Annotated in this window: 208 protein-coding genes, 1 tRNA gene, 3 rRNA genes and 1 pseudogene (2 of these 213 cut by a window edge); 56 read left to right on the forward strand and 157 right to left on the reverse strand. The window is 70.6% G+C overall.

The window, feature by feature from the left end:
• From QNO26_RS09945 to QNO26_RS09990, 10 genes are all read right to left on the reverse strand, one after another.
• Positions 1-517, reverse strand: the 5' portion of a protein-coding gene (locus QNO26_RS09945) for a prepilin peptidase (RefSeq protein WP_257533951.1). 332 nt of this gene lie to the left of the window's left edge; 517 of the gene's 849 nt are visible here — the first part of the coding sequence; it begins with the start codon at positions 515-517; the stop codon falls past the left edge of the window.
• Positions 514-2,310, reverse strand: a complete 1,797-nt coding sequence (locus QNO26_RS09950) for a hypothetical protein (protein ID WP_257533953.1) — start codon at positions 2,308-2,310, stop codon at positions 514-516. Before QNO26_RS09950 ends, QNO26_RS09945 begins: the two co-directional genes overlap by 4 nt.
• 5 nt (positions 2,311-2,315) lie before the next feature.
• Positions 2,316-3,029 (reverse strand): PilW family protein, encoded by a 714-nt coding sequence (locus tag QNO26_RS09955; RefSeq protein WP_257533955.1) that lies wholly within the window; start codon positions 3,027-3,029, stop codon positions 2,316-2,318.
• Positions 3,026-4,342, reverse strand: coding sequence for a carboxypeptidase regulatory-like domain-containing protein (locus QNO26_RS09960; protein WP_257638731.1), 1,317 nt, complete (start codon positions 4,340-4,342; stop codon positions 3,026-3,028). The genes QNO26_RS09955 and QNO26_RS09960 overlap by 4 nt, the downstream gene beginning before the upstream one ends.
• 91 nt (positions 4,343-4,433) lie before the next feature.
• On the reverse strand, positions 4,434-4,907 hold the full coding sequence (locus QNO26_RS09965; protein ID WP_285181574.1) for a type IV pilin protein: 474 nt from the start codon (positions 4,905-4,907) through the stop codon (positions 4,434-4,436).
• A 134-nt stretch (positions 4,908-5,041) separates the two neighbouring features.
• Positions 5,042-6,277 (reverse strand): type II secretion system F family protein, encoded by a 1,236-nt coding sequence (locus tag QNO26_RS09970; RefSeq protein WP_257533958.1) that lies wholly within the window; start codon positions 6,275-6,277, stop codon positions 5,042-5,044.
• A gap of 2 nt (positions 6,278-6,279) precedes the next feature.
• Positions 6,280-7,884, reverse strand: coding sequence for a type IV pilus twitching motility protein PilT (locus tag QNO26_RS09975; RefSeq protein WP_257638732.1), 1,605 nt, complete (start codon positions 7,882-7,884; stop codon positions 6,280-6,282).
• Between the two features lie 42 nt (positions 7,885-7,926).
• A complete protein-coding gene (locus QNO26_RS09980; RefSeq protein WP_257638733.1) occupies positions 7,927-10,029 on the reverse strand; it encodes a GspE/PulE family protein in 2,103 nt (700 codons plus the stop codon).
• A 638-nt stretch (positions 10,030-10,667) separates the two neighbouring features.
• The gene (locus tag QNO26_RS09985; RefSeq protein WP_257638734.1) at positions 10,668-11,663 is read right to left on the reverse strand and encodes an aldo/keto reductase; all 996 of its coding nucleotides are present in this window, start codon (positions 11,661-11,663) and stop codon (positions 10,668-10,670) included.
• 78 nt (positions 11,664-11,741) lie between these two features.
• Entirely contained in the window at positions 11,742-12,158 is a 417-nt protein-coding gene (locus QNO26_RS09990) for a ribosomal maturation YjgA family protein (protein ID WP_257638735.1), read from the reverse strand.
• Between the two features lie 64 nt (positions 12,159-12,222).
• On the opposite strand from QNO26_RS09990, the gene QNO26_RS09995 reads away from it, so the two are divergent.
• Positions 12,223-13,017: an alpha/beta fold hydrolase gene (locus QNO26_RS09995; protein ID WP_257533966.1), complete on the forward strand. Its 795-nt coding sequence runs from the start codon at positions 12,223-12,225 to the stop codon at positions 13,015-13,017.
• A gap of 46 nt (positions 13,018-13,063) precedes the next feature.
• On the opposite strand, the gene QNO26_RS10000 is transcribed toward QNO26_RS09995, so the two are convergent.
• Positions 13,064-13,747 carry a M23 family metallopeptidase gene (locus tag QNO26_RS10000; protein ID WP_257638736.1) on the reverse strand — a complete coding sequence of 228 codons (684 nt, stop codon included), beginning with the start codon at positions 13,745-13,747 and terminating at the stop codon, positions 13,064-13,066.
• 151 nt (positions 13,748-13,898) lie between these two features.
• Between QNO26_RS10000 and rox the strand changes: the two genes are divergently transcribed.
• Positions 13,899-15,326 (forward strand): rifampin monooxygenase, encoded by a 1,428-nt coding sequence (gene rox / locus QNO26_RS10005; RefSeq protein WP_257638737.1) that lies wholly within the window; start codon positions 13,899-13,901, stop codon positions 15,324-15,326.
• Between the two features lie 170 nt (positions 15,327-15,496).
• Here rox and QNO26_RS10010 read toward each other — a convergent pair whose 3' ends face one another.
• The gene (locus tag QNO26_RS10010; RefSeq protein ID WP_257638738.1) at positions 15,497-16,306 is read right to left on the reverse strand and encodes an alpha/beta fold hydrolase; all 810 of its coding nucleotides are present in this window, start codon (positions 16,304-16,306) and stop codon (positions 15,497-15,499) included.
• A 125-nt stretch (positions 16,307-16,431) separates the two neighbouring features.
• On the opposite strand from QNO26_RS10010, the gene QNO26_RS10015 reads away from it, so the two are divergent.
• On the forward strand, positions 16,432-18,084 hold the full coding sequence (locus QNO26_RS10015) for an ABC1 kinase family protein (RefSeq protein ID WP_257638739.1): 1,653 nt from the start codon (positions 16,432-16,434) through the stop codon (positions 18,082-18,084).
• A gap of 78 nt (positions 18,085-18,162) precedes the next feature.
• Here QNO26_RS10015 and QNO26_RS10020 read toward each other — a convergent pair whose 3' ends face one another.
• From QNO26_RS10020 to QNO26_RS10030, 3 genes are all read right to left on the reverse strand, one after another.
• Positions 18,163-18,459, reverse strand: coding sequence for a DUF1905 domain-containing protein (locus QNO26_RS10020; RefSeq protein ID WP_257533974.1), 297 nt, complete (start codon positions 18,457-18,459; stop codon positions 18,163-18,165).
• Positions 18,460-18,559: 100 nt separating this feature from the next.
• A complete protein-coding gene (locus QNO26_RS10025; RefSeq protein ID WP_257638740.1) occupies positions 18,560-19,138 on the reverse strand; it encodes an isochorismatase family protein in 579 nt (192 codons plus the stop codon).
• Between the two features lie 252 nt (positions 19,139-19,390).
• Positions 19,391-20,140, reverse strand: coding sequence for a CPBP family intramembrane glutamic endopeptidase (locus tag QNO26_RS10030; RefSeq protein ID WP_257638741.1), 750 nt, complete (start codon positions 20,138-20,140; stop codon positions 19,391-19,393).
• 169 nt (positions 20,141-20,309) lie between these two features.
• Here QNO26_RS10030 and QNO26_RS10035 point away from each other — a divergent pair, with 169 nt between their 5' ends.
• Positions 20,310-21,176 carry an alpha/beta fold hydrolase gene (locus QNO26_RS10035; RefSeq protein WP_257533977.1) on the forward strand — a complete coding sequence of 289 codons (867 nt, stop codon included), beginning with the start codon at positions 20,310-20,312 and terminating at the stop codon, positions 21,174-21,176.
• Here QNO26_RS10035 and QNO26_RS10040 read toward each other — a convergent pair.
• Positions 21,149-21,286, reverse strand: coding sequence for a hypothetical protein (locus QNO26_RS10040; protein ID WP_257533978.1), 138 nt, complete (start codon positions 21,284-21,286; stop codon positions 21,149-21,151). The genes QNO26_RS10035 and QNO26_RS10040 overlap by 28 nt on opposite strands.
• A gap of 33 nt (positions 21,287-21,319) precedes the next feature.
• Here QNO26_RS10040 and QNO26_RS10045 point away from each other — a divergent pair, with 33 nt between their 5' ends.
• From QNO26_RS10045 to QNO26_RS10055, 3 genes are read left to right on the forward strand one after another with little or no spacing between them, the layout of a single operon-like run.
• Entirely contained in the window at positions 21,320-22,351 is a 1,032-nt protein-coding gene (locus QNO26_RS10045) for a tripartite tricarboxylate transporter substrate binding protein (RefSeq protein ID WP_257533980.1), read from the forward strand.
• Positions 22,348-22,953, forward strand: coding sequence for a tripartite tricarboxylate transporter TctB family protein (locus QNO26_RS10050; protein ID WP_257533982.1), 606 nt, complete (start codon positions 22,348-22,350; stop codon positions 22,951-22,953). The genes QNO26_RS10045 and QNO26_RS10050 overlap by 4 nt, the downstream gene beginning before the upstream one ends.
• 1 nt (position 22,954) lies before the next feature.
• A complete protein-coding gene (locus tag QNO26_RS10055) occupies positions 22,955-24,484 on the forward strand; it encodes a tripartite tricarboxylate transporter permease (protein ID WP_257638742.1) in 1,530 nt (509 codons plus the stop codon).
• Between the two features lie 76 nt (positions 24,485-24,560).
• Here QNO26_RS10055 and QNO26_RS10060 read toward each other — a convergent pair whose 3' ends face one another.
• Positions 24,561-25,337: a sulfite exporter TauE/SafE family protein gene (locus QNO26_RS10060; protein ID WP_257533985.1), complete on the reverse strand. Its 777-nt coding sequence runs from the start codon at positions 25,335-25,337 to the stop codon at positions 24,561-24,563.
• A 581-nt stretch (positions 25,338-25,918) separates the two neighbouring features.
• Here QNO26_RS10060 and QNO26_RS10065 point away from each other — a divergent pair.
• Positions 25,919-26,401 carry an FBP domain-containing protein gene (locus QNO26_RS10065; RefSeq protein ID WP_257533986.1) on the forward strand — a complete coding sequence of 161 codons (483 nt, stop codon included), beginning with the start codon at positions 25,919-25,921 and terminating at the stop codon, positions 26,399-26,401.
• Positions 26,402-26,436: 35 nt separating this feature from the next.
• Here QNO26_RS10065 and QNO26_RS10070 read toward each other — a convergent pair whose 3' ends face one another.
• Positions 26,437-27,279 (reverse strand): alpha/beta fold hydrolase, encoded by an 843-nt coding sequence (locus QNO26_RS10070; RefSeq protein WP_257638743.1) that lies wholly within the window; start codon positions 27,277-27,279, stop codon positions 26,437-26,439.
• Positions 27,280-27,510: 231 nt separating this feature from the next.
• Between QNO26_RS10070 and QNO26_RS10075 the strand changes: the two genes are divergently transcribed.
• A complete protein-coding gene (locus QNO26_RS10075; protein WP_257638744.1) occupies positions 27,511-28,371 on the forward strand; it encodes an alpha/beta fold hydrolase in 861 nt (286 codons plus the stop codon).
• Positions 28,372-28,924: 553 nt separating this feature from the next.
• Here the strand turns inward: QNO26_RS10075 and poxB are convergent.
• The 5 genes and pseudogenes from poxB to QNO26_RS10095 all read right to left on the reverse strand — a co-directional run bounded on the left by poxB (position 28,925) and on the right by QNO26_RS10095 (position 32,923).
• Positions 28,925-30,649, reverse strand: coding sequence for a ubiquinone-dependent pyruvate dehydrogenase (gene poxB, locus QNO26_RS10080; protein WP_257638745.1), 1,725 nt, complete (start codon positions 30,647-30,649; stop codon positions 28,925-28,927).
• A 103-nt stretch (positions 30,650-30,752) separates the two neighbouring features.
• Positions 30,753-31,244, reverse strand: coding sequence for a CE1 family esterase (locus QNO26_RS10085; protein ID WP_257533991.1), 492 nt, complete (start codon positions 31,242-31,244; stop codon positions 30,753-30,755).
• Between the two features lies 1 nt (position 31,245).
• Positions 31,246-31,677: a DUF2252 family protein gene (locus tag QNO26_RS14475; RefSeq protein ID WP_350310500.1), complete on the reverse strand. Its 432-nt coding sequence runs from the start codon at positions 31,675-31,677 to the stop codon at positions 31,246-31,248.
• Positions 31,654-32,351 (reverse strand): annotated as a pseudogene (locus QNO26_RS14480) (DUF2252 family protein); the annotation flags it as partial. The pseudogene QNO26_RS14480 and the gene QNO26_RS14475, both read right to left, overlap by 24 nt.
• The gene (locus tag QNO26_RS10095; RefSeq protein ID WP_257533993.1) at positions 32,348-32,923 is read right to left on the reverse strand and encodes an SDR family NAD(P)-dependent oxidoreductase; all 576 of its coding nucleotides are present in this window, start codon (positions 32,921-32,923) and stop codon (positions 32,348-32,350) included. The gene QNO26_RS10095 and the pseudogene QNO26_RS14480, both read right to left, overlap by 4 nt.
• Before the next feature lie 152 nt (positions 32,924-33,075).
• Between QNO26_RS10095 and QNO26_RS10100 the strand changes: the two genes are divergently transcribed.
• Together QNO26_RS10100 and QNO26_RS14485 are read left to right on the forward strand one after the other, a co-directional pair.
• Positions 33,076-33,471 carry a VOC family protein gene (locus QNO26_RS10100; RefSeq protein ID WP_257533994.1) on the forward strand — a complete coding sequence of 132 codons (396 nt, stop codon included), beginning with the start codon at positions 33,076-33,078 and terminating at the stop codon, positions 33,469-33,471.
• Positions 33,468-33,770, forward strand: a complete 303-nt coding sequence (locus tag QNO26_RS14485) for a helix-turn-helix domain-containing protein (RefSeq protein WP_350310492.1) — start codon at positions 33,468-33,470, stop codon at positions 33,768-33,770. Before QNO26_RS10100 ends, QNO26_RS14485 begins: the two co-directional genes overlap by 4 nt.
• Before the next feature lie 78 nt (positions 33,771-33,848).
• On the opposite strand, the gene QNO26_RS10105 is transcribed toward QNO26_RS14485, so the two are convergent.
• Entirely contained in the window at positions 33,849-36,470 is a 2,622-nt protein-coding gene (locus tag QNO26_RS10105) for an Ig-like domain repeat protein (protein ID WP_257533995.1), read from the reverse strand.
• A 258-nt stretch (positions 36,471-36,728) separates the two neighbouring features.
• Here QNO26_RS10105 and QNO26_RS10110 point away from each other — a divergent pair, with 258 nt between their 5' ends.
• Together QNO26_RS10110 and QNO26_RS10115 are read left to right on the forward strand one after the other, a co-directional pair.
• Positions 36,729-39,494, forward strand: coding sequence for an Ig-like domain repeat protein (locus QNO26_RS10110; protein WP_285181578.1), 2,766 nt, complete (start codon positions 36,729-36,731; stop codon positions 39,492-39,494).
• Positions 39,495-39,579: 85 nt separating this feature from the next.
• A complete protein-coding gene (locus tag QNO26_RS10115) occupies positions 39,580-40,194 on the forward strand; it encodes a TetR/AcrR family transcriptional regulator (RefSeq protein WP_257533997.1) in 615 nt (204 codons plus the stop codon).
• A gap of 439 nt (positions 40,195-40,633) precedes the next feature.
• Here QNO26_RS10115 and QNO26_RS10120 read toward each other — a convergent pair.
• Together QNO26_RS10120 and QNO26_RS10125 are read right to left on the reverse strand one after the other, a co-directional pair.
• A protein-coding gene (locus QNO26_RS10120; protein WP_257638774.1) for an IS3 family transposase occupies positions 40,634-41,871 on the reverse strand; the annotation gives its coding sequence in 2 pieces (ribosomal slippage) (positions 40,634-41,586 and positions 41,586-41,871; 1,239 coding nt in all).
• Between the two features lie 346 nt (positions 41,872-42,217).
• Positions 42,218-42,291, reverse strand: a tRNA-Pro gene (locus tag QNO26_RS10125).
• 131 nt (positions 42,292-42,422) lie between these two features.
• On the opposite strand from QNO26_RS10125, the gene QNO26_RS10130 reads away from it, so the two are divergent.
• The 3 genes from QNO26_RS10130 to QNO26_RS10140 all read left to right on the forward strand — a co-directional run bounded on the left by QNO26_RS10130 (position 42,423) and on the right by QNO26_RS10140 (position 44,156).
• A complete protein-coding gene (locus QNO26_RS10130) occupies positions 42,423-43,001 on the forward strand; it encodes a GNAT family N-acetyltransferase (protein WP_257534039.1) in 579 nt (192 codons plus the stop codon).
• A 70-nt stretch (positions 43,002-43,071) separates the two neighbouring features.
• Positions 43,072-43,782: a lysoplasmalogenase gene (locus QNO26_RS10135; RefSeq protein WP_257534038.1), complete on the forward strand. Its 711-nt coding sequence runs from the start codon at positions 43,072-43,074 to the stop codon at positions 43,780-43,782.
• Positions 43,779-44,156: an RNA-binding S4 domain-containing protein gene (locus QNO26_RS10140; protein ID WP_257534037.1), complete on the forward strand. Its 378-nt coding sequence runs from the start codon at positions 43,779-43,781 to the stop codon at positions 44,154-44,156. The genes QNO26_RS10135 and QNO26_RS10140 overlap by 4 nt, the downstream gene beginning before the upstream one ends.
• 19 nt (positions 44,157-44,175) lie before the next feature.
• Here the strand turns inward: QNO26_RS10140 and QNO26_RS10145 are convergent, their stop codons facing one another.
• A complete protein-coding gene (locus QNO26_RS10145; protein WP_257534036.1) occupies positions 44,176-44,841 on the reverse strand; it encodes a TetR family transcriptional regulator in 666 nt (221 codons plus the stop codon).
• A gap of 122 nt (positions 44,842-44,963) precedes the next feature.
• On the opposite strand from QNO26_RS10145, the gene QNO26_RS10150 reads away from it, so the two are divergent.
• Complete coding sequence (locus QNO26_RS10150; protein ID WP_374679400.1) at positions 44,964-46,457, forward strand: DHA2 family efflux MFS transporter permease subunit; 1,494 nt, start codon at positions 44,964-44,966, stop codon at positions 46,455-46,457.
• A 68-nt stretch (positions 46,458-46,525) separates the two neighbouring features.
• On the opposite strand, the gene QNO26_RS10155 is transcribed toward QNO26_RS10150, so the two are convergent.
• Complete coding sequence (locus QNO26_RS10155; protein WP_257534034.1) at positions 46,526-47,434, reverse strand: NUDIX domain-containing protein; 909 nt, start codon at positions 47,432-47,434, stop codon at positions 46,526-46,528.
• A gap of 222 nt (positions 47,435-47,656) precedes the next feature.
• Between QNO26_RS10155 and QNO26_RS10160 the strand changes: the two genes are divergently transcribed.
• Entirely contained in the window at positions 47,657-49,495 is a 1,839-nt protein-coding gene (locus tag QNO26_RS10160) for a ribonucleoside triphosphate reductase (protein WP_257638767.1), read from the forward strand.
• Positions 49,492-50,223 carry an anaerobic ribonucleoside-triphosphate reductase activating protein gene (locus QNO26_RS10165; protein ID WP_257534030.1) on the forward strand — a complete coding sequence of 244 codons (732 nt, stop codon included), beginning with the start codon at positions 49,492-49,494 and terminating at the stop codon, positions 50,221-50,223. Before QNO26_RS10160 ends, QNO26_RS10165 begins: the two co-directional genes overlap by 4 nt.
• A gap of 652 nt (positions 50,224-50,875) precedes the next feature.
• On the opposite strand, the gene der is transcribed toward QNO26_RS10165, so the two are convergent.
• The 18 genes from der to QNO26_RS10255 form a co-directional block, all read right to left on the reverse strand.
• Entirely contained in the window at positions 50,876-52,399 is a 1,524-nt protein-coding gene (der, locus tag QNO26_RS10170) for a ribosome biogenesis GTPase Der (RefSeq protein WP_257534028.1), read from the reverse strand.
• Complete coding sequence (gene cmk / locus QNO26_RS10175; protein WP_257534026.1) at positions 52,389-53,105, reverse strand: (d)CMP kinase; 717 nt, start codon at positions 53,103-53,105, stop codon at positions 52,389-52,391. The genes der and cmk overlap by 11 nt, the downstream gene beginning before the upstream one ends.
• On the reverse strand, positions 53,098-54,210 hold the full coding sequence (locus QNO26_RS10180; RefSeq protein WP_257534024.1) for a prephenate dehydrogenase: 1,113 nt from the start codon (positions 54,208-54,210) through the stop codon (positions 53,098-53,100). Before QNO26_RS10180 ends, cmk begins: the two co-directional genes overlap by 8 nt.
• The gene (locus QNO26_RS10185) at positions 54,207-55,025 is read right to left on the reverse strand and encodes a pseudouridine synthase (RefSeq protein ID WP_374679399.1); all 819 of its coding nucleotides are present in this window, start codon (positions 55,023-55,025) and stop codon (positions 54,207-54,209) included. Before QNO26_RS10185 ends, QNO26_RS10180 begins: the two co-directional genes overlap by 4 nt.
• Entirely contained in the window at positions 55,022-55,663 is a 642-nt protein-coding gene (gene scpB, locus QNO26_RS10190) for an SMC-Scp complex subunit ScpB (protein ID WP_257534023.1), read from the reverse strand. Before scpB ends, QNO26_RS10185 begins: the two co-directional genes overlap by 4 nt.
• Positions 55,653-56,516: a segregation and condensation protein A gene (locus tag QNO26_RS10195; protein ID WP_374679401.1), complete on the reverse strand. Its 864-nt coding sequence runs from the start codon at positions 56,514-56,516 to the stop codon at positions 55,653-55,655. Before QNO26_RS10195 ends, scpB begins: the two co-directional genes overlap by 11 nt.
• 40 nt (positions 56,517-56,556) lie before the next feature.
• Positions 56,557-57,438, reverse strand: a complete 882-nt coding sequence (locus QNO26_RS10200; protein WP_257534020.1) for a ParA family protein — start codon at positions 57,436-57,438, stop codon at positions 56,557-56,559.
• A 97-nt stretch (positions 57,439-57,535) separates the two neighbouring features.
• Positions 57,536-58,060: a septum formation family protein gene (locus QNO26_RS10205; protein ID WP_257534018.1), complete on the reverse strand. Its 525-nt coding sequence runs from the start codon at positions 58,058-58,060 to the stop codon at positions 57,536-57,538.
• 157 nt (positions 58,061-58,217) lie between these two features.
• Entirely contained in the window at positions 58,218-58,817 is a 600-nt protein-coding gene (locus tag QNO26_RS10210) for a vitamin K epoxide reductase family protein (RefSeq protein ID WP_257534016.1), read from the reverse strand.
• Between the two features lie 111 nt (positions 58,818-58,928).
• Positions 58,929-59,852, reverse strand: coding sequence for a site-specific tyrosine recombinase XerD (gene xerD / locus QNO26_RS10215; protein WP_257638766.1), 924 nt, complete (start codon positions 59,850-59,852; stop codon positions 58,929-58,931).
• A 1-nt stretch (position 59,853) separates the two neighbouring features.
• Positions 59,854-60,450 carry an NUDIX domain-containing protein gene (locus QNO26_RS10220; RefSeq protein ID WP_257638765.1) on the reverse strand — a complete coding sequence of 199 codons (597 nt, stop codon included), beginning with the start codon at positions 60,448-60,450 and terminating at the stop codon, positions 59,854-59,856.
• Complete coding sequence (gene pyrG / locus QNO26_RS10225; protein ID WP_257534009.1) at positions 60,443-62,137, reverse strand: CTP synthase; 1,695 nt, start codon at positions 62,135-62,137, stop codon at positions 60,443-60,445. The genes QNO26_RS10220 and pyrG overlap by 8 nt, the downstream gene beginning before the upstream one ends.
• Positions 62,138-62,143: 6 nt before the next feature.
• A complete protein-coding gene (gene recN, locus QNO26_RS10230; RefSeq protein WP_257638764.1) occupies positions 62,144-63,847 on the reverse strand; it encodes a DNA repair protein RecN in 1,704 nt (567 codons plus the stop codon).
• Between the two features lie 28 nt (positions 63,848-63,875).
• Positions 63,876-64,811: an NAD kinase gene (locus QNO26_RS10235; RefSeq protein WP_257534004.1), complete on the reverse strand. Its 936-nt coding sequence runs from the start codon at positions 64,809-64,811 to the stop codon at positions 63,876-63,878.
• Complete coding sequence (locus QNO26_RS10240) at positions 64,808-65,608, reverse strand: TlyA family RNA methyltransferase (RefSeq protein WP_257638763.1); 801 nt, start codon at positions 65,606-65,608, stop codon at positions 64,808-64,810. Before QNO26_RS10240 ends, QNO26_RS10235 begins: the two co-directional genes overlap by 4 nt.
• The gene (locus QNO26_RS10245) at positions 65,605-65,793 is read right to left on the reverse strand and encodes a hypothetical protein (protein ID WP_257534050.1); all 189 of its coding nucleotides are present in this window, start codon (positions 65,791-65,793) and stop codon (positions 65,605-65,607) included. Before QNO26_RS10245 ends, QNO26_RS10240 begins: the two co-directional genes overlap by 4 nt.
• A gap of 29 nt (positions 65,794-65,822) precedes the next feature.
• Positions 65,823-66,869 (reverse strand): HAD-IIA family hydrolase, encoded by a 1,047-nt coding sequence (locus QNO26_RS10250; RefSeq protein ID WP_257534002.1) that lies wholly within the window; start codon positions 66,867-66,869, stop codon positions 65,823-65,825.
• On the reverse strand, positions 66,869-67,726 hold the full coding sequence (locus tag QNO26_RS10255) for a tetratricopeptide repeat protein (RefSeq protein ID WP_257638762.1): 858 nt from the start codon (positions 67,724-67,726) through the stop codon (positions 66,869-66,871). Before QNO26_RS10255 ends, QNO26_RS10250 begins: the two co-directional genes overlap by 1 nt.
• On the opposite strand from QNO26_RS10255, the gene QNO26_RS10260 reads away from it, so the two are divergent.
• On the forward strand, positions 67,721-68,776 hold the full coding sequence (locus QNO26_RS10260) for a hypothetical protein (RefSeq protein WP_257638761.1): 1,056 nt from the start codon (positions 67,721-67,723) through the stop codon (positions 68,774-68,776). The genes QNO26_RS10255 and QNO26_RS10260 overlap by 6 nt on opposite strands.
• Before the next feature lie 45 nt (positions 68,777-68,821).
• Here the strand turns inward: QNO26_RS10260 and rrf are convergent.
• From rrf to QNO26_RS10320, 12 genes are all read right to left on the reverse strand, one after another.
• Positions 68,822-68,938: ribosomal RNA gene (gene rrf, locus QNO26_RS10265) — 5S ribosomal RNA — on the reverse strand.
• A 106-nt stretch (positions 68,939-69,044) separates the two neighbouring features.
• Positions 69,045-72,150 (reverse strand): 23S ribosomal RNA (locus tag QNO26_RS10270).
• A gap of 430 nt (positions 72,151-72,580) precedes the next feature.
• Positions 72,581-74,104 (reverse strand): 16S ribosomal RNA (locus QNO26_RS10275).
• The 16S, 23S and 5S rRNA genes sit together here, the layout of an rRNA operon.
• A 474-nt stretch (positions 74,105-74,578) precedes the next feature.
• Complete coding sequence (locus QNO26_RS10280) at positions 74,579-75,223, reverse strand: SatD family protein (protein WP_257533147.1); 645 nt, start codon at positions 75,221-75,223, stop codon at positions 74,579-74,581.
• A 50-nt stretch (positions 75,224-75,273) separates the two neighbouring features.
• Positions 75,274-76,704 (reverse strand): argininosuccinate lyase, encoded by a 1,431-nt coding sequence (gene argH / locus QNO26_RS10285; protein WP_257638258.1) that lies wholly within the window; start codon positions 76,702-76,704, stop codon positions 75,274-75,276.
• Positions 76,705-76,713: 9 nt separating this feature from the next.
• A complete protein-coding gene (locus QNO26_RS10290; protein ID WP_257533150.1) occupies positions 76,714-77,802 on the reverse strand; it encodes a heparan-alpha-glucosaminide N-acetyltransferase domain-containing protein in 1,089 nt (362 codons plus the stop codon).
• Positions 77,781-78,704, reverse strand: coding sequence for an ornithine carbamoyltransferase (gene argF, locus QNO26_RS10295; protein WP_257533151.1), 924 nt, complete (start codon positions 78,702-78,704; stop codon positions 77,781-77,783). The genes QNO26_RS10290 and argF overlap by 22 nt, the downstream gene beginning before the upstream one ends.
• The gene (locus QNO26_RS10300) at positions 78,701-79,948 is read right to left on the reverse strand and encodes an acetylornithine transaminase (RefSeq protein WP_257638257.1); all 1,248 of its coding nucleotides are present in this window, start codon (positions 79,946-79,948) and stop codon (positions 78,701-78,703) included. Before QNO26_RS10300 ends, argF begins: the two co-directional genes overlap by 4 nt.
• On the reverse strand, positions 79,945-80,844 hold the full coding sequence (gene argB, locus QNO26_RS10305) for an acetylglutamate kinase (protein WP_257533156.1): 900 nt from the start codon (positions 80,842-80,844) through the stop codon (positions 79,945-79,947). The genes QNO26_RS10300 and argB overlap by 4 nt, the downstream gene beginning before the upstream one ends.
• On the reverse strand, positions 80,841-81,998 hold the full coding sequence (argJ, locus tag QNO26_RS10310) for a bifunctional glutamate N-acetyltransferase/amino-acid acetyltransferase ArgJ (RefSeq protein WP_257533158.1): 1,158 nt from the start codon (positions 81,996-81,998) through the stop codon (positions 80,841-80,843). The genes argB and argJ overlap by 4 nt, the downstream gene beginning before the upstream one ends.
• Positions 81,995-83,056: an N-acetyl-gamma-glutamyl-phosphate reductase gene (gene argC / locus QNO26_RS10315; RefSeq protein ID WP_257533159.1), complete on the reverse strand. Its 1,062-nt coding sequence runs from the start codon at positions 83,054-83,056 to the stop codon at positions 81,995-81,997. Before argC ends, argJ begins: the two co-directional genes overlap by 4 nt.
• Positions 83,057-83,309: 253 nt before the next feature.
• Positions 83,310-84,281, reverse strand: coding sequence for an NAD-dependent epimerase/dehydratase family protein (locus QNO26_RS10320; protein ID WP_257638256.1), 972 nt, complete (start codon positions 84,279-84,281; stop codon positions 83,310-83,312).
• A gap of 126 nt (positions 84,282-84,407) precedes the next feature.
• Here QNO26_RS10320 and QNO26_RS10325 point away from each other — a divergent pair, with 126 nt between their 5' ends.
• Positions 84,408-85,532 carry an AAA family ATPase gene (locus QNO26_RS10325; RefSeq protein WP_257533163.1) on the forward strand — a complete coding sequence of 375 codons (1,125 nt, stop codon included), beginning with the start codon at positions 84,408-84,410 and terminating at the stop codon, positions 85,530-85,532.
• A 37-nt stretch (positions 85,533-85,569) separates the two neighbouring features.
• On the opposite strand, the gene pheT is transcribed toward QNO26_RS10325, so the two are convergent.
• The 10 genes from pheT to infC form a co-directional block, all read right to left on the reverse strand.
• On the reverse strand, positions 85,570-88,080 hold the full coding sequence (gene pheT, locus QNO26_RS10330) for a phenylalanine--tRNA ligase subunit beta (RefSeq protein ID WP_257638255.1): 2,511 nt from the start codon (positions 88,078-88,080) through the stop codon (positions 85,570-85,572).
• A complete protein-coding gene (gene pheS, locus QNO26_RS10335) occupies positions 88,080-89,120 on the reverse strand; it encodes a phenylalanine--tRNA ligase subunit alpha (protein ID WP_257533167.1) in 1,041 nt (346 codons plus the stop codon). The genes pheT and pheS overlap by 1 nt, the downstream gene beginning before the upstream one ends.
• Before the next feature lie 54 nt (positions 89,121-89,174).
• On the reverse strand, positions 89,175-90,101 hold the full coding sequence (locus QNO26_RS10340; protein ID WP_257533168.1) for an amino acid ABC transporter permease: 927 nt from the start codon (positions 90,099-90,101) through the stop codon (positions 89,175-89,177).
• Positions 90,098-90,754, reverse strand: a complete 657-nt coding sequence (locus QNO26_RS10345; RefSeq protein WP_257533170.1) for an amino acid ABC transporter permease — start codon at positions 90,752-90,754, stop codon at positions 90,098-90,100. The genes QNO26_RS10340 and QNO26_RS10345 overlap by 4 nt, the downstream gene beginning before the upstream one ends.
• Before the next feature lie 67 nt (positions 90,755-90,821).
• A complete protein-coding gene (locus QNO26_RS10350; RefSeq protein ID WP_257533172.1) occupies positions 90,822-91,721 on the reverse strand; it encodes a glutamate ABC transporter substrate-binding protein in 900 nt (299 codons plus the stop codon).
• Positions 91,722-91,780: 59 nt separating this feature from the next.
• The gene (locus tag QNO26_RS10355; protein ID WP_257533174.1) at positions 91,781-92,575 is read right to left on the reverse strand and encodes an amino acid ABC transporter ATP-binding protein; all 795 of its coding nucleotides are present in this window, start codon (positions 92,573-92,575) and stop codon (positions 91,781-91,783) included.
• Between the two features lie 131 nt (positions 92,576-92,706).
• Positions 92,707-93,507 (reverse strand): TrmH family RNA methyltransferase, encoded by an 801-nt coding sequence (locus tag QNO26_RS10360; RefSeq protein WP_257533176.1) that lies wholly within the window; start codon positions 93,505-93,507, stop codon positions 92,707-92,709.
• A 107-nt stretch (positions 93,508-93,614) separates the two neighbouring features.
• Positions 93,615-93,995 carry a 50S ribosomal protein L20 gene (rplT, locus tag QNO26_RS10365; RefSeq protein WP_257533178.1) on the reverse strand — a complete coding sequence of 127 codons (381 nt, stop codon included), beginning with the start codon at positions 93,993-93,995 and terminating at the stop codon, positions 93,615-93,617.
• A gap of 30 nt (positions 93,996-94,025) precedes the next feature.
• Positions 94,026-94,220, reverse strand: a complete 195-nt coding sequence (rpmI, locus tag QNO26_RS10370; RefSeq protein WP_257517405.1) for a 50S ribosomal protein L35 — start codon at positions 94,218-94,220, stop codon at positions 94,026-94,028.
• A gap of 70 nt (positions 94,221-94,290) precedes the next feature.
• Positions 94,291-94,932: a translation initiation factor IF-3 gene (gene infC, locus QNO26_RS10375; protein ID WP_257533292.1), complete on the reverse strand. Its 642-nt coding sequence runs from the start codon at positions 94,930-94,932 to the stop codon at positions 94,291-94,293.
• Between the two features lie 258 nt (positions 94,933-95,190).
• Here infC and QNO26_RS10380 point away from each other — a divergent pair, with 258 nt between their 5' ends.
• Complete coding sequence (locus tag QNO26_RS10380) at positions 95,191-95,610, forward strand: DUF1844 domain-containing protein (RefSeq protein WP_374679358.1); 420 nt, start codon at positions 95,191-95,193, stop codon at positions 95,608-95,610.
• Between the two features lie 52 nt (positions 95,611-95,662).
• Here QNO26_RS10380 and QNO26_RS10385 read toward each other — a convergent pair whose 3' ends face one another.
• The 6 genes from QNO26_RS10385 to QNO26_RS10410 all read right to left on the reverse strand — a co-directional run bounded on the left by QNO26_RS10385 (position 95,663) and on the right by QNO26_RS10410 (position 100,020).
• Positions 95,663-96,448, reverse strand: a complete 786-nt coding sequence (locus tag QNO26_RS10385; protein WP_257638254.1) for an SseB family protein — start codon at positions 96,446-96,448, stop codon at positions 95,663-95,665.
• Positions 96,432-97,187 (reverse strand): bifunctional 1-(5-phosphoribosyl)-5-((5-phosphoribosylamino)methylideneamino)imidazole-4-carboxamide isomerase/phosphoribosylanthranilate isomerase PriA, encoded by a 756-nt coding sequence (gene priA, locus QNO26_RS10390; RefSeq protein WP_257533182.1) that lies wholly within the window; start codon positions 97,185-97,187, stop codon positions 96,432-96,434. The genes QNO26_RS10385 and priA overlap by 17 nt, the downstream gene beginning before the upstream one ends.
• A gap of 52 nt (positions 97,188-97,239) precedes the next feature.
• A complete protein-coding gene (gene hisH / locus QNO26_RS10395) occupies positions 97,240-97,896 on the reverse strand; it encodes an imidazole glycerol phosphate synthase subunit HisH (protein WP_257533184.1) in 657 nt (218 codons plus the stop codon).
• A complete protein-coding gene (gene hisB, locus QNO26_RS10400; protein WP_257533186.1) occupies positions 97,893-98,504 on the reverse strand; it encodes an imidazoleglycerol-phosphate dehydratase HisB in 612 nt (203 codons plus the stop codon). The genes hisH and hisB overlap by 4 nt, the downstream gene beginning before the upstream one ends.
• Complete coding sequence (locus tag QNO26_RS10405; protein ID WP_257638266.1) at positions 98,501-99,595, reverse strand: histidinol-phosphate transaminase; 1,095 nt, start codon at positions 99,593-99,595, stop codon at positions 98,501-98,503. The genes hisB and QNO26_RS10405 overlap by 4 nt, the downstream gene beginning before the upstream one ends.
• Before the next feature lie 65 nt (positions 99,596-99,660).
• Entirely contained in the window at positions 99,661-100,020 is a 360-nt protein-coding gene (locus QNO26_RS10410) for a LysM peptidoglycan-binding domain-containing protein (protein WP_257533191.1), read from the reverse strand.
• 254 nt (positions 100,021-100,274) lie between these two features.
• Here QNO26_RS10410 and lexA point away from each other — a divergent pair, with 254 nt between their 5' ends.
• Positions 100,275-100,967, forward strand: coding sequence for a transcriptional repressor LexA (gene lexA / locus QNO26_RS10415; protein ID WP_257533193.1), 693 nt, complete (start codon positions 100,275-100,277; stop codon positions 100,965-100,967).
• A gap of 82 nt (positions 100,968-101,049) precedes the next feature.
• Here lexA and metE read toward each other — a convergent pair whose 3' ends face one another.
• Both metE and QNO26_RS10425 read right to left on the reverse strand, forming a co-directional pair.
• Positions 101,050-103,377 (reverse strand): 5-methyltetrahydropteroyltriglutamate--homocysteine S-methyltransferase, encoded by a 2,328-nt coding sequence (metE, locus tag QNO26_RS10420; RefSeq protein WP_257638253.1) that lies wholly within the window; start codon positions 103,375-103,377, stop codon positions 101,050-101,052.
• On the reverse strand, positions 103,374-104,333 hold the full coding sequence (locus QNO26_RS10425) for a methylenetetrahydrofolate reductase (protein ID WP_257533197.1): 960 nt from the start codon (positions 104,331-104,333) through the stop codon (positions 103,374-103,376). The genes metE and QNO26_RS10425 overlap by 4 nt, the downstream gene beginning before the upstream one ends.
• 200 nt (positions 104,334-104,533) lie before the next feature.
• On the opposite strand from QNO26_RS10425, the gene QNO26_RS10430 reads away from it, so the two are divergent.
• Positions 104,534-106,450, forward strand: coding sequence for a S9 family peptidase (locus QNO26_RS10430; protein ID WP_257533199.1), 1,917 nt, complete (start codon positions 104,534-104,536; stop codon positions 106,448-106,450).
• A gap of 41 nt (positions 106,451-106,491) precedes the next feature.
• Here QNO26_RS10430 and hflX read toward each other — a convergent pair whose 3' ends face one another.
• On the reverse strand, positions 106,492-108,045 hold the full coding sequence (hflX, locus tag QNO26_RS10435) for a GTPase HflX (protein ID WP_257533201.1): 1,554 nt from the start codon (positions 108,043-108,045) through the stop codon (positions 106,492-106,494).
• An 83-nt stretch (positions 108,046-108,128) separates the two neighbouring features.
• Here hflX and QNO26_RS10440 point away from each other — a divergent pair, with 83 nt between their 5' ends.
• The gene (locus tag QNO26_RS10440) at positions 108,129-108,770 is read left to right on the forward strand and encodes a class I SAM-dependent methyltransferase (RefSeq protein WP_257533202.1); all 642 of its coding nucleotides are present in this window, start codon (positions 108,129-108,131) and stop codon (positions 108,768-108,770) included.
• Between the two features lie 17 nt (positions 108,771-108,787).
• Here QNO26_RS10440 and dapF read toward each other — a convergent pair whose 3' ends face one another.
• The 12 genes from dapF to dapA form a co-directional block, all read right to left on the reverse strand.
• Positions 108,788-109,663 (reverse strand): diaminopimelate epimerase, encoded by an 876-nt coding sequence (gene dapF, locus QNO26_RS10445; RefSeq protein ID WP_257638251.1) that lies wholly within the window; start codon positions 109,661-109,663, stop codon positions 108,788-108,790.
• 9 nt (positions 109,664-109,672) lie between these two features.
• Complete coding sequence (miaA, locus tag QNO26_RS10450; protein WP_257638250.1) at positions 109,673-110,650, reverse strand: tRNA (adenosine(37)-N6)-dimethylallyltransferase MiaA; 978 nt, start codon at positions 110,648-110,650, stop codon at positions 109,673-109,675.
• Positions 110,643-112,193, reverse strand: a complete 1,551-nt coding sequence (gene miaB / locus QNO26_RS10455) for a tRNA (N6-isopentenyl adenosine(37)-C2)-methylthiotransferase MiaB (RefSeq protein ID WP_257533208.1) — start codon at positions 112,191-112,193, stop codon at positions 110,643-110,645. Before miaB ends, miaA begins: the two co-directional genes overlap by 8 nt.
• 79 nt (positions 112,194-112,272) lie before the next feature.
• Complete coding sequence (locus QNO26_RS10460; protein ID WP_257533210.1) at positions 112,273-113,124, reverse strand: regulatory protein RecX; 852 nt, start codon at positions 113,122-113,124, stop codon at positions 112,273-112,275.
• Entirely contained in the window at positions 113,124-114,176 is a 1,053-nt protein-coding gene (gene recA / locus QNO26_RS10465) for a recombinase RecA (RefSeq protein ID WP_257533211.1), read from the reverse strand. Before recA ends, QNO26_RS10460 begins: the two co-directional genes overlap by 1 nt.
• 257 nt (positions 114,177-114,433) lie before the next feature.
• A complete protein-coding gene (locus QNO26_RS10470; RefSeq protein ID WP_257533213.1) occupies positions 114,434-114,658 on the reverse strand; it encodes a DUF3046 domain-containing protein in 225 nt (74 codons plus the stop codon).
• 9 nt (positions 114,659-114,667) lie between these two features.
• The gene (locus tag QNO26_RS10475) at positions 114,668-114,982 is read right to left on the reverse strand and encodes a helix-turn-helix domain-containing protein (RefSeq protein ID WP_257533215.1); all 315 of its coding nucleotides are present in this window, start codon (positions 114,980-114,982) and stop codon (positions 114,668-114,670) included.
• A 137-nt stretch (positions 114,983-115,119) separates the two neighbouring features.
• Positions 115,120-115,671 (reverse strand): CinA family protein, encoded by a 552-nt coding sequence (locus QNO26_RS10480; RefSeq protein WP_374679357.1) that lies wholly within the window; start codon positions 115,669-115,671, stop codon positions 115,120-115,122.
• On the reverse strand, positions 115,668-116,246 hold the full coding sequence (pgsA, locus tag QNO26_RS10485) for a CDP-diacylglycerol--glycerol-3-phosphate 3-phosphatidyltransferase (RefSeq protein WP_257533217.1): 579 nt from the start codon (positions 116,244-116,246) through the stop codon (positions 115,668-115,670). Before pgsA ends, QNO26_RS10480 begins: the two co-directional genes overlap by 4 nt.
• A gap of 25 nt (positions 116,247-116,271) precedes the next feature.
• On the reverse strand, positions 116,272-118,926 hold the full coding sequence (locus QNO26_RS10490) for an FtsK/SpoIIIE family DNA translocase (protein ID WP_257533219.1): 2,655 nt from the start codon (positions 118,924-118,926) through the stop codon (positions 116,272-116,274).
• A gap of 126 nt (positions 118,927-119,052) precedes the next feature.
• A complete protein-coding gene (locus tag QNO26_RS10495; protein WP_257533221.1) occupies positions 119,053-120,732 on the reverse strand; it encodes a ribonuclease J in 1,680 nt (559 codons plus the stop codon).
• Positions 120,729-121,706 carry a 4-hydroxy-tetrahydrodipicolinate synthase gene (dapA, locus tag QNO26_RS10500; protein ID WP_257533222.1) on the reverse strand — a complete coding sequence of 326 codons (978 nt, stop codon included), beginning with the start codon at positions 121,704-121,706 and terminating at the stop codon, positions 120,729-120,731. The genes QNO26_RS10495 and dapA overlap by 4 nt, the downstream gene beginning before the upstream one ends.
• A gap of 47 nt (positions 121,707-121,753) precedes the next feature.
• On the opposite strand from dapA, the gene QNO26_RS10505 reads away from it, so the two are divergent.
• On the forward strand, positions 121,754-122,293 hold the full coding sequence (locus QNO26_RS10505) for an NUDIX domain-containing protein (RefSeq protein WP_257533225.1): 540 nt from the start codon (positions 121,754-121,756) through the stop codon (positions 122,291-122,293).
• On the opposite strand, the gene QNO26_RS10510 is transcribed toward QNO26_RS10505, so the two are convergent.
• Genes QNO26_RS10510 through QNO26_RS10520 form a run of 3 tightly spaced genes read right to left on the reverse strand, consistent with a single transcriptional unit; the run spans position 122,294 to position 124,383 of the window.
• Positions 122,294-123,058 (reverse strand): SDR family NAD(P)-dependent oxidoreductase, encoded by a 765-nt coding sequence (locus QNO26_RS10510; protein WP_257533227.1) that lies wholly within the window; start codon positions 123,056-123,058, stop codon positions 122,294-122,296.
• Between the two features lie 9 nt (positions 123,059-123,067).
• A complete protein-coding gene (locus QNO26_RS10515) occupies positions 123,068-123,577 on the reverse strand; it encodes a dihydrofolate reductase (protein WP_257533229.1) in 510 nt (169 codons plus the stop codon).
• Positions 123,574-124,383, reverse strand: coding sequence for a thymidylate synthase (locus QNO26_RS10520; RefSeq protein WP_257533231.1), 810 nt, complete (start codon positions 124,381-124,383; stop codon positions 123,574-123,576). Before QNO26_RS10520 ends, QNO26_RS10515 begins: the two co-directional genes overlap by 4 nt.
• 299 nt (positions 124,384-124,682) lie before the next feature.
• Here QNO26_RS10520 and QNO26_RS10525 point away from each other — a divergent pair, with 299 nt between their 5' ends.
• The 4 genes from QNO26_RS10525 (at position 124,683) to QNO26_RS10540 (ending at position 127,135) form a co-directional block, all read left to right on the forward strand.
• Positions 124,683-125,120 (forward strand): thioredoxin family protein, encoded by a 438-nt coding sequence (locus tag QNO26_RS10525; RefSeq protein ID WP_257533233.1) that lies wholly within the window; start codon positions 124,683-124,685, stop codon positions 125,118-125,120.
• A complete protein-coding gene (locus QNO26_RS10530) occupies positions 125,113-125,703 on the forward strand; it encodes a DUF4395 domain-containing protein (protein WP_257533235.1) in 591 nt (196 codons plus the stop codon). Before QNO26_RS10525 ends, QNO26_RS10530 begins: the two co-directional genes overlap by 8 nt.
• Positions 125,704-125,793: 90 nt before the next feature.
• Entirely contained in the window at positions 125,794-126,219 is a 426-nt protein-coding gene (locus QNO26_RS10535; protein WP_257533237.1) for an OsmC family peroxiredoxin, read from the forward strand.
• A 1-nt stretch (position 126,220) separates the two neighbouring features.
• Positions 126,221-127,135, forward strand: coding sequence for a TIGR01777 family oxidoreductase (locus tag QNO26_RS10540; protein ID WP_257533238.1), 915 nt, complete (start codon positions 126,221-126,223; stop codon positions 127,133-127,135).
• A 48-nt stretch (positions 127,136-127,183) separates the two neighbouring features.
• On the opposite strand, the gene QNO26_RS10545 is transcribed toward QNO26_RS10540, so the two are convergent.
• Together QNO26_RS10545 and dapB are read right to left on the reverse strand one after the other, a co-directional pair.
• Complete coding sequence (locus tag QNO26_RS10545) at positions 127,184-127,630, reverse strand: hypothetical protein (protein ID WP_257638249.1); 447 nt, start codon at positions 127,628-127,630, stop codon at positions 127,184-127,186.
• On the reverse strand, positions 127,627-128,442 hold the full coding sequence (gene dapB / locus QNO26_RS10550; RefSeq protein WP_257533242.1) for a 4-hydroxy-tetrahydrodipicolinate reductase: 816 nt from the start codon (positions 128,440-128,442) through the stop codon (positions 127,627-127,629). The genes QNO26_RS10545 and dapB overlap by 4 nt, the downstream gene beginning before the upstream one ends.
• Positions 128,443-128,473: 31 nt before the next feature.
• Here dapB and QNO26_RS10555 point away from each other — a divergent pair, with 31 nt between their 5' ends.
• Positions 128,474-128,941, forward strand: a complete 468-nt coding sequence (locus QNO26_RS10555; protein WP_257533244.1) for a GNAT family N-acetyltransferase — start codon at positions 128,474-128,476, stop codon at positions 128,939-128,941.
• Positions 128,942-128,963: 22 nt separating this feature from the next.
• Here the strand turns inward: QNO26_RS10555 and QNO26_RS10560 are convergent, their stop codons facing one another.
• The 7 genes from QNO26_RS10560 to QNO26_RS10590 form a co-directional block, all read right to left on the reverse strand.
• Positions 128,964-130,289: an ABC transporter permease gene (locus QNO26_RS10560; protein WP_257533246.1), complete on the reverse strand. Its 1,326-nt coding sequence runs from the start codon at positions 130,287-130,289 to the stop codon at positions 128,964-128,966.
• The gene (locus tag QNO26_RS10565; protein ID WP_257533248.1) at positions 130,289-130,966 is read right to left on the reverse strand and encodes an ABC transporter ATP-binding protein; all 678 of its coding nucleotides are present in this window, start codon (positions 130,964-130,966) and stop codon (positions 130,289-130,291) included. Before QNO26_RS10565 ends, QNO26_RS10560 begins: the two co-directional genes overlap by 1 nt.
• The gene (locus tag QNO26_RS10570; RefSeq protein ID WP_257533250.1) at positions 130,963-132,561 is read right to left on the reverse strand and encodes an efflux RND transporter periplasmic adaptor subunit; all 1,599 of its coding nucleotides are present in this window, start codon (positions 132,559-132,561) and stop codon (positions 130,963-130,965) included. The genes QNO26_RS10565 and QNO26_RS10570 overlap by 4 nt, the downstream gene beginning before the upstream one ends.
• Positions 132,558-133,529, reverse strand: coding sequence for a hypothetical protein (locus QNO26_RS10575; protein WP_257533252.1), 972 nt, complete (start codon positions 133,527-133,529; stop codon positions 132,558-132,560). The genes QNO26_RS10570 and QNO26_RS10575 overlap by 4 nt, the downstream gene beginning before the upstream one ends.
• A 195-nt stretch (positions 133,530-133,724) precedes the next feature.
• Positions 133,725-134,324 (reverse strand): histidine phosphatase family protein, encoded by a 600-nt coding sequence (locus QNO26_RS10580; RefSeq protein ID WP_257533254.1) that lies wholly within the window; start codon positions 134,322-134,324, stop codon positions 133,725-133,727.
• Between the two features lie 68 nt (positions 134,325-134,392).
• Complete coding sequence (locus QNO26_RS10585) at positions 134,393-135,424, reverse strand: aldo/keto reductase (protein WP_374679356.1); 1,032 nt, start codon at positions 135,422-135,424, stop codon at positions 134,393-134,395.
• Between the two features lie 239 nt (positions 135,425-135,663).
• A complete protein-coding gene (locus QNO26_RS10590; RefSeq protein WP_257533256.1) occupies positions 135,664-137,928 on the reverse strand; it encodes a polyribonucleotide nucleotidyltransferase in 2,265 nt (754 codons plus the stop codon).
• Positions 137,929-138,244: 316 nt separating this feature from the next.
• Between QNO26_RS10590 and QNO26_RS10595 the strand changes: the two genes are divergently transcribed.
• Positions 138,245-138,430, forward strand: a complete 186-nt coding sequence (locus QNO26_RS10595; RefSeq protein WP_257533258.1) for a DUF5302 domain-containing protein — start codon at positions 138,245-138,247, stop codon at positions 138,428-138,430.
• A gap of 8 nt (positions 138,431-138,438) precedes the next feature.
• On the opposite strand, the gene QNO26_RS10600 is transcribed toward QNO26_RS10595, so the two are convergent.
• The 3 genes from QNO26_RS10600 to QNO26_RS10610 all read right to left on the reverse strand — a co-directional run bounded on the left by QNO26_RS10600 (position 138,439) and on the right by QNO26_RS10610 (position 141,511).
• Positions 138,439-139,590, reverse strand: a complete 1,152-nt coding sequence (locus tag QNO26_RS10600; RefSeq protein ID WP_257533260.1) for a N(5)-(carboxyethyl)ornithine synthase — start codon at positions 139,588-139,590, stop codon at positions 138,439-138,441.
• A gap of 80 nt (positions 139,591-139,670) precedes the next feature.
• Positions 139,671-140,315, reverse strand: a complete 645-nt coding sequence (locus QNO26_RS10605) for an FMN reductase (protein WP_257533262.1) — start codon at positions 140,313-140,315, stop codon at positions 139,671-139,673.
• On the reverse strand, positions 140,312-141,511 hold the full coding sequence (locus QNO26_RS10610; protein ID WP_257533298.1) for an LLM class flavin-dependent oxidoreductase: 1,200 nt from the start codon (positions 141,509-141,511) through the stop codon (positions 140,312-140,314). Before QNO26_RS10610 ends, QNO26_RS10605 begins: the two co-directional genes overlap by 4 nt.
• 166 nt (positions 141,512-141,677) lie before the next feature.
• Between QNO26_RS10610 and QNO26_RS10615 the strand changes: the two genes are divergently transcribed.
• Positions 141,678-142,841 carry an acyltransferase family protein gene (locus QNO26_RS10615; RefSeq protein ID WP_257638248.1) on the forward strand — a complete coding sequence of 388 codons (1,164 nt, stop codon included), beginning with the start codon at positions 141,678-141,680 and terminating at the stop codon, positions 142,839-142,841.
• Between the two features lie 77 nt (positions 142,842-142,918).
• On the opposite strand, the gene rpsO is transcribed toward QNO26_RS10615, so the two are convergent.
• Positions 142,919-143,188: a 30S ribosomal protein S15 gene (gene rpsO / locus QNO26_RS10620; RefSeq protein ID WP_017830938.1), complete on the reverse strand. Its 270-nt coding sequence runs from the start codon at positions 143,186-143,188 to the stop codon at positions 142,919-142,921.
• 218 nt (positions 143,189-143,406) lie between these two features.
• Between rpsO and QNO26_RS10625 the strand changes: the two genes are divergently transcribed.
• Positions 143,407-144,360: a DMT family transporter gene (locus QNO26_RS10625; RefSeq protein ID WP_374679355.1), complete on the forward strand. Its 954-nt coding sequence runs from the start codon at positions 143,407-143,409 to the stop codon at positions 144,358-144,360.
• 35 nt (positions 144,361-144,395) lie between these two features.
• Here the strand turns inward: QNO26_RS10625 and QNO26_RS10630 are convergent, their stop codons facing one another.
• The 4 genes from QNO26_RS10630 to QNO26_RS10645 all read right to left on the reverse strand — a co-directional run bounded on the left by QNO26_RS10630 (position 144,396) and on the right by QNO26_RS10645 (position 147,957).
• On the reverse strand, positions 144,396-144,965 hold the full coding sequence (locus QNO26_RS10630; protein WP_257533268.1) for a YceI family protein: 570 nt from the start codon (positions 144,963-144,965) through the stop codon (positions 144,396-144,398).
• 92 nt (positions 144,966-145,057) lie between these two features.
• Positions 145,058-146,107, reverse strand: a complete 1,050-nt coding sequence (locus QNO26_RS10635; RefSeq protein WP_257533270.1) for a DUF2776 family protein — start codon at positions 146,105-146,107, stop codon at positions 145,058-145,060.
• A 145-nt stretch (positions 146,108-146,252) separates the two neighbouring features.
• The gene (locus QNO26_RS10640; protein WP_257533272.1) at positions 146,253-146,621 is read right to left on the reverse strand and encodes an FKBP-type peptidyl-prolyl cis-trans isomerase; all 369 of its coding nucleotides are present in this window, start codon (positions 146,619-146,621) and stop codon (positions 146,253-146,255) included.
• 166 nt (positions 146,622-146,787) lie between these two features.
• Entirely contained in the window at positions 146,788-147,957 is a 1,170-nt protein-coding gene (locus QNO26_RS10645) for a PrsW family intramembrane metalloprotease (RefSeq protein WP_257533275.1), read from the reverse strand.
• Between the two features lie 64 nt (positions 147,958-148,021).
• Here QNO26_RS10645 and QNO26_RS10650 point away from each other — a divergent pair, with 64 nt between their 5' ends.
• Positions 148,022-148,888: a fumarylacetoacetate hydrolase family protein gene (locus QNO26_RS10650; protein ID WP_257533276.1), complete on the forward strand. Its 867-nt coding sequence runs from the start codon at positions 148,022-148,024 to the stop codon at positions 148,886-148,888.
• 42 nt (positions 148,889-148,930) lie between these two features.
• On the opposite strand, the gene QNO26_RS10655 is transcribed toward QNO26_RS10650, so the two are convergent.
• The 5 genes from QNO26_RS10655 to QNO26_RS10675 form a co-directional block, all read right to left on the reverse strand.
• Positions 148,931-149,491, reverse strand: a complete 561-nt coding sequence (locus tag QNO26_RS10655) for a DUF4190 domain-containing protein (protein WP_257638247.1) — start codon at positions 149,489-149,491, stop codon at positions 148,931-148,933.
• A gap of 106 nt (positions 149,492-149,597) precedes the next feature.
• Entirely contained in the window at positions 149,598-151,061 is a 1,464-nt protein-coding gene (locus tag QNO26_RS10660) for an aspartate ammonia-lyase (protein ID WP_257533280.1), read from the reverse strand.
• Between the two features lie 84 nt (positions 151,062-151,145).
• Complete coding sequence (locus QNO26_RS10665; RefSeq protein WP_257638246.1) at positions 151,146-152,051, reverse strand: phosphodiesterase; 906 nt, start codon at positions 152,049-152,051, stop codon at positions 151,146-151,148.
• A 61-nt stretch (positions 152,052-152,112) separates the two neighbouring features.
• Positions 152,113-152,448, reverse strand: a complete 336-nt coding sequence (locus QNO26_RS10670) for a peptidase (protein WP_257533284.1) — start codon at positions 152,446-152,448, stop codon at positions 152,113-152,115.
• Positions 152,445-153,710: an inorganic phosphate transporter gene (locus tag QNO26_RS10675; protein ID WP_257533286.1), complete on the reverse strand. Its 1,266-nt coding sequence runs from the start codon at positions 153,708-153,710 to the stop codon at positions 152,445-152,447. Before QNO26_RS10675 ends, QNO26_RS10670 begins: the two co-directional genes overlap by 4 nt.
• 197 nt (positions 153,711-153,907) lie before the next feature.
• Between QNO26_RS10675 and QNO26_RS10680 the strand changes: the two genes are divergently transcribed.
• Positions 153,908-156,043, forward strand: coding sequence for a S9 family peptidase (locus QNO26_RS10680; protein WP_257638245.1), 2,136 nt, complete (start codon positions 153,908-153,910; stop codon positions 156,041-156,043).
• Between the two features lie 106 nt (positions 156,044-156,149).
• Here QNO26_RS10680 and QNO26_RS10685 read toward each other — a convergent pair whose 3' ends face one another.
• From QNO26_RS10685 to QNO26_RS10695, 3 genes are all read right to left on the reverse strand, one after another.
• A complete protein-coding gene (locus QNO26_RS10685) occupies positions 156,150-157,178 on the reverse strand; it encodes a 6-phosphofructokinase (protein WP_257533290.1) in 1,029 nt (342 codons plus the stop codon).
• Between the two features lie 170 nt (positions 157,179-157,348).
• Positions 157,349-159,502 (reverse strand): DEAD/DEAH box helicase, encoded by a 2,154-nt coding sequence (locus tag QNO26_RS10690; protein WP_257533302.1) that lies wholly within the window; start codon positions 159,500-159,502, stop codon positions 157,349-157,351.
• Between the two features lie 194 nt (positions 159,503-159,696).
• Positions 159,697-160,359 (reverse strand): hypothetical protein, encoded by a 663-nt coding sequence (locus QNO26_RS10695; RefSeq protein ID WP_257638244.1) that lies wholly within the window; start codon positions 160,357-160,359, stop codon positions 159,697-159,699.
• A 120-nt stretch (positions 160,360-160,479) separates the two neighbouring features.
• Here QNO26_RS10695 and QNO26_RS10700 point away from each other — a divergent pair, with 120 nt between their 5' ends.
• From QNO26_RS10700 to deoC, 4 genes are read left to right on the forward strand one after another with little or no spacing between them, the layout of a single operon-like run.
• Complete coding sequence (locus QNO26_RS10700; protein ID WP_257638243.1) at positions 160,480-161,808, forward strand: extracellular solute-binding protein; 1,329 nt, start codon at positions 160,480-160,482, stop codon at positions 161,806-161,808.
• Positions 161,805-162,755, forward strand: a complete 951-nt coding sequence (locus QNO26_RS10705) for a carbohydrate ABC transporter permease (RefSeq protein WP_257533308.1) — start codon at positions 161,805-161,807, stop codon at positions 162,753-162,755. Before QNO26_RS10700 ends, QNO26_RS10705 begins: the two co-directional genes overlap by 4 nt.
• Positions 162,752-163,663: a carbohydrate ABC transporter permease gene (locus QNO26_RS10710; RefSeq protein WP_257638242.1), complete on the forward strand. Its 912-nt coding sequence runs from the start codon at positions 162,752-162,754 to the stop codon at positions 163,661-163,663. The genes QNO26_RS10705 and QNO26_RS10710 overlap by 4 nt, the downstream gene beginning before the upstream one ends.
• A 43-nt stretch (positions 163,664-163,706) precedes the next feature.
• On the forward strand, positions 163,707-164,423 hold the full coding sequence (deoC, locus tag QNO26_RS10715; protein ID WP_257533312.1) for a deoxyribose-phosphate aldolase: 717 nt from the start codon (positions 163,707-163,709) through the stop codon (positions 164,421-164,423).
• A gap of 1 nt (position 164,424) precedes the next feature.
• Here the strand turns inward: deoC and QNO26_RS10720 are convergent, their stop codons facing one another.
• From QNO26_RS10720 to QNO26_RS10740, 5 genes are read right to left on the reverse strand one after another with little or no spacing between them, the layout of a single operon-like run.
• Positions 164,425-165,405, reverse strand: a complete 981-nt coding sequence (locus tag QNO26_RS10720) for a bifunctional riboflavin kinase/FAD synthetase (protein WP_257533314.1) — start codon at positions 165,403-165,405, stop codon at positions 164,425-164,427.
• The gene (locus QNO26_RS10725; protein ID WP_257533316.1) at positions 165,402-165,845 is read right to left on the reverse strand and encodes a hypothetical protein; all 444 of its coding nucleotides are present in this window, start codon (positions 165,843-165,845) and stop codon (positions 165,402-165,404) included. Before QNO26_RS10725 ends, QNO26_RS10720 begins: the two co-directional genes overlap by 4 nt.
• A gap of 38 nt (positions 165,846-165,883) precedes the next feature.
• Positions 165,884-166,252, reverse strand: coding sequence for a hypothetical protein (locus tag QNO26_RS10730; protein ID WP_257533317.1), 369 nt, complete (start codon positions 166,250-166,252; stop codon positions 165,884-165,886).
• Entirely contained in the window at positions 166,252-167,139 is an 888-nt protein-coding gene (gene truB, locus QNO26_RS10735) for a tRNA pseudouridine(55) synthase TruB (RefSeq protein ID WP_257533319.1), read from the reverse strand. Before truB ends, QNO26_RS10730 begins: the two co-directional genes overlap by 1 nt.
• Positions 167,139-167,795 carry a nucleoside/nucleotide kinase family protein gene (locus QNO26_RS10740; protein ID WP_257533321.1) on the reverse strand — a complete coding sequence of 219 codons (657 nt, stop codon included), beginning with the start codon at positions 167,793-167,795 and terminating at the stop codon, positions 167,139-167,141. The genes truB and QNO26_RS10740 overlap by 1 nt, the downstream gene beginning before the upstream one ends.
• Positions 167,796-167,866: 71 nt before the next feature.
• On the opposite strand from QNO26_RS10740, the gene QNO26_RS10745 reads away from it, so the two are divergent.
• Positions 167,867-168,733, forward strand: coding sequence for an HhH-GPD family protein (locus tag QNO26_RS10745; protein WP_257533323.1), 867 nt, complete (start codon positions 167,867-167,869; stop codon positions 168,731-168,733).
• Positions 168,734-168,919: 186 nt separating this feature from the next.
• Here the strand turns inward: QNO26_RS10745 and rbfA are convergent, their stop codons facing one another.
• The 5 genes from rbfA to QNO26_RS10770 form a co-directional block, all read right to left on the reverse strand.
• Positions 168,920-169,354 (reverse strand): 30S ribosome-binding factor RbfA, encoded by a 435-nt coding sequence (rbfA, locus tag QNO26_RS10750; protein WP_257533325.1) that lies wholly within the window; start codon positions 169,352-169,354, stop codon positions 168,920-168,922.
• A 58-nt stretch (positions 169,355-169,412) separates the two neighbouring features.
• On the reverse strand, positions 169,413-172,202 hold the full coding sequence (infB, locus tag QNO26_RS10755) for a translation initiation factor IF-2 (protein ID WP_257533326.1): 2,790 nt from the start codon (positions 172,200-172,202) through the stop codon (positions 169,413-169,415).
• Between the two features lie 94 nt (positions 172,203-172,296).
• Complete coding sequence (locus QNO26_RS10760; RefSeq protein ID WP_306816695.1) at positions 172,297-172,566, reverse strand: YlxR family protein; 270 nt, start codon at positions 172,564-172,566, stop codon at positions 172,297-172,299.
• 54 nt (positions 172,567-172,620) lie between these two features.
• Entirely contained in the window at positions 172,621-173,607 is a 987-nt protein-coding gene (gene nusA, locus QNO26_RS10765) for a transcription termination factor NusA (protein ID WP_257533329.1), read from the reverse strand.
• Between the two features lie 98 nt (positions 173,608-173,705).
• Complete coding sequence (locus tag QNO26_RS10770) at positions 173,706-175,565, reverse strand: lipase family protein (protein ID WP_257533332.1); 1,860 nt, start codon at positions 175,563-175,565, stop codon at positions 173,706-173,708.
• A 59-nt stretch (positions 175,566-175,624) separates the two neighbouring features.
• Between QNO26_RS10770 and QNO26_RS10775 the strand changes: the two genes are divergently transcribed.
• The gene (locus QNO26_RS10775; RefSeq protein ID WP_257533334.1) at positions 175,625-176,446 is read left to right on the forward strand and encodes a DUF1206 domain-containing protein; all 822 of its coding nucleotides are present in this window, start codon (positions 175,625-175,627) and stop codon (positions 176,444-176,446) included.
• A gap of 15 nt (positions 176,447-176,461) precedes the next feature.
• Here QNO26_RS10775 and QNO26_RS10780 read toward each other — a convergent pair whose 3' ends face one another.
• A complete protein-coding gene (locus QNO26_RS10780; protein ID WP_257533336.1) occupies positions 176,462-178,219 on the reverse strand; it encodes a proline--tRNA ligase in 1,758 nt (585 codons plus the stop codon).
• 47 nt (positions 178,220-178,266) lie between these two features.
• Here QNO26_RS10780 and pcp point away from each other — a divergent pair, with 47 nt between their 5' ends.
• Positions 178,267-178,896: a pyroglutamyl-peptidase I gene (gene pcp, locus QNO26_RS10785; protein ID WP_257533338.1), complete on the forward strand. Its 630-nt coding sequence runs from the start codon at positions 178,267-178,269 to the stop codon at positions 178,894-178,896.
• A gap of 127 nt (positions 178,897-179,023) precedes the next feature.
• Here the strand turns inward: pcp and ispG are convergent, their stop codons facing one another.
• Positions 179,024-180,175 carry a flavodoxin-dependent (E)-4-hydroxy-3-methylbut-2-enyl-diphosphate synthase gene (gene ispG / locus QNO26_RS10790; protein WP_257533341.1) on the reverse strand — a complete coding sequence of 384 codons (1,152 nt, stop codon included), beginning with the start codon at positions 180,173-180,175 and terminating at the stop codon, positions 179,024-179,026.
• Between the two features lie 194 nt (positions 180,176-180,369).
• On the opposite strand from ispG, the gene QNO26_RS10795 reads away from it, so the two are divergent.
• A complete protein-coding gene (locus tag QNO26_RS10795) occupies positions 180,370-182,283 on the forward strand; it encodes an anthranilate synthase family protein (RefSeq protein WP_257533343.1) in 1,914 nt (637 codons plus the stop codon).
• A 42-nt stretch (positions 182,284-182,325) separates the two neighbouring features.
• Here QNO26_RS10795 and QNO26_RS10800 read toward each other — a convergent pair whose 3' ends face one another.
• On the reverse strand, positions 182,326-183,630 hold the full coding sequence (locus tag QNO26_RS10800) for a M50 family metallopeptidase (RefSeq protein ID WP_257533345.1): 1,305 nt from the start codon (positions 183,628-183,630) through the stop codon (positions 182,326-182,328).
• 78 nt (positions 183,631-183,708) lie between these two features.
• Here QNO26_RS10800 and QNO26_RS10805 point away from each other — a divergent pair, with 78 nt between their 5' ends.
• From QNO26_RS10805 to pflA, 7 genes are all read left to right on the forward strand, one after another.
• Positions 183,709-184,284, forward strand: a complete 576-nt coding sequence (locus QNO26_RS10805) for a hypothetical protein (protein WP_257533347.1) — start codon at positions 183,709-183,711, stop codon at positions 184,282-184,284.
• Between the two features lie 66 nt (positions 184,285-184,350).
• Positions 184,351-185,052: a YcnI family protein gene (locus QNO26_RS10810; protein WP_257533349.1), complete on the forward strand. Its 702-nt coding sequence runs from the start codon at positions 184,351-184,353 to the stop codon at positions 185,050-185,052.
• Between the two features lie 211 nt (positions 185,053-185,263).
• A complete protein-coding gene (gene gad / locus QNO26_RS10815) occupies positions 185,264-186,643 on the forward strand; it encodes a glutamate decarboxylase (RefSeq protein WP_257533351.1) in 1,380 nt (459 codons plus the stop codon).
• 9 nt (positions 186,644-186,652) lie between these two features.
• On the forward strand, positions 186,653-188,242 hold the full coding sequence (gene gadC / locus QNO26_RS10820) for a glutamate/gamma-aminobutyrate antiporter GadC (RefSeq protein ID WP_257638241.1): 1,590 nt from the start codon (positions 186,653-186,655) through the stop codon (positions 188,240-188,242).
• Positions 188,243-188,342: 100 nt separating this feature from the next.
• On the forward strand, positions 188,343-189,962 hold the full coding sequence (locus tag QNO26_RS10825; protein ID WP_257533355.1) for a Mur ligase family protein: 1,620 nt from the start codon (positions 188,343-188,345) through the stop codon (positions 189,960-189,962).
• A gap of 226 nt (positions 189,963-190,188) precedes the next feature.
• Positions 190,189-192,462, forward strand: coding sequence for a formate C-acetyltransferase (pflB, locus tag QNO26_RS10830; protein ID WP_257533357.1), 2,274 nt, complete (start codon positions 190,189-190,191; stop codon positions 192,460-192,462).
• A gap of 7 nt (positions 192,463-192,469) precedes the next feature.
• Positions 192,470-193,282: a pyruvate formate-lyase-activating protein gene (gene pflA / locus QNO26_RS10835; protein WP_374679354.1), complete on the forward strand. Its 813-nt coding sequence runs from the start codon at positions 192,470-192,472 to the stop codon at positions 193,280-193,282.
• On the opposite strand, the gene dxr is transcribed toward pflA, so the two are convergent.
• Together dxr and QNO26_RS10845 are read right to left on the reverse strand one after the other, a co-directional pair.
• Entirely contained in the window at positions 193,270-194,361 is a 1,092-nt protein-coding gene (dxr, locus tag QNO26_RS10840; RefSeq protein ID WP_257533359.1) for a 1-deoxy-D-xylulose-5-phosphate reductoisomerase, read from the reverse strand. The genes pflA and dxr overlap by 13 nt on opposite strands.
• 16 nt (positions 194,362-194,377) lie before the next feature.
• Positions 194,378-195,325 carry an FKBP-type peptidyl-prolyl cis-trans isomerase gene (locus QNO26_RS10845; RefSeq protein WP_257533361.1) on the reverse strand — a complete coding sequence of 316 codons (948 nt, stop codon included), beginning with the start codon at positions 195,323-195,325 and terminating at the stop codon, positions 194,378-194,380.
• A 139-nt stretch (positions 195,326-195,464) separates the two neighbouring features.
• Between QNO26_RS10845 and QNO26_RS10850 the strand changes: the two genes are divergently transcribed.
• A complete protein-coding gene (locus tag QNO26_RS10850) occupies positions 195,465-196,241 on the forward strand; it encodes a lysophospholipid acyltransferase family protein (protein WP_374679353.1) in 777 nt (258 codons plus the stop codon).
• Between the two features lie 19 nt (positions 196,242-196,260).
• On the opposite strand, the gene QNO26_RS10855 is transcribed toward QNO26_RS10850, so the two are convergent.
• Positions 196,261-196,734: an OsmC family protein gene (locus QNO26_RS10855; protein WP_257533362.1), complete on the reverse strand. Its 474-nt coding sequence runs from the start codon at positions 196,732-196,734 to the stop codon at positions 196,261-196,263.
• A gap of 51 nt (positions 196,735-196,785) precedes the next feature.
• Here QNO26_RS10855 and QNO26_RS10860 point away from each other — a divergent pair, with 51 nt between their 5' ends.
• Positions 196,786-197,775 (forward strand): asparaginase, encoded by a 990-nt coding sequence (locus tag QNO26_RS10860; RefSeq protein WP_257533364.1) that lies wholly within the window; start codon positions 196,786-196,788, stop codon positions 197,773-197,775.
• A gap of 36 nt (positions 197,776-197,811) precedes the next feature.
• Positions 197,812-198,927 (forward strand): alanine dehydrogenase, encoded by a 1,116-nt coding sequence (gene ald / locus QNO26_RS10865; protein WP_257533366.1) that lies wholly within the window; start codon positions 197,812-197,814, stop codon positions 198,925-198,927.
• Positions 198,928-198,934: 7 nt separating this feature from the next.
• Here ald and QNO26_RS10870 read toward each other — a convergent pair whose 3' ends face one another.
• The 19 genes from QNO26_RS10870 to prmC form a co-directional block, all read right to left on the reverse strand.
• Positions 198,935-201,703, reverse strand: a complete 2,769-nt coding sequence (locus tag QNO26_RS10870; RefSeq protein ID WP_257533368.1) for an FtsK/SpoIIIE domain-containing protein — start codon at positions 201,701-201,703, stop codon at positions 198,935-198,937.
• Between the two features lie 66 nt (positions 201,704-201,769).
• The gene (locus tag QNO26_RS10875) at positions 201,770-202,651 is read right to left on the reverse strand and encodes a PP2C family protein-serine/threonine phosphatase (protein WP_257533370.1); all 882 of its coding nucleotides are present in this window, start codon (positions 202,649-202,651) and stop codon (positions 201,770-201,772) included.
• A 59-nt stretch (positions 202,652-202,710) separates the two neighbouring features.
• Complete coding sequence (locus QNO26_RS10880) at positions 202,711-204,666, reverse strand: ABC transporter ATP-binding protein (protein WP_257533371.1); 1,956 nt, start codon at positions 204,664-204,666, stop codon at positions 202,711-202,713.
• Positions 204,663-206,396 (reverse strand): ABC transporter ATP-binding protein, encoded by a 1,734-nt coding sequence (locus QNO26_RS10885; RefSeq protein WP_257533373.1) that lies wholly within the window; start codon positions 206,394-206,396, stop codon positions 204,663-204,665. The genes QNO26_RS10880 and QNO26_RS10885 overlap by 4 nt, the downstream gene beginning before the upstream one ends.
• Before the next feature lie 97 nt (positions 206,397-206,493).
• Positions 206,494-207,480, reverse strand: a complete 987-nt coding sequence (locus QNO26_RS10890; protein ID WP_257533375.1) for an aldo/keto reductase — start codon at positions 207,478-207,480, stop codon at positions 206,494-206,496.
• 59 nt (positions 207,481-207,539) lie between these two features.
• On the reverse strand, positions 207,540-208,448 hold the full coding sequence (locus tag QNO26_RS10895; RefSeq protein WP_257638240.1) for a hypothetical protein: 909 nt from the start codon (positions 208,446-208,448) through the stop codon (positions 207,540-207,542).
• 59 nt (positions 208,449-208,507) lie between these two features.
• Positions 208,508-209,326: a YaaA family protein gene (locus QNO26_RS10900; protein ID WP_257533379.1), complete on the reverse strand. Its 819-nt coding sequence runs from the start codon at positions 209,324-209,326 to the stop codon at positions 208,508-208,510.
• A gap of 96 nt (positions 209,327-209,422) precedes the next feature.
• On the reverse strand, positions 209,423-209,683 hold the full coding sequence (locus QNO26_RS10905; protein WP_257533381.1) for a F0F1 ATP synthase subunit epsilon: 261 nt from the start codon (positions 209,681-209,683) through the stop codon (positions 209,423-209,425).
• Position 209,684: 1 nt separating this feature from the next.
• On the reverse strand, positions 209,685-211,130 hold the full coding sequence (atpD, locus tag QNO26_RS10910; RefSeq protein WP_257533383.1) for a F0F1 ATP synthase subunit beta: 1,446 nt from the start codon (positions 211,128-211,130) through the stop codon (positions 209,685-209,687).
• A 21-nt stretch (positions 211,131-211,151) separates the two neighbouring features.
• On the reverse strand, positions 211,152-212,054 hold the full coding sequence (locus QNO26_RS10915; protein WP_257533384.1) for a F0F1 ATP synthase subunit gamma: 903 nt from the start codon (positions 212,052-212,054) through the stop codon (positions 211,152-211,154).
• A 20-nt stretch (positions 212,055-212,074) separates the two neighbouring features.
• A complete protein-coding gene (atpA, locus tag QNO26_RS10920; protein ID WP_257533386.1) occupies positions 212,075-213,715 on the reverse strand; it encodes a F0F1 ATP synthase subunit alpha in 1,641 nt (546 codons plus the stop codon).
• 64 nt (positions 213,716-213,779) lie between these two features.
• Positions 213,780-214,568 carry a F0F1 ATP synthase subunit delta gene (locus QNO26_RS10925; protein ID WP_257533388.1) on the reverse strand — a complete coding sequence of 263 codons (789 nt, stop codon included), beginning with the start codon at positions 214,566-214,568 and terminating at the stop codon, positions 213,780-213,782.
• Positions 214,568-215,119: a F0F1 ATP synthase subunit B gene (locus QNO26_RS10930; protein WP_257533390.1), complete on the reverse strand. Its 552-nt coding sequence runs from the start codon at positions 215,117-215,119 to the stop codon at positions 214,568-214,570. The genes QNO26_RS10925 and QNO26_RS10930 overlap by 1 nt, the downstream gene beginning before the upstream one ends.
• Before the next feature lie 31 nt (positions 215,120-215,150).
• Positions 215,151-215,387 (reverse strand): ATP synthase F0 subunit C, encoded by a 237-nt coding sequence (atpE, locus tag QNO26_RS10935; protein WP_257533392.1) that lies wholly within the window; start codon positions 215,385-215,387, stop codon positions 215,151-215,153.
• A 43-nt stretch (positions 215,388-215,430) separates the two neighbouring features.
• Positions 215,431-216,231: a F0F1 ATP synthase subunit A gene (gene atpB, locus QNO26_RS10940; protein ID WP_257533552.1), complete on the reverse strand. Its 801-nt coding sequence runs from the start codon at positions 216,229-216,231 to the stop codon at positions 215,431-215,433.
• Between the two features lie 131 nt (positions 216,232-216,362).
• A complete protein-coding gene (locus QNO26_RS10945; protein ID WP_257533394.1) occupies positions 216,363-216,857 on the reverse strand; it encodes a Cg1360 family ATP-synthase-associated protein in 495 nt (164 codons plus the stop codon).
• Positions 216,854-218,008 (reverse strand): MraY family glycosyltransferase, encoded by a 1,155-nt coding sequence (locus tag QNO26_RS10950; protein WP_257533396.1) that lies wholly within the window; start codon positions 218,006-218,008, stop codon positions 216,854-216,856. The genes QNO26_RS10945 and QNO26_RS10950 overlap by 4 nt, the downstream gene beginning before the upstream one ends.
• Positions 218,005-218,715 (reverse strand): L-threonylcarbamoyladenylate synthase, encoded by a 711-nt coding sequence (locus tag QNO26_RS10955; RefSeq protein ID WP_257533398.1) that lies wholly within the window; start codon positions 218,713-218,715, stop codon positions 218,005-218,007. The genes QNO26_RS10950 and QNO26_RS10955 overlap by 4 nt, the downstream gene beginning before the upstream one ends.
• 65 nt (positions 218,716-218,780) lie before the next feature.
• Positions 218,781-219,662 (reverse strand): peptide chain release factor N(5)-glutamine methyltransferase, encoded by an 882-nt coding sequence (gene prmC / locus QNO26_RS10960; protein ID WP_257638239.1) that lies wholly within the window; start codon positions 219,660-219,662, stop codon positions 218,781-218,783.
• Between the two features lie 145 nt (positions 219,663-219,807).
• Here prmC and cysK point away from each other — a divergent pair, with 145 nt between their 5' ends.
• Entirely contained in the window at positions 219,808-220,746 is a 939-nt protein-coding gene (gene cysK, locus QNO26_RS10965) for a cysteine synthase A (protein ID WP_257638264.1), read from the forward strand.
• Between the two features lie 111 nt (positions 220,747-220,857).
• Positions 220,858-221,451 carry a serine O-acetyltransferase EpsC gene (epsC, locus tag QNO26_RS10970; protein WP_257638238.1) on the forward strand — a complete coding sequence of 198 codons (594 nt, stop codon included), beginning with the start codon at positions 220,858-220,860 and terminating at the stop codon, positions 221,449-221,451.
• Here epsC and QNO26_RS10975 read toward each other — a convergent pair.
• From QNO26_RS10975 to thrB, 5 genes are all read right to left on the reverse strand, one after another.
• Positions 221,448-222,854: an HNH endonuclease signature motif containing protein gene (locus QNO26_RS10975; protein WP_257638237.1), complete on the reverse strand. Its 1,407-nt coding sequence runs from the start codon at positions 222,852-222,854 to the stop codon at positions 221,448-221,450. The genes epsC and QNO26_RS10975 overlap by 4 nt on opposite strands.
• Positions 222,855-222,994: 140 nt before the next feature.
• Entirely contained in the window at positions 222,995-223,405 is a 411-nt protein-coding gene (locus QNO26_RS10980) for a hypothetical protein (RefSeq protein WP_257533408.1), read from the reverse strand.
• A 95-nt stretch (positions 223,406-223,500) separates the two neighbouring features.
• Positions 223,501-224,574 carry a peptide chain release factor 1 gene (prfA, locus tag QNO26_RS10985; RefSeq protein WP_257533409.1) on the reverse strand — a complete coding sequence of 358 codons (1,074 nt, stop codon included), beginning with the start codon at positions 224,572-224,574 and terminating at the stop codon, positions 223,501-223,503.
• Positions 224,575-224,602: 28 nt separating this feature from the next.
• A complete protein-coding gene (gene rho / locus QNO26_RS10990) occupies positions 224,603-226,789 on the reverse strand; it encodes a transcription termination factor Rho (RefSeq protein ID WP_374679352.1) in 2,187 nt (728 codons plus the stop codon).
• A gap of 157 nt (positions 226,790-226,946) precedes the next feature.
• On the reverse strand, positions 226,947-227,365 hold the 3' end of the coding sequence (thrB, locus tag QNO26_RS10995; RefSeq protein ID WP_257638236.1) for a homoserine kinase. Its footprint extends 550 nt past the window's final position; only the last 419 of its 969 coding nucleotides appear in the window; its start codon lies off the right edge, out of view; its stop codon occupies positions 226,947-226,949.

Consider the following 227,365-nt stretch of genomic DNA (forward strand, 5'->3'; position numbering starts at 1 on the left):
GCCTTCCGTACTCGCCGAGCAGTACGGATGCCGCGACGGCGAGCACCGCGGTGACGATGTAGGCCGGCAGGGTGATCACGTTCGGCAGCCGGTGGTGGTCCAGGTCGATGAGGGCCAGCGCGATGCCGATGGACGCCCAGTAGAGAAGGAGGGGCAGGATCGCCGCGGGGTACGTTCCGACGAGCGCTCCCCAGACGACGATCGCGAACGCGATACCCGTGCCGAGTTCGACCAGCGGGTAACGCGCGGAGATGTGCGTCGCGCAGTGGCGGCACCGGCCGCGCAGCACGAGGTACGACACGACCGGCAGATTGTCGTACCAGGCGATGGCTCGCCCGCACTGCGGGCAGGCGCTGCCGGGTCGCACGATGCTCTCGCCGCGCGGCACCCGCCAGATGACGACGTTGAGGAACGAGCCGATGAGGGCACCCAGCACGCCGGCGACGAGCAGGATGAGCGCCGTCGGGAGGGCCTCACCGTCGAGCAGAGCGACCGCTGCGCGGATGTCCACGGTCATCTCGCCGATCCGTCCGGGTTCCACACGGCTGCGCTCTCGATCCACGAGGTGACCCCGTAGGTGGTGGTGACGGGGCTCAGGAACTTCGGCGGCGCCTGCAGCTTGAACCGCGTGTCGTAGACGTAGTTCTTGGCGTAGCCGGTGACGATCCCCGCGCTGTTCCCCGTGCCCACCGGGCCGCGATACTTCTGCGCGATGGCACCCTTCACGGTGAGGGTGCCCTGCCTTCCGCCCTTGTCGTAATTCTGCACCTGGAAGGTGTGGGCGACCGAGAGGATCGCCGCCTCGATGGTGCGATCGTCGGGGAGGATGTTGTCGCCGTTGCTGCGGCGGGGGTTCCACACCCAGACGGCGTTGTTGCCGATGAGTCCCAGGATGTCGTCCTGGTTGTCGACGTAGGTGAGGTCCCCCACGACGAACACGAAGTTCTCGGCGGCGAGCGTCACCGCGCCGTTGAACCTGCCCTTGACGAACACGTCGCCCGCGCGGCACCCGTAGGTGGTGCTGCTCGGTGCCACCTCGGTGTGTGTCGTCATGGCAGAGATGCGGACGTCCGCGGGATAGCCCGACCGGCTGCCGCCGGTGCCCAGCGACCAGCCGCGCTTGCCCGAATCACCGCTGCTCACGCAGGTGAAGCCTGCGGGGTTGGTGGCGGCGGGCCAGTGGTTCACGTCGCCGCTGACTGCCGGCACGTTCTGCACGTAAAGCACGTTGTTGTCGATCACCGGGATCGTGGCGCCGGCGGGCGACTGCAGCTGCGAGATGATGCCGCACTCCGGCGGCGTCGAGCCGGCGGTGGCGGCCGCGTTGCCGATGCGTGTGGACTTCGTGAAGGGCGATTTGATGTTGACGGTGCCGTTGTCGAAGAACTCGAACTGGGTCGGTCCGGTGTAGAGGCACCCGGGACGCGGGACCTCGATCGGCAGATCGGTGCGGGTCTCCTTCTTCAGCTGCGCGTTGGTGGCCGGCATGCCGATCACGCCGCCGCTGAACGCGGGGTAGCCGGAGAGGGTGAACACGGCCGCACCGCAGGCGACGTTGCTGGCGTTGACGTTGCGATAGAACGGCGTGGTCGGCTTGGCGGTGGTCACCGTGCCGGTGAACCTCGAGCCGCAGGCACGGATGGTGTCGTTGGAGTGCACCGGTCCCTTGGTCTCGTCCGACTCACCGAACGAGATGTCGTTGCAGCCGGAGGTGGGGCGGCTCTCCCAGGCGTACTTGAGTCTCGTCCTGGCCGCGTCGCTGAAGCAGTTCGCGTTCGTCGATCCTGCCAGGGCCGGGTCCTGCACCTCGTAGTCGGTGAAGTACAGGAAGTCGATGAACCCCTCCTGCTTGAGGTCCGCGACCACCGTGCGCGTCGCCTGCCCCACCTTGCCGGTGGAGCGGATGCGGATGCGGCCCGTGGTGGGGTACTTCGAGTTGTCGACTTCGTAGCGGAACTGCGCCCGGTCGTCGCTGCCGGCGAGCGTCGCCCACGTTCCGCCCGCGCCGACCCCGAAGGCGAGGTTCGGGTCGGTCGCGGGAGGAAGCGACACCGAGCTGGTGCTGCTGAAGCTCGACGCAGGATTGCCGTAGCGGTAGTAGCTGGTGTCCGCCGACAGCCGGCTCTGGTATTCGTCGACCCCGGCATACGCGGCGGCCAGTGCGGCGTTCCAGTTGGCATCGGTGCTGGCCTGCTTGGTGCCGTTCACCGAGACGGTCACGAGCAGCGTCATGAGCATGGCCACGACCGCGCCCACCGCCACGACCATGATCATGGCGGCGCCTTGGTCCTCTGTCCGGTTCACGTTCATCCTCATCAGGGCACGTCCACGCGGGCGACGCCCAGGTTGGGCAGGCCCACCATGTTCTGGACCGAGACGGGTTCGACGCGCCCGCTCTCGTCCGCCTGCACACGCATGGTCACGCGCACGCTCGCCACGTTGCGGATCTGGGCGACGGTGAGGCTGCCACCCGCGGGCGGGGTGAGGGCGACGCCGTCTTTGTCGTAGTAGCGGAACAGCGGCGTGCTCGCGGTCGCCGGCGTCAGCGACCTCGCGATGAGACGCGTCGAGCTGGGGGTGGTGTCGAACGCCCAGTACGTCGTGTGCACGTGGTGGGCGGCCCAGCGCGTCTCCATCAGCTCGTTGCCGGAGCCTCGTGCGAACTGCACGCGCACCGGAGGCGCGTCGGGCGCCGTGCCGGCGTCGATGAAGGAGTGCATGATGATCTGCTCCGCTCCCGCGTAGACGAACACGGGGTCGTTGTCAGGGTTGTTCCACCGCGGAATCTCGGTGCCGGCGCGGATCACGCGGGTGACCTCGTTCATCGACGTCGAGGCGAGGCGGCTGTTCTCGACGACGCCCTGCTGATCGCTGAACGACCGTGAGGCGGTGACGAACATCGACACGATGAGCGCGAGCAGGATGCTCGACACCCCCATCGCGACGATGAGCTCGAGCACCGTCATGCCGGCGTCGGCGCGGTGCGCGTCGCGGGCGGTCCGGCGGCGGCGCCCCGCCGCGCGCGTCATCCCGGCCCCCGCGGGTCGAGCACGACGGTGCTGCCGCTGGCGGTGCCGCCGGACAGGACGGTGATGCCGGTCACCGGTGTCGCCTGGGCCGAGGCAGTGCCTCGGAACAGCTGCCACGTGCCGTAGGGCAGCGCGATGGTCGCCGAGCCGCCGGCGACGCTGCCGAACCGGTAGGTCATCCCCGCGGCGCAGCCCGGGTCGCCGGGGCCCCCGCCGACGTAGACGGCCTTGAGATTGTTGCCGGAGGCGGGCAGTGCGGGGATACGGATCTCGCCCATCGGCACCGCGGCGGCGACGGCGCCTCCCGGTGCCCCCGCAACCGGGTCGGGTCGCACGCCCACCTTGCCGGGTTCGGCGATCCACTGACCGGGGTCGGGCGCGAGGCAGCTGGCGCCCGGGTTGTCGGGGGCTTCGGCGTAGTCCCCCGCCAGCACGCTGTAGCCCGAGGGAACGGGGTAGAGCGAGTGCGCCTTCGTTCTGGCGTTGCCGGTGAGGTTCTGGGCGAAGGCGCCGTAGGTCGAGATGAACGTCGTTGTCAGCTCGGTCGGAAGGCGCACGCCGGGGGCGGCGTCGGGCGCGTAGGTGACGTCGAACCGGGTCTGCCGTTCCAGGGCGAAGCTGACGCGCGACGAGCCACCGGCGGTCACCGGCACTGATGCCTGGGGCTTTTCGACCTGCCGTTCACTGATGAAGCCCGTCTTCTCGGCAGTGACGGTGTACGTGCCCGCGGGAACCTTCAGCAGGTAGGCGCAGCCGTCGGAGTCGGTGGTGGCCGCGGCGACGCCGCCGCTGGGCGACAGGCTCACCGTCGCGCCGGCGACGCCCGAGCCCGCGGAGTCGAGCACCCCGACGAGCACGGTGCCGAGCGAGGGGTCGTTGATCTTCGTCTTCGGGGTGATGTGGGTGTCGCTGTAGACGGGCTGCGCACCTTCGCGCATGTTGTCCCAGGTCACCTCGATGCTCACGTGCTTGTAGGCCAGTGACGCCACGGCCGCGCCCGCTTCGCAGCTGGCGGTGGTGCCGCCGGCGGCGACCCATTGCGTGCGCACGCGCACATGGAAGGTGTCGCCGTTGAGCTCGACATCGCGGGTGGAATTGGTCACCGCGAAGGCGTCGGCGGCGGAGCGCAGCACGTCGATCTGCTGCGAAGCGAGGTTCGCAGCGACGATACGCGTGCGGGTGTCGCGGGTGGCGGTGAGGCTGGCCGTGATCGTGTAGACGAAGCCCGTCAGGATGATGCCGAAGACGAGCATGGCGACGATGACCTCGACGAGCGTGAAGCCGTCGTCGCCGGGGAGGGCTTTCGTGCGCACCGGCAAACACCTCTTCCGTCCGGTCGCGTCTGACACGTTGTGCCTGCGCGGAAGCCGCGCAGGCACAACGGGTTCGGGTTTATTCGGGAGGTCAGTCGCCAGCAGGCGCGCCGCCGTTGCCCCACTCGGCCTTGCCGTTCGCGCTGCTGTATGTGTAGACGGAACCGTCGCCCGTCACGTTCTCGTTGTCACCCGTGATCGTGTAGGTCTGGTCCGTGTTGATCTTCACGACGAGCAGGTTGCCCTCGGAGACCGTGATCTTCGCGAGCTCCTCGGCCCCCTTCGACAGCGCGATCGCGTCGCCGCGGCCAGCGCCGGCGGTCACCGTGACGTCCTTCAGGCTTCCGTTGTTGGCCGTGGCGGCTTGCTCGATGGCGAGCGCAGCGTTCGAGATGTCGCTCTCGACCGAGGCCTTCCACGCACCCTCGCGCATGTTGAGGAAGACCGGGATGGCGACGGCGGCGAGGATGCCGATGATGATGACGACGACGAGAAGCTCGATCAGGGTGAAGCCCTTTTCGCCGTTCTCCTTTTTCGCGAGCGCCCGCGACACAGACTTGATCATTCTGAATTCCTTCTTCTTTGGGGGGAAATCGGGTTCGGTCAACTCCGTTGGGGCGTCGTCGACGACCTCAAGTTAGCAGTTTCCCTACCAAATTAGAAGCCTCTAATGTGCCAATGTTCCAAATTGTTATCCCGCTAAATCGCTTGGAAGACCATGAACATGGGCATGTAGAGGGCGAGGATCATGAATCCGAGAAGCGCGCCCATGAACACGATCATCAACGGCTCCAGCATGGCGGTGAGCTGGGAGCTCATCGTCTCGACTTCGTCGTCATAGAAGTCCGCGGTCTTCTCGAGCATGGTGTCGATGGCGCCGGACTCCTCGCCGATGCCGACCATCTGGATCAGCATTTCGGGGAAGATCTCCACCTCGGCCAGCGACTCGGCGATCGGCCGCCCCTGGCGCACGCCCTCCTGCACCCCCTGCAGCGACGACGTCACGACGTAGTTGCCGCTGGTCGCCCCCACGATCGCGAGGGACTGCAGGATCGGCACCCCGGAGGCGAGCATCGTCGAGAAGTTGCGGGTGAAGCGGGTGAGCGCGATCTTGGTGTTGAGCTGGCCGAACACCGGCACCTTGAGCTTCATCGGATCGACGACGCGACGCACCGCCTCGGTGTTCTTGTTCATCCCCCACCAGATCGAGAACGCGACGGCGACCACCACGATGATGGGCACGGCCACCGGCATGGCGTTGGACATGTTCACCAGCAGCTGCGTCACCGCGGGCAGCTCGCTGCCGAGATCCCGGAACATCGCGTCGAACACGGGCACGATGAAGATCAGCATGGCCGCGACGGCCACCAGCGCGATGATGAGCACGACGACCGGGTAGGTCAGCGCCGCCTTCACCTTGCTGCGCAGCTTGGTCTCGGCCTCGAAGTTGTCGGCGACCATCAGCAGCGAGCGGTCGAGGAAGCCGCCCGTCTCACCCGCGCGGATCAGGTGCACCATGATCGGCGGGATGACGCGCGGGAACTCCTCGAGGGCGACCGACAGCGCGGTGCCGCCCTCGACCTTCGACGCCGTCTCCTCGAGGGTGCGCCGCAGCTTCGCGTTGTCGGTCTGCGACGTCACGATCGTGAGTGCCCGCAGGATCGAGACGCCGGCATTGACCATCGTCGCCAGCTGGCGGGTGAGCAGCGCCAGGTCTTTCAGAGAAGGAGCGCGCTCCAGCCCCGGGATCGTGATCTCCTGCTGCAGACCCGTGCCGCCGCCCTTGCGGGACAGCGTGTCGGGCACCACCCCGCGCGCCTTCAGCTGCTGCACCGCGTGCGCCTCGCTGGGCGCCTCGAGCACGCCCTTGGTCTTCTTGCCGGAGGAGTCGAGTCCCTTGTAGGCCCACTGCGCGGGCTTCACCTTGGTCGCCATGGTCAGGCACCCCCTGCGACCTGACGGGTGCCCTCGGGCACCTCGGCATCGGCGGGGGTGCGGGCGAGACCGCGGTTGCGCACGAGCTGTTCGAACTCGGTCTCGTCCTGCGCGAGCTCCAGGGCCTGGGAGTGCTCGATCTGTCCCGACAGCACAAGCCGGGCCAGGTCCTGGTCGAGTGTGTGCATGCCGATGGAGTTGCCGGCCTGGATCGCGGTGCGCATCTGGTGGGTCTTGCCCGCCCGGATCAGCGCCTGGATCGCCGGGGTCGAGAACATGACCTCCGTCGCCACCGCGCGGCCGCGGCCTCCCGATCGGCGGATCAGGGTCTGCACGACGACGGCACGCAGCGTGGCGGCGAGCTGGGTGCGCACCTGCGCCTGCTGGTGCGCGGGGTAGACGTCGATGATGCGGTCGATCGTCTGTCCGGCATCCTGCGTGTGCAGCGTCGCGAACACGAGGTGACCGGTCTCGGCGGCGGTCAACGCCGTGGAGATCGTCTCCAGGTCTCGCATCTCACCCACCAGGATGATGTCGGGATCCTGACGCAGGGAGTGCTTGAGCGCCTCGCTGAAGCTGTGCGTGTCGGCGCCCACCTCGCGCTGGTTGATGATGCCGCGCTTGTGGTGGTGGAGGAACTCGATGGGGTCCTCGACCGTGACGATGTGGGCGGCGCGAGACGAATTGGCCTTGTCGATGATGGCCGCGAGCGTGGTCGACTTGCCCGAGCCGGTGGGGCCGCACACCAGCACCAGGCCGCGGGGCAGGCGGGCGAGGTCGACGAGCTCCGGCGGCAGGCCGAGCTGCACCACCGACTTGATCTGGGTCGGGATGATACGCAGCGCCGCCCCGAGGCCGCGCTGATCCTGGAAGATGTTCACACGGAAGCGGGCGATGTCGCCGACGGAGTAGGCGAGGTCGAGCTCGAGATCCCGCTCGAACGCCTCCATCTGCTCTGCGGTGACGAGGCCATCGATGACGCGACGCACCCGGTCCTTGTCCCACACGGTGGTCTCGGCCACGGACTTCAGCTCGCCGTCCACACGCACGACCGGGGTCGACTCCGCCACCAGGTGAAGGTCGGAGGCACCGAGGTCGAGCACCGACGCGACCGACGAGATGAACTCGGGGTCGACCTCGGGGTTGTGCGCGCGCAGCACCTCGGCGACCTCATCGCGACGGGACTCCGGCTCTGCCGGCGCCTGGGACGCGGCACTGCGCCCACCCAGGCGCGAGGCGACGGGCTCCGGATCGAAGAAGGACATCGTCGGCACCGTGGGCGACGGGATCACCGGCGCCGGCGGCAGGGGCTCCTGCGACGCCGCGGCCGGGTACGACACGGGTGCCGGCGACATCGGCATCGTCGGGGCCGTGGACACCGGCACAGTCGGCGCCGCCGGCACCGCGGGCTCCTCGAACGGCCATGACGTCGTCGGCTGCGCCACCGGCTCGGGCTCGGGCGGCGACGCATCAGCACCCGGAAGCGTCACTCCCGGAACACCGGTGAGGAACGACCGCAGTGCAGGGTCGACCTCGTCCCCGCGCATGAGCGCATCGAAGCGCGAACTGCTCGTCATGCGCATCACACCGTCTTCGTCCGCCACCATGTCTTGTTCTCTTCTCTCCTTCAGGGTTCTGTACTGCAACCGCTAGACGGTCACGCGCAGAATCTCGTCGATGGTGGTGTGTCCTCGCAGCACCTTCGCCCAGCCATCCATGCGCAGACGCATCATGCCGTTCGCCTCGGCGTGCGCGGCGATCTGGGCGGTCGGCGCGTTCGCGACCGCCAGCCTCTCGATCTCGTCGTCGACGGCCATCACCTCGTGCAGGGCGATGCGGCCGCGGTAGCCGGTGTTCGAACACTGCGAGCAGCCGGTCGACCGATACACCTTCGGCGGTCCCGCCGCGGGGTCGACCGCCACACCCAGGATCGCCAGTTCCGTCCCGGTCGCCACCGACTTGACCTTGCACTTCGCGCACAGCCGTCGGGCCAGGCGCTGCGCGACCACCGAGTCCAATGCGGAACCGACCAGGAACGGCTCGACACCCATCTCGATGAGACGCGTGACCGAGCTCGGGGCGTCGTTCGTGTGCAGGGTCGAGAGCACCAGGTGGCCGGTCAGCGAGGATTCGATGGCGATCTTGGCCGTCTCCTCGTCGCGGATCTCACCGATGAGGATGACGTCGGGGTCCGACCGCAGGATCGAGCGCAGCGCCGCGGCGAAGGTCAGTCCCGCCTTCGGGTTCACCTGCACCTGGTTGATCCCCGACATCCGGTACTCGACCGGGTCCTCCACGGTGATCACATTCACGGTCGGCTTCGAGATGGTGGCGAGCGTCGTGTACAGGGTCGTGGACTTGCCGGAACCGGTCGGACCGGTGACGAGGATCATCCCGTACGGCTTGGAGAAGCTGGCCCGGAAGACGTCCATGTTGCGCTCGAGCATGCCGAGGTCATCGAGCTTGAGGCTGGCGACCGGGGAGTCGAGGATTCGGGCGACGACCTTCTCGCCCCACACCGTCGGCAGCGTCGCGACACGCAGGTCGACGGTGCGCCCGGCGTGGCCGACGGAGATTCGGCCGTCCTGCGGCTTGCGCCGCTCGCCGATGTCGAGTTCCGCCATCACCTTGAGCCGGCTGATCACGCCGGGGATCATCGACCGCGGCACGGTGTGCACCGTGGTCAGCACGCCGTCGATGCGGTACCGCACCCGCAGCTCCTCACGGCCCGGCTCGATGTGGATGTCGGACGCGCGGTCCATGATCGCCTGGCTGATGATGACGTTGACGAAGCGGATGATGGGGCCTTCGTCGGCCGCCGAGTCGCCGACGTCCTGACTCCAGGCATCCTCTTCGGCGGTGCTCTCGAACGACGAGGTCAGCTCGTCCATCTCCGCATCCGCGCGGTGGTAGCGGTCGATCGCCGCGAGGATCGCCTCCGGCTCGGCGACGGCCGCGACGATGGGCGCCCGCACGACCGCCGCGACGTCGTCGAGCACCACGACGTTGCCAGGATCGGACACCACGACCATCAGCCGCTCCCCCACGCGGGAGATCGGCAGCACCAGGTGCTTGCGGCACATCTGGTCGGGGATGAGGTGCACCACCGTGGGATCGACCGCGAACTCGGTGAGGTCGACGTAGGCCAGGCCGTGCCGGGCCGCCAGCGCGACGGCGAGCTGCTGCGGGGTCTGCTCGGGCTCGAGCTCGGGCTCCGGCGCCGGTCGGGGAATCGAGGGGCCGGCGGGGGGCGCGGCCGGTGTCACGGGGAGCGCGGCCCCCGCCGAGGCCACGTGCACCGGCTGCCCGGGGCGCGTCGTCGCGGAGAACTCCGCGAGCATGGCGAGGTCGCTGCCGTGCCCGCCGACGGCGGGCGCGGGATCCGACGGCGGGGTCAGCTGCGAGGCGCGTGCCTGAGGCAGGGACGGCGCCGGCGCTGCGGGCGCGACCGAGGCCGAGGCTGCGGGCGCGACGGAGGCAGGGGCGGCGGGCGCGACCGCGGCCGGGGCGGCCTGCGGCGGCTGAGGGCCCCGCGCGGAAGCAGCACCGAACGCCGGTGCGCCCGACGAGGCGACCATGCCGGCACCGGCATCGTGGCCGATCGGCCGTGGGGCCGGCGGGTGGCCGACGGCGGGGCGCTCGGCCGAGGCGACCAGGATGGGGGCGTCGCCTGCGCGGTTCTCCTCCTGCTGCGAGGAGAGCGCCCGCTGCCGACGCCGCGTGCGCAGCGCGACGGGAGCCGTGTCCGCCACCGGCTCCCTCACCGGTGGGTGCGCCGCGGAGACCGACGAGGCTGCCGCGTGCGCGGCTGGCGCCGACAGCGCAGACGGTTCCCGCCGCTCCGCCGCTGGGCGGGACGGGGTGTGGGCGCCGAGCATGGCGTTCCAGATCTGGTCCTCCGGCGCCGGTTGTCCCGCGGCGCTGTCACTGCGGGCGCTGCGCCGCCGCCGTTCGCCGTCGCCACGGGCCGCGTGCCCCGAATCGTGTGATGAGAACTCCATCGTCCTATCCCCCTGCCCCGCTCATACCGGCGCGCGGGCGGGCCGGTGGCCGATCCGCTCCGGCTCGTCGGCTCACGTCGAGAGACCCGCCCGGCCGCCGGGCGGCCGCCGCCCGGCACCCTGGCCGCGGGAGCGGTCGCCGCGCGCGCCGGACCACGGTCACCGGCGCGCGAAGCGCAAGGGGTGCCGGAAGAAGTGCGGCCATCGCAGGTTCCGTTCGAGCGGAGGTGGGGGGAACTACTCGAAACGTAACGCGGCCGGTCGTCCCGACTCGGGCGTCCCGGACGGACGACCGCGTACGTGATCACTATGGAGGAAGATGCCCTCCCTGCGCCAATCCGCCGCACCGACCGGCGCCGTGACCCGGCCGCGCGGCGGCCGGGCAGCCCTTACCAGAGCGGGTGGATGTCGGCGCGCAGGTACCGGTCGTACACGTCGCGCACCGCGGCGTCGAACGCCTGCACGTCGAACGCGTCCGACTCCATCAAGGCCGCCGCGGCGGCGTTGGACGCCGCCTGCCCGACGTTGCGCGCGCCGGGGATGACACTGGTGACCCCGGGGCGCGTGGCACCCCAGACCAGCGCCGCCGCCGGCAGCGGCACGCCCTCGGGCAGCGCCTCGGTGAGCGCAGCCACGGCGGCGAGGCCGGTCTCATAGTCCACGCCGGAGAACGTCTCGCCCCGGTCGAACGACTCCCCGTGACGGTTGTAGCTGCGGTGGTCGTTCTCGGCGAACGTCGTCGCCCGGGTGTACCTGCCGCTGAGCAGGCCCGACGCGAGCGGCACACGGGCGAAGATCGACACACCCGCATCCGCCGCGGCCGGCAGCACCTCGTCGAGGGGCTTCAGTCGGAACGGGTTGAGGATGATCTGCACGTTGGTGACGTTGGGGCGCGCGATCGCCGCGAGCGCCTGCGCGCACGTCTCGACCGAGACGCCGTACGCGGCGATGGCGCCGTCGGCGACGAGCGCGTCCAGCGCGTCGTAGGTGGCATCCGCCTCGATCACCTCGGTGGGCGGGCAGTGCAACTGCACGAGGTCGAGCGTGTCGACCTTCAGGTTCGCGCGGGACCGATCGGTCCAGGCGCGGAAGTTCTCCGGCGTGTAGTTGGCGGGTTCCTGCGCCATGCGCCGCCCCATCTTGGTCGCGACGGTCACGCCGTGGCCGGGACGCTGGGCGAGGAACGCGCCGATGATCGTCTCGCTGCGCCCGTCGCCGTAGACGTCGGCGGTGTCGAAGAGGGTGACTCCGCTCTCGAGCGACGCCTCCAGCACGGCCAGCGCATCGACCTCGTCGACCATTCCCCAGTCGGCTCCGAGCTGCCAGGTTCCGAGTCCGATGGCTGAGACGGATCGACCGGTGCGGCCGAGGGGGCGCTGCTGCATGAAAGCTCCTTTGACCTGTCCAGGATGCCACGCCCGCCGAGCCCCGCGCGCATCAAGCCGGTCCGCGGGGCTGCGGTCTCAGCGCGTCGGCCGCCGGAGTGGGCGCCGTCGCCGCACCCCCACCGCGAGGGCCGTGTCGGCGAGGACCGCGACGGCGATCGTCAGCAGGTAGACGAGCAGGTCGCGGGGGTCAAAGACGGTGCCCAGCAGCAGCATCGCCGGCGGGAACGCCGCGCCGAGGCGCTCCGGGGCACCCGTCAGCTGCAGCAGCTCCACCGCGGTGCACCAGGCGCCGGCGGCGACGGCGATGAGCCACGGGCGAGGCCGCGGGAAGATCATCACGAGCCCGGCGTAGGCGGCGAGCGCGTACAGCGCATCTCCGGCGATGTCGGATGCCGCGGTGTCGGCAGCCCAGCGGTGCACGGCCAGTCCCGTCGCGACCGTCGCCACCAGCGCGAGGGCGGCGATCAGGCGACGGCGGGCGGGGCGCGGCATCCGGTCACTGTACGCCGTCGACGACCCGCGACCCCGACGGGCGGGGATGCGGGAGGATCGGGGGATGGATGCCGCGCTCCCCGGACTGACCCGCCTGCCCGCACCGCAGTTCGTCATGACCGCCGACGGCGACCGCATCGCCACCTACACCTGGGGCGACGAGACCGCCCCGACCGTGCTGTGCGTGCACGGGTTCGGCTCCAGCACCCGCGACAACTGGGTGGCCACCGGCTGGGTGCGCGACCTGCTCGCCGCCGGCATGCGCGTGCTCGCCGTCGACCAGCGCGGCCACGGCGCCAGCGACAAGCCGCATCTGCCCGGGTCGTACGGCATGAGCGCACTGGTGGGCGACCTGGTCACCGTGCTCGACACCTACCTTCTCGACACCGTGCGCTACGTCGGCTACTCGCTCGGCGGACGCGTCGGATGGCAGACCGCCGTGGACGTGCCGCACCGCATCGAGCGCGCGGTGCTCGGCGGCATCCCCGACGGCACTCCCCTGGCGCGCATGCGCATCGACCAGGTGCACGCCTACCTCGACAGCGGCGAGCCGGTGGCCGATGAGGTCACCCGCCGATACGTGTCACTGGCCGAGCGGGTGCCGGGCAACGACCTGCGAGGTCTGGTGGCGCTCGCCGAGGGGATGCGCGACGGGGACGCCGACCCCGACCCCGCGTCGCCGCCGGTGCAGCCGGTGCTGTTCGCGACGGGAACGGACGACCCGATCCTGGAACAGTCGCGGCGACTGGCGTCGGTCGCCCCGCAGGGGACGTTCCTCGAGATCCCGGGCCGCACGCACGTCAACGCGCCGGGATCGCGTGACTTCCGCCGGGCCGGGGTGGCGTTCCTCGCAGCCTGACCGGGGCGAGACAGGGCGGGGCGAGACGGGGCGGGTCTTCGCGCCGTTACGGGTCACTCGCCGGCAGCGGGGCGACGATCGCCGTCTCGTCGGGGATGCCGAGCCCAACGTCGCGCAGCCCGTCGCGGCCCCACTGCCGATACGCGGTGAACGCTATCGGCACGCCGCGCGCGACGCGCAGGTCGGCGCTGTCCATCGCCTGCACGTGCACGTGCGGCTCCGTGGAGTTGCCGGAGTTGCCGCACTGCGCCATCTGCTCCCCCACGGCGACCATCTCGCCCACCTCGACGCGCACCGACCCGCGCCGCAGGTGCACGACCGCGACGAACATCCCGCTCGCATCGTCACGGACGATGACGTGGTTCCCCGCCACGGCGGCCACCCCGGCGCGCAGCCGACCCGCCTGCCCCATGGCATAGGCGAGCAGCGCAGGCTGAGAGCGCCGCGCTTCATGGTCGGGCTCCCCGTCGTGCGTGGCGACGACCGTGCCCGCCGCGGGCGCGAGGATCGGCATCCCGAACCCCACGAACCGCTCGGGCGGCTCGGTCGCCAGCGCGGTGCGCCAATCCCGCGTCGCCGAGGTGCGCCCGCGCGCGTCGACCGCCACGAAGTCGATCGCGTAGCGCTGCCCGAGCACATCGACGCCGTGACTCGGCACGCGCCGGGCGGGACTGTTCTGCACCAGCCAGCGGCCGGTGAAGGGAAGCGCGAGGGCGAGCGGCGACGGCATGGCACCTCCCGGTGGTCGTGCGCCGCGAGCGCACTCCGCGGGATGAAGAGCCACTCGCGATCCCTGCCGTGTCCAGGATATCGGCGGGGTGGGGGCTTGCGGCAAGCCCCCCTCGCGGAGGCAGGATGGCCGCCGCGAAGAAGGGGGCACCATGTGGGATGTCGCGATCGTCGGCGGCGGGCCGACCGGGATGATGCTGGCCGCCGAACTGCGGCTGCACGACGTGAGGGTGGTCGTACTCGAGCGGGATGCCGTGCCCTCGCCCCAGGTGCGCGCCCTCGGCCTGCACGTGCGCACCATCGAACTGCTCGACCAGCGCGGCCTGCTCGAGCGCTTCCTCGCGCACGGCACACAGCACCGGGTCGGCGGGTGGTTCGCGGGTGTCGACGCCCCGTGGCCGGACGACCTCGACACCGCACACGGCTACGTGCTCGGCATCCCGCAGCCGGTCACCGACCGTCTGCTGACCGCGCACGCCGTCGCGCGGGGCGCGGAGATCCGCCGTGGCGAAACGGTCATCTCCCTCAACCAGGATGCCGAGGGCGTCACGCTCGACCTGGCGGACGGAACCGCCGTGCGCGCCCGCTTCGTCGTCGGCTGCGACGGCGGCCGCAGCACCGTGCGCCGACTCGTCGGCATCGGTTTCCCCGGCGAACCCGCGACGATGCAGTGGTTGCTCGGCGAGATGGAGCTCACCGCGCCGCCGGAGACGGTCGCTGCGGTGACCGCCGAGGTGCGCCGGACACAGCGCGGGTTCGGCGCCGGCCCGTCGGGTGAGGGCCGCTACCGCGTCGTGGTGCCCGCCGACGGGGTCTCGGAGGACCGCGTCACCCCGCCGAGCCTCGCGGAGTTCGCCGCGCAGCTGCGGCGCCACGCGGGCACCGACTTCGGCGCCCACTCCCCGCGGTGGCTCTCCCGCTTCGGCAATGCCACGCGCCTGGCCGACCGCTACCGCACGGGCCGGGTGCTGCTGGCCGGCGACGCGGCGCACGTGCACCCGCCGCTCGGCGGCCAAGGACTCAACCTCGGCATCCAGGATGCCGTCAACCTCGGCTGGAAGCTGGCCGCCGAGGTCGACGGCTGGGCGCCACCCGACCTGCTGGACACCTATGAGTCCGAGCGCCGCCCCGTCGCCGACGACGTCCTCACCCTCACCCGCGCGCAGAGCGAGCTCACCCGGCTCGACGCCGGACCGCAAGCCGTGCGCCAGGTGATCGCCGACCTCATGGACATCCCCGGGGTCAACCGGCGACTCACCGAGCGGACCACCGCCATCGGCATCCGTTACGACTTCGGCGACGACGACCCGCAGGTCGGACGCCGACAGCGCGACGTTTCGCTGCCGCGCGGGCGCCTGTACGACCGCATGCACAGCGGGCGCGGGCTGCTTTTCGACCGCGACGGCACGCTCGACATCGACGGGTGGCAGGGACGCGTGGATCGCATCGTCGACCCCGGCGACGAACCGGATGCCGCGGCGGTGCTGCTGCGGCCGGACGGCCACATCGCGTGGCGGGGAGAGGATGCCGCCGGGCTTCGCCACGCGCTGTCGCGGTGGTTCGGGGCCCCCGTCGGATGAGCGTTTCGTCTCGCTGCGGCCGCTGGGTCCTGCGGGAGCGTTTCGTCTCGCTGCGCTTGCTCAACGACCCGGGGCCGCCACACCGCGGGTCGTTGAGCGAGGGAGCGCAGCGACCGAGACGAAACGCTCCCGGCAGGGCCGGCAGGGGCGTTTCGTCTCGCTGCGCTCGCTCAACGACCGGCCCCGAGAAAACCGAGCACGTCGCGGGCGTAGCGTCGGTGCAGCGTCGTGCCGAGGTGTCCGGCACGGGGGTACACGATCGATCGGCCGCCGGGGATGGCCGCGGCCGTATCGCGGAAGAGCGCAGGTGAGTAGAACCGGTCGCGCGCGGCTCCGATGACGAGGGTGGGAGCGGTGATCTCCCCCAGCCGCTCGCTCACGTCGAAGTCGTCCTCGGCTTCGATGACGGCGAGCAGCTCGGCGCCCGCCTCGGCGAACGTGCTGCGGCCCATCACCCACCCCGCCGCGCCGAACAGCGCCGAACTCACCGCCGACGCCGCGACCTCTCGCGCCATCACGGCACCGGCGCGGCGGGTGTGCCCCGCATGCACGGCCGCAGCGAGCTCCTGCTGCACCCGCCTGCCGTGGTCGCTCAGTCGCGCCGCCGCCGAGACGACCACCAGCCGGCGGACGAGATGCGGGTGATCCAGCGCGAGCTGCAGCGCAAGGCTGCCACCGGTGGACACCCCCACCACGTCGACCGGACCCGGCAGGTGAGGGCCGATCGCCGCCGCTGAAGCCGCCGCGATCTCCGCCATCGTCACCGGTGGCGCCAGCTCGTGCGACCAGTGGACCCACACCACCGCACGGTGTCGCGTGAACGGGGCGAGCAGTCCGCGCTGCAGCAGCAGCCCGCCCCCTGACGGCAGGTGAGGACTCGCCGACAGGCCCGACAGGTACACCAGCGTCGCCCCCGCCCCGAAGCGCAGATACGGGATGCCGGGCGGCCACTCCCCCCTCGCGACCGGGGTCTTCGTCACGGGATGTGACCTCCAGGGCGAGCGGTGGGCGGGACGACTGCCCACAGCATCCCGCCCGCGCCGAACCGGCGCAAGGATGCACGCCGCCCTTGTCGGTGCCCACCTGGGGTCGGGATGATGGGGCGATGCAGCCACCACCGCTGGGCAGATACCAGGAGATCGCCGACACGCTCGCCCGCCACGGGTTGGGGTTCCTCGCCGCCGAGCTCGGCATCACTCGGTTCCACCCCGCACGACGGGGCGCATCGGTCGGCGCCTCCGATCACCGGCCGACCGATGCCGCGACGCAGCTTCGGCTGGTGCTCGAGGACCTCGGCCCCACGTTCATCAAGCTCGGCCAGCTGCTGTCGACGCGCCCCGACCTGCTGCCACCCGCCTACATCACGGAGCTGTCGAAGCTGCAGGATGCCGCGCCTCCCGTGTCCGCCGAGCAGATCCGGCAGACCATCCGCCAGGAGCTGGGCAGCGACCCCGACGATCTGTTCGCGACGTTCGACTGGACGCCCATGGCATCCGCCTCCATCGGACAGGTGCACGCGGCGACGCTCGCGGACGGCACATCGGTCGTGGTGAAGGTGCGCCGGCCCGAGGTGGTGCGCAAGGTGCAGGACGACCTCGACATCATGAACAACCTGGCCGAACGGGCGGCGCGCATATCGTCGATGGCGCGCGCGTACAACGTGCCGGGCATCGTGAAGGAGTTCGCCGACACCCTCCGGGCCGAGCTGGACTATCTGCGCGAAGCCCGCAACGCCGAGCGGTTCGCAGAGAACTTCGCCGATCGCCCCGGGGTCGTGATCCCCCGGGTGTTCTGGGAGACCACGACATCGCGAGTGCTGACGCTCGAGCGGATGACCGGGGTCAAGGTCAGCGACCCCCGCGCGCTCGAGGACGCCGGCATCGACCCCGGCGCCATCGCCGAGGCGGGGGCGACGGTCGTGCTGACGATGATCTTCGAGGACCGTTTCTTCCACGCCGACCTGCACCCGGGCAATGTCTTCGTCCACCCTGACGGCCGCATCGCCCTCATCGACTTCGGCATGGTCGGCGAGATGACGGAGGAACTGACCGAGCAGCTGGCCGATGTGTTCATCGCGTCGGCGACGCGCAACTCGGAATCGCTCGCGAGCGCGCTGATCGAGCTGTCGGTGTCGCCGGGGCCGGTGGACCGCCGGGCGCTGCGCGCAGGCCTGGCCTCCTTCTTCGCGGAGTTCTCCGACAAGCCCCTCGGCGACATCCACTTCACGCGGCTGATCACCGACCTGCTGCGCGTGCTGCGCGTGCAGCACCTGCAGCTGCCGCATGAGATCTCGCTCGTCGTGCGGGCCCTCATCGTCACCGAGGGTGTCGGGGTGCAGCTCGACCCGCAGTTCGACCTCAACAGCGTCCTGACCCCCTACGCCCGGCGACTCATCCGCCGCCGCCTCTCCTTCGAAGCGGTGGCCAAACGCGTGAGCCGAGCGTCGGTGGATGCTGGCGCGCTGATGCTCGACCTTCCCACCAAGCTGCGGCGTCTCATGGAGTCGGTCGACGAGAACGGCATCGAGGTGCACCTGCGCGCAGCGGAGCTCGTCCCCGTCGTCGCGCGGGCCGAGCGCATCGGCAACCGCGTGGTCGCCGGCATCATCACGGCAGCGCTCATCAACAGCATCGGCCAGCTGATGGGCCGTGACAGCCGGCTGCAGACGTGGCAGCGCGCCATCACCGGCCTCGTGCTGACCTCGTTCACGAGCCTCACCGGCTACCTGCTGTGGACGGCACGGCGCAAGCGCGACTGACGCCCGCGGCGGCGACCCGGGCGGAGCCGCGGTCCCCGTGCCCGCGCCCGCGCCTGCGCCTGCGCCCGCGCCCGCGCCTCAGGCGTCCAGCACCCACAGCCCGACCGTGACCGGGCCGCCTTCGTCGAGGCCTTCCGCCTCGCGCACCGCCCGCTTGAGCGGCAGCCAGTAGCGGCCGGACGCGCTGGGGAAGATCGACGTGCGCCACGTTGTCGCACCCACGGTCGCCTCCACCCGCACGGCCCCGAACCCGCGGGTGAACGGTCCGGTGAGCTCGGCGATCTGCTCGCTCAGCTCCTCGGGGATGTCGGTGAACAGCCACACCTCGGCGCGGGCGTCCCACCGGAACACCACGGACTCGAACTCGATGCGCACCTGCTCAGTCTCCCCCTTTCGCGGCCGCGTGGGCGCGGTTGCGCGGGGCGGACCGCGCGGGGACCTGCGCCTGGGGGCGCCGACCCCCGGCGACCGCCGCTCACACGGCCGCGGCGGCGCGCACGCGATGGGCCGTCGTCGTGATGACGGCGAACTCCCGCGCGCCGAGAACGCTTTCCGTGCGGCGCATCAGGTCCTCCCCCGACAGCGCTGCATACCCCGGACCTGCAGCGATCGGCGAGGTGGTCGTGGCATCCGTCACGAACTCGACCGCGAAGCCCAGGTCGCCCGCGACGCGCGCGGTGGTCTCGCAGCACTGCTCGGTGCGGATGCCGCAGACGACCACCGTGCCCACCCCGCGTGCCACGAGCTGCGCCTGCAGGTCGGTGGAGGTGAACGCGTTGACCGTCGTCTTGGTGACGTGGATCTCGTCGGCCCGGGGATCGAGCTCGGCGACGACGCGGACGAACCCGGAATCGGGGTCGAAGACGCCCCCGGTGCCCGGCTCGGCGTGCGTCACCCAGACCACGGCGTCTCCCGCCGCGCGGGCGTGTTCGACCAGCAGCGCGATGTTGTCGAAGACCTGCGGGTTGGCGGTGGCCGCCCAGTCGTCGGGCCGCTGCCGGAAGGACTCCTGGGCGTCGATGACAAGAAGGGCGGTGTCTGACGTGCGGGGCATGCCTCCAGCGTGGTGCGCGCCGGCGCGGCCCGAAAGGCGCAAGGCGGTCACGCTGCGGCGGGATCCTGCCGCCTGGCTGGTGAGGGGGTCGACCCGGATGCGGGGATTCGCCCGGATGAGGACCGATCACCCCGACGGGTCCGCATTCGGGCAGATCCCCTCATCTCGGCAACCGGAGGCGCGCACGGAAGCCCCGCACGGCGGCGAGCGCGAGCACCGCTCGACCCCGCAGGCCCTCCCCCACCACCGCCTTCAGGCCACGGATGCCGGCGGTGAATCGAGCGCCGCCCCCACCCTGGCGAGGCGGGCACGCAGGAACAGCACGTAAGGAATCATGACCACCGCGATGACGGCGACGGTGACGGCATCCGCTCGCACGGTGGACGGCGTGAGCGCCGCGCCGAGGTTGAAGAGGGCGTGGAAGACGATGCCGGGCAGGATGCTGCCGGTCAGGACCGCGCAGTAGGCCAGCGCGATGCCGATCACGACGGCTGCGACGATCTGCAGCAGCTGCTCGGCGAGCGCGTATCCGCGCAGGAGGTTCACCACGTGTCCCACGCCGAAGGTGACCCCGGAGATGAGGATGGCACTCGTCGTGCTGCCCTGGCTGCGCAGCGCCTGGAGCAGGAAGCCGCGGAAGAGCAGCTCCTCGACGAAAGCCACACCGGCGACCAGCAGCAGCGCGGACAGCACGCGCGGCGCATCGAGACCGACCGCGAAGCCGTTGACGTACGGCACGAGCACGATCGCGAACAACGGGACGTACCAGAGGGTCGAGCGCCCCCTGCCCGGCTGCACCCGACGGAGCCCGAAGAACGCGAGTCGGCGAGCCCCGCGCAGGGAGACCACGAGCACCACCGAGAGCACGATGAGCAGGATGCCGGTCAGCGAGGGGAACGCGAGCAGCTCGCCGACCGCGTCGCCGATGTTCACCGCCACGATGTAGACGGCGATCCAGATGAGCGCGTGCGCGAGCGGGTGGGTGTCCAGCAGATTCCGCATGCGCCTCCTCAGCAGGACCGTACGCCTCGTGATCCGGCTCACCGTAGCCTGCCCGCGAAACGCCGGCCAGGGCGAACACTGCGGCCGGGCACGCGCGGCATCCGCTATGAGCCGTCGAACGCACGCGCAACCCCCTCGGAAACGGGTGCCGTGACGGTGAGGATGAGGCATGCCGACGACACGCCTCGACACGTTCCGCCGCGGAGACCTGCGCTTCGATGTATCCGACGACGGGCCGCTCGATGGGCCGGTCGTCGTGCTGCTGCACGGCTTTCCCGGGTCCCGTCGCACCTGGGATGCCGTCACACCGCTCCTCACCACCGCAGGGCTGCGCGTGGTCTCCTTCGACCAGCGGGGGTACTCCCCCGGCGCCCGGCCACTGCGGCGCCGCGACTACCGCGCGGCCGATGTCGTGGGCGATGTGATCGCCCTGCTCGACGCCCTCGAGGTCGGGCGGGTGCACCTCGTCGGCCACGACTGGGGCGGGTTCGTCGCCTGGCGCATGGCCGCGACGGCGCGCGAGCGCCTGACCGGAATGACGGTGCTGTCGACGCCGCATCCGCAGGCGATGCTGCGCTCGCTGCTGTCGTCGGCGCAGGCCCTCCGCTCCCTCTACATGGGCTTCTTCCAGCTGCCGTGGGTGCCCGAGGCGCTGTTGCGACCCCGCCTGGCCCGCTTGCTGATGGCCTCCGGCCTGCCGGCGGATGCCGCGCGCGAGTATCAGCGGTTCCTCTCCGGGCCGCACGCGCTGCGCGGCGCGCTCAACTGGTATCGCGGCATGTGGCTGCCCGATCGTCGGCGCGGGAAGGCGGCGCCCGACACCATCGGCGTCCACACCACCTACATCTGGGGCAACGGCGACCAGGCGCTCGGTCGTCGAGCCGCCGAGCTCACCGGACGGCACGTGGATGCCGGGTACCGCTTCGTCGAGCTGGACGAGAACCACTGGCTGCCCGAGCGCGCGGCAGCACGCGTCGCCCGGGAAGTGATCACCGCGCTGCGGCCGGATCACTCCGGCGCGGATGCCGGCCGGTAGGGCACCTGCGGGCGGTTGCGCTTGCCGGAGCGGTGCGCGAGATCGGTGACGCCGACGTCGACGAGGCGTCGCGGCCCGCGCCGCGCGGTGCCATCATGGGTCGATCTCACGGCGACGAAGACGTCCGCGGGAATGGAGAGAGCATGAGCGACGACGCGCAGAGCCCACCGAGCGGCGGCACATCCGGCACGTCCCGCACCCACACGATCGTCGGCCGGGTGATCGGCGGAGTCGTGGCCGCGGCCGCAGTCGGCGTGGCGGCCTTCGGCTCCATCACCTCGGCGGCAGAGGGCGGCGAGATCAGCGCCTCGATGACCATCATCGCGCCCGCCGCGGCCGGCGGCGGCTGGGACGGGGTGGCGCGCGAGCTGCAGCAGGCGCAGAAGGCCAACGGCCTGGTCAACAACGTGCAGGTCGTCAACATGCCCGGCGCCGGTGGCACGATCGCCCTCGGCAACGTGTCGGTGCTCACCGGCCAGCCCAACAACCTGCTCGTCGGCGGCACCGGGCTGCTGGCGGCGACCATCCAGTTCGACTCCGCGGCGACGCTGGCCGATGTGACCCCGCTCGCGGTGATCGTGGAGGAGTACGACGTGATCGTCGTGCCGGCCGACTCCCCCTACGAGACGCTCGACGATCTCGTGGCGGCCTGGCGGGAGGATCCGAAGTCGATCCCCTGGACCGGGGGCGGGTCGTTCGACCAGCTGGTGGTCACCGACCTCGCGCTCGCCGCGGGCATCGACCCGCTCGACACGACCTACATCTCCTCCGATGGCGGGGGCGAGGCGATCCAGGCGCTGCTGAACGGCACGGCCGCCGCGGCCGCAGGCGGGTACCCCGACAACATCGACCAGATCGAGGCGGGGCGACTGCGCGCGCTGGCGCTGGTGGCGACCGAACCGATCGACGGCATCGACATCCCCACCGCGGCGGAGCAGGGCTACGACATCTCGCTCACCAACTGGCGCATGCTGGCCGCGCCCTCGGGCCTCGACGACGACGACGTCGATGCCCTCACCGAGCTGGTGCTCGACAGCGTGGAGACCCCCGAGTGGCAGGACGCCATCACCCGGTACCGCTGGACCGAGCGCGTCATCACCGGCGACGACCTGACGGCGTTCCTCGGCGACGAGGAGACCCGCATCCGCACCCTGTACGAGGAGATGGGCCTGTGACCTTCCCCACGAATCCCACCGCGGCATCCGCCGTCATCGGCGGCCGTTACCGGCTCACCTCCGGCCCCAGCCGCACCGCGATGCTGCTGAAAGGGCTCACGATGCCGGTCGTGATCGCGGCGTTCGCGACCTACCTGCTGGTCGGCATCCTCACGATGAAGGTGCCCGAGGGCACCGCCTTCCCCGGGCCGCAGTTCTTCCCCGCCATCATCACCGCGGGGCTGTACGCGTTCGCGGTCGTCCTCGCGGTCACGGCGCTGCGGGAGATGCGCGCGCCGCAGACTCCCCCCGTCGACCCCGTGGAGGCCTTCCTCGACGAGGACACCGTCGACGCGGCATCCGCCCCGCCACGCCCCGTGCGCGTCGACGTCGCGTCGCTGGCCTGGGTCGTCGGGTCGTTTCTGGTCTTCGCCTTCGTGCTGAATCTGCTCGGCTGGATCATCGCCGCCGGGCTGCTGTTCTGGTGCGTCGCGCGCGGGTTCGGCTCCACCAAGCCGTGGCAGAGCCTCATCACCGGGTTCACGGTGAGCGCGCTCGCCTACATCGCTTTCGACATGATGCTCGGGATGCCGCTTCCCTCCGGCATCCTCGGGGGGTTCTGACATGGATGTGCTGCAGCTTCTGGGCGAAGGCTTCGCCGGCGCCCTGACCCCGGCGAATCTGCTGTGGGTGCTCATCGGATGCCTGCTCGGCACCGCCGTCGGCGTGCTCCCGGGTCTCGGGTCTTCGATGGCGGTGGCGCTGCTGCTGCCGGTGACCTTCTCGCTGGATCCCACCGCCGCCTTCATCATGTTCGCCGGGGTGTACTTCGGCGGGCTGTTCGGCGACTCGACCATGGGCATCCTCATGAACACGCCCGGTCAGGCCTCGGCGATCGCCTCCACCTTCGAGGGCCACAAGATGGCGCTCAACGGCCGGGCCGCTCAGGCGCTCGCCACCGCCGCGATCGGCGCGTTCGTCGGCGGGTTCATCGCGTCGATCGTGGTCGTGTTCGTCGCCCCCGCCCTCGCGGACTTCTCCAGCCGGTTCGGCCCGGCCGAGTTCTTCGCCCTCGCCGTCTTCGCGTTCGCCGCCACGTCGTCGGTCGTCACCGACAACGTGATCAGGGGCCTCACCGCCCTGTTCATCGGGCTGGGCATCGCGGTGATCGGCATCGACGGGGTCTCGGGCGCACCGCGGTTCACGATGGACTCGCCGCAGCTGTTCGACGGCGTGTCGCTGGTGACCGTCACCGTCGCGATCCTTGCGCTGGGCGAGGTCATCTACGTGGCATGCCTCGAACGGCATACGTCGGACAAATCGCTCATCCGCCCGTCTGGACGCCCGTGGCTGAACCGCACGGAGCTGAAGGAGGCGACCCCCGCCTGGCTGCGCGGCACCGCGATCGGCCTGCCCTTCGGCGTGGTGCCGGCCGGCGGCTCCGAGATCCCGACGTTCCTCGCCTACGGCGTGGAGAAGCGGCTCGACGCGCGCCGCAAGGATCCGCAGTTCGGCAAGGGCGCGATCCGTGGCCTGGCGGCGCCCGAGGCCGCGGGCAACTCGACCACCGGCATGGCGATGGGCGCGCTGCTGGCGCTCGGGCTGCCGATTTCGGCTACCGCCGCCATCATGCTCGCCGCGTTCCGCCAGTACGGCCTGCAGCCCGGGCCGCTGCTGTTCGACCGCGCCCCCGACCTTGTCTGGTCGCTGTTGGCGAGCTTCTTCATCGCGATGATCGTGCTGCTGATCCTCAACCTGCCGTTCGCGATGCTGTGGGCGAAGCTCCTGCTCATCCCCCGCCCGTACCTCTACGCCGGCATCACCGTATTCTGCGCCCTCGGCATCTATGCGACCTCGGGGTCGACGTTCGACCTGCTGATGCTGCTCGGCATCGGCGTGCTCGGGTTCCTCATGCGGGCGATGGACTACCCGCTGGCGCCGCTCATCATCGGCATGGTGCTGGGTCCGCTGGCCGAGACGAGCCTGCGGGATGCCGCCATGAGCGCGAACGGCGACTTCTCGGTGCTCGTGCAGGGTCCCATCACGATCTCGCTCTACGCGCTGCTCGCGATCGTGCTGGTGTTCTCGGTGCGCAACCGCGTGGTCGCGCACCGGCGGGCCGCCCAGGCGGAGAAGGAGCTCGTGCGGCAGTGACGGGCGGTGGATGCCGGTCAGCCGGCATCCACCAGCAGCGCGACGAACACCGCGAGCCCGCCCGGTGCGTGCCGACTCAGCCGGCATCCACGAGCAGCGCAACGAACACCGCGAGCCCGAACACGACGACCGACCACCGCAGCAACGGCACGGGCAGCCGGCGCCCGACCGCGGCGCCGAGCCAGCCGCCCAGCAGACCGGCCACCGCCATGATCCCCGCCGCCGGCCACGACACCTCGGCGAAGATCGCAAAGAACACCAGCGACACCGCGCTGGCGACCACCGACAGCACGCTCTTGAGCGCATTGAGCCGCTGCAACGATTCGCGCAGCGCCACCCCGAGCACGCCCAGCATCATGATGCCGAGACCCGCGTTGAAGTAACCGCCGTAGACCGCGACGCCGAACTGCCCCACACCCGCCCAGCGCAGGCGTTCGGCGCGGGGCGCGGATGCCGCGGCGGGTTCGGTGCGGCGGGCGACCAGGGCGCTCAGGTACGGCTGCGCGGCGAGGAGGAGCGTCGATGCGAACACCAGCCACGGCACGACCGCGGTGAACGTGCCCTCGTCGCCGGCGAGCAGCAGCGTCGAACCGACGAGCGCGCCGATCACGGTGATGATGCTCAGCACGACGATGCGCCGCCGCTGGCCGGCGAGCTCGCGGCGGTAGCCCCACGCGCCGCCGACGTAGCCGGGCAGCGCCGCCACCGTGTTGGTGACGTTCGCGATCACGGGCGGATACCCGAGGGCGAGGAGTGCGGGGAAGGTGACGAGCGATCCGCCCCCGGCGAGCGCGTTGATCGCGCCCGCTGCCGTGCCGGCGAGCGCCAAGAGCACGATCGCACCCGCGTCCATCTGCCACCTCCGCGCCTTCCACTCAAGCAGACGCCGGCGGCCATTCGTCGGGGGCGCTCCCGCCCCCGCGTCACCGAGCCACGCGTCGCCGAGCCACACCGCATCACCGAACCACCGCGTCGCCGAAACAAGGGGATCTGCCGAAACGCGGACCGCTGGCGCACAGGCATCCGCATCTCGGCAGATCTCCGCACGCGGGCAACGGGACCACCGCCGGCGCACCGGCCACCGCATCGCCGAGCCACCGCGTCGCCGAACCATCGCGTCACCGAGCCACCGCGTCGCCGAAACAAGGGGATCTGCCGAAACGCGGACCGCTGGCGCACAGGCATCCGCATCTCGGCAGATCTCCGCACGCGGGCAATGGGACCACCGCCGGGTGCGCACCCCGGCCCACGGTCCGACCCATCGACGTAGGCTTGACGCGTGAGCTTCTCGGAGGTGGTCGGCGCCCGTATCGCCGGCATCAGGGCGTGATGCCCCCGGTCGCGTCGTCCGACGCGGCCGCCGTCACCGACCCTTGAACCCTCCGCCCGCGCGGTGCGCGACGACGCACCCGGGCATCACCGAAAGAGATCACGATGCTTCCCATCACGGAGAAGACCCTCCGCGCATCCTTCGTCAACGCGTCGCGTAAAGAGGTCAGCGACCTCGGCCTTCCGGCAGGCTTCGAGACGCTCGACTGGGAGCGGCTGGACTACCTCGGCTGGCGCGACCCGAAGATCGGCCGCCGCGCGTATGCCGTGGTGCCGTCGCTCGACGGCGAGCTCATCGGCATCCTGCTGCAGCAGTCCACGACCTCGCCGCGCTCGCGTGCGCAGTGCGCGTGGTGCAACGACGTCACACTTCCGAACGGCGTGGTGTTCTTCAGCGCCAAACGCTCGGGCAAGGCCGGGCGCAACGGGAACACCGTCGGCACGCTCGTCTGCGAGGAGTTCCAGTGCTCGCGGAACGTGCGCCGGACTCCCCCGCTCGCGTACGAGGGGTACGACGTCGACGCGGCCCGCCAGCGACGGATCGAGGACCTGCAGGTTCGCGTCGCGTCGTTCGCTGCGGAGGTCTAGGAGGAAGCGCCTCGTGGCGCTTTCGATGCGCGGGCTCAGGAGTTCACGAAGCGGACCAACGCGGCATTGACCTCCTCGGCGTGCGTCCAGAGCAGGCCGTGCGGCGCTCCCTCGATCTCGACGTACTCGGCCTCGGGGAACGCGGCGTGGAAGCGACGGGCGGTCGCGTCGATCGGCAGGATGTTGTCCGCCGTCCCGTGCAGGATCAGTGCCGGCTTGCCGCTGGCGCGCACCGCCTCCACGTCGGCGCGGAAGTCCTCGATCCAGGATGCCACGACGGCGTAGGCCGCGACGGGGGCGCTGGAGACCGCGACGTTCCAGCTGGCCGTGACCGCTTCCGCGCTGATCCGCGCGCCGAGGTTCTCATCCGCGTTGTAGAAGTCCGAGAAGAACTGCGTGAACCAGGCGTAGCGGTCACCGCGCGCGGCCTCCTCGATGCCGTCGAAGACGTGCTGCGGCACCCCGTCGGGGTTGTCGTCGCGGGCGACGAGGAACGGTTCGAGCGAGGCGAGGAAGGCCAGCTTCGCCACCCGGTCGTGCCCATACCGGGCGACGTAGCGGGCGAGCTCTCCGGTTCCCATCGAGAATCCCACCAGCACCACGTCGCGCAGGTCGAGGGTCTCGAGGATCGTGTTCAGGTCCGCCGCGAACGTGTCGTAGTCGTAGCCGGAACCGGCTTTCGACGAGTGCCCGAATCCGCGGCGGTCGTACGTGATGACCCGGTAGCCGGCGGCCAGCAGCTCGCGTGTCTGGCGCTCCCAGCTGTGCCCGTTCAGCGGGTAGCCGTGGATGAGGACGACCGGCTGACCGGCGCCCTGGTCCTCGTAGTACAGGTCGACGGGGGTGCTGTTCTCGTCGCCGACAGTGATGTATCCCATGTTCTCGCCCTTCTGTGTCGCCCGACCCGATGCCGGGAGCTCACGACAAGAGAAACCTGTGTGGTCGCCACACGGTCAAGCGCCTGTCGGCCGCCAGGGACCGGCCTCCTCGCCTGCCGCTTGACCCTGTTGTGAGAACACGGCCTTGGCTTGATCACCGAGGCGATGAGCACGCCGACCACCCCGGGGCGGCCGCACCTCGCCGCATCCGATCGATCCAAGGAGCACCCCATGCCGACCGTCCACCACCGCACCCTCGCGCTCGATGACCTCGAGGTCTTCTACCGAGAAGCGGGCCCCGCCGACGCTCCCGTGCTCCTGCTGCTGCACGGATACCCGACGAGCTCGCACATGTTCCGGCGTCTGATCCCGGCGCTGGCCGACCGCTACCGCGTCATCGCGCCCGACCACATCGGCTTCGGCCGCTCGTCCGCTCCCGCCGTCGACGACTTCCCGTACACGTTCGACGCGCTCGCCGATGTCACCGCCCGGTTCCTCGAAGAGGTCGGCGTCACGCGATACACCGTCTATGTGCAGGACTATGGCGCGCCGGTCGCCTGGCGGCTGGCGCTGCGCGATCCGGCCGCGATCGAGGGGATCATCTCGCAGAACGGCAACGCCTACGAGGAGGGTTTCGTCGAGGACTTCTGGGCGCCGATCTGGGCGTATGCAGCCGACCCCTCCCCCGAGAACGAGAGCGCGCTGCGCCCGGCGCTCGAACGGGCAGCCGTCGAATGGCAGTACACCCACGGTGTGCCCGACCCGACGACGGTCGATCCGGATGCCTGGGAGCACGACATCGCCCTCTTGCGCCGGCCCGGAGTGGACCGAGCCCAGCTGCACCTCTTCGGCGACTACGGGACCAATCGCGAGCTCTACCCGCGCCTGCACGCCTGGCTGCGCGAGACGCAGGTGCCCGTCCTGGCCGTGTGGGGTCGCAACGACGAGATCTTCGGCGCCGCGGGTGCCGAGGCCTTCCGTCGCGATGTTCCGAACACCCGCGTCGAGCTGCTCGACGCGGGGCACTTCCTGCTCGAGTCGAACCTCGACGACGTCGTGGAGATCATCCGCGACTGGCGCGGCGGCTTCTGACGCCCGGTCAGAGACGAGCGGACTACCGGTCCACTTCCGCGCATACACCGGATCGCGGTCGGCTGTCGACCCGCACCGATGCGTCGCCCGGGCCCGAGACCGTGGTGCGGGTGGCTCGGATGCCGCTGGCATCCGCCCCTGGATCTCCGAAATCCGGACGAACGCGTCCCGTGTGCTGGGCAAGGGGTAGCGTGGATGGTGCCGAGGACATCAGGACGAACGCCCGAACGTTCATCCGAGACCATCTCGTGTGGTGGTGTTCCGGCCGGTCTCCGCAGCCCCCGAGCGTCCCCCCGCGTTCGATGAGGCCGGGACCGACAATGGCCGCGCCGTCCCGCGATCGGCATGGCGCGCGCCGAGAGACCCGGTGCCTCGCTCCCCCGCGGGGCGCCGGGCCGCGAACCTCCCGCTGATCAGGGCGGCGACAGCTCACCCGCGGGTGGTGGGAGCGGCCCGCCGGCGATCGCCTGACGAATCCGCCACACCGGAAGACCACTCAACGCACCGGGAGCCGGATCGTTCGTGTCGCGCTGGACCCTGATCCCGTCCAGGTTCAGAGCAGCTGGCGCCAGTTCGCTCTGGCGAGATCGAGCAGCTCGTCGCCGCGGCCGGACATGACGGTGCGGATCGCGTAGAGCGCGAACCCCTTGACCTGTGCGGCCTCGATTGCCGGCGGCATGGAGAGCTCCTGCCGTTCGGTGACGACGTCGAGCAGGGCGGGTCCGTCGTGGGCGAGGACCTCGCGAAGAGCATCCGGAAGGTCGTCACTGCGCTCCACGCGACGCGCGAAGATCCCCATCGCCTCGGCGATCGCGGCGAAGCTGGGGTTGGCCAGCCCTGTCCCGTAGGTGACGAATCCGGCCGCCTTCATCTCCAGCTCGATGAAGTTCAGGGAGGAGTTGTTCACCACGATCGTCTTCACCGGCAGCGCGTTCTGGGTGAGGGTGAGCAGTTCCCCGAGCATCATCGAGAGTCCGCCATCGCCGGCGAGGGCGACGACCTGGCGGTGCGGATGCGAGACCTGCGCGCCGATCCCGTGAAGCAGCGCGTTCGCCATCGACCCGTGCGTGAACGAGCCGATCAGGCGCCGCCCCTCCGTCATGGACAGATAGCGGGCGGCCCACACGGTTGGCGAGCCGACGTCAGCGGTGAAGATCGCGTCGGCGGCGGCCTGCTCGTTCAGGAGGCGGGTGAGGTACTGCGGATGAATGGGACGCGTGCGTTTCGCCGGCACGGCCAGCTCATCGAGCTTCGCCCGTGTCTTCCGGTAGTGGGCGGTGGCATCGTCCAGGTGCCTGCGATCATCGCGCACGGCAAGTCGCGGAAGGAGTGCCGCAGCCGTCGCGCCGGCGTCGCCGACGAGCCCGAGGTCGAGTGGATGCCGTCTGCCGAGCTGCGACCCACGGATGTCGACCTGGATGGTCGTGGCGTGCTCGGGGTAGAACTGCTCGTACGGAAAGTCGCTGCCGAGCACGAGCAGAGCATCTGCGGCATCCATGGCGCGGTAGCCGGAAGCGAATCCGAGCAGACCCGTCATCCCCACATCGAACGGGTTGTCGTACTCGATGAACTCCTTGCCCCGCAGGGAATGCACGATCGGTGCGGCCAGCCGGTCGGCGAGAGCGACGACCTCATCATGCGCGCCCTCCACGCCCGCTCCGGCGAGGATCGTGACCTTGCGCGCGGCATCCAGAAGCCCGGCGGCCTTGTCGAGCTCGGCGTCGCTCGGCACGATCACCGGCTGCGATCGCTCGATCACGACAGCGCGGTTGTCGCCGATCTCGGCGAGGGCGACGTCCCCTGGGATGACGAGCACTGCGACGCCACGCTGCTCGATCGCCGCCCGCATCGCGATTTCGAGCAGCCGCGGCATCTGCTGGGGGTCGGCGACGTACTCGACGTAGACGCTGCACTCCCGGAAGAGCTCCTGCGGATGCGTCTCCTGAAAGTACCCCGTGCCGATCTGTGCCGTCGGGATGTGCGCGGCGATCGCGAGCACGGGGACACGCGAACGGTTGGCGTCGAAGAGCCCATTGATCAAGTGCAGGTTGCCGGGCCCGCACGATGCCGCGACGACGGCCAACTGGCCCGTGAGCGCGGCATCCGCGGCCGCAGCGAACGCCGCAGACTCCTCATGCCGCACGTGCAGCCAGCGGATCGTGCCGTCCCGACGAAGCGCATCCGTGAACGCGTTCAGCGAATCCCCCGGAAGGCCGTACACACGATCGATCCCGTTGGCGTGCAGAGCCTTCACGATGTTCCCAGCGACAGTGGCCATGACAGATCATTCCTTCGGGGTGGGGAGTTGTGCGGTTTCGAGCTGAACCCGAGTCAAGACCGTGTTCCAGCCACAAGGTCAACTGCCAGACCGTTCCTTCCCGTCACCGGTTGTCGTGGCGTTCGGCGAAGCTCCACGCGAGGCGCGCTCGCGCGACGCCGGCCAGGAGCGCCGGCTCCCCCGCGTCGCGGATCTGGTTGCGCGCGTCCGCGGAGTTCCAGCAGTTGACCGAGTTCTCGAAGGGACGCTGGGTCGGATAGACGACGATGAAGCCCTCCCGATCGGCGAGCGCGGTGAACTGCGTGGATGCCTTCATCGAGTTCCACCCGAATCCCGTCATCCCGCACCCGTGGATGGCCATCATCACCGGTAGCGGCGTCGAGCCGTCATGCTGCGGCGGCACGTGCACCTGGTAGTGCTGACGCGCACCATCCGGCGACACGTAGACGTGGTTGTGGTCGCCGTCCCCGCTCCACCACGGGAGCCCGAACTGGAAGACGAGCGCGAGCACCACGGCGGCGGTCGCGAAGAAGGCGGTGCCGCCGAGAACCCACGGCCACCGACGCCGCCGAGGACGATCACTGTTCGCGGCCATCTCACGCCACTCCTTCTTCTGCCCTCACCTCGCCCGCAGCGATCGCGGCGACGAGCTCGGCGTGATCTGCATGGGTCTGATCTGCGTACGCGCGCGCGAAGCGGAGGATCTCCTCCTCGAAAGCGACTCCTCGCCCGATGTACTCGACGACCGCCGCCGGGTCGCCGCTGCGGGCGTGCGCCTTCGCCAGGGTGCGACCGCACGCTTTGGCGAACTGAGGGAGGTACGCCGCGATCTGCGCTCCCTTGGGGATGATCTTCATGTCGCGGTACTGACGCACGTAGTAGTCGGTGCCGTCGACACGCATGTGGCCGAGGAAGATGTCGGCGGCGGACTGCATGAGACGGACGAGCCGACGCAGATGCGGCGGGATGGAGGCGAGGTAGGTGTCGTAGACCTGCCGATAGGCGCGAATCCGCTGTTGCTCGGTCATCCCTTCGTCGATCCGCTTCATCGGCTCCAGGACGATCTTGTGCTGTCCGTTGTCGTCGGCGACCAGCTTCTTCGCCGAGCCATGGTGCGTCTGCGTGCGCGACTGCTTCTCGATGGCGCGCGTTGCCGCATGGGCCGACTCCGAGGTCAGTCCCTTCAGCGGCACATCGGCGGTGATCTGGTCGTACCAGACGTCGAGCTCTCCCATCCGGGCGTACCGTCGCATCGCCTTGCGATATCCGGTCACGACGGCGGCTGCGGCATCCTCACCGCAGGTGCCGCCGAGTCGCTCCGCGTCGGCGAGCACGTAGACGCTGGTGATGAGGCGCTTCAGATCCCATTCGAACGGCCCCGGGAGCGTCTCGTCGAAATCGCGCGCTCGAACAGCAGCGTCCTCTCCGGCGAGGCCCACAGCCCGAAGTTGAGGATGTGCGCATCGCCGCACATCTGCACCGTGAGCCCCGAGTGCGGCGCACTGGCCAGATCGGCCGCCATGACAGCTGCGGCGCCGCGCAGGTACGCCCACGGGGAGGATGCCATGCGCGCATACCTCAGAGGCAGAAGCCGAGCGTCGCGGATCGCTTCTTGCGCACGCAGCCGATCGAAAGCTCGCACCTGCCGGACGGCGGGGTGCCATGCGACCGTCCGAGAGGGGGCGCTGCCGAGAGTGGTCATCGGCCGCGCTCCTCGGCGATGGAGTTGGCGCCGTCGATCGTGATGAGCTGCCCGGTGACGACGATCCCGGCCTTCGCCGCGTGGTAGGCAGGGTCGCCCCCATAGGCGGCGACAGGGCCCGACACCGAGGACACGTTCACGATGCGGCCGTAGCCGGCGGCCCGCATGGCGCCGGCCACCGCACGGGTCATCAGGAAGGTCGTGGTGAGGTTCCGATCGAGCGAGGCGTGCCAGTGGTCGAGGACTGTTCTGCCGAGCCCGCCCGGCTTGTGCGCGTCGGACACGGCCGCCATTCCGGCGTTGTTGACGAGGATGTCCACTCCCCCGAACACATCCCGCGCGCACGCGACGACCGCGTCCGCGCCGCCCTGCTCGGTGAGGTCGGCGACCACCCCTTCTGCCCGGATACCGGCATCGCGCAACTCTGCGACGCGCTCGAAGATGCGATCCGTCGTCGACGTGATCACCAGATCATCGCCGGCGGCGCCGAGAAGGCGGGCCGACGCGAACCCGATGCCCCGAACGCTTCCCGCGCCGGTGACGATCGCAACGCGCTGTGTTCCAGTCGCCATGGTGACGCTCTCCCCTCGGTGGCCGACCGTCGAAACGGCCGGACGACGTCGATGTGCCGAGTCAAGGCCGTGTGGTCGCCACAGGGTCAAGCATCTTTTCGGGTGGGCCCCGTCCGCGGTCGCCACGGTCTCGCCGTGGCTACGCTGGCAGCATGACCGCTCTCCGCGACGCGCACCTCAGGGTCGCCCGACCCACCGTCGACATGGATGCCGCCGTGCGTTTCTGGGTCGACGGGCTCGGCATGGAGGTCGACGGGCGCCAGCCTGGCACGACCGGCACGCTCGAGGAGCTGGCGTTCCTCGGCTGGCCGGGGGCGAGCTGGCATCTGGAGCTGGTGCGCGATGCCGAGGTGCGCCCCGCGCCCACCGACGAGGACCTCCTCGTGCTGTACCTGAACGAGCCGATCGACGAGCACCTGCTGGCGCGCATCGAGCAGGCCGGCGGCCGACGCGTCGGCGCACGGAATCCATACTGGGACGCCAACGGAGTCACGGTCGTCGACCCTGACGGCTATCTGCTGGTCCTCGCGACGCGCGCCTGGCCTTGACGCCCAGCAGGCCACGGCATCGCGGTCGCGCGCCCAGTGCGCGTGGTGCAACGACGTCCCGTGCCCGAACAGCGTCGTGTTCTACGGCGCCGGCGCTCGGAGACCGGCAACAACCCCGCACACCTAGGACAATCCAGCGCGCCCGAAACCGGGCCCGTGCCCTCACCGACGAGCAGCGGGAACTCGTCGCGAGCCGGCGCGCCGAGGGCAAGAGCCTCCGCCAGATCGCGGCGGTGCTCCGCGTCTCGCGGTCACGCGTCACCCGCGTCCCGCGCTACGACGACAGGCCCACGGTCTGAGCGGGAGCTCGCGCCGCGCGCGGAAACCACGACGGCCCCGCCTTGCGCGGGGCCGTCGTGGTTTCGGGGTGGCGAGGTTCAGCGCAGGGCGCTGCGGCGTCGCGCCATGATCAGCGCGCCGCCGAGGAGCACGGCGAGCACACCGGACGCGAGCAGCGGCACCGGCGAAGACCCGCCGGTCGCCGGCAGGGTGTCACCCGCCGGCTTGACAGGATTGCTCGGGTCGGTCGGGCCGGTGGGATCGGTCGGCTCCGCCGGGTCGACCGGCGCCGGCGCAGCCGTCACCGTGTACGCCACCGTCGCCGCCGTGTCGGCGAGGCCCACGATCTCCGGCACGAACACGATCCGCAGGGACCCGGATCCCGCCGGGAGCCCCTCGACCCGCAGCTCCGCATCCCCCGTCGCGGGGTCAACGTCCGCCGAGCCGATGACGTCACCGCCGCGGTAGGCGACGAGCACGCCCTCGGCATCCGGCGCCCCCGATGCCTGGCGCATGAGCGGGCCGCCAGTGTGACCGAGCACCTCGACGTGGCCCGTGAAGACCGCCGCGGCGCCCGCGGCGAGCTCGATGGCCCGGGGTGTCACGGTGAGCCGCGTCTCGTGATCGTCGAGGCGCAGCGCGACCCGGGTGGATGCGGAGGCCGCGTATCCGTCGCCCGGGACGAAGCGCGCCTGCAGTTCGAGGTCGCCGGCGGGGAGGTGGTCGGTGTCGAAGGCGTAGGAGACCGTCCCGTCGTGGCGCGCCGCGTCGTCATCCGTTCCGATCGCCGCGCTCGCGAAGACCTCGCCGTCGACCAGCAGCTCGACGAAGCCCGAGGGCTCGCGCACGCTGCCCGCCTCCGCGGACACCGTGGCCTGGATCGCCGTCACGTCGCCAGCGTGACCGGTGAGGCTCGCGACGTCGAGCACGGTCGCGGTCGCGGCATCCGCGACGCTGATCGGCCAGGCGGACGAGACCGCCGCCTCGTAGACGGCGTCCCCCGCGTACAGCGCGCGCAGCGACGACGAATGCGGGTGCGGGAAGACTCCGGAGAAGGTCGCGGTGCCGTCGGCGGCGAGCGTCGCGACGCCGATGAGGTCGTCCTCGTCGGCGATCGCGACGAAGCCGGTGGGCGCCGGCCCCCAGCCGTCGGCCGCACTGACCTGCGCGACGACGTCGATGGGCGTCCCGTAGACGACGGCGGAGGAGGAGACGCTCGAGATGGCCACCTCGGTGCGCTCGTCGACGACGGTGATCGGGATGACGAGCGCGGGGGCCTCGAGGAAGAGAGGCGTCGCCTGCGACGTCAGCGTGAGGGTGTGGGCGCCGACCGGGACCCCCGTGATCGTCAGGGCGAAGTCACCCGACGCCAGCGTCGTCGCCGTGGCGGCCGGTGTGCCGTCGACCGCGACGGCGACGGGCACGAGGCCCGGAACGGCGCTTCCCTCGCTCACGAGCGCACCGGCCACGCTGATCGAGGAGCCCGCGGCGAACACATGGTCGGCCATGTCCACGTCGAACACCACGGCGTCGAGGCCGCCGATCCCGCCACCCGCCGGAGCGACGGTCACGGTCCACGTCGCCTGGACCGGATCGTGGCCGGATTCGGTGAAGACATGCTCGATCGTGTGGATGCCGGCGGGCAGCTCGAGCGGGACGAACGCGAGTGCGGTCTCCTCGTCTGCGAGCACCTGGCCGCCCGACGTCAGCTGGTGCCGTCCGAGGAGCGACGTGCCGTCATTGTCGACGGCGGTGACGCGGGCGAACGCCTGCTGGCCTTCGGTCATGGGGGCCACAGCGAACTGCAGCGTGACGGGCACCTCGTAGGTGATGCGGACATAGCCGTCGGTTCCCGGATTGGTGCCGAAGGTCCCGGAAAAGCGCGGATCGACCCAGTTCGAGCCGCCACCGCCGCCTCCGCCTGCGTTGGAGTGACTGCCGCCGTGCTTGCCTGAGCCGCCGCCGGCGCCGGACTCCCACCCGCCGCCGCCGCCGCCGCCGCCGGCACCCCAGGAGAACCAGGCGCCGGGCGTTCCGTTCTGGCCGCTCTTGCCCGGAAGGGCCGCCCCGGCACCGCCCTTGCCCGGCTTGTTGCTGCTGTACCAGACCGACCCCGCCAGCCCGTCCTGCCCGGCGTCGCCGCCGTGGCCTCCGTGCACGGGCTCCGGGGGGGACCAGTTGTCCTTGCGCTCGGAGGTCAAGGCAAGGCCGCCGGCACCACCCCCTCCGCCTGCAACGGCGAGGACCTTTCCGTCGAGCACGATCGCGGCGGCACCGCCGCCACCGCTACCCGGCGCTGCTTCGTCGCCGGACCTGTCCCCGCCGCGGCCTCCGGTGCGCCAGCCCTTGCCACCGTTGCGGTCGGAGCCTGCGGTCGCCCCATAGAACGTGAGCTCCGCACCGTCGGGAACCACCATCACGAAGCTGACCAGGCCGCCCCGCCCGCCGCACGAATTCAGGCGGCAGAAGAGGTACTGGCTGCCTCCCTTGCCGCCGGCCATCTCGACGGTGATGCGGCTGACGCCGGCGGGCGCGGTCCAGCGCGTGCCCGCCGGGTCGGTGAAGGTCTTGGTCTGCGTGTGCGCGGCCGCGTGCGCGGGCTCGGCGCCCGGACCGGCAGCGATCACGGCGACGGCGAGCGTCGCGGTCAGAAGGGCGGCGATACCGCGTGAAAGGCGACCTTGCCGCGCGGGGCGAACAGCGCTGTCGATGTGGGCCATAAGGGAGAGTGTACAAAACTTGGACACCCATCCAGGTTTTTGGTCCGCGTAACTGCGTGAACCCGCCGCATCCACGGCATCCTGCGCTGGACGCCGCGATCCGACTGACCCTAAAGTTGGACTGTGATCCAACTTTTCCACTCTCCCCGGAACGAGCGAGGACGCACGGAAGCGTCGTCGCGCCCGAGCCCGCGGCTTCGCAGCCGTGTCGCCGTCGTCACCGCTGCAGCCGTCGCGCTCAGCAGCCTCGGCTTCGGCGTGGCCACTCCCGCGTACGCGGCTCCGCTCTCGCAGCAGATCTGGGAGTTCTCGAACACGGAGGACTGGCACGTTCCCGCCGGTGTCAGCAAGATCGTGGTCGGCCTCCGCGGCGGCTACGGCGGTAACGTCGATCGGGTCAACGGTGGCCGGGGCGCCGACTTCGCGGTCGAGCTCCCCGTGAGCCGCGGTGATGTCGTGACGGTCGTCCCCGGCAAGCCGGCGAACAAGCGCAAGGGCGGCGACGGCTGGATCAAGGGCGGCGACGGCGGCAAGAGCAGCCTCAGCGGCGCCGAGGGCGGCGGTGGCGGCGGCGCTGCGGCAGTCATCGTCAACGGACAGGTCGTCGCGGTCGCCGGCGGTGGTGGTGGCGGCGGCGGATACACCGGCAACCCGGGATTCTCGATCACCCCGTGGGGTCTCCTCAAGATGCTCGAGGCCTTCGGCGGCTACTCAGGCAGCAGCGACACCGGGAGCGGCCTCACCTTCGTCCCAGGCGGAGATGGCGCCATCTCGGGGCAGGGCTCCAGGGACGGCTACACGGTCACCATGTACCCCGCCACCTGGGGGGCGGGGCCCCACTCGACCAAGCCGGGCGAGAACGGACGGGATGACACGAAGTTCGCGCGATACCACAAGGACGGCGGCAACGGCACCTCAGCCGCCACGAGCACGGCCGGCGGTGGCGGCGGCGGGGGTGGCGGCGGCTGGCCGGCATCAGGCACGGGCGGCGGCCCCGGGCGCAAGTTCATGAGCTACTCGGCCGGCTCCGGCGGCGGCGCCGGCATGAGCTGGGTCGACCGTAGCTACCCCGGCGCCCACATCACGTCCGACGCGCGCAGACCCGAGGACATGCACGACTACTTCGGCCCGCTGGCGGACAGCGGCACCGTCCGCATCATGGTTCCGGTGACGACCACGACGACCATCACCGGTCCGTCGCAGGTCGAGGCCGGCCAGGACTTCAGCCTGCGCGTGCGCACCTCCGACACCCGCACGCCGAACACCCCGCTCGACACCTGGGTGGATGTGTACCGCGACGCCACGCGGGTGGCTTGGCGCAGCACGGATGGGGACGGCACCTTCGAGATCCCCGGTCTTCCGGCCGGCACGTACCAGTTCCGAGCCGCGTCCCGGCCGCACACCGACCAGCGCGACTTCCGCTTTCAGTCCACCCTTTCCGAGGCGACGATGACCGTCACCGTCTCCGAGCCGGTGCCGCCCCCGCCGCCAGGTCCGTCGGAGGTGGCCTCGACGACCACAATGGACATCGGCACGGCACCGGCGACCTTCGGCGACACCCTGTCGGCCGAGGTGTCCGTCGAGGTCGCCGGCGGGATCGATGTGAGCGGCGAGACGGTCACGATCGAGGTGGACGGCGTCGCCGTCGGCGCCGGCACGCTCGCCGATGCAGGCGATGGGGTCTTCACGACCGTCGCGCCCGTGACGCACGTGCCGCACGTCGGGCCGCACGAGGTCGTCGCCCGCTTCGACGGTGTGCAGGACTCCGACCCGGGCACCACCGATGTGCTGCCCTCGGTCAGCACGACCGAGTCGTTCACCGTGGCCCGCGCGGCGACGAGCACGACGATCACGCAGGCGCCGACGAGCGTCCGCGCCTTCGGCAGGATCGACGTCACGGCGACTGTGCAGGCCGGAAGCACCCCGGTCGGCGGCCAGGTCGCTCTGCAGGCGGACGGGGGCCCCCTGGCATACGGCACCGCCGACAGCGCCGGCGAGGTGCTGTTCGAGGACGTGGTGCTGCCGTGGGGAACGGAGGACCTCACGGTCGCGTTCCTCGGCGACGCCGACGGGGACTACGCGCTGTCGACGTCCGCCCCGCACGGGATCACTGTCACGGCGATCGGCACGATGACGACGCTGACGCTCTCGACGGCATCGCTGCGCGCCGACGACCCGCTGACGCTCTCGGCGACCGTGACGAACGCGATGCTCGGGGTCGACACCGACCCGCGCGGTTCGCTCGAGATCCTCTTCGACGGCGAGGTCGTGTACTCCATGTCCACCGGCATGGACAGTGACCCGGATGCCGATGACGGCGAGGCACGGTACGTGATCGCGCCCGACACCCTCCCCGTCGGGTCGCACAGCGTGACGGCGCGCTTCGTGCCCGCCCCCGGCTTCGCTGCCTCGACGTCGACCGCGACGCCCCTGGAGGTCCGCGGCATCCCGACGGCCCTGACGCCCCGCGCGACCGAGGTGTCGGGCACGACGAAGAAGCCGGCGACGATCGAGGTCGACGCCGTCGTGGCGCTGGGTGCCTCGGCTCGCACGGCGGCGGCCGCCGGGCCCGTGAACACGCTCGGCGCATCGGCGGGCGACCCGGTCGGAGGCCACATCGAGGCGTACCTCGGAGCCGACCCCCTGGCGGCGGCGGAGGTCGCCGACGGTGCCGGACAGCTCGCGCTGTCGGGGCTGCCGGTGGGCACGCACGAGGTGCGCCTGCGCTTCGTGCCCGACTCGGCGGAGATGCTGGAGAGCTCCGCAACCGTCACGGTCACCGTGACCGCACCTGCCGACGGCGGCGGGTCGGATGACGGCGGCGACCCGGATGACAGCGAGACGGACGGCGGTGGTGGCGGCGGCGACCAGAGCGACGGCCCCGACGCCGGCGACCGCGACGCACTGCCGGCCACCGGCGGTGAGCTCGGCGGGCTGTGGGCTGTTGCACTCCTGCTCATCCTCGGCGGTGCCGTGATCCTCGCCGCATCCCGTCGCCGGCGGGCTGCCGCAGACCGCGCGTAAGCGGTGTCGACGACAGGGGCGGGCGGCCTAGGGGTCCCCGCCCCTCTCGCGTATCGTAAAGGCGGATGCGCAGACGGGGGGTGTCGTGAGCGAAGGTCTTCGGGAGCGCAAAGTGCGCCTCAGTCGATGGCGGATGGAGAAGGCCGCCGTCGACCTCGCCTACGAGAACGGCATCGGCTCGGTCACCGTGGAGCAGGTCTGCGCGGCGGCGGAGGTCTCGCGCAGCACCTTCTTCAACTACTTCCCCTCGCTCGAGACGGCGATCTTCGGCGCCCCGCTCGAATACGACCCAGCGCTCACCGAGCGGCTGCTGACCGTGCACGGCGGCGACCTCGTCGTCGCGGCGTCGCTCATCGTGACCGAGTCGGTGCGCGGGCAGGACAACGATGAGGTCGCCCGGCGCCGTCTCGCCCTCTTCGCCCGGGAGCCCGGCACCACGACCGCCGTGTCGTGGTCGAGTCATGTCAGTCGCGAGCGCCTCGTCGATGTCATTCGCTCGTGGCTGGAGACGCATCCCGAGCTCGCCCGCCTTCCCGGTGACCTCGACACCGAGGCCCGGCTCATCGTCGCGATGTCGATCTCGGTCTCTGACGAGGGCATTCGCGAGCTGGAAGAGGTCGACGGCGACGTGGTCATCGACCCCGAGCCGTACCGCCGCGCCCGCCGCTGCCTCGCCCGCGTCCTCGCCGACCCGGAGTGACCGTCACGCGCCCTCGGGGTCGCGGTCCGCGATGGCGGCCTGACCTGCGCGAACGACGATTCCCGCTTCAACGCGATTGCAACGACGTCGTCCCGGAACTCCTTGGGGAACGGCTTAGGCATGAGGACATCCTTCGAGCGGTGCAAATCACCACAGATCATGAGTCACCTAAACCTTCAGCAGTCCCTTTTCACCCTCAGCACGCGAAGCGCACCTACCCAAACACCTCGGCGAGAGCCCGGGCACCCAGAAAACGGCCGTTTTGCAATCAGTATTGCCAACAGCCCACCGGTGGGCTGTTGGCAGAACCTGTCCTGGCGCGGATCGCGGCGCCGGCCTTAGTGGTGACGGAGACAAGCGGGCGCTGGGCTGCCCGGCGGGGTGCTGTGCGCTGAGCACGGTGCCGGGAGGGCCGACTGAATCGGCCTGGCTTTCGTTCCTATTGGGAGCTTTGTCCGGCAGGGGCCGGCTGGGCTGATTCGAGGTCAGCGTAGTACGCCTGCTCGACCTCGGCGGGGGTGCGCATGTCGAGCTCGCCGTGGAGGCGCTGGTTGTTCCACCACCACACCCACTCGAGGGTCGCGAGTTCGACCTGTTCGACGGTGCGCCAGGGTCCGCGTTGGCGGATGAGCTCGGTCTTGTAGAGGTTGTTGACTGCTTCGGCCATCGCGTTGTCGAAGCTGTCGCCGACCGTTCCGGTCGAGGGAACGGCGCCGAGCTCGACGATCCGGTCGGTGTAGACCATCGCCATGTAGTTCGATCCGTGGTCCGAGTGGTGCGTCAGCCCGGTGAGGTCATCGCCGGCGTCCCACGCCGCCATATCGAGCGCCTGCATCGGCAAGATCTCCGCCTTCAAAGTCGCCGCCACGTTCCAGCCGACGATGCGCCGGGAGTAGACGTCGGTGACGAACGCGACGTATGCGAAACCGGACCAGGTGGCGACATAGGTCACGTCGCAGACCCAGAGCCGGCGGGGACCGTCGGCGGTGAATCGGCGGTTGACGAGATCGGTCGGCCGCTGCAGGGCGGGATCAGACTTCGTCGTGAACACTCGCTTAGACTTGCGCACCCCGCGAACACCGGCGAGCCGCATCAGCCGTTCGGTCTGGTCCCGACCGATCTCCCACCCTTGCCGTCGCATCAGCGCGTGCATCTTCCGGCGCCCATAGACGCCGTAGTTCTCCGCATGCAGCCGAGCGACCTCGGGCACCAGCAGATCATCCTGGAGCCGTCTCGCGGACGGAGTCCGATTCACCGCGGCACGGTAGCCGCGTGAGGTGAGGAACCCTCTCACTGCCGGTCGGAGGACCTGGCAGATGAGCTCGACCCCGAAACGATCCCGGTGTTCGTTGATGAACCGGATCATCTCGTCGAGGGGTGGTCGAGCTCCTTCGCGAAAAAGATGCTCGCAGCCTTGAGGATCTCGTTCGCCTTCCGCAACTCCGAGACCTCCTTCTGCAGCCGCTTGATCTCCGCCGCGGCCTCAGTCGTGACGCCGGGCTTCACCCCGGCGTCGACCTCGTAGCGACGCTGCCACAACCGCAGCGTCTCCGGACTCATCCCGAGCAGTCCGGCGACATGCCGGACGGCGCTCATCATCGTCGGGTGCGACGGCCGCGTCTCCGCGAGCATCCTGAGCGCCCGCTCACGCATCTCCGGGGAATACTTCCTGTTCATCGTGTTCCATCCTTACTTGAAGAACGGAACGAAAGTCAGGCCGATTCAGGCGGCAGCCGCAGCAGGTTCCGACGACCCGCTTGTCCCGATGAGGACCTGACTCGCCGCAGGAGCAGCATCACCGGCCGGTGAAGAAACCGGCACACCCACGCTCACCCAGGACAATCGAACGCGCCCGAAACCGGGCGCGTTCGCCATTTCCGGGATCCGTTCCGCCGGGGTAGCCGATCCAACCGCTCCAGCCCTCACCACAACAACAGAAAAGGAAGAAGGGCACCGGCTTCACGCCAGTGCCCTTCTTCCTTATCGACCGTTTTGCCATCAGTTCTGCCAACGGCCCTCTCTGTCGGGATGACAGGATTTGAACCTGCGACCCCTTGACCCCCAGTCAAGTGCGCTACCAAGCTGCGCCACATCCCGGTCTTCTGCTGCCCGCGCGCGGACAACTCCCCTATCCTAGCCGCTCCGCGCACGCCGCGCGAACCAGCGTGACGCCGCGCATGTCGCGGATGCCGTTGCCCGATGTCGCACCCCGACGCTACCGTCTGGCCATGACCCAGATCACGGTCGAACCAGCGACGCCGGAGCGGTTCGACGACATCGAGTACGCGTTCGCCGACGGCGGCGACGGGGCGGCATGCCAGTGCCTGTGGTGGCTGCTGACCGGGCGTGACTTCGAGGCGGCCACCGTCGCCGAGCGCACCGACATGTTCCGCGCCGAGATCGAGACCGGCCCGCCGGGCCTGGTGGCCTACGTCGACGGCTCCCCCGCCGGCTGGGTGCGCGTCGGTCCGCGCACCCAACAGCCGCGCCTCGCACGCACGCGCAACTACGCCGCGTCGCCGATCCCCTTCGACGATCCGGATGTCTGGGCGGTCAGCTGTTTCGTCGTGCGCCGTGAGTTCCGCGGTCAGGGCGTCAGCACGAGGCTGCTGGATGCCGCGGTGGACTACGCACGCGCGGCCGGGGCCCGCATCGTCGAGGCTTACCCGATCGACGTCGCCGCGAAGAAGACGCCGGTGAACGACCTGTACCACGGCACCCTTTCGATCTTCGAGAACGCCGGATTCCAGGAGGTGGCCCGCCCGAAGCCGCACATCGTGATCGTGGAGCTGCACGTCTCGGGCTGACCGCCTCCGCGGCGAGCGCCGCCTCTGACCGTACGATGAGACGACTGTCCGCCCTGCCCGAAGGAGCGCCGTGCGCACTGCACCCGACCGTTCGCCGACCACTACCGCCGCGCCGACCGGCAGCCAGGACACCCGCTGGTGGTGGGGCTTCGCGATCTACGCGCTCGTCGCCCTCGTCCACGTCGGGCTGCTCGCCGCCGGTTCGCCGCTGACCTACCCGAGCAAGCTCGCGCTCATGCCGGTGCTCATCCTCGCCGCCGTCTGGGCACTGCGGAGCACTCGCTGGAGCGCCCCTCACGCGCTGCTGGTCGCCGCGCTGCTGTTCTCGTGGTTCGGTGACGGCGCAGCGTTCTTCTTCCCCTTCTTCGACGACGAGCTGCCGATGATGCTGCTCAGCTTCGGGCTGGCGCACGCCTGCTACATCGCGCTGTTCTGGCGGCATCTCGCGGTCCGCCGCCTCCCCTGGTGGTCGGCGGTCTTCGCGATCTGGTGGGTGGTGCTGATTATCGTGCTGTGGCCCCTGCTCGGCGCGCTCGCGCTCGGCGTCGCCGCCTACGGGCTGGTGCTGGGTGGCACCGCGGTCGCCGCCACGCGGTGCAACCCGGCCGTCGTGGTGGGCGCGCTGTTCTTCCTGGCATCCGACACCATCCTCGCGTTCCGCCTGTTCGTGCCCGGCACCCCGGGGTGGATGGGCGTGGCCGTCATGGTGACGTACACGATCGGGCAGGGATTCATCGCGTACGGGGTCGTGCGCCACCTGCGTGCGAAAGACGATCGATGACGGATGCCACGCAGAAGCCGGCGCGCGTCGACGCGTGGCTCTGGGCGGTGCGCGTGTACAAGACCCGCTCCGCCGCGACCACGGCATGCCGTGCCGGCCACGTGCGGGTCAACGGCGAGCGCGCGAAGGCCGCGCAGCCGGTGCGGCCCGGCGACGAGCTGCGGGTGCGCATCGCGGGGTTCGACCGCATCCTGGTGGTGCGGCAGACCATCACCAAGCGCGTGGGCGCGGCACTGGCAGCGGCCGCCGTGGAGGATCGCACCCCTCCCCCGCCGCCGCGCGAGATGACCGCGTTCGTGCCCGTCCGCGATCGCGGCGCGGGCCGCCCGACCAAGCGCGAGCGGCGCGAGACCGACCGACTGCGCGGGCGCTGAACGAGAAGAGTCTCGGCGCTCAGAGGTCGTCGGTGATCTGCCCGGCGTACGCGGCGAGACCTCGCCGCAGCGCGACGTAGATCTCGCGGACCGAGGCATCCTGCCCGAGTTCGGCCCGCCGCACCCACTCGTCGAACGCCAGTCGCACGGTGCAGCCCACGGCGGTGATGAGGGCGCGGGCGGTGAGCACGTCGGCATCCGCCTTCGCCGCGTCGACGGCGGCATCGGTGAGCGCGTCGGCGCCCGCTGCCTCGTTGCGCAGCGCCACGGCCAGCAGGGCCGGCTCGCTCTGCACCAGCCGACGCACCCGCAGGGAGTGTGCACGACCCTCCGGCGCCTGCGCATCGAAGGCTTCGAGCAGGCGCAGCCAGCCGGTATCGAGCGCGGCCGCGACAGGAGCACCGGCGCGGATCGCGGCGAGCGTCTCGCGGCGCACGGCGGCGGCGGTGTCGTCTTCGGGGGCGAAGACGGCCTCCTCCTTCGTCGCGTAGTAGCGGAAGAACGTTCGGGGCGAGATCCCGGCGGCCCGGGCGATCTCATCGACCGTGGTCGCGGCGACACCCTTCGCCTCGAACAGCTCGAGCGCGGCATCCGAGATATCACGCTGCGTCTCGCGACGGCGGCGCTCGCGCAGCCCGACGGGCTCGTCGGCGAGCGCTGCGCGGTGCGGGGTGCCGGTGTCCATGCGGCCAGTGTACAGATTGCGCCAACATGGCACGCACTGCCAGTATTGTTGCTTCGTCGGCATCCGACACCTTCCCCTCGCATGGCGCCGCACGCGCGCGAGTGCTCAGCAGAAAGACTTTCGTGACCCTCGAGAAGACCCCTCCCACCACGGACACCCCCACGCCCACCGGCACCGCGCCCGTCATCGTGCGCCCCGGCGTCGTCATCGCCCTGCTCGTGATCTCGGCGTTCGTCGTCATCCTCAACGAGACGATCATGAGCGTCGCGCTGCCGAGCCTCATGACCGACCTCGCCATCACCGCGAGCACCGCCCAGTGGCTCACCACCGGCTTCCTGCTCACGATGGCCATCGTCATCCCGCTCACCGGCTACCTGCTGGCGCGCTTCCCGCTGCGACGGGTGTACCTCTCCGCCATGAGCCTGTTCACACTCGGCACCCTCATCGCTGCCCTCGCCCCCGGGTTCGAGATGCTGCTGGCCGGCCGCATCGTGCAGGCCTCGGGCACCGCGATCATGATGCCGCTGCTGTTCACCACCGTGCTGTCGATCGTTCCGGCGACCCACCGTGGACGCATGATGGGCGTCATCTCCATCGTCATCGCCGTCGCGCCGGCGATCGGACCGACCGTCTCGGGCGTCATCCTCTCGGCGCTCAGCTGGCGGTGGCTATTCTGGATCGTGCTGCCCATCGCCCTGATCGCGCTGACGCTCGGCGCCCTCTGGGTGCGCAACGTCACCGAGACCCGGCCCGCGAAGTTCGACGTGCTCAGCGTGCTGCTGTCGGCCGTGGGCTTCGGCGGCCTGATCTTCGGGCTCAGCTCCATCGGCGAAGCGGCGTCGGGCAACGCACCGGTGCCGGTGTGGATCCCGCTCGCCCTCGGCATCCTGGGGCTCGTCGCGTTCGTCGCCCGCCAGCTGCAGTTGCAGAAAACCGACAGCGCGCTGCTGGATCTGCGCACCTTCACGTCCAAGTCGTTCAGCCTCGCGGTGACCCTTGTCGTCGTCGTGATGGCTGCGCTCTTCGGCTCGCTCGTGCTGCTTCCCATCTACCTCACCGACGTGCTGGGCCTCGAGACGCTGACCATCGGGCTCATGCTGCTGCCCGGCGGCGTGCTGATGGGCGTCATCGCGCCGGTCGTGGGCTCGCTCTTCGACAAGTACGGGCCCACCCCGCTCGTCATCCCCGGCATGATCGTCGCCGCTGCGGCGCTGTGGGGAATGACGACGTTCGACGAGTCGGCCACGATCCCCTGGATCATCGCGGTGCACATGACGCTGAACCTCGGGCTCGGCTTCGTGTTCACGCCGCTGCTCACCTCGGCGCTCGGCTCGCTTCCGCGGTCGCTGTACCCGCACGGCAGCGCGATCGTCGGGACGATCCAGCAGGTCGCCGGCGCCGCCGGCACCGCCGTGTTCGTCACGCTCATGTCGGTGCAGGCCGCCGCGTCGCTGGCGGAGGGTGCGAGCGCGGTCTCGGCCGTCGCCTCCGGCGTGCACCTGGCGTTCCTCACCGGGGCGATCGTGGCGTCGGTCGCGGTGATCCTCGCGTTCTTCGTACGCAAGCCGGCGACCCCCGACGACGCCCCGCACGACGAGGCGCTCGTCGCCCACTGACCGCACGGGCATCGAGAGGGGCCGGCAGCACTGTGCTGCCGGCCCCTCGTCGTCGGATGCCCTCGGGGCTACGCGCGGGCGGGCAGCATCGCGAGCAGCCATCCGGCGCTGCGCACCCCGGCGCCGGCGTCGATCGCGCGCCGGGACAGTTCCCGGTCGGCCGTGACGACCACGACCCGGCGACCGAGCGACACCAGTCGGGATGCCTCGTCGACGATCGCGTCGTCGCCCGCGGCGGGAGCGCGCACGACGTGCACGCCGGCCGCATCGCCGGCGGCGCGAGCCGCGCCCTCGAGCACCACCGACACCTCGGGGAACCACTGCCCGGCCGGAAGCTCCAGCTCAGCGGCATCCACCCCGGCGCGCGCCCACGTCGCCACGCGCACCATCAGCCGCGCCGCCGCGCCGGGCCGGTCGCGCCACCAGCCGTCGGGCACCGACCCGACGACGTTCGCGGCATCCACCACCACGGCGGGGCGCACGTCGAGCAGGGCCCGCAGCCGCGGCCATGCATCCGCCAGCCCGGGATGCAGCGGGTAGCCCGCGACGTCGGCCACCGGCACCCACGCGAGCTCTCGGCTCTCCGCGTCGCTGATGACCGGCTCGAACGGCTCGACGACGTCGGCCAGCACCGTGCCGTAGCTCCAGATGCCGAGGTCGAGCATGCTCAGCAGGCGCGGACGCACGGCCCCCGCCGGCACGCCGGCTTCTTCCGCCGCCTCGCGCAGGGCGGCGTCGCCGGCGCTCTCGTGCTCATGGCGCGCCCCGCCCGGGAGCCCCCACGTGCCACCGAAGTGACTCCACGACACCCGATGCTGCAGCAGGATGCCACGCTCGGCATCCAGCGCCAGGAGCCCCGCCGCACCGAAACGACCCCAGTACCGGGTGCCGTCGTCGGCCACCACCCACGCATCACCGGGGTCGCGCGGGCCGTCGGGGCGGCGCGGCTCATCCGAGGCGGGAGGAACGATGGTCACCTCTCCACCCTGTCACACCCACCCACGACACCCGCGATACACCCGAGAACGGCGGAATATCGGGAGCGCCACGCGATGCTGTGCGAGCCCACAATCCGCGGGCCGTCGATCCCGAATGACGCTGTGGCCACTACATATGGGATGAGACACAGGTCAGACCACATACATATAGTGGTGGTCCGCCTCCGCCTGAGAGGCGCTGAACCGCTCGCAGAGGATGCCATGACCCCGCCCTCCCTTCCCCCCGCACCCCGCACGATCCCCGTGGCCGCCGCCGTGAACGAGTACCTCTCTCGCGCCGACTGGCGGGTCAACGCCAACGCGAACCAGGGGTACTCGCTGGGCGGCCTCATGCTCAACGCGTCGGGCAAGATGATCGCCAACTACTGGCTCGACGAGGTCTATGCCCCCGAAGCCGGCGCCGCGCATCGCGACGGCGACCTGCATATCCACGACCTCGACATGTTCGCGGGGTACTGCGCGGGGTGGTCCCTGCGCACGCTGCTCGAGCAGGGCTTCAACGGCGTTCCCGGCAAGATCGCGTCGCGACCGCCGAAGCACCTCTCGAGCGCACTCGGTCAGATGGTGAACTTCCTCGGCACGTTGCAGAACGAATGGGCCGGAGCGCAGGCGTTCAGCTCGTTCGACACCTATCTCGCCCCCTTCCTGCGCCTCGACGCCCTGACGTACGACCAGGTGCGCCAGGCGATGCAGGAGTTCGTCTACAACCTCAACGTCCCGTCGCGCTGGGGCACGCAGACGCCGTTCACCAACCTCACGTTCGACTGGACCGTGCCCGACGACCTCGCCACCCAGCGACCGCTGATCGGAGGCCGGGTGTGCGATTTCACCTACGGCGATCTGACGCCGGAGATGTCGATGATCAACCAGGCGTTCATCGACGTGATGAGCGAAGGCGACGACGACGGCCGCGCCTTCACCTTCCCGATCCCGACCTACAACATCACGCCCGACTTCCCGTGGGACGACCCGGTCGCCGACGCCCTGTTCGCAATGACGGCGAAGTACGGGCTCCCCTACTTCCAGAACTTCATCAGCTCCGACCTCGACCCCCACATGATCCGGTCGATGTGCTGCCGGCTGCAGCTGGATCTCACCGAGCTGCTGAAGCGTGGCAACGGCCTGTTCGGGTCGGCGGAGCAGACCGGGTCGATCGGCGTCGTCACCATCAACTGCGCGCGCCTGGGTTACGTGCACGCCGGCGACGAGGCGGCGGCGATCGCGCGCCTGGATGAACTGCTCGACATCGCCCGCGACAGCCTCGAAGCCAAACGGGTCGTCATCGACCGCCACATCGAGGGTGGCCTGTTCCCCTACACGAAGCGCTACCTCGGCTCGCTGCAGAACCACTTCTCGACCATCGGGGTCAACGGCCTCAACGAATTCGTCCGCAACCTCACCGGCGACGCCGACGACATCGCCACGCCTGCCGGGCGGGCCATGGCCGCCCGCCTGCTCGATCACGTGCGAGAGCGCATGGTCGAGTTCCAGGAGCAGACCGGGCACATGTACAACCTCGAGGCGACACCCGCCGAAGGGGCGACGTACCGTTTCGCCAAGGAGGACATCGCCCGCTTCCCCGGCATCCGTCATGCCGGCACCCCGCAGAACCCGTACTACACCAACTCGTCGCAGCTGCCGGTGGGGTTCACCGACGATGCGTTCGAGGCGATGGCGCTGCAGGAGGAACTGCAGGGCAAGTACACCGGCGGCACAGTGCTGCATCTGTACATGGGCGAGGCGCTGGCATCCGCACAGGCGTGCAAGACCCTGGTGCGGCGGTCGCTGGAGCGCTTCCGCCTGCCCTACCTCACCGTCACGCCGACGTTCTCGATCTGCCCGGCGCACGGCTACCTGTCGGGCGACCTGCCGCAGTGCCCCCGGTGCGGCGCGGAGTGCGAGGTCTGGACCCGGGTGATGGGCTACTTCCGCCCCGTGTCGTCGTTCAACATCGGCAAGCGGGGCGAGGCCGCCGAGCGCGTGTACTTCGATCAGCACCGGGCGGATGCCGCGCCGCAGCTCGTCGGAGCGCCCGCGTGACCACCCCCACTGCCGACACCCTGCGCATCGCGGGGCTGACGCGCCTGTCGAGCGTCGACTGGCCGGGCCGCCTCGCGGCCACGGTCTTTCTGCAGGGATGCCCGTGGGACTGCTTCTACTGCCACAACCCGGCGCTGATCGCCCCGCGCGCCACCCCCACGCTGACATGGGAGGAGGTCGCCGTCTTCCTCGACACCCGGCGCGGACTGCTCGAGGCGGTGGTGTTCTCCGGCGGCGAGCCGACGATGCAGGCCGCCCTGGCCCTCGCGATGGCCGACGTGCGCGCGCGGGGGTTCGCGGTGGGGTTGCACACGGGCGGCGCGTATCCGCGGCAGCTGGCGCGCGTGCTGCCCCTCGTGGACTGGGTGGGGCTCGATATCAAGGCCGCCACCGCTGACGCGTACACGGCGGTCACCGGTCGCCCCGGCGCAAGCGAGCGCGCCTGGCGGTCGCTGGAGCTGGTGCTGGCCGAGCAGCGCCGGCGCGAGGGCGGCGACCGGCCCCTCGACTACGAGGTGCGCACCACCGTGCACCCCGACGCGATCGATGAGCCCGGCCTCACGGCGCTCGGATGCCGCCTGGCGGAGGCCGGCGTGCGCACCTGGGCGGTGCAGCGCTTCCGCGAGACCGGCACGCGGGTGCCGCTCCCCCGCGGGGCGCGCTCGACGCGCGCGGTCGCCCTCGACGGCATCCCCACGGCCCGGTTCGAGAGCGTCACCGTGCGCTGACCCGGTTCGTGCCTGGCAGGGCGCCGGCCTCGCGTCCGCGCTGTGCCGCCGAAACGCACGAGCCCACACCGGGGGCACGAACCCACACCGGCGGCACGAGCCCACACCGGGGGCACGAGCCCACACCGGGGGCACGAGCCCACACCGAACGCACGAGCCCACACCTCCCGCGCGCACGGGGAGTGTGGCTTCGTGCGTTGCGTGTGGGTTCGCGCGCGCATCCGTCCCCACGGGCGTGCCCACGCGCGCGGCGCGTGTGGGCTCGCGCTACCCGTGTGGGTACGCCGCCCCGGCGCCCGCGACCACCCACGCGCCCGCGCCCGACCCCTTGCTCGCGCACCACCGGGCCCGGCTCGCACGAACCCACACCGAAGGCACGAGCCCACACGTCCCGCGCGCACGGGCAGTGTGAGCTCGTGCCTTACGTGTGGGCTCGCGAGCGAATCAGGGGCCCACGGGAGTGCTCACGCGCGCCGTGCGTGTGGGCTCGCCCGTCCCCTGAGGGGCCGCGCGCGCACCCGCATCCCACCGCCGCCGGGACCCGGCCCGCGAAACCACGAACGGGGCGGGACATCGCGCGGTACGCGGCATCCCACCCCGAAAGTGGTGTCTCAGCGGGCGCGAGAGCCAAAAGGCACCCGCGACCGGCGGCTCAGCGCTGGCGCTTCTCGCGCACCCGCATGTTGATGACGATCGGCGTGCCCTCGAAGCCGAAGAGCTCGCGCAGGCGCCGCTGGATGAACCGGCGGTAGCCCGGGTCGAGGAACCCGGTCGTGAACAGCACGAATGTCGGCGGACGCGTGGATGCCTGCGTGCCGAACAGGATGCGCGGCTGCTTGCCACCGCGCAGCGGGTGCGGGTGCTCGGCCACGAGCTCGGAGAGGAACGCGTTGAACTTGCCGGTGGGGATGCGCTGATCCCACGACGCCAGCGCCGTCTCGAGCGCGGGCACCAGCTTGTCGAGGTGACGACCGGTGAGAGCCGAGATGTTGACGCGCGGGGCCCACGCCACGTGGGCGAGGTCCTGCTCGATCTCGCGCTCGAGGTAGCGGCGACGGTCCATGTTCTCCATGTCGTCGTCGTTCAGGCGATCCCACTTGTTGAACGCCAGCACGAGGGCGCGACCCGATTCGAGCACGAGGTCGATGATGCGCACGTCCTGCTCGCTCAGCGGCTGGCTGACATCGAGCACGACCACGGCCACTTCGGCCTTCTCGAGCGCCGCGGAGGTGCGCAGCGACGCGTAGAAGTCGGCGCCCTGCTGCAGGTGCACCCGGCGACGGATGCCGGCGGTGTCGACCAGGCGCCAGAGCTTGCCGCCCAGTTCCACGACCTCGTCGACCGGGTCGCGGGTGGTGCCCGCCAGCTCGTTGACGACGACGCGCTCTTCGCCCGCGGCCTTGTTCAGCAGCGACGACTTGCCGACGTTGGGCCGGCCGAGGATCGCCACGCGGCGAGGCCCGCCGATCTCCTGCTTGGCGACCGCCGACACCTCCGGCAGCACCTTCATGACCTCGTCGAGAAGGTCGGCGACGCCGCGGCCGTGGATGGCCGAGACGGGGTACGGCTCGCCGAGGCCGAGAGCCCAGAGGGCGGCCGCCTCCGGCTCGTGGCGCTGGTCGTCGATCTTGTTCGCGACGAGGAAGACCGGCTTGCCGCTCTTGCGCAGCAGCTTCACGACGTGCTCATCGGTGGAGGTGGCGCCCACCATCGCGTCGACGACGAAGAGCACCACGTCGGCGAGGTCGATCGCGATCTCGGCCTGCGCGGCGACCGAGCGGTCGATGCCCCGGGCGTCGGGCTCCCAACCGCCGGTGTCGACCAGCGAGAACCGGCGGTCCATCCACTCGGCCTTGTACGTGACGCGGTCACGGGTCACGCCGGGGGTGTCCTCCACGACGGCCTCGCGGCGGCCGAGGATGCGGTTGACCAGCGCGGACTTGCCGACGTTGGGGCGACCGACGATCGCGACCACCGGCAGCGCCGGGGTGTATTCCACACCGTCATCGCCGCGCGCGACACCGGCGAGCAGCCCGGCGTCTTCGTCGTCGAGCTCATAGTCCGACAGCGAGGCGCGCAGGGTCGCTGCGCGCTGCTCGGCAAGGTGCTCGTCCATGTCGGCGAGCTTCTCGGCCAGGTTGTCCGGGCCGCCTTCGTATTCTTCTTCAGCGCTCATGGTGCGCTCCCGTCTCTGCGCGGACGACGTCGAGTACGGCGTCCACTGTCTCGTCGAAATTCAATGCGGTCGAGTCGACGACCGTCACGCCGGGGGCGGCGGTCAGGAAGTCCACGACCTTGGCGTCGGCGGCGTCACGGCGGTGCAGCGCGTCGGCGACCGCCGTGGCATCCTGCGTCGTGATCTCGGCGCTGCGCCGCGCGGCGCGCACCTCGGGCGCGGCGGTGAGGAGAATCCGCACCGGCGCGTCGGGGGTCACCACCGTTGTGATGTCGCGGCCCTCCACGATGACGCCCGGCAGTGCGGACGTGGCCACCAGCGCCCGGAACATGGCGTTCACGGCTTCGCGCACCGCCGGCACCCGTGCGACGCCGCTGACCGCCTCGGACACGCGCGGCTCACGGATGGCGCCGGTCACGTCGACCGTGCCGACCCTCACCCAGTAGTCGTCAGGGTCGAGGGAGATCGCGAAGTCGAAGTCGCCGGCGACCTCGAGCACCGCGACGGCGTCGGAGGTGTCGATGCCGTGCGACAGCGCATGCCAGGCCAGGGCGCGGTAGGCGGCGCCGGTGTCGAGGTAGCCGAACGACAGCCGCCGGGCGGCCTGCTTGGACACGCTGGACTTGCCGCTTCCGGCGGGGCCGTCGATCGCGACGACGAGGGGGCCACCCTCGCTCGAAGCGGAGCCGTGGGAGGTGTCAGTCATTGGTGCTCGCAATCTTCCAGCCCCGCTCCGTCAGACCGTCGACGGTCCGGCGCACCGCGGCGGGGACGACGCTGACTTCCGCCAGGCCGAACTGTGCGCCCGGAGAGTGCTCCAGGCGCAGGTCCTCGACGTTCACGCCGAGGACGCCGAGGTCGCCGAACAGGCGACCCAGCTGGCCGGGGCGGTCATCGACCATCACCACGACGGGCTCGAAACGGCGGTTCTGCCCGTGCTTGCCGGGGAGTCGCTCGACGCCGTCGTTCCCGCGCCGGATCGTCTCGGCCACCTCACGACGGGCGCCGGGCACCTCGGGTTCGCGCAGCGCGGCCGACACGGCCGTGAGGTCGGCGGCCAGCGCGTCGAGCACGTCGACGACGGGCGCGGCGTTGGCGCCGAGGATCTGCACCCAGAGCTCGGGCGCGGATGCCGCGATGCGCGTGGTGTCGCGCACGCCCTGACCGGCGAGGCGCAGCGAACCCTCCGGCGCATCGACGAAGCGGCCGGCCAGCAGGCTCGCCACCAGCTGCGGCACGTGGGAGGTGAGGGCGACGGCCCGGTCGTGCTCTTCGGGACTCATCTCCACCGGCATGGCGCCGAGGTCGAGGGCGAGGGCTTCGACGGCGGCGAGGTCGCCCGGTCGGGTCTCGCCGTCGCGGCACACGACCCACGGGCGGCCGACGAAGATGTCGGCGCGGGCGGCGATCGCACCGCCCCGCTCGCGGCCGGCCAGCGGGTGGGAGCCGATGTAGCGGGTGAGGTCGACGCCCCGCTCGCGCAGACGCCGCAGCGGCTCGAGCTTGACGCTCGCGACATCGGTGACGACGGCCTGCGGGTGGGCGTTCAGTTCCCGCTCGATGACGTCAGCGGTCACGTCGGGCGGGACCGCCACGACGACGAGGGCGGGCATGTCATCGGGGCGCGCGGCACGGCCGGCGCCATAGTCGATGGCCAGGCGCAGCTGCGCGGGCGACGTGTCGTCGAGCACGACGTCGATGCCGCGGGCCCGCAGCGCGTGGCCGATGCTCGAACCCAGCAGCCCGGCGCCGACGATGCGGACGGGGCCCTGCACGCGCGCAGCGAGCGGCCCCGTCGTCGAATCGGTCACTGGCTCTCCTGGTCACCCGGCGACGGCTCCTCCGTCGCGGCGCGCGCCAAAGTGAGCAGCGCGCCGCGTTCCACTGTAGTCAACTCGCGGGCGCGCCCCGCCGGGAGGGTTCCCAGGTGCAGCGGGCCGAACTGGCGTCGCACGAGCTCGATGACGGGGTGGCCGACCTCGCTCATCATGCGCCGCACGATGCGGTTGCGACCGGAGTGCAAGGTGAGCTCGACCAGGCTCGTCTCGCCGGAGGTGTCCAGCAGCCGCGCCTTGTCGGCGGCGATGGGCCCGTCCTCCAGCTCGATGCCCTTGGTGAGCCGGGAGATCGTCTGCGCGGTGACCCGGCCGGACACCTTCGCGATGTACACCTTGGTCACGCCGAACGAGGGGTGTGCCAGCACGTGGGCGAGGTCGCCGTCGTTGGTGAGCACCAGCAGGCCGGAGGTCTCGGCATCCAGGCGTCCGACGTTGTACAGCCGCTCCGGCCAGTCCTTCGTGTACCGGCGCAGGTCGGGCCGGCCGTTCTCGTCCTTCATCGTGCTCACCACGCCGGTGGGCTTGTTGAGCATGACGTAGCGCTTGGACTGGTCGAGCTGGATGACCGTGCCGTCCACGTCGATGAGGTCGCGCTCGGGGTCGATGCGCGACCCCAGCTCGGTGACGACCTGCCCGTTCACCCGCACACGTCCTTCGACGATGAGATTCTCGGACACCCGCCTCGACGCGACCCCCGCGTTCGCGAGCGCCTTCTGCAGCCGTACACCCTCGGTGTCCATCGTCGTCTTCTCTCCCTCTGATCGTGTGGGGTCGTCGTGCTCGGTCATCGCAGACCCTCCACGTCGAACCCGTCGGCGCCGTCGTCCAGCAGCGGCGAAATGTGCGGCAGCTCGTCGAGCGAGTTGATGCCGAGGTTCACCAGCAGTGCGTCGGTGGTGCCGTAGTTGATCGCCCCGGTCTCGGGGTCGGTGAACAGTTCGGTGATGAGGCCGCGCGCGACCAGGGTGCGCACGACGGAGTCGACGTTGACGGCGCGGATCGACGCCACCTGGCTGCGGGTCACCGGCTGCTTGTACGCGATGACGGCGAGGGTCTCCAGCGCCGCCTGCGACAGCCGGGACGGCGCCTGCGCGTTGACGAACTCGGAGACGAGGTCGTCGTGCTCGGCGCGCACGTACAGCCGCCAGCCGCCGCCCACTTCACGCAGCTCGAAGCCGCGCCGGGGACCCGGGCCTTCGCCGTCGTAGTCGGCCACGAGCATCCGGACCGCCTGGCGCACGGTGTCGACGGGCGCGCCGACGGCGGCAGCGAGGTGCACGATCGGCTGCGGCTCGTCGACGACGAGCAGGATCGCCTCGAGGCGCTGGGCGACGGATGCCGCATCCTGCGGCCGCGGCGCGGGCTGCTCGGCGTCGTCGGTCGCGGAGAGCGCCCCGGCGTCGGGCGTGGGCGTTTCATCGGTCATAGTCGGCTCCCAGAGAGGCGAGGCTGTCATCCGACCAGCGTTCGGCGGTCCAGCGCAGGGTCAGTTCGCCGAGCGGCTCCAGCTGCTCGAACGACAGGGCGGCGTGGCGGTACAGCTCGAGCACCGCGAGGAAGCGGGCGACGACGACACCGGTCTGCGTGACGCCCGCGATGAGGTCACGGAAGTTGAGGGTGCCGGCATCCCGCAGCAGCGTCACGACCACCGCGGCCTGCTCGCGGATCGACACCAGCGGCGCGTGCAGGTGATCCAGCCCGACGTGCGGGATCTCTTTCGGCGTCATGGCGAGCACGGCGAGGGCGGCGAAGTCCGCGGGCGAGAGGGTCCACACCAGTTCGGGCACGGCGCGACGGTACTTCTCCTCCAACGGCACCGAGCGGGTGTGCCGCCGGTCCTCGGCCTGCAGCCGCGCGGCGAACCAGGTGGAGACTTCCTTGAAGGCGCGGTACTGCAGCAGTCGCGCGAACAGCAGATCGCGCGCCTCGAGCAGGGCCACCGATTCGGCGTCCACGAGCTCGCCCTGCGGCAGCAGTCCGGCGACCTTCATGTCCAGCAGCGTCACCGCCACGACGAGGAACTCGGATGCCTCGTCCAGCTGCTCCGCGGTCTGCATGCTGCGCAGGTAGGCGATGAACTCATCGGTCACCTTGCTGAGCGCGACGTCGGTGATGTCCAGCTCGTGCTGCGAGATCAGCGACAGCAGCAGGTCGAAGGGACCGTCGAACACGTCGAGCGAGACGCGGAAGCCCTCGTCTGCGCCGGGCTCGGCGGCGGCATCCGTCGAGGGCGCGTCGTCGGGCGTCGTGCCGGCACGGGATTCCCCGGCGGGCACCACGTCGGCAGGGAAGACGGCAGGGGTCGCGGCGACCTCGTCGTCAGGCGACGGCGCCACGGGCGACCAGCTCCCGCGCCAGCCGCAGGTAGGCCTGGGCGGCAGGGTGCTCCGGCGCGAACTCGGTGATCGGCACGCCCGACACCGAGGCGTCCGGGAACTTCACGGTGCGGCCGATGACCGTCTCGAGCACGTCGTCGCCGAACGCGTCGACGACCCGCTCCAGCACCTCACGCGAGTGCAGGGTGCGGGGGTCGTACATGGTGGCCAGCACGCCGTCGAGCGTGATGGTGGGGTTGAGGCGGTCCCTCACCTTGTCGATCGTCTCGATGAGCAGAGCGACGCCGCGCAGCGCGAAGAACTCGCACTCCAGCGGGATGAGCACCCCGTGGCTGGCGGTGAGGGCGTTGACGGTCAGCAGCCCCAGCGAGGGCTGGCAGTCGATGAGAATGACGTCGTACTCCCCCGCGACCTTGCGCAGCACGCGGGCGAGGATCGTCTCACGGGCGACCTCGTTGACGAGGTGCACCTCAGCCGCCGACAGATCGATGTTGGCCGGAAGGATGTCCAGGCCCTCGACGCCGGTGGGCACGATGATGTCGTGCGGGTCGCGCTTGGTGTCCAGCAACAGGTCGTAGATCGTGGGGATCTCGTGCGTGTGCACCCCGAGCCCCGCCGACAGAGCGCCCTGCGGGTCGAAGTCCACGGCCAGCACGCGGCGGCCGTACTCGGCCAGCGACGCCGCCAGGTTGATCGTGGTCGTCGTCTTGCCGACGCCGCCCTTCTGGTTGCACAGCGAGATGATGCGGGCGGGCCCGTGCCCATCGAGCTTCGGTGGCGTCGGGAAGCCCTGGTAGGGGCGGCCGGTGGGACCGATCGGGGTGTCCCCCGCCGCGGTCTTCGCCGTTTGTGCCTTGGTCGCCACCGATGCTCCTGCCTGTGCTTCGCCTGCAACGATTCTAATCATCGCGACGACGATCGCCGGAGGGCGCGCGGCGGCGTGCCCTCCGGCGATGCGGACGTCAGCGGGCGGAGCCGGCCAGGCTGCCGGTCACTTTCTCGCCGCTGGGGTCGTAGACCATGCAGAGGATCTCGCGGTCGCCCTGCTCCCACGACTGCTCGCTGGGGTACATCGGCCAGTAGTCCAGCGCGGACTCCTCGTAGGCGATGCCCACGAAGTCGGCGAACTCGGCGATGCAGGTCTCGCCTGCCTCGCTGACCAGGGCGTCCTCGCCCGGGTACTCCGGGTCGGTGGAATCGAACGTGTAGTAGACCTCGTCCTCGTGCGGCTCGCTGCAGGGCACGACGGGGACGCTGTCCACCTGCGTCGTGTCGCTGAGCGCGGAGGTGTTCAGGCAGTCGCCGAGGGAGATCGAGAAGACGTCGACGGCTTCGCCGCTTTCGTCGGGCTGGCTGCTCTCGTCGCCGTCGACGCGCACGGCGCCGGAGGTGTCGGGCGTGGTGGCGCAGGCGCTCAGCGAGGTCAGGCCGATGACGAGCAGGGCTGCGGCGGCGAGGTGCGGACGGACGAGCTTGATGGTGGTCACGTTCTTCTCCGTGTCGGTACGTCGTTTTCACGAGTTGTCACGTCGATTTTGGCGGATGCCGAGGGCGGCGCGTCTTCCGCTAGCATTCTCCCGCGCAACGGCCCGACCTTCTATGGGCCCGCCTGTGCGGCCGTGCGGGAGGACCCCGCGGGCACGGTCAGAGGCTGCCGAGCACGTCCAGCCGCACCTGGGCGACGACGGCGATGAGCGCGTAGTTCAGCACCGTGATCAGCGGCGCCCAGGTCAGCAGCGCGGCGCCGAGGCGCGGCATCCGCCCCCACACCCCGTCACGCAGCGCCCACGCGAGGGTGAACCAGAACAGCGGGATGGTCACCAGCCACACCACCATGCACCACGGGCACAGCGAGCCGTATTCGAAGACGCTGCGGTAAGCGAAGAGGTGCACGAGCAGGAAACCGCCCAGCAGGAACAGCGTGTACACCCGCCAGAACCACCGCCGCATCCCGCCGGGGGCCGCGAGCGCGCTCACCCCGGCGTAGAGCGGCCCGAGGAACAGCACGATGCCGATGATCGAGTTGCTGAACCCCAGCAGGTTGCCGCCGGGCGAGAGCAGGTTCGGTCCGCAGGTGACCAGCACGCTGATCTGGCAGGAGATGAGGGGGTCGGCGCCGGTGAGCTGGCCGATGTACTCCTGGTAGAGCAGGAACGACACCACCCAGCCGGCCAGGGCCGCGACGATCCAGAAGACCGCGAGTCCGCGCGGCGGGCGGAGAGTGGCCGTACCGGTGGTGGGCATGCCCCCAGTCTGGCGACACCCACGGCCTCGCGCCCACCCCCGCGCCGTGCAAACCCCGCCCCCGCCCCGCCCCCAACCGCGAGCGTCGGAGCCGCGCGGGCGGGCGGGGGGTCAGCGGGCGCGCGGGTGGGACGTGACGTAGACGTCGCGCAGCGCGTCGGGTGAGACGTAGGTGTAGATCTGGGTCGTGGCCACCGAGGCGTGGCCGAGCAGCTCCTGCACGACGCGCACGTCGGCTCCGCCCTGCAGCAGGTGCGTCGCGAAGGAGTGCCGCAGCGTGTGGGGCGACACGTGCGCCGTCAGCTGCGCCCTCTCGGCCGCCTTGCCGATCACCGCCCACGCGCTCTGCCGCGACAGCGGGGCGCCCCGCACCCCGAGGAACAGCCGCGGCGTCGCCCGCCCCCGGCGCGACAGCTCCGGCCGCACCCGCGTGAGGTAGGAGTCGACGGCGGTGCGCGCATACGACCCGATCGGCACGATGCGCTCCTTGTCGCCCTTGCCCCGCACCCGCAGCACGTCGCCGTGGGCGAGGTCGTCGACGTCCAGCTGCACGATCTCCGAGATGCGGGCACCCGTGGCGTACAGCAGCTCCAGCAACGCGCGGTCGCGGATGCCGACGAGGTCGCCCGCGGCGGCATCGGATGCCAGGGGCCCCGACGCGTCGAGCAGGGCCTCGACCTGCGCGATCGTCAGCGCCTTGGGCAGTCGCCGGGCCGCCTTGGGCGGGCGCAGGCGGCCGGTGGGGTCGCCGGCGGCGATGCCCTCCCTCGCCAGATACCGGTGGAAGGAACGCACGGCGGACTGCAGGCGGGCGAGGCTCGCCGCGGCGGGCGGCGGGTCGGCCGCCGCCCGATCGGCGATGAACCGCGTCACGACGTCGGCGGTGATCTCGTCGGTGTCGGCGATGCCCTGCTCCCCCAGCCACCGCGAATACGCGTCGAGGTCGCGGCGATAGGCGGCACCGGTGTGCTCGGACAGACCGCGCTCGATCGCGACGTGCCGGAGGAACGCGTGCACCGCGCGATCGACCTGCATGTCAGCGCCCGGCAGCTCCGGCCCGGCGCAGGTGCTCGGCCGCGGCGAAGGCGCCCAGCGCGAGCACGCCGTTGCGCACCCGCCCGGCCAGCACCGCGGTGATCACGTCGTCGACGGCCACCCACTCCACCCGGATGTCCTGCTCCTCCTCGGTGCGTTCATGCACCTGCGGGGCAGCGGACAGTCCGCGCGCCAGGAACACGTGCAGCGTCTCGTCGCTGCCCCCGGGACTCGTGTGGAAGCTCAGCAGGGGCTCCCACTCCGCCGCCACGAGGTCCGCCTCCTCCGCCAGCTCGCGCTTCGCCGTCTCGGCCGGCGGCTCGCCCTCGACGTCGAGCAGCCCGGCGGGCAGCTCCCAGTCGCGGGCGCGGATCGGATGCCGGTACTGCTGCAGCACCAGCATCCGGCCCTCATCGTCCAGCGCGACGACCGCGACGGCACCGGTGTGCTGCACGTAGTCGCGCACGATCTGCCCGTCGCCGTAGCGGACGGTGTCGTGGCGCACGTCCCAGACGTGACCGGAGTAGACCAGGTCGCTCTGCTCGACCTCGAACGAGACCGGTTCGTCGCGCAGCCAGCCGGCGGTGTCGTCAGTCATTCTCGACGTCGAACAGCTCGCTGGCACGGTGCCGCTCCACGGCGGCGGCCACGAGCCCGCGGAACAGCGGGTGCGGGGCGGTCGGACGCGAACGCAGCTCGGGGTGGGCCTGGGTGGCGATGTAATACGGGTGCACGTCGCGCGGCAGCTCGACGTACTCCACGAGCCCCAGGTCGGGGTTGATGCCGGAGAAGACGAGCCCGGCGTCGGCGATCTGGTCGCGGTAGCGGTTGTTGACCTCGTAGCGGTGACGGTGACGCTCGTAGGCGACGTCCGAGCCGTAGAGCTCCGCCGCCAGCGATCCCTCCGCCAGCTGGGCGGGGTACAGGCCCAGACGCATCGTGCCGCCCAGGTCACCGCCGGCGAGGATGTCGACCTGCTCCGCCATCGTGGCGATGACCGGGAACTCGGTGTCGGGGTCGAACTCGCTCGACGACGCGCCTTCGAGTCCGGCGACGGACCGCGCGTACTCGATGACCATGCACTGCAGGCCGAGGCAGATGCCGAGGGTGGGGATGCCCTGCTCGCGGGCGAACCGCAGCGCCCCGAGCTTGCCCTCGATGCCGCGGATGCCGAAGCCGCCCGGCACCACGATGCCGTCGACACCCGCCAGCGCCTTCGCCGCACCCTCGGGCGTCTCGCACAGGTCGGACGGGATCCAGGTGATCTTGACCTTGGTCTCCTGCCCGAAGCCGCCCGCCTTCAGCGCCTCGGTGACCGAGAGGTACGCGTCGGGAAGGTCGATGTACTTGCCGACCAGGCCGATGGTCACCTCGTGCTTGGGGTTGTGCACGGCCTGCAGCACGGTGTTCCAGCGCGTCCAGTCGACCTCGGCGGCCTTGGTCAAGCCGAGGGCGCGCACGATGTACTCGTCGAGTCCCTGCTCGTTGAGCATGGTCGGGATGTCGTAGATGCTCGGCACATCGACGGCGTTGACGACGGCATCCTCGTCGACGTCGCACATGAGCGCGATCTTGCGCTTGTTCGACTCGGTGACGGGACGGTCGCTGCGCAGCACGAGCGCGTCGGGCTGGATGCCGATGGAGCGCAGCGCCGCGACGGAGTGCTGGGTGGGCTTGGTCTTCTGCTCGCCCGAGGCGCCCATGAACGGCACCAGCGAGACGTGCACGAAGAACACGTTGCCGCGGCCGAGCTCGTGGCGGATCTGACGAGCGGACTCGATGAACGGCTGCGACTCGATGTCGCCGACGGTGCCGCCGATCTCGGTGATGATCACGTCGGGCTGCGGCTCCTCAGAGGCCTGCAGGCGCATGCGGCGCTTGATCTCGTCGGTGATGTGCGGGATGACCTGCACGGTGTCGCCGAGGTACTCGCCGCGACGCTCCTTGGCGATGACCTGCGAGTAGATCTGGCCGGTGGTCACGTTGGCGGCCTGACTCAACTCGATGTCGAGGAAGCGCTCGTAGTGCCCGATGTCGAGGTCGGTCTCGGCGCCGTCGTCGGTCACGAAGACCTCGCCGTGCTGGAACGGGTTCATCGTTCCGGGGTCGACGTTCAGGTAGGGATCGAGCTTCTGCATCACCACGCGCAGTCCGCGCGCGGTCAGAAGGTTGCCGAGGCTCGCGGCGGTCAGGCCCTTACCCAACGAGGAAACGACACCGCCCGTCACGAAGATGTGCCTGGTGGTGTCGTTCGAAATGATGCCCGCGGTAGAAGTTTCCGTCACGGGCTTTCATCCTATCAGTCCGGCGGCGCCCAAGCTGAGCAGTTCGCGCGCGTGGGTGAGTGCGGCCTCGGAATCGGTCATGCCCGACAGCAGCCGCGCCATCTCGGCCTCGCGATCTGCGCCCTCCAGGCGGCGCACGCTGGAGGCGGTGACGGAGCCGTCGTTGGCCTTCACCACGCTGAGGTGGTTGGTGGCGAAGGCGGCGACCTGGGCGAGGTGGGTGACCACGACGACCTGCGACGATTCCGCCAGCCGCGCCAGCCGGCGCCCCACCTCGATCGCGGCGGCGCCGCCGATGCCGGCATCCACCTCGTCGAAGACGAATGTGGGAACCGGCTCGGTGGCGGCGATGACGACTTCGAGGGCGAGCATGACGCGGCTGAGCTCGCCGCCCGACGCGCCCTTGGCCACCGGGCGCGGGTCGGCGCCCGGGTGCGGCGCGAGGAGGATGGTGACATCGTCGCGGCCGGCAGCGGAGGCGGCGCCGGGGGCCAACTCGACGACGAGACGGGCGTCGGGCAGCGCCAGCGCCCGCAGCTCGGCGGTGACGGCGGCGCCGAGCCGGCCGGCGGCCGCGGTGCGGGCGGCAGTCAGCGCCGCGGCGGCGGCGTCGAGGACGGATGCTGCGGCGTCACGCTCCCGCTCGAGCCGCGCGATGCGGTCGCCGTCGTCATCGAGTTCCGCCAGGCGCGCCGAGCCGTTCTCGAGCAGCGCGATCGCGGCGTCCACGGTGCCGTGCACGCGGGTGAGGGTGGCCAGCTCCGCGCGGCGCGCCTCGACGAGCGCGAGTTCCTGGGGGCCGGTCTCATCGAGGTCGGCGAGGTAGCCCGAGAGGCTCTGAGCGAGGTCCACCGCGCGGTAGCCGATGTCGGCGGCCTGTTCGGCGAGGGCCGCGAGGGTGTCGTCGCGGTCGGCAGCGCGCTCGAGAGCACGCCGCGCCTCGGCGGCCAGCACCGCGACATCCGGCGCGTCGTCGTCCGAGGACAGCGCGGTGTGGGCGGAAGCGGCGGCGATGCGCAGCTCCTCGACGTGCGACAGGCGCTCCGCGCGGCGGGCCAGCTCGTCGTCCTCGCCCGGCTGGGGGTCGACGCGCTCGATGTCCGCCAGCAGCAGGCGCAGCTCCTCGGCCTCGCGGGCGCGGGTGTCGCTCTCGCCGGTGAGGTGGGTGAGTTCGGCATCCAGACCACGCCACGTCTCATAGGCCTCGCGATACGCCGCCAGGGCATCGGCGACGGGGGCGCCGCCGAAGCGGTCCAGGGCGTCGCGCTGCGCCACCGACGAACGCAGCCGCAGCTGGTCGGACTGCCCGTGCACGACGACCAGTTGATCGGCGAGATCGGCGAGCACTCCGGCCGGCGCGGTGCGGCCACCGACGGTGGCGCGGCTGCGGCCCTCACTCGAGAGCGTGCGGCCGAGGTACAGCTCGGCATCTCCCCCGCCGATGGGCTCGAGATCGCCGCCGGCCTCACGCACCCGCTCCGCGACGGCGCCGTCTTCCGGGACGATCCACGTGCCCTCGACGGACGCCTGCGCAGCTCCCGAGCGCACCGCACCGGAGTCGGCGCGCTGGCCCAGCAGCAGCCCGAGGCCGGTGACGACCATGGTCTTGCCGGCGCCGGTCTCGCCCGTGATCGCCGTGAAGCCGCGCCCCATGGGCAGTGTGGCCTGCGCGATGACGCCCAGGTCGCGCAGGCGGATCTCCTCGATCACGCGGTCTCCTCCCCCGGCGCGGCGGCGGTCACGGTGCCTCCGCGTCGACGGGCCCGGCGGGGCCGCGCCAGCCGGTGACGGGCAGCTGGAACTTGCGCACCAGCCGGTCGGTGAACGCGGCGGGGTGCAGCCGCGCGAGCCGCACCGGGCTGGGCGATCGACGCACCACGACGCGCGCACCCGGCGGCAGGTCGTGCGAACGGCGCCCGTCGCACCAGAGCACGCCGATCCCGTTGTTGCGGTGCAGCACCTCGATCGCGACGGCCGCGTCGGGGCTGACCACGAGCGGGCGGGCGAACAGGGCGTGGGCGGACAGCGGAACGACCGTGATCGCCTCCACGGTCGGCCAGACGACCGGTCCTCCTCCGGAGAAGTTGTAGGCGGTCGAGCCGGTGGGGGTCGAGACGACCACGCCGTCGCAGCCGAAGCTCGACAGCGGCCGGCCGTCGATCTCGATCACGACTTCCAGCATCCGCTCGCGGCTCGCCTTCTCCACCGTCGCCTCGTTCAGCGCCCACGTCTCGTAGATGACCGTGTTGCCGGCATCCTTCACGCGCACCGACAGCGCCAGGCGCTCCTCGACGTCGTAGTCGCGGGCGATGACGCGGCGCACCGCGTCGTCCATGTCATCCCGCTCGATCTCCGCGAGGAAGCCGACATGGCCCATGTTGATGCCGAGCACCGGCGCGGTGCAGTCGCGCACCAACTCCGCGGCCCGGAGGATCGTGCCGTCCCCGCCCAGCACGATGGCCAGTTCGATGTCGGAGACGTCGACGTCGGTGCCGAGTGTCGCGACACCGGTGAGGTCGACGCCGACGCCCTCGAGGTCGGCCCGGTCGTCGGCGGCGAGCACGGGGCGGGCGCCCGCGGACTGCAGCGCCTGCATCACCCGGCGCGCCGCGTCGGCGTTGTCGTCCCGGTGGGCGTGCACGACGACGAGGATGCTGCGCTCGGGATGGGTCATTCGATCTCCGCCAGTCGGTTCACGGTGCCCAACCATTCTGTCGGATTGCCGTCGACGCCCGGGCGGAGATGCACGAGATACTCGACATTGCCGTGGGTGCCTGCCAGCGGCGAGGCGATGAGGCCGCAGGTGCCGAGCCCGGCATCCCACGCCGCCCACAGCACCCCGGCGGTGGCGTCGGCGCGCAGCCCGGCGTTCTTCACGAGCCCCTCGCGCACCCCGGTGCGCCCCACTTCGAACTGCGGCTTGATCAGCAGCACGATGTCCGCATCGGGTGCACTGACGGCGGCGACCGACGGCAGCACGTGGCTGAGCGAGATGAACGACAGGTCGCCGGTGACGACGGTGGGCGCACCGGCGACCCCCGCCGCCTCGGCCAGGGAGGCCGCCGTCATGTGCCGCACATTGAAGCCCTCGACCACCCGCACGCCCGGGTCGGCGGCGACGGATGCCGCGAGCTGGCCGTGTCCGACATCGACGGCGAGCACGGGGTCGGCGCCCCGCTCCCGCAGCACCTGGGTGAAGCCGCCCGTCGACGCGCCCATGTCGAGGGCGAGCCGCCCCCGCACGTCGATGTCGAACGCGTCGAGGGCGGCGATGAGCTTGTGCGCGGCGCGGCTGACGTAGTGGTCGGAGGCGGCGACGACGATCTCGGCGTCGTCGTCCACGCGCGCCGACGCCTTCACCTGCGGTCGTCCGTCGACGCTCACCAGGCCGGCGGCGATCAACTGCGCGGCGTGGGTGCGCGAGCGCGCCAGTCCTCGTGCGGCGACGACGGCGTCCAGGCGGGCGGTCATGCCGCCGGGTCTGCGGGACCGGACTGCAGGCGCCGGGCCAGTTCGTCGTGGAGGGCCGCGTACCCCTGGGCGCGCTCCCCCAGCGGCTGGTCCTCGATCACCTCGATCGCCGACAGCAGGTCGTCGCGCGGCTGCGGCTGCTCAGGATCGAGCGCGGCGGCGTCGGGTGCGGCATCCATCGGCATGCCCCCAGGATAGGCGCTGGCGCGCCGGATCAGGGGCGGTGGAACGGGTCGGCGTACAGTCGCTCGGGCACACGGAAGCCGAAGATCCCGCGACCGGTCGCCCAGATCGCCGCAGCGCCCGCGCGCACCAGGTCGATCGGGCGGGAGCCTTCGGAGAGGATGTGGATGTCGGGACCGTCGATGCGCACCGACGCATCGCGCACGGTCGTGACATCGCCGATGGTCTTCACCTCGGGGTACGGCTCGTGCAGCTCCCGAAGGTCGCCGAGGATGTAGGTGGGACGCGAGTGCGGGGGCGCTGCGAGCACGTGCTTCGGCCGGTCGACGCCCGTGAGCACCAGCACCGACGGGATGCCGGCGGCCTGCGCTCCGGCGATGTCGGTGTCGAGCCGGTCGCCGAGGAAAAGCGGGCTGGACGCGCCGAAGCGGGCCACGGCCTCGTCGAAGATGGGCTGCTCCGGCTTTCCGGCGACCACCGCGAGACGACCGACGGCCGTGTGCACCGCCGACACCAGCGTGCCGTTGCCCGGCGCGAGGCCCCGCGCCTGCGGGATCGTCCAGTCGGTGTTGGTGGCGATCCACGGGATGCCGCCTTCGTCCTCGGGGAGGGCGAGCGCGTACGCGGCTTCGGCGAGATGCTGCCAGCCGACGTCGGGGGCGAACCCCTGCACGACCGCTGCCGGAGCGTCCTCGGCGCTGCGCGTCACCGCGTAGCCGGCTTTCTCCACCTCGACGGTGAGACCGTCACCACCCACGACCAGGATGCGCGCGCCCGGGGCGACCCGTTCGCGCAGCAGCCGCATGGCCGCCTGAGGGCTGGTGACGACGTCCTCGGGGCGGGTCCCGGTGAGGCCGAGGTCACGGAGATGTCCGGCGACGGTGGCATCGGTGCGGGAGGCGTTGTTCGTGATGTAGCCGAGCCGCCGGCCCTCGCCGGCACGCTGCAGGCTCTCCACCGCGTGCGGCAGCGGACCCGGCCCGGCGTAGACCACGCCGTCGAGGTCGGCCAGCACCGCGTCGACGCCGTCGAGCGGCGTACGCTCAGCGGCTGCGGCCGAACGGGAGAACAGCCTCATCACGCCTCCGGGTCGTGGTCGAAGAGCGTCTCGCTCTTCGGGTCGATCGAGTCATCGGATGCCGGCGCCTCGGCGTCAGGATCCGGCGCCACCTGCGGCTCGGACTCGAACTCGGAAACCGGCTCCGACGACGCCTGCGCCTCATCAGCAACCGCCTCATCAGCAACCGCCTCATCAGCGGACTGCGGCGCGATGTCGTCTTCCTCGAGCGTGATCTCCTCCACCTCGTCGACGACCTGCACCTCGTCATCGGCCGGGCCGCCGAGGGCCGCCTCGATGACCTCGGCGGCGACGACCGCGCGACGCTGCCACTCGGCGGCCTCGCTGTCGCGGCCGAGTTCTTCGAGCACGGCGGCGCGGGCGGCGAAGAGCGCGGGGCTCCACTCGAACGCCCGGTCGGGGTCGAGTTCGGGGATGTCGAGTTCGGTGAGCGCACGCTCCGGCTGGCCGAGGTCCAGCTGAGCGCCGGACATGGCGATGGCCAGCTCCACGCGCGCGGGCGTGGGGAGGGTCGCGCGATCGACGGAGCGCCCGACCTCGAGCGCACGGTCGGGACGACCGACGCCTCGCTCGCTGTCGACCATCAGCGCGATCTGGTCGTCGCGTCCGGAGATGCGGCGGTAGGTGCGCAGCTCCCGCAGCGCCAGGGCGAAGTCGCCGATGGCGTACGCGGTGATCGCGGCCGTCTCGCGTGCGACGGCGATCCTGCCGGCACGACGGGTGGCCGCCAGCGCGTGCTCGTGCGCCAGCTGAGGGTCCTCGTCGATGAGCTTTGCTGCCATCGCGAGGTGGCGGCCGACCTGCTCGGCGTTCTCCTTGCTCAGGGTCTTCAGCTCGTTGCGCGCCGACGGATGCAAGTCGCGTGCGGTGACCTCATCGGGGATCTGCGGTCCGGACTCGCGCTGCTCCTGCGGCGGTCGCGAGACGCGCCGATCGTCGCGGGCGTCGAAGGGGCGGCCACCGCCGTCGCGAGGGGCGTAGGGCTTGCGGTCGCCATCACGCTTCTCGTACGGGCGACGCTCACCATCGCGGGGCGGGTACGACTTCCGCTCACCATCGCGCGGCGGGTAGGACCGACGCTCGCCATCGCGAGGCGGGTACGACTTACGCTCACCATCACGGGGCGGATACGACCGACGCTCACCATCGCGGGGCGGGTACGACTTCCGCTCACCATCGCGCGGCGGGTAGGACCGACGCTCGCCATCGCGCGGCGGGTAGGACTTACGCTCACCATCACGGGGCGGATACGACCGACGCTCACCGTCGCGAGGGGCGTACGGCTTGCGGTCGCCGTCGCGCGGCGGGTAGGACTTACGCTCACCATCGCGGGGAGGGTACGACCGACGCTCACCGTCGCGAGGGGCGTACGGCTTGCGGTCGCCGTCGCGCGGCGGGTAGGACTTACGCTCACCGTCGCGGGGAGGGTACGACTTCCGCTCGCCGTCGCGGAGAGGATACGACCGACGCTCACCATCACGAGGCGCAGACGGCTTGCGATCGCCGTCGCGCGGCGCGTAGGACTTACGCTCACCATCACGGGGAGGGTACGACTTCCGCTCACCGTCTCGAGGCGCATAGGGCTTCCGCTCGCCGTCGCGGGGCGCATAGGGCTTCCGCTCGCCGTCGCGGGGCGGGTAGGAGCGACGCTCACCATCACGGGGAGCATACGGCTTGCGATCGCCATCGCGCGGCGGGTACGACTTCCGCTCACCGTCACGAGGCGCAGAGGGCCTCCGCTCGCCGTCGCGCTTGACGAAGGGCTTACGCTCCCCCTCGCGCTTCTCGTGCGGCTTGTTCTGGCCAGTGTTTCGCCGGTCCGCGGATGCGCCCTTGGGTCGCTGGCGCGCTCCGTCGTCCGGTCGCTGCTCGTCCGTCATCTCGGCTCCTTCCCTATTTGCTTGTAAACGCGAAAAGGCCACCCAACTCTGGGTGGCCATTTCACGGAAGAAGTCCGGCGGTGTCCTACTCTCCCACAGGGTCCCCCCTGCAGTACCATCGGCGCTGAGAGGCTTAGCTTCCGGGTTCGGTATGTGTCCGGGCGTTTCCCTCTCGCTATGGCCGCCGAAACACTATTGATGTTTCAGTCTGCACACAACAAAAGATTGTTGTCATGCGGTTCTCGACCGTACATCGAGAACCACTCAGTGGACGCGTAGCACCTCAAACGGGTGTGTTATCAAGTCATCGGCTTATTAGTACCAGTCAGCTGCATGCATTGCTGCACTTCCACATCTGGCCTATCAACCCAGTAGTCTAGCTGGGAGCCTCTCGCCCGAAGGCATGGAAGTCTCATCTTGAGGCCGGCTTCCCGCTTAGATGCTTTCAGCGGTTATCCATCCCGAACGTAGCTAACCAGCGGTGCTCCTGGCGGAACAACTGGCACACCAGAGGTTCGTCCAACCCGGTCCTCTCGTACTAGGGTCAGATCCTCTCAAACTTCCTACGCGCGCAGCGGATAGGGACCGAACTGTCTCACGACGTTCTAAACCCAGCTCGCGTACCGCTTTAATGGGCGAACAGCCCAACCCTTGGGACCTACTCCAGCCCCAGGATGCGACGAGCCGACATCGAGGTGCCAAACCATGCCGTCGATATGGACTCTTGGGCAAGATCAGCCTGTTATCCCCGAGGTACCTTTTATCCGTTGAGCGACAGCGCTTCCACAAGCCACTGCCGGATCACTAGTCCCGACTTTCGTCCCTGCTCGACCTGTCAGTCTCACAGTCAAGCTCCCTTGTGCACTTACACTCGCCACCTGATTGCCAACCAGGTTGAGGGAACCTTTGGGCGCCTCCGTTACTTTTTGGGAGGCAACCGCCCAGTTAAACTACCCACCAGGCACTGTCCCTGAACCGGATTACGGTTCGAAGTTAGATATCCAGAGTGACCAGAGTGGTATTTCAACAATGACTCCACATGAACTGGCGTCCATGCTTCAAAGTCTCCCACCTATCCTACACAAGCCACACCGAACACCAATACCAAGCTGTAGTAAAGGTCACGGGGTCTTTCCGTCCTGCTGCGCGTAACGAGCATCTTTACTCGTAATGCAATTTCGCCGAGTTCGCGGTTGAGACAGTTGGGAAGTCGTTACGCCATTCGTGCAGGTCGGAACTTACCCGACAAGGAATTTCGCTACCTTAGGATGGTTATAGTTACCACCGCCGTTTACTGGGGCTTAAATTCTCAGCTTCGCCTTGCGGCTAACCGGTCCTCTTAACCTTCCAGCACCGGGCAGGCGTCAGTCCGTATACATCGTCTTGCGACTTGGCACGGACCTGTGTTTTTAGTAAACAGTCGCTACCCACTAGTCTCTGCGGCCTCCAAACGCTTTCGGAGCAAGTCCTAATACGTCGAAGGCCCCCCTTCTCCCGAAGTTACGGGGGCATTTTGCCGAGTTCCTTAACCACGATTCTCTCGATCTCCTTGGTATTCTCTACCTGACCACCTGAGTCGGTTTGGGGTACGGGCGGCTAGAACCTCGCGTCGATGCTTTTCTTGGCAGCATAGGATCACCCACTTTTTATCCGCATCGTGTCTCAGCCTGTATGAGTGACGGATTTGCCTATCACTCGGCCTACGCACTTGCCCCGGGACAACCATCGCCCGGGTTGGGCTACCTTCCTGCGTCACACCTGTTAATACGCTAACCGCACCAGCATGGGGTCGTGCGCTAGCTCCAACGTTCTCACCCCGAAGGGATCGAATCAGAGGAATTCGGGCACTTAGCACCACTGGATTAGCTTGGGCGGTTCTTCGCCGGTACGGGAATATCAACCCGTTGTCCATCGACTACGCCTGTCGGCCTCGCCTTAGGTCCCGACTTACCCAGGGAAGATTAGCTTGACCCTGGAACCCTTGGTCTTTCGGAGGACGTGTTTCTCACACGTCTTTCGCTACTCATGCCTGCATTCTCACTCGTGTAGCCTCCACGGCTGGTTCACACCGCCGCTTCGCTGGCCACACGACGCTCTCCTACCCATCAACACGGCTGGACCACGAAGGCCTACCAATAATGTCAATGCCACAACTTCGGTGGCGTGCTTGAGCCCCGTTACATTGTCGGCGCGGAATCACTTGACCAGTGAGCTATTACGCACTCTTTCAAGGGTGGCTGCTTCTAAGCCAACCTCCTGGTTGTCTAAGCAACTCCACATCCTTTCCCACTTAGCACGCGCTTTGGGACCTTAGTTGGTGGTCTGGGTTGTTTCCCTCTCGACTATGAAGCTTATCCCCCACAGTCTCACTGCTGCGCTCTCACTTACCGGCATTCGGAGTTTGGCTGACGTCAGTAACCTTGTAGGGCCCATCGGCCATCCAGTAGCTCTACCTCCGGCAAGAAACACGCAACGCTGCACCTAAATGCATTTCGGAGAGAACCAGCTATCACGAAGTTTGATTGGCCTTTCACCCCTATCCACAGCTCATCCCCTCAGTTTTCAACCTAAGTGGGTTCGGTCCTCCACGACGTCTTACCGTCGCTTCAACCTGGCCATGGATAGATCACTTCGCTTCGGGTCTAGGACATGCGACTGAATCGCCCTATTCAGACTCGCTTTCGCTACGGCTACCCCTCACGGGTTAACCTCGCCACATATCGCTAACTCGCAGGCTCATTCTTCAAAAGGCACGCTGTCACCCCTACTAAGGAGGCTCCAACGGTTTGTAAGCAAACGGTTTCAGGTACTATTTCACTCCCCTCCCGGGGTACTTTTCACCTTTCCCTCACGGTACTTGTCCGCTATCGGTCATCTGGGAGTATTTAGGCTTATCAGGTGGTCCTGACAGATTCACACGGGATTTCTCGGGCCCCGTGCTACTTGGGATACTCTTCGCGTCAAGAGAGGCATGTCGACTACGGGGTTCGCACCCTCTATGACCAGGCTTTCAATCCTGTTCGTCTATACCTTCTTGTAACGCCGACAATTCGGCAGAACTGTCTGAAAAGTCCCACAACCCCGAATACGCAACTCCTGCCGGATATCACACGTACTCGGTTTAGCCTGTTCCGGTTTCGCTCGCCACTACTAACGGAATCGCGGTTGCTTTCTCTTCCTGTGGGTACTGAGATGTTTCACTTCCCCACGTTCCCTCTACCCGCCCTATATATTCAGGCGGGAGTCACTGGGTCGGCACGCCGCCCAGCGGGGTTTTCCCCATTCGGAAATCCTCGGATCAAAGTGTGCTTATCCACTCCCCAAGGCTTATCGCAGATTGCTACGTCCTTCTTCGGCTCCAGATGCCAAGGCATTCACCGTTTGCTCTTAAAGACTTGAAAATCACATGAGTTTGAATCAAAACTCGCAACCCAAGCTGCAAGCAGCTCGGATCAGAAATTGACTAATGATCTTTAAGATCATCGATCGAAACAATCCATAAAGGATCATCTCGAAGATGCTCGCGTCCACTGTGTAGTTCTCAAAGTACGGGCGGTACCCACCCCGCTCACCAGCAAAGCCGGCAAACAAAAGCAGGTCCAGAGGATCCGTCTGACACTCAACCCCGAAAGGCCAGTGCGCATCCGTCCCTCAGGACCCAACAGCGTGCATGTGCCGGCAGCCTCACCCCACCCGTTCCAGCTGCAAGCAGCGTACTGAGATGAGGTCAACCCTCCGACACCAAGTCAAATGTTCCACCCATGAGCTACCGGCGGGAACGTATGTCCCGATCCGGCGCCTGGACACCCGAGGGTGCCAGATGCTCCTTAGAAAGGAGGTGATCCAGCCGCACCTTCCGGTACGGCTACCTTGTTACGACTTAGGTCCTAATTACCGATCCCACCTTCGACGGCTCCCTCCACAAGGGTTGGGCCACCGGCTTCAGGTGTTACCGACTTTCATGACTTGACGGGCGGTGTGTACAAGACCCGGGAACGTATTCACCGCAAGCGTTGCTGATCTGCGATTACTAGCGACTCCGACTTCATGAGGTCGAGTTGCAGACCTCAATCCGAACTGGGACCGGCTTTTTGGGATTCGCTCCACCTCACGGTATTGCAGCCCTTTGTACCGGCCATTGTAGCATGCGTGAAGCCCAAGACATAAGGGGCATGATGATTTGACGTCATCCCCACCTTCCTCCGAGTTGACCCCGGCAGTATCCCATGAGTTCCCACCATTACGTGCTGGCAACATAGAACGAGGGTTGCGCTCGTTGCGGGACTTAACCCAACAATCTCACGACACGAGCTGACGACAACCATGCACCACCTGTTTACGAGTGTCCAAGAGTTGACCATTTCTGCCCCGTTCTCGTATATGTCAAGCCTTGGTAAGGTCTTCGCGTTGCATCGAATTAATCCGCATGCTCCGCCGCTTGTGCGGGTCCCCCGTCAATTCCTTTGAGTTTTAGCCTTGCGGCCGTACTCCCAGGCGGGGAACTTAATGCGTTAGCTGCGTCACGGAATCCGTGGAATGGACCCCACAACTAGTTCCCAACGTTTACGGGGTGGACTACCAGGGTATCTAAGCCTGTTTGCTCCCCACCCTTTCGCTCCTCAGCGTCAGTTACGGCCCAGAGATCTGCCTTCGCCATCGTGTTCCTCCTGATAATCTGCGCATTCCACCGCTACACCAGGAATTCCAATCTCCCCTACCGCACTCTAGTCTGCCCGTACCCACTGCAGGCCCGAGGTTGAGCCTCGGGATTTCACAGCAGACGCGACAAACCGCCTACGAGCTCTTTACGCCCAATAATTCCGGATAACGCTTGCGCCCTACGTATTACCGCGGCTGCTGGCACGTAGTTAGCCGGCGCTTTTTCTGCAGGTACCGTCACTTTCGCTTCTTCCCTGCTAAAAGAGGTTTACAACCCGAAGGCCGTCGTCCCTCACGCGGCGTTGCTGCATCAGGCTTTCGCCCATTGTGCAATATTCCCCACTGCTGCCTCCCGTAGGAGTCTGGGCCGTGTCTCAGTCCCAGTGTGGCCGGTCACCCTCTCAGGCCGGCTACCCGTCGACGCCTTGGTGAGCCATTACCTCACCAACAAGCTGATAGGCCGCGAGCCCATCCCAGACCGAAAAATCTTTCCAACTGCTGACCATGCGGTCGCAGCTCGTATCCAGTATTAGACGCCGTTTCCAGCGCTTATCCCAGAGTCAGGGGCAGGTTGCTCACGTGTTACTCACCCGTTCGCCACTGATCCACAGAGCAAGCTCTGCTTCACCGTTCGACTTGCATGTGTTAAGCACGCCGCCAGCGTTCATCCTGAGCCAGGATCAAACTCTCCGTAAAAGAAAAATACTGACAACGACCGGAAAAAGGCCGAAGCAGCGAGTTTGAACTGACCAAATGGATGTCATTACTGACTTATCCGTTGCCGACACCGAAGTGCCGGACTTTGATCCAAAGGAATCTCACCCGGTAAAAACCGGGACGAGGTTATTTGGCATTTGACAAGTGCACGCTGTTGAGTTCTCAAGGATCGGATGCTCCTGCTGTTCGGCCTCTCGACCTCCCCCGCAGGGCAACTTCTCTATCTTACCCATCTCGCGGCGCTTGTCAAATCGACCAGCCGGCGAGTCGGGGAAGATCCATCCACGTCAAAGACGCTTCGTTCCGAGGAGCGAGTGGGATGGGTTGTGGCTACTTGAGGGGGCGGGGCCTTCCGGCCGCTTCGCTTTCCCCTGTGGGGCCAACAGAGAAAACATTACGCCGCTCCTGCGGTCTCGGCAAATCAGGCCCGCATCCCGGGTGTGTCGCGCGGAATCACGGGGACAGGAGGGTCTGCACCGCGTCGACGAGCACCGCTCCCCCGGAGGAGACCAGCGCCTGGGAGACGGCCGACTGACTGATGTCCTCGTCCGCGGCGATCGCACGCTGGGTATGGCCAAGGCATCGCCGGTAGGTGATGCGACGTGCGCGCTCCCCCATGGCGGAGATCAGCTGGTCGCGGGTGAGGAGTGCGGCATTGGCCAGTCGGACGGACTGGGCTGTGGCGGCATCCTCCCCTTCTGCGGCGACCGCCCACGTGCGCGACGACGGGAGAGCGCGGCTCTGCTTGGCGTGCACGATGTCGATGGCCGCCCGCGCAGCCCACCAGGCCGGCCCCTCGGAGATGGTGCCGACCGCCGTCGACGGCACGTCGCGGACGGGCCCCACCCCGATGCCGAAGCGGCACTCGATGCCATCGGGAAGAGCGAGACGCAGCAGCAGGGTGGCCGTGGTCGCCCCGACGAGGGTGGGGTAGACCCCCTGCAACTCATCGCCCACGATGGGGCGCAGCGGCCGGTCGGCGAGCGGAAAGTCCGCCTCCACCCGTGCGATCGCCGCATCCAGGGCGGCCTGCGCGGTCGCCCGGTCCGGCAACCGGCGCGAGCCGACGATGTCTGCGATCACCGCTGCGTGGCTCATGCCATAAGGCTAGTGCTTATATCTAGAAAATATCAGTGCTTTGCTTATTTTCAGAGGCCCAGCGCATGCGCTGCGGCCTGCGCGCGCGTGATCAGTTCGGCGCGCTGCTCCCCCACGCGCACCGGCGCCGTGCCGCCCGCGCCGTCGCGGCTGGCGACCGACCCCTCGATCGTGAGCACCTCCCGCACGTCGGGGGTGAGCAGCGACGACACCTCGGCGAGCAGGGCGTCGTCGGCGTCGTGCAACTCGATGCCGCGCCGCTCGCATGCCTGCACCAGTGCACCCGAGATCTCGTGCGCGTCACGGAAGGGCACGCCGCGCTTGACGAGCCATTCGGCCACGTCGGTGGCGAGGGAGAACCCCTGCGGCGCGAGGGCGGCCATGCGGTCGGTGTCGAACCGCAGTGTCGCGACCATCCCGGCGAACGCGGGCAGCACCACCTCGAGGGTGGTGACCGAGTCGAACACCGGCTCCTTGTCCTCCTGCAGATCGCGGTTGTAGGCCACGGGCAGGGCCTTCAGCGTCGCCAGCAGGCCCGACAGATTGCCGATCAGCCGACCCGCCTTGCCGCGGGCGAGCTCGGCGATGTCGGGGTTCTTCTTCTGCGGCATGATGCTCGACCCCGTCGAGTAGCCGTCATCGAGCGTGACGAAGCCGAACTCGCGAGTGTTCCAGATGATGACGTCCTCCGCGAAGCGCGAGACGTCGACGGCGATCATCGCCGCCACGAAGGCGAACTCGGCCACGACATCACGCGCTGCGGTGCCGTCGAGGGAGTTCTCCGCCGGGCGCGCGAGCCCCAGTTCGTCGGCGACCAACTGCGGGTCGAGCCCCAGGGTCGCCCCTGCCAGGGCACCGCCGCCGTAGGGCGACACGCTGGCGCGCACCGACCAGTCCCGCAGCCGCTCGAGGTCGCGCACCAGCGGCCACGCGTGCGCCTGCAGATGGTGGGCCAGCAGGATCGGCTGGGCGTGCTGCAGGTGGGTGCGCCCGGGCATGATCGCCGTCGGGTGCGCTTCGGCCTGTGCGACGATCGCGTCGATGACGCGCAGGATCTCGCGCGCGATGACGCGGGCGTGGTCGAGCAGATAGAGCCGCACGAGCGTCGCGATCTGGTCGTTGCGGCTGCGACCGGCGCGCAGCTTGCCGCCGAGGTCGGCGCCGACCTCGGCGATGAGTGCCGCTTCGAGCGCACCATGCACGTCCTCGTCGCCGGGCGCGGCGGTGAGGGAGCCGTCCTGCACGGCGGCGGCCAGCGCATCGAGGCCGGCGTGCATGCGCGCCTCCTCGTCGGCGGTGAGGTAGCCGGCTGCGGCGAGCGCTTTCGCGTGGGCGTGGGAGCCGGCGATGTCGTAAGGAGCGAGCACCCAGTCGAAGTGCGTCGATCGGCTCAGCGCCGCCAGTTCCGGCGACGGGCCCGTCGCGAACCGCCCACCCCAGAGTGCGCCCGCGTTCGTACCTTCGCTCTTGCTTCCGCTCACCGCTCCAGCCTACCGGGGCACGACCGCCCGGTCGGGGACGGCCCGGCCCGCCACGACGCCCACCAGCCACTCGAGCGGTCCGCGCCCGATGAGCAGCGCCCACGCCGTGCAGCCGAGGAGGATTCCGATGGTGATCGGCCAGAACGGCTCCAGCGCACGGAACGCGGCGAGGTCCTGGGTGCGCCCGAGTGCCGCGATCGCCCAGATCACCCAGACGACGAGTTGAGCCACATAGGCCGTCAACGGCATCGCACCCGCCGCCCGCAGCGGCAGCACCAGCCACCGCAGCGGCGTGCGGCACAGCAGCAGGCACACCCCGATCACCGCGATCGCGAAGCCGCCGGATCCGATGACCTCCAGGATGCCGCTGGAGTGCGGTCGCGCCGTCCACGTCGCCGCCCACACCGATGCGCCCTCTTCGTGTTCGCGCGTGCCCGAGACGGCGGCGAGGCCGTAGCCCGTGAGGGTGAGGGCCGCGCCGGCGACCACGAGACGCAGCTGCACCATCGCGTCCCGCAGGTCGGTGCGGGCCAGGCCCATCCCCGCGAGGACGAACGCGATCCACACCGGGAACGGATAGTGCCAGCCCAGCAGCAGCGACACGTCCCCGCCCACCGGCGTCCCCCACCACGGGAGCATGTCCAGTGCGGCCTGCACGAACGGCATCGTCACCGCGCAGCCCGCGGCGACGAGGAACAGGGTGCGGGCGGACAGCCGGGTGAACGGCAGCGACAGGAGGAACAGCAGTGCGTACGCGGGCAGGATGACGAAGACCGGCACGCCGGTGGCGATCAGCGCGAGGCCGATCAGGTACAGCATCCCGGCACGCAGGGCCAGCCGCGCCCGCGCGCTGCGCATGCGCTCGCCCGTCAGCGGGGTTCGTCCCCCGGTGACGATGCCGACCGACACCCCGGCGAGCGTGGCGAAGAGGATGGACGAGCGGCCGTCCACGATTCCCGTCCAGGGTGCGGCCTCAGCCACGCGCTCGTCGAGCAGGTGCGCGGCGAGCATGCCGACGATCGCGAGCCCCCGTGCCAGATCGATCCCGGCCAGCCGGCCGGGCGCGTCCAGTCGGGTTACCCCTGCCGCAGCAGCCACACCAGCAGCGCCTTCTGCGCGTGCAGCCGATTCTCCGCCTCGTCCCAGACCACGCTCTGCGGCCCGTCGATCACTTCGGCGTCGACCTCGTAACCGCGGTCGGCGGGGAGGCAGTGCAGGAAGATCGCGTCGGGTGAGGCGAGCGCCATGGTCTCGGCGGTGACCTTGTAGGCGCCGAGGTCGCGCAGGCGCGCGGCCTTCTCCTCCTCCTTGCCCATCGACACCCAGGTGTCGGTGACGATCACGTCGGCGCCCGCGGCGGCGGCGGCCGGGTCGGTGTACAGCGTCAGCGAGCCGCCCGTCTCGGCGGCGCGACGGTGTGCGTCGGCGACCACGGATTCCTGCGGGCCGTAGCCCTCGGGAGCGGCGATGCGCACGTGCATGCCGGCGGTCACACCGGCGAGCGCGTAGGAGTGGCCCATGTTGCTCCGGCCGTCGCCGAAGAACGTCAGCGTGAGCCCGGCGGGGTCGCCCTTGTGCTCGCGGACGGTGAGCAGATCGGCCAGCAGCTGGCACGGGTGGAAGTCGTCGCTGAGCGCGTTGACGACAGGCACCCGGGTTCCCGCGGCCATCTCCTCGAGCCCTGCCTGCGCGTAGGTGCGCCAGACGATCGCGGCGACCTGGCGCTCCAGCACCCGTGCGGTGTCGGCGGGGGTCTCCTTGCCTCCCAACTGGCTGTTGGCCGTGGAGATGATCAGCGGCGAGCCGCCGAGGTCGGCGATGCCCACCGCGAAAGAGACCCGGGTGCGGGTGGAGGACTTGTCGAAGATCACCGCGACCGTCTGCGGGCCTTCCAGCGGCTTCAGCTTCCAGCGGTCCTTCTTCAGCGCGACGGCCAGGTCGAGGATCTCGGCCTGTTCGGCGGCGGTCAGGTCGTCGTCGCGCAGCAGGTGGCGGGTCACGCGGGGGCCTCCTCGGAGTGGATGGGGGTGTCGTTCGCGGGGTCGTCGAGCAGCAGAGCCTGCTCGACCGTGGACAGGGAGCGCGCGAACAGGTCGGCGAATTCGTCGATCTCGACGTCGCCGATGGTCAGCGGCGGCGCCAGGCGCACCGTGCGGTCGTTCGCGGCGTTGACGATGAGTCCGTGCTCCTGCGCGGCGGCGACGATCGCGGCGGCGACGGGATGCCGCAGGGCGACGCCGATCAGCAGACCCTGCCCGCGGCATCCCTCCACCAGGGGTGAGCCGATCGCGGCGATCGCCTCCCGGATCTGGGGGCCGCGCGCGGCGGCGTTGCCGACCAGGTCGGCGGACTCGATCTCGGCGAGCACGGCCGAGGCCACGGCTGTGCCGAGCGCATTGCCGCCGAACGTGGACCCGTGGGTGCCCGGGTAGAACAGCTCCCCGGCTTCGCCGAACGTGATGAGCGCGCCGATCGGGAAGCCGCCGCCGATGCCCTTGGCCACGGTGATGGCGTCGGGGACGATGCCGGCGTGCTGGAACCCGAACCAGGCGCCGGTGCGTCCGGCGCCGGTCTGGATCTCGTCGATGATGAGCAGCGCGCCGTGCCGGGCGGTGAGCTCGCGCGCGGCCTGGAGGAAGCCGGCCGGCAGTTCCACCACGCCCGCCTCGCCCTTGATGGGCTCCACGAACAGCGCCGCGACCCGGTCGTCGAGCGCTGCCTCGAGCGCCTCGACGGTGGAGTCGATGAATTCGACGCCGGGAACCATCGGAAGGAACGGCTCCTGCATGTACGGCTTGCCGGTCAGGGCGAGGGTCCCCATCGTGCGGCCGTGGAAGGCATCCTTCAGCGCGATGATGCGGGGGCGCTCGGCGCCGCCGTGCAGACGGGCGAGCTTGAAGGCGGCCTCGTTGGCCTCGGCGCCCGAGTTGGCGAAGTACACCCGGCCGCTCTCGCCGGTGCCGGCCAGGCGCTTGAGGCGCGCGGCGAGCTCGAGCTGGGGCGGCGTGGCGAAGAAGTTCGACACGTGCGCGAGGGTCGCCGCCTGGGTGGCGACCGCTTCGACGAACGCCGGGTGGGCGTGACCGAGGGAGGTGACGGCGATGCCGGCGAGGAAGTCGAGGTAGCGGCGCCCCTCGGCATCCCACAGCGACGCGCCCTCCCCGCGCACGAACAGTGCGTACCGATCGCCGACGTTGCGCACCAGATCCCGGCGTGCGTCGTCCTGCCAGTTGTCCGCGGTCATCCCGCCACCACCTCCGTGCCGATGCCCTGTTCCGTGAAGATCTCCACCAGCAGCGAGTGGGGCTGGCGGCCGTCGATGATGGCCGCGGTGTCCACTCCCCCGTCCACCGCGTCCAGGCATGCCTGCATCTTCGGGATCATCCCCGACTCCAGGCTCGGCAGCATGGCACGCAGGTCCGTGGCCGTCAGGTGCGACACCAGCGAGCTGCGGTCGGGCCAGTCGGCGTACAGACCCGGCACATCGGTGAGGATGATGAGCTTCGTCGCCCCGAGCGCGACGGCGAGCGATGCCGCGGCGGCGTCGGCGTTGACGTTGAGCGACTGGCCGGGGTTGTCCAGGTCGGGCGCGATGCTCGAGACCACCGGGATGCGACCGGCGGCGAGCTGATCCAGCACCGGCTGCGGGTCCACCTCGACGACGTCGCCCACGTTGCCGAGGTCATGATCCACCCCGTCGACGTGCACGCGGCGACGACGTCCGCCGAACAGGCCGGCGTCCTCGCCCGAGAGGCCGCTGGCGAACGGGCCGTGCGTGTTGATGCGGCTGACCAGCTGCGGGTTGATCTGACCGGTGAGCACCATCCGCACCACCGAGATCGCCTCGGTGGAGGTGACCCGGTAGCCGCCACGGAACTCGCTCGGGATCTCCAGGCGGTCGAGCATGCGGGAGATCTGCGGCCCTCCGCCGTGCACGACGACGGGCTTGACCCCGACGAAACGCAGGTACGCGATGTCTTCGGCGAAGGCGTCCTGCAGCTCTTCGGAGACCATGGCGTTGCCGCCGAACTTGATGACGATGATCTGCTCGCTGAAGCGCTTGAGCCACGGCAGCGACTCGATGAGCACGCCCGCCTTGACCGCGGCCTCTTCGGGGGTGGTCTGCTGGATGTCGGTCATGAGGAATAGGCGCTGTTCTCGTGGACGTAGTCGTGCGTGAGGTCGTTGGTGAGGATCGTCGCCGCGGCGTCGCCGACCTTCAGGTCGATGTGCACGTGCGTTGCGCGGGGGGTGAGGTCGACTTCCTCGCGGGGGCGGTCCGGGCCGCCGGCGGTGCACACGCGCACCCCGTTCATCCAGACGTCCACGTCGTACGGGTCGAACGCCGCGTCGGTCGTGCCGATCGCCGCCAGCACGCGACCCCAGTTCGGGTCGTTGCCGAAGATGGCGGCCTTGAACAGGTTGTTGCGCGCGACCGAGCGTCCCACCGTAACGGCGTCGTCCTCGGTCGCCGCCGCGGTGACCTGGATCGTGATGTCGTGGCTGGCGCCCTCGGCGTCGCCCTGCAGCTGACGGGCGAGGTCGCTGCAGACCGCGGTGAGCGCGGCGCGGAACGCGTGCGGGTCGGGGACGACGTCGGTGGCACCGCTCGCGAGCAGCGTCACCTGGTCGTTGGTCGACATGCAGCCGTCGGAATCGAGCCGGTCGAAGCTCACTCGGGTGGCGGCGCGCAGGTGGGCGTCGGCCTCCGCGGCGTCGAGCACGGCGTCGGTCGTGATCACCACGAGCATGGTCGCCAGGCCAGGAGCGAGCATGCCGGCGCCCTTGGCCATGCCGCCGATCGTCCAGCCCTCCCCGCGGAAGACGCTGGACTTCTGACGCGAATCGGTGGTCATGATCGCCTGGGCGGCATCGTCGCCACCCTCCGGCGACAGCGCGGCGATGCCCCGCGCGACGCCGTCGAGCACTTTGGCGCGGAAGACCTCGTCGCCGGTGCCGATCAGGCCGGTGGAGCAGACGAGCACGTCGCCCGCGCTCACCCCGAGCAGTTCTGCCGTCTTCTCGGCCGTCTGGTGGGTGGTCTGGAAGCCGAACGATCCGGTGAAGCAGTTCGCGCCGCCGGAGTTGAGCACGATGGCCTCGACGACTCCGTCGGCGATCGCCTGCTGGGACCAGATGATCGGGTTCGCCTTGGCGCGGTTGGTGGTGAACACCGCGGCGCCGACCTTGCGGGGGCCGCGGTTGACGACGATCGCGACGTCCTTGTTGCCGCTGGACTTCAGGCCGACGGCCACGCCGGCCGCTTCGAATCCCTGTGCTGCGGTGACGCTCACGGTGCCACTCCGTTCACGGTCAGGCCCGTGGCCTCGGGAAGGCCGAGGGCGATGTTCATCGATTGGATCGCCGCGCCGGCGGTGCCCTTGACGAGGTTGTCCACCGCCGCGACGACGACGACGCGGTTCGCGGCGCGGTCGATCGCGAGGCCCAGCAGCGCGGTGTTGGCGCCGACCACGTCGGCCGTGCGCGGGAAGGTGCCTGCGGGGAGCAGCTGCACGAACGGCTCGTCGCGGTACGCCTGTTCCCAGGCGCCGCGGATGTCGGCATCCGTCGCGCCGGGGGCGATGGGGGCCGAGCTCGTGGCGAGGATGCCGCGGGCCATCGGCACGATCACGGGGGTGAACGAGACGCGGATGCCGGCGGGGTCGGCACTCTCGGAGCTCGCGGCTGCGGCGAGCGCCTGCCGGATCTCGGGAATGTGCCGATGCGTGCCGCCGACGGCATACGGGTTCGCGCTGCCGAGGACCTCGGCGGCGAGCAGGTTCGGCTTGAGGCTCTTGCCCGCTCCGGACGGTCCGACGGCGAGCACCGAGACGATGTCGCCCGGGTCGATGACGCCGGCGGCCACACCGGGCGCGAGGCTGAGGCTGACGGTGGAGGCGTTGCAGCCGGGAGCGGCGATGCGGCTCGCGCCCACGAGGCGGTGACGCTGCTTCCCGCCGTCGACGAGCAGTTCGGGGACGCCGTAGGCCCACGGTTCCGGGAACGGCCCGCCGTAGAACTGCTCCCACGCCGCGGCGGACGTGAGACGGTGATCAGCGCCAGCGTCGATGACGAGCGGGGTGTCGGCCAGCGCGTCGGTGTACTGCGCCGACTGCCCGTGGGGCAGGGCGAGGAACACGATGTCGTGCCCGGCGAGCACCTCGGGCGTGGTCTCCTGCAGCTGCAGGTGGGCCAGCGACCGCAGGTGCGGCTGGTGGTCGATGAGGGGCTGCCCGGCGTTGGAGTGCGCCGTGACGGTGCGGATCTCGATGTCGGGATGAGCGGCGAGCAGACGCAGGATCTCGCCGCCCGCATAGCCGGAAGCGCCGGAGACGGCGACCGAATAGGTCATGAATACACCTTAATTGGCTGGGATGCGGGGCCGGTGACGGCGACACCGACGGCGGCTGGACGGCCGCGCGCAGGGTCGCCTAGAGTCGGCGCCCGTCCCGCCGGCGGCGCGCAGCAGCGATGCTCGAGACGAGCGTCGCGGAGGTGCACACAGCCGAAGGCATGCCGCGACGATATCCCCCCTCAGCCCTCGGTCGCAAACCCGCGTCGGCTGGGGACGGACCCGGCGGGCGACCCAGGGTGTCCGAGGTGACTCACTCGATCGCCGAGAGCAGCGAGATCTCCTCTTCGCGCGTCATCCCCGCGCGGCGGTCACGGTCCAGCCCCGCCGTGCGTTCGGCATCCAGCGTGCGTTCGAGCGTCGAGCGCAGCGGCCGCAGCCGCCCGCCCAGGATCTTGTAGGCGGCGTTCGACCGCGACCACACGCCCCGATGCCCCGATGGCACGGTCAGCGGCAGCGAGCGCGGGCCGGACCAGTGCCCGACGGCATGCTCGGCCAGCCACGAGTCCGACGCCGCCACGATGTCGCCCGTGTGCCCGGCGACCTCCCGCGCCTGCGCGAGCACGTCCGCGAGCGCGTGGGGGTCGCCGACGGCGTTGACGACGCCGGTCCAGCGTGCGTCCCCGATCGCGACGATGAAGTCGGCGAGATCGTCCACGTCGATCACCGCGGCGCCCTTGCCGTCGGTCTCGGGGACGAGCACCGGCGCATCCCCCGCGAGGGCGAACCGCGACACCCAGTAGCCGAACCGGTCGGTCGGGTCGCCAGGGCCGGCGATCAGCCCCGGGCGCACGATCGCGGCACGGTGCGCGAGGGCGCTGCGGACGATGGCCTCCGCCGCCGCCTTCTCGTGGGGGTAGTCCGACTGCCCCGCCGCCGCGGGGCCGACCACCGCGTCGGACTCGTCGCCGTCGCCGTCGGCATCCGCGTACACCGAGACCGTCGAGACGAAGGTGAAGTGGCGGGTGTGGGCGGCGAGCGCGGTCACCGCGGACGCCACGTGGGCCGCATCCGAGGACACGTCCACCACTTCATCCCACTCCCGGTCGGCGACGGCGTCATACGCCCCCGGCGCCCCCCGGTCCGCCGTCACCAGGCGTGCCCCCTCGGGTGCGGGTCGTCGTCCGCGCGCCAGGCACGTCACCTTCGCGCCCTTGGCGAGCCAGCGCTCTGCCACCCGAGAACCCAGCCAGCCCGTCCCACCCAGCATCAGCACATCCACCATGGGTCGATTCCAGCAGAGCGGATGCCGCGGCGCGACGCCTTGCGCTCGGGTCGCCCTTGGGTATGGCGCGGCACCGACGGAGCCCCCGCTCGGCGCGGTGTCGGGGCGACCTGCCAGGATCGAGGGATGCTCCGCACTCTCGCCGTCTCCGGCTATCGGTCGCTGCGCGACGTGGTCGTCCCCCTGGCCCCGCTCACCGTCGTCACCGGAGCCAACGGGTCGGGCAAGTCCAACCTGTACCGCGCGCTGCGTCTGCTCTCCGCCACCGCCACCGGATCGCTCATCGCGGCGATCGCCCGTGAGGGCGGCCTCCCCTCCGTGCTGTGGGCGGGCCCCGAGAACGGCGGCGGCGCGGCGACCCTGCGCCGTGCGCCGGTCGCCGTGCAGCTGGGCTTCGCCGGCGACGAGCTCGGCTACCTGATCGACCTCGGCATCCCGCAGTCCGACCAGCGCAACCTCTTCGCCCGCGACCCCGAGATCAAGCGCGAGCAGGTCTTCGCGGGAGCCCTGGCCAAGCCCGCCACCCTGCTCATCGATCGGCTGCGCGGCGCGACCCGGGTGCGCGACGGCGGCTGGACGACGCTGGACCAGACCCTGGCTCCCTTCGAGAGCATCGTCACCGACCTCGCGGACGGCGACACCGCACCCGAGCTGCTGACGCTGCGGCGCATGCTCGGCGCGTGGCGGTTCTACGACCACTTCCGCGTCGACGCCGATGCCCCGGCGCGCCGGCCCCAGGTCGGCACCCGCTCACACACGCTGTCGCACGGCGGCGAGAACCTGGCGGCCGTGTGGGCGACCATCGAGGACGCCGGGAACGGCGCAGCCCTCGCCGCTGCGGTCGATGCGGCGTTCCCCGGCGCGCGCGTCGAGGTCACCGCGGCCGACGGCCTGTTCTCGCTGGCGCTGCGCCTGCCCGGGTTGCTGCGACCGCTGCAGGCCGCCGAGCTCTCCGACGGCACCCTGCGCTACCTCCTGCTGTGCGCGGCGCTGCTGCCGGCGCGACCCGCGCCGCTCATCGTGCTCAACGAGCCGGAGGCCAGTCTGCACGCCGACCTGCTCGACCCCCTGGCCGGGCTCATCGCCGCCGCAGCCGATCGCACCCAGCTGATCGTCGTGACGCACGCGCCGCAGCTGGTCGCGGGTCTCGACGGCGCCGAGCGCGTCGAGCTGCAGCGCACCGCCGACGGCACCGTCGTGGCCGGTCAGGGGCTCCTCGACGTCCCGGCCTGGAACTGGGGATCCCGCTAGACCGACGCTCCCGGCGGGGAGCGCCGGCGGCGCACGCTCACTCGCGGATGGCGGCTCCCAGGCGGTCGGCGGCGACGGCGACCCCGGCGAGCTTCGCCTCGGTGGCCTCCGCCGCGGTCAGCGTGCGGTCGGGCGCGCGGAACCGCAGCGCGAACGTGAGGCTTTTCGCCCCGTCGGGAAGCCCCGCCCCGCGGTAGTCGTCCACCAGCCGCAGGGACTCCAGCAGGTCGCCCGCCCCGTCGACCAGCGCGGCGCGCACGGCGGATGCCGGCGTCTCGGCAGGCACGACGAGCGAGACGTCCTGGGTCGCCGCGGGGTACCCCGACAGCGACGCGACCACGACACGGTCGCCCGCGAGCGACAGCACGCGGTCGAGGTCGATCTCGGCGACGATCACGCGGCCCGGCAGGTCGGCGGCCTCAGAGACGGCCGGCAGCACCTCGCCGACGTACCCCACCTCGATGTCGCCGACAGCCAGCACGCCGGTGCGTCCCGGGTGCAGCGCGGCACGCTCGCCCTGGGCGACATCGATCGTGACACCCGCGGCCACCGCGATGGTGCGGACGGCATCCAGCGCATCGCCCAGATCGAACGCCTCGGCGGACTGCCCGGGCTGCTTCGCGACACGCTGGCCGGTCAGCAGCACGGCGACGTGACGCGGCTGCGGCGGAATCGACGCGTCGAGGGCCGCGAGCGTGGCGGCATCCGGGCGCACCGCCAGCGGCGGCACGTGGTCGGTGCCGTAGGCGACACCGGGCTCAGGCAGGAACACCGCGCCGGTCTCGAACAGCGCGAGGTCGCCGAACCCGCGCGCCAGGTTGCGGTGCGCCACCTGCAGGAGACCCGGCACGAGCGAACGACGCAGGAACGGGGCCTGACCGTCGAGCGGGTTGGCGAGCTTGACGCTGGGCAGGTGCTCCCCCGACGCCGACCCGTGCAGGTCGTTCTGCTCGGCGGTCGTGAACGGGAACGACGGCGTCTCGGTGTACCCGGCGGCTGCCAGCGCGTTCGCCACCCGGCGCCGACCGGACTGCGCGGGCGTCAGCCCGCGGCCCGACGGCGGCACCGGCAGCACGGAGGGGATGCGGTCGTAGCCGTGGATGCGGGCGACCTCCTCGGCGAGGGTCCACGCGTCGGTGAGGTCGGGACGCCACGACGGCGGGATGACGACCCACCCCTGGGCGGTCTCGGTCACCTCGCAGCCGATCGTCTCCAGCGCGCCGACGATCTCCGCATCGCTGTAGTCCACGCCGATGAGCCCCGGGACGAAGGGCTTCGGCAGCTCGATGCCGGCGATGTGCACGTCGGCGAACAGCGCGCCGCCGACCTCGGTGTCGAGCGTGCCACCGGCGTACTCCACCATCAGGTCGGCCACGCGCCGGGCGGCGACGAACGGGATGAGCGGATCCACGCCGCGCTCGAAGCGACGCGACGCCTCGGAGGGCAGCTTGTGCCGCCGGGCGGTGCGCGCGATCGAGACGGTGTCGAAGATCGCGGCTTCGATGAGCACGTTGCGCGTCGCATCGGTCATCTCGGTCGTGCCGCCGCCCATCACGCCGGCGAGGCCGATGGGGCCGGACTCGTCGGTGATGAGCAGGTCCTCGGGGCTGAGCGTGCGCTCCTTGCCGTCGAGCGTCGTGAGCTTCTCGCCCTCGTGCGCCCGGCGCACCGTGATGCCGCCCTGCAGGCGGTCGAGGTCGTAGCCGTGGATCGGGTTGCCGAGCTCGAGCATCACGTAGTTGGTGATGTCGATCAGGATGCCGAGCGACCGGATGCCGGCGAGCGTCAGCCGCGCGACCATCCACGGCGGTGTCGGCTTGGTGGGGTCGACGTCACGGACGATCCGCACGACGAACTCGCTCGCCCCCAGGTGCCCGCGGATGGGCGCCTGGTCATCCACGGCGACGGCGAAGCCCTCCACCGGCTGCTGCAGCTCGCCCCATTCCCGCTCGCCCGGGTCGCGGAACGCCGCACCGGTGGCGTGCGAGTACTCGCGCGCCACGCCGCGCATCGACAGCGCGTACCCGCGGTCGGGCGTGACGTTGATCTCGACGGCGACGTCGTCCAGGCCCAGCAGGGCGATGGCATCCGTCCCCACCTGGGGGTCGAGGCCCAGCTCCACCAGGCGCAGGATGCCGCTGTGCTCGTCACCGAGCCCCAGCTCCTTCGCCGAGGCGATCATGCCGTCCGACACGTGGCCGTACGTCTTGCGCGCCGCGATCGGGAAGGGCCCCGGCAGCACGGCACCCGGCAGGGTCACGACGACCTTGTCGCCGGCGAAGAAGTTGCGGGCGCCGCAGACGATGCCGCGCACTCCCCCGTTGGCCTCGCCGACGTCGACCTGACACCAGCGGATCGTCTTGCCGTTGGACTGGGGCTCCTCGACGAACTCGACCACCTGGCCGACGACGATCGGGCCCTGCAGGTCGAAGCCGTGCACGTCCTCCTCTTCGAAGCCCACCGACACCAGCGCCGCGAGGACATCCTCGGGCGTGGCATCCGCCGGGACGTCGACGTATTCACGCAGCCACGAGAGCGGAACGCGCATCAGACCACCATTCCAAACTGCTCGCTGAAGCGGACATCGCCTTCGGCCATGTCACGCATGTCCTGTACATCGCTGCGGAACATCAGGGTGCGCTCGAAGCCCATTCCGAACGCGAACCCGGAGTACACCTCCGGGTCGATCCCGGCCGCGCGCAGCACATTGGGGTTCACCATCCCGCAGCCGCCCCACTCGATCCAGCGGGCACCGCCCTTGAAGGTGGGGTGCCACAGGTCGAACTCCGCCGACGGCTCGGTGAAGGGGAAGAAGTTCGCCCGCATGCGGGTCTTCGCCTCGTCGCCGAAGAGCACCCGCGCGACATGGTCGAGCGTGCCCTTGAGGTGCGCCATCGTGATGCCCTTGTCGACCACGAGACCCTCGAACTGGCTGAAGACGGGGAGATGGGTCGCATCGAACTCGTCGGTGCGGTACACCCGGCCCGGGGCGAGGATGTAGATCGGCAGGTCGCGCTCGAGCATGCTGCGCACCTGCACGGGGCTGGTGTGCGTGCGCATCACGAGGTGACGCTCGACGGGATCGACGTAGAACGTGTCCTGCATCTGCCGTGCCGGGTGGTCGGCGTCGAAGTTGAGCGCATCGAAGTTGAACCACTCGTGCTCGAGCTCGGGGCCCTCGGCGATCTCCCACCCCATGCCGACGAACAGGTCGGCGATCTGCTCCTGCAGCAGGCTCAGCGGATGCCGTGCACCGGTGCGCGCGCGCTGCGCGAGCGCGGTGACGTCGACCCGCTCGGCCTCGAGGCGTGCGGCGGTCTCGGCCGCGGCGACCTCGCCCTCGCGGGCGGCGAGCGCCTGGGTGACCCGGCCGCGGGCCTGCCCGACGAGCTTGCCGAACTCGGCCTTGCGCTCGTTGGGCACGTTGCGCAGCTGCGCGTTGAGGGCGGCCAGCGGCGAGCCCTCGGCGGTGTGCGCGGAACGCGCCGCCTTCAGCTCGGCCGTGGTGGTGGCGGCGGCGATCGCGGCGAGAGCCGCGTCGACGGCGGCATCCACCGCTTCAGGGGTGATCTCGGGAGTCTCGGACACGAGGAACGAGTCTACCGACGCGGGAGGGCGTTCCCGCGTCGGTAGAGCCGTGGATCAGCCGTCGTTCGGGCCCGCCTTGCCGTCGAGCGCGCGGTCCGCGCGCTGCTGCACCGCGATGAGCTGCGTGTCTGTGACCTCGCCCACCGGGTGGTGCATCGGCGCGACACCGGGCGTGCGCGCCGAGCGGCGCAGACGCTTCTCGACGACCGTGGCCACCAGCGAGAGCAGCAGGCAGAGCCCGATGTAGATGGCGCCGACGATGATCGTCATCGGCACGATCGGCGAGCCGTACGTCGACTGCGAGCCCAGGTAGCGCGCGTAGAACAGCAGCTCGGGGTAGGTGATGATGAAGCCCAGCGCGGTGTCCTTCAGCGTCACCACCAGCTGCGCGATGATCACGGGCAGCATGGCGCGGATCGCCTGCGGCAGCAGCACGAGCCGCATCACACCCGACTTGCGCAGGCCGAGGGCGTAGCCGGCCTCCTGCTGACCGCGCGGCAGCGACTGCACGCCGGCGCGGATGACCTCGGCGAGCACGGGGCCGTTGTAGGCGATGAGCGCGATGACGACGGCCCAGTACGAGTCCATCCGGATGCCGATGACCGGCAGCCCGTAGTAGAGCAGGAACATGAAGACCAGCACGGGCACGGCGCGGAACACCTCGACGACGGCGCCGACGGGGATGCGCACCCACGCGTGATCGGACAGTCGCCCGATCGCGAGGACGAAGCCCACCACGAGCGCACCGACCGCCGCCACGGCGAAGGCGGCCAGAGTGCGCAGCGTGGCTTCCCCGATGTTGAGCCACACGGTGGTGTAGCTGAAGGCCTGCCACTTGCGGGCGGAGAACTGCCCGGTGTCGATGAGGCGCCACAGCAGGAAGCCCAGCACCGCCGCGACGAGCAGCACCGTGACGACGCCGAGGATGCGGTTGCGGACGATGGCCCGGGGACCGGGGACGTCGTACAGGACCGAGGTCATCGGGTCACCCTCCATCGGTTCTCGAGCGTTCGCTGCAGCCACGACAGCAGCAGCACCAGCGCCACGAAGATGACCATGACCCAGACGATCACGAGGAACTGGTTCTCGCCCCGCTCACTGAGGTAGTTGCGGGCCGAGCCGAGGTTGACGACCGAGAACCCGGCGGCGACGGTGGTGTTCTTCAGCAGCGCGATGAAGACGCTCATCATCGGCGGGATCACCGAGCGGAACGCCTGCGGCATCACCACGAGGCCCATCACCTGGCCGAAGGTGAGGCCCAGAGCGCGGGCGGCTTCGGCCTGCCCTACCGGAACCGTGTTGATACCGGAGCGGATCGTCTCGGCCACATAGGTCGCGGTGTACAGCCCCAGCGCGCTGATCGCGAGGGTCAGCGACACGTCGGAGGTCAATCGCAGGCCCAGGATCGGAGGCAGGGCGAACGCGAACGCGAAGAACACGAGCGTCAGCGGCGTGTTGCGGATCGTGTTGACGTAGATCGTGCCGACGGCACGGGCCACCGGGATGGGCGAGACGCGCATCGCGGCGACGACGATGCCGAGCACGAGGGCGAGCACCCCGCCGCCGAAGAACAGGATGAGAGTGCCCAGCAGGGCTTCGCCCCACACGTCGGCGTTGTCGGTGATGACGCCCATGCGTACTTCTCTCGGTCGGATCAGGAAGGGGGTCGGGGGCGGCCGCGGGGCCGCCCCGACCTCAGGGTCAGTCGACGGCCGGCTGCTCGCCGTCGATGCCGGCGGGAGCGAGGTGCTCCTCGAACAGCGCGGTCCACACGTCGCCGCCGTCGGTGAAGAGGGAGTTGATGTGGTCGAGCAGAACGGTGTCGCCCTTCTCCAGGCCCACGCCGTAGCGCTCCTCGCTGAAGGGCTCGCCGGCGATCTTCAGCTCGTCGGGCTGCTGCGCCACGTAGCCGGCGAGGATCGCCTCGTCGGTGGTGATGGCGTCGACCGAGCCGGACAGCAGCTGCTCGATGCACTGCGAGTAGGTGTCGTACTCGACGGTGTCGCCCGGGCTGTACTCCTCGCGGATGCGCTGCAGCGGCGTCGAGCCGGTCACCGAGCAGACGATCTTGCCTGCGAGGTCGTCCGGTCCGGTGATGTCGTCGTTGTCCGCGGCGACGAGCAGGCCCTGGCCGGTGAGGAAGTACGGACCGGCGAAGTCGATCTGCTCCTTGCGCTTGTCGGTGATCGAGTAGGTGCCGACGTAGTAGTCGATGTCGCCGTTGACGATCGCCTGCTCGCGGTTGGCGGAGGGGATGGTCTCGTACGTGATCTGGTCCTCGTCGAAGCCCAGCGACGCCGCGATCCAGCGCGCGATGTCGATGTCGAAGCCGGTGCGCTCATTGGTGGCCGCATCCTGGTAGCCGAGGCCCGGCTGGTCGTTCTTCACACCGATGATGACGCCGTCGCGCTCGACCATGCGGTCGTACGTCGGGCTGCCTTCCAGCGAGACGTCGGTGGCGACCTCCCACAGCGCTGTGGTGTCCTCGCCGTCGGTGGCTTCGCCACCCGGGTTGTCGGGCGTGCCGCTGTTGCAGCCGCTCAGGGCGAGGGCGGCGATGGCGATGCCGGCGAAGGCGCCGGCCATACGGGTCTTGCGCATGTGATCCTCCTGGTGTCGATGGTTTCGGTGACCGGCCCGGGTGCACGGGCGCGGACGTCTCAGTGCGTGATGAGCTTGGAGAGGAAGTCCTTCGCGCGGTCGCTGCGCGGGTTGGTGAAGAACGTGTCGGGGGTGGCCTCTTCGACGATCTGCCCGTCGGCCATGAACACCACGCGGTCAGCCGCCTTGCGCGCGAACCCCATCTCATGGGTCACGACGATCATCGTCATGCCGTCCTGCGCGAGACCGACCATGACGTCGAGCACCTCGTTGATCATCTCCGGGTCGAGCGCACTGGTGGGCTCGTCGAAGAGCATGACCTTGGGCTTCATCGCGAGTGCGCGTGCGATGGCGACCCGCTGCTGCTGCCCGCCTGACAGCTGGGCGGGAAGCTTCTCGGCCTGCTGGGCCACCCCCACCCGCTCGAGCAGGGCGCGCGCCTCGCGCTCGGCATCCGCCTTCTTCATGCCCTTGACCTTGATCGGGCCGAGCGTCACGTTGTCGAGGATCGACAGGTGCGAGAACAGGTTGAACGACTGGAACACCATGCCGACGTCGGCACGCAACGCCGCGAGGGCCTTGCCTTCCTTCGGCAGCTCTTTGCCGTCGATGGTGATCGTTCCGCTCGTGATGGTCTCGAGGCGGTTGATCGTGCGGCAGAGCGTCGACTTGCCGGAGCCGGACGGGCCGATGACCACGACGACCTCGCCGCGGTTCACGGTGAGGTTGATGTCCTTCAGCGCCTGGAAGTCGCCGTAGTGCTTCTGCACGTCGGTGATCACTACGAGCGGCTCGCCTCGCTGGACGTCGATGTTCGACGTGCGCGGGGCAGCCTGCGAATCTGATGTCGCCATGGAACTCACCTTATTCATCCGCCGGGATCCACCGTGGCGGTTGCCCGGACCTTTACCGTTCTGAAACATAATCGACGCGCGGCGCGGTGTGCGCGGATGCCGCGGGGACGGTCCTCCGGGCAGGGCGCGCGTCAGTCGTCGGCGCGTTGGGCGAACGCCGACTCGTAGAGGCAGACGCTGGCCGCGGTGGCGAGGTTGAGCGACTCGGCGGCACCGTAGATGGGCAGACGCAGCGCCAGGTCGGCGTGCGCACGCGCCTCCTCGTCGAGGCCCCGCGCCTCGTTGCCGAAAAGCCACGCCGTGGGGCGGGCGAGCAGCGCGCGGCTGGCCAGGAAGTCCTCGCCGCCCACGTCCGCCGCGACCACCTGCAGGCCGGCGGCGCGCGCCCGGGCCGCCGTCGCCTGGAGGTCGGCGCCCACGGCGACGGGCACGTGGAAGAGCGAGCCGGTCGTGGCGCGCACGACCTTCGGGTTGTAGAGGTCCACGGTGCGGCCGGTGAGGATCACGGCATCCGCCCCGGCGGCGTCGGCCGCCCGGATGATGGTGCCGAGGTTGCCGGGGTCGCGCACCTCCTCGCAGATCGCGATCAGCCGCGGGCCCGCGGCGAAGATGTCCTTGAGCGACGTGGGCGACTGGCGGGCGACCGCCACGAGCCCCTGCGGGGTGACCGTGTCGGCCATCGCATCGATGACGGCTTCCGTGGTGAAGACGACGTCGACGCCGGCTTCCTCCGCGGCGTCACGGATGTCCGAGTGGCGCTCCAGAGCGCCCGGTGTCGCGAAGAGCTCCACGAGCGCGTCCGGCCGGTGCGCGAGTGCCTCGCGGGCCGCCTGCGGACCCTCGAGCAGGAACAGTCCGGTCTCCTGTCGCGCGCTGCGCTTGGTCAGCTTGGCGACGGCACGCACACGAGGCGAACGCGGATTCTCGAGCACGCTCCCATCCTAGGGCGCGCATGCCCGGCATCCGGGTACGCCGAAGGGGCGCCCTCCGTGGAGGACGCCCCTTCGTGACACCGCGAGAGCGGTGAGGTGTGCGTGCGTCAGGCCTTGGGAGCGTTGACGTCGGCGGGCAGCGCAGCCTTGGCCGTCTGCACCAGCGAGGCGAACGTGGCCGGCTCGTGCACGGCCAGCTCGGCGAGCATGCGGCGGTCGACCTGCACGCCGGCGAGACCCAGACCCTGGATGAAGCGGTTGTAGGTGATGCCGTTCTGGCGGGCAGCGGCGTTGATGCGCTGGATCCAGAGGCGACGGAAGTCACCCTTGCGCTTGCGACGGTCACGGTACGCGTAGACCAGCGAGTGGGTGACCTGCTCCTTGGCCTTGCGGTACAGGCGCGAACGCTGACCCCGGTAGCCGGAGGCGCGCTCGAGGATGACGCGACGCTTCTTGTGGGCGTTTACTGCCCGCTTGACTCTTGCCATTTTCTTCTACTTCCTAACGTGCGGGGGAGCTCAGAGACCGAGCAGCTTCTTGGCGACCTTCGCGTCACCCGGGGCCAGGACCTGCTCCTGGTTCAGGCGACGGGTGCGGCGGCTCGCCTTGCCCTCGAGGTTGTGGCGCATGCCGGCCTGCTGCTTCATGAGCTTGCCGCTTCCGGTGACCTTGAAGCGCTTCTTGGCACCCGAATGGGTCTTCTGCTTCGGCATCTCTTCTTCCTTCGTTGCTGGTCCCGCGCAGGCGGGAGTCGGTATCCCGCGGTGCGGGGGTCTGTGGGGCCTATTCGGCCGGCTGTGCGGCGGAGTCGTCTCCGCTTGCGGCATCCGCTGCCTGGCCGTCGCCGGAGCGGGCCTGGCGTGCGGCTTCCTTGTTGGCCGTGCGCTGGGCGTTCTGCTCCGTCTTGACCTCGGACTTGTTCTTGTGCGGGGCCACGACCATGACCATGTTGCGGCCGTCGATGGTCGGGCTCGACTCGACGGTGCCGTACTCCGCGACGTCCTCGGCGAACTTGCGCAGCAGACGCACACCCTGCTCGGGGCGCGACTGCTCGCGGCCGCGGAACAGGATCATGGCCTTCACCTTGTCGCCGGCCTGCAGGAAGCCCTCGGCGCGCTTGAGCTTGGTGATGTAGTCGTGCGCCTCGATCTTCAGACGGAACCGGACCTCCTTGAGGACGGTGTTCGCCTGATTGCGCCGCGCTTCCTTGGCCTTCTGCGCCGCCTCGTACTTGAACTTGCCGTAGTCCATGATCTTGACCACGGGGGGCTTCGAGTTCGGGGCCACCTCGACCAGGTCGAGTTCGGCCTCCTGTGCCAGGCGCAGCGCCACCTCGATGCGGACGACGCCGACCTGCTCACCCGCGGGTCCGACGAGGCGGACCTCGGGGACGCGGATGCGGTCGTTGGTGCGGGGATCGCTGATGCGGAGCTCCTCTTACGTAGCGAATGGGTTCGGCCACCGCGACGGCCCGTCATCAAACGGTCCCTCGCGGGCGGAAGATTCGCACGTTCCACCCGCACAGCGCACCTGCGCCGGCTTGTGCACCCTAGCTACCCCGTGGAAACGGAGCGGAGTGCGTGGACCCGGTAGCCTGGAGCGGCAAGCGCGGGTGGGATGTGATCCTCTTTCGATCCGGGGTTGAACCCCCGGTGCCCGCGAAAGTCTAGCAGAAAGTGCGATGTGAACACGATTCCCGATGGCCAGGCCGATTCCACGGCGCACGCGAGCGCTCCGGACGCCGAGACCCAGGCCCGCTGGGACGAGCAGGACCGCGCGGCGAGCGCCGCCACGCGCGACATCGCGGATGTGCCCGCCGTCGAGGTGATCACGACCGCCGCCGTGCACCTGATGAGCGCCGCCGCCGTGAAAGTCGGCCTCGCCGACGACCCCGAGACGCAGCAGGACCTCGACGAGGCGCGCAAGCTGATCAACGCCCTGGCAGGTCTCATCACCGCCGGCGCCCCCGAGATCAGCGACATGCATGCCCGCTCGCTGCGAGACGGACTGCGTTCGCTGCAGCTGGCGTTCCGCGAGGCGTCGGTGATCCCCGACCCGATCGGCAAGGGCCCCGGCGAGAAGCTGACCGGCCCCGTCACCTGACCCGCTGCCGGGTGGGTGTCCGTCACGGACGCTCACTCGGCGCCGGGCACGCTCATTCCGGTGCGCGCAGCAGTTTCACAGTCAGCGAGTCGACCAGCACCGCGATGCGGTTGTCGGCCGCCCAGCGCGCGGCAAGGCGCTGCAGCACGGCATCGAGCTCGGCTTGGTCCAGGCCCGACATCAGCTGCAGCCGCACCACCAGCTCCGGCCCGCGAAGCCGGGCATCGGGATCGCCCGGCTCCACCGACAGGTCGAGCACGGCGAGCTCTCCCCCGACGCTCTCCTGCAGCCCGCGGTACACCTCCGGCGACGCGAAGCTCGGCTCCCAGGGCTGCCCCTGACCGATCGCCCACACGGCGGGACGGCGCAGCACGAACTCCGTCTCGGACGTGGGGTCGATCACGATGAGGTCGGTGTCGTCATGGGCCGCCGCGAGCGCGGTGCGCATGCCGTCGGCGGGTACGGGACGGGCGGTGGCATCCCACCGCTGCATCGCCTGCACCGAGGTGAACACGGGCAGCACGCTGCGTCCATCGGGCGCGGCGACGGTGACGATCGAGAGCTCCTGCGTCTTGTCGACGGCGAGCCCGGTCGGACCGACCCCCTCGTCGCCCTTCTCCGCCACGAGCGGGATCAGCAGCCTCGCCTGCCGATAGGCGTCGACCACGGCGACCTGGTCGCCCTCGCCCGCCCGGAACGCGAGGAGCGCCGCCAGCAGTGCCGGGTCGGCGGACCCGTCATCCCCGGCGTGCGGGTTGGATTGGAAGCTGCGTCCCTCCCACGCGACCCCGGCGGAGTCGGCGGTGTTGCCGCAGTGGTCCTCAGAAGCCGGCGACATCCAGCGCCTCGGCCAGGGTGAACGCCTCGGCATAGAGGGCCTTGCCCACGATGGCGCCCTCCACCCCCAGCGGCACGAGCTCGCGCAGTGCGGCGATGTCGTCGAGGCTCGAGATGCCTCCGGATGCCACGACCGGCTTCGGGGTGCGGGAGGCGAATTCGCGCAGCAGCTCGAGGTTCGGGCCGCGCAGAGTGCCGTCCTTGGTGACGTCGGTGAGCACGTAACGGGTGCAGCCGGCCGCTTCGAGGCGGTCGAGCACCTCCCACAGGTCTCCGCCGTCGCGGGTCCAGCCCCGGGCGGCGAGCGTCGTGCCGCGCACATCCAGCCCGACCGCGATCGCGTCGCCGTAGCGCGCGATGACGTCGGCGGCCCATTCGGGGTTCTCCAGCGCCGCGGTGCCGAGGTTGATGCGGCTCGCTCCGCTTTCGAGCGCGGCCTCGAGCGAGCGGTCATCGCGGATGCCGCCGGAGAGCTCCACCTGCACGCCCTTGACGTTGCGCACCTGCTTGATGACCTTGCGCAGCACCGCCGTGTTGTTGCCGCGACCGAACGCCGCATCCAGGTCGACGAGGTGGATCCACTGCGCCCCCTGCCGGGCCCAGGCCATCGCGGCGTCGACGGGGTCGCCGTAGGTCGTCTCGGAACCCGCCTCGCCCTGCGTCAGGCGCACGGCCTTGCCGGCGGCGACGTCGACGGCGGGGAGGAGGATCAGCTCAGGGGTGGACGCGAAATCGTTCATGGCTCCAGGTGCGGGCTCGGGATGCGCAGCGTCAGGCCGCGCAGGCACGATGTCAGACAGTAGTCGGGCGCAGCGCGCCGATCCAATTGGACAGCAGACGGATGCCGGCTTCGCCGGACTTCTCCGGGTGGAACTGGGTGGCCGAGAGCGGCCCGTTCTCGACGGCGGCGAGGAACGGCGCACCGTGACGGCTCCAGGTGAGGGCCGGCGCGGGGAACGGCGGGATGACGTCGAGCTCCCACGACTGCGCGGCGTAGGAGTGCACGAAGTAGAACCGCTCCTGCTCGAGCCCGCGGAAGAGCACCGACCCCTCGCCGGGCTCGACGGTGTTCCAGCCCATGTGCGGCAGGATCGGGGCGTCGAGCTCGGTGACGGCGCCGGGCCATTCACCCAGGCCGGCGGTGTCCTCGCCGCGCTCGACGCCGTGCTCGAACATCACCTGCATGCCCACGCAGATGCCCAGCACCGGCAGTCCCCCGGCCAGTCGCCGGTCGATGAGCTCATCGGCACGGCTGGCACGCAGCGCGTCCATCACGGCGCGGAAGGCACCCACCCCCGGGACGACGAGCCCGTCGGCGTCGCGGATGAGTCCGCGGTCAGCCGTGAGCCGTGCATCGGCCCCGGCGGCGACGAGCGCCTTCACCGCGGAGTGGACGTTGCCCGATCCGTAGTCGAGCACCGCAACGAGAGGCCGGGCGGCCTCGCTCACAGAGCGCCCTTCGTGCTGGGGATGCCCTGCACGAGCGGGTCGAGGGCCTTGGCCTGGCGGAACGCTCGCGCGAACGCCTTGTACTCCGCCTCGGCGATGTGATGCGGATCGCGACCTCCCAGCACCCTGACGTGCACGGTCATTCCGGCGTGGAAGGTGATCGCCTCGAACGTGTGACGCACGAGCGAGCCCGTGAAGTGGCCGCCGATCAGGTGGAACTCGTAGCCGGCGGGCTCCCCCGTGTGCACGAGGTAGGGCCGGCCGCTGATGTCGACGACGGCCTGAGCCAACGCCTCGTCCAGAGGCACCAGCGCGTCGCCGTAGCGGGAGATCCCGCTCTTGTCGCCCAGTGCTTCGCGGATCGCCTGGCCGAGCACGATCGCGACGTCCTCGACGGTGTGGTGCGCGTCGATGTCGGTGTCGCCGGAGGCCCGCACCGTGAGGTCGGTCAGCGAGTGCTTCGCGAAGGCGGTCAGCAGGTGGTCGAAGAAGGGCACGCTCGTGTCGATGTGGCTGCGACCGGTGCCGTCGAGGTCGAGGTCGAGCTCGACGGACGATTCGCTGGTGGCGCGGCGCACAGACGCGGTGCGCGCCTCGGGACGGGTCATGACCCCGAGTCTATCGACGCCAGCGCGTCGAGGAACGCGGTCGTCTCCTGCTCGGTCCCCGCCGTCACCCGGAGGTGGTGCGGGATGCCGACGTCGCGGATGAGCACTCCCCTGTCGTAGAGCGCCTGCCACGTGGCGGCGGGGTCGGCGACGCCGCCGAACAGCACGAAGTTCGTCCACGACTCGTGGGGCTCGTATCCCAGCGCCTCCAGGGTCGCCGAGATGCGGTCGCGCTGGGAGACGATCTCGTCGACCATGCCCAGCATGACCGGCGCGTGCCGCAGCGCGGCGGTGGCGGCCGCCTGAGTGAGTGCGCTGAGGTGGTACGGCAGCCGCACCAGCCGCAGGGCGTCGATCAGCGCGGGATCGGCTGCGAGGTATCCCACCCGCGCTCCGGCGAAGGCGAAGGCCTTGCTCATGGTGCGGGACACCACGAGCCGCTCGCGCCCCGGCATCAGCGTCACCGCCGACCGCGCGTCGCGTGGGGCGAACTCGACGTACGCCTCATCGACGATCACGACACCGGCTGTGGCCTCGTAGACCGCCTCGACCACGTCGAGTGACAGCGGCGTTCCGGTGGGGTTGTTCGGCGCGCAGAGGAAGACCACGTCGGGCGCCGCCTCCGCGACCTGCGATGCCGCGTCGTCGGGAGCGAGGGTGAAGTCGTGCGCGCGGTGACCGGCGACCCAGGTGGCTCCCGTCCCCCGCGTCAACAGCGGGTACATCGAGTAGGTCGGCGCGAAGGAGAACGCGGTGCGGCCGGGACCGGCGAACGCCTGCAGCACATGCTGCAGCACCTCGTTCGAGCCGTTCGCCGCCCAGATCTGGTCGCGGGACAGGCCGTGGCCGAGGTACTCGGCGAAGGCCTCGCGCAGCGCCGTGAACTCGCGGTCGGGGTAACGGTTCACGTCGCGCAGCGCACGAGCGACGGCGTCGAGGATGTCGCCCGCGACCTCGTCGGGAACCGGATGCGTGTTCTCGTTGACGTTCAGAGCGACGGGGAGTGCCGCCTGCGGAGCGCCGTACGGCGTCTGGCCGCGCAGATCGTCGCGGAGGGGGAGGTCGTTGAGACTCGGGATCACCCCTCCCATGCTAGCCAGCCCGGCCATCAGTGGGCTCGGCCCCAGGTCGGAACGTATCGCCCTCGCACCCGGCCTCACGGCGCGGCGGTGTACTCCCAGGGGATGGACAGTCGCTGACCGGCGGCGACCACGGAGGACTCGAGGGCGTTCAGCCGCACGATCTCGTGGATGACGTCGCGCGGGTCGGCCTGGGGCGCGACCTCTTCGGCGATCGACCACAGCGATTCGCCCGCAGCGACGGTGACCATCTGGAACGAGCCGGCCGGAGCGGAGCGGTCCCCGCTGGCGAGTGCACCTCCCCCACTGAGGGCGGCGGCGCCGACGGCGATGACGATGGGGAGGGCGGCGAGACCGGTGAACACCCGGCGACCGCGGGCGGTGAGCCGCAGCCGCGTGGCGGACGACGTCGGTCCGGCGAGCTGGATGGTGGTCATGGAGTCCTCCTCTGTGGCGATCTTCGCATCCGACCTTCGGCCAGGAAGGCCGGATGCGAAGTTCTTTTCCGAAGTTATCTTCGATGTTCTAGGGTGTCAAGCACGGGACCGGTCGGATATCGAATCGCACGCGACACGCGTGGACCTCTGCGCCGCGGCATCCGGCACCGGATACGGTTTCGATAGGAGCACCCCATCACGGACCTCCGACATTCGAAGACGCTGCCTCGCGCGGCGAGACGGGAGAAGGCTCGATGACCGACGCGACACCGGCCGGCCGCGAGCGGGACAAGCCGCAGACGCGGCGGCGCAAGAGCCTCAGCGAGAAGCAGCTGGCGATCCTCGAGGTCATCCAGCGCTCGATCGCACGGCATGGCTACCCGCCGAGCATGAGGGAGATCGGCGACGCGGTGGGACTCAAATCGCTGTCGAGCGTGACCCACCAGCTCAATCAGCTCGAGCTGAGCGGATACCTCCGGCGCGACCCCGGCAAGACGCGCGCCATGGAGGTGCTGATCGACCTGCCCGGCTCTGCCGCCGAGAATCCTGCCGATGCCGCGCCCAGCGTCGGCGACGCCGCGCTCGTGCCGCTCGTCGGCCGCATCGCCGCGGGCGTGCCGATCACCGCCGACCAGCAGGTGGAGGAGATCTTCCCGCTGCCGCGCCAGCTGGTGGGCAAGGGTGACCTGTTCATGCTGAAGGTCAGCGGCGAATCGATGATCGATGCCGCGATCTGCGACGGCGACTGGGTGGTCGTCCGCTCGCAGCCCACAGCCGACAACGGCGACATCGTCGCGGCGATGCTCGACGGCGAGGCGACGGTCAAGACGTTCCGCCAGCGCGACGGTCACACGTGGCTGCTGCCGCGCAACAGCGCGTTCGAGCCGATCCTGGGCGACGAGTCGGTCGTGCTGGGCAAGGTGGTGGCGGTGCTGCGCGCGGTATAGCCGCGACCGCGCGTACGCCGCGTGACATGACGAGGGGATGCCGCACTGCCGCGGCATCCCCTCGTGCGTCCCCGCCGGGAGGTCAGGCCCGCACCGCCACCTCCTCGCGCACCACGCGCGCGGCTGAGACGAGGTTCTCCAGCGACGCGACCGTCTCGGCATAGCCGCGGGTCTTCAGTCCGCAGTCGGGGTTGACCCACACCTGGCCGATCGGCAGCTCGGTGACGGCGCGCCACAGGAGGCCCGCGATCTCGTCGACGGACGGCACCCGGGGCGAGTGGATGTCGTACACGCCTGGCCCGACGCCGCGCGCGAAGCCCGAGGAGCGGATGTCGCCGATCACCTCGCCACGGCTGCGGGCCGCTTCGATGGAGGTGACATCGGCGTCCAGCGCAGCGATCGCATCGATGACGACGGCGAACTCCGAATAGCACAGGTGCGTGTGCACCTGGGTGGCGGGGACGGCGCCCGCGGTGGCGAGACGGAACGCACCGACCGACCACTCCAGGTAGTGCGGCTGGTCGGCGCTCTTCAGCGGCAGCAGCTCGCGCAGGGCGGGCTCGTCCACCTGGATGATGCGGATGCCGGCCGCCTCGAGGTCGGCGATCTCATCGCGGAGGGCGAGCGCCACCTGGTCCGCGGTCTCGCCCAGCGGCTGATCGTCGCGCACGAACGACCACGCCAGAATGGTCACCGGCCCCGTCAGCATCCCCTTCACCGGAGCCGCGGTGAGGCTCTGGGCGTAGGCCGACCACCCCACGGTGATGGGGGCCGGCCGAGAGACGTCTCCCCACAGGATCGACGGGCGGGTGGCCCGCGATCCGTAGGACTGCACCCAGCCGTTGCGGGTGACGGCGAAGCCGTCGAGGTTCTCGGCGAAGTACTGCACCATGTCGTTGCGCTCCGCCTCGCCGTGCACCAGCACGTCCAGCCCCAGGCGCTCCTGCAGCTCGATCACCCGGCGGATCTCGTCGCGCAGGAAGCCGTCGTACTGCGCGGCGGTCAGTTCTCCACGCGCAGCGGCGGCGCGGGCACGGCGGATGTCGCCGGTCTGCGGGAAGGAGCCGATCGTCGTCGTCGGCAGCACGGGGAGTCCGAGCTCACGCTGCGCGGATTCCCGCGTGGCGGCTGCGGCCCGCGAGTAGTCGTCGGGACTCAGCGCCGCTGCTCGCGGCCGGACCGCCCCGTCGCGCACGCCGGGGGCGGCGTGCCGGTCGGCGAGCGCAGCGGATGCCGCCGCCAGCTCGTCGGCGATGCCCTCGCGCCCGACCTGCAGCCCCGTGGCGAGCGTGGCGACCTGCTGCACCTTCTGGTCGGCGAAGGCGAGCCAGGACACCAGGCGGGGATCGAGGTCGGGCTCATCCGCGACGTCGTGCGGCACATGCTGCAACGAGGTCGAGGTGCCTGCGGCGACGGCGCGGGCACCGAGGGCGCGCAGCGCGTCGAGTCGCTCCCAGGCGGCGGCGAGGTCGCCGCGCCACACGTTGCGGCCGTCGATGACGCCACCCACCAGCGTCTTGCCGTCGAGGCCGGGGGCGGGCTCCGGCACGCCGCCCCGGTGCAGGTCGAGCGCCACCGCCTCGATCGGAGCCGCGGCGAGCGCCCGCCACGCCTCGGCCGACAGCCGGCCGTAGCCGGCGGCGACAAGCACGGCGGGACGGTCGGCGGCGTCGCCGAGCAGCGCATAGGCGCGGGCCGCGGCTTCGGCGAGGGCGGCAGGCGACGCCGGCAGGCTCTCGCTCACCAGCGCCGGCTCGTCCAGCTGCACCCACTCCGCGCCCGCCGCGCGCAGGGCGGCGAGAAGCGCGCGGTACACCGGCAGCAGCTCGTCCAGGCGCGAGAGCGGGTCGAAGCCCTCGGGCGCGGCATCCGTCGCCTTGGCCAGGGCCAGCAGCGTCACCGGGCCCACGATCACGGGCCGGACGACCACCCCGTCGGCACGCGCTTCGGCGACCTGGCGCGCGAAGCGGTCGCTCGACAGCGCGAACCGCGTCTCGGGACCGATCTCGGGCACGAGGTAGTGGTAGTTGGTGTCGAACCACTTCGTCATCTCCAGCGGCGCACGCTCCCGGTCGCCGCGTGCCGCTGTGAAGTACGCCGTCAACGGGATCGTCCCGTCCGCGGCACGGAGGTCGGCGAACCGCTGCGGCAGCGCGCCCACCGTCGCGGCGGCGTCGAGCACCTGGTCGTAGAACGAGAAGGTGTCGGGGATGGCGGAGTCCCCGGCCCCCAGCCCGAGCGCTGCGAGGCGCCGGCGGGTGCGCCGACGCAGGTCGGCAGCCACCTGCTCGAGCCCTTCGAGATCCAGATCGCCGGCCCAGTGCGCCTCGACGGCGCGCTTGAGCTCGCGGCGCGGGCCGATGCGCGGGTAGCCGAGGATCGTACCGGCGGGGAACGTGGCGTCGGTCATGATGCGGTCTCCTTGTGTGGGGTGAGGATGCCGCCCTCGCGGAGGACGGACAGGACGGTCTCGTGGTCGTTGAAGGCGTAGAGGTGCACGCCGGGGGCGCCGCCGGCGACGACGGCGCGGGCGAGATCGGCGGCCGCTGCGATGCCGATGTCGCGCTGGCCTGCGGCCGACGGCTCGACCTCGAGCGCGATGGCCAGCTCAGACGGCAGGTCCTCGCCCGTCAGCTCCAGCACGCGACGCAGGCGTGCGGGCGAGGTGATCGGCATGATGCCGGGCAGCAACGGAATCGTCACCCCGGCCGCGCGCGCCCGGTCGACGAAGGCGAGGTAGACGTCGGGGTGGAAGAACAGCTGCGTGATCGCCAGCGTGGCCCCGGCGGCCTGCTTGGCCAGCAGCGCGTCGAGGTGCTGACCGGCGTGGCGAGACCGCGGGTGCCCCATCGGAAAGGCCGCGACGGCGATGTGCGCGCGCGGGCGCGGCGCGACGCGCGCTGCACCCGGCAGTCCCGGGATCGCATGTTCGGTGTACGGGGCGTGCTCGGCCTGCACCCGGTCGATGAGCTGCACGAGTTGTGCCGCGCTCTCGAGGTCGCCCAGGAAACGGTCGCCCTCGGCCGCCCCCGCGGGCGGGTCGCCGCGCAGCGCGAGGAAGCTCGTGATGTCGGCGTCGAGGAACTCGCGGATGAGTGCCGCGGCCCCGGCGTAGGTGTTGCCCACGCAGGTGAGATGGGCCAGGGGCTCGACGGCGGTCGTGCGGCGGATGTGGCGCAGCACCTCGAGGGAGTCTCCGCCGGTCGATCCCCCCGCCCCGTACGTCACCGACAGGAAACGGGGACCCGCGGCCGCCAGGCGTGCGATGGTCTCGCGCAGGTGGCCGGCGGCGGCGGCGGAGCGCGGCGGATACAGCTCGAACGAGAACGGCACGGTCGGTGCGCTCGCGTCGGGCGACAGGCTCATGGGGGCGTCCTCGGAGGTTCCGGGAATGCGGCCCGGACGGCCGCATCCACGCACAGCGTGCGTTTCTCGCGGGCGGGTGCCGGGCTCGGCTGTCGCTCCTGCCGCGCTCGGGGAGCCGGCGACGATGGGGCCACGGTAGCGACGCTCCCGTGCGTGCGCGACGGATGTGACGCACTGTGTCCCCGCGTAACGTTGTGCGCATGGTGGACGTTCTCCCGTACGGTTCCTGGCCATCCCCGCTCACGGCCGAGCAGGTCTCGGGCGCGGCGCCGCGCCTGGAGGGCGCGCGCTTCGTCGGCGACGAGGTGTGGTGGGGGGTGACGCTCCCCGCGGAAGGCGGCCGCACGGCCGTGCGCCGGCGGCGGGCCGACGGGACGGCGGCCGACGTGCTGCCGGCGCCCTGGAACGCACGCTCGCGGGTGCACGAGTACGGCGGCGGAGCTTGGACGGCCTCCCCTGAGGGCACCCTCTACTTCGTGGAGAAGACCGATCAGCGTGTCTACGCGGTGCGCCCCGGCGCCGACCCCGAGCCCCTGACCCCGGCCGACGGCGATGTGCGTCACGGCGGGCTGAGCTGGCAGGCCGGCACCCTGCTCGCGGTGCGCGAGGACCACACCGCACCCGGGGTCCCGCGACGCGCGATCGTCGCGATCCCCGTGGACGGCGGCGCGGTGATCGAGCTCGCCGGGGGCAGCGACTTCGTCGTGCATCCTGCGCTCAGCCCCGATCGCCGCCATCTCGCCTGGGTCGGCTGGAATCACCCCGACATGCCGTGGGACCGCGCCCGACTGTATGTCGCGGAGATGGAGGCCGGCGTCGCGGTGCGGCCCGTGGTGCTGACCGACGGCGAGACCTCACCGCTGCAGCCGGTGTGGACCGATGAGCGGCACCTGCTCTTCAGCGACGACCCCACCGGCCGCTGGAACCTGTGGCGACGCGACGTGCTCGACGACGCCCCCGCCCAGCCGGTCGCCCCGGCCGACGCCGACACCGGCGGACCGGTGTGGGTGCTCGGTCAGCGCTGGTTCGCGCCGTTGCCCGATGGGCGCATCGTGGCGGTGCGCACGCACGGCGGCGACGACGTCGTGCTCATCGATGCGCACGGCGCCGCGCAGAGTCTCGGTCTGCCGCTGACGGCGGGCGTGTCGGTCGAGGACGTCGCCGGGACGCGCGTGCTGCTGACCGGAGCCGGCATCGACACCCCCGCCGGACTGTGGCTCGTCGACGTCGACGAGCCGGCCGCCGCGCAGGCGCTCGTCGGCGGCGAGCCCGCCTGGGCGCCGGAGTGGACCCCGATCCCCCGCGCGGTGACGGTGGAGGGCCCGCACGGCCCGGTGCACGCGTTCGACTACCCGCCCACCCACCCCGGTGTCGTCGCCCCCGACGGGGAGCTGCCGCCCTACGTGGTGTTCGTGCACGGCGGGCCCACCGCCCACGTCGCCGCCGCCGCATCGGGCAGGATCGCCTACCTCACCAGCCGAGGGATCGGCGTGCTCGATGTCAACTACGGCGGCTCCAGCGGCTATGGCCGCGCGTACCGCGAACGCCTGCGCGGCCAGTGGGGCGTCGTCGACGTCGACGATGTGGCTGCCGCAGCCCAGGGCCTGGCCGACGCCGGGCGGGCGGATGCCGCGCGCCTGGCGATCGCCGGCGGTTCGGCCGGCGGGTGGACGGTGCTGTCGGCGCTCGTGGGCACCGATGTGTTCTCGGCGGGCATCTCCCGCTACGGCGTCGGCGATGCCCGCACCCTCGCCGAGGACACGCACGACTTCGAGGCGCGTTACCTCGACGGACTGATCGGCCCGCTCCCGGAGGCCGAGGCGGTGTACGTCGAGCGGTCGCCGCTGAGCCGGTCGGATCGCTTCCGCGTGCCGGTGCTGCTGCTGCAGGGCGCCGAGGACGAGGTGGTGCCCCCGTCGCAGTCCGAGGCGATACGCGACGCGCTCGCCTCCCGCGGCATCCCCCACGCCTACGTCCTCTACGAGGGCGAGGGCCATGGGTTCCGGCGTGCGGAGACCGTGGTGCATGCGCTCGAGTCCGAGCTCGCGTTCCTCGGGCAGGTGTTCGGGTTCGCCACCCCGGGTGTCCCGCCGCTCGAGCTGACGCGGGCGGACTGACAAGTGGGGGCCGCCATCACGGCGGGCCCCCACTCCTCAGGTCAGGCGTCGGTGCGGAACCGCTCCAGCTCGGCGGCCAGTCGCGGCGACACGTGCGCGTGCAGGGCGGTGCCCTCCTCCTCGTGCGACTGCGCGACGATGTGGCCGGTCTCGTGCGCGGCCGAGACGAGGTCGCCCCGGTCGTAGGGAACGAGCGCGTGCACTTCGACCGCCGGCAGCGGCAGAGCCGCTTCGACGACGGTGCGCAGTTCGTCCACGCCCTCGCCGGTGCGCGAGGAGACGAAGAGGGCGTCGGGCACGAGTCCGCGCAGCACGAGACGGGTGTCGTCGTCGACGAGGTCGGCCTTGTTGAACACGACGATCTCGCGGATGTCGCGCGCGCCCACGTCGCCGATCACGTCACGGACCGTGGCGATCTGGCTGGCGGGGTCGGGGTGCGAGGCATCCACCACGTGCAGGATGACGTCGGAGCCCGACACCTCCTCGAGCGTGGAGCGGAACGCCTCGACGAGCTGGTGCGGCAGGTTGCGCACGAAGCCGACGGTGTCGGTGAGGGTGTACACGCGACCGTCAGCCGTCTCCGACCGGCGCACGGTGGCGTCCAGCGTCGCGAACAGCGCGTTCTCGACGAGCACGCCCGCGCTCGTGAGCCGGTTGAGCAGGCTCGACTTGCCGGCGTTGGTGTAGCCGGCGATCGCGACGGAAGGGATCGTGTTGCGCTTGCGCTCTGCGCGCTTCGCGTCGCGCGCAGGGCCGAAGTCGCGGATCTGCCGGCGCAGCTGCGCCATGCGGGTGCGGATGCGCCGACGGTCGAGCTCGATCTTCGTCTCACCGGGTCCGCGCGAGCCCATGCCGGCGCCGCCGGCGCCCACCTGGCCACCGGCCTGGCGGCTCATCGAATCGCCCCAGCCGCGCAGGCGCGGCAGCAGGTACTCGAGCTGCGCGAGTTCGACCTGCGCCTTGCCCTCGCGGCTCTTGGCGTGCTGGCTGAAGATGTCGAGGATCACCGTCGTACGGTCGATCACCTTGACCTTCACGACGTCTTCCAGGGCACGGCGCTGGCTGGGCGCCAGCTCGGTGTCGGCGATGACGGTGTCGGCGCCGACCGCGGCGACGATGTCACGCAGCTCCTGCGCCTTGCCCCGGCCGACGTAGGTCGCCGGGTCGGGGTGGGGGCGCCGCTGCAGCACGCCGTCGAGCACGACCGCACCGGCCGTCTCGGAGAGGGCCGCCAGCTCGCGCAGCGAGTTCTCGGCATCCTCCTGCGAGCCCTGGGGGTAGACGCCGACGAGGACGACGTTCTCCAGCCGCAGCTGGCGGTACTCGACCTCGGTGACGTCCTCGAGCTCGGTCGACAGCCCGGGCACGCGACGCAGCGCCGCGCGCTCCTCGCGATCCCACTGCTCGCCGTCGCCGTCGCCATAGGCGGTCGAGGCGTCCTGCAGCGCCTGCGCGGCACCCAGCGGGTGACCGTCGGCACGGTCGCCGAACGTGCTGACCTTCACTCCCGGGCGCGCCTCAGCGCGCGCCAGCACCCTGTCCACCGGGTCTACCGGGGTGTGATCGGGGCTTTCGGGCGTGGTGGTGTCTGTCATGGATTCCTTTCGGGAGACCGCAGGGGCGGCATCCTCAAACTCTAGCTTTCCGCGCTGCGCGCGGCCTCCGCTACGCTCGCAGGATGGGGAACGATCACTACTTCAGTGCCTCCCCGTCCAGTTCCGATGATCTCCGTCGCATCCGGGTGACCCTGTCCGACCGCGCCGTGGACGTCATGACTGCGGGCGGGGTGTTCAGCCCGGGACATGTGGACTCGGGGACAGCGGTGCTGCTGACCAACACTCCGCCGCCTCCGCCCGGCGGGCACCTGCTCGACCTCGGCTGCGGATGGGGTCCCATCGCGCTGTCGCTGGCCATGGACGCGCCCCACGCGACCGTCTGGGCCGTCGACGTCAACGAGCGGGCGCTCGATCTCGTTCGCCGCAACGCGGAGGCATTGGGGCTTGACAACATCAACGCCGTGCAGCCGGGAGATGTTCCCGACGACGTCGTGTTCCGCACCATCCGCTCCAACCCGCCGATCCGCGTCGGCAAGAGCGTGCTGCACGACATGCTGCAGCAGTGGATCCCCCGGCTCGGTGAACGCAGCGACGCGTGGCTCGTCGTGCAGCGCAACCTGGGATCCGATTCGCTGCAGCGGTGGCTGGATGCCACCTTCGCCGACGGCTACAGCGTGCACCGGGCTGCCACGGCCAAGGGTTTCCGCGTCCTAAAGGTGCGGCGACACGGGACCCCGCCGACGGCGGAGATCTCCCTGCCCTGAGGCGGTCGCCGCGCAGGTCAGGCGAGTGTGACCTCGCCGGTGAACACCAGCGTGGCCGGCCCCGACAGCAGCACGTGCTCGCCGTCGTCGTCGGTGCGCACCCGCACGCCCAGCGTGCCGCCGGGCACGTCGACCTGCCAGGCGTCGGGCGCCGCAGCGCCCGCCCACAGCCGCACCGCGAGGGCCGCGGCGGCCACACCGGTGCCGCAGCTGAGCGTCTCGCCCACGCCGCGCTCGAACACGCGCATCGTGATCGCACCCACACCGCCGCGCACGAGCGGGTCGGCGGGGACGACGAACTCGATGTTCGCGCCGTCGCGGGGCTCCGGGTCCAGCAGTGGCTGCACCGTGAGGTCGAGGCCTTCGAGCTCGCGCCGGGTGGGCAGGGCGACCACCACGTGCGGGTTTCCGACGTCGATCCCCTGGCCAGGGCGGGCCACATCGAGCCCCCGTGCGCGCACGAGCACGTCGCCGTCCTCGGCCCGCCACACGCCGAGGTCGACTTCGAAGCCGTCCGCCGACCGGGTGACCCGCTTCACGCCCGCCCGCGTGCCGATGTCGAGATGGCCGGCGTCGGGCAGTGCCGCCAGCCCGGTGTCGACGAGGTAGCGGGTGAACACGCGCACGCCGTTGCCGCACATCTCCGCGATGGAGCCGTCGGCGTTGCGGTAGTCCATGAACCACTCCGCACCGGATGCCGCCGCCTGGTGTCCCGCAGGCAGCGCAGCCGACCGCACGACGCGGAGGATGCCGTCGCCGCCGATGCCGAAGCGCCGGTCGCACAGCACGGCGACCTGGTCGTCGGAAAGGTCCAGGGCGCCATCGGGGTCGGCGATGATCACGAAGTCGTTGCCGGTGCCGTGGCCTTTGGTGAACGGGAGGGTCTGCGGCATCCGGCCAGTCTATTCGAGGCCCGTGCCGGCCCCTCCGCCCCGGTCGATCGTCGGCGAAGCCCAGCCGGGGGATTCTTCCAGCGCGGCGGCGTCGGCGTCGGGACCGACCCAGGTGACGTCGGCATAGCGACGGAACCACGACACCTGCCGCCGGGCGTACCGCCGGGTCAGCGCCTGCGTCTGCGCGATCGCCTCCGCCTCGGCGAGGTCTCCGTCCAACTGCCCGAGAGCCTGCGCGTAGCCGATGGCGCGCCGGGCGGTCACACCGTCTTCGAGGCCCGCAGCGCGCAGCGCCGCCACCTCACCCACCAGGCCGTCGCGCCACATGCCCTCCACCCGCGCATCGAGCCTGGCCACCAGCTCGTCGCGCGGCATCTGCACGCCGACGATGCGCGTCGGCTCGTGCCACAGGACGGGGGTCTCCGGCAGGGCCGCGCCGTGGGTCGCCTCGCCCTGTTCCAGCACCTCGAGCGCGCGCACGATACGTCGGCCGTTGCGGGGATCAACCCGTTCGGCGGTCAGCGGGTCGATGTCGCGCAGCCGGGCGTACAGTGCGCCGGGTCCGGTCTCGTCGAGCTCGCGCTCCAACCGTGCGCGCACGGCGGGGTCACGCGGCGGAAAGCGGAAGTCGTAGAGGACGCTGGAGACATACAGGCCTGAACCGCCCACCAGGATCGCGTCGGCGCCCCTGCCGTGGATGGCGGTGACGGCGGCACGCGCAGCGTCCTGGTACCACGCGACAGCCGCATCCTCGGCCGGCTCCAGCACGTCGAACAGGTGATGCGGGATGCCGCGCCTCTCCGCGACGGGGAGTTTCGCGGTGCCGATGTCCATGCCTCGGTACAGCTGCATGGCATCGGCGTTGACGATCTCCGCCGGACGGCCGCGTGCGGCAAGAGCCTCGACGAGGTCGAGCGAGAGGGCGGTCTTGCCGGTGCCGGTGGCGCCGATGACCGCCCACAGGGCCGGAGCAGACGGGTCAGACACCGACGCGCAGCGTGGGCAGTCCCAGCGATATCGCTCGGGGCGCGCCGTTCTCGCCGGCCGGCGCGGGTACGGCGCACGACTCCGCCTGCGCGCGGTCCCACGCGTCGCCGGCGCGGGTGCGGCGGATGCGCAGCGGCGCCCCGTCGGGAGCGTCGGCGAGCAGGTGGAAGGGCGCAGCGTGCGTGATGACGACCGACACGACGTCGCCCGGACGCGGTGTCTGCGACTGCGCAGTCACCTCGAAGTGCACGAGGCGGTTGTCCTCGGCACGACCGGTGAGCCGATGCGTCGCGGCGTCCTTCTTGCCCTCGCCGGTGGACACCAGCACGTGCACCTCGCGCCCGACCTGCGCCTGGTTCTCCTCGAGGCTGATGCGCTCCTGCAGTGCGATGAGCCGGTCGTAGCGCTCCTGCACGACGTGCTTCGGCACCTGGTCGGGCATGGTGGCGGCCGGGGTGCCCTCGCGGATGGAGTACTGGAAGGTGAACGCGCTGGCGAAGCGCGCCTGCTCGACGACGCGCATGGTGTCCTCGAAGTCCTCGTCGGTCTCGCCCGGGAAGCCCACGATGATGTCCGTGGAGATCGCCGCGTGCGGCATCCGCTCGCGCACCCGGTCGAGAATCCCGAGGAAACGCTCCGAACGGTAGGACCGCCGCATGGCCTTCAGGACGCGATCGCTGCCCGACTGCAGCGGCATGTGCAGCTGCGGCATGACCGCGGGGGTCTCGGCCATGGCAGCGATGACGTCGTCGGTGAAGGCGGCGGGGTGAGGGCTGGTGAAGCGGATGCGCTCGAGCCCCGGGATCTCTCCCGCCGCGCGCAGCAGCTTGCCGAACGCCTGGCGGTCGCCGAACTCCACGCCGTACGAATTGACGTTCTGTCCGAGCAGCGTCACCTCGATCGCGCCGTCATCGACGAGCAGGCGGATCTCGTTGAGGATGTCCCCTGGCCTGCGGTCCTTCTCCTTGCCGCGCAGGCTCGGGACGATGCAGAACGTGCAGGTGTTGTTGCAGCCCACCGAGATGGAGACCCACCCGCTGTGCACGGCGTCGCGCTTGGTCGGCAAGGTGGAGGGGAACACTTCGAGCGACTCGAGGATCTCGAGCTCGGCCTCGCCGTTGTGCCTGGCACGCTCGAGCAGGCTCGGCAGCGAGCCCATATTGTGCGTGCCGAAGACGACATCGACCCAGGGGGCCTTGCGCTGCACGGTCTCCTTGTCCATCTGCGCAAGGCAGCCGCCGACGGCGATCTGCATGCCCTCGTGCTTGTCCTTGCGGGACTTCAAGTGTCCGAGCGTGCCGTACAGCTTGCCTGCGGCGTTGTCGCGCACGGCGCAGGTGTTGATCACGACGACATCGGCTTCGCCGCCATCCTCGGCACGCACGTAGCCGGCGCTCTCCAGCGAACCCGACAGCCGCTCGGAGTCGTGCACGTTCATCTGACAGCCGAACGTGCGCACCTCGTACGTGCGGGGACGACCGTCGGCCGTGTGTGCGGCGGGTGACGGCGCGATGAGTGTGGGGGCGGCGGAGGGCGAGCTCATGATCTGTTCATTGTAGGTTCCCGCGCCGAGCGCGAGCCGGGCAGTCCGCACCCTGTGCTGCTGCCACGGAGCGGAGGGATCAGCGGAAGCGGACGCCGCCGCCACCACCCGAACGATTCTCCGCGATCGCCGCCCGCGCCGCCGTCGCGGCGACGGAGCCGGGGTAGCCGCGACGGGCCAGCTGGCCCATGAGCCTGCGCAGCGCGGTGTCGTCGTCGACATGAGCCAGCTGGCGCGCCTTGGTGCGCGCGAACTCGAGCGCACGCTCGGCGTCGTCGTCGGGCTGCTCGCTCAGCGCCGCATCGACGACCTCGCGCGGGATGCCGCGGGCTGAGAGCGTCTGCGCGATCGCCCGCCGGCCCTGCCCCTTGCGCTCGGTGCCGGTGTGGATGAGCTGTTCCGCCAGTCGCTCGTCATCGAGGTAGCCACGACGCAGGCAATCGTCGAGGAGCTGCTCGATCTCGTCGGCGGGGAGCTCCTGCGACACCAGAGCGGTGCGCGCCTCGGACACGGACAACTGCCGGGTGCGCAGCTTCTTCAGGAGCATCCGCTCTGCCGCGGCCACCCGCTCCGCCGGATCGGGCTGCGCGTCATCGCGGGCGTCGTCCGGGCGCTCGGCCGCGAAGCGCCGTTCCCGGGCACCGCCGGGTCCCCCGTCGTGCCAGGTCGAGCGCCACCGCGGCACGAGGTCGATCGGCGCGCTCACCTCGTGGTCTGCAGCGGCGCCCGCCGGATCGCCGACCACCGAGAGACCCGCGTCGGTCGACGCCGCCGCGGCGCGCGGCTCCCGCCCGGCCCGTGCGCCGATCGCCGTCGGCATCGCCGAGCCGGCCGGGTGACGCGACGGGCGGTGCGCGCCGAACAGCGGGATGACGGGGGCGACCCCTTCGGCGTCCTCCGGGACGCCCCCGTCGCTCTCGAAACGGACCATCAGGCCGGGCGGCGTGCCGCGAGCTCGTCGGACGCCGGCTCTTCGACGGCCTTGGGCTGTCCGATGCCGAGCTTCTGCTTGATCTTCGTCTCGATGTCCAGGGCCATGTCGGGGTTGCGCAGCAGGAAGTTGCGCGCGTTCTCCTTGCCCTGACCGAGCTGGTCACCCTCGTAGGTGTACCAGGCACCGGACTTCTTGACGATCGCGTGCTCGACACCGAAGTCGATGAGACTTCCCTCGCGGGAGATCCCCGTGCCGTACAGGATGTCGAACTCGGCCTGCTTGAACGGCGGAGCCATCTTGTTCTTGACCACCTTGACGCGGGTACGGTTTCCCACCGCGTCGGTGCCGTCCTTGAGCGTCTCGATGCGCCGGATGTCCAACCGCACCGACGCGTAGAACTTCAGCGCCTTGCCGCCGGCGGTGGTCTCGGGCGAGCCGAAGAACACGCCGATCTTCTCGCGCAGCTGGTTGATGAAGATCATCGTGGTGTTGGTCTGGTTGAGACCACCCGTGAGCTTGCGCAGCGCCTGCGACATCAGTCGTGCCTGCAGGCCGACGTGCGAGTCGCCCATCTCGCCTTCGATCTCGGCCTTCGGCACCAGCGCGGCGACCGAGTCGATCACGACGAGGTCGATGGCGCCCGAGCGCACGAGCATGTCGGCGATCTCGAGCGCCTGCTCGCCGGTGTCGGGCTGGGAGACCAGCAGCTGGTCGATGTCGACGCCGAGCTTCTGCGCGTAGTCGGGGTCGAGCGCGTGCTCCGCGTCGATGAAGGCGGCGATGCCGCCCGCACGCTGAGCGTTGGCGATGGCGTGCAGCGTCAGGGTCGTCTTACCCGACGACTCCGGGCCGTAGATCTCGATGATGCGGCCGCGAGGCAGTCCACCCACGCCGAGGGCGACGTCGAGGGCGATGGAGCCGGTGGGGATGACGGCGACCGGTGCGCGGTCGTCGCTGCCCAGCCGCATGACGGAGCCCTTTCCGAACTGCCGGTCGATCTGGGAGAGGGCCGATTCGAGGGCCTTCTCGCGGTCAGCGGGTGATGGCATGACGTGCTCTTTTCTGCTCGCGGTCGGTCGCCTGTAGGCTGCCGCGCTCCGCCCCGGAGGGGAGGATGCTGCGACAAGGCGTGTGGTGTGCGATGACGTGTTCCACGCTACGGAGGGCCTCCGACATTGCGTCGGCGGTCTTCCGTGATCGTGGACAGCCACGCCCTCGACACCTGCTGTGCAGGAGCCTACGCCGGACTCGAACACATCTTCGACGACACGCCGTGTCGCGCACGTACTCCTGTGCGAGTGCGCGCCTAGGCCCGCCGCGGGTCCATCCGACCCACGCCGTAGCGACGCGACGCGGGGACCTCGGCCTCATCGCAGAGCGCGACCCACACCTCACGGGCGGGGACGCCGGCATCCAGCGCTTCACGGGCGGTACGACCGCCGACGCGGGCGAGCACCAGATCGGCCACCAACGACGGCGCGCGCGACCCGAACTCATCCGTCACGGCGCGATCGAACTCGCTGCGGCGCATAGGACCGACTCAGCGCAGCGACATCGCGGGCTCGGCCTCGACCGAGGCCACCAGGTCGTCGGGGACGACGTCCGGGAACGTGTGCAGACCCTCGAGCACGGAGATGCGGTCGCCGACCTCTCTCATGATGGAGGAGATGGGCACGTCGAGCGCGTCGGCCACGGCGGCGAGGATCTCGCTCGACGCCTCCTTCTGACCGCGCTCCACTTCGCTCAGATAGCCCAGCGCGACACTTGCGCGTCCGGCCACCTGACGGAGGGTGCGCCCCTTCTGCAGACGGAAGTCACGCAGGACTTCACCGATTTCTTGACGAACCAGGATCATCTTGGGCCCCCTCTCGCTTTCCACTCCCCACGGGTGCACACGGTACAACACCGCGGAGTGACACTCTAATCCCGCTTTTTGTGCATGGGATGGGAATTCATCAACACGCAACATCGCGCACGCCGGATCTGTTCCCGTCAGAGCGCTTCGAGCGCCAGCGAGATGGCGCGCAGCGCGGCCGCGGCGCGGATCTCCTCTCGATCCCCCTCGAGGTGCAACGACTCCACCCGCGAGCCCAGCGACGTCGAGACCGCGATGTGCACGGTGCCGACGGGCTGGCCGTCGGGCGAGTCCGGACCGGCGATTCCCGTCGTGGCGATGCCGATGTCGGCCGGCTGACCGGGAACCCCCACCGCCGTGCGCACGCCGCGGGCCATCTGCCGCGCGACCCGCTCGTGCACCGGACCGTGCGCCTCCAGCAGGACGGGGTCCACGCCCAGCAGGGTCTGCTTGAGGTCGGTGGCATAAGCCACGATGCCGCCACGCACCACTGCGGACGCCCCGGCGACCGCCACCAGCGACGCGATGACGAGCCCTCCGGTGAGGGATTCGGCGACGCCCGCCGTCCAGCCCAGCTCCCGCAGCCGGTCCACCAGCTGCTCGGCATCGCTGCGGCGACCCCCCGACACGAGCGTCTGCTCGGCGTCGTCGGGCAGGTCGGGATCGGGGGCGGGGCGGAAGGGAGTCACGAGTCGCCCCCGGAACGCGTGCGGCGACTGCCGCGCACCTCGGTCACGACGTAGTCGATGCCGCTCGCCACGGTGAGGACGACGGCGATGGTCATGGCGACCACATTGACGGGATGGATCCACTCCCCCACGAGCGTCCACAGCGGCAGCAGCGCCAGCGACAGCGCCACCGCCTGCGCCACGGTCTTGAGCTTGCCCATCCAGGCGGCAGCGACGACGTGGTCGCTGGCGACGATGAGGCGGTGCACTGTGATGCCGACCTCGCGCACCAGCACGACGATCGTGATCCACCAGGGAAGCTCGGCCAGGATGGACAGCCCGATGAAGGCGAACCCGGTGAGCACCTTGTCGGCGATCGGATCCAGGAGCTTGCCCAGGTCCGTGACGATGTCGTGCTTGCGGGCGAGGTGTCCGTCGATGCCGTCGGTGGCGATGGCGACGATGAACAGCGCCGCCGCCCACCAGCGCAGCGCGCCGTCTGCGCCGCCGTCGGCCAGGAGCATCCAGAGGAAGACCGGCGCGCACAGGATGCGCACGATCGTGATCGCGTTGGGAAGCTGCCGGGGAATCGCCACGGTTCGAGCCTATCGCCGCCGGCTCTCAGCGCCCCGTCAGACCCCAGGCATCCTCGTCCTCGGCGTCGTCCTCGACGACCTCGTAGCCGGCGAACTGCGCCTCCACGGGGTCCTCTTCCGGCTCCTCGGCGACGTCCTCGCCGCGCAGACGCGCGAGCACGCCCGGAAGCTGCTCACCGGTGACGAGCACGTCACGGGCCTTCGAGCCCTCGGAGGGTCCGACGATCTCCCGTGACTCCAGCAGATCCATGAGCCGTCCGGCCTTGGCGAAGCCGACGCGCAGCTTGCGCTGCAGCATCGAGGTCGACCCGAACTGCGTGGACACGACCAGTTCTGCCGCCGCCAGCAGCAGTTCGAGGTCGTCGCCGATGTCCGCGTCGACCTCCTTCTTCTCGGTGACCGCGGCGACGTCCTTGCGGTACTCCGGACGCGCCTGCTGCGTGACGTGCTTGACGACCTTCTCGATCTCGCTCTCGCTGACCCATGCGCCCTGCACGCGCAGCGCCTTGGAGCTGCCCATCGGGCTGAAGAGGGCGTCGCCCTGGCCGATCAGGCGGTCAGCTCCGGGCTGGTCGAGGATGACGCGGGAATCCGTGACGCTGGTGACGGCGAACGCCAGCCGCGAGGGCACGTTGGCCTTGATGAGACCGGTGACGACGTCGACCGACGGGCGCTGGGTGGCCAGCACCAGGTGGATGCCGCTGGCACGCGCGAGCTGGGTGATGCGGACGATGGAGTCCTCCACATCGCGGGGCGCGACCATCATCAGGTCGGCGAGCTCATCCACGACCACCAGCAGGTACGGGTAGGGCTTGAGCACCCGCTCGCTGCCGGCGGGGAGCTGCACCTCGCCCGCCACGACGGCCTTGTTGAAGTCGTCGATGTGGCGGTACCCGAACGACGCGAGGTCGTCGTACCGCATGTCCATCTCCTTCACGACCCACTGCAGCGCTTCGGCCGCCTTCTTGGGGTTCGTGATGATGGGCGTGATCAGGTGCGGCACGCCGGCGTACGAGGTCAGTTCGACCCGTTTGGGGTCGATGAGCACCATGCGCACCTCGCTCGGCTTGGCGCGCATCAGCAGGCTGGTGATCATCGAGTTCACGAAGCTCGACTTGCCCGAGCCGGTGGACCCGGCGACGAGCAGGTGGGGCATCTTGGCGAGGTTGGCCACGACGTAGCCGCCGCCGACGTCCTTGCCCACCCCGATGGTCATGGGGTGCACCGAGTTGGTCGCCGCAGGCGAGCGCAGCACGTCGCCGAGGGTGACGATCTCACGGTCGGTGTTGGGGATCTCCACACCGATCGCGCTCTTGCCGGGGATGGGCGCGAGGATGCGCACCTCGTTGGATGCCACGGCGTAGGCGATGTTGTTGGTCAGCGCGGTGATGCGCTCGACCTTCACGCCCGACCCGAGGGCGATCTCGTACTGCGTCACTGTCGGGCCGCGGGAGAAGCCGGTGACGCGTGCGTCGACGGAGAACTGCTCGAACACGCTCGTGATGGCGCGCACCATGGCGTCGTTGGCTTCCGACCGGGCCTTGGGCGGGGTGCCGGCGGCCAGGGCCGCCGTGGAGGGCAGGCGATAGGTCGCGCCCGGCGGCATCCCGTCGCCGTCGCCGCCGAGACCCGACATGCCAGGCAGCTTGCCGTCGTCGAGCACCTCGGTGGCGTCCTCACGGATGCCGGTGTCGGTGCGGCGGCTGCTCTTGCGCACGGCTTCCGCGATGTCGGGGTGGATGACCTCGGTCATCGCGTCCGGCAGCGGCGGCGGGGGCGGCGGCGGCGCGATGGCCTGGTCGAACCCGCCGGTGTCGCCCTCGGTCGACAGCAGCGCGGTGAGATCCTGCGACCCGAGGCCCTCGTCGGGGTCCTCCTCGCGGCCGGACTTGTTGCGGCGCCACCAGGGCAGCGACTCGTCGGCGTCGCCGGCGCCTGCGGACGCCGCAGCCGGCTTGTCCTCCGGCTCGGCCCCGAACATCCAGACGTAGAGCTCCCCCAGGCGGCGGCCGATGCGGTTCGGCGGCGTCTTGGTGAGGATCAGCACGCTCAGCAGCGCGACGAGGCCGAGCACCACAGAGGCGCCGATCTCGGTGAGGAAGGTGAGCGGCTCGCCCACCATCCAGCCGAACAGCCCGCCCGCGGTGCTGAGCGCGGGAAGCCCTTCGCTCGGCTGCGGCCGCCCGCCGTGCACGTGGCAGAAGCCGGCGATGGTGAGCACGAAGAGGCCGAACCCGATGCCGATGCGCCCGTTGTCGTGCACCGATGACGGATGCCGGAACAGCCACCCCGCCAGCAGCAGCAGCAGCACCGGCAGGATGAACGCGGTCCGCCCGACGAGCCCGCCGGCGGTGTAGGCGCTGAGCGTCGCGGCGACGTCGGTGCCGATGAGGAACCACTCCACGACGGTGCCGGCGATCGCCAGGAGCACGAGCAGGAACGGGAAGCCGTCGCGGCGCTGGTCCTTCTCGAGCGTCTCGGGCCCGAACGCGCGGAACATCCCGCCGGTGGCGTGCGCCAGCCCCATCCAGGCGCGGGCGATCAGCGGTGGCTTCTCAGGCTCGTCGACGTAGCGCTTCGGCGCCGGGGCGGGCTTGCGGGCGCGCGAGGACGACCCCTTCGCGGGTGTGCCCTTCGCGGGCGCGCGGCCGCTCGTGGTCGGACTGCTGCTCCTGGCCATTCCTCAACGGTACGTCGCGACCACCGACATTGCCCGGAACGACGCGGCTCCGACCGCCTGCCCCCCAGACGCACGAACACCCACGGGCCCGCTCCTGGCGGGCCCGTGGGTGTCGTGACGGAAGGCTCAGGCCTCGATGACCAGCGGCACGATCATCGGGCGGCGACGCAGACGCTGGTTGACCCAGCGGCCGATCGTGCGACGCACCACCTGCGAGAGGGCGTGCGAGTCGCGGACGCCCGACTTCGACGCCTCCGCAAGCGCTGCGGCGATCTTCGGCTTGACGTCGTCGAACACCGAGTCGTCCTCGGCGAAGCCGCGGGCGTGGATCTCGGGTCCGGTGATCACGGCGCCGGTGGAGGCATCCACCACGACGATGACCGAGATGAACCCCTCCTCGCCGAGGATGCGACGGTCCTTGAGGTCGGCGTCGGTGATCTCGCCCACGGTGGAGCCGTCGACGTAGACGAAGCCGATGTCGAGCTGGCCGACGACGCTGGCGACGCCGTCCTTGAGGTCGACCACGGTGCCGTTCTCGCCCAGGATCGTGCGCTCGGCGGGAATACCGGTGTCCTGCGCGAGCTTGGCGTTGGCCATGAGGTGGCGGTACTCGCCGTGCACCGGCAGCACGTTCTTCGGCTTGAGGATGTTGTAGCAGTACAGCAGCTCGCCTGCGGCGGCGTGGCCGGAGACGTGCACCTTGGCGTTGCCCTTGTGGATCACGTTGGCGCCGAGCTTGGTGAGGCCGTCGATCACGCGGTAGACCGCGTTCTCGTTGCCCGGGATCAGGCTGGATGCCAGGATCACGGTGTCGCCGGGACCCGGCTCGATCGCGTGATCGAGGTTCGCCATGCGGCTGAGCACGGCCATCGGCTCGCCCTGCGACCCGGTGGACATGAAGACGATCTTGTCGTCGGGCAGGTCGTGGGCCTTCTTGTAGTCGATCAGCACGCCCTCGGGGACGGTGAGGTATCCGAGGTCGGCGGCGATCGTCATGTTGCGCAGCATGCTGCGCCCCAGCAGCGCCACGCGGCGGCCGTTGGCGTGGGCGGCGTCCAGCACCTGCTGCACGCGGTGCACGTGGCTCGAGAAGCTCGCGACGATGACGCGGCGCGGCGAACGCGCGATGACCTGGTCGAGCACGGGGCCGATCGAGCGCTCCAGCGGCGTGAAGCCGGGCACGTCGGCGTTGGTGGAGTCGACGAGGAAGAGGTCCACGCCTTCCTCGCCCAGCCGCGCGAAGGCGCGCAGGTCGGTCAGGCGGCCGTCCAGCGGCAGCTGGTCCATCTTGAAGTCGCCGGTGGCCAGCGCCACACCGGCCGGGGTCTTGATCGCGACGGCGAGCGCGTCGGGGATGGAGTGGTTCACCGCGACGAACTCGAGGTCGAAGGGACCGATCTGCTCGTGCTGGCCCTCCTTCACCGTCAGCGAGTACGGCTTGATGCGGTGCTCCTTGAGCTTCGCCTCCACGAGCGCCAGGGTCAGCCCCGAGCCGATGAGCGGGATGTCGCGCTTGAGGCGCAGCAGGTAGGGCACCGCGCCGATGTGGTCCTCGTGACCGTGCGTCAGCACGACGCCGACGATGTCGTCGAGGCGGTGCTTGATCGGCTCGAAGTCGGGCAGGATCAGGTCGACGCCGGGCTGGTGCTCTTCGGGGAACAGCACGCCGCAGTCGACGACGAGGAGCTTGCCCTCGTACTCGAAGACGGTCATGTTGCGCCCGATCTCGCCGAGTCCGCCGAGCGGAATCACGCGGAGCGTTCCGGGGGCGAGGGTGGGGGGCGTGGTGATCGCGTTGGGACTCATCGTGTCGTGCCGTGAACCTTCGGTAGTGCGCCGCCAGCTGCCGCGTTGCGGTCGGGTCGGAAATTGGAGAAATCTGCTCCGGCGACGTCGGTGACCAGCGCCAGCTCGTCTTCGATCATCGCGGCCTCCCATTCCTCCGGCCCCACCAGGGGCAGACGGACGCGGGGGCTGGAGATACGGCCGAGGCCGTGGAGGATGTACTTCGCGCTCACCGTGCCGGGCACGTGCGTCATGACTGCGCGCACGAGCGGCTCGAGCTGCTTGTGCGCGGCCGTCGCCGCGGCGAGGTCGCCGCGGTTGACGGCATCCACGATGACGCGATACGGCGCCGGGGCCACATTCGCGGTCACCCCGATGAGTCCGGACGCGCCGATCGCGAGGTGCGGCAGCACGTTCGCGTCGTCGCCGGAGAAGTACATGAGGTCGGTCTGGTTGAGCACCCGGCTGACCTCACTGAAATCACCCTTGGCGTCCTTGACCGCCAGGATGTTCGGGTGCTTGGCGAGACGGAGGATCGTCTCGTACTTGATCGGGACGCCGGTGCGGCCCGGGATGTCGTACAGGATCACCGGCAGATCGGTGGCGTCGGCCACCAGCCGGAAGTGGGTGAGGATGCCCGCCTGGGTGGGCTTGTTGTAGTACGGCGTGACGATCATGATGCCGTCGGCGCCGGCCTTCTCGCTGGCCTTGTACAGCTCGATCGCGTGGGCGGTCTCGTTGGAACCGCCGCCGGTGATGATCTTCGCCCGGCCCGAGGCGACGCTCTTGCCCACCTCGACCAGCCGGATCTTCTCCGGGTCGGTGAGGGTGCTCGTCTCCCCCGTCGTCCCCGTCACGACGATGCCGTCGGCGCCGGCGGTGATGACGTCGTCGATGTGCTTCTCGACGGCGGGCCAGTCGACCTCGCCGTCGGCGGTCATCGGTGTGATGAGCGCGACGAGGACCTGTCCGAACGGGTTGGCCTGATGCGTCATCCTCCCAGGGTATCGGTTCGCCGGGACCCGGCCGATAGTGTCGCGCCATGACGTGGCAGATGCGGGCGACCCGCGAGGTCTATGCCAACCGATGGATCCGCGTGCGGGAGGACGCCGTGACGGGCCCCGGCGGCGACGGCGTCTACGGGGTGGTGGAGATGCGGCATCCGGCCGTGTTCGTCGTCGCGCTCGACGAGATCGACCGCGTGTGCCTGGTGGAGGTGGACCGCTACACCGTCGGCACCTCCCTGGAGGTCCCCGCCGGCGGCTCGGACGGGGAGGACCCGCTCCTCGCCGCCCGGCGCGAACTGGCCGAGGAAGCCGGGATCGAGGCGTCGGAGTGGCGCAGCCTGGGCGTGATGAACGCGCTCAACGGCATCGCCGTGGCCGCCGAGCACGTCTACCTCGCCCGCGGCATCCGGGCGCTGACGGATGCCGCCGGCACGCAGGCCGAGGAGGGCATCACGGCCGTGCACTGGGTGGGGTTCGGCGAGGCGATCGACATGATCGCCGACGGCCGCATCACCGACGGCGAGACGATCGCCGCGCTGGCATACGCCGGCATCCGGCTCGGCCGATTCGCCTGATCAGCGCCCCTTCGACGCGGTCGCGACCACCAGGCGGTCGGGCAGCACGCGGGTGAGCGCGACGAGCACCTTGTAGCGCAGCGACGGCACCGAGACGGACGTGCCGCGTGCGACGTCACGAAGGGATTCGGCCACGACGTCGCGGGCGTCGAGCCACATCCACCCGGGCACCCCCTCGCGTCCCGGCTCCATGCCCATGCGCTCGTGGAAGCTGGTGTGGGTGAACCCGGGGCACACGGCGGTGACGCTCACCCCGCGCGGGCGGTAGGCGACGTTCGCCCAGCGGCTGAAGCTGATGAGCCACCCCTTGACGGCGCCGTAGGTCGAGCGCGGGGTGAACGCCGCGACGGAGGCCACGTTGACGATGCGCCCGCGGCCCCGCGCGAGCATGCCGGGAAGCGCCGCGCGCATGAGCGCCATCGGCACAGCGACGTGCAGGTCGAGGTGGCGCTGCTCGTCGGCGATGTCGTTCTGCTCGAACGCCAGCGGCAGACCGAAGCCGGCGTTGTTGACGAGCATGTCGACGGGGCGGTCGTCATCACTCAGCCGTGCGACAACGCGGGCGAGCCCATCCGCATCGACCAGGTCGGCGGGCAGCGCTTCACACTGCACGCCGTGCACGCCGGTGAGGTCGTCGGCGAGGGCGGCGAGCGCGTCGGCATCCCTCGCCACGAGCACGAGGTCCATGCCGCGCTCCGCCAGCTGCCGGGCATACTCGGCGCCGAGCCCGGAGCTCGCGCCGGTGATGAGTGCCGTCTTCGCCATGGGGCGAGCCTACGACGCAGCCCCCAGGGTGAGGAAACGGTAGCGGATGCCGGTGCGGGACGTGTGCCACCCCTCCCCCGGGTCCGCGGCGGCGACGGGCCACGACGAGCGGTCGGGGGCGAAGGTGTCGCCCTGCACCTCGAGGTCGAGCTCGGTGACCTCGAGCAGGTCGGCGCGGTCGATCGCCTCGCGGAAGAGTCCCGACCCGCCGATCACCCAGACCCGGGCGGGGGCGTCGGCATCGGCGAGCCACAGTGCGGCATCCAGCGAACCGGCGCGCTCCGCGCCGTCATCCGCCCACGCCGTGTCGCGCGTGACGACGATGTTGCGGCGCCCCGGCAGCGGCCGGAACCTCGGCGGGAACGACTCCCAGGTGCGCCGGCCCATGATCACGGGCGCCCCGGCGGTGACGGCCTTGAAGTGGGCGAGGTCCTCCGGCACGTGCCACGGCATGCCGCCGTCGGCGCCGATGACCCCGCCCCGGGCCTCGGCCCAGACCAGGCCGATCGGCGCGGTCACACGGCCACCGCGGCGCGGATGGCCGGGTGGTGGCGGTAGTCCTCGACGACGAAGTCCTCGTACGTGTAGTCGAAGATCGACCCCGGCGTGCGGGCGAAGCGCAGGGTCGGGTACGGGTAGGGGTCGCGGCTGAGCTGCTCGCGCACCTGCTCGAGGTGGTTGTCGTAGATGTGGCAGTCGCCGCCGGTCCAGATGAACTCGCCGGGCTCGAGACCGGTCTGCTGCGCGACCATCAGGGTCAGCAGCGCGTAGGAGGCGATGTTGAAGGGCACGCCGAGGAACAGGTCGGCGCTGCGCTGGTACAGCTGGCAGGAGAGCTTGCCGTCGGCCACGTAGAACTGGAACAGCGCGTGACACGGCGGCAGGGCCATCGAGTCCACCTCTGCGGGGTTCCACGCCGTGACGATGTGCCTGCGGGAGTCGGGGTTGGTCCGCAGCTGTGCGACGACCTTGGCGATCTGGTCGATCGACCCCCCGTCGGGGGTCGGCCATGAGCGCCACTGCACGCCGTAGACGGGGCCGAGCTCGCCGTCGGCATCCGCCCACTCGTCCCAGATGGTGACGCCGTGCTCCTGCAGCCATGACACGTTCGACTCGCCCCGCAGGAACCACAGCAGCTCGTACGCGATGGACTTGAAGTGCACGCGCTTGGTGGTGATGAGGGGGAAGCCCTCGGCGAGGTCGAAGCGGATCTGCCGGCCGAACACGCTCGTGGTGCCGGTGCCGGTGCGGTCGTCCTTGTGCGTGCCGTGCTCGAGCACGTCGCGCAGGAGGTCCTCGTAGGGGGTGGGGATCGCCGTGGTCACGGCTGCCACGATACCCGCGGCCGGATCGGGCGCGGCGCGCGGCGCAGGCGCGTTGGGGGTCCGGGGCGGTTCGGGAACCGATACGCGCCCCGAACCGCGCCGGCACCGGGTTCGGGAACCGATACGCGCCCCGAACCGCGCCGGCACCGGGTTCGGGAACCGATACGCGCCCCGAACCGCGCCGGCACCGGGTTCGGGAACCGATACGCGCCCCGAACCGCGCCGGCGGAGCCGGGACGGTGCGCCGTCCGTGCGGCGTCGGCGCGCCCACCCCCGGGATGCCGATAGCCTGGCAAGCGGTGAACCCCGTCGATGCACTGATCATCCTCACCGCGCTGCTCGCGGTGACGATCGGCGCGGGCGCGATCGTCCGCTGGCGCCAGGGTCGCCCCGTGCGTCATGCACCCGATGAAATCGTCGACCCGGAGAGACTGGGGGCCCCGGGCCTCGGTCACACCGCGACCCTGCTGCAGTTCAGCACCGAGCTGTGCGCCCGGTGCCCGGGCGTGCACCGCACCCTTTCTGCGTTGGCCGCCGAGCGTGAGGGTGTCATGCACCTGGACGTGGACCTCACCCATCGGCCGGACATCGCCAAGCACTTCCATGTGCTGCAGACGCCGACGACCCTCATCCTCGACCAGGACGGCGCCATCCAGACGCGCGTGGGCGGTATCCCCAGCCGCCACGTGATCGAGCTCGAACTGAGCCGCCTCGGCTCGGAGGCGCACGGTGGCTGAGCGGGCGGACGCCGCGTCCGGAGGCATCGACCCGCGCGGCCCGCGGTTCGGGGCCGCCCTCACCTCGGTGCTGCTCGGCGCCGCCGTCGTGCTGGGCCTGGTCGGCCTCTCGACCGCGCAGGCCTCGTTCGGGTGGTTCGCCTACCAGCCGCTGGCGGACACCGTCCTGGCACCCGAGGGCTGGGCGGTCACGCAGGCCACGGTCGCGGAGCGGGCGCTGGACCCCGGCTTCCTTCTGCTGCTCGTCGCGGTCCTGCTGTTCCTGTGGGGCGTCCTGTCGCCGCGCACCGCACCGTGGGCGGCGCTGTTCCGCACCATGGTGCAGCCGCGACTGACCCCTGCGCTCGACCTCGAGGATCCCCGCCCGCCGCGGTTCGCGCAGGGCGTCGGCCTCGCCGTGACCTCCGTCGGCGTGACGCTGCACCTTCTCGGTGTGCCGTGGGCGGTGCCGGTCGCCGCAGCCACCGCACTGATCGCGTCGCTGCTGAACGCCGTGTTCGGGCTGTGTCTGGGATGCCAGATGTACCTGCTGCTCCAGCGCGTCGGCATCGTCGGCCGCGCCCGCCCGGCATCCGATTCCTGAGGCGCGGTCCAGCCGTTCCGCCGCGGCATCCGCGCCGTTAGGCTCGGCACCGGGACGCGCCCGGCGTCCCGCCGAACCCGGGAGGAACGCATGAGCGTCACGAGCGAAGCCAGCACCACGTGGAAGGGCACCCTGTTCGAGGGCACGGGCGAGGTGAGCCTGTCCAGCTCCCATCAGGGACCGTTCGACGTGAACTGGAAGGCCCGCAGCGAGGGCTCCGCCTCGGTCACGACCCCCGAGGAGCTCATCGCCGCGGCGCACTCCTCGTGCTTCTCGATGGCCCTGTCCAACGCCCTCGCCGAGAACGGGACGCCACCCGAGCGCATCGACACCACCGCGTCGGTGACCTTCGTCCCCGGCAAGGGCATCAGCGGCAGCCACCTCAATGTCAACGCCACCGTTCCCGGACTGTCGGCCGAAGACTTCGCCCGCCTGGCCGACGAGGCCAAGAAGGGCTGCCCCGTCTCGGCGGCGCTCGCCGGCATCGAGATCACCCTCGAGGCGACCCTCGCCTGACATGACAGACCAGCAGGCGCCGCGGCGCGTCGTCGTGGCGGGGGCGTCGGGACTCATCGGCCGCGCCCTGGCCCGCTCGCTGCGCGACGACGGGGTGAGCGTCACCCGGCTCGTCCGCCGTCGGCCTGAAGCCCCCGACGAGGTGGCGTGGCTCACCGATGGCGCGCCACTGGATCCGCAGGTGCTGGCCGGAGCCGACGCCGTCGTCGGTCTCAACGGCGCGAGTATCGGCCGGTTCCCGTGGACCGCGGCGTACCGCAACGAGCTGCTGTGGTCTCGTATCCTCCCCACGCAGGCGCTGGCACGCGCGGTGCGGGAACTCGGTGATGAGGCTCCCGCGTTCCTCTCGGCGTCCGGAGTCGGCTACTACGGCTCGGCGCCCGGGGAACGGCTCACCGAGCAGGGCCGACGCGGCGAGACGTTCCTCGCCGACCTCTGCGGCGAATGGGAGGCGGCGGCCTTCGCCGCGAGCGGCCGCGCCCGGGTGGCGACGCTGCGCACCGCGCCGGTGGTGCACCGCGACGGAGTGCTCAAGCCGCTCATGCTGCTCACCCGCGCCGGGGTGTCGGGGCCGATCGGCCGGGGCACGCAGGCCTGGCCGTGGATCTCGCTCGACGACGAGGTGCGGGCGATCCGCCACGTCATCGACGCCGACGTGGAGGGCCCGGTGAACCTGACCGGTCCCACGCGGGCCACCGCCAACGACCTGGGATTCTCACTGGCGGTGCAGCTGAACCGTCCGTTCCTCGTGCGCGCACCGGTGTGGGCGCTGCGTGCCGCGCTCGGCCGCGACGCGACGGAGGGCCTGCTCACCGCCGACGCTCACGTCGTGCCGCAGGCGCTGGAGGCCACGGGCTTCGATTTCCATCACCGCTCTGTCGACGACGCCGTCACCGCCGCGCTGCGCGACGAGTAGCTGCACGCGGGCTCGGCGGCCGTGCTCGGCGGCGGCAGTCGGCGGGGCTCAGCGACCCTCGGCGCGCTCCAGAGCGATCGCCCGACGCACCGCGGCGCGGGCACGGCGGCGGTCGCCCGCGGCGTCGTACGCCAGTCCCAGCCGGTACCAGGCGCGCCAGTCATCGGGCGCAGCCTCGACCGCGGAGCGGTAAGCGGGGAAGAGGGCGTCGGCCTCCTCGCGCAGCGGGCGGCCGCTGGGACGCACGGCGACGCTCTCGGTGGGAAGGGCGCCCTCCGCCTCGAGCCGGCGCCCCACCTGCTGAGCGCGCCATCCGAACCACAGCTCGCGGCCGAGGCCCCAGGCGGCGAGCACCGGCAGCACGAACAGCGCGACCCCCATGGCCACGCCGATGGGTTCGCCGTTGACGAGCAGCAGCCACCCACGCTGGGCGACCAGCACGATGTACAGGGCGAGCATCACCGCCATGACGGCGACGCCGATGCGCGCGCTCATGCGCCGGTCGTCCGGGCGACCTGTCCGGGGACTCCGCCTTCATCCACGCCCGCGTCGGCCGCGGGAGCGCCGGGCAGGCGGATGCCGATGTCGATGAGGCTGTCGAGCCCCACCACCACACCGCGGGCGTCTCGTGCGGCGGCGAGGGCGAGCCCGATGCCGGGGGCGTAGGCGCGGGCAGGGTCGACGGTGTCGTGGACGATCGTCAGCGACTCGCCCGGCCCGGAGAGGACCGTCTCCTGCCGGGCGACGACACCCGGCCGGCGCAGCGAGTGGATCGGCACGCTCGCCACCTGCTGGCCGCGTGCCCGCTGGTCGACGTACGGCGACTCGACCGGACCGACCTCGGCGCGGGCCGCGGCGATCAGCTCCGCGGTGCGCACGGCGGTGCCACTGGGGGAATCGACCTTCGACTCCCGGTGCGCCTCGACGATCTCGATCGACGGGAAGAAGGGCGCGGCTGCCGCGGCGAGCGCAGAGCCGAGCACGGAGCCGATCGAGAAGTTCGGGATGAACACGGCACCGGTGCCCGCCTGCTGCACGAGCGGCCGCACCAGCGCGATGCGCTCGGCCGACCAGCCGGACGTGCCGACCAGCAGCTGCTGTCCGCGCTCCACCGCGCGGCGCACCACGTCGACCGAGACGGCGGGGGTGGACGTGTCCACGACGAGGTCTGCGGCATCCATTTCGCTGAGGTCGCTGGAGGAGGACAGCGACGCCACCAGTTCGAAGCCGTCGGTCGAGGCGATGACCGCCTGCACGATGCCGCCGAGCTTGCCGGTCGCGCCCACGAGGGCCACGCGTGTCGTCATGCCACCAGCCTACGGCGCTACGCTCGAAGGCATGGTGAGCCTGCGCCCGATGCCCGTCGACGACCCCATCGCGCACGAGCTGCTCGCTGAGTACTTCGCCATGCGGGCGGAGACGTTCCCGGGGCAGGCGTACCGCACGGTGTTCCCCGACCCCGCCGCGTTCACGCCGCCCGCCGGGGTGTTCCTGGTGGTGCGGGACGACGAGGACCGCGCGGTGGGCTGCGGCGGCATCCGTCGCATCGCCGACGGACCGCACGGGGTGCGCTACGAGGTCAAGCACCTGTATCTGCGCCCCGAGACGCGCGGCAAGGGGTGGGGCCGCGTGCTGCTGGCCGGGCTCGAGGATGCCGCGCGGGAGTGGGATGCCGCGGAGCTCGTGCTCGACACCCACCACACCCTCGAGGCGGCGGGCGGGCTGTACGCGGCATCCGGGTTCGCGTCGATCGAGCCCTACAACGACAACGCCAACGCGACCCGCTGGTACGGCAAGGCGCTGTAGGGCCTCACCGTCGCGGGCGCGGTCAGCGGCCGCCGCGCAGCGCGGTCACCGGCTCGATCCGCGCGGCACGCCGCGCGGGGAACCAGCCGGCGCCCAGTCCGACGACGGCGCCGAGCAGGGCTCCGGCGATCGCCACCCACGGATCCACGATCGGCGTCCACTGCTGCGCGACGGCGAACCCGACGACCGACACGACGGCCAAGGCGGACCCCAGCAGCCCGCCGAGCAGTCCGATGATCACCGACTCCACGACGAACTGCGAGGCGATCTGACGTCCCGTGGCGCCCAGCGCCCGGCGCAGACCGATCTCGGGCACCCGCTCGATGACGTTGAGCATCGTCACGTTCGCGATGCCCAGCGCACCCGCCAGCAGCACGATGCCGCCGAGGATCAGGAACACGACGTTGACGTCGGCGCTCACGCTCTCGCTCAGGCCGGACCGCGCCGTGGGGGCGGAGACCTCGAGGGTCTCGGGCGCTCCGGGCGCGAGGGCGACGGCGGACTGCTGCCCCACCTGCGGACCGGTGCCGGTCTGGATGCGGATCTGCAGCTGACCGGGAGCACCCAGGGCACGCTCGGTGCGGGCGGTCTGCAACGGCATGACCACCGCGTCCAGCAGCTCCCCCCGCGCCTGCAGCTCGTCGAAGACCCCGATGACGGCGAACGGCACACCCCCGATGAACACCGAGGGCTGACGGTCGACGCGGTTCACCCCGAGTCGTTCCGCCGCCCGCGCCCCCAGCACGACGACGCGGTCGCCGCGGGTGTCGTGACCGGCGTCGAACATGCGGCCGGTGACCACGCGACCGTCGAGCACGTCCAGCAGCCCGGGACTGGCGGCGATGAGCCGGGGCGCGGCGGTGGACGCCGCCGACGGGTCGTTCACCGGCACCGCCGTGACGGTGTCGCTTCCGAGGTCGACCTCGGCGATGAGGGTCGCCGCTTCGACGCCGACCAGCCGGGAGACGCGGTCGGCCGCGTCCCAGGGCAGGCGCGCCGTGGCGGCGCTGCCTCCCGAGGCCGTCGGAGCCTTCCCCGGCGCGACGACCACCTGGGTGGCCTTGACGGCGTCGAACTGCCGCGCGATCTGGTGGGCCGCAGTCTGCGCGAAGCCGATCGTGGCCACGAGGGCGCCGATGCCCAGCACCGTGCCCACGAGGGTCATGGCCAGGCGCCCCGGCCGCGAGCCGATGTCTGCCGTCGCCTCGACGACGAGGTCTTGGAAGGTGAACCGGTCGGCGTGACGCACGCGCGGCACGAGCTGCACCGGCGACGTCTCCTCGACCGGCTGCGCCTCGCCGACGGCGGCGATCGCGGCGGGGCGGCGTCGACGCCGCAGCAGGCGCATCACGTCTCCTCGCTCAGGCGGCCGTCCGCGATGCGGACGCGCCGGTCGGCGCGGGCGGCGACCGCCGCGTCATGGGTGATGACGATGAGGGTCAGCCCGTCGGCGCGCAGGTCGTCGAACAGCTCCATCACCTCGTCGGAGGTGGCCGCGTCCAGGTTGCCGGTGGGCTCGTCGGCCAGCAGCACGCTGGGAGTGCTCACCACCGCGCGGGCGACGGCCACGCGCTGACGCTCGCCTCCGGACAGGGTGGTGGGCAGGAAATCGGTGCGGTGTCCCAGTCCCACCCGGTCGAGGGTGGCGCGGGCGCGCCGCTCCCGTTCGCCGCGCGGCACCCCGCTGTAGAGCATGGGCATGAGCACGTTGTCGAGCACGGTGCGCCGCGGCATCAGGTGGAACGACTGGAAGACGAAGCCGATGCGGCGCGCACGCACCGCAGCGCGCTCGTTCTCACCGAGCGTGCCGGTGACGACGCCGTCGATGCGGTACTCGCCCACGCTCGGCCGGTCCAGCAGCCCGAGCAGGTTCAGCATCGTCGATTTGCCCGACCCGCTGGGGCCGACGATCGACACGTAGTCCCCCCGCTGCACCCGCAGGTTCACGCCCTTCAGCGCCTGCACCTCCGGCGGGCCGGGGAACGACCTCGTCACATCGCGCAGCTCCAGGAGCGGCGCGGTCACCGCCCGACCACCACGAGGTCGCCCTCGTCCAGCCCGCCGTCGACGGCGACGACCTCGACGTGCCCACCTGCGGCGAGCCCGGTTTCGACCACGACCAGACGGGTCTTGGCCGCCTCGCCTTCCCTGGGGTCGCCGTCGACGACCTCCAGTCGCGCCTCCCCGCCGGGACCGGCGGTGAGGGCGGCCACGGGCACGAAGAGCACCTCGCCCGCGGTGGCGCCCACGGGCACCGACACGCGCACGTTGCTTCCCTGCAGCTGCATGGCCTGCTCGGACGTCAGTTCGTCCGGCTCCATCAGGATCGTCCACCGGTCGCCCTGGGACTTGCCGGGCGTCACCGCCGAGATCACCGCACGGTGGGGGGTGCCGTCCGCCAGTTCGAACGAGGCCTCGCCGCCGACCTCCAGCAGCACGGCATCGGTGGCGGCGGCGCTGCCGCTGACCGTGATCGTCGCACCCGACACGACCATCGCCGCGCCCTGCAGCACCTGACCGCGGCGGACGTTGACGCCGTCGACACGTCGGGGAAGGTCGCCGAGGAACAGCACCTCGCTCGAGGACAGCGACGGCAGCGCCTGCTGCTCCGCGCGGGTCATCGCGGTGCGCGCTTCACCCAGCTGCCGTTCCGCGGCCTCCACCGCGGCGCGGTGGCCGCTCGTGTCGGGCGCGGCATCCAGCTGCCGGCGCTCCAGCGCGCGCAACTCCACCGCGTCGCGCAGGTCAGAGACGTCCGCTTCCCACGCCGGCACTTCGGCCGGGTCGGCGGGGCGCTGACCCTGCCGCACGTCCAGCGCGCGCTGGGCGCTGGCGACGGCGTTGTCCGCGGCGCGGATGTCCACCGGCGACGCTCCGCCGCCGGCCTGGCCGAGCTCGGATCGCGCTGCGGCGAGCGCCTGCTCGGCCGCCCGCACGCCGTCGCGCGCGGCGGCGACGGCGTCGGCAGCGCCTTCCGCCGCGGCCGGTGCGGGGTACCCGACCTGTGCGTACAGAGCCGTCACCGCGGCAGCGGCCGTCTCGTCGAAGAGGTCGGAAGCCGGGTCGCCGGCATCGATCCCGACCGCGCTCATGGCCTGTTTGAACTGCACGACGTCGGGCCCGGTGAGGCCGTAGGTGAGCGTGCGGTAAGCGGGAAGCTCGCCGGGAAGCACGATCACCGGGCGTCCGGCGACCTCGAGCGCCACCGAGAGCGCATCGAGGGTCGCCCCGTCCTCGGGCACACTGCCGGTGACCACCGCCGGCCCGCCGAGGGCGGCCGTGTCGATCGTCACCTCGACGGAATCCGCGTAGCCGACGTCGCCGCGCAGGGTGACGTCGTTGCTCAGGATGCCGCGCTCCACCGCCACGGTGATCAGTCCCGGGGCGGGCGGGTCGGTGAAGGAGGCCGCATCAGCCGGCGACAGCACGAATCTCCCGACGAGCAGTCCGCCCACCAGGCTCACCACGGCGGCTGCGGCCAGGATCCACAGCGCACGATTGCCGTGGAGCACCCGTCGCCACCCCTGGGCACCGCTCGGCGTTTCGACGACGTCCGCCGCCTCGGTGGGCGACTCCTCCCGCAGGACCTCCTCGAACGCCGCCGCGTCCTTCTCTGTCACCGGTTCGCCTGCTCAGCGGCGGCCTTGAAGGCGTCGAGCTCGGCCTTGTGGTCTTCGATGAACTGCTCTTCGAGCACGGCGGTGACGCGCCGGCTCTCGGCCCGGTAGTCGGTCTTCTCCCGGCAATCCAGGTCGACCAGCGCGAGCTCGATCTCCCGCTCCCCCAGCTCGTCGAGAACGGGGTCGTTCTCCACGTACTCCGTCACCGACTCCCAATGCGCGTTCAGCTCGTCGCTGATCGAGTTGGAGGCGTCGGACTGCGCCGTGAACCCGGGGTAGCCGTTCTCATCCATGCAGGCCGCCCACTCCGCGTCCAGCTCCGCCAGCTCCGGGGCCTGCGAGATGCTCATGTAGAACTCGTTCATGGCGTCCATCAGCGGCTGGTGCTCGTCGGCGGTGAACGGGTTGTCACCCTCCATCTCGTGCTGGGCCCAGCCGTGACATCCGCTCTGTGTCCAGTCCCACTCGTAGGCGCCGTCGTCGCCCATCTCCTCCTCCGTGGGGGTGGGGCCGTAGAGCGCCTCGTAGTAGGCGTTCATCTCGGACTCCGACAGGCTCGCGACGTAGTCCTGGTTGGGGTCGACCCACTCCTCGCCCGGCTCGACAGGCTCGTCCTGACCGGGATAGTTGATCATCCCGTAGCCGTACTGCGCGACCCACTCCCGGGAATCGGGCTCGTAGCCGCCGGCGTCGTACGAGACGCCCCCGCTGTACGTGGCGGGGATGTACTCGAATCCCTCCTCGGTCATGCACGTCGCGACGAGTTCCTCGCGCTCCGCGTTCTCCTTCTCGAGCCGCGCGGTCTGCTCCTCTTCGCTGAGGTCGCCGCCCCACGCGGCAGCGAGGTACGCCTCCAGCGGGGACTGCTCCTCGGCGGACGCGGCGTCGGAGTCGGCGGGCGTGCAGCCGGTCAACGCGATCAGCAGCGCGGCGGCGCCGGCGACGGCACCCGCAGTGTGGCGGTTCATGTTCCTCCAGAGTCGCTCGCGGCCTCGGCCGCTTCCATAACGGTGAGGCTAGGCGAGCGCTGAAGACCGCGGCATCCTTCTCGAGGATGATGTGGCGTGCGTCGGATGACCCCCGCGTATCAGAGTGTCGCAACGCAACGCGGCGTCTCGACGCGGGGCGGCATCCGTTATCGGATCGATGCCGTGCGGAGCATCTCAGACCGGCGGCAGCTCGGGCAGACCCGTGCGCAGCTCGACCGGGAGGTGCCCGAGGTCGTTGTGGGAGATGAGCGTCCAGGGCCGTCCGGCGCGCTGGGCGACGACGGTGAGTCCGCAGTGCGCCTGGTTGAGTGTCAGCCAGCGCCAGGTGGGCATCTGCAGCACCTCACGCACGAACCAGGCGATGACGAAGTTGTGGGTGATGATGAGCTCGTGCGCGTCGGGCTTGCGCCGCAGGAACTCCCCCACCGCGTCGGCCATCTGCGCGGACCCCGCCTCGATCTCCGCATCGGTGTACGAGCCGAAGAACGACTCGTACATCGACGGCGTGTCCTCGGTCATGCCCGTGGGCACGCAGTCGAACAGCAGGGCGTTCGGCTGCGGCGAGACCGACGGCAGCCGGTCGGCGACGGCACGCGCGGTCTCGGCCGCGCGCTCGAGGGGCGAGTGCCACACGGCTGTCAGCGGCACGCCGGACAGGCGGTCGGCCAGAAGCGCGGCCTGACGCTGGCCGCGGGGTGAGAGCGGCCCGTCATCGATGCCGTGCTCGGCGTCGAGGTGCTCGCCGTGGCGGACGAGGTAGAGGTATTGCGTCACGCTTCTCGCTTCTCGCTTCGGGGAACGCGCGCCGCAGCGCGCCATTCCAGCCTACGTCAGTGCCTCGGTCAGGCCGCGGCGCGCGCCAGGTCGGCGAGCTGGCCGCGCCCCAGGCGCACACCCACCCCCTGCGCCAGCTCCGCGACGTGCGCCGTGGAGTACACGTTGACGATGGGCGCGACCACCGTCTTCTGCGCCAGAAGCCAGGCCAGTGCGACCGCGGCATCGGACACGCCCAGTTCGGCGGCGACCGCGTCGAGCGCGCGCAGCGTGCGGGCGCCCCGGCGGTTCATGTTCTTGGCGAGCTGCGCACCCCGCACCGAGCCGCCCACGTCGGCACGGGAACGGTGGTGGCCGGCGAGGAAACCGTGCTCGAGAGCCTGCGACGGGGTCACCGCGATGCCCTGGGCTCCGGCGACCAACCGCAGATCGCCCTCGAAGTCGTCACGGCGCAGCAGGTTGTAGGGAACGTCGAGCGTGGTGAGCCACGGAAGCCCCGCCGACGAGAGGATGCGCGCCTCGACCAGCTGCGGCGCCGTGAAGCCGAAGGCGCCGACCGTGCGCACCTTGCCCGCGCCCACGAGCCACTCCACCGTCGCCAGGGTGTCTTCGAGCGCCGTCGCCCCGTCGGCGCCGCCGTCGAGATAGAGCACATCGATGCGGTCGGTGCGCAGCCGCGCGAGGGATGCCTCGACGGCGCGCACCAGGTTCACGGACCCGAGTCCCGGATGGTCGGGGTGCCCGCCGATGCGCACCGCGACCACCACGTCGTCGCGCACGCCGCGCGAATGCAGCCACTGGCCGATGATGTGCTCGCTGCGCCCGCTGGAGTGCGAGTCGGACGTGTGCACCGCATTGCCGCCCCGCTCCAGAAAGGAGTCCAGGATGGCGTGGCTGGATTCGAGGTCGACGTGCCAGCCGAATTCGGCGCCGCCGAGCATGAGGGGGAACACCTCCAGCCCCGATTCTCCGAGCGGCACGCGCACACCCTGCCCGACGGGAGGCCCCAGAACCGGGATCGGGGATGAGGGATGCGAAAGCGACACGTCCGTGCGCACGCGCGCGAGCGGCTCCGTCGATCCGACGCCGAACATTGCCATACCGCCCCCCTCGGATTCCGCAGTGGATGCCGAGCCTTCCTCCGCGCCCCCGGCGCTTACCTAGAGGGTAGGTCAGGCCGGCGACACCGCGACCGTCCGCGGGGCACGTCGGGTGAACTTTCCATAACGTTCCGGTCACACCCCGGGCGGGTGTCCCCCATGCGGGGGACAGACGACGGATGCCCGCCCCTCACGAGGAGGAACGGGCATCCGATACGACGCTGCGAGGGGCGTTCGGGTCAGCTTTCGACCGGTGCCTCAGCGGCGGGAGCGGCCTGGTCGGCGCTCTCCTCCACGACCGGCTCCAGCGACAGCTTGCCGCGGTCGTCGATCTTGGTGATGCGCACGAGCAGCTTCTGGCCGACGCCGAGCACGTCTTCGACGTTCTCCACGCGCTTGCCACCGGCGAGCTTTCGCACCTCGCTGATGTGCAGCAGACCGTCCTTGCCGGGCAGCAGCGAGATGAACGCGCCGAACGCGGCCAGCTTCACCACGGTGCCGAGGAACTGCTCGCCGACCTCCGGGTTGGTGGGGTTGGCGATCGCGTTCACCTGGGCGCGGGCAGCCTCGGCGGCGGGGCCGTCGGTTGCGCCGATGTAGACGGTGCCGTCCTCCTCGATGGAGATCTGCGCGCCGGTCTCGTCCTGGATCGCGTTGATCGTCTTGCCCTTGGGCCCGATCAGCTCGCCGATCTTGTCGACGGGGATCTGCACGCTGATCACGCGCGGAGCCGTCGGCGCCATCTCGTCCGGACCGTCGATCGCGGCGTTGAGCACGCTGAGGATCGTCATACGCGCGTCCTTGGCCTGCTGCAGCGCGGCGGTCAGCACCGACGACGGGATGCCGTCGAGCTTCGTGTCGAGCTGGATCGCCGTGACGAACTCGCTCGTGCCGGCGACCTTGAAGTCCATGTCACCCAGGGCGTCCTCGGCGCCGAGGATGTCGGTGAGCGCCGCGTAGCGGGTCTCACCGTCGACCTCAGCCGACACCAGGCCCATCGCGATGCCGGCGACGGGAGCGCGCAGCGGCACACCCGCGTTCAGCAGCGACAGGGTCGACGCGCACACCGAGCCCATCGAGGTCGAGCCGTTGGAGCTCAGCGCCTCGGAGACCTGACGGATCGCGTAGGGGAACTCCTCGCGGCTGGGCAGCACCGGCACGAGGGCGCGCTCGGCGAGGAAGCCGTGCCCGATCTCGCGACGCTTGGGGCTGCCGACACGGCCGGTCTCACCGGTCGAGTAGGGCGGGAAGTTGTAGTGGTGCATGTAGCGCTTGCTCGTCGTGGGCGACAGCGAGTCGATCTGCTGCTCCATCTTGAGCATGTTCAGCGTGGTGACACCCAGGATCTGGGTCTCGCCGCGCTGGAAGATGGCCGAACCGTGCACGCGCGGGATGACCTGCACCTCGGCGTCCAGCGGACGGATGTCCGCCAGGCCGCGGCCGTCCATACGCACGCCCTCGGAGAGGATGCGGTCGCGCACGATCTTCTTGGTGACCGACTTGTACGCGGCGGCGAACTCCAGCGGAGCCGCTGCCGGCAGCTCGCCGGCCTCGGTCGCCGCGATGAGCTCGGCCTTGACGCGGTCCTTCAACTCGTCGTCGGCAGCCTGACGCTCCTGCTTGTCGGCGATCTGGTAGATCGGGACGAGCGACTCGTGTGCGCGCGCGGAGACGAAGTCGTAGGTCTCCTGGCTGTAGGGCAGGAAGACCGGGAACTGCTTGATCTCCTTGGCGGCGGTGTTGGCCACCACGTTCTGCGCGCCGACGAGCTCCTTGATGAAGGGCTTGGCGGCTTCCAGACCCTGCGCGACGATCTCCTCGCTGGGCTTGGTGGCGCCGGCCTTGATCAGGTTCCAGCTGTTCTCGGTGGCCTCGGCCTCGACCATCATGATCGCGACGTCGCCGTCGGGCAGAACGCGGCCGGCGACGATGAGGTCGAAGACCGCCTCTTCCATCTGCTCGGCCTTGGGGAACGCGATCCACTGGTCGGCGTGCTCGCCGTGACCGGGCATGAGCGCGAGGCGCACACCGGCGATCGGACCGGAGAACGGCAGACCCGAGATCTGGGTCGACAGCGAGGCCGCGTTGATCGCGAGCGCGTCGTAGAACTCGCCGGGGGCGATCGACAGCACGGTCACGACGATCTGCACCTCGTTGCGCAGACCCTCGACGAACGAGGGGCGCAGCGGGCGGTCGATGAGGCGGCACACGAGGATCGCCTCGGTGGAGGGGCGGCCCTCGCGGCGGAAGAACGAGCCGGGGATCTTGCCCGCGGCGTACGAGCGCTCTTCGACGTCGACGGTCAGCGGGAAGAAGTCGAAGCCTTCACGGGGGTGCTTGCCGGCGCTGGTGGCCGACAGGAGCATCGTCTCCTCGTCGAGGTAGGCGGCGACAGCGCCCTGCGCCTGCTGGGCGAGGCGGCCCGTCTCGAAGCGGATGGTGCGGGTGCCGAAACGTCCGTTGTCCAGGACGGCTTCGGCGGCGGTGATTTCAGGACCTTCCAAGAGGTCTCTCCTTCTTTGTTTAGACTCGCACGCGCGTTTCGCGCACGAGATCGTTCGAAGGAGCAGGAACAGGCAGATATGGGCGCGCGGAACAAGTCCGCAGGACCGCCTGCGCTGGCCACCAGTTGAAGACCACCGTCCGATTCACGGACGGGAATCCACGACAGGGGACCAGCTTTCTGCCGGGCCTGCTCCCTGAGCTCAGTATTCGATTGAGCGGATGCCACACGGGCACCCTGACCGACCATATCAGGCGCCCCTGTGCGAACGACATATGTGGTCGCCGTCCGAGCATCGTCCGCCTAGGGTTGACCCCATGAGCACCCCTGACAAGCCCGCCGACGCGGCATCCGAGGAGATGAAGCGCAAGTTCAAGGAGGCGCTGGACAAGAAGAACGCCCAGCACCGCAAGGGCGAAGCGCATCTCGACGCCGATTCGGCCGTGCATGAGAGCCACGGCCCCGCCTCCCTCAAGCGCGAGTTCCGCCGCAAGAGCGGCTGAGCCGCCCCTCAGCGGGTCTGCACGGCGTACGGCTTCTCCGCGAGGCGGTGCTGGAACTCCAGGATCGCCGGGTTGAGCACTTCGCCGTCGCGCACCTCGATCGCCCGCGCGATGGTCTCATTCGACGCCCACGCCTGCGGACCCGCCATGACCGTGGGGAGGAACGGCAGAAGCGCCTCGCTGATCTCCCAGCTCGCCGAGTTCCACAGGTACGACGGGCTGTGGTCCACCGCGTAGTAGTTGATGCCGCCTCCGACGGTGAACATCGGGTCGGCGAAGCCGGTCGGCCGCGCCCACTCGAACCCCATGCCCTCATCGCAGGAGACATCCACGATGAGGCTCCCGTCGCGGAAGGCGGCGAGGTCCTCGATGCGCAGATACAGCAGGGGATGGTTGGGGTCCTGCAGGGTGCAGTTGACGACGATGTCGCTCTCGGCGAGGAAGGGCGCGAGCGGAACACGTCCCTCGTCGGTGATGACCTCGCTGACGTACGGACCGTCGTGGTCGAACTGGCTGATCTGCGTCGCGTGGATGGGTGCGGCGACCGAGGCGGCCGCGCGGTTGGTGAGGACCCGCACATCGTGGATGCCGTGGGCGTGCAGCGCGGTGACCGCGCCGCGGGCGGTCGCGCCGAAGCCGATGACGACGGCGCTGAGGCGCCGCCCGTAGTCGCCGGTGGACCCGCACAGCTGCAGCGCATGGATCACGGAGCAGTATCCCGCGAGCTCGTTGTTCTTGTGGAAGACGTGGAGGCCGAACGTGCCGTCACTGCCCCAGTGGTTCATCGCCTCGAACGCGATCATCGTGAGGGACTTGTCCAGCGCGAGCTGCGTCATGTGCTCGTCCTGCACGAGGTGCGGCCAGCCCCAGAGGGTCTGACCGTCTCGCATCTGCTGCACATCCGCGTGCTGCGGCTTCGGCAGGAGAAGCACGTCCGCGGCGGCGAAGAGCTCGTCGCGGCCCAGCACACCGCCCACGAGCGGGCGGAGCTGCTCGTCCGGCACGCCGAAGCGCTCGCCGTAGCCGGCCTCGAGCAGCACGTGCGGACGCAGGTCGTCGGGGATGCGCTCCAGATGCCCCGGATGCAGGGGCACGCGGTGCTCGTCCGGCTTGAGCGAGGCGCCGACGACGCCCAGCGTGTGCGGATGGTGTGCGGCCATGAGCGTCCTCGTCCCGTTGCCGGAGTCCACCGGACACCGTGCCCTGACGCTACCAGGGCCGCCCGATCGGCCCGGACGCGCTACTCCCCCGCCAGCCCCCCGAGCAGGTGGCCGAAGGAGCGCCCCTCGCCCAGATAGCGGCTGGGGTCGAACGGGTCCTGGGATGCCGACGGCTGCCGCCGCGCGATCGCCTCGGCCAGCTCCTTGGCGCCCCGTTCGATCCGAGCCGCCAGAGGAGCCACGTCGTCCGGGCTCGCTCCCCAGTCGCTCGAGGCGGCGAACACCCCCGTGCTCACGGGCTCCGCGTGCAGGTACGTGAACAGCGGCCGGATGGCGTAGTCGATGGCCAGCGAGTGGCGCGCGGTCCCCGCGTTGGCGCCGATGAGCACCGGCATCCCGGTGAGCGCGTCGGGGTCGAGGATGTCGATGAACGACTTGAACAGGCCCGAGTAGCTCGTCGAGAAGATCGGCGTGACGACGATGACGCCGTCGGCCGAGACCACGGTGTTGATCGCGGTCTCGAGTGCCGGAGGCGCGAAGCCGGTGAGCAGGTTGTTGACGACGTCGTGGGCGAGGTCGCGCAGCTCGATGGTGTCGATGCGGACCTCCTGGCCCCGCTCCGCCAGTTCGCGCTGGGTCGCCGCCGCCAGCCGATCGGCGAGCATGCGGGTGGAGGACGGGTTGGACAGCCCCGCCGAGACCACGGCGATGCGGCGGGCGCTCATCGCGCGCCGCCGCCCAGGCCGAAGGCCGCCCCCGCGCCGACGGGCGCGTCCTGGTAGGGCGAAGGACCGCTGAGGTTGTCCCCCCGGTTGGCCCGCGGGCGGGCCTGGCGGGGAGCGGCGTCTCCGTAGGTGGCCGCCACCCGTGCGGCGTGGGTGGGGGCGTCGGGGACCTCGGCCGGGCGATCCGCCGCGAACTCCTTGCGCAGAACCGGCACGACCTCCCCGCCGAGGAAGTCCAGCTGCTCGAGCACGGTCTTCAGCGGAAGACCGGCGTGATCCATCAGGAACAGCTGACGCTGGTAGTCGCCGAAGATGTCGCGCATGCCGGCATAGCGGTCGATCACCTGCTGCGGGGATCCGACGGTCAGCGGCGTCATCTCGCTGAAGTCCTCCAGCGACGGGCCGTGTCCGTAGACCGGCGCGTTGTCGAAGTAGGGACGGAACTGCGCCACGGCATCCTGGGAGTTCTTCGCCATGAACGCCTGTCCGCCCAGCCCCACGATCGCCTGCTGCGGGGTGCCGTGGCCGTAGTGCGCGAAGCGCTGGCGGTACAGGTCGATGAGGCGCTGGTAGTGCTCGGCCGGCCAGAAGATGTTGTTGGCGAAGAAGCCGTCGCCGTAGTACGCCGCCTGCTCGGCGATCTCGGGGGTGCGGATCGAGCCGTGCCAGACGAACGGCGCCACCCCGTCCAGCGGGCGCGGGGTCGAGGTGAATCCCTGCAGAGGCGTGCGGAACTTCCCCTCCCAGTCCACGACGTCCTCGCGCCACAGCTTGTGCAGCAGCGCGTAGTTCTCGATGGCGAGCGGAAGCCCCTGCCGGATGTCCTTGCCGAACCACGGGTAGACCGGCCCGGTGTTGCCGCGGCCGAGCATGAGGTCCATGCGCCCGCCCGACACGTGCTGCAGCATGGCGTAGTCCTCGGCGATCTTCACCGGGTCGTTCGTGGTGATGAGCGTCGTGGCCGTCGACAGGATGAGCCGCTCGGTGCGCGCGGCGATGTACGCCAGCGTCGTCGTGGGCGAGGACGACCAGAACGGCGGGTTGTGGTGCTCCCCCAGGGCGAAGACGTCGAGCCCGACGGCCTCGGCGTGCTCGGCGATCGTGAGGGTCTCCTGGATGCGCTCCGCCTCGCTGGGCGTGCGACCGGTGGTGGGGTCCTGCGTGATGTCGCTGACGGTGAAGATGCCGAACTGCATCTGTGTGCCGGTGCTGGTGTCGTCCACGGTCGCTCTCCGCTCCCGGATGCCGTCGGCACCCGTTCTATGCAAATGAATATACCTCGTCCAACGCGTGGGATACCAGGTTATTCCCGCCGATGCACGCCCCACCGGCCAGATGGGACCCGCGGGTAGCCTGGCCGCGATGAACGACGCACTCTCCCCCGGCGCCGCTGCGCAGCCGGCCGCCCGGCAGAAGCGGCGCGTGCCTTTCTGGGACAACGCACGCTTCGCGTGCATCACACTCGTCGTGCTCGGGCACGCCGTGCAGCGGCTGACGTACGACTCCGATATCGCCCTGGCGGTGTACCTGCTCGTCTACGCCTTCCACATGCCGGCTTTCGCGATCATCTCCGGCTACTTCTCCAAGGCCGGCCCTCCGAACCAGCGCCAGATGGCCCGCGTCATCACCGACATCCTCGCGCCGTACCTGGTCTTCGAGGGACTGTGGACCCTCACCAAGTGGATCATCGAGGGCTCGGCGAACCCCGACCCGACACAGCCCTCATGGACGCTGTGGTTCCTGCTCGCCCTCGGCATCTTCCGCCTCGTGCTGCCGTACCTGGCGCTGCTGAAGCAGCCGCTGCTGTGGGCCCTCGCGGTCTCGGTGGGCGCGGGCTACCTGCCGAGCATCGACTCGACGCTGTCGCTGTCGCGCACCCTCGGCCTGCTGTTCTTCTTCACGCTGGGCTGGTGGCTGCGTGACCGCGACATCGTCGCCAGGCTCGACCTGCTGCGGTCGCGGGCGTGGTGGGTCGTCGTGGCAGCGGCGGGGGTGATCGCGGCGGCAGGCTGGGCCGCCTGGTTCTTCGTGGCGGACTGGCAGGAGATGGGGCTGAGGGCGTGGCTGTTCTACGACAGCGGGTACGCCGACCTGGGCGCGGCGCACTGGTGGGCCGGCGGCGTGCGACTGCTGCTGATGGGGATCGCGCTGGTGCTCACGGTGGCCTTCCTCACCCTCGTGCCCCGGCGGGACCGCTGGTGGACCCGCTTCGGGCAGTACACGATGTACGTCTATCTGCTGCACTCGTTCGTGCTGTACCCGTTCCGCGAGTCCGGCGTGCTGCGCGGACTCGATCCCACCTGGTTCTGGCTCCCCCTGGTCGCCGTGGCATCGGTCGCCATCGCGCTGGGGCTGGCCACCCGGCCGGTGCGCACGGTGTTCCGCCCGCTCGTCGAACCCCGCCCGCGCTGGCTGTTCGCCGACCCGACCCTCGCGCAGCGCGAGGGGCACGCCAACGGTCCGACGGGCTCGCGGCGGGCACCGGACCGGCCACGCTCCTCCCCCGGCGACCGCGCGTCGCGCTGACCGCGCAGACGACGAAGGCCGCCCCACACCCGGGGCGGCCTTCAAGAAGTTCTGCGCGATTGAACGCTGGTTGCGACTTAGCGGCGCAGTCCGAGACGCTCGATCAGCGAGCGGTAACGCGCGATGTCGATGTCCTGGAGGTAGCCGAGCAGACGGCGGCGCTGACCGACGAGCAGGAACAGCCCACGACGCGAGTGGTGGTCGTGCTTGTGCTCCTTGAGGTGCTCGGTGAGGTCCTTGATGCGCTGCGTCAGCATCGCGACCTGCACCTCGGGGGATCCGGTGTCACCGGGGTGCGTCGCGTACTCTTCGATGATCGCCTTCTTGACGTCTGCTTCCAGTGCCATAGGTGATCCCCTCTCTCCTCGTTGCGCGGCGCCCGACGCCTGATACGTGGGCTCTCTTTATCCGCGGCCGATCTAACGGCAACCTGGAGAGTCTATCAGGCGCCCGGCCGGTGAGATGCCGGACGCGGGACGCAGGGATCCGGTCGGGTATCGGCGGATTCCGGCCGTCGCATCCGACCGGCCGGGGCGACGTCGGCGCCCGGGGCTAGAGTCACGGCGTGGCCACCGCATCCGCTCCCCTCGCCGTTGCCGGCGTAGCGGCACCCCGCCAGGGCGTGCTCATCGTGCAGTTCGTGCTGACGGGCGTCATCTGGGGATCGAGCTTCCTGTTCATGAAGGTCGCCCTCGAAGGCGTCTCCCCTGCACAGGTGGTGTGGAGCCGGCTGGTGCTCGGCGCGCTCACCCTCGGACTGTTCGTCGCCGCCCGCCGCGACCGGCTGCCGCGCCGACTGCGGGTCTGGGGGCACATGACGGTGCTGGCGCTGTCGTTCTGCGTCGTGCCGTTCCTGCTGTTCTCGTGGGCGCAGCAGCACGTGACCTCGGGCCTTGCGAGCATCTACAACGCCACCACGCCGATCATGACCGCGGTCATGGCGTGGGCGGTGTTCCGCGTCGAACGCCTGAAGCCCGTGCAGATCGCCGGCATCCTCGTGGGCGTGGCCGGGGTGATGGTGATCATCGCGCCGTGGCAGGGACTCGATCTGTCGCAGAGCCTCCTCGCGCAGCTCGCCATCCTCGGCGCCACCGCCTGCTACGGCTTCAGCCTGGCGTACATGCGCCGCTTCGTCGCCGACTCCGGGATGAGCGCTCTGGTGTTCTCCTTCGTCAACATCGGCATCGCGGCCGTCATCATGCTCGCCCTCACGCCCCTCGTGGCGGCGACCCCCGTGCGCGTGGACCTCTGGATCGTCCTGAGCCTGCTGGCGCTCGGGTGCGCAGGAACGGGCGTCGCCTACATCTGGAACCAGAACGTGCTGCGCGCCTGGGGGCCCACCCGCACATCGACCGTCACCTACATCACGCCCGTCGTGGGAGTGGCACTGGGCATCGTGCTGCTCGGCGAGCGACTGCACTGGAACGAGCCGGCCGGCGCGGTGCTGGTCTTCCTCGGCATCCTGCTGGCGCAGGATCGCCTGCGGCCGCGCAGACGGCGACGGGCGGATGCCGCCTGACCCCGGGAGGTCTGCGGCATCCGCCCGTCGTGGCGTCAGGCCTGGAGCGAACCCTGCAGGTCGAGCGTGATCGTGACGTCCTTGCCCACCAGCACGCCGCCGGTCTCGAGTGCCGCGTTCCACACCAGACCGAAGTCCTCGCGGTTGATGACGGTCTTGGCCGTCGCGCCGGCCTTGTAGTTGCCCCACGGGTCGACGCCGAAGCCGCCGAAGTCGAGGTCGAAGGTCACCGGGCGGGTGATGCCGCGGATGGTGAGGTCGCCGTCCACGAGGAAGTCGCCGTTCTCCACGCGCACACCGGTGGACACGAAGTCCAGCGTCGGGTGGTTCTCGGCGTCGAAGAAGTCCGCCGAGCGCAGGTGCGCGTCGCGACCCTCGTCGTTGGTGTTAACCGAGGCGACGTCGGCCGAGGCCACGACGCTCACCTCGAGGGGGTTCTCGGGAGCGATGATGGTGGCGCTCTTGACGTCGAACGTGCCGCGGACCTTCGAGATCATCATGTGACGCACGCTGAACGTCACCTCGCTGTGCGAGGGGTCCAGCACCCAGGTGCCGGCCTTGTAGCCGGGGATCTCGATCGTGGTGGCGCTCGTCGCGTCGGTCATGTGGTCCTCCATCGTGCGGCCGGCGGTTCCGGCGTCTGGGAAGGGTGAACGGCCGCGACGGAGTGTCTATTCCCGTGAATGGAAATTGATCCTCAGGATTTTCCCGAGGTCCCCGCCTCGAGGATCGACACGATGGAGAAGAGGGTGAAGCACACCGCCCCGAGGCCGGTGAGAACCCGGGCAGGGATGAAGAACCCGGGGTCGGTGATCGCGGCCTCGGCGAGGAACGCCGCGAAGAACAGGCAGGCCAGGCAGGTGAAGACCGGGATGAGGGGCACGCGGTTGGCGAGCTCGAAGTGCCGGCGCCACACCGAGGCCAGCAGGAACACCTTGGAGATGATGCTGTAGCAGACGAGCCCCAGGCCGATGAGAATGCAGCCGGGCGCGAGCCGCTCGGGGCGGTCGGAAGCGACCAGCACGACCACGCCCCAGAGGATGGCGGCGCTGCCCATGAGCAGCACCCAGAGGGTCCACGCCCATCTCTCCGGCTCGTCGAACTCGTTGCGCACCTGGCGGCCCACCGTCGCCACCAGGGAGATCAGACTGGCGCAGATCGCGCCAAGGCCCATCATGACGTGACCCGCGACGTACCGCGGCGCCTCGGCGGAGTCCGTCAGCAAGACCGAGGCCCAGACGATGAGCACGAGCGCGCACACCGCGGGGATGCAGATCAGCGCCACGAGCACCGACCGCCCGTAGGCGTCGGCGGGCGGGCCGTCCTCGTGCCGCCGCGCCGCGTTGGCGGTGATGAGGGTGAACGCGCTCGATGCCACCGCGACCGTGGTGACGCACGCGGCGATCAGCCCCACGCCGAACACCACGTGGCCGGCGACGAAGTCGGCGTTGGATGGTCCGCCCCGCAGCACCAGGCCCCACACCGCCGTGGTCGCCGCCACGCCGTAGCCGAGCACCGGGAGCACCACCTTCCAGAGCGGGCCGAAGGTGCGGGTGAGCTGACGGATGATCATCGCCGCCGTCGTGAACAGCGCGATGCAGATGGCCGTCAGTGACACCAGCACGTGGCCGGCCGTGCGGTGGGCGGGGTCGTCGCCGCCGGCGAAGACGTACCACCCGAAGCTCAGGCACACCGCTCCCATGAGCAGCGGGATCGCGCGGAACAGGATGCTGATGGCGAAGTTCATGCGACGTGTCCTTCCGTGCCCCGCGCCGCCGGCGCGCGGCTACACCGTAGGACCGCCCATCGCACGCCGCAAGAGGCCCGCCGAGCGCGCAGAAGGGGCGGATGCCGAAGCATCCGCCCCTTCTGAGCGTTCGGGTATCGCGGGGTCAGCCGACCGCGAGGAGGTCGATGATGAAGACGAGGGTCTTGCCGCCGAGGAAGTGGCCGCCGGCGGGACCGTACGCCAGGTGCGGCGGGATGATCAGCTCACGACGCCCGCCGACCTTCATGCCGGGAATGCCGTCCTGCCAGCCCTGGATGAGGCCGCGCAGCGGGAACTGGATGCTCTCGCCGCGGCTCCAGGACGAGTCGAACTCCTCGCCGGAGTCGTACTCGACGCCGGCGTAGTGGACGGTGACGGTGTCGCCGGGCTTCGCCTCTGCACCGTCGCCCACGATGAGGTCGCGGATCACCAGTTCGGAGGGGGCGGGACCGGTGGGGGCGTCGAATTCGGGCTTGCTGCGGTTGTCAGTCATCCCCCCATCCAACCGGAGCCGGCGGAGCGGGTCAACGCGAGCGCGTGTCGGCTTGACACCGGAAAGACGCGCGAGGATCATGGGACTCAGATCGATTCAGCGCCCGGGAGACACGCAGGCATCGCCGCGGCACCGGGCGCTGAATCGCGTTCTGGGCGTTGCCGGTCTACCGTCCGAACAGCGCCGTGCGTGCCGACACCGCGCGGGCGAGGAAGACCCGCTCGTCCTCGGCGGCGTGGGGGTCACGACCCGACAGCGCCCGCTCGCGCGCGGCGGCGAGCGCCGTGGCATCCGTGATGTACTCCTTCATCACCCTTCGCCGGTCGCCGGGGAGCCGCTGCGCCCAGGCCAGTGCGCGCCGGCGGCCTGCGCCCGTGGCGAGCATGTCCACCTCGCCCGCAGTGAACCACCCCGCCGCGGCGTACTCCCCCAGTCGCTCCCGCGTCAGCCGGGCCTCCTCCCGCCGCAGCAGGACGACGCCGAGGATGAACAGCAGGAACAGCGGCACCTGCAGGGTGGCGTAGAGGGCGAAGAAGTCGGCGAACACCGCCGACCCGTTCCACACCGCGTGCAGCACCACCGCGCCCAGCATGCCCAGCAGCCACGGGCGGGTCGTCGCGGCGACGCCGGCGCCGCGGCGCGCCGCCCGGCCGAGGGCGTAGCCGGTGACGGCGGTGAACATCACGTGCGCGAACGGCGAGAGGATGCCGCGGACGAAGAAGGTCACCGTCGTCTCGGCGACCCCGCCCTGGAGCAGGCTGGTGGCGAAGTACAGGATGTTCTCGGTGAAGGCGAAGCCCGCACCGACCAGCGCGCCGTAGACGATCCCGTCGACGGGGCCGTCGAAGGCCCGACGGGCGAAGGCGAAGATCGCCAGCACCCCCAGTCCCTTGGCCGCCTCCTCCACCAGCGGCGCCTGCACGACCGTCGAGAACGCCTCGCGGGCCGCCGAGCCGTCGGCGCCGATCGCCCGCACGACGAGCAGGTCCACCAGCAGCGTGATCGCCACGGCGGCGATGGCGCCCCACGCGACGGCGAAGACCACCAGCGATGCCGGCTCCGGCTCCCATCGGTCGACGATCCGCACCGCCAGCAGCACGCCCACCAGCGGCACGAGGGCCAGCAGCATGCCGATCACCGACGCCGCAGCGCCGAGGAACGTCAGCAGATACGCCACGAGCCCGACCAGCAGCAGCACCAGGACGCCCATGATCCAGATGGGCGCGCTGCGCCCGCGCCGCGCGGGAACCGGCACCACCGGCGGCGACGCGGGCGCCGGCGCGATGGGCGCCGCCTGGCCGGGGTGGGGCTGGGACAGCGCGGAGGTGTACGGCACGACGCACAGCCTAGAGGCCGATCGCCGGCGGCCCCGGGCACCGGCGCACCGGTAGCCTGAAACGATGCGCTTCGCCCACGTGATCACGTCCGCGGGGACGCCGCCCCGGCTGGCCGTCGTCCGCGACGGCACCGTCGCCCTCGTCGACGAGCTGTTCCCGGGTGCTCCCGGGCTGCTGCCGGAACTGATCGCCGGCGGCGACGACCTGCTGTCGCGGGTGCGCGACGCGGCCGACGCCGCGACGACCTGGCATCCGGTGGCGGGTCTGTCGTTCGCGTCGGCGGTGCTGGACCCACCGGTCGTGCTCGCCATCGGCCTGAACTACGCCGCGCACTCCAGCGAGCTGGGGCTCAAGGCCGACACGGCCCCGACGGTCTTCGTGCTGTGGCCCAACTCCCTCACGGCGCACGGGGCGACGACCACATGGCCGCGGTCGCTGAGCGAATCGGTCGACTACGAAGCCGAGCTCGGCGTGATCATCGGCCGGCCCGCGAAGGACGTCTCCCCCGACGACGCGCTCGACCACGTCTGGGGCTACACCGTCGTCAACGACATCACGGCCCGCGACATCCAGTTCTCCGAGGCCCAGTGGTCGCGCTGCAAGTCGTTCGACGGGTTCACCCCGACCGGCCCCTACGTCGTGACCGCCGACGAGATCCCCGACCCGCAGAACCTGCACATCTGGGCTGTCGTCGACGGCCAGACGGTGCAGGATGCCAGCACCGGCCAGATGATCCGCTCCGTCGCCACGCTGGTGTCTCACCTCTCCGCGTCGGCGACCCTGCTGCCGGGCACCCTCATCTCCACGGGGAGCCCCGGCGGAGCGGGGTACTCACGCGATCCCCAGATCTTCCTGCGCGACCGTTCCACGGTCACCGTGGGCGTCGAGGGCATCGGTGAGCTGACCACGCACTGCCGCATCAACGACTGACCCCCGCGCACCTCGCGGTGCACGGGGGTCGGCCGGCGACGCTCAGTCGCAGGTGATGGTCGTGCCGTCGGTCAGCTGCCAGATGCCGGATCCGAGCTGATCGCAGGCCTCGTTGTACGCCCCGAAGACGACGGTGACGAGCACGATCACGAGGATGATCGACAGCACCAGCAGCACGGCGCTGATGATGATCGCTGCGAGGGCCCAGTTGTTCTTGACGCCGGCCTTCTTGCTCTGCACGAGCGCCACGATGCCGAGGATGAGGCTGACCGGCTGGGCGAAGAACGACAGCACGAACGCCACGATGCCGAGGGTCTTGCCCGGCACGGGGGCGTCGGGGCCGTAGCCGGCGGGAGCGCCCGGCGCACCAGGGTAGGTGGGTGCGGCGGAGTACGCCGGCGCGGCGTTGGGGTCGTACGCCGGCGGTGCGCCGTAGGCCGGCGCGCCGCCGTAGGACGGGGCGGCGGAGTAGGCCGGCGGCGCCTGCGGCGGCGCCAGGGGTGCATCGCCCACGGGCGGAGCAGCCGGCTCGCCCACGGGCTGCGCAGCCGCGTCGCCGGCGTGCTCAGGCGTCGGCTCGTTGGGGTTCTGGGGGTCGGACATGTCTCTCCTCGATCGGAACGTCGTGTGTGACGGTCGCGTTGTGATGGTCGCGCAAAGGTCGTGTCGACGCTAGCGGGGCGGTGCGCCGCGCGACAACCGCACGCGTTCAGGCCTCGATGATGCTATCGGCGGCCGTGACGATGGGAATCGCGGCGGTCGCCGTCTCGAGTCCCGACAGGCGTGCCGGCGACAGCTGCTTGTCGACGTCGGCGCGAGTCATGAGGCCTGCCTCCACGACCAGGTCGCCGACGTTGCGCCCCGTCAGCAGCGCGGTCTTGGCCAGCGCAGCCGCGGCGGCATACCCGATGAAGGGCGTCAGCGCCGTCACGACGCCGACCGACGAGCCCACCATGGCGCCCAGGCGCTTGCGGTTGGCGGTGATGCCGTCGACGCAGTTGACCCGCAGCGTGCGCATCGCGCGGCGCATCCACGTGATCGACTGGAACAGCGAGTGCGCGATGATCGGCTCGAACGCGTTCAGCTGCAGCTGCCCGCCCTCGACGGCCATCGTGATGGTCAGATCGGCTCCCGCGACCGAGAACGCGACCTGGTTCACCACCTCCGGGATGACGGGGTTGACCTTGCCGGGCATGATGCTGGAGCCGGCCTGACGCGGTGGCAGGTTGATCTCGCCGAATCCCGCCTGAGGACCGCTGGAGAGCAGCCGCAGGTCGTTGCTGATCTTCGACAGCTTGATGGCGTTGCGCTTGAGCGACGACGAGAACGACATGAACGAGCCGGTGTCGCTGGTGGATTCGACGAGGTCCACCGCGGTCTCCAGGTCGAGCCCGGAGATCTCACGCAGGTGACGAAGCACGGCCCGGGAGTACCCCGGATGCGCCGTGATGCCGGTGCCGATGGCGGTGGCGCCCATGTTGATCTCGTACAGCAGCGACGCGTTCTCGGTGAGCCTGGAGTGGTCCTCGCCGAGCGTGGTGGCGAATCCGTGGAACTCCTGCCCGAGCGTCATCGGCACGGCGTCCTGCAGCTGCGTGCGCCCCACCTTCAGCACGTCGTGGAACTCGACCGCCTTCGCCAGGAAGGACTGCCGCAGCAGGTCGAGCTCCTCGAGCAGCGTGCGCAGGTCCAGCCCCAGCCCCACCTTGATCGCGGTGGGGTAGACGTCGTTGGTGGACTGGCTGCGGTTGGTGTGGTCGATCGGCGACAGGAAGGCGTAGTCGCCCTTGGGCCGGCCCGCCATCTCGAGCGCCACGTTGGTGATGACCTCGTTGGCGTTCATGTTGGTGGACGTCCCCGCCCCGCCCTGCACGACGCCGACGACGAACTGATCGTGGAACTCGCCCTCGATCACCCGCTGCGCAGCCCGGTCGATGAGGTCGGCCCGTTCGGCGTCGAGCACCCCGATCTCGAGATTCGCCCGCGCGGAGGCCTGCTTGACCATGGCCAGCGCGCACACCAGGTCGCGGTAGACCGAGATCGGCCGCTGGGAGATGGGGAAGTTCGCCAGCGCCCGTGCGGTGTGCACCCCCCAGTAGGCGTCGGCGGGAATCTCCATCGATCCCAACGAGTCGGTCTCGGTGCGGGTCGGAGGGGTGTCGTCGAGTGTCATGGTGCGTCCTTGTGGGTGCTCACGGCGGTGTGATAGATGCCACTGAGCCTACCCGCGGACCCCGCACCACCGACCCGGGCCGGCTCAGCGGGCCGGCTTGCGCGAGAACGCCTCCATCCGCTCCTCCGCGGTGAGCGCGTCCATGCGCTGGACCCACTCGGCGCTGAAGAAGTCCCCCGTGGGGGCGTCGACGACGGGGACGACGGAGTGCGTGATCGTGTCGTCGTAGACGTGCACCAGGTGGAACGCCTGCGCGGCATCCATGCCGTTGACCTCTTCCGGCGGCCGCTGCAGGTTCATCGTGTAGCAGGTGGCGGATGCGACGCTCACGGGGACGCCGGCGAACGTGCCCGACGTCGAATAGTGCAGGTGGCCGGCGAGGATGCCGCGCACGTCCGTGCCGGCGATGGCCTCGGCCAGCGACGCCTGGTGGCGCAGCTCGAGGATGTCGAAGAGGGGGATGTGGCTGGGAAGCGGCGGGTGGTGCATCGCCAGCAGGGTGCCCAGCGGCGCGGGGTGTCGCAGCTGCGCGCGCAGCCAATCGAGCTGGGTCGCGTCGAGGTCTCCGTGGTGCCAGCCGGGAACGGTGGTGTCGAGGGCGATGAGACGCAGGCCACCCAGGTCCCACACGCCGGTCACCGGCTCCTGGCTGGCCGGCAGCCCGAGCAGGTCGCGTCGCAGTTCGGGGCGTTCGTCGTGGTTGCCGGCGACCCACACGACCGGCGCGCCCAGTCGTGCGGCCACCGGCTCGACGGCGGCGCGGAGCGCCCGGTACGCCTCGGGCTCGCCGAGATCGGTGAGGTCGCCGGTGAACACCAGGGCGTCGGGACGCACCCCCAGCCGCTCGACGGCAGCCAGCGTGGCGTCGAGGTTCGCGGTGACGTCGAACCTGCCGGCCAGGCGCGCTCCGCGCCCGAGCAGGTGCGTGTCGCTCAGGTGCACGATCACGCGACGTGCCGGCGGATGGCTTCCCCACTGCACTGGTTGCATGGCCGAAAGTCTAGGTGGGGCCGCCGACGTCACACGGTGGCGCGCAACGCGCCGGCGGACGTCAGTGGTTGAAGAGGATGATGAGCAGCCCGCCGAGAACGGCCAGGCCGCAGACGGAGAACGAGGCGTACGCGCCGACCAGGGCGAGGGTCTTCTCGCCGTCGCTGAGCGGACTGCGGGCTGCCGACTTGGCGGCCGCCTTCGCCGCACGCCGCGCCTGCTTCTCACTGATCACCGTGATGGCGTCGGTGAACTCCGCCGGCGCCACGACGGGCGCACGGCCGGCGCGCACCAGCATCCGAAGACCCAGCGCGTAGAAGCCCACCACCACGACCGCGGCGATGAGGGCGGCGATGAAGACCTCGGCGAAGGCCACCCAGTTGATCGCGATGTTCATCGGCCTTCCTCCCCGCCGTCGCCCCGCGTGCGCGCGGCCTCCTTCGCCGCCTTCGCCGCCTTCGCCTCGCGGCGCTGCAGCGCGCGCTGCCGGCGGGTGGGCGGCGGGTTGCGCTTGACCTTGACCGCCCCGGCGGACTCGGCGACCCCGCTCATCGCGTTGGCGGAGGTGACGGCGTTGCGACGCGAGCGCAGGAAGATGGCCAGGATGATCGCGATGGCCGCGACAGCACCGACCAGCACGCCGACGACCTGGCCCAGCCACACCACGACGAGGGCGGCGAGCGCGCCGACCGCGCCGGCGGCCGGCAGGGTCAGCAGCCAGCCGACCATGATGCGCCCCACCGTGCGCCAGCGCACCTTCGAGCCGCGCCGGCCGAGACCCGACCCGATGACCGATCCCGAGGCGACCTGCGTCGTCGACAGGGCGAAGCCCAGGGCGCTGGAGGCGAGGATCGTGGACGCCGTGGACGCCTCGGCGGAGAAGCCCTGCGCCGGCTTGACGTCGGTGAGACCCTTGCCGAGCGTGCGGATGATGCGCCAGCCGCCCATGTAGGTGCCGAGCGCGATGGTCACGGCGCACGCGACGATCACCCAGAGCTGAGGCTGCGCGGCGGTCTGCCAGCCGACGGTGATGAGCGCGAGGGTGATGACACCCATCGTCTTCTGCGCGTCGTTGGTGCCGTGCGCCAGCGCGACGAGCGACGACGTGAAGATCTGTCCCCAGCGGAACCCGTCGCGGCCGTCGGGCTTGTTGTCGTAGCGGCGGGTCATCGCGTAGGCGAGCTTGGTGACCGTGAACGCGATGATGCCGGCCGTGAGCGGCGCGATCAGCGCCGGGAGCACGACCTTCGACATCACCACGCCCACATCGATGGCCGCTGCGCTCGCCCCGACGAGGGTCGCGCCGATGAGGCCGCCGAACAGCGCGTGCGACGAGCTGGAGGGCAGGCCCAGCAGCCAGGTGAGCATGTTCCAGGTGATCGCGCCGATGAGGCCGGCGAAGATGATCGACGGGAAGATCGAGGCGGAGATCTCCTCCTCGCGGATGATCCCTCCCGAGATGGTCTTGGCCACCTCGGTGGAAAGGAACGCGCCGACGAGGTTGAGGACGGCGGCCAGCAGCACCGCGGTCTTGGGCTTGAGGGCACCGGTCGCGATGGGCGTGGCCATCGCGTTGGCGGTGTCGTGGAAGCCGTTGGTGAAGTCGAAGAAGAGCGCCAGTGCGATCACCAGCACGACGATGAGGGCTGCGGTTTCCACCGTTCGCTTTCCGTCAGGAGATGGGGGGAAGGGTGCCGACGATGTCGGCCGTGCGAACGAACAGTTCAGCGGGTAGTTGTGCTCCGTTTACCGAGCCGACAGAAATCTTCGCACATCCGCGCCCGCGATTCTTACCGACCGGCGCTGTTCTGCGGCGACGTTCAGGCGCGGCGCGCGGGGCCGACTAGCGTGAGAGGGTGACCGCCACCGCGCAGACGCCCCAGGACTCCCCCGCTCCCCCCGTCGCCGAACGGCGTCCGCGGGAGCGCACGCACCACGGCGATACCGTCGTCGACGCGTACGAATGGCTGCGAGCCAAGGACGACCCGGGGGTGATCGCCCACCTCGAAGCCGAGAACGCCTACACCGAAGCCCGCACCGCGCATCTGGCGCCGCTGCGCGAGCGGATCTTCGAGGAGATCAAGGGCCGCACCCTCGAGACCGACCTGTCGGTGCCGACGCGGCGCGGAAGCTGGTGGTACTACGCCCGCACCGAGGAGGGCCGGCAGTACGCGATCCACTGCCGCGCCCCCCTGGCATCCCCCGAGGACTGGACCCCGCCGGCGCTCACGCCCGGCACGCCCGTCCCCGGCGAGCAGGTCCTGCTCGACGGCAACGTCGAAGCCGAGGGCAACGACTTCTTCTCGCTCGGCAGCTTCGAGGTCAGCGACGACGGCGCCCTGCTGCTGTATGGCGTCGACGTCGAAGGCGACGAGCGCTACACGGTGCGGGTGCGCGACCTCGCCACCGGCGAGACGCTCCCCGACGAGATCCCCGGCACGTTCGCCGGCGCGACCTTCTCCCCCGACGCCCGGTTCATCGTCTACACGACCGTCGACGACGCATGGCGACCCGACACGGTGTGGCTGCACGAACTGGGCACACCCGTCGCCGAAGACGCCCGGATCTTCTCCGAGCCCGACGAGCGGTACTGGGTCGGGGCGGGCTTCACCCACAGCCGCCGGTTCCTGATGGTCGAGCTGGGCTCATCGGTGACGTCGGAGGAATGGCTGCTGGATGCCGACGACCTGCGGGGCGCCCCGCGCGTGGTGTGGCCGCGTCGCGACGGCGTGGAGTACTCCTCGGAGCACGCGGTCGTCGACGGCGAGGATGTGCTGTACGTGCTGCACAACGACGGCGCGCTGGACTTCGAGCTCGTGCGGGTCGCGGCCGCGGATCCCGCGGGTGCCCGGGCCACCGTCATCCCGCATGAGCCCGGTCGGCGCCTGCTGGGCGTCTCGACGTTCCGCGACTGGGCGGTCGCCGGCTACCGCCGCGACGGTCTCGAGCGGCTCGCGATGCTCGACTACAGCACCGAGGCGCTCGACGAGATCCCGTTCGACGAGCCGCTGTACAGCGTGGGGCTGTCGGGCAACCCGGAGTGGGCTCCGCCCGTGCTGCGCCTGGGATACGGCTCCTTCGTCACGCCCGGCACGGTGTACGACTACGTCGTGGCGACCGGCGAGATGCTGCTGCGCAAGCGCCAGCCGGTGCTGGGCGGCTACGTCGCCGCCGACTACGCGCAGGAGCGCGTGTGGGCGACGGCCGCCGACGGCACGCAGGTGCCGGTGTCGCTGGTGTGGAAGCGCTCGTTCGGCACCCCCGGCTCCGAGGGACCCCGCCCGCTGCACCTCTACGGGTACGGCTCCTACGAGCATTCCATCGACCCCGGCTTCTCCGTCGCGCGGCTGTCGCTGCTGGACCGCGGCGTCGTCTTCGCCGTCGCCCACGTGCGCGGCGGCGGCGAGATGGGCCGTCAGTGGTACGAGGACGGCAAGCTGCTGCACAAGCGCAACACGTTCACCGACTTCGTGGACGCCGCTCGGCACCTGGTGGCCGCCGGCTACACCTCCCCCGACCGGATGGTGGCCGAGGGCGGCTCGGCGGGCGGGCTGCTGATGGGTGCGGTGGCGAACCTGGCACCGGAGCTGTTCGCCGGCATCCTGGCCGGGGTGCCCTTCGTCGACGCCCTCACCACGATCCTCGATCCGTCGCTGCCGCTGACGGTGATCGAGTGGGACGAGTGGGGCGATCCCCTCCACGACGCCGACGTGTACGCCTACATGAAGTCGTACTCTCCCTACGAGAACGTCCGCGAGGGCGTCACCTACCCGCGCATCCTCGCCGTGACGTCCCTCAATGACACCCGGGTGCTCTACGTCGAGCCGGCCAAGTGGGTCGCGCGCCTGCGCGAGGTCGGCGCCGATGCGCTGCTGAAGTGCGAGATGGTCGCCGGCCACGGCGGCGTCTCGGGGCGCTACAACTCCTGGAAGGAGCGCGCATTCGAGCTCGCGTGGCTGCTGGAGGTGCTGGGGGTCGCCGACCCCGCGTGAGCGGGCGGGATCAGCGGTCGTCGCCGCCCCCGGAACGCCGTGATCCCGGGAGCCCTCCCCGTGACAGGGGCGGTCTCCCGGGATCCGGGGTCGCAACGACGCGAGGTCAGCCGAAGAGCGCGGCAGCCTCTTCGTAGCGGTACAGCGGCACGGTGTTGAGCTCGCCGAGGGCCTCCTCGAACGAGACGCGCACGATGTCGGTGCCCTTCATCGACACCATCTGGCCCCACGCGCCATCGACGATGGCGTCTGCGGCGTGCAGCCCCAGGCGGGTCGCCAGCACGCGGTCGAACGCCGAGGGCGAACCACCCCGCTGGATGTGGCCGAGGACCGTCGCGCGCGTCTCGATGCCGGTGATGCGCTCGATCTCGGGCGCGATGATCTCGCCGATTCCGCCCAGGCGGGGGCGGTTGAAGGCGTCGAGGCCCTTGTCGCTGTACGCCTCGTCCATGCCGCTCAGCTTGAAGCCCTCCGAGACGACCACCAGCGGCGCACGGCCGCGGTCGTGGGCCTTGGACACCTGCTCGCAGATGTCGTCGATCGACATCGGCACCTCGGGGATGCAGATGACGTGTGCGCCCGCGGCCATGCCGGCGTGCAGGGCGATCCAGCCGACGTGACGCCCCATGACCTCGGCGACCATGCACCGCTGGTGCGAGTCGCCGGTGGTGCGCAGGCGGTCCATCGCGTCCGTGGCGATGTTGACCGCCGTGTCGAAGCCGAACGAGTAGTCGGTGGCCCGCAGGTCGTTGTCGATCGTCTTGGGCACGCCGAGCACGTTGATGCCGTCCTTGGACAGCCGGTTCGCGGCGGCAAGGGTGCCCTCGCCGCCGATGGCGATGATGCCGTCGATGCGGTGACCGTAGAGCGTCTTGGCGATGTTCTCCGCGCCGCCGCGGGGGCCCTCGTAGGGGTTCGTGCGGCTGGTGCCGAGGATGGTGCCGCCGACCTTGGACAGGCCCTTCACCTCGTGGCGGGTCAGCGGGAAGAAGTCCGCGTCCACCACGCCCCGCCAGCCGTCGCGGATCCCGACGAACTCGAGGTCGTAGGTGGTCGTGCCCTTGAGCACGACGCCGCGGATGACCGCGTTCAGGCCCGGGCAGTCGCCGCCGCTGGTGAGGATGCCGATCTTCATGGAACGTCCTTGCTGTCAGCTTTCAGTGATGTGTACGGCCACGTTGCCTTCCTCGACACTATCGGCGCCCGCCGTCGCCTGCCAGACGCGCGGGCCGGAGGAAATGCGACGCGGCCCCGCCGGGGGGCGGGGCCGCGTCCATCTGTGGCCACGATGGCGGCAGCGGCGCGTCAGCTGCCGCCGAGCGACCGCCGCAGCAGATGCATGAGAGCCGACAGCTGCACCGAGTCCGTCGATGCCGCCTCCGCCGCCTCGCCGTCCAGTGCGCGGGCCGCGAGCCCCTGCTTCGAGTCGATGAGCTCCGCGATCTTCGTGTCGATCGTGTGGGCCGCGATGATGCGCCACGCCGTGACCGGCTCACCCTGACCGATGCGGTGCACGCGGTCGATCGCCTGCGTCTGCTCGGCCGCCGTCCACGACAGCTCCGCGAGCACGACGTTGGATGCCGCCTGCAGGTTGAGTCCCACGCCGGCTGCCGTCAGCGAGCACACCGCGATGCCCACTCCCGGGTCGTTGTTGAACGCGTCGATGGCCTCCTGGCGCGCGGGCGTCGTCTGGTCGCCGCGGATCGAGACGGTGCGCAGCCCTGCCGCGGCGAAGTGCGCCTCGGCGGCATCCATGACGTCGATGTGCTTGGCGAAGAAGACGACCTTGCCCACCGACCGCTGCAGCTGCACGGCGTAGTCCGCCGCGAGCAGCGCCTTGGCCTGGCCGATGCGCCGCACCATGGTGAAGACGTTCTCCGAGCCGGAACCCGCGGCCTTGGCCTCTTCGAGCTCGTTGTGCGCGACGAGCCGCACGATGTCCTCGTCGAAGTCGCCCAGGAACACCCGGTCCCCACGCGCTTCGAGGATGCGGCGGTACTTCGCCGCGAGACGGTCGCCCAGCTCGCGCTCCGCAGCCCTGATCGAGCGGCCGAACTCGTCGTCCAGCTCCACCGGGAGATCGGCGATCAGCTTGTCGGGGAGGTCCGCGGCGACGTCCTTCTTCTTGCGCCGCACGATCCCCATCGAGATGACCGCTTCCCGCGCCTCGGGGTAGAACGCCTTGTCCGCCGGAGTCAATCCCGTCGCGTCGAGCTTCTCCATCAGCTCGGGGCCGGGCTTCTCGCCGTTGGTCCAGCCGAGGAACCGCCAGATCGCATCGAAGTCCTCGACGTCGTTGATCAGCGGGGTTCCCGTCAGCGCCAGCATGAGCGGGTCGCTCGTCTGCTCGCGGATGCGGCCCGCCAGCGCCAGCACGTTCTGCGAACGCTGCGACGAGAGGTTCTTGATGAAGTGGGCCTCGTCGACGACCATGCCCTTCAGCCCGATCGAGCTGAGCCAGGACAGGTGGCGGTCGAGGATCTCGTAGTTGACGATGAAGACGTCGGCGAACGCGTCGAGGTCCTCCCCGTCACCCTGGATGACCGTCGCGCGCCGCTGCGGCGTCCAGCGGTGCACCTCGCGCGCCCAGTTCATCTTGACGACGTTGGGGACGACCACCAGCAGCGGGTAGGCGTCGGCGACGGATGCCGCCAGCACCGACTCCGCGGTCTTTCCCAGACCCGGCTCGTCGGCCAGCAGGAAGCTGCGGTGGCCGTGACGCACCGACTCCAGGAACCGCGACTGGTGCGGCATGATCTCCAGGCCCTTGGGCGACAGGCGATCGAACTCCGGCATGGGGGGCAGGTCCATCGAGGCCGCGCTGCCGCCGGCGCCGGTCTCGAACGCCTTGTACAGCGGGCCCATGAGCTCCCAGCCGTCGAGTCGGCGACGAGGGGTGTCCGCGGGGTTGCGGCGGTGGAGGTCCGGCGCCAGGAACGGGTTCGCCTCGCGGCGTGCTTCGACCTGCGGCGGCACGACCTGCCGTGAGCTCATGGCGGCGGGGACCACGGGCGCCGCGACGGGCACGGTGTCGGTGATGATGAGCTCGTCCGGCGGAAGCTCCGCCCCCGATTCCAGCAGCCAGTCCCGCCGCATGCGCTTGGCGACCGGCGACGTGGCCTGGTCGACCTCGAGCAGCTGGATCAGCGAGGTGTCGCGCGCGGCGGTCTTCGCGAGGATCGTCGCCACTCCGTCGAGCCGCTTCAGCAGCTCGGCGCGTGCGGCGTCGGTGACCTCGGTGTCGGCCTTGACCCGGGCGCGCTCCTCGCGGACGAGGAACGCGATCACCTGGAACTTCACGCGGTTGGTGGGTCCCAGCTTGCCGCGCTGGGACTTCGCCTCGACCTCGCGCACCTTGCGGGCGAGGATCGGGATGATGGGCGCTTCGTCATCGCGTCGGGATGACGTGTTCTTCCTGCGGCGCGACGTGGACTGCGCGGCGGGTGCCGTGGGCGGCATGCTCCTCCTGGGCGTGGATGCCGGATGCCTCGGGAGTCCCGGGGCGGGATCGATGTGCATGTGACCGCGTGCGGCTCGGTTGCCGGGACGACCGCGGTCTCAGGGACGACGCACGACGCGCCACGGGCATACATCAGCCGACTGCGGCGACGAAGCGTCTCTTCCCCGATGCACAGTCTAGGGCATGCGCGCGCTCAGCCCCAGATCATCGAGGCGATGTCTTCGGTGTAGCCTTCCGGGCCGTAGTTCAGCCACACCGTGGCGAGCCAGCCGTTGCCGCGGAAGAAGTGCGTCTCGCCCTTCTCCACGAGGTTGTCGTCGTAGTCCACGAGCGTCTCGGTGAGGCGGCACGCGGTGCCCCCCTGCGCGTCGGCGCAGGAGAACCCGGCGTTCGCCAGCGACCCCGCGAGGTCACCCGCCGCGGCGGGTTCGATCAGGGAGACGGTGGTGGCGATGCCCACCTCGGAGGGATAGCCCCACGTGCACCGCAGCGACGGGATGCCGGACTCGAGCAGTTGGAGGGCCTGGGCGTTCTGCGTCGAGGGCATGCTGATGCCGGGGTCGTTCAGAGGCGGCACTCCGGCTTCGAGCTGCGCGCGCATCGCCGGGGAGTAGATGTCGTCGCACGACGCCGGCAGTTCGATCGTGTCGGCCTCGGCCGGCTCGGTGGGCGTCGGCGACGGGGTCTGCGAGGGCGACGGCTCGGCGGTCACCGGCGGCGTGGCGCCGGTCCCGGAGGGTGCCGGCGCGGCCGGCTCCTGGGCGCAGCCCGCGAGGAGGAGGATCGCCGCGGCCGCGGCGGCGATCGTCGTGGCGCTGCGACGCAGCCGCGTCGAGGGGAAAGCCAAGGTGAACACGCTCCGACTGTACCGTTCGCGCGCGCCCGGATCCGGCCGCCGCACCCGCACATGCCCTTGCACCGGCTCGGCAGGGGGTACAGGATGCGGGAATCCACGCGAAGTCACGAAGGAGTGACGATGACAGCAGCACCCGTGGTCTCCCGCCGGGGGTTCCTCGGCCTCGCCGGCGCCCTCGCGGGCACCGCCGCCCTGGCCTCCTGCAGCCCCGTGTCGGCATCGGGTCCCCGCCCCCTGCAGTACTGGCACCTGCTCAGCGGCGCCGACGGCGTGACCATGTCGGGGCTCGTCGACACCGCGAACGCGGCGCAGAGCGCCTATCGGGTCAGACCGACGGTGCTGTCGTGGGGCGAGCCGTACTACACCAAGCTCGCCATGGCCGCCGCGGGCGGCCGGGCACCGGACCTCTCCGTGATGCATGCGTCCCGCGTGGTCGGCTATGCGCCGGGAGGGCTGCTGGACACCTGGGACGTGCAGCGCCTCGCCGACCTCGGCGTCGATGAGGCGTCGTTCCCCGCAGCGGTCTGGCAGAAGGGGTTCGTCGGAGACGACCTGTACAGCGTCGCGTTGGACGCGCATCCGTTCATCCTCATGTTCAACACCGACATCTGCGAGCGCGCCGGGGTGCTCGACGGCGACGGCCGCCTGCGCGCGGTGTCCTCCCCCGACGACTTCCTGGAGCTCGCCCGCGCCGTCGCCGGGGAGTCGGAGGGCCATGGCCTGTCGTACGGGTACCTGGGCGACGGCGCGCAGATGTGGCGCCTGTTCTACACCCTCTACACGCAGCACGGCAGCGAGATCGAACTGCCGGAGGGCGGCAGCGCCCGGATGGACGACGACGCCGCGCTGACGGCACTGACCTTCATGCAGCAGCTGCTCGATGGAGAGATCGCCGCGCGGGAGAACGACTACCAGTCGGCGATCGCGGAGTTCGCCACGGGCCGCAGCGGACTCTTCCTCACCGGTGTCTGGGAGCTGCGGTCCATGCAGGAGCGGGATCTCCCGCTGGACGCGACGCTCATCCCGACGCTGTACGGCACCCCCAGCGTGTACGCCGACTCCCACGCCTTCACCCTGCCGCACCAGAGCGCCCCCGACCCCGCGACGAGAGACCTCGTCTACCGGTTCGTCGCGGACCTGCTGAAGGGGTCGTTCGACTGGGCGGGGGCCGGGCACATCCCGGCGTATCTGCCCGTCACCGAGGCGTCGTCCTATGCCGACCTCCTGCCGCAGGCCCACTACGCCGAGGCCGCTCAGCACGTGCGCTACGACCCGCCCGCCTGGTTCACCGGCTCGGGGTCGCGCTTCCAGGCCGAGTTCGGCTCGGCCGTGCAGAACGTGCTGCTGGGCGGCGACGACCCCTCCGCCGCGATCGCCCGCTTCCGATCGCGGCTGGACGCGCAGCTGAAGACACCCAACCCGGCCGACCCGCGAGGAGGCGCGTCATGACCACCACGGCACCGTCCACCTCCACCGCCACCGTCATCACCGGGCGGGCGAGTGCCGGCATCCGCCGTCACACCGGCGAGCGCCGCGAGACCGCGGTCGCGTGGGGCTTTCTGGCACCGTTCCTCGTCGCGTTCGCGGTGTTCCTGCTGTGGCCCCTCCTGCACGGGCTGTACCTGAGCTTCACCGATCAGTCCCTCACCGGCGCCGGGGGCGGGTTCGTCGGGTTCGCCAACTACATCGAGGCGCTCGGCGATCCGGTCACGTGGCGGTCGCTGGGCAACACGGCGTGGTTCACCGTCCTGTCGACCGTGCCGCTGGTGCTGCTCGCGCTCGCGATGGCGCTGCTGGTGCACCGCGGACTGCCCGCCCAATGGCTGTGGCGGCTGTCGTTCTTCATGCCGTATCTGCTGGCCTCCACGGTGATCTCGCAGATCTGGGTGTGGATCTTCAACCCCCAGATCGGCGCCGCCAACAGGGTGCTCGCCTGGTTCGGTCTCGAGCCTCTGGCGTGGCTGCAGAGCCCCGACACCAACATGTACGCCATCGTCATCGCCACGGTGTGGTGGACGGTCGGCTTCAACTTCCTGCTGTACCTCGCCGCGCTGCAGAACATCCCGGCGCAGCAGTACGAGGCGGCCTCCCTCGACGGTGCGGGCCCGGTGCGGCAGCTGTGGTCGATCACCCTCCCGCAGCTGGGTCAGGTGACGGTGCTCATCGTCATCCTGCAGGTGATCGCGTCGCTGAAGCTGTTCGACCAGGCGTATCAGATGCTGGGCGGGGTCGCGAGCGACACGACCCGCTCCGTCGTGCAGTACATGTACGAGGCCGGTTTCGTCGGGTACCGCTTCGGGTACTCCTCCGCCATCTCCTACGTCTTCTTCGCCATCATCGTCATCATCGGCGTGGTGCAGGCCTTCGCCGTCCGCCGCCGGGGGGAGCAGTCATGACCACCACCGCTCAGGCACGCGCACCGCTGGCCACCCCGCAGGGCGCCGCCACCCGGCCGGACCGCACGACCAAGCCCGGCGCGCGACGGCTGAGCCCGTTGAACATCCTCGCCTTCGTCGCACTGGCGCTGATGGCGCTCGGCTGGCTGATGCCGTTCCTGTGGGCGGTGGCGACCTCGTTCATGACCGAGACGGATGCCGCGTCCGGCGGCGGCTGGATCGGCCAGTCCGGTGCGACCACCGATGCCTACGGCGCGATCCTCGCGCAGGGGAACGTGTACATCTGGGCCTTCAACAGCCTGTGGACCTCCGCGGCGGTGACCCTCATCACGGTGGCCATCTCGGCGCTGGCCGCCTACGCCTTCTCGCGGCTGGAGTTCCCCGGCAGGAGGTTCCTCTTCGGAGTCGTGATCGCGTCGATCGTCGTCCCCCCGCAGGTGCTCATCATCCCGCTGTTCTACGAGATGCTCGCCCTCAACCTCGTCGACACCCCGCTGGGGCTGATCCTGCCGCAGGTCGTCGTGCCGGCGATGGTGTTCATCCTGAAGAAGTTCTTCGACCAGGTGCCGCTGGAGCTGGAGGATGCCGCGCGCGTGGACGGCGCGGGACGGCTGCGGGTGTTCTGGTCCATCGTGCTGCCGCTGTCGCGCGGCATCCTCGCTGCTGTGGCCATCTTCGTGTTCATCACGACCTGGAACAACTTCCTCTGGCCGTTCCTGATCATCAACGACACCAACCTGATGACGCTGCCGGTGGGTCTGCAGACGGTCATCAGTGCCTACGGGGTGCAGTACGCGCAGGTGATGGCGCAGGCCGTGCTGGCATCCCTCCCCCTGATCGTGCTGTTCCTGATCTTCCAGAAGCAGATCGTCCGCGGTGTGGCGACGACCGGGTTCGGCGGCACCTGAGCGGTGGCCCACCTCGTCCGGGGGCGGCGACTACGCTGAGAGCATGTCCCGAATCACCGAACGCGAACTGGCCGCCACGATCGACCACGCGATCCTGAAGCCCGAATTCACCCGTGCCGACGTCGACGCCGAGCTCGACATCGCCGCCCAGTGGGGCGTGTTCAGCGTGTGCGTTCGTCCGTCGGACATCCCCTACGCGGTGAAGCGCCTGGACGGCACCGGCGTCGCGGTGGGCACCGTGATCGGGTTCCCCCACGGCACCACCTCCACCACGGCGAAGGTCGCTGAGACCATCCGCGCGTTCGAGGACGGCGCGACCGAGTTCGACATGGTGATCAACATCGGCGCGCTGCGCTCCGGGTTCGACGATGTCGTCGTCGACGACATCCGCGCCGTCGTGGATGCCGCTGCCGGGAAGATCACGAAGGTGATCCTGGAGACGAGCCTCCTCGACGACGAGCAGATCGCCCGCGGCAGCCGGCTGACCGAGGCCGGCGGCGCAGACTTCGTCAAGACCTCCACCGGGTTCGCCGGCGGCGGCGCGACGGTCGAGCACGTGCGACTCATGCGGGCGAGCGTCGGCGAGCGCGTGCAGGTGAAGGCCTCCGGCGGCGTCCGCAGCCTCGAGACCGCCCTGCAGATGCTCGATGCCGGCGCGACCCGCCTGGGCACCAGCGCCAGCGCCACGATCCTCGGCTCGCTGCGCGCAGAGCTCGACGGCCGGGAGGGCGCCTCCACGGTCGACGAGACGTCGTACTGACTCAGTCGCTCAACGCGGCGCGCACTCGGGCGACGTCGTCGGTCATCTGCGCGATGAGTGCGTCGACGCCCTCGAAGGCGACCATTCCCCGGATGCGGTGGGTGAAGTGCACCTCGACGCGGTGGCCGTAGAGATCCAGATCGGTCTCGTCCAGCACGTACGCCTCCACCTGACGCGCGGTCACGTCGCCGAACGTGGGGTTGGTCCCCACCGAGATGGCGGCGGGGTAGCGGGTCGTGGCGTGCGGGTGGGGCGAAGCATCCGCCACAGGGATCGCACCCTCGTCGACGAGCCAGCCGGCGTAGACGCCGTCGGCGGGGATGAACCCCTCGGCCTCGAGGGACAGGTTCGCCGTCGGGAAGCCGAGGTCGCGGCCGCGCTTCAGGCCATGCACGACCTCGCCGCGCACCGCCGCGGGGCGGCCGAGCAGCCGGGCCGCGCCCTCGACGTCGCCCTCCGCGAGCAGGCCGCGGATCCAGGTCGAGGAGACACGGCGGCCGTCGTCGCGAGCCCGGATGTCGTCGATCACCTCGACGCGGAACCCGGACGAGCGGCCCAGCTGCGCGAGCAGGCCGGGGTCGCCGGCACCGCCGCGACCGAAGCGGAAGTCGGCCCCCACGAACACCGTGACCGCGCCGACGGCGTCCACGAGCACGCGGCGCACGAAGTCTTCGGCGGGCAGGTCGGCGAGGGCACGGTCGAAGTGCAGTACGAGGGTGGCGTCCACCCCGGTCTGCGCGAGCAGGGCCAGCTTCTGGTCGACGCTGACGAGCTCGGGCGGGCACAGCTCCGGCCGCAGCACGCTGAGCGGATTGCGGTCGAACGTGACGGCGACCACGCGCGCGCCTTCGGCCTCTGCGGCGACCCGGGCGCGGTCGATCCCGGCGCGGTGCCCGGCATGCACGCCATCGAACTTGCCGATGACGACCACCGAGGGGCCGAAACCGGCGGGGATCTCCGCCGGGTCGCGGAAGACGATCACCAGGACGACCTCTCGACCGGCTCGGGGCCCGGCTCGGCCACGGGGCCGGGCCGGTGGGTGGTCAGCCACCACAGTCCGAGGAAGGGCAGCACCAGCGGGATGAACAGGTAACCGGCGCCGAACCAGGACCACACCGTCGGGTGGTCGAACAGCGCAGGCAGCACGAAGGTGAGCATGCCGACGACGATCACGCCGGTGAGCTCGAAGCAGATCGCGACCCAGGCGATGACGTACCAGACGCGGGAGCCCGCGAACACGAGGGCGAGGGTGGCGAGGATGTACACGACGGCCGCGCCCGCCGACAGGGTGTACGCGAGCGGCGCCTCGTCGAACTTCTCGACGATCTGCACGAAGGAGCGCCCGGTGGCGGCGAGGGCCATGACCGCGTAGACGATCACGAGCACGCGGCCGATGCCGGTCATGCGGGGGCGGGTGGACATGTCGCGGTCCAGTTTAGGCGGCGTGACGACGGAGCCGGTCATGCGCCCTGCACCGTCCAGATGACCTCCATGCGCCACACCATCACGGCCACCGACAGCGCGGCGACCCCCATGATGACGGTGCTCCAGCGGCTGCGCTCGATGAGCGCCCACGCCGCCGCCGCGGGCGGCAGCAGCACGGCCGAGACGAGGTACACCCAGAACTCGAGCAGGCTGCCCGAAGCGGGGTTGCCCGCGAGCGGCGACACGATGCCGATGACGACCTGCGCGATGAGGAGCAGCTCGAGAAGTGCGAGCGAACCCACCGTCAGGTCACTGGGGCGACGGCCGGCCAGGCCGATCCCGATGCACAGCAGGCCGGCCACCACGGCGACGGCCACCTGGACGACGGTGAACCACAGGATCATCAGCTCTCCTCCGAGACGTTCATGGCACTCTTCACGTCGGCGCCGCGGCGCTCGACGATCCCCACGAGCCGGCCGTCGGGGTCGATGGCCGCGGCCGGCGGGTCGGCGAGGCGCACGCCCGCGCCGACGAGACGCTTTCCGTGCCGCAGATCGCGGGCCTCCTCCGCCGTCACCGGGAAGGCGCCCAGCACATCGGCGGCGACCCTCGCCTGCGGGAGCAGGGCGTCGGCGGAGATGTCGTCGACGGCCACCGCGTCGGCGAGGTCGAACGGACCGATGCGGGTGCGCCGCAGCGCGGTGAGGTGACCGCCGACCCCGAGCGCCGCACCCAGGTCGCGGGCGAGGGCACGGATGTAGGTGCCGCTGGAGCAGTCGACCACGACGTCGAGGTCCAGCACCCCGTCGCCAGGGCGGCGGGCGCGCACCGCGAAGCGCGAGACGGTGACCGCACGTGCTGCCAGCGTGACCTCCTCGCCGGCGCGGGCCAGGTCGTAGGCGCGGCGACCGTCCACCTTGATCGCCGAGACGCGACTGGGCACCTGGGAGATGTCCCCCGTCAGCGCCGAGATGCCCGCGTCGACCGCAGCGTCGGTGACGGCGGCGACGGCCGCGGCATCGGCCCTGGTCGTCACGGCGCCGTCGGCGTCATCGCTGTCGGTGGCGACACCGAGGCGGATCGTGGCTTCATAGGTCTTGTCGAGCCCGACGAGATACGTCAGCAGCCGGGTCGCGCTGTCGACGCCGAGGACGAGCAGGCCCGTCGCCATCGGGTCGAGCGTGCCGGCGTGGCCGACCTTGCGGGTGCCCAGCGCGCGCCGCGCGCGCGCGACGACGTCGTGGCTCGTCATGCCGCCGGCTTTGTCGACGAGGAGGATGCCGCCGGCCATCAGCAGAAGTCCCGGTAGACGCGCGACGGGTGGCGGAAGTCGGTGTTGTCGACGATCGCCGAGGCGGCGCGACGCGGGTCGGCGTCGCGCAGGTAGATCTCCTGGCCCTGCCGGTAGCGGGCGTTGGAGGCTGCGGTGTGGGCGGGGTCGGTGCCGTCGCGCTCGGCCAGGCGGGCGAACGCCACGTCGACGGGGACGTCGAGCCACAGCGACCAGTGCCAGAGCCCGCGCAGCTCGGGGCGGTGCAGGAAGATGCCGTCGACCAGCAGCACGGCATCGGGTCCGGCGACCTGCGGGGCCACATCGACCGGCGCATCGGCGTCGACATCCCACACCGCGGTGCGGAAGGGCTCGCCGGCACGGAAGGGCTCGATGAGCTCACGGCGGAACGCCGCGTAGTCGTAGGAGTCGAGGTAGAACCCCTCCGGCGACGTGCGCCCGCGGGCGTATCGCTCGGCGCGGGGGCGGTGGAACCCGTCGACCGATGCCCGGAAGACCGGGACGTCGTCGAACACGGTCGCGAAGCCGTCGGCGAAGCGGGTCTTGCCCGCGCCGTCGACGCCATCCACGCCGAGGAGGATCCGCCCATGGCGGTGATGCTGGCGCACCTCGTCGCGCAGGCTCCCCCAGAGGTCGGAAGCGGTGGTCTCGGGCATCCCTCCAGCCTACTTCGGCCGGGTGGGGCGACCGGCGCTCCCCCGGCGTTCGGCCGTCATAGGCTTCTCGGGTGCCCGACCTCGCGACCCCGCTCATCGCCTGGTACCGCGACAACGCCAGGGACCTGCCGTGGCGGCATCCGGAGTTCGGGGCGTGGGGCGTGCTGGTGAGCGAGTTCATGCTGCAACAGACGCCGGTGGCCCGGGTGATCCCCCATCTGGAGGCGTGGCTCGACCGCTGGCCCGACCCCGCGGCGCTGGCGGCCGACCCGCCCGCGGAGGCGGTGCGGCAGTGGGCGAACCTCGGGTACCCGCGGCGCGCGCTCTGGCTGCACCGGGCCGCGGTGGAGATCCGCGACCGCCACGACGGCGTCGTGCCGGCGGACGTCGAGGCGCTCCTCGCCCTCACCGGGATCGGCGACTACACCGCGCGCGCCGTGGCCGTCTTCGCCTACGGGCGCAGGCATCCCGTCGTCGACACCAACACCCGACGCGTGCTCGCGCGGGCCGTCGACGGTCGGTCGCAGCCGGGTGCGCCGGCGAAGCGTGATCTGGCGGCGATGGCGGCGGTGCTGCCTTCGGACGTCGACCAGGCCGCGGTCGTCAACGCGGCGGCCATGGAACTCGGGGCGGTCGTGTGCACGGCACGCGTTCCCCGGTGCGAGGCGTGCCCGCTCGCGCACCTGTGCGCGTGGCGCGCGGCCGGGTACCCGGACACCGGCGACGAGAGGCGGCGGCAGGCCCGGTACGAGGGCAGCGACCGGCAGGCGCGCGGTGCGGTGCTGCGGGTGCTGCGGGAGGCTGCGGCCCACGCGGTGGCGGCCGACGCGGTCATCCCGGCCTGGCAGGATGCGCGCCAGCGCGACCGCGCCATCGACTCGCTCATCGCGGACGGGCTCGTCGAGGCGACCGGGGGCATGCTCTCGCTCCCCCGCTGAGCCTGCGCGCGTGCGGCCGCGTGCACAACGTCGCCAATCAAGTGCGGGCAACAGCCCGTCTGGGCGCGTTGACGCGCAGGCACCCGGGATCGGCGACGTTGTGCACGTCGGCAACGGAGCGCCCCCGCTCCCGGTGGCGCGAAGGCTCAGCCGCGTCGCCGGATACCCGCTCGTGGACCCGGAGGTCTACTCGGCTTCTTCGAGGTCGCGGGGCTTGACGTACGGGTCGGCGTCGCCGGCATAGGCGGCACCGGTGGCCAGTCCCGCCACAGCGGCGTCGCGCTCGCGCGCCTCGCGCAGCAGGTCCTCGATGTGCCCGGCGTTCTCGGGGATCGCGTCGGGGATGAACTCGAGGGTCGGGGTGAGCCGCACGCCGAGCTTGCGCCCGACCTCGCTGCGCAGCATGCCGGTGGCGGCCCGCAGCGCCTCAGCCGAGTCGGCGCGCTCCTTCTCGGTGCCGAGCACGGTGTAGAACACCGACGCGTGCTGCAGGTCCCCGGTCACCTTCACATCGGTGATGGTGGTGAACCCCAGCCGCGGGTCCCGCAGACCCTTCTCGAGCCGTTCGGCGATCAGAACGCGAATGCGGTCGGCCAGCCTGGCCTGACGCTCTGAAGACATCGTTTATCTCCCTGCAAGTGAAGGCGGGGGGTGCCTTCCGGCACCCCCCGCCGGATGATCAGCCTCGCGGCTTCTCGACCATCTCGGTGGTTTCGATCTCGTCGCCGATCTGGATGTCGTTGAACTTGCCGAGTCCGATACCGGCCTCGTAGTCCGTGCGCACCTCGGTGACGTCGTCCTTGAAGCGGCGCAGCGACTCGATCGTCAGGCCGTCGGCGATGACCACGCCGTCGCGGATGACGCGAGCCTTCGCGTTTCGGGTGATCGTCCCCGAGCGCACGATGACACCGGCGATGTTGCCGACCTTCGAGGAGCGGAACACCTCCCGGATCTCCGCGACGCCCGACTGGACCTCTTCGTACTCCGGCTTGAGCAGGCCCTTGAGCGACTGCTCCACATCGTCGATCGCGTTGTAGATGACCGAGTAGAACCGGATGTCCACGCCTTCACGCTGAGCACGCTCGCGCGCCTTGGCATCGGGGCGGACGTTGAACCCGATCACGATCGCGTTGTCGATCGTGGCGAGGTTGACGTCGGACTCGGTCACGGCACCCACACCGCGGTGGATGATCCGCAGCTGCACGGAGTCGTCCACCTCGATCTTCAGCAGCGACTCCTCGAGCGCCTCGACGGCACCGGAGACGTCACCCTTGATGATGAGGTTGAGCGACTCGACCTTGCCCTCCTGCAGAGCGCGGGTGAAGTCCTCGAGCGAGATGCGCTTGCGGGCCTTGGCCAGCTGGGCGTTGCGCTCGGCGGCTTCACGCTTCTCAGCGATCTGACGGGCGAGGCGGTCCTCTTCGGTCACGATGAACGTGTCGCCGGCGCGGGGCACGGAGTTCAGACCCTGCACCTGCACGGGGCGGGAGGGGTAAGCCTCCTCGACCGGGTCGCCGTTCTCGTCGACCATGGCACGCACACGGCCGTAGGCGGTGCCTGCGACGATCGCGTCGCCGACGCGCAGCGTGCCGGACTGGATCAGCACGGTGGCCACCGAGCCGCGGCCCTTGTCGAGCTTCGCCTCGATCGCGACACCACGGGCGGCCTTGTTCGGGTTCGCCGTGAGGTCCAGACCCGCGTCCGCGGTCAGCAGGACGGCATCCAGGAGCTCCTGGATGTTGGTGCCCTGACGTGCGGAGACGTCGACGAACATGACGTCGCCGCCGTACTCCTCGGCGACCAGGCCGTACTCGGTGAGCTGCTGGCGCACCTTCGCCGGGTTGGCGTCGGGCTTGTCGACCTTGTTCACTGCCACGACGATCGGCACGCCTGCCGCCTGTGCGTGGTTCAGCGCCTCGACCGTCTGGGGCATGATGCCGTCGTCGGCGGCGACCACGAGGATCGCGAGGTCGGTGACCTGCGCACCACGGGCACGCATGGCGGTGAACGCCTCGTGACCGGGGGTGTCGATGAACGTGATCGCGCGCTCGATGCCCTCGTGCTCGGTCCACACCTGGTAGGCACCGATGTGCTGGGTGATGCCACCGGCCTCACCGGCGACCACGTTGGTCTGACGGATCGCGTCGAGCAGTCGCGTCTTACCGTGGTCGACGTGACCCATGACGGTCACGACGGGCGGACGGATCTCGAGGTCGTCTTCGCTCTCGGCTTCGAGCTCGGCGTCGAGGTCCAGACCGAAGCCCTCCAGGAGCTCCTTGTCCTCGTCCTCGGGCGAGACCATCTGGATCTTGTAGCCCAGCTCCTCGCCGAGCACCTCGAAGGTCGCCTCATCCAGCGACTCGGTGGCCGTGGCCATCTCGCCGAGGTTGAACAGGATCGTCACCAGCGTGCCGGGCTGCACCGTGTAACCGGTGATGGCCTCGATCTTGTCGGCGAAGTCCGCGATCGACGCGCCGCGGCGCATGCGGATGATCTCGCCGTTACCGCGCGAGACGTTGACGCCGCCGACGACCGGCGCCGACCGCATCTCGAATTCCTGCCGCTTCGCCCGCCGCGACTTGCGCTGCTTGGACTTGCCGCCACCCTTGCCGAAGGCGCCGGCGGTGCCACCACCGGGACCACGGCCACGACCGCCGCCGCCACCGGGACGACCGGCGAAGCCACCCGCGGGCGGACCGCCGGGGCGCTGGAAGCCACCGGGTGCGCCACCGGGACGACCGGGGCCGCCGGGACGCTGCTGGAACGGGGCGCCGGGACGACCGCCGCCACCGGGACGACCTGCGCCACCGGGGCGCGGGGCCCCCGGGCGCGGGGCGCCGGGACGCGGTGCCTGCGGACGCGGGATGTTACCGGGCGTGGGGCGCTGCCCCATGCCCTGCGCCGAGGCGAACGGGTTGTTGCCGGGACGCGGACCGGCGGGACGCTGGCCCATGCCCTGCGAGGAGGCGAACGGGTTGTTTCCTGGACGCGGTGCCCCACCGGGGCGCGGGGCGCCGGGAGTCGGGCCGCCGGGAGTGGCGCCACCGGGCTTCGGCGCGGCGTCGGGCGCCTGCGGAGCTGCGGCGGGCGCAGGCGTGGCTGCGGCCGGCGCTGCCGGAGCGGCGGGGGCCGCCTGCTCGGGAGCGCTCGACGGCGCGGGAGCAGGTGCCGGGGCGGCGGGAGTCGCCTGTGCTGCCGGTGCCTGCGGCGCCGGAGCGGACGGCGTGGGAGCCGACGGACGCGCGGGGCCGGGGCGGCCGGCCGGGCGAGCCGATGCACCCGGGGCGGGCGCAGCGGCGGGCTTGGCGCCGTCGGCCTGCAGGGCCTGACGGAGCTTGCGAGCCACGGGGGGCTCGATGGTCGAGGAAGGGCTCTTGACGAACTCGCCGAGCTCCTTCAGCTTCGCAAGTGCGACCTTGCTGTCGACGCCGAGTTCGGAAGCGATCTCGTGCACGCGTGGTTTTGCCACAATTCTCCTGTCTGAAGGTCTGCCCCAGACAGGAGCAGACCACTAGTTGCGGACGGGTCTCATTTCGAGCCGTTCACTTTGAGTCCATAGCCGTTCAGCCGTTTCGCTGGAAGTGGTTCTGAAGGGTCTGCGTGTCAAGCGAACCTGACACACGTAGTGCTCGCCCGAAGGCACGGCGCCGGATGGCGGCATCCACGCACTCGTGCGTGCGGTGCACCCACGCGCCCCTTCCGGGCATCGATCCTCGTTCGTCCAGGACGACCTGCGAATCGATGGCCACGACTCTGACGAGCGCGGCACGGGGGGCGCGTGCGCGGCATCCCACGCACGTTCGAACAGATTCCATCCTACCCCCTCCGTGCATTCCCTCGTCGAGCCGTGTCCCGGGCGCGTCCGGCGGGACGCTCCCGGCGGGTCGTCAGGCCTCGAGGATGCTGTCGGGCTGGATGTCGATCTTGGCGCCTGTCAGCTTGGCCGCCAGACGGGCGTTCTGACCTTCCTTGCCGATCGCCAGCGACAGCTGGTAATCGGGAACGAGGGCGCGCACGGCCTTGGTGGAGGCGTCGAGGATGAAGCTCGACGTCACCTTCGCCGGCGACAGCGCGTTGGCCACGAATGCCGCGAGCTCCGGGTTGTAGTCGACGATGTCGATCTTCTCGCCGCCGAGCTCTTCGGTGACCGCGCGCACGCGGCGGCCGAGCTCGCCGATGCACGCACCCTTGGCGTTGATGGAGGGCTCGGTGGCCGACACCGCGATCTTCGTGCGGTGGCCCGCCTCGCGAGCGAGGGAGACGATCTCCACCAGGCCGGACGCGATCTCGGGCACCTCGAGGGCGAACAGCTTGCGGACCAGGCCGGGGTGGGTGCGCGACACGGTGATCTGCGGGCCCTTGAGACCCTTCGACACGCTCGTGACGTACACACGCAGGCGCGAGCCGTGCGCGTAGGTCTCGCCGGGCACCTGCTCCTCGGGCGGGAGGATGGCTTCGACCGAGCCGAGGTCCACGTGCACCATGCGCGGGTTGGGGCCCTGCTGCACGACACCGGCGACGATGTCGCCCTCCTTGCCGCGGAACTCTCCCAGCACGGCGTCGTCGGCGATATCGCGCAACCGCTGGCCGATGACCTGCTTGGCGGCGAAGGCGCCGATGCGGCCGAAGTCGTCGGGGGTGGTCTCCTCTTCGCCGATGACGGCGCCCTCTTCGTCCAGCAGCGGAACGTAGATCGCGACGTGACCGGTCTTGCGGTCCAGCTCCACGCGGGTGCCGTCGGGCAGCTCGCCGGTCGGGGAGGTGTGCTTGCCGTATGCGGTGAGGATCGCCTGCTCGATGATGCGCACCAGCTCGTCGAAGGGGATCTCCTTCTCGCGCTCGATCGTCCTCAACAGTCCGAGATCGATGTCCACGGTGTCCTCCCTATTCAGCTTGTCGCGGGGCGCGACGGCGCCTCCGCATCCCTCATACGTTACCGGATGCCGCCCGCGCTCCAGCTGGGAGCCGCACCTCAGCGCGCGCAGGTGTCGAGCACCCGGTCGGCGCGGGCCGCCTCCGCCGGCGTGTCGAGATCGGTCTCCAGCACCGTCTCGCTCCACTGCAGCATCGCCGGCAGCACCTGCGAGCGCGGTTGCAGGAGGTCCTGGTGTCCCGCGGTGGGGACGACCCAGGTGTAGACGCGCTCGCCCGCTGCGCACAGGTCGTCCACGAGTCGCCGCTGCAGCACCGTCGGCAGGACGTCGTCCTGAGCCCCCCACCCGACGAACAGCGGCGTCCCCCACGGCCCCTCGGGCACGTTCTCCGCCAGCCGCTCCCCCAGCGGTCCCGTCGTCAGATCGGACAGCGTCACCGGCTGATCCTCGGACAGCCCCAGCGCGGTGAGCGCCGAGACCACCACGCCCGGCTCGCTCAGGCAGCGCTGCGAGATCTCCCGGATCAGCTGCTCCGCGCCGCGGGCGGCGTAGTCCTCGAGCTGCACGTCCGGATAGGTGTCGGCATAGGGCACCAGCACCCATGACACCATCACGGTCAGCAGCGCGTTGGCGTCGCCGGATGCCAGCTCCTCGGCGAGGGCCAGCGGGTCGGCGGCGGGGGCCAGCAGGGCCGTCCCGCGCACGTCGATGCCCGGGGCGTAGTCGGGGGCGAGCTGCGTCGTCCACAGCGCGGCATGCCCGCCCTGCGAGTGCCCCCACACCAGGGTGCGCGGCGACAGCACGAGATCGTCGTCGAGCTCTCCCGCCGCCAGCACCGCGTCGAGAGCGGAGCGCGCCTCACCCCGCCCGATGAGGTACGGGAAGTCGCCCGGTGCGCCCTGTCCGCTGTAGTCGGGGGCGACGACAACCCAGCCGTTGGCGACGGCGCGGTTGACGTCGGGGATCGCCCAGTGCGTGGCTGTGCCGTCGGCCAGGCTCGGCGCGCAGCCGCGCGCGATGCCGGTGGTGCCGTGGTTCCACACCACCACCGGCCGGGGCCCGCCGGCGGGCTCTTCTGGGACGATGACCAGGGCGCTGCCGACGGCGGGGTCGCCCAGCGTCGAGCGTGTCGTGTAGAGGATGCGCTGCACGCTCGCCCCGGGCGGGGCGGCGCCGCGGTACTCGTCGGCGCGGATGAGTCTCCCGTGCCCGTCGGGCACCTCCGCGGGCGGGTCGTAGAAGGCGTCGACCACCGGCGCGCCGTCGGCGAGCCACGAGTTGACCCAGGAGCCGCCGGCGGCCGCGGCGACGAGCAGCAGCGCGACGGCGTACCGCCCGACCGCCGTCCACACGCGCCGGCGACGTCCGACCGGGCGCGGCTCCGGCGCCGGCGTCTCGGCGCCCTCGGAGACGATGGCACGGATGCCGCGCCCCACGAGTGCGGCGCCGAAGACGATCGTGCGGGCACCGAAGAGCACCGCCACCATCAGCACGCTGATGTCAGGCCAGGTCAGCGCCAGCACCCCGAAGACGATCTGCGTGCCGCCCCAGGCCAGGCTCAGCACGCGCTGGCTCACAGTGCCTCGTCGCAGGGCATCGCCGAGGGACGCGGCACCGGCGACGATCAGCAGCACGGCCATCGCGGCGGGCAGTTCCTCCAGCCTGCGACCGAACCAGAACGCCACCGCGAGTCCGCCGATGATCCAGATCGCCCCGAACAGCCGGCCGTGCCAAGCCCGTTCCCGGCTCGACAACAGCTCCGCCACGCCGGCGGCCACCGCGCTGAGGCCGATGTACACCGCCAGCAGCAGCAGCGAGGTCAGCGGCCGGAAGACGATGAGCAGACCGAGCGCCACCACGAGCAGCCCGATGGCCAGGAGGGCCGGCGCCGGGGCGCGCACGATGAGGCGGGGCAGCTCGCCCAGCCTCGCCGTCAGCCCTCTGCCCCGTCCCTGCACCCTTGAAAGCGTACGCGCGGCCGGCTCGGCGAAACCTGCGCGAGCCCTAGGGTGACCTTGTGACCGAAGCCGCCCCGCGCCGCGCCGCGCGTGAGATCGCCCACCATCCGGCGGCCCGGCTCGGAGCCCGTGCCGGCTACGCCGCGAACGGCGTGGTCCATGCCCTGATCGGCGTCATCGCGCTCGTCATCGCCTTCGGCGGCGACGGGGAAGGCGACCAGGCCGGCGCGCTCAAGGCGATCGCCGCCGTGCCACTGGGCCTTGCCGCCCTCTGGCTGCTCGCTGTGGCCCTGTGGGCGCTGGGCACGTGGCACCTGGCGGAGGGGGTGCTCTCCCGTGACCGCGACGGCGACCTCAAGGGCGCGGCGAAGAAGTGGGGGCAGCGCGCCTCGGAGTGGGGTCAGGCCGCGGCCTTCATCGCCGTCGGGTCGGTCGCCGCAGCCGTGGCCCTCGGCGCCCGTCCCGACGGCGAATCCGCCGCGGAGGATGCCAGCCGTGGTGCGCTCACCGTCCCCGGTGGCAGCATCGTGCTGGGGCTGGTGGGGCTCGGCGTGGCGATCGGCGGCATCTCGTTCATCGTCATGGGATTCCTGCGCAGCTTCCGCAAGAAGATGGACATCCCCGACTCGCCGCTCGGCCACACCGTCACCACCCTCGGCACCGTCGGATTCATCGCCAAGGGCGCCGCGCTGCTCATCGTCGGCATCCTGCTGCTGATCGCCGCAGTCACGATCGACGCGAGCGCGGCGGGCGGCATCGACGGCGCCCTCGACGCGCTGCGCGACATGGTCTTCGGGCAGCTTCTGGTCGCCGCCGTGGGCGCCGGCTTCATCGCGTACGGCGTGTTCTGCGCCTTCCGCGCCCGCTACGCCTCGCTCTGAGACGCAGCGCCGACGTCAGCGGCGGGCGAGGCGCTCGACCGCCTCGGCGGCGGCGACGACCTCGCGCTCACCTGTGCGACGGTCCCACAGCTCCACCTCACCGGCGGCGGCGCCGCGGCCGACGATCACGATCTGCGGCACGCCGACGAGCTCCGCGTCGCCGAACTTCACGCCCGGCGAGACCTTCGGACGGTCGTCGTAGAGCACGTCGAACCCGGCGGCCTCGAGATCGGCCGACAGCTTCTCGGCGAGTTCGAACGCGGCGGCGTCGCGACCGGTGGCCACGACGTGCACGTCGAACGGGGCCACGGAGGTCGGCCAGATGAGGCCCTTGTCGTCGTTGTTGAGCTCGGCGATGATCGCGAGGATGCGGGTGATGCCGATGCCGTACGAGCCCATCGTGACGGTGACGAGCTTGCCGTTCTCGTCGAGGACCTTGAGCCCCAGCGCCTCGGCGTACTTGCGGCCGAGCTGGAAGACGTGCCCGATCTCCATGCCGCGGGCCAGTTCGACCGGGCCGGAGCCGTCGGGGGCGGGGTCGCCGGCGCGCACGGTGGCGACCTCGACGAACCCGTCGGCGGTGAAGTCGCGGCCGGCGACGAGACGGGCGACGTGCTTCTGGTCGATGTTCGCGCCGGTGATCCACGACGTGCCGTCGACCACGCGGGGGTCGAGGAAGTAGCGGATGCCGGTGGCGGACTCCTCGCCGAGGATCGGCCCCTTCTCGGACCAGGGTCCGATGTAGCCCTTCACCAGCAGCGGGTTGGCGGCGAAGTCGGCTTCGGTCGCCTGCTCGACCTCGGCCGGAGCGAACGCGACCTCCACGCGCTTGTCGTCGATGTCGCGGTCGCCGGGGAGCCCGACGACGACCAGCTCGCGCGTGCCGTCGAGGTGGGTGAGGGCGAGCACGACGTTCTTGAGCGTGTCGGCGGCGGTGTATTCGCCGTCGAGGTGCGCGTTGCAGTGCGCCACGAGCGTCTCGATGGTGGGGGTGTCCGGGGAGTCGAAGATCACCGGGGCGGGCAGCCCGTCGAACGGGATCGGGTCGGGCGCGACAGTCGTGAACGCCTCGACGTTGGCGGCGTAGCCGCCGGCGGAGCGCACGAACGTGTCCTCCCCCACCGGGGTCGGGTGCAGGAACTCTTCGGAGCGCGATCCGCCCATGGCGCCGGCATCCGCCTGCACGATGACGTACTCCAGGCCCAGACGCTGGAAGATGCGCTCGTACGCGTCACGCTGAGCCTCGTACGAGGCGTCGAGACCCTCGTCGGTGTAGTCGAACGAGTAGGCGTCCTTCATCGTGAACTCGCGGCCGCGCAGGAGGCCGGCGCGGGGGCGCGCCTCGTCGCGGTACTTGTCCTGGATCTGGTAGATCGACAGCGGCAGGTCCTTGTACGAGGAGTACAGGTCCTTCACCAGGAGAGTGAAGACCTCTTCGTGCGTCGGAGCGAGCAGATAGTCGGCGCCCTTGCGGTCCTGCAGGCGGAAGAGGGCATCGCCGTACTCCTCCCAGCGGCCGGTGGCCTCGTAGGGCTCGCGCGGCAGCAGGGCCGGGAAGTGCACCTCGTAGGCGCCGGCGGCGGCCATCTCCTCGCGGACGATCTGCTCGATCTTTCCCTTGACCCGCAGCCCCAGGGGCAGCCAGGCGAAGACGCCGGGCGCCTGCCGTCGGATGTAGCCGGCGCGGACGAGCAGCCGGTGGCTCGTGACCTCCGCATCGGCGGGGTCTTCACGGAGCGTGCGGAGGAAGAAGTGCGACAGACGAGTGACCACGAGGAGTAAGTCTACGGATGCCACCTGGGTCGACCTACGCTGGAGGCGTGTCCACCGTGCTGCTGACCGGGTTCGAGCCCTTCGCCGATGCCGCCGTCAACCCGAGCGCGGAGGCGGTGCATCTGGCGGCCGATCGCTGGGAGGGGCCGGAGACGCTCGTGACGGCGGTGCTGCCGGTGACCTTCGACGGCGCCGCATCGCGCCTGCGCGAGCTCATCGCGGAGCATTCCCCCGGCGTGGTCGTCGCGGCCGGACTCGCCGGCGGTCGGCGCGCCATCGGCATCGAGCGCGTCGCGGTGAACCTGATCGACGCCCGGATCCCCGACAACGACGGCGCGCAGCCCGTCGACGTGCCGAGCGTGGCGGGCGGCCCGGCCGCGTACTTCGCCACCGTCCCGGTCAAGGCCATCGTCCGCGCGGTGGCGAGTGCCGGCATCCCCGTCGAGGTCTCCCACACCGCGGGCACGTTCGTCTGCAACCACGTGATGTTCGTGGCGCTGGACGAAGCCGCGCACCGGCCCGGCCTGCGCGCGGGCTTCGTGCACGTACCGTGGGCGGACGGCGAGGGCGAACCGTCACTGCCGCTGGAGACCATCGCCGCGGCGCTGCTCATCGCGGTGCGGACCGCGCTGGACACCGCCGGCGACGTCGCGATGCCGGGCGGCACCCTGCACTGAGCGGGCGCGCCGGGGCATCCTGAAGACCGTGCAGCCGGCGCGCACGCCGACCGGGAGTCGACGGCGCCTCAGCGCGGACGGTCGGTTCGGCGAGTACGGCCTCTGCTCCGTTGCAACGCTGCGACGATCAGGCGGTGACGACCTGCGCCGTGCCCAGAGGTGCGTCGGGGCCCATCTCGGCGGCGATCCGGTTGGCCTCTTCGATGAGGGTCTGCACGATGTCGGCCTCGGGCACGGTCTTGATGACCTCGCCCTTGACGAAGATCTGTCCCTTGCCGTTGCCGGACGCCACGCCCAGGTCGGCCTCGCGGGCCTCACCGGGTCCGTTGACGACGCAGCCCATGACCGCCACGCGCAGCGGCACGGTCATGTCCTTGAGGCCTTCGGTGACGTTGTCGGCGAGGGTGTAGACGTCGACCTGCGCGCGTCCGCACGAGGGGCACGAGACGATCTCGAGCTTGCGCTCGCGCAGGTTCAGCGACTGCAGGATCTGGTGCCCGACCTTCACCTCTTCCGCCGGCGGCGCGGACAGCGAGACGCGGATGGTGTCGCCGATGCCCTCGGAGAGCAGGATGCCGAAGGCGGTGGCGCTCTTGATGGTCCCCTGGAAGGAGGGACCCGCCTCGGTGACGCCGAGGTGCAGCGGCCAGTCGCCGCGCTCGGCCAGCAGCCGGTAGGCCTTGACCATGACGATCGGGTCGTTGTGCTTGACCGAGATCTTGAAGTCGTGGAAGTCGTGCTCCTCGAACAGGCTCGCCTCCCACACGGCGCTCTCCATGAGCGCCTCGGGGGTGGCCTTGCCGTACTTCTCCAGCAGGCGGCGGTCCAGCGATCCGGCGTTCACGCCGATGCGCAGCGAGACTCCGGCATCCTTCGCGGCCTTGGCGATCTCGCCGACCTTGTCGTCGAACTGCCGGATGTTGCCCGGGTTCACGCGCACCGCCGCACACCCGGCGTCGATGGCCTGGAAGACGTACTTCGGCTGGAAGTGGATGTCGGCGATGACCGGGATCTGGCTCTTCTTCGCGATGATGTGCAGCACATCCGCGTCGTCCTGGCTCGGCACGGCCACGCGCACGATCTCGCAGCCCGAGGCGGTGAGCTCGGCGATCTGCTGGAGGGTGGCGTTGATGTCGGTGGTCTTGGTCGTCGTCATCGACTGGACGCTGACGGGAGCGTCGCCGCCGACGAGGACCTTTCCGACCTTGATCTGACGGCTCTTGCGGCGGGGGGCGAGGACCTCCGGCACGCGGGGCATCCCGAGATTGACTGCTGGCACGATCCCACCCTACGCCGGGCGGGCTGGGGACGGGCCGAACGCGGGGAGGGCCCTGTGCGGTGTGGTAGTTTCGGCGCATGTCCGCGAACCTCACCTGGTGGCTCACCGCATAGGCGGTGGGTTCGTGTGACGACAGACCGCCCCCGGGGCGGTCTTTTTGTTGGTGCGGCCGCTCCCATGACGAAAGACCGACCATGACCGCGTCCCTGTACTCCACGCTGGCCGACCTGCCGGCGTTCGCCCTCATCGCGCGCGATGCCGACACCGTGGAGCTGCTCACCGGCGACGTCGTCGACGTCGATCTGCTCGCCGACATCCCCCTGACGGATGCTGCGGGCACGCCCCGCGAAGTGCTCGCGATGGTGCCGTTCCGCCAGGTGCGCGAACGCGGCTTCGAATGCCACGACGACGGGGCGCCGCTGCGATGCCTCATCGTGGACACGCACAGCGCACTCCCCCGCGCCGAGGTTCTCGCGCAGCTGCCGAGCGATCCGATCGCGCTGACGGATGCCGGCTTCGACATCTCGGACGAGGATTACGCCGCCATCGTGCGCCGCGTGATCGCCGAGGAGATCGGCCGCGGCGAGGGCGCGAACTTCGTCATCCGCCGCGACTTCACCGCCGGAGTCGACGCCGACCCGCGGCTGGCGGCACTGACCTGGTTCCGGGCGCTCCTCGAGCACGAGCGCGGCGCGTACTGGACGTTCGCGATCGTGACGCCCGGGCACATCGCAGTGGGTGCGAGCCCTGAGGCGCACGTCAGCGCGCAGCATGGCGTGGTGACGATGAACCCCATCTCCGGCACGTTCCGCCACCCCGCCGGCGGGGCCACGGCCGCGACCCTCAGCGCATTCCTCGAGTCGACGAAGGAGACCGAGGAGCTGTTCATGGTCGTCGACGAAGAGCTGAAGATGATGAGCGCCGTCTGCGCCGACGGCGGACGCATCACCGGACCGCACCTCAAGGAGATGTCGCGACTCACGCACACCGAGTACGTGCTGCGCGGCCGCAGTCGGCTGGACCCCCGTGACATCCTGCGCGAGACGATGTTCGCCCCCACCGTCACCGGCTCCCCGATGCAGAACGCGTGCACGGTCATCAGCCGACACGAGACCACCCCACGCGGCTACTACTCCGGCGTCGCAGCCCTGTTCACCCCGAACGACGGGATGGATGCCGCGGACGGGCCGACCCACGACCTCGACGCTCCGATCCTCATCCGCACGGCCTATCTCGCCGAGGGACGCCTGCGCGTGCCGGTCGGCGCGACGCTCGTACGCCACTCCGACCCGGACGGCGAAGTGGGCGAGACCCACGGCAAGGCCGCCGGTGTGCTCGGCGCGATCGGCGCGATCCCCCGCGACGCACCCGTCGTGACCGCTGCCACCCCCGACAGCGACCCCGATGCCCCCGCGGCGGCACCGCGGCCGCTGGCCGAGGACCCGCAGATCGCCGAGCTGCTGGCCTCGCGCAACGCGCGGCTGGCGGAGTTCTGGCTCAACCCGCAGGGCGACGACAGCACGCCGGGGCCCTTCGCAGGGCGCACGGCGGTGGTCGTCGACGCGGAGGACCGCTTCACCACGATGCTCGCCCACCAGCTGCGGCATCTGGGCCTGGACGTCACCATCGTGCCGTGGTCCGAGGTGTCGGACGCCGCCATCGACGCCGCCGACCTCGTCGTCGCTGGCCCCGGTCCCGGAGATCCGCGCGACCCGGACAGCCCGCGCCTGCGCCGCATGCGCGAGGTCGTGCGCGGGCGACTGGCCGCCGGCAGCCCGCTGCTGGCGGTGTGCCTCAGCCACCAGATCGTCGCCGACGCGCTGGGCATCGACCTCGCGCCGCTCGACGCCCCGCACCAGGGCCTGCAGAAGACCGTCGACGTGTTCGGCGAAGCGTCGTCGATCGGCTTCTACAACACCTTCACCGCCCGGGTGACCCCGGGAACGGTGCGTGTCGCCCGGGCGGAGGTGTCCGCCGACGCCGCCACCGGCGACGTGTACGCGCTGCGCGGCCCGGGCTTCGCCTCGGTGCAGGGGCACCTGGAGTCGATCCTCTCGCGCGACGGCATGCGCACGCTCGAGCGCCTCGTCGCCGCCGCCCTGGCCTGAGCCCGCGTCGGCTGCCGCGGTCCGGCCACGCGCGCGCTCCGGTCAGCCGAACAGGGCGATCGGGTTGAACACGTCGGCGAGGATCAGGATGCCGCCCATCCCGATCATCAGCACCACGACGGCGAAGGTGGCCGGCACGAGGCGCGCGGTGTCGACCGGGCGCGGCGGCGGTCGGCGGAACACCTTCGCGACCACACGCTTCAGGCCGTCCCACAGCGCCACCAGCACATGCCCGCCGTCCAGCGGCAGCAGCGGGATGAGGTTGAACACGAAGAGCGCGAGGTTGAGTGAGGCCAGCAGACCCAGCAGCCCCGACAACCGGTTGAGCACGGGCGCGTCGATCGCGGCGACCTCGCCGGCGATGCGTCCCGCACCCACGACCGACAGGGGGCCGTCGGGGTCGCGTTCGGAGCCGGTGAACAGCGCCACCGCCGTGTCGTAGACGCGCACCGGCAGCTGCACGATGACACCGGCGACGCGCTGCACACTGTCGACCGTCATCTCCGCCCCCGCCCACAGTGGCTGCGGAACGTACTCCGACCGTGCGGTCATCCCCACCATGCCGACCTCGGCGGTGGACACCTGGCCGTCGGCGTCGACGACCTCGCGCTCGGTGAGCACGGGCGTCACCTGCAGCGTCTGCGTCTCGCCGTCGCGCTCGACGACGACCGGGAGGGCGCGACCGGGGGAATCCTGGATGATCTGCGACGCCTCGGCGAAGGTGTCGACCGCGACGCCGTCGACGGAGACGAGCACGTCGCCGGGTCGGATGCCGGCCGCCGCCGCGGGAGCGGCGGGATCGTCCGCGGTGCACTCGGCCTGCGCGGACGCTCCCGACACCAGGCATTCGCTGACGCCGGCGATGGTGGTCGTCGCGGTCTGCACGCCGATGCCGCTCAGCATGATCGTGAACAGCACGAGCGCGAGCAGCAGGTTCATGAGCGGCCCGCCCAGCATGATGATGATGCGCTTGTAGACCGGCAGCCGGTAGAACAGCCGCTTCTCATCGACGTCGGTCATCGTCTCGGCGTTGGCGGCCCGTGCGTCCTGCACCATGGTGGCGAAGAAGCCCCCACCCGCACGACCGCCACGCTCGGCCTCCGTCGGCGAGGGCGGGTACATGCCCGACATCGAGATGTAGCCGCCCAGGGGGATGGCCTTGAACCCGTATTCCGTCTCACCGCGCCGACGCGACCAGAGTGTGGGACCGAAGCCGATCATGTACTGGCCGACGTGCACGCCGAACTTCTTCGCGGGCACCAGATGCCCGAGCTCATGGAGCGCGATCGAGAGTGCCAGCCCCACGACGAGGAAGAGCACTCCGATGACGAAGGCGATGACGGTCACAGCGGGTCACGCTACCGCCACCGCCTTTGAATTCGCCGTGGCGCGCACGCACCGTACGCTGATCCTCGGGAGGCGGGCATGACGACACGACAGGCGCGGACGCTGCGCGGCGCAGCCGGTGCCGGCGTCGCGACCCTCGTCGCCGCCACGGCGCACACCCTCTCCGGCGGTGGTGCTCCCGGCCCCCTGCTCGTCGTGGCCGTCGCCTGCCTCGCCACGCCGCTCGCGGTGCTGCTCTCCGGCGGCCGCTCGGCGCTCTGGCGCACCACGCTGGTGGTGGGCGGGGCGCAGGCGCTGTTCCACGGCGCGTTCGCGATCGCCGGCGACGCCCGTACGCTCCCCGGCGGCGGGCACGCACACCATCACATCGATGACATCGTCGCTCCCGCCGCCGGCACCGTCGCGTCGACCGAAACCATGCCGCTCGGCCACCTCATCGCCGCCGTGGTCACGATCGCGGCCCTGCGCCACGGCGAGCGTCTGCTGCGGCGGCTCGGCCGTGGCATCCTGCGCCTGACGTCGCGACGCCTGCCGGCCCTGCGCCCCTCGCCGGCCGCGCCGACCGTGCCGCCGGCCCCCTGCGCCCGCCTGGGCTCCCGCCGTCTCGCCCTCTCCGCTCTCTCCCGACGGGGTCCGCCGGTCTTCGCCCGCTGACACCCCCAGGCGCTGCGCGCCACCCCGCGACGGCGCCGCCGTCGCCCAAGATCCGAGAGAGCTCACATGACCACCATCACCCCGGCACGCCGTCGCGCGCGCCTGACCGCCGGCGTGCTCGCCGGCACCGCGCTGGCCCTGGCCGCCCCCCTGGCGGCGAGCGCGCACGTCCACGTCGACCCGTCCGATGCCACGGCAGGCGGGTCGGCCGTGCTGACCTTCTCCTCCAGCCATGGCTGCGACGGGTCGCCGACCACCGCTTTCACGATCGACATCCCGGAGGGCGTCGCCGGCATCGCACCGCACGCGCACGCGGGCTGGACGATCGAGCAGGTCGGCGCCGACACCGGCGTGCCGACGCGAGTCGTGTTCACCGCCGACGAGCCCATCGAGTCGGGGCTGCTGACGACCGTCTCGATGCAGGTGACGTTCGCCGCAGACCTCGCCGGCGAGCAGGTGGCCTTCCCCGTGCTGCAGGAGTGCGTCGCCGGTGCGACCGACTGGGCGGACATCGCCGAAGACGGGCAGGACCCGCACGACCTCGAGGCCCCCGCGCCCGTGGTCACCGTGAGCGAGGCCGCCGGCGACGCGCACGGCGGCCACGGCGAGGACGCGGCGACCGACGCGGCGGCAGCCGAAGCCGAAGCCGAAGCCGAAGCCGACGCCGATTCGGCGCTGCCCATCGTGCTGGGCGCGGGCGGCCTCGCCCTCGGCGCCGCGGGCCTGGCAGCGAGCCTCGTCGCCCTGCGCCGCACCCGCCGCAGCTGATCCCGCAGGGGGCGCCGTCGTAGGCCCGACGGCGCCCCCCCTGCACATCTTGGATACGAACCAGCCGTCGCGCCGCCGCGAGGCCTCTTGTCCGACCGCGGCCCGCGGCGTAGCTTCCCCCCAGATGCGCACCGAACTGCACCGCAGCTCGGTTTTTCGCATTCGCGGCCCGCACATCGCGGGCGCCGGACATCGAGGATGGGAGCAGCTGATGAGCACAGCGAACACCGGGGACGAGGAACTGACCCCCCGATTTGCACGACCCGGCGAGGCCTCCGTCGCCGCCAGGCACGTCATCCCGCAGCAGGAGTCGCTGCCCGACACCGCCAAGCAGATCGTCGACGACGAGACGATGCTCGACGGCAATTCCCGGCTGAATCTGGCGACCTTCGTGGGCACGTGGATGGACGACGACGCCAAGCAGGTGTACGAGGCGTCCTTCGACAAGAACATGATCGACAAGGACGAGTACCCCCAGACCGCCGCCATCGAGGACAACTGCTGGCACATGCTGGCGAATCTGTGGAACGCGCCGGACGCTTCACGGAGCATCGGCACCTCCACCATCGGCTCGTCCGAGGCCTGCATGCTCGGCGGACTCGCCTTCAAGCGGCGCTGGCAGCAGTCGCGTCGTGCCGCGGGCAAAGACACCTCCCAGCCGAATCTCGTGATGTCGTCCGCGGTGCAGGTGTGCTGGGAGAAGTTCTGCAACTACTTCGACGTGGAGCCCCGTTTCGTCCCCATCAGCCTCGAGCACAAGACACTCGACGGGTACGACCTGGAGAAGTACGTCGACGAGAACACGATCGGGGTCGTCGCGATCATGGGCGTCACCTACACCGGCATGTATGAGCCGGTGGCCGAGATCGCCAAGGCCCTCGACGAGATCCAGGCCAAGACAGGTCTCGACATCCCCATCCACGTCGACGGCGCCTCCGGCGCCATGATCGCTCCCTTCCTGCAGCCCGACCTCCTCTGGGACTTCCGTCTCGAGCGGGTGCACTCCATCAGCACCTCCGGCCACAAGTACGGCCTGGTCTACCCGGGCCTCGGCTGGGTCGTCTGGCGCGACACGCAGTGGCTGCCCGAGGACCTCGTGTTCAAGGTGAGCTACCTGGGCGGGGAGATGCCGACATTCGCGCTGAACTTCTCACGCCCCGGCGCGCAGGTGCTGCTGCAGTACTACATGTTCCTCCGGCTCGGATTCGAGGGATACCGCGCCGTGCAGCAGGCCTCGCAGGACGTCGCGAAGTACCTGTCGGCCGGCATCGCGAAGATCGACGCGTTCGAACTGTGGAACGACGGCAGCGACATCCCGGTGTTCGCCTGGTACCTGAAGGAGGGGCACACCAAGAACTGGAACCTCTACCATCTGCAGGACCGTCTGCGCATGAAGGGCTGGCTCGTTCCGGCGTATCCCATGCCGGATGATCTGGGCGATCTCACCGTGCAGCGCATCGTGGTGCGCAACGGCCTGAGCATGGATCTCGCCGCCGAGCTGCTCGGCGACATCGAGACCGAGACCGCGTACCTCGACGCCCTCGAGTCGGCCATGCCCGTCGAGGGCCAGCACCCCGCGTTCCACCACTAGGCGGCAACCATGTCGACCAACCCAACGAACCAAGCGACGGATGCCGCGAAGGCGGCATCCAACCATCCGCTCACGTCCCACAAGGCCGTCACCGCCTTCCTCGGAGTCGGCCAGCTCGCGATGCTGACGCTCGTGGTGGTCGCGAGCCTGCGCTCGCTCCCCGCGATGGCGGTCTACGGGCTCGGCAGCGTCACGCTCTACATCATCCCGGCCATCTTCTTCCTCATCCCCACGGCGCTGGTCGCCGCGGAGCTGGCGACGGGATGGAAGGGCGGCGTCTACGTCTGGGTGCGTGAGGCGTTCGGCAACAGATGGGGGTTCACGGCGGTCTGGCTGCAGTGGATCCAGAACGTGGTGTGGTACCCGACGCAGATCGCCTTCATCGCGGCGGCCCTCGCGTTCGTGTTCCTCGATCCCTCGCTGGCGAACTCCGGGCTGTACACCGCGATCATCATCCTGGCGCTCTACTGGGGATCCACACTGATCACCCTGCGGGGCGGCAACCTGTTCGCCAAGCTCGGATCGTGGGGCGGCATCCTCGGCACCCTGCTGCCGGCGGTGCTGCTCATCGTGTTCGGGTTCATCTGGCTCGGCACCGGGGAGAAGAGCGAGACCTCGCTGGAGCCCTCGGCCATCATCCCGCCGTTCACCGGTATCGCCTCGATCGTGCTGATCGTCTCGAACGTGCTCGCCTACGCGGGCATGGAGGTCAACGCGGTGCACGTGAACCAGATGAAGGACCCGGGGCGCGGGTACCCGAGGTCGGTGCTGCTGGCGTCGATCCTCATCCTGCTGGTGTTCATCCTGCCGACGCTCGCGATCTCGATCGCCGTGCCGGAAAAGGACCTCGGGCTCACCAACGGCATCATGCTCGCGTTCCAGGCCTACTTCGACAAGTGGGATCTGGGATGGGCGACGGCGGTGGTGTCGGCGCTCATCGCCGCCGGGGCGCTCGCCTCGGTGATCACCTGGATCGCCGGCCCTTCGAAGGGCCTGCTCGCCGCAGCCGAGACCGGGCTGCTGCCGCCTGCTCTGCAGAAGCGCAACAAGGCGGGCGTGCAGTCGGGCATCCTCATGCTGCAGGGCACCATCGTGACGATCCTGGCGGCGATCTTCGTGATCGTGCCGAACGTGAGTGCGGCGTTCGTCGCGCTCATCGACATGGCGGCGGCGCTGTACCTGATCATGTACATGCTGATGTTCGCAGCGGCGATCGTGCTGCGACGCAAGGAGCCGAACGTCAAGCGCACCTACCGGGTGCCGGCGATGAACCTCGTCGCCGGGGTCGGCTTCGTCGCGTGCCTCTTGGCGTTCGTGCTGGCCTTCGTCCCGCCCGACGGGTTCACCGCGTTCCCGGTCGCGGCGTACCCGTGGATCGTGGGCCTCGTCATCGTCGTGCTCGGCGGACCTCCCTTGGTCTTCTACGCGCTGCGCAAGCCGAGCTGGGATCGTCGCAGTCCGGCGGAGAAGGCCCTGCACGGCACGCACGACGAGGATGAGGCTGCGGCCGCGACCGCGCCTCCGGCGGCCGGGTCGACTCCCCCGCCGTCGACAGGCTCGGCGCCCCGGTCAGGCGGAGCCCCGCCTCCATCCACCTGAGCTCGGCAGTGATCTGCGGTCGCGGGGCAGCATCCCGCGACCGCAGATCTGCGTGCGGGGTGGAGGTGTCGGCCATGCCGGGTGAGAGGATGGGAATGCCATGCCCACCGATGCCCCCACCAATCTCCCGCCCGTCCTGCGCCCGGAGCACCCGCCGGTGCGCGCGCTCGACGAGCTCGCCCGCCGCTTCAGCGGACGCGTCCGCGGCGCTGTCGCCGGAGTGACCCTGTCGGGCATCACGCTCGCCACCGCCGATCTGCGCCCCGGCGAGGCCTTCGTCGCGATCCGCGGCGCAGCCCGCCACGGCGCGGAGTTCGCCCGCGCGGCCGCCGACAAGGGCGCCGTCGCCATCGTCACCGACGAGGCCGGCGCCGACCTCGCTGCCGACGCCGGCGTGCCGATCGTCGTCGTCGACGACCCCCGCGCCATGCTCGGCGACCTGTCGGCGTGGGTCTACGGCACCGGCTCCGGTGACGACCTGCCGCTGCTGTTCGCGACGACCGGCACCAACGGCAAGACGAGCGTCTCGCACCTGCTGGAGGGCATCCTCGAGCAGGTCGGAACGGTGACGGGCCTGTCGTCGACGGCCGAGCGCCACATCGCCGGACAGGTGATCGTGTCCCGGCTGACGACCCCCGAGGCATCCGAGTTCCACGCCCTCCTCGCGCTCATGCGCGAGCGCGGCGTCGAAGCGGTCGCCGTCGAGGTGTCGGCGCAGGCGCTGTCACGGCATCGCGTGGACGGCATCATGTTCGATGTCGCGGCGTTCACCAACCTCACCCACGACCACCTCGACGACTACGCCGACATGCGCGAGTACTTCGAGGCGAAGCTGCCGCTGTTCCGCGCCGACCGCGCGCGACGGGCGGTCGTCTCGCTCGACTCGGCCGCCGGCGCCGAGGTCGTCGCGCGGTGCGAGGTCCCCTGCACGACCGTGGGCACGCCCGACATCGCGGTCGACCCGGTCGCCGCAGCAGCGGCGGACTGGGTGGTCGAGATCGTCGACGAGCGCCAGGAGGGCACCGAGTTCCGCCTCGTCGGCCCCGGCGGCCGCTCGCTGCAGACGACCGTCCCCGTTATCGGGCGCCACATGGCCGCCAACGCCGCACTCGCCATCGTGATGATGCTCGAGGGCGGCTACGCATGGGACACGATCGTCGACGCACTCGAGCGCGACGGCGGCATCCGCGCCCATCTCCCCGGCCGCACCCAGCGGGTCTCCGGGGATCGCGGACCCGCCGTCTACGTCGACTTCGGCCACTCGCCCGACGCGTTCGAGAAGACGCTCGCCGCCGTGCGTCGCGTCACCCCCGGCAAGGTGCTCATGCTCTTCGGCGCCGACGGCGACCGGGATGCGACGAAGCGCCATGACATGGGACGCACCGCCGTGCTCGGCAGCGACATCCTCGTCATCACCGACCACCACCCGCGCTTCGAGGACCCCGACTCGATCCGGGCGACCCTCATCGAGGGCGCGCGCCTGGCGCGGCCCGACGCAGAGATCCACGAGTACTCGCCGCCCGAGCGGGCGATCGTCGAAGCGGTGAAGCTCGTCGGCGAGGGCGACGCGATCCTCTGGGCCGGGCCCGGCCACCAGGACTACCGCGACATCCGTGGTCAGCGCACTCCGTACTCGGCACGCGAGCTCGCCCGGCGCGCGCTCCGGGACGCCGGGTGGCCGGTGCCCGACCCCAGCTGGCCCGTCCCCTACCCCGACTGATCGGCGCTGCGCCCCTGCGGCACACCGCCGAAACGGGCGCAAGCGGCACCCGCCGTGCATATCCGATCTTGTGTTCGCGCCACAGGGCTCATGGCGTTCGCCGAACGTTCTTTATGGGTCCCGTGCATGCTCTTCCGTTGTGGTCAGACCACGACGTATCCTGGGTCAACGCCTCAGGTCCCGACGAGACCCGCATGGCGAACATTCGCAGAGGATTGAGGAAACGATGACCACGGTCACTCCCCCCACGCAGCTTTCCGGCGCGGACGCCATGCCCGAAGCCTGGGACGGCTTCACCGCCGGCCCCTGGCAGGACGGCATCGACGTGCGCGGGTTCATCCAGGCCAACTACACCCCCTACATCGGCGACGCCGCGTTCCTCACGGGCGCGACGGAGCGCACCGAGCGGGTGTGGCAGACCCTCATGGGGATGTTCCCCGAAGAGCGCGAGCGGGGCGTCTACGACGTCGACAACCACACCCCCGCCAGCATCACCGCACACGCCCCCGGCTACATCGTCGAAGACGACGAGCTGATCGTCGGCCTGCAGACCGACGCGCCTCTCAAGCGCGCCATCATGCCCTACGGCGGATGGCGCATGGTCAAGGGCGCGCTGGAGACCTACGGCTACGAGATCGACCCCGTGCTGGAGCGGATCTTCACCAGCTACCGCAAGACGCACAACGACGGCGTCTTCGACGTCTACCCCCCGGCCGTGCGCCGTGCCCGCAGCAGCCACATCATCACCGGACTGCCCGACGCCTACGGCCGTGGCCGCATCATCGGCGACTACCGTCGCGTGGCGCTCTACGGCACCGACGCGCTCATCGCCGGCAAGCACGCCGAGCGCGCAGAGCTGGACATGCACTTCTCCACCGAGGAGATCATCCGCGAGCGCGAAGAGAACGCCGAGCAGATTCGCGCCCTCAAGGAGCTGGCCGAGATGGCCGCCACCTACGGCTGCGACATCACCCGCCCCGCCGCCACCGCGCGTGAGGCGATCCAGTGGCTGTACTTCGCCTACCTCGGTGCGGTCAAGGAGCAGAACGGCGCCGCGATGAGCTTCGGGCGCAACACCGCGTTCCTCGACGTGTACATCCAGCGCGACCTCGCCCGCGGCATCCTCACCGAGCAGGAGGCGCAGGAGCTCGTCGACGACCTCGTCATCAAGCTGCGCATCGTGCGGTTCCTGCGCACGCCCGAGTACGACGCGCTGTTCTCCGGCGACCCGACCTGGGTCACCGAGTCCATCGGCGGCATCGGCGAGGACGGGCGCACGCTCGTGACCAAGACGGCGTTCCGCTTCCTGCAGACCCTCTACAACCTCGGCCCCGCACCGGAGCCCAACCTGACGGTGCTGTGGAGTGACGACCTGCCCGAGGGCTTCAAGGAGTTCTGCGCGAAGGTCTCCATCGACACCTCGTCCATCCAGTACGAGTCCGACGACCACATCCGCGCCCTCTGCGGCGACGACGCGGCCATCGCGTGCTGCGTGTCGCCCATGACCGTCGGCAAGCAGATGCAGTTCTTCGGCGCTCGCGTGAACCTCGCCAAGACGCTGCTCTACGCCATCAACGGCGGGCGCGACGAGATCAGCGGCAAGCAGATCACGCCGTTGCTGCCGGCCGTGACCGGTGATGTCCTCGACTACGACGACGTGCGCGAGAAGTTCCGCACGACGATGGAGTGGCTGGCCGAGACCTACGTCGACGCGCTCAACTGCATCCACTACATGCACGACAAGTACGCCTACGAGCGGCTCGAGATGGCGCTGCACGACCGCGAGGTCATGCGCACCATGGCCTGCGGCATCGCCGGACTGTCGGTCGCGGCCGACTCGCTGTCGGCGATCAAGTACGCCACCGTCCGCCCCGTGCGCGACGAGTCGGGTCTGGTCGTGGACTACGAGGTCGAGGGCGAGTACCCCTGCTTCGGCAACGACGACGACCGCGTCGACGCCATCGCCCGTGACCTGGTCACGGAGTTCATGGAGATGCTGCGCCGCCACCCCACCTACCGCGACGCCGTGCACACCCAGTCGGTGCTGACCATCACGTCGAACGTCGTGTACGGCAAGAAGACGGGCAATACTCCGGACGGACGCCGTGCCGGCCAGCCCTTCGCCCCCGGCGCCAACCCGATGAACGGCCGCGACACCCACGGCATGCTGGCATCGGCGCTCTCGGTCGCCAAGCTCCCCTTCGAGCAGGCGCAGGACGGCATCTCGCTGACCACCACGGTGGTCCCGGCCGGCCTCGGACGCACCGAGGAAGAGCGGGTGCACAACCTGGTCGGCCTGCTCGACGCCCAGATGGCCACGGGGGGCTACCACCTCAACGTCAACGTGCTCACGCGCGAGACGCTGGAGGATGCCATGGAGCACCCGGAGAACTACCCCCAGCTGACCATCCGTGTCTCCGGTTACGCGGTCAACTTCGTGCGTCTGACCCGCGAGCAGCAGCTCGACGTCATCAGCCGCACGTTCCACACGGGACTCTGAGACTCCCGTGTCTGCCATCCTGGTGCCGGCGCCCGATACGGCACGCCCTGACTCCGACGGACGTCACGCCCACCTCGAAGCTGTTCGGGCGGGTCGCGTCGCGAGCGTGCACTCCTGGGAGCTCGTCACTTCCGTGGACGGTCCCGGCACCAGGATGACCCTCTTCCTCGCCGGGTGCCCGCTGCGCTGCCAGTACTGTCACAACCCCGACACGTGGCAGCAGCGCGACGGCATCCCGACCGAGATCGACGATGTGCTGGCGCGAGTGCGCCGGTACCTGCCGGTGTTCAAGGCCACCGGCGGCGGGCTCACCATCTCGGGCGGCGAGCCCATGCAGCAGCCGGCGTTCGTGACGCGGCTCGCGCGCGAGGCGGCCGAGCTCGGCGTTCACGTCGCCCTCGACACCTCCGGAAACCTCGGTCGCAACGCCTCCGACGCCCTGCTGGACGACCTCGGCATGGTGCTGCTCGACGTCAAGTCGGGCCTGCCGGACACGTACCGCGAGGTGACCGGCCGCGAGCTGCAGCCCACCATCGATTTCGGCGACCGCCTGGCGGCCAAGGGCGTGCCGGTGTGGATCCGGTTCGTCCTCGTTCCGGGTCTGACCGACGCCCCCGAGAACGTCGAGGCCGTGGCTGACATCGTCGAGCGCTGGCCGAACGTCGCGCGCGTCGAGGTGCTGCCGTTCCACCAGATGGGCACGTCGAAGTGGGAGCGCCTGGGCATCGACTACGCCCTGGCCGACGTGCAGCCGCCCGAGGCGGACCACGCCGAGAGCGTGCGCGATCGCTTCCGCGCACGGGGTCTTCAGACCTTCTGACCCCCGGCGATCAGCGCGTCGGCGGTGCGCCGCGCCCACGCCTCGGCGTCCGCGAGGCTTTCCCGCGAGAGCGCGGCAGGCGCCTCATGCCGGTCGACGACCGCACGCACCGTCTCGACGATGGCGGGAAAGCCCAACCGGCCCTCGTGGAACGCGTCGACGGCCTGCTCGTTCGCGGCGTTGAACACCGCGGGGTACGTGCCGCCGGCGCGGCCGACCTGCTTGGCCAGCGCGACCGCGGGGAATGCCCGCTCGTCCAGCGGCTCGAACGTCCACGAGGTCGCCGTGGTCCAGTCCAGCGGCCGGCCGACGCCGGAGACCCGGTGCGGCCAGTCCAGGCCGAGCGAGATGGGCAGGCGCATGTCCGGCGGTGACGCCTGCGCGATCGTCGAGCCGTCGACGAACTCCACCATCGAGTGCACGATCGATTGCGGGTGCACCACCACGTCGATGTCGGCGTAGTCCACCCCGAACAGCAGGTGCGCCTCGATCACCTCGAGGCCCTTGTTGACCAGGGTCGCGGAGTTCGTCGTCACCACGCGCCCCATGTCCCATGTCGGGTGGGCGAGGGCGTCTGCGGGGGTGACGGATGCCAGTTCGTCGCGGGTGCGGCCGCGGAACGGCCCGCCTGATGCGGTCAGGACGAGGCGGCGCACCTCGCCGCGCTCCCCCGCACGCAGCGCCTGGGCGATGGCGGAGTGCTCCGAGTCGACCGGCACGATCTGGCCGGGGGCGGCGAGCGCGGTGACGAGGTCGCCGCCGACGATGAGCGACTCCTTGTTCGCGAGTGCCAGCGTGCGGCCCGTCTCGAGTGCGGCGATCGTGGGACCGAGTCCCACCGATCCCGTGATTCCGTTGAGCACGACGTCCGCCTCGACGTCGCGCACCAGCTGCTCCGCCTCGGCGGCGCCGAGCGCCGTGTGCTCGACGCCGAACTCCGCCGCCTGACGCTGCATCAGCTCGCGCTGGGTGCCCGCAGACAGTCCCACGACATCGAACCGGCCGGGGTGGGCGCGGATGACGTCGAGGGCCTGGGTGCCGATCGAGCCGGTGGAGCCGAGGATGAGAACGCGTCGCACGCGCTTCAGCCTACGGTCACTGGGTCGGCACGTGCTGGGTGCCGAGGATGTCCACGACGAACACGAGGGTCTGGCCCACGAGGTTCTCGTCGTTGATCTCACCCTCGCCGTAGGCGACGGCCGGCGGAAGCACGGCGATGACCTGCGAGCCGACCTTCTGGCCCACCAGCGCGTCGGCGAAGCCCTGCACGACCTGCGACGTGGAGAAGGTCGCGGGCGCCTGGCCCCAGCTCTGGTCGAAGACCTCGCCGGTGTCCCACGAGACGCCCTGGTACTGCACCATGACCGCGTCGCCCTCGGCGACCGTCGGGCCGTCGCCCTCCTTCAGCACCGCGAGCTCGTACTCGGTGGGCGCGTCGCCTTCGGGCAGGGTGACGGTGGGAGCGCCGTCCTCGTCGAGCTCGACGGTCGGAAGGCCCTCTGCCGGCTCCTGCTCCTCGCCCCACGCCGCGGCCGGAACGATGTCGATCAGATCGAGCACGTACACCTGCGCGGAGGTGCCGGTGGTGTCGTCGGCGGGGAGGGCCACGGCGACCCGGCTTCCCACGGGGGCGCAGCCGAGGAACTGACCGATGCCCGTCTCGGCGCCGATCGTCTGCGGGAGCACCTCGCCCTCGGTGTAGCCGACCGAGCCGAGCTCGGTGGCGTCCGCGGCATCCAGACCGACGAAGGCGACGTTGACCAGATCGCCCTCGGACACGGCTTCGCCATCACCCTCGACGAGGAGGGTGCTCTGCATCTCGTCGATCTCGAGCGGCGTGGAGAAGGTGACCTCGGGGAGCTCTCCCACGGCGCCCTCGGCCTTGACGGCGTCGGATGCGGCACCGGAATCCAGCTTGGCGTCGCAGAGCGCGGAATCCTCCGAAGAGGGGGTGCCCGTGGTGTCCGGTGAGCCGGCGCAGCCGGCGAGCAGGAGCGCCGAGACGGCGGCGACGGACAGGGCGGCAAGCGGGCGGAAGCGCACGGGGATCCTCACGGAAGGAGACAGGGAACGGGACCATCCTCTCGCACTCTTCTCTGCTGCGGCTGGGAACCCGCCTCAGCGGCCTCCTCGCCGTCCCGCCATGCCCGGACCCGCATGAGAACGGGAGTAGCCTCGACTGGTGACCGCGTCTCTTCCCGATCCCGACGAGCAGACGAGCGAATCCACCGGTGTGCCCGGCATCGGCCTCACCTACGTCATCGGGCGCTGGGTGATCGCCCCGCTGGCCCGGCTGTTCTACTGGCCCCGCATCGAGGGGCGCAAGAACGTGCCGCGCAAGGGTCCCGTGATCCTCGCGAGCAATCACCTGTCGTTCATCGACTCGTTCGTCATCCCCATGGCATCGCCCCGCCCCGTGCGCTTCCTCGCCAAGGCCAGCTACTTCGACGGCAAGGGCCTCAAGGGCTGGCTCGCGCGCGAGTTCTTCTACGCCGTGGGCGCCTTTCCCGTGCAGCGCGGCGCCGGTCAGGCGGCGCTGGACGCCCTCGATCAGCAGAAGCGGATGCTGGAGGCGGGCTGGGCCACGGCCCTGTACCCCGAGGGCACGCGATCCCTGGACGGGCGGCTGTACAAGGGGCGCACGGGCGTCGCCTTCCTCGCGCTGCAGACCGGCGCGAAGGTGGTGCCCGTCGGGCTGGTCGGCACGAACGAGATCATGCCGGTGGGCGCGAAGTTCCCCCGTCTGCGCCCGCGCGTGACCGTGCGCTTCGGTGAGCCGATCGACCTGTCCCACCACGGCCCCGCCACGTCGGGTCGGGCCCGCCGGCTGGCGACCGACGAGATCATGACGGCCATCCACGCCCTGTCGGGCCAGCAGCTCGCCAACGCCTACAACGAGGCTCCCGCGCAGAATCCGGTGGAGCGCATCAAGCAGGTCCTCCCCCACGAACGCCGCTGATCCGCAGCGAGTCGGGCACTCACTCGGCGACGGTGACCGACGGCTCGTGGCGCACCGGGAAGTTCACCGAGTTGGCGATGAAGCACCACTCGTGCGCCTGCACGTGGGCGGCGAGCGCGGCATCGACCATCGACTCATCGGCGACGGTGACCTGCGGCCGCAGCACGACCTCGCGGAACGCGCCTCCCCCGCGGCCGTCCTGCACCATCACGCCGCGCGCCTCGTCCCGGTACGCGGTGACGACCACCCCGGCCTGCACGCAGGCGTGCAGGTACGACAGCAGGTGGCACTCCGCCAGGGCCGCCACGAGCAGATCCTCGGGGTTCCACTTGCCTCGGTCGCCGCGGAACGGCCGGTCGGCCGAGGCCGCCAGTGCCGGCTTTCCCTCGACCGCCAGCGTCACCGACCGGTCGTAGTCGCGGTAGCCGCTCGTGCCGGTGCCGCGGTCCCCGGTCCACAGCGCCTCGACGCGGTAGGTGTGCTCGCCGAACATTCCGCCAGTCTGCCACGCGTCGCGACCGCCCCCGCCGGGTAGGCTGACGGGGTGCCGCAGACGTTCTCCGCCCAGGATGCCGTGGAGCTCGCCGTCGTCGAGCGCAGTGGTTTCGTCGAGTCGCGTCACGTGGGCAGCGCCGTGGTGCTCGCCCCCGACGGTGCGACGCGCACCGCATTGGGCGACGTGGACGCTCCGGTGCTCCCGCGTTCGACGCTGAAGCCGCTGCAGGCACTCGGGTGCCTGACCGCCGGGGCGGAGCTGGAAGGCGAGCAGCTCGCGCTCGCCACCGCCAGTCACGCCGGCACCGACCGGCACGTCGCGGTCGTGCGGGACATCCTCCATCACGCCGGTCTCGGCGAGGACGACTTGCGCTGCCCGCCGGCCTGGCCGGGCGACACCGCCACCCGCGACGAGCTCGTGCGCGAGCTGGGGACCCCCTCCCGCATCCGCATGAACTGCTCCGGAAAGCACGCCGCCATGCTGCTGGCATGCGTCGTCAACGGCTGGGACACCGCCGGATACCTCGAGGTCAACCACCCGCTGCAGATGCACATCCGCGAGGTGGTGGAGCGGCTGACGGGGACGAAGGCCACCGTCACCGCGGTCGACGGCTGCGGCGCGCCGGTCTACGGCCTGAGCCTCACGGCGCTCGCCCGCGGCATCCAGCGCATCGCGACCTCGTCGGAGCGCTCCCCGTTCGCCCTGCACCGTCACGCCGCCACCCTCGTGCGTGCGGTGAAGGACCACCCGTGGACGATCGACGGGGACGGCCGCCCCGACACCGTCGTGATCGAGGCGCTGGGGGTGTTCGCCAAGACGGGCGCCGAGGGCGTGCTGGTGATGGCGGCCCCCGACGGCACAACGGTCGCGCTGAAGATGCTCGACGGCAGCCCGCGCGCCGCCACCGTCGTCGCCCTCACCCTGCTCGTGCGCGCGGGGGCCCTGCCCGCCGCGCAGGTCGCCCAGGTGCTCGGCTCGCTCTCCTTGAGCGTGCGCGGCGGCGACCGAGATGTCGGGGCGATCCGCCCCACTGTGTGACGGCGCCCTCACCCCGGGCGCGGAATGGAGCGATCGATGAGGATCTGCGTACCGACCGAAGTCAAGAACAGCGAGTACCGGGTGGCGCTGACCCCTGCCGGGGTGCATGACCTCGTCACCTCGGGCCATGAGGTGTTCGTCCAGCGCGGAGCCGGACTCGGCTCGTCGATGTCGGATGCCGAGTACGACGCGGCCGGCGCGACGCTGCTGGACGATCCCGCCGAGGTGTGGGCGCGCGCGGAGCTGCTGCTGAAGGTCAAGGAGCCCATCGCCTCGGAGTACGCCTACTTCCGCGACGACCTCGTCGTGTTCACCTACCTGCATCTCGCCGCCGACCGCGCGCTCACCGAGCGACTCGTCGCCGACCGCGTCACGGCGATCGCCTATGAGACGGTGCAGCTGCCCGGCGGGAGCCTGCCGCTGCTGGCCCCGATGAGCGAGGTCGCCGGCCGCCTCGCGCCGATGGTCGGCGCCTCCACCCTCATGCGCTCGGCCGGCGGTCTGGGGCTGCTGATGTCGGGCGTCCCCGGCACGCGCCCAGCGCGCGTCACGATCATCGGCGGCGGGGTGGCGGGAGCCAACGCGGCCATAATCACGGCGGGTACGGGTGCCGACGTGACCGTCTTCGACACGAACGTGCAGCGGCTGCGGTACCTCGACGACTACTTCCAAGGCCGCATCAAGACGGCGGCCTCCAACCCGCTGGACCTCGATGCCGCCGTGGTGGCATCCGACCTGGTGATCGGGTCGGTGCTCATCCCCGGTGCCAAGGCGCCCAAGCTCGTCACGAACGCGATGGTGGAGCGGATGCGACCGGGCTCGGTGCTCGTGGACATCGCCGTCGACCAGGGCGGCTGCTTCGAGGACAGCCACCCGACGACGCATGAGGATCCCACGTTCCTCGTGCACGGCAGCGTCTTCTACTGCGTCGCGAACATGCCCGGCGCCGTGCCGAACACCTCGACCTCGGCCCTCACCAACGCGACGCTGCCCTACATCCGGCGCATCGTGGCGCTCGGCTGGCGCGACGCACTGCGGGCCGACCCCGCTCTCGCGTCGGGACTGAACACGCACGCCGGCGAGGTCGTCAATCCCGGTGTGGCGACGGCTCACGGCATGCCGCTGGTGTCGACCGCCGACGCGCTGCGATAGCCCGCCGTCACCGCAGCCGCACCCGCAGGGCGACGGATGCCGCGTCCCACAGCCACGCCCGGTCGCGGCCGGGCGCCGCGTAGGGCGGCGCCGCGCGCGAGGCGGTGACCGCTCGCACGTCGCCGCTGCACGCGGCGTCGACGAGCAGCGCCCCCGACGCACGCACCTCCTGCAGGGTGCGCCATTCGCGCAGCCAGGTCTCGGGCTCCCCCCACAGCGCCGTGGGCCCCGTCGGGAGGTCGGTGCGCGCCGCGCCACCGAGCGGGACGACATGCACGCCGGCGCTCTGCCACCGCTCGCGCACCTCGCGGGCCGCGGGCGACGCCGGCGCCACGAGGCCGACGAGCCCCCGCGGCCGGTACAGGGGGACGTCGGTCTCGGGCTCCGGGAGCCCGCTTTCGGCCAGCGCGAACTGCACGGCGAGGCCGTCCACGACACCGCGGCCGGGCGGCAGGTCGCGGTGGTGGTCGCGCGCCTCCCCTCCGGCGGCGACATGATCCGCCCGGCTGGGAAGCGACAGGATCGCCCGCCTGGTCAGCAGCGGCGCGACCCGCCCGGCGATCCCCGTGAGCCGCTGGGTCGTGACGATGACGCGGATGCCGCGACGGCCGGCGTCGCGCACGAGAGCCTCGACCCGCTCCTGGAGGATCGCCTCGTGATCGGGCCCGTACGGCGCAGGCAGCGCATCGAGGTCGTCCACGAGCACGAGGGTGCCCGGCGGCAGCTCGGCCGTGCCGGCGAGCGCATCCCAGGCCGCCTCGGGGTCTCGGGGCACGACAAGGGTGCGACCGGCGTCGTGCTGTGCTGCGGCGGCCCGCAGCACGCCGGTCTTCCCCGACCCCGGGCCACCCACCACGACAAGGCCACGCTCGGCGGAGGTCAGCAGCACCGGGCGCTGCCGCTGCCGGTCGGGCTCGTCGGCCAGCCCCAGCAGGATCGCACCGTCTCGGGGCGTCGCACCGTCCGCCGTTCCCAGGGTCTGCAGCGCCTGCAGCGGCAGCCGATCGGGCAGAGCGGGGAGCCAGGGTCGCCGGGGCGGCGCACCGGCGTCGACGGCCGCGAGCCGGGCGAGGGTGTCGTCATCGCAGACCGCCACCCGCACCCCGCGCGCCGTCCGGTCGGCGGCGCGGCGCACGAGGGCGAGCCCACGCGCGGCCGGTTCGCCGGGCAGCAGGGCGGCGTCGTCCCCGCCGAGCATGAGCCGGGCGTCGCCGACGTCGGTGACCCGCAGACTGACCCGCAGCGGACAGTTGGCCAGCAGCGCGTCGCGGAAGACGCCCGCGGCGCGCTGGCCGGCGAGGATCAGGTGCATGCCCAGCGCCCGCCCGCGCGCGGCGATGTCGGCGAACAGCGCGTGCAGCTCCGGCTGCGTGCCCACGAGCGCGGCGTACTCGTCGACGACGATCACGAGTCGCGGCAACACCTCGCCTGCCTCGTCGACGTCGCGCGCACCCGCCTCGGCGAGCACGCGCTCGCGGTGTCGAAGCTCGGCTCGCAGGCTGTGTATGGCGCGGTGAGCGGCGGCCTCGTCGAGGTCGGTCAGCACACCCGTGACGTGCGGCAGGGCGGCGAGGCGGTCGAACGCGCGGCCGCCCTTGAAATCAGCGAGGAGGAAGGCGACCTGCGCAGTGGTGTGGGTCGCGCAGAGGCTCGCGATCCAGGTGGTCAGCAGCTCGCTCTTGCCTGCTCCGGTGACCCCGGTGACGAGGGCATGCGGACCGTCCACCGCGAGGTCGATGACCACCGCCTCGCCGCCGTCTCGGCCGATCACCGCCGGCAGCGTGCCCGCGGCGGCGGACGGGGCGTGGGGCAGCAGGAGCGCGAGGTCTGCCGAGGGGGCGGAAGCCGCGCCGGCAACGGCTCCCGCCCGCACATCGAGCGCGGTGGCGACGGCCGTCGCCTGGGCGCGCCCCAGGGCCTCGACGCGCACCTCGCGGCCGAACCCGCCATGATCGAGCCACGCCGCGCCGAGTCCGGTCAGGGTGAGCACCGCCGCGCAGCGGGGCGGGGGAGGCATGCGCGGGGCGACGAGGGCGATCGGCGCCTCGACGCCGCGTTCCGGCACGGTCCCCTGCTCGCACAGCTGCACCGCCATGCCTGTGACGCAGCGACGGTGCGGGAGCGCCGCGGTCCACCCGCCGTCGGCGGTCACCGGCCCGACGAGCCTCACCTCCCCCGGGGGCGAGACCAGACACACCTGCGCGAGCAACGCCCTCCCCACCGCGGCCGCTGCGACCGGCGGGCCCACCACCGCGACGCCGTCGCCGAGCGGCACCGTGACCGGCGCGTGGTCCAGGCGCGTCGCCTGTGCCCGCAGTGCGGCATCCTCCTCGTCACCGCCACCGCCGACCACGCGCACCGCACTCGGCCGCTGACCCGTCCCCACCCGCAGCTGGTGCGCCCGGCCCGGGACGGTGCGCCAGATCCCCTCGGGCTCCGCCAGGCATCCGGCGACATCGGGATGCCTGGCGGAGAGCGCGCCGCGCTCCGTGGCGTGGCGCGCGGCGAGTCGTGCGGCGACGCTGGCCCGCAGGGACTCCTGCGATCGCCGTGCGCGGCGCCGGTCCCGGCGGGCGGCCCGCAGCCCGTCGAGGGCGGCGCCGCCGGCCAGCAGCGGCCCGAGCGCGGCGAACCACAGCGACAGGACCGATCCCGTGATCGCCCAGAGCCCGAGCGCGGCGGCCACGGGCAGCAGAGCCGCTGCGAACGGCAGCGCCGGCCGCGGCACGGGTTGCGCCGGCTTCGGGAGGGTCAGCGGTTCGTCGTCGGAGATCATGCCCCCAGCACAGCGCACCACGGGACCCCGCGGTCGCCGCGGCGACCGTTCGGGGTCGGCTCCGGCTCAGTCGGCGGCTGGGGAGGAAGCGGCGTCGGCCGCCGCGGCGTCCTGGCGCGGCAGCGGCACAGTCGGCGCCACCTGCTGGCGCTCAGCGGTGTCGCCGTCGTCGTCGCCCTCGGCGACGACCTGCGCGTTGAGCACGATCACGGAGATGTTGTCGCGACCACCGTTGTCCAGGGCTGCCTTCAGCATGGCATCGACGGCCGCCGCGGGGTCGGGGTGCTCCATGAGGAAGTGCAGGATGCCGTAGTCGGTGAGTTCCTTGGTGAGTCCGTCGCTGCAGATGACGAACCTGTCGCCGTCGACGACGTCGAGGCGCACGTAATCGGGGGTGACGGACTCTGTGGGGCCAACGGCGCGGGTGATCACGTTGCCGTACGGGTGGTTCTCGGCTTCCTCCGGGCTCAGCCGACCCGAGGCGACGAGCTCCTGCACCACCGAGTGGTCGGTGGTGATCTGCATGAGGCTCTCGTCGCGCATGAGATACACCCGCGAGTCGCCGATGTTCAGCGTGACCCAGGTCGCCTCGTCTCCCGTGGCGTCCAGGTAGACGCCGGTGACCGTCGTGCCGGTGCCGTCGTCGGTGGCCTCGGGATGGTGGGAGATGTCCTCCACCGCGCGCGCGAGTGCCGTCTCGATCACCTTCGGGGAGACGGGCTCGGTCGTCGAGACCGCGCTCAGCCGTTCGATCGCGCTGGCGCTGGCGATCTCGCCGCCGATGTGCCCACCCATGCCGTCGGCGACGATGAACAGGGGGTAGGTGGCCAGCACCGCGTCCTGGTTCACCTCTCGGCGACGTCCCACGTCGGTGGCCGCAGCCCACGACAGAGACAGCTCCCCGCCGGGCACCGCGACGACGCGCGTCTGGGTGGTGGCTTCAGGCACGCTGTCGGCCTTCCCTGTCGTCGTCGGATGCGTTCGTCTGCAGAACGCGTTTTCACATCCTAGTGGACCGCCGCCTGCTCGCCCTCAGCGACGTCACCCTCGACCGGGGCCTGGAACTGCGCGTTGTACAGCCTCCGGTAAGCCCCCTGCGCGGCGAGCAGCTCGTCGTGGGTGCCCTGCTCCACGATCGAGCCGTTCTCCATCACCAGGATCACGTCGGCGTCGCGGATGGTGGACAGCCGGTGCGCGATGACGAACGACGTGCGGTCGCGCCGCAGGCGGGCCATGGCCCGCTGGATCAGCAGCTCGGTGCGGGTGTCCACCGACGACGTCGCCTCGTCGAGGATGAGCAGCCGCGGGTCGGCCAGGAATGCCCGGGCGATGGTGACCAGCTGCCGCTCCCCTGCGCTGAGGTTGGTGGCCTCATCGTCGAGCACGGTGTCGTACCCCGCGGGCAGGGCGTGGACGAAGCGGTCGACGTAGGCGGCCGAGGCGGCGGCCGTCATCTCCTCTTCGGTGGCGTCGGGCCGCCCGTAGAGGATGTTCTCGCGGATCGTGCCGGAGAACAGCCACGTGTCCTGCAGCACCATGCCGGTGCGCGAACGCAGGTCGGCCCGCGTCATCCGCCGTGTGTCGAGGCCGTCGAGCGTGATGCGGCCGGCGTCGATGTCGTAGAAGCGCATGATGAGGTTGACCAGCGTGGTCTTGCCCGCACCGGTCGGACCGACGATGGCCACCGTGCTCCCCGGCCGCACCGACAGGTCGAGGTGCTCGATGAGCGGCTTGTCGGGGGTGTAGCTGAACGACACGTCCTCGAAGTCGAGGTCGCCGGCATCCTCGTCGACGGTCTCGGCCGGCTCGGGGTCGGGCGTCTGCTCCTCCTCGTCGAGGAGTTCGAAGACGCGCTCTGCGCTGGCGACGCCCGACTGCAGCAGATTGGCCATCGAGCCGAGCTGGCTCAACGGCTGGGTGAACTGACGGGAGTACTGGATGAAGGCCTGAACGTCGCCGATCGACAACCGCCCGCCGGCGACCTGCAATCCGCCGACGACCGCGATCGCCACATACACGAGGTTTCCGATGAACATCATGGCGGGCATGATGACGCCCGAGAGGAACTGCGCACCGAAGGTGGCGCGGTACACCTCCTCGTTCTCGGCCCGGAAATCCGCTTCCACCTCGCGCTGGTGCCCGAAGACCTTGACGATGGCGTGACCCGAGAACGTCTCCTCCACGCGGGCGTTGAGCACCCCGGTGGCCTTCCACTGGGCGACGAACAGCTTCTGGGATCGGCGGGCGACGAGCACCGTGACCACGATCGTCAGCGGAATCGTCACAAGGGCGATGAGGGCGAGCAGCGGCGAGATCACGAACATCATCACGAGCACGCCGATGACGGTGAGCAGCGAGACCACGACTTGCGAGAGGGTCTGCTGCATCGTCTGCCCGATGTTGTCGACGTCGTTGGTGACGCGGCTGAGCAGCTCACCGCGCTGCACGCGGTCGAAGTACGACAGCGGCAGTCGGTGGATCTTGTCCTCGACACGCATGCGCAGGCGCTGCATCGCCCGTTGCACGACGCCGTTGAGGATGCGCGCCTGAAGCCAGCCGAACACGCTCGCCAGCAGGTACACCGCCAGCACGCCCATGAGGATCCAGCGCAGCTGCTCGAAGTCGATGCCCGCACCGGGAGTGAACTCCATCGCCGCGAGCATGTCGGCCTGCTCCTGCGAACCTTCGGCACGCAGGGCGTCGACGACCTGGTCCTTGGTCACGCCGGGAGGCGACTGCAGGGAGATGAATCCGGCGAAGACCACGTTCGTCCCCTCACCGAGCAGCTTCGGGCCGGTCACCGTCAGTCCGACGCTGACGACCCCCAGGATCAGCACCGTGACGATGCGCGGCAGGTCGACCCGCAGCTCCCCGAGCAGCCTCCGGGCGCTCGGGCCGAAGTTCTGCGCCTTCTGCACCGGCGCCGTGCCGCGCCCGGGGCCGTGTCCGCCGTGCCCGCTCATGCCGTCGCCTCCGCCGCCAGCTGCGACGCCACGATCTCGCGATAGGTCTCGCAATCCTCGAGCAGCTCGTCGTGGCGTCCGACACCCACGATGCGACCATGCTCGAGGACGATGATCTGGTCGGCACCCTGGATGGTGGACACCCGCTGGGCCACGACCAGGCGGGTGGTCCCCGGCAGGCGTTCATCCAGAGCACGGCGCAGCGCCGCATCGGTCTGCAGGTCCAACGCCGAGAACGAGTCGTCGAAGATCTGGATGCGTGGGTTCTTCACCAGGGCCCGCGCGATCGCCAGCCGCTGGCGCTGCCCGCCCGATACGTTCGTGCCGCCTTGGGCGATCGCCGCTTCGAGCCCTCCCGGCATCGCCTCGACGAAATCGCGGGCCTGTGCGATGTCCAGTGCCTCCCACAGCTCCTGGTCGGTCGCCTCGGCATTGCCGTAGCGGAGGTTGGAGGCCACCGTGCCGGAGAACAGGAACGCCTTCTGGGGCACCAGGCCGATGCGCTGCCACAGCTCGTCCGGGTCGTATTCGCGCACGTCGACGCCGTCGACGCTGACCGATCCCGCGGTGACGTCGAACAGGCGCGGCACGAGTCCGACGAGCGTGGTCTTTCCCGACCCGGTCGATCCGATCACCGCGGTCACCGTGCCGGGCTCGACGTCGAAGGAGAGATCGTGCAGCACCGCCTCGTCGGCTCCGGGATAGGCGAAGTCGACGTGGGAGAACCGCACGCGACCCGCCGGCCGGGGAGCCGCCGCCGGTGCATCGGGGGCCGTCACCGACGCCGGGGTGTGCAGCACCTCGCCGATGCGCTGCGCGCACACCGCTGCGCGCGGGATCATCACGAACATGAAGGTGGCCATCATGACGCCCATGAGGATCTGCATCATGTAGTTGAGGAAGGCGAAGAGGGTGCCGATCTCCACCCCGGCATCCTGCACCTGCCCCGCCCCGAACCAGATCACGGCGATGCTGGAGAGGTTCATGACGAGCATGACGGCCGGGAACATCAGCGCCATGAGGTTGCCCGCCCGCAGCGCCGTGTCGGTCACGTCCTGGCTGGCCGCCCGGAACCGCTCGCGCTCCTGGCGCTCCCGAACGAAGGCTCGGATGACGCGGATGCCGGTGAGCTGCTCGCGCATGATCAGGTTCACGCGGTCGATGCGCTGCTGCATGAGAGTGAACGCCGGCACCATTCGCACCACGATGAGTCCGACGATGATGAGCAGGAGCGGCACGGAGACGGCCATCAGCCACGACAGCCCGACGTCCTGCCGGATGGCCATGATGATGCCGCCGATGGCGAGCATGGGCGCGGAGATCATCAGCGTCGCCGAGACCTGCACCAGCATCTGCACCTGCTGCACGTCGTTGGTGTTGCGCGTGATCAGCGAAGGCGCGCCGAACCGGCCCACCTCGCGCTGTGAGAAGGCGACGACCCGGTGGAACAGGTCCGAGCGCAGGTCCCGGCCCACCGAGGTGGCCAGGCGCGAGCCGAACCACACCGCGATGATCGCGCACGCGATCTGCACCGCGCTGACGACCAGCATGACGCCGCCGAGCGACCAGATGACGTCGACGTCACCGGTGACCACCCCGTCGTCGATGATGTCGGCGTTGAGGGTGGGCAGGAGCAGCGACGCGACCGACTGCGCCAGTTGGAACACCACGACGGCGACGATGAGCGGCCACATCGGGCGCGTGTACGTCGCGAGCAGCTTGCCGAGCACGAAGCCCCCTCCCGCGCGCCAGGCACGACACGCGGATTCAGACGCTACGCCTGCCGTGCGCCCGGTGCCAGTCGCCGACGTGCGCTCTCGGCGAACGTCACACGCGGGCAGCGGGATCGGCGACCAAGGGGAACAACTCGTCGATGGCGGCGAGTTCCGCCGCATCGGGCGTCCAGTCCGTCGCGGCCGCGTTGGCGCGCACCTGCTCGGGGGTCGTGGCACCCGCGATGACGCTCGAGAGCTCGGGCCGCGAGAGCAGCCAGCCGTATGTCGCCTGCAGCATGGTGATGCCCCGCTCCCGGCAGAACCGCTCGTACGCCTCCAGCGCGTCCCACGGCGCATCGTCGTAGACGTGACGGCGGTTGCGCATGATGCGCGTGTCCTCAGGCGCCTCGTCGCGGCGGAACTTGCCGGTGAGCAGCCCGTTGTGCAGCGGGAAGTACGGCAGGAAGCCGACCCCGAAGCGCTCCACCGCCGGGAGCACCTCGCGCTCGGCCGCACGCGCGAGGAGGCTGTAGTGGTTCTGGGCGGAGATGAACGGGATGCCGTGGCGCTCGCGGGCGACGAAGTGGGCCTCGGCGATCTGCCACCCGGCGAAGTTCGAATGACCGATGTAGCGGACCTTGCCCTCCCGCACCAGCTCCGCGAGCGCGTCCAGGGTCTCCTCGATGGGCGTGCCGGGGTCGGGCGTGTGCAGCTGGTAGAGGTCGATCCAGTCGGTCTGCAGCCGGCGCAGCGAACCCTCGACGGCTCGGCGGATGTAGGCGCGCGATCCCTTGGCCCCGGTGGGGAGCCCCGGCATCGCCGCACCGGAGTGCCCGAACTTCGTCGCGAGCACGACCTGATCGCGCCGGGAGCCCAGCGCCTCACCGATGAGCGTCTCCGACAGGCCGGGTTCCTTGCCGTACATGTCTGCGGTGTCCAGCAGCGTGATGCCGGCATCGATCGCCGCGTCGAGCACCGCGCGGGTGCCCTCGAGCGTCTCGGTCGCAGATCCGGCCCTGCCGAAGTTGTTGCAGCCGAGGCCGGCGGCGGAGACGAGCAGGCCGGAGGCGCCGAGGCGGCGCTGAGAGGGAGCGGTCATGCCCCCACGCTAGCGCGCACGGGGAAACCCCCGCCGGTGGACCGGCGGGGGTTTGCGGCTCATGGCTGGTGGGGAGGTTGCGGAGCCGTCGGCGGCTCGGTCCCGGGCGCTGCGGCGGGAGGCTCGGGCGCGGCGGGCGGCTCCGGCGCAGCGGGCGGCGCAGCAGGCGGCTCGGGCGCGGCGGGAGGCTCGTACGGCGGCGGCTGCGTGCCCGCGGGCGGCTGTGCCGCGGCGGGCGGCGGGTACGCCGCCGGGGCCCGGTACGCCGTGGGCGGCGGGGTGCCCGGAGCGGGCGGCTGGCCCGGCGCCGCGTAGCCCGCGGGCGGCTGGCCCGGCGCCGCGTAGCCCGCGGGCGGATACCCCGGCGCCGCGTAGCCCGCGGACGGGTAGCCGGGAGCGGCGTATCCCGCCGGCGGCGGGTAGGCGCCCGGGACAGGGGGCTGCCCGTACGCCACGCCGGGGAAACCCGCCGGCGTCTGGGCCGGGATGCCCGACCATTCGGTGGTGTCGCGCAGGAAGGTGTTCGCCCACGGCGCGGGCGGCACCGCCAGGTTCCAGCGCGACCGGTCGTAGGCGGCGATGCCCAACCACACGATCGACACCAGCACGTAGAGCACGACCCAGACGGGCTCCTTCTGCAGCTTCAGCCCGATCCGGTAGGACGCCATGGCGAGGTAGGCGGCTGCGGCCAGCAGGAAGATGTAGCCGACCCCGACCGGCGACAGCAGCGCGCCCGCGCCCCACGCGATCAGCAGCCACCAGGGGTTCAGGTCGCCGAGCTTGGCGAACACGAGCATGTTGTAGACCGGCACCCAGGCCCGCCACCGGCCCTGCACGCCCGCCTTCTCGAAGATCTTCATCAGGAACAGGGACGTCAGCACGTAGCCGGCGATGGAGAGGAGGAAGGCGACGAAGCCGAAGGCGGCGACGAGCGCCCAGAGCGCCCCGTCGGTGTCATACAGGTACATGGGTGGACCTCCGATGTCGATCCTGGCGCCGGGAGGGCGACGGGGCGATGCCCCCGCGGTCACATGCTAGCGATACCCGCCGCGGTGCGCCGGGTGACAGCGGCCACGGACCCGGTCGAGGCGTCAGGCCCGGCGACGAGCTCCAGCTCGCCCGCGTCCCCCGGCCGCAGGGTGAGACCGACAGCAGCGGCCCAGTCGAGGAGTTCGTCGAGGCTGACGATCTTCGGGCGATGGGATGCCAGCAGTCGCAGCAGCTCTCCCTTGGCGTGCTTGTTGAAGTGGTTGAGCGCCCGCACGGTGCCGTCCGGCCCGGTCGAGACCACGCGCACGTAGGCGCGGGGACGATCGGCCGGGACGGGACCCAGAGCCGTGTAGGCCTCGGAGCGCAGGTCGAGGATGAGCCCGGACTCGGTGGCGCCGAGAGCGGCCGTCACGGCCTCGGCCCAGAGCCGTCGCAGCGGCGGCAATCCCGGCAGGCGGGTGCCGGCTGCGAGCCGGTACGCCGGGATCGGATCGAGTGCGGCGACCGGCCCGAACGGAGCGGAATGGATCAGCACGTGCGCGTGAAGCCACGCCCGCGCGGATGCATCGAGCGAGTCGGCGCCCAGCGCGTCGAACAGCACGCCGGTGTAGCGGTCGACCGCAGGCAGGGTCGGCGCGGTGCGCAGGGCGGCGTTGGCCGCGATGTCGCCGCGCTGCCGCGCACCGAGCTTGAGCACCCGGGCAGCGTCATCCTCGTCCTGCGAGAGCGCCACGAGTGCGTCGATCACGCAGTCGCGGATCGCCGCGAGCTGCGGAAGCGCGAGGGCGGTCGCGTCCAGCGGGCGGCCGTCTCCCCCGGTCCGCTTGGTCTCGGAAGGTGGGGCGAGGATCAGCATGGGGTGCCCTTCGATGCGTCGCCGTGGCGCGCGAATGCACCGGAGAGCATGCTCATCCGGTGCATTCGTGTGCTGTCGTGCGGTGGTGAAGCGGGGTCAGGAGACCAGGGCGGCGTGGCCTGCCACGATGGACAGCTCATCGCCGGCCATCGACAGGAAGCCCTCGCGTGCATCCGCGACGACCTTGCGGCCGTCCTCGGTGGTGATGCGCACCTGGCCCTCAGCGAGGATCGCCAGCACCGGCTCGTGGCCGGTCATGAAGCCGATCTCGCCCTCGACGGTCTTGGCCACGACGAGGCTCGCCTCGCCGGACCAGACCTCCGCCTCAGCGGAGACGAGGCTGACGGAGATCGCCATGTCAGCTGTTCTCCTTCTGGATCTTCGCCCACTTCTCCTCGACGTCGGCGATGCCGCCGACGTTGAAGAAGGCCTGCTCGGCCACGTGGTCGAAGTCACCCTTGACGATCGCGTCGAAGGACTCGATGGTCTCCTTGATCGGGACCGTGGAGCCCTCGACGCCGGTGAACTTCTTCGCCATGTAGGTGTTCTGCGAGAGGAACTGCTGGATGCGACGCGCGCGCGACACGACGACCTTGTCCTCTTCGGAGAGCTCGTCGACACCGAGGATCGCGATGATCTCCTGCAGCTCCTTGTTCTTCTGCAGGATCTGCTTCACGGCGGTGGCCACGCGGTAGTGGTCCTCACCGATGTAGCGCGGGTCGAGGATGCGGCTGGTCGAGCTGAGCGGGTCGACGGCGGGGTACAGACCCTTCGACGCGATCTCGCGGGACAGCTCGGTGGTGGCATCCAGGTGGGCGAACGTGGTCGCCGGCGCCGGGTCGGTGTAGTCGTCGGCGGGCACGTAGATCGCCTGCAGCGAGGTGATCGAGTGACCGCGGGTCGAGGTGATGCGCTCCTGGAGCACACCCATCTCGTCGGCGAGGTTCGGCTGGTAGCCCACGGCGGAGGGCATGCGGCCCAGCAGCGTGGAGACCTCGGAGCCGGCCTGCGTGAAGCGGAAGATGTTGTCGATGAACAGCAGCACGTCCTGCTTCTGCACGTCGCGGAAGTACTCCGCCATCGTCAGCGCCGACAGGGCCACGCGCAGACGCGTCCCCGGCGGCTCGTCCATCTGGCCGAAGACGAGGGCGGTCTTGTCGAAGACGCCCGCCTCCTCCATCTCGTGGATGAGGTCGTTGCCCTCACGGGTGCGCTCACCGACACCGGCGAAGACGGACACACCACCGTGGTCCTGCGCGACGCGCTGGATCATCTCCTGGATGAGGACGGTCTTGCCGACACCGGCGCCGCCGAACAGGCCGATCTTGCCGCCGAGCACGTACGGCGTGAGCAGGTCGATGACCTTGATGCCGGTCTCGAACATCTGGGTCTTCGACTCGAGCTGGTCGAAGTTCGGCGCCTGGCGGTGGATGCCCCAGCGCTCGGTGACCTCGATCTGCTCGCCGGGAGCGGCGTTGAGCACGTCCCCGGTCACGTTGAAGACCCGGCCCTTGGTGACGTCGCCGACGGGCACAGTGATGGGTCCGCCGGTGTTGCGCACCTCCTGGCCGCGGACGATGCCGTCGGTGGGCTTGAGCGCGATGGCGCGGACGAGGTCGTCGCCGAGGTGCTGAGCGACCTCGAGCGTGATCTCGGTCGACTCGTCGTCGATCGTGATCGTCGTCTTCAGCGCGTTGTAGATCTCGGGGATCGAATCGTGCGGGAACTCGATGTCGACGACGGGGCCGGTGACGCGCGCGACGCGGCCTGTGACCGTGGTCGCCTCGGGTGCGGTGAGAGTCATTGTCTTCTCTTTCGGTGGGTTCTACTTGCCCGACGCCAGAGCGTCGGCGCCGCCGACGATCTCGGCGATCTGCTGAGTGATCTCCGCCTGACGCGCGTTGTTGCGCAGGCGGGTGTAGTCGGTGATGAGCTTGTCGGCGTTGTCGCTGGCGGACTTCATCGCCTTCTGCGTGGCGGCGTGCTTCGCCGCCGACGACTGCAGGAGGGCGTTGAAGACGCGGCTCTGGACGTAGACCGGGAGGAGGGAGTCCAGGACGGCCTCGGGGCTCGGCTCGAATTCGTACAGCGGGTAGACCTGGCTGCCCGACGGCTCGTCCGCGGCAGCGTCGACGACCTCGAGCGGAAGCAGACGCACCCGCTCGGGCGACTGGGTCATCATGCTGATGAACCGGTTGTACACGAGGTGGATCTCGTCCACGCCACCCTCGTCGCCGCCGCGGTCGTAGGCGTCCAGCAGGGCGCCCGCGATCAGTTCGGCGGTGTTGAAGTGCGGCGTGTCCGTGTCGCCCACCCACTCCCCCGCGGCCGGGATGCGGCGGAACTGGAAGTAGCCCACCGCCTTGCGGCCGACGAGGTAGAACTCGACTTCCTTGCCCTCCGAGCGCAGCAGCTCCGCAAGCTCCAGCGCCTCGCGCAGGATCTGGGAGTTGAAGGCGCCCGCCAGGCCCCGGTCGGAGGCGAAGATGACCACCGCGGAACGGCGGATCACCTCCCGCTCCGTGGTGAGGGGGTGGTCGACGTTGGAGTACGTCGCGACCGCTGACACGGCCCGCGTGACGGCCCGTGCGAAGGGGGATGAGGCGCGGACGCGCCCCATCGCCTTCTGGATGCGCGAAGCCGCGATGAGCTCCATCGCCTTCGTGATCTTCTTGGTCGTCTGAGCAGAACTGATCTTCTGCTTGTAGACCCGCAGTTGTGCGCCCATTGGCTATCCCTACTGAGTCGTCAGCCCCGGCGGCCCTTGACGATCTTCTCCTGGTTCACGTCGTCGGCGTCCGCCGCGGCGAACTCCTCGTGACCCGGGTTGTTGATCGCCATGCCCTTGCCGGACTGGAACTCGAGGACGAAGTCGTCCGTCAGCTTGTCGAGCTGCGCGACCGTGTCGTCGTCGAGGACGTTGGTCTCGCGCAGCGTGTCGAGGATCGACGTGTTGCGCTTGAGGTAGTCCAGCAGCTCGCGCTCGAACCGCAGCACGTCCTCGACCGCGATGGTGTCGAGCTTGCCGTTGGTGCCGGCCCAGATCGACACGACCTGCTCCTCCACCGGGTACGGCGAGTACTGCGGCTGCTTGAGCAGCTCGGTCAGACGCGCTCCGCGCGCCAGCTGGCGACGCGAGGCCGCGTCGAGGTCGGACGCGAACATCGCGAACGCCTCGAGCGAGCGGTACTGGGCCAGCTCGAGCTTGAGCGTGCCGGAGACCTTCTTGATCGACTTGACCTGCGCGTCACCACCGACGCGCGACACCGAGATGCCGACGTCGACAGCGGGGCGCTGGTTGGCGTTGAACAGGTCGGACTGCAGGAAGATCTGGCCGTCCGTGATCGAGATCACGTTGGTCGGGATGTAGGCCGACACGTCGTTGGCCTTGGTCTCGATGATCGGCAGACCCGTCATCGATCCCGCGCCCAGCTCGTCAGAGAGCTTCGCGCAACGCTCCAGCAGACGCGAGTGCAGGTAGAACACGTCACCGGGGTAGGCCTCGCGGCCCGGCGGGCGACGCAGCAGCAGCGACACGGCACGGTACGCCTCGGCCTGCTTCGACAGGTCGTCGAAGATGATCAGGACGTGCTTGCCGCCGTACATCCAGTGCTGGCCGATGGCCGACCCCGTGTAGGGCGCCAGGTACTTGAAGCCGGCGGGGTCCGACGCGGGAGCGGCCACGATGGTGGTGTACTCCATGGCGCCGGCATCCTCGAGCGCGCCCTTGACGGAGGCGATCGTGGAGCCCTTCTGGCCGATGGCGACGTAGATGCAGCGCACCTGCTTGCTGACGTCGCCGGACTCCCAGTTGGCCTTCTGGTTGATGATCGTGTCGATCGCGATGGCCGTCTTGCCGGTCTGGCGGTCGCCGATGATCAGCTGACGCTGGCCGCGGCCGACGGGGATCATGGCGTCGATGGCCTTGATGCCGGTCTGCATCGGCTCGTGCACGCTCTTGCGCTGCATGACGCCCGGCGCCTGCAGCTCGAGGGCACGCCGGCCTTCCGACGCCACGGGCCCGAGGCCGTCGATCGGGTTGCCGAGCGGGTCGACGACGCGGCCAAGGTAGCCGTCGCCGACGGGGACCGAGAGGACCTCGCCGGTGCGGGTGACCTGCTGGCCCGCCTCGATGCCGGCGAAGTCGCCCAGGACGACCACACCGATCGCGTGCTCGTCGAGGTTGAGCGCCAGTCCGGCCGTGCCGTCGCCGAAGCGGACGAGCTCGTTCGCCATGACGCCGGGCAGTCCCTCGACGTGGGCGATGCCGTCGGCGGCGTCGATGACGGTGCCGACCTCGGTCGCGGCGGCCCCGGTGGGCTCGTACGCGGCGACGAAGTCCTTCAGCGCGTCACGGATGACGTCGGGGCTGATGGAGAGTTCTGCCATGGTCTTCCTTCGTGTTCATGGGACCTTGCGGTCCCGAAATCTCCGCTCCGATGAGCGGGAAGCTCTAACCGGCCAGCTTCTGGCGCAGGTCGTTCAGACGGCTCGACACACTGGCGTCGATGACGTCGTCGGCGATCTCGACGCGCAGGCCGCCGACGACCGAGGGGTCGACGACGACGTTGAGCGAGATGTCCGTGCCGTACCGCTGCGACAGCGCAGCGGAGAGGCGGTCGGCCTGTCCCGCCCCGAGGGGCTTCGCGGCGACGACCGTGGCGACCGAGCGACCGCGCTGCTGCGCCACCAGGCGCATCGCACGACCGAGCAGCTGCCGCACCCGACGCTCACGCGTCTGCTGCACCGCCGAGGAGACGATCAGTGTCGTGCCGGCGCTGGTGCGGCCGCCCAGGAGCGTCTCGACGAGCGCGCCCTTGGCGGACGCGTCTCCGAGTCGGCTGCCGAGCGCAAGCTCCAGCTCGGGGTTCGCTGCGATGGTGCGGATGACCGCGAACAGCTCCCCCTCGATGTCGGAGCCCGGCTCCGCGATCGCGGTGGCCCGGATGCCGAGCTCCTCGATCCCGTCGACCAGGTCAGACGCCGACGACCAGCGCTGCTGGACCGCACTGGTCAACAGCGAGACCGTGGTGGGCTGGAACGAGCCGAACACGTGCGCGACGACCTTCGCCCGCGCGGCGGGCGCCGCGGCGGAGTCGGCCAGCGCGCCCCTCAGCTGGGCCGATTCGCCCATCGCCCGCGCGGCAGCGAACAGCTCGCGGGCGACGCCGAGGTCGACCGACGACGCCGCGCCGAGCGCCGACGTCGTCGCGGCCAGGGCCTGAGTGGTCGCGCTGCCCATTACTTCGACGCCTCGGAGGCTTCGAGGTCGGCCAGGAAGCGGTCCACGACGGCCTGCGCCTTCGCGTCGTCGGAGAGGGACTCCCCGATGACGCCGCCGGCGAGGTCGAGGGCCAGCGAGCCCACCTCGCTGCGCAGTGAGACCAGCGCGGTCTGGCGCTCCGCCTCGATCTGCGCGTGCGCGGCGGCGGTCAGGCGTGCGGCCTCCGAGGAGGCGGCATCCTTCGCTTCGGCGACGATCTTCTTGCCGTCCTCGCGAGCGGCGTCGCGGATCTCTCCGGCCTCCTTGCGAGCCTCGGCCAGCTGAGCGGTGTACTGCTCCAGAGCAGCCTCCGCCTTGCGCTGAGCCTCATCGGCCTTGGCGATGTTGCCCTCGATCGAGGCGGCGCGCTGGTCGAGCAACGTCTTCATCTTCGGAAGGGCGACCTTCCAGAAGACGAAGAGGATGATGACGAAGCAGACCGCCGACCAGATGATGTCGTACCACGCCGGGATGAGCGGGTTGTACGCGACACCCTCTTCCGCGGCGTACGTGACAAGAGCGTTCAGCATCCTGTCTCCTTTAGGTCAGTACGGGGCTGGATCAGAAGCCGAAGATGAAGGCGGTGGCGATGCCGATGAAGGCGAGCGCCTCGGTGAAGGCGATACCGATCCACATGAGCACCTGAAGACGACCGGCCAGCTCGGGCTGACGGGCGACACCCTCGATCGTCTTTCCGACGACGATGCCCACGCCGATGGCCGGGCCGATGGCGGCGAGGCCGTAGCCCACCGTCGCGATGGAACCGGTGACGGCGGCGAGAACCGTAGTTGCGTCCACGGGGGTTTTCCTTTCGGTTATGGGCGGCAGTCAGCCGACCCGCTCAGTGCTCTTCCGCGACCGCGAGCTGGATGTAGACCGCGGTGAGGAGAGCGAAGACATAAGCCTGCAGCGCTGCGACGAGCAGCTCGAACAGGGTGAAGGCGAAGCCGAAGGCGAGCGAGCCCGCAGCCAGAGCCGACCACCAGCCGCCGAGATCGAGCAGGAAGAACTGCGTCGCGGCGAAGAAGAGGACCAGCAGAAGGTGCCCGACCATCATGTTCATGAGGAGTCGGAGGGTCAGGGTCACCGGCCGGATGACGAACGTCGAGATGAGCTCGATCGGCGTCACGATGATGTAGATCGGCCACGGCACGCCGGTGGGGAAGAGCGAGTTCTTGAAGAAGTTCTTCGGGCTCTTCTTGATGCCGGCGTAGATGAAGGTCACGTAGCTGACCACCGCGAGCAGCAGCGGCACCGCGATGATGCTCGTGCCGGCGATGTTCATGAACGGGATGACACCCGTGAGGTTCATGAACAGCACCATGAAGAAGATCGTGGTGAGGATCGGCAGGAACCTCTGCCCGTCCTTCTTGCCGAGGAGGTCCTCGGCGATGTTGACCCGGACGAAGTCCAGGCCCATCTCCACGATGCTCTGGAAGCGTCCGGGGACGACCTTCATGCGTCGGGTGCCGAGCCAGAAGACCAGGACCACCGCGAGTGTCGCGATGAACTGGATCAGGTGGATCCGGTTGATGACCAGATCACCGATCTGGAAAACAGCCTCGGGAAAGAACTCCGCGATCGACGGAGCGTGGAACTCGCCTTCGTCGGCGGTGGGGGCGATCAGTGTCGCAGCGTGAATAAACAGCGCAGGCTCCAGCTTCGGGGCGCCGGTACAGGACCGGAGCGACGATGGTCGGTGAGCGTCACTCCGCAGATGCTCCGAGAGGAGCGGGGCGGGCGCAGATCAACACTATCAAACTCCGGCGGCGGTCAATGCCGCCCTTCGGGTCCTTCGCCCTGTTCCGCGACCTCGTCGGCCGTGGGAAGGGTGACATCGCTTGCATGCGGCACCCGCATGCGGGTGAGCACGACGACGTCGATCACGAGCGATGCGACAATCCCGGCGACGAGGGAGAGGAAGAAGACCGTCGGGTTCAGCCAGGCCGCATCCCGCAGCACCAGCAGCAGCACGATGAAGACGAGGAACTTGAGGATCCAGCCCCCCAGCACGATGCCGAAGAAGATCGGCACGTACAGCGCGTCGCCGTACCAGCGGTTGGCGACGAGGATGCTGACGCCGGTGATGCCGAGGAAGGCGAACGCCAGCCCCACGCCGCACAGGGCGCTCCACAGCCCCTCGGTGCCGCCGGCCGCGTAGCCGGCGACGGCGCCGATCACGGCCAGAACGGCGGTCACCCCCGCAGACCACAGCAGAGTGGCACGCAGGACGGGGGTGCTGGAGACGGAACTGCGGGGCGTGGTCATGAGGACTCCTGGGTCGCGGGCAGGGCGCGGCGGGCGGGGGTGAAGGTGACGACGAGGCAGGCAGCGACGCCGATGAGACCGAAGGCGGCGCCCGGCAGGTACTGCCCCGGCCAGTCGGCGGTCGTTCCGATGTACATGAGCAGCACCGCGAGACTGACCACCGCCGTCCAGGCGTAGAAGATCAGCACGGCGTCGCGGTCGGAGTGGCCCATGTCGAGCATGCGGTGGTGCAGGTGCTTGCGGTCGGGCGAAAAGGGGGACTTTCCGGCCTGCATGCGCCGCAGCACCGCCATGCCGAAGTCCAGCAGCGGGAGCATCACGACCACCACCGGGAGGAGGATCGGGATGAACGCACCCAGTAGCTGGGAGCGGCCGAACTGATCGGGGTCCCCCAGCAGGGCGGGGTCGAGCGAGCCGGTGATCGACACGGCGGAGCAGGCCATCAGCAGCCCGATCATGAGTGCGCCGGAGTCGCCCATGAAGAGCTTCGCCGGGTTCCAGTTCATCGGCAGGAATCCGATGCAGGCGCCGATGAGCACAGCGGCGATGAAGGAGGCCATGGTGAAGTACGTCGCCGACCCCATGTCGCGCATGAGCAGGTAGGAATAGGCGAAGAACACCGCGTTCGCGATGAGGGCGACGCCGGCGACGAGCCCGTCGAGGCCGTCGATGAAGTTGACGGCGTTCATGACGATGACGATGGAGAAGATCGTGAGCACGAAGCTGACGGTCCCCGAGAAGCCGGTGATCCCGCCGATGGGCAGCGTGTAGATCTGCAGCTCCCCGAACCAGGCGACGATGCCGGCGGCGAGGAACTGGGCGCCGAGCTTGATGGTCCAGTCGAGGTCCCACAGGTCGTCGGCGACCCCCACCAGCACGATGAGGGTGGTCGCCGCCAGCACGGCCCAGGGGGCGGGGTCGGCCCAGAAACTCGCGAACCGGGGGTCGGGGTGCATCGCCGAGACCGCGAACGCGAGGACGATGGCGAAGTACATCGCGATGCCGCCGAGGCGCGGCGTGGGCGTCTTGTGCACGTCGCGGGCCCGGATGGCCGGGTAGAGCTTGAACCGCAGCCCGAGGCGCCACACCGCCCAGGCGAGGACGAGCGTGACGGCGGCGGTCAGGATGACGATGAAGACGTACTGTTTCACACCGCGCCGCCGGCCGCCGCGGCGGGGCCATCCGCCTCATCGGGGTCGGCTTCCAGCAGGTCGCCGAGCACGTCCCGCAGTCGGGTGCGGCTGACGGCGCCGTCGCGCAGCACGCGCACCACGCCGTCACCATCACCGGTCAGACCGGTCGCGTCGACGATCGTCGAGGGGATGCCGGTCTCCCGCATGCCGGCGTCGAGGTACACCGCCACACTGTCGCCGAGCATGTCGACGGCCTCGTCGATCGCGATCGCCGCGGAGTGCCCGGTGCGGTTGGCGCTCGAGACGGCGAGCGGGCCGCACTCCTCGAGCATCTCCAAAGCGATGCGATCGGCGGGCATGCGCACCGCGACCGTTCCGAAGGTGTCGCCCAGGTCCCAGGACAGCGAGGGCTGCGCCGGCAGCACGATGGTCAGTCCGCCGGGCCAGAACTCCTCGACGAGTCGTTCGACCGGCTCGGGGATCTCGGCGGCGAGGGCGCGCAGGGTGGTCACTCCGGCGACCAGCACAGGCGGCGGCGACTGCCGGCCGCGCCCCTTGGCTGCGAGCAGGCGTGCGACGGCCGAGGCGTTGAAGGCGTCGGCGGCGACGCCGTACACGGTGTCGGTGGGCAGCACGACGAGCTGGCCGCGCGCGATCGCCTGACGCGCCTGGCGCAGGCCGGGCAGCAACTGCGTCTCGTCGCGGCTGTCGAATACAGGGGACATGGCCGCACCAGTCTACCGGCGCAGGCTCCGCAGACCCTTCAGACCGCCGTCCCGCGCGGCGGGTGTCAGGAGCGGACGGCTGTGGTGGCCCGGTCGCGCAGCGTGAGGTCCTGATGGGTGGCGGCGGCGAGCCAGCCGTCTGCGGTCAGGAGGGACCTGATGGGTGCGCCCTGCCACTCGCCGTGCTCGAGCACGAGGGTGCCTCCCGGGTGCAGCAGACGACGGGCCACCCCGCTGATCACGCGCACCACATCGAGCCCGTCCGCTCCCCCGTAGAGCGCCGCCGGCGGATCCCAGTCGCGCACCTCGGGGTCGCGCGGGATGGCGCCGTCGGGCACGTAGGGCGGGTTGGAGACGACGACCGACACGGTTCCGTCGAGCTCGGGAAAGGCTTCTGCGAGGTCGACGAAGGCGATGCGGGCGTTGCTCGCGCCGACGGCGATGAAGTTCTCCTTCGCCCACACGAAGGCGTCGACCGAGTTCTCGGCGGCGTGCACCCTGGCATGCGGCACCTCGGTCGCCAACGCGAGGGCGATCGCGCCGCTTCCGGTGCCGAGGTCGACGGCGATGGGCTCGGGGGACGCGGCTGCGGTGAGCGCGTCGATCGCGATCTGGGCGACCGTCTCGGTCTCGGGGCGCGGCACGAACACGCCGGGCCCGACCTTCAGCTCCAGATGACGGAACGGTGCAGTGCCGGTGAGGTGCTGCAGCGGCTCGCGAGCAGCCCGGCGTGCGAGCAGCGCGGCGAACGCCGACGCGGCGGGTTCGGGCACCTCGTCGCCGCGCACGACCGCGGCGTGCAGCTCGCCCCGGCCGATGCCCAGGACGTGCGCCAGCAGCAGCTGCGCGTCGACGTCTGCGGAGGCGACCCCGGCCCGCTGCAGCAGGTCGGTGGCGGTGCGCAGCGTCTCGGCGATGCGGGCGGGGGCGGTGCGGGAATCGGGCATGGGCGTGTCCAGCCTAGACGGGAACCGGCTGCGCGGTCCGGGAAGGATCGTCATATTCGGCCGCATGCTCCCCCACGCGCCCTAGGCTTGAACGATGAGCTTCCCCTCGCCGAGGAGGGGTCACCGACCGCACGAAAGGCAGATCATGGCCGGCATCCATTCCGACATCACGAGCGCATTCGGCAACACCCCCTTGGTCAAGCTGAACCGGATCACCGAGGGCCTTCCCGGTACGGTGCTGGCGAAGCTCGAGTTCTACAACCCCGCGTCCAGCGTCAAGGACCGCATCGCGATCGCGATGGTCGACGCGGCCGAGGAGTCCGGCGAGCTCACCCCCGGTGGCACGATCGTCGAGGCCACGAGTGGCAACACCGGCATCGCGCTGGCCATGGTGGGCGCGGCGCGTGGCTACAAGGTGGTGCTCGCGATGCCGTCGTCGATGTCGATGGAGCGCCGGCTGCTGCTGAAGGCGTACGGCGCCGAGCTGGTGCTGACGGACCCGGCCGGCGGCATGAAGGGCGCGGTCGCCAAGGCACAGGAGATCGTCGACGAGACGCCGGGCGCCGTGCTGGCCCGTCAGTTCGAGAACGCCGCCAACCCGGCCATCCACCGCAAGACGACCGCGGAGGAGATCCTGCGCGACACCGATGGCAAGGTGGACTACTTCGTCGCCGGCATCGGTACGGGCGGTACCATCACGGGTGTCGGCCAGGTGCTCAAGGAGCGCGTTCCCGAGGCGAAGGTCGTCGCCGTCGAGCCGGCCGACTCGCCGCTGCTGACCAAGGGGACGCCCGGCCCGCACAAGATCCAGGGCATCGGCCCGAACTTCATCCCCGCGCTGCTGGACCAGAGCGTCATCGACGAGGTCGTCGACGTGGAGTTCGCGGATGCCATCGCCACGGCCCGCGAGGTCGGCGTGAAGGACGGCATCCTCGTCGGCATCTCCTCCGGCGCCGCACTGTGGGCCGCACTGCAGATCGCCGCCCGCCCCGAGGCCGAGGGCAAGAACATCGTCGTGGTCATCCCCTCGTACGGCGAGCGATACCTGTCGACCGCGCTCTACGAGGACCTGCGCGAATACTGATCACTTCCGGCCCGGGCGGCAGCGCCGCCCGGGCCGTCATCGTTTCCGAAAGCAGGTTCTCGTGCACGGCATCCCCCTCCCCCGCGTCGACTCCCCCGCCGAGGCGGGCGCGTGAGCGGGCCGCTGCGCGGCCTGCGTGATCTCGTGGGCCGCGCACGCGAGGATGTCGCGGCCGCGAGGCTGCGCGACCCCGCGGCCCGGAACGGACTCGAGATCGCCCTGCTGTACCCGGGCCTGCACGCCATCTGGTCACACCGCGTCGCCCACACCCTCTGGCTGCGAGGACTGCGCCTTCCGGCCCGTGCGCTGTCGCAGCTCACGCGGTGGCTCACGGGCGTCGAGATCCACCCGGGCGCGCGCATCGGGCGCCGCTGCTTCATCGACCACGGCATGGGCGTCGTGATCGGCGAGACCGCCGAGATCGGCGACGATGTGCTGCTCTACCACGGCGTCACCCTCGGCGGCCGCACGCGCAACGGCGGCAAGCGCCACCCGACCCTCGGCGACCGCGTGCTGGTGGGCGCCGGCGCGAAGGTGCTCGGCCCCATCACGATCGGGGCGGGCACGGCGATCGGCGCGAACGCCGTCGTGACGAAGGATGCCCCCGCCGACAGCGTGCTGGTCGGCGTCCCCGCGAAGGCCCGCAAGCGCACCCCGGGCGAGGACACCCGGTCGCTGCTCATGGCACCCGAGTACTTCATCTAGAACGGCGCAGGCGCACCTGCTGTCGCCTGATCGAGCGCGCTGAACTCCAGCACCCGTCGAGGGGTGTCGGGATAGACCCGACCGGTGGGACTCGTCCATTCGAGGATGCCGCGGGGTTTCTGGATCACCGACCACGCCGTGGCGTGCTTCATCGCGTGGTGCCGGGCGCAGAGGTTCGCGAGGTTGGCGACGGCGGTCGGCCCGCCGCGGGCATAGTCATGGGTGTGATCGTGGTCGCAGAACCGGGCGGGTCTGCGGCAGCCGGGGAACCGGCAATGCTCGTCTCGCGCATCGAGATGTCTGCGCTGCGCCCTGCTGGGCCGGTAGGTGTCCACGTGATGGACGGCTCCGGTGACCGGGGAGGTGAACACCCGCTCCCAGACGTCGGCGGCTGCGGCCAGACCCCGGGCGGTGTCGGGGTCGATGGGTCCGTACCCGAGCAGTTCGGCCGGCGCGGCACCTGCGCCCACGAGGGTGGCGGCCGGGATGACGATCTGCACCTGCGCCGTCACCGCCGCTGCCTCCGGGAGGACACCGGTCGCCGTGGGCGCGGTGGCGCAGCCGGTGAGCAGCAGATCGGTGAGCACATCGGCCCGGATCTGATCGGTGGTGCGCGTATCGGTGGCGACGGGGTCGTCGGCAGTCTCAGCGACGATGTCATCGGGGGTCTCAGCGACGGTGTCATCGGGGGTCTCAGCGACGGTCTCGTCGTCGGTCTCAGCGACCGGCTCGTCCGCGGCGCGTGCGCGGCGTGCGGCGGTGATCTCGCGCGCGTGCTGGGTCAGCCGATCACGGATCGCGTAGGCGAGCACGGCCGGCAGTACCGCGGCGAGCTCGGCCATGCCGTCGTCGAGGTCACGCACCCACACCCGGCGAGTCGCGGAGGCCTCGGCGTGCCGCTCCTGCAGCGGCACCGGGTGCAGCTTCTGCGCGATGACCGTCACGATCGGCTTCGCCCGCCCCGGCGTCTCACGCTCACACACCACCAGCGCCGCCTGCTCGAACCTGGCCCGCACCTCGGGGTCGCCGATGACGGCACCGGCATCCTGGATCACACGCACGTGGCCCGCGTCGACACGCCCCTCCCGTAACGCCGCGACGGTCGCCGCAAAGCCTTCCACGAGGACCGTGGCGTCGCGCATGCGGTCCTGCATGCCCCGGTCGGGTCGCCGCAACGCCGCGCCCACCTCTGCCGCGATCGCCCGCGCGGGCATCTCTCGCTCCCGCCGCTCAGACGACGGCACCCGGGCTGTCTGCTCAGCCGCGATCGCATCGGCGCGCGCCAGCAGCTGCAGCTCCTCGGCGTGCAGCGCGGCGATCCGCCGCCGCGTAGCCTCCAGCCCCGCCACCACCGCACCCAGCGAGCGGGTATCTCTGCGGGAGGCGGGCGGGAGCGTCTTCATACCCGTCATTCTCCCGCCTACCTCCGACATTCAGAACGGAGAAACTCCCGGCCAGGCGGCACTTGTGGATAACCTCCCGGCACACTCGTTGTGCAGGGAACGGCGCTCGGCGGGGCGCGAGCAGCGGCCCCCGCCACGCATCACGCGCGCGACGTCTCCCCCCGCGCATCCATCCTGCGCCGGAGGAACAGCCTCGGCAGCAGCAGCGTCGCCAGCGCCGTCACCACCCACACGACGAGGGGCGCGAGCACCCACGCGAGCGCGTCGGTGATGCGCAGCCCGCCGACCGGCAGCAGCACCACGATGAGCAGCGCGACCAGGGTCGAGAGGATCCCCACTCCCCCGAGCAGCGGCGGAGCGTGCCGCCGCGCCACCCGGGTGATCACCGGGGCGAGGGCGCTCTGCAGCACCGCGAAGATCACGATGCAGAGGACGAAGCCCCACCAGTCCGCCCACACGATCGTGAAACCCGGAACGACGAGGTCTGCCACCACGAGCCCCAGCGCGGCAGACCCCAGGAACACCGCCGCGCGCAGCAGCAAGGTCGTCATGCGCCGACCCTAATCCGCCCACACCATCGCAGCCAAGACCGCGCCACCCGGCGGCCACGGGGCCGGCCGAGGCATCCCCCCGCCCGAAACGCCCGTCAGGACCCGAGAGCCGCCAGTCGCGCCTCTTCGTCAGCGGCGATCGCCGACTGCACGATCGGCTCGAGAGCGCCGTCCATCACCTGGTCGAGGTTGTACGCCTTGTAACCGGTGCGGTGGTCGGCGATGCGGTTCTCGGGGAAGTTGTAGGTGCGGATGCGCTCCGAGCGGTCCATGCCGCGGATCTGCGACTTGCGCGCATCGGACGCCGCGGCATCCCGCTCCTCCTGCTGCTTGGCCAGCAGCCGGGCGCGCAGCACCCGCATGCCGGCTTCGCGGTTCTGCAGCTGCGACTTCTCGTTCTGCATCGACACGACGATGCCGGTGGGCACGTGGGTGATGCGCACCGCCGAGTCTGTGGTGTTCACCGACTGGCCGCCGGGCCCCGACGAGCGGAACACGTCGATCTTCAGATCGTTCTGGTCGATCTGCACTTCGTCCGGCTCGTCCACCTCGGGGAACACCAGCACGCCGGTGGTCGAGGTGTGGATGCGCCCCTGGGACTCCGTCGCCGGCACGCGCTGCACGCGGTGCACGCCGCCTTCGTACTTCAGATGAGCCCACACGCCCTGCGCCGGGTCGCTCGATGAGCCCTTGATCGCGAGCTGCACGTCCTTGTAGCCGCCGAGGTCGGACTCGTTGCGGTCCAGCACCTCGGTCTTCCACCCCTTGGATGCCGCGTACTGCACGTACATCCGCAGCAGATCGGCCGCGAACAGCGCGCTCTCGGCGCCGCCCTCGCCCTGCTTGATCTCCATGATCACGTCACGGGCGTCGTCAGGGTCGCGCGGGATCAGAAGTCGCCGCAGGCGCTCCTGCGTGGCGGTGACCTGCTCTTCGAGAGCGGGCACCTCCTCGGCGAACGCCTCGTCGTCCTTCGCGAGCTCGCGCGCCGCCTCGAGGTCGTCCGCCGCCGCGACCCACGCGTCGTGGGCCGCGACGATGCGCGACAGCTCGGCATAGCGCCGATTGACCCGCTTGGCGCGGGCGGCATCGGCGTGCACCGCGGGGTCGGAGAGCTCCTCCTGCACCGCGCGGTGCTCGTCGATCAGTCCGCGGACGGACTCGAACATGCCGGAATCGGACACGGTCGCCGTCAGGTCAGCGGATGCTGTTGTCGTTCGCGTGGCTGCTGCCGCCGGGCGCGGGCATCGACTTCTGCATCTGCACCAGGAACTCGACGTTGGACTGCGTCTCGCGGAGCTTGCCCAGAACCACTTCCAGCGCCTGCTGCGGGTCGAGCCCGGCGAGGGCGCGGCGCAGCTTCCACGTGATCTTCACCTCGTCGGGCGACAGCAGCATCTCCTCGCGACGCGTGCTCGAGGCGTTGACGTCGACGGCGGGGAAGATGCGCTTGTCGGCCAGCTGACGGCTCAGCCGCAGTTCGCTGTTGCCGGTGCCCTTGAACTCCTCGAAGATCACGTCGTCCATCTTGGAGCCGGTCTCCACCAGAGCCGTGGCGAGGATCGTGAGCGATCCGCCGTTCTCGATGTTGCGCGCCGCTCCGAAGAAGCGCTTGGGCGGGTACAGCGCCGAGGCGTCCACGCCGCCGGTGAGCACGCGACCCGACGTCGGGGCCGAGATGTTGTACGCGCGACCCAGACGCGTGATCGAGTCCAGCAGCACGACCACGTCGCGGCCGAGCTCCACGAGGCGCTTGGCGCGCTCGATGGCGAGTTCGGCGACGGTGGTGTGGTCCTCGGCGGGACGGTCGAACGTCGAGGCGATGACCTCGCCCTTGACGGTGCGCTGCATGTCGGTGACCTCTTCGGGCCGCTCGTCCACGAGCACGACCATGAGGTGGACCTCGGGGTTGTTCGTGGCGATCGCGTTCGCGATCTGCTGCAGGACGATCGTCTTGCCCGCCTTCGGGGGCGCGACGATGAGGCCGCGCTGACCCTTGCCGATGGGGGCGACCAGGTCGATGATGCGCTGGGTCAGCTTCTCGGGGGCGGTCTCCAGGCGCAGGCGCTCCTGCGGGTACAGCGGCGTCAGCTTGCCGAACTCCACGCGGGTGGCGGCATCGTCGACGGACAGGCCGTTGATCGAGTCGACCTTGACCAGGGCGTTGTACTTCTGGCGGCCGGACTGCTCGTTCTCGCGGGGCTGCTTGATGGCGCCCACGACGGCGTCGCCCTTGCGCAGGTGGTACTTCTTGACCTGGCCGAGGGACACGTAGACGTCGCTCGTGCCGGGGAGGTAGCCGGTGGTGCGGACGAACGCGTAGTTGTCGAGCACGTCGAGGATGCCGGCGATGGGGATGAGGACATCGTCCTCGCCGATCTCGGTCTCGAACTCGTCGTTGGTGGTGCCCTGCGGACGGCGCTTGTTGCGCTGACGCCCGCGGCCGCCCTGACCCGACTCGTCGTCGTCCGCGGCGTGGGACGGGGCAGGCTGAGGGGCGCGCTCGGACTGCTCCGGGGCGTTCCCGTTCTGCCCGCTGCCGTTCTGGCCGTTGCCGTCCTTGTTGCGGTTGCGGTTGCGGTTGCGCGACCGGCTGCGCGAACGCGACGTGCCCTCGCCCTCGTTCTGCTCGCCGTCGCCCGCGGACTCGCCGGCCTTGTCGGCGGGTGCGTTGTCGGCGGATGCCTTCTCGGCGGGTGCCTTCTCGGCCGGTGCCTTCTCGGCCGGTGCCGCGTGGGCGGACTTCTCAGCGGATGCCGTGTCTGCTGCGGGCTTCTCGTCCGGGGCGGCGGATGCCGGCTCGGAGCGGTCCGCGGCCGGGGCGTCCGTCGTGTCGGTGTTCGCGGCGGGCTCCGCGGCGGCGGGCTCCGCCTCCGCGGCGACGGAGCGGCTGCTGCTGCGGCGCGCACCGGTCTTGCGCGGCGCCTTGGCGCGGGCGGGCGGGGCTGCGTCTGCGGCCGGCGCGTCGGCACCGTCCGCAGGAGTCGTCTCGGCAGCGGGGGTGTCCTCGGCGGCAGCAACGGCTTCGGCGGCGGGGGCGGCCTCGGCCGGTGCCTCGGCAGCGGCGGCTTCGGCCTGCGCAACCAGGTCGCTGCTCTTGGCGCGACGCGGAGCACGCTTGCGCGGCGCCTTCGCCGGCTTCTCCTCCGCAGCGGCGGCCGGCGCTTCGGTGGCGCCGTTCTCGACGGCGGCGACGGACTCGACGACGTCAGCCGTCTCGGCCTCGGCCGGGGTCTGCTCGCTCGCCTCGGCGTCGGTCGCCACGGCGTCTTCGCCGTCGGTGACGTCGGCACCCTCGGCGGGCGCGGTGGTGACGGTCTCGTCCTGCGGCGTGTTCTCGCCGTCGGTGTCGCCGTCGGTACGGATCTCGGAGATGGACTCCACGAGTACTCCCTTGTGTGTCATCGGATATGCCGCATCGCGTTCGATCGTCGCGGCCGTGCGTGCGCTTCCCGGATGGAACAGGGGAAACGGCGCGACGCGATCAGATCGGGATACAAGCGACAGTTCGCAGAATTGCGACGGAGGCCAGATTCACGATTTACGTGGAACCCTCCGTTTGGTCCCTCACTGTACCACCCTTGACATCGACGGCGAGCATGAGGGGCTCCCACGGGGTGTCCGCCACGGCAGCCGCGACCTCGGCGGCCACGAGACGCTGCCCTGGGCCGTCGGCGAGCACCAGCACGCTGGGGCCGGCCCCGGACACGACCGCGGCGAATCCCTCCGCCCGCAGTGCACGCACCAGACGATCGGTCTCGGGCATGGCCTGCGCCCGGTAGTTCTGGTGGAGCTTGTCCTCGGTGGCCGCCAGCAGCAGCTCCGGGCTCTGCGTCAGTGCGGCGATGAGCAGCGCGGAGCGCGAGACGTTGAAGACGGCGTCTTCACGGGGCACCTGCAGCGGCTGCAGGCTGCGTGCGAGCGAGGTGGACATCGTGAAGGCGGGCACGAGCACCAGCG

The organism is Microbacterium sp. zg-Y1090 (assembly GCF_030246945.1).
GTDB classification, from domain to species: domain Bacteria; phylum Actinomycetota; class Actinomycetes; order Actinomycetales; family Microbacteriaceae; genus Microbacterium; species Microbacterium wangruii.

What these genes read in the sequence shown, in the direction of transcription:
- hflX (WP_257533201.1), bottom strand. Translation starts at nt 108,045, where the DNA reads ATGACAGACACCACCACGCCCGAAAGCCCCGATCACACCCCGGTAGAC.
- QNO26_RS10665 (WP_257638246.1), bottom strand. Translation starts at nt 152,051, where the DNA reads ATGCAACCAGTGCAGTGGGGAAGCCATCCGCCGGCACGTCGCGTGATC.
- QNO26_RS10460 (WP_257533210.1), bottom strand. Translation starts at nt 113,124, where the DNA reads ATGGTCCGTTTCGAGAGCGACGGGGGCGTCCCGGAGGACGCCGAAGGG.
- QNO26_RS09990 (WP_257638735.1), bottom strand. Translation starts at nt 12,158, where the DNA reads ATGCCGCGCCCCGCCCGCCGTCGCCTGATCGCCGCCCTCGCGCTGGTG.
- QNO26_RS10975 (WP_257638237.1), bottom strand. Translation starts at nt 222,854, where the DNA reads ATGAAGACGCTCCCGCCCGCCTCCCGCAGAGATACCCGCTCGCTGGGT.
- QNO26_RS10495 (WP_257533221.1), bottom strand. Translation starts at nt 120,732, where the DNA reads ATGAGTCCCAACGCGATCACCACGCCCCCCACCCTCGCCCCCGGAACG.
- QNO26_RS10070 (WP_257638743.1), bottom strand. Translation starts at nt 27,279, where the DNA reads ATGGGATACATCACTGTCGGCGACGAGAACAGCACCCCCGTCGACCTG.
- rpmI (WP_257517405.1), bottom strand. Translation starts at nt 94,220, where the DNA reads ATGCCGAAGCAGAAGACCCATTCGGGTGCCAAGAAGCGCTTCAAGGTC.
- QNO26_RS10345 (WP_257533170.1), bottom strand. Translation starts at nt 90,754, where the DNA reads ATGGGCGTCATCACCGACAACGCCGACGTGTGGGGCGAAGCCCTGCTG.
- QNO26_RS10555 (WP_257533244.1), top strand. Translation starts at nt 128,474, where the DNA reads ATGGTGAGCCTGCGCCCGATGCCCGTCGACGACCCCATCGCGCACGAG.
- QNO26_RS10510 (WP_257533227.1), bottom strand. Translation starts at nt 123,058, where the DNA reads ATGGCGAAGACGGCACTCATCACCGGCGCGAGCTCCGGGCTCGGCGCC.
- QNO26_RS09995 (WP_257533966.1), top strand. Translation starts at nt 12,223, where the DNA reads ATGGATGCCGCGCTCCCCGGACTGACCCGCCTGCCCGCACCGCAGTTC.
- QNO26_RS10060 (WP_257533985.1), bottom strand. Translation starts at nt 25,337, where the DNA reads ATGGACGCGGGTGCGATCGTGCTCTTGGCGCTCGCCGGCACGGCAGCG.
- QNO26_RS10905 (WP_257533381.1), bottom strand. Translation starts at nt 209,683, where the DNA reads ATGGCGATCTCCGTCAGCCTCGTCTCCGCTGAGGCGGAGGTCTGGTCC.
- QNO26_RS10610 (WP_257533298.1), bottom strand. Translation starts at nt 141,511, where the DNA reads ATGCAGTTCGGCATCTTCACCGTCAGCGACATCACGCAGGACCCCACC.
- QNO26_RS10260 (WP_257638761.1), top strand. Translation starts at nt 67,721, where the DNA reads ATGCAAGTCGCGTGCGGTGACCTCATCGGGGATCTGCGGTCCGGACTC.
- xerD (WP_257638766.1), bottom strand. Translation starts at nt 59,852, where the DNA reads ATGCAGGTCGATCGCGCGGTGCACGCGTTCCTCCGGCACGTCGCGATC.
- priA (WP_257533182.1), bottom strand. Translation starts at nt 97,187, where the DNA reads ATGAACGATTTCGCGTCCACCCCTGAGCTGATCCTCCTCCCCGCCGTC.
- deoC (WP_257533312.1), top strand. Translation starts at nt 163,707, where the DNA reads ATGTCCCGAATCACCGAACGCGAACTGGCCGCCACGATCGACCACGCG.
- QNO26_RS14475 (WP_350310500.1), bottom strand. Translation starts at nt 31,677, where the DNA reads ATGACCGAGCAACAGCGGATTCGCGCCTATCGGCAGGTCTACGACACC.
- QNO26_RS10650 (WP_257533276.1), top strand. Translation starts at nt 148,022, where the DNA reads ATGCGCTTCGCCCACGTGATCACGTCCGCGGGGACGCCGCCCCGGCTG.
- QNO26_RS10030 (WP_257638741.1), bottom strand. Translation starts at nt 20,140, where the DNA reads ATGCGGAATCTGCTGGACACCCACCCGCTCGCGCACGCGCTCATCTGG.
- QNO26_RS09985 (WP_257638734.1), bottom strand. Translation starts at nt 11,663, where the DNA reads ATGCAGCAGCGCCCCCTCGGCCGCACCGGTCGATCCGTCTCAGCCATC.
- QNO26_RS10505 (WP_257533225.1), top strand. Translation starts at nt 121,754, where the DNA reads ATGACGTGGCAGATGCGGGCGACCCGCGAGGTCTATGCCAACCGATGG.
- QNO26_RS10895 (WP_257638240.1), bottom strand. Translation starts at nt 208,448, where the DNA reads ATGTACCTGTATGACACCGACGGGGCGCTCTGGGCGCTCGTCGCCGCC.
- QNO26_RS10545 (WP_257638249.1), bottom strand. Translation starts at nt 127,630, where the DNA reads ATGAGCGCGCGCATCGGCGTCGCCGTCATGGCGGTGATGCTCGCCCTG.
- QNO26_RS10425 (WP_257533197.1), bottom strand. Translation starts at nt 104,333, where the DNA reads ATGAGCCTGTCGCCCGACGCGAGCGCACCGACCGTGCCGTTCTCGTTC.
- poxB (WP_257638745.1), bottom strand. Translation starts at nt 30,649, where the DNA reads ATGGCCACTGTCGCTGGGAACATCGTGAAGGCTCTGCACGCCAACGGG.
- QNO26_RS10795 (WP_257533343.1), top strand. Translation starts at nt 180,370, where the DNA reads ATGACCGCGTCCCTGTACTCCACGCTGGCCGACCTGCCGGCGTTCGCC.
- lexA (WP_257533193.1), top strand. Translation starts at nt 100,275, where the DNA reads ATGACCGACGCGACACCGGCCGGCCGCGAGCGGGACAAGCCGCAGACG.
- QNO26_RS10955 (WP_257533398.1), bottom strand. Translation starts at nt 218,715, where the DNA reads ATGTCCCCTGTATTCGACAGCCGCGACGAGACGCAGTTGCTGCCCGGC.
- QNO26_RS10250 (WP_257534002.1), bottom strand. Translation starts at nt 66,869, where the DNA reads ATGAGGCTGTTCTCCCGTTCGGCCGCAGCCGCTGAGCGTACGCCGCTC.
- QNO26_RS10235 (WP_257534004.1), bottom strand. Translation starts at nt 64,811, where the DNA reads ATGACCCATCCCGAGCGCAGCATCCTCGTCGTCGTGCACGCCCACCGG.
- QNO26_RS10660 (WP_257533280.1), bottom strand. Translation starts at nt 151,061, where the DNA reads ATGACACTCGACGACACCCCTCCGACCCGCACCGAGACCGACTCGTTG.
- QNO26_RS10900 (WP_257533379.1), bottom strand. Translation starts at nt 209,326, where the DNA reads ATGCTGATCCTCGCCCCACCTTCCGAGACCAAGCGGACCGGGGGAGAC.
- QNO26_RS10025 (WP_257638740.1), bottom strand. Translation starts at nt 19,138, where the DNA reads ATGCCCCGCACGTCAGACACCGCCCTTCTTGTCATCGACGCCCAGGAG.
- pflB (WP_257533357.1), top strand. Translation starts at nt 190,189, where the DNA reads ATGACCACGGTCACTCCCCCCACGCAGCTTTCCGGCGCGGACGCCATG.
- QNO26_RS10685 (WP_257533290.1), bottom strand. Translation starts at nt 157,178, where the DNA reads ATGAAGATCGGCATCCTCACCAGCGGCGGCGACTGCCCGGGCCTGAAC.
- QNO26_RS10635 (WP_257533270.1), bottom strand. Translation starts at nt 146,107, where the DNA reads ATGAACTTCGCCATCAGCATCCTGTTCCGCGCGATCCCGCTGCTCATG.
- truB (WP_257533319.1), bottom strand. Translation starts at nt 167,139, where the DNA reads ATGGCCGGCGGCATCCTCCTCGTCGACAAAGCCGGCGGCATGACGAGC.
- atpD (WP_257533383.1), bottom strand. Translation starts at nt 211,130, where the DNA reads ATGACTCTCACCGCACCCGAGGCGACCACGGTCACAGGCCGCGTCGCG.
- cmk (WP_257534026.1), bottom strand. Translation starts at nt 53,105, where the DNA reads ATGACTGACACCTCCCACGGCTCCGCTTCGAGCGAGGGTGGCCCCCTC.
- QNO26_RS10760 (WP_306816695.1), bottom strand. Translation starts at nt 172,566, where the DNA reads ATGCACGGAGGGGGTAGGATGGAATCTGTTCGAACGTGCGTGGGATGC.
- hisB (WP_257533186.1), bottom strand. Translation starts at nt 98,504, where the DNA reads ATGACCCGTCCCGAGGCGCGCACCGCGTCTGTGCGCCGCGCCACCAGC.
- QNO26_RS10145 (WP_257534036.1), bottom strand. Translation starts at nt 44,841, where the DNA reads ATGGACACCGGCACCCCGCACCGCGCAGCGCTCGCCGACGAGCCCGTC.
- QNO26_RS10690 (WP_257533302.1), bottom strand. Translation starts at nt 159,502, where the DNA reads ATGCCGCCCACGGCACCCGCCGCGCAGTCCACGTCGCGCCGCAGGAAG.
- QNO26_RS10100 (WP_257533994.1), top strand. Translation starts at nt 33,076, where the DNA reads ATGACCGCTCTCCGCGACGCGCACCTCAGGGTCGCCCGACCCACCGTC.
- QNO26_RS10140 (WP_257534037.1), top strand. Translation starts at nt 43,779, where the DNA reads ATGACGGATGCCACGCAGAAGCCGGCGCGCGTCGACGCGTGGCTCTGG.
- ald (WP_257533366.1), top strand. Translation starts at nt 197,812, where the DNA reads ATGAGGATCTGCGTACCGACCGAAGTCAAGAACAGCGAGTACCGGGTG.
- QNO26_RS10670 (WP_257533284.1), bottom strand. Translation starts at nt 152,448, where the DNA reads ATGAACATCGCGATCAACTGGGTGGCCTTCGCCGAGGTCTTCATCGCC.
- QNO26_RS10640 (WP_257533272.1), bottom strand. Translation starts at nt 146,621, where the DNA reads ATGACTGACAACCGCAGCAAGCCCGAATTCGACGCCCCCACCGGTCCC.
- dapA (WP_257533222.1), bottom strand. Translation starts at nt 121,706, where the DNA reads ATGACGCATCAGGCCAACCCGTTCGGACAGGTCCTCGTCGCGCTCATC.
- rplT (WP_257533178.1), bottom strand. Translation starts at nt 93,995, where the DNA reads ATGGCAAGAGTCAAGCGGGCAGTAAACGCCCACAAGAAGCGTCGCGTC.
- QNO26_RS10630 (WP_257533268.1), bottom strand. Translation starts at nt 144,965, where the DNA reads ATGACCGACGCGACGAGCGCCACCACGATCGAGATCCCCGGCTACAAG.
- prmC (WP_257638239.1), bottom strand. Translation starts at nt 219,662, where the DNA reads ATGCCCGATTCCCGCACCGCCCCCGCCCGCATCGCCGAGACGCTGCGC.
- QNO26_RS10855 (WP_257533362.1), bottom strand. Translation starts at nt 196,734, where the DNA reads ATGTTCGGCGAGCACACCTACCGCGTCGAGGCGCTGTGGACCGGGGAC.
- QNO26_RS10490 (WP_257533219.1), bottom strand. Translation starts at nt 118,926, where the DNA reads ATGGCCAGGAGCAGCAGTCCGACCACGAGCGGCCGCGCGCCCGCGAAG.
- QNO26_RS10915 (WP_257533384.1), bottom strand. Translation starts at nt 212,054, where the DNA reads ATGGGCGCACAACTGCGGGTCTACAAGCAGAAGATCAGTTCTGCTCAG.
- scpB (WP_257534023.1), bottom strand. Translation starts at nt 55,663, where the DNA reads ATGACCGATGAAACGCCCACGCCCGACGCCGGGGCGCTCTCCGCGACC.
- QNO26_RS10700 (WP_257638243.1), top strand. Translation starts at nt 160,480, where the DNA reads ATGACAGCAGCACCCGTGGTCTCCCGCCGGGGGTTCCTCGGCCTCGCC.
- QNO26_RS09950 (WP_257533953.1), bottom strand. Translation starts at nt 2,310, where the DNA reads ATGAACGTGAACCGGACAGAGGACCAAGGCGCCGCCATGATCATGGTC.
- QNO26_RS10340 (WP_257533168.1), bottom strand. Translation starts at nt 90,101, where the DNA reads ATGACCTCGGTCCTGTACGACGTCCCCGGTCCCCGGGCCATCGTCCGC.
- QNO26_RS10130 (WP_257534039.1), top strand. Translation starts at nt 42,423, where the DNA reads ATGACCCAGATCACGGTCGAACCAGCGACGCCGGAGCGGTTCGACGAC.
- QNO26_RS10430 (WP_257533199.1), top strand. Translation starts at nt 104,534, where the DNA reads ATGGTGGACGTTCTCCCGTACGGTTCCTGGCCATCCCCGCTCACGGCC.
- QNO26_RS10405 (WP_257638266.1), bottom strand. Translation starts at nt 99,595, where the DNA reads ATGGGAGGGGTGATCCCGAGTCTCAACGACCTCCCCCTCCGCGACGAT.
- QNO26_RS10805 (WP_257533347.1), top strand. Translation starts at nt 183,709, where the DNA reads ATGACGACACGACAGGCGCGGACGCTGCGCGGCGCAGCCGGTGCCGGC.
- metE (WP_257638253.1), bottom strand. Translation starts at nt 103,377, where the DNA reads ATGACCGACGCCACGTTCCCCGCCGGTACGATCCTCGGCTACCCGCGC.
- rox (WP_257638737.1), top strand. Translation starts at nt 13,899, where the DNA reads ATGTGGGATGTCGCGATCGTCGGCGGCGGGCCGACCGGGATGATGCTG.
- QNO26_RS10325 (WP_257533163.1), top strand. Translation starts at nt 84,408, where the DNA reads ATGCTCCGCACTCTCGCCGTCTCCGGCTATCGGTCGCTGCGCGACGTG.
- QNO26_RS10605 (WP_257533262.1), bottom strand. Translation starts at nt 140,315, where the DNA reads ATGAGCGCCCGCCGCATCGCCGTGGTCTCGGCGGGGCTGTCCAACCCG.
- QNO26_RS10320 (WP_257638256.1), bottom strand. Translation starts at nt 84,281, where the DNA reads ATGGTGGATGTGCTGATGCTGGGTGGGACGGGCTGGCTGGGTTCTCGG.
- QNO26_RS10475 (WP_257533215.1), bottom strand. Translation starts at nt 114,982, where the DNA reads ATGATCCTGGTTCGTCAAGAAATCGGTGAAGTCCTGCGTGACTTCCGT.
- QNO26_RS10045 (WP_257533980.1), top strand. Translation starts at nt 21,320, where the DNA reads ATGAGCGACGACGCGCAGAGCCCACCGAGCGGCGGCACATCCGGCACG.
- QNO26_RS10160 (WP_257638767.1), top strand. Translation starts at nt 47,657, where the DNA reads ATGACCCCGCCCTCCCTTCCCCCCGCACCCCGCACGATCCCCGTGGCC.
- miaB (WP_257533208.1), bottom strand. Translation starts at nt 112,193, where the DNA reads ATGAGCTCGCCCTCCGCCGCCCCCACACTCATCGCGCCGTCACCCGCC.
- rbfA (WP_257533325.1), bottom strand. Translation starts at nt 169,354, where the DNA reads ATGTCTTCAGAGCGTCAGGCCAGGCTGGCCGACCGCATTCGCGTTCTG.
- QNO26_RS10535 (WP_257533237.1), top strand. Translation starts at nt 125,794, where the DNA reads ATGAGCGTCACGAGCGAAGCCAGCACCACGTGGAAGGGCACCCTGTTC.
- QNO26_RS10095 (WP_257533993.1), bottom strand. Translation starts at nt 32,923, where the DNA reads ATGGCGACTGGAACACAGCGCGTTGCGATCGTCACCGGCGCGGGAAGC.
- der (WP_257534028.1), bottom strand. Translation starts at nt 52,399, where the DNA reads ATGAGCGCTGAAGAAGAATACGAAGGCGGCCCGGACAACCTGGCCGAG.
- QNO26_RS10870 (WP_257533368.1), bottom strand. Translation starts at nt 201,703, where the DNA reads ATGATCTCCGACGACGAACCGCTGACCCTCCCGAAGCCGGCGCAACCC.
- QNO26_RS10540 (WP_257533238.1), top strand. Translation starts at nt 126,221, where the DNA reads ATGACAGACCAGCAGGCGCCGCGGCGCGTCGTCGTGGCGGGGGCGTCG.
- QNO26_RS10655 (WP_257638247.1), bottom strand. Translation starts at nt 149,491, where the DNA reads ATGTCCGACCCCCAGAACCCCAACGAGCCGACGCCTGAGCACGCCGGC.
- QNO26_RS10705 (WP_257533308.1), top strand. Translation starts at nt 161,805, where the DNA reads ATGACCACCACGGCACCGTCCACCTCCACCGCCACCGTCATCACCGGG.
- QNO26_RS10105 (WP_257533995.1), bottom strand. Translation starts at nt 36,470, where the DNA reads ATGGCCCACATCGACAGCGCTGTTCGCCCCGCGCGGCAAGGTCGCCTT.
- QNO26_RS10725 (WP_257533316.1), bottom strand. Translation starts at nt 165,845, where the DNA reads ATGTCCACCCGCCCCCGCATGACCGGCATCGGCCGCGTGCTCGTGATC.
- QNO26_RS10185 (WP_374679399.1), bottom strand. Translation starts at nt 55,025, where the DNA reads ATGACCGAGCACGACGACCCCACACGATCAGAGGGAGAGAAGACGACG.
- atpA (WP_257533386.1), bottom strand. Translation starts at nt 213,715, where the DNA reads ATGGCAGAACTCTCCATCAGCCCCGACGTCATCCGTGACGCGCTGAAG.
- QNO26_RS10615 (WP_257638248.1), top strand. Translation starts at nt 141,678, where the DNA reads ATGAACGACGCACTCTCCCCCGGCGCCGCTGCGCAGCCGGCCGCCCGG.
- rpsO (WP_017830938.1), bottom strand. Translation starts at nt 143,188, where the DNA reads ATGGCACTGGAAGCAGACGTCAAGAAGGCGATCATCGAAGAGTACGCG.
- QNO26_RS10220 (WP_257638765.1), bottom strand. Translation starts at nt 60,450, where the DNA reads ATGACTGACGACACCGCCGGCTGGCTGCGCGACGAACCGGTCTCGTTC.
- QNO26_RS10595 (WP_257533258.1), top strand. Translation starts at nt 138,245, where the DNA reads ATGAGCACCCCTGACAAGCCCGCCGACGCGGCATCCGAGGAGATGAAG.
- QNO26_RS10065 (WP_257533986.1), top strand. Translation starts at nt 25,919, where the DNA reads ATGCTTCCCATCACGGAGAAGACCCTCCGCGCATCCTTCGTCAACGCG.
- QNO26_RS10980 (WP_257533408.1), bottom strand. Translation starts at nt 223,405, where the DNA reads ATGACGACCTTGCTGCTGCGCGCGGCGGTGTTCCTGGGGTCTGCCGCG.
- QNO26_RS10810 (WP_257533349.1), top strand. Translation starts at nt 184,351, where the DNA reads ATGACCACCATCACCCCGGCACGCCGTCGCGCGCGCCTGACCGCCGGC.
- QNO26_RS09975 (WP_257638732.1), bottom strand. Translation starts at nt 7,884, where the DNA reads ATGGTGGCGGACGAAGACGGTGTGATGCGCATGACGAGCAGTTCGCGC.
- QNO26_RS10410 (WP_257533191.1), bottom strand. Translation starts at nt 100,020, where the DNA reads ATGACCACCATCCAGCTCGCCGGACCGACGTCGTCCGCCACGCGGCTG.
- cysK (WP_257638264.1), top strand. Translation starts at nt 219,808, where the DNA reads ATGGCCGGCATCCATTCCGACATCACGAGCGCATTCGGCAACACCCCC.
- QNO26_RS10710 (WP_257638242.1), top strand. Translation starts at nt 162,752, where the DNA reads ATGACCACCACCGCTCAGGCACGCGCACCGCTGGCCACCCCGCAGGGC.
- dapB (WP_257533242.1), bottom strand. Translation starts at nt 128,442, where the DNA reads ATGACGACACGCGTGGCCCTCGTGGGCGCGACCGGCAAGCTCGGCGGC.
- argC (WP_257533159.1), bottom strand. Translation starts at nt 83,056, where the DNA reads ATGACCTATTCGGTCGCCGTCTCCGGCGCTTCCGGCTATGCGGGCGGC.
- prfA (WP_257533409.1), bottom strand. Translation starts at nt 224,574, where the DNA reads ATGTTCGAGTCCGTCCGCGGACTGATCGACGAGCACCGCGCGGTGCAG.
- QNO26_RS10600 (WP_257533260.1), bottom strand. Translation starts at nt 139,590, where the DNA reads ATGGCCGCACACCATCCGCACACGCTGGGCGTCGTCGGCGCCTCGCTC.
- QNO26_RS10350 (WP_257533172.1), bottom strand. Translation starts at nt 91,721, where the DNA reads ATGCGCAAGACCCGTATGGCCGGCGCCTTCGCCGGCATCGCCATCGCC.
- QNO26_RS10730 (WP_257533317.1), bottom strand. Translation starts at nt 166,252, where the DNA reads ATGATCCTGTGGTTCACCGTCGTCCAGGTGGCCGTCGCCGTGGTGGCC.
- gad (WP_257533351.1), top strand. Translation starts at nt 185,264, where the DNA reads ATGAGCACAGCGAACACCGGGGACGAGGAACTGACCCCCCGATTTGCA.
- QNO26_RS09970 (WP_257533958.1), bottom strand. Translation starts at nt 6,277, where the DNA reads ATGGCGACCAAGGTGAAGCCCGCGCAGTGGGCCTACAAGGGACTCGAC.
- QNO26_RS10245 (WP_257534050.1), bottom strand. Translation starts at nt 65,793, where the DNA reads ATGCCGATGGATGCCGCACCCGACGCCGCCGCGCTCGATCCTGAGCAG.
- QNO26_RS10385 (WP_257638254.1), bottom strand. Translation starts at nt 96,448, where the DNA reads ATGTCGCCGGCTTCTGAGGACCACTGCGGCAACACCGCCGACTCCGCC.
- QNO26_RS10075 (WP_257638744.1), top strand. Translation starts at nt 27,511, where the DNA reads ATGCCGACCGTCCACCACCGCACCCTCGCGCTCGATGACCTCGAGGTC.
- QNO26_RS10035 (WP_257533977.1), top strand. Translation starts at nt 20,310, where the DNA reads ATGCCGACGACACGCCTCGACACGTTCCGCCGCGGAGACCTGCGCTTC.
- QNO26_RS10560 (WP_257533246.1), bottom strand. Translation starts at nt 130,289, where the DNA reads ATGCGCCTGCTGCGGCGTCGACGCCGCCCCGCCGCGATCGCCGCCGTC.
- QNO26_RS10740 (WP_257533321.1), bottom strand. Translation starts at nt 167,795, where the DNA reads ATGCCCGAGACCACCGCTTCCGACCTCTGGGGGAGCCTGCGCGACGAG.
- QNO26_RS10085 (WP_257533991.1), bottom strand. Translation starts at nt 31,244, where the DNA reads ATGGCCGCGAACAGTGATCGTCCTCGGCGGCGTCGGTGGCCGTGGGTT.
- QNO26_RS10000 (WP_257638736.1), bottom strand. Translation starts at nt 13,747, where the DNA reads ATGCCGTCGCCGCTCGCCCTCGCGCTTCCCTTCACCGGCCGCTGGCTG.
- QNO26_RS10210 (WP_257534016.1), bottom strand. Translation starts at nt 58,817, where the DNA reads ATGCCCACCACCGGTACGGCCACTCTCCGCCCGCCGCGCGGACTCGCG.
- QNO26_RS10280 (WP_257533147.1), bottom strand. Translation starts at nt 75,223, where the DNA reads ATGAGCCACGCAGCGGTGATCGCAGACATCGTCGGCTCGCGCCGGTTG.
- QNO26_RS10440 (WP_257533202.1), top strand. Translation starts at nt 108,129, where the DNA reads ATGGGGAACGATCACTACTTCAGTGCCTCCCCGTCCAGTTCCGATGAT.
- dapF (WP_257638251.1), bottom strand. Translation starts at nt 109,663, where the DNA reads ATGCCGCAGACCCTCCCGTTCACCAAAGGCCACGGCACCGGCAACGAC.
- QNO26_RS10355 (WP_257533174.1), bottom strand. Translation starts at nt 92,575, where the DNA reads ATGGCGACATCAGATTCGCAGGCTGCCCCGCGCACGTCGAACATCGAC.
- QNO26_RS10240 (WP_257638763.1), bottom strand. Translation starts at nt 65,608, where the DNA reads ATGACCGCCCGCCTGGACGCCGTCGTCGCCGCACGAGGACTGGCGCGC.
- QNO26_RS10880 (WP_257533371.1), bottom strand. Translation starts at nt 204,666, where the DNA reads ATGAGCGGGCACGGCGGACACGGCCCCGGGCGCGGCACGGCGCCGGTG.
- recA (WP_257533211.1), bottom strand. Translation starts at nt 114,176, where the DNA reads ATGCCATCACCCGCTGACCGCGAGAAGGCCCTCGAATCGGCCCTCTCC.
- QNO26_RS10300 (WP_257638257.1), bottom strand. Translation starts at nt 79,948, where the DNA reads ATGACCGCGGACAACTGGCAGGACGACGCACGCCGGGATCTGGTGCGC.
- gadC (WP_257638241.1), top strand. Translation starts at nt 186,653, where the DNA reads ATGTCGACCAACCCAACGAACCAAGCGACGGATGCCGCGAAGGCGGCA.
- QNO26_RS10055 (WP_257638742.1), top strand. Translation starts at nt 22,955, where the DNA reads ATGGATGTGCTGCAGCTTCTGGGCGAAGGCTTCGCCGGCGCCCTGACC.
- pheT (WP_257638255.1), bottom strand. Translation starts at nt 88,080, where the DNA reads ATGCGCGTTCCGCTCTCGTGGCTGCGTGAATACGTCGACGTCCCGGCG.
- QNO26_RS09965 (WP_285181574.1), bottom strand. Translation starts at nt 4,907, where the DNA reads ATGATCAAGTCTGTGTCGCGGGCGCTCGCGAAAAAGGAGAACGGCGAA.
- QNO26_RS10925 (WP_257533388.1), bottom strand. Translation starts at nt 214,568, where the DNA reads ATGGGCAGCGCGACCACTCAGGCCCTGGCCGCGACGACGTCGGCGCTC.
- QNO26_RS10890 (WP_257533375.1), bottom strand. Translation starts at nt 207,480, where the DNA reads ATGACCGCTCCCTCTCAGCGCCGCCTCGGCGCCTCCGGCCTGCTCGTC.
- QNO26_RS10825 (WP_257533355.1), top strand. Translation starts at nt 188,343, where the DNA reads ATGCCCACCGATGCCCCCACCAATCTCCCGCCCGTCCTGCGCCCGGAG.
- QNO26_RS10015 (WP_257638739.1), top strand. Translation starts at nt 16,432, where the DNA reads ATGCAGCCACCACCGCTGGGCAGATACCAGGAGATCGCCGACACGCTC.
- QNO26_RS10470 (WP_257533213.1), bottom strand. Translation starts at nt 114,658, where the DNA reads ATGCGCCGCAGCGAGTTCGATCGCGCCGTGACGGATGAGTTCGGGTCG.
- QNO26_RS10945 (WP_257533394.1), bottom strand. Translation starts at nt 216,857, where the DNA reads ATGACCACGCCCCGCAGTTCCGTCTCCAGCACCCCCGTCCTGCGTGCC.
- QNO26_RS10585 (WP_374679356.1), bottom strand. Translation starts at nt 135,424, where the DNA reads ATGGCAATGTTCGGCGTCGGATCGACGGAGCCGCTCGCGCGCGTGCGC.
- QNO26_RS09955 (WP_257533955.1), bottom strand. Translation starts at nt 3,029, where the DNA reads ATGACGCGCGCGGCGGGGCGCCGCCGCCGGACCGCCCGCGACGCGCAC.
- argB (WP_257533156.1), bottom strand. Translation starts at nt 80,844, where the DNA reads ATGACCGACATCCAGCAGACCACCCCCGAAGAGGCCGCGGTCAAGGCG.
- QNO26_RS10575 (WP_257533252.1), bottom strand. Translation starts at nt 133,529, where the DNA reads ATGAACCGCCACACTGCGGGTGCCGTCGCCGGCGCCGCCGCGCTGCTG.
- QNO26_RS10930 (WP_257533390.1), bottom strand. Translation starts at nt 215,119, where the DNA reads ATGCTGAACGCTCTTGTCACGTACGCCGCGGAAGAGGGTGTCGCGTAC.